The organism is Pseudomonas sp. VD-NE ins (assembly GCF_031882575.1).
In the GTDB taxonomy this organism is placed as follows: Bacteria; Pseudomonadota; Gammaproteobacteria; order Pseudomonadales; family Pseudomonadaceae; genus Aquipseudomonas; species Aquipseudomonas fluorescens_BZ.
On record NZ_CP134772.1, the window covers coordinates 5,671,906 to 5,902,591 of the forward strand.

General features: G+C 59.9%; 211 protein-coding genes and 1 pseudogene (1 of these 212 cut by a window edge). 96 read left to right on the plus strand and 116 right to left on the minus strand.

Features of this window, described 5'->3' with window-relative positions; translation table 11 throughout:
* Nucleotides 1-237 carry the start of a peptidoglycan editing factor PgeF gene (gene pgeF, locus RMV17_RS25270; protein WP_311883403.1) on the minus strand. Its footprint begins 486 nt before the window's first position, so the window shows 237 of its 723 coding nt (coding positions 1-237); its start codon is at nt 235-237; its stop codon lies off the left edge, out of view.
* Nucleotides 234-1,196, minus strand: coding sequence for a 23S rRNA pseudouridine(1911/1915/1917) synthase RluD (gene rluD, locus RMV17_RS25275; protein ID WP_034153865.1), 963 nt, complete (start codon nt 1,194-1,196; stop codon nt 234-236). The genes pgeF and rluD overlap by 4 nt, the downstream gene beginning before the upstream one ends.
* A gap of 151 nt (nt 1,197-1,347) precedes the next feature.
* Here rluD and RMV17_RS25280 point away from each other — a divergent pair, with 151 nt between their 5' ends.
* The 4 genes from RMV17_RS25280 to RMV17_RS25295 all read left to right on the plus strand — a co-directional run bounded on the left by RMV17_RS25280 (nt 1,348) and on the right by RMV17_RS25295 (nt 5,655).
* Nucleotides 1,348-2,364 carry an outer membrane protein assembly factor BamD gene (locus tag RMV17_RS25280; RefSeq protein WP_007909854.1) on the plus strand — a complete coding sequence of 339 codons (1,017 nt, stop codon included), beginning with the start codon at nt 1,348-1,350 and terminating at the stop codon, nt 2,362-2,364.
* 126 nt (nt 2,365-2,490) lie between these two features.
* Entirely contained in the window at nt 2,491-2,733 is a 243-nt protein-coding gene (locus tag RMV17_RS25285) for a PP0621 family protein (RefSeq protein WP_034153864.1), read from the plus strand.
* Nucleotides 2,723-4,312 carry an ATP-binding protein gene (locus RMV17_RS25290; protein WP_311883407.1) on the plus strand — a complete coding sequence of 530 codons (1,590 nt, stop codon included), beginning with the start codon at nt 2,723-2,725 and terminating at the stop codon, nt 4,310-4,312. The genes RMV17_RS25285 and RMV17_RS25290 overlap by 11 nt, the downstream gene beginning before the upstream one ends.
* Entirely contained in the window at nt 4,309-5,655 is a 1,347-nt protein-coding gene (locus RMV17_RS25295; protein WP_108227016.1) for a sigma-54 dependent transcriptional regulator, read from the plus strand. The genes RMV17_RS25290 and RMV17_RS25295 overlap by 4 nt, the downstream gene beginning before the upstream one ends.
* Nucleotides 5,656-5,777: 122 nt before the next feature.
* Here RMV17_RS25295 and thiO read toward each other — a convergent pair whose 3' ends face one another.
* From thiO to RMV17_RS25330, 7 genes are read right to left on the minus strand one after another with little or no spacing between them, the layout of a single operon-like run.
* Nucleotides 5,778-6,878, minus strand: coding sequence for a glycine oxidase ThiO (gene thiO, locus RMV17_RS25300; RefSeq protein WP_311883411.1), 1,101 nt, complete (start codon nt 6,876-6,878; stop codon nt 5,778-5,780).
* A gap of 56 nt (nt 6,879-6,934) precedes the next feature.
* A complete protein-coding gene (locus RMV17_RS25305) occupies nt 6,935-7,336 on the minus strand; it encodes a type IV pilin protein (protein ID WP_093434831.1) in 402 nt (133 codons plus the stop codon).
* Between the two features lie 15 nt (nt 7,337-7,351).
* A complete protein-coding gene (locus RMV17_RS25310) occupies nt 7,352-10,441 on the minus strand; it encodes a PilC/PilY family type IV pilus protein (protein ID WP_311883414.1) in 3,090 nt (1,029 codons plus the stop codon).
* On the minus strand, nt 10,428-10,907 hold the full coding sequence (locus tag RMV17_RS25315) for a PilX N-terminal domain-containing pilus assembly protein (protein WP_034153858.1): 480 nt from the start codon (nt 10,905-10,907) through the stop codon (nt 10,428-10,430). Before RMV17_RS25315 ends, RMV17_RS25310 begins: the two co-directional genes overlap by 14 nt.
* Nucleotides 10,908-10,918: 11 nt before the next feature.
* Complete coding sequence (locus RMV17_RS25320) at nt 10,919-11,632, minus strand: PilW family protein (protein ID WP_034153857.1); 714 nt, start codon at nt 11,630-11,632, stop codon at nt 10,919-10,921.
* Entirely contained in the window at nt 11,629-12,078 is a 450-nt protein-coding gene (gene pilV, locus RMV17_RS25325) for a type IV pilus modification protein PilV (RefSeq protein WP_034153856.1), read from the minus strand. The genes RMV17_RS25320 and pilV overlap by 4 nt, the downstream gene beginning before the upstream one ends.
* Nucleotides 12,075-12,548 carry a GspH/FimT family pseudopilin gene (locus RMV17_RS25330; protein ID WP_311883418.1) on the minus strand — a complete coding sequence of 158 codons (474 nt, stop codon included), beginning with the start codon at nt 12,546-12,548 and terminating at the stop codon, nt 12,075-12,077. The genes pilV and RMV17_RS25330 overlap by 4 nt, the downstream gene beginning before the upstream one ends.
* Before the next feature lie 130 nt (nt 12,549-12,678).
* Here RMV17_RS25330 and RMV17_RS25335 point away from each other — a divergent pair, with 130 nt between their 5' ends.
* Nucleotides 12,679-13,233 carry a GspH/FimT family pseudopilin gene (locus tag RMV17_RS25335; protein ID WP_311883420.1) on the plus strand — a complete coding sequence of 185 codons (555 nt, stop codon included), beginning with the start codon at nt 12,679-12,681 and terminating at the stop codon, nt 13,231-13,233.
* Here RMV17_RS25335 and ispH read toward each other — a convergent pair.
* From ispH to murJ, 6 genes are all read right to left on the minus strand, one after another.
* Complete coding sequence (ispH, locus tag RMV17_RS25340; RefSeq protein ID WP_034153853.1) at nt 13,205-14,149, minus strand: 4-hydroxy-3-methylbut-2-enyl diphosphate reductase; 945 nt, start codon at nt 14,147-14,149, stop codon at nt 13,205-13,207. The two genes, RMV17_RS25335 and ispH, sit on opposite strands and share 29 nt — an antisense overlap.
* A 175-nt stretch (nt 14,150-14,324) precedes the next feature.
* Nucleotides 14,325-14,762: an FKBP-type peptidyl-prolyl cis-trans isomerase gene (gene fkpB, locus RMV17_RS25345; RefSeq protein ID WP_172828167.1), complete on the minus strand. Its 438-nt coding sequence runs from the start codon at nt 14,760-14,762 to the stop codon at nt 14,325-14,327.
* A gap of 7 nt (nt 14,763-14,769) precedes the next feature.
* Nucleotides 14,770-15,282 (minus strand): signal peptidase II, encoded by a 513-nt coding sequence (lspA, locus tag RMV17_RS25350; RefSeq protein WP_311883424.1) that lies wholly within the window; start codon nt 15,280-15,282, stop codon nt 14,770-14,772.
* Complete coding sequence (ileS, locus tag RMV17_RS25355; RefSeq protein WP_108227019.1) at nt 15,275-18,106, minus strand: isoleucine--tRNA ligase; 2,832 nt, start codon at nt 18,104-18,106, stop codon at nt 15,275-15,277. The genes lspA and ileS overlap by 8 nt, the downstream gene beginning before the upstream one ends.
* A 13-nt stretch (nt 18,107-18,119) precedes the next feature.
* Complete coding sequence (ribF, locus tag RMV17_RS25360) at nt 18,120-19,058, minus strand: bifunctional riboflavin kinase/FAD synthetase (RefSeq protein ID WP_008078544.1); 939 nt, start codon at nt 19,056-19,058, stop codon at nt 18,120-18,122.
* A gap of 129 nt (nt 19,059-19,187) precedes the next feature.
* The gene (gene murJ, locus RMV17_RS25365) at nt 19,188-20,726 is read right to left on the minus strand and encodes a murein biosynthesis integral membrane protein MurJ (RefSeq protein ID WP_311883429.1); all 1,539 of its coding nucleotides are present in this window, start codon (nt 20,724-20,726) and stop codon (nt 19,188-19,190) included.
* A gap of 252 nt (nt 20,727-20,978) precedes the next feature.
* On the opposite strand from murJ, the gene rpsT reads away from it, so the two are divergent.
* Complete coding sequence (gene rpsT, locus RMV17_RS25370) at nt 20,979-21,251, plus strand: 30S ribosomal protein S20 (protein ID WP_003228351.1); 273 nt, start codon at nt 20,979-20,981, stop codon at nt 21,249-21,251.
* Nucleotides 21,252-21,434: 183 nt separating this feature from the next.
* Here rpsT and RMV17_RS25375 read toward each other — a convergent pair whose 3' ends face one another.
* The 5 genes from RMV17_RS25375 to rplU all read right to left on the minus strand — a co-directional run bounded on the left by RMV17_RS25375 (nt 21,435) and on the right by rplU (nt 25,178).
* The gene (locus RMV17_RS25375) at nt 21,435-21,902 is read right to left on the minus strand and encodes a CreA family protein (protein ID WP_007909822.1); all 468 of its coding nucleotides are present in this window, start codon (nt 21,900-21,902) and stop codon (nt 21,435-21,437) included.
* Nucleotides 21,903-21,912: 10 nt separating this feature from the next.
* Nucleotides 21,913-23,031, minus strand: a complete 1,119-nt coding sequence (gene proB / locus RMV17_RS25380; RefSeq protein ID WP_026000682.1) for a glutamate 5-kinase — start codon at nt 23,029-23,031, stop codon at nt 21,913-21,915.
* Nucleotides 23,032-23,154: 123 nt separating this feature from the next.
* On the minus strand, nt 23,155-24,378 hold the full coding sequence (gene cgtA / locus RMV17_RS25385) for an Obg family GTPase CgtA (RefSeq protein ID WP_016986202.1): 1,224 nt from the start codon (nt 24,376-24,378) through the stop codon (nt 23,155-23,157).
* A 193-nt stretch (nt 24,379-24,571) separates the two neighbouring features.
* Complete coding sequence (gene rpmA, locus RMV17_RS25390; RefSeq protein WP_003176049.1) at nt 24,572-24,829, minus strand: 50S ribosomal protein L27; 258 nt, start codon at nt 24,827-24,829, stop codon at nt 24,572-24,574.
* Nucleotides 24,830-24,863: 34 nt separating this feature from the next.
* Nucleotides 24,864-25,178 (minus strand): 50S ribosomal protein L21, encoded by a 315-nt coding sequence (rplU, locus tag RMV17_RS25395; RefSeq protein ID WP_003176051.1) that lies wholly within the window; start codon nt 25,176-25,178, stop codon nt 24,864-24,866.
* A 239-nt stretch (nt 25,179-25,417) separates the two neighbouring features.
* Here rplU and RMV17_RS25400 point away from each other — a divergent pair, with 239 nt between their 5' ends.
* From RMV17_RS25400 to RMV17_RS25410, 3 genes are all read left to right on the plus strand, one after another.
* Entirely contained in the window at nt 25,418-26,386 is a 969-nt protein-coding gene (locus RMV17_RS25400; protein ID WP_034153846.1) for a polyprenyl synthetase family protein, read from the plus strand.
* A gap of 146 nt (nt 26,387-26,532) precedes the next feature.
* Nucleotides 26,533-26,874 carry a zinc ribbon domain-containing protein YjdM gene (locus RMV17_RS25405; RefSeq protein WP_016986200.1) on the plus strand — a complete coding sequence of 114 codons (342 nt, stop codon included), beginning with the start codon at nt 26,533-26,535 and terminating at the stop codon, nt 26,872-26,874.
* 205 nt (nt 26,875-27,079) lie between these two features.
* Entirely contained in the window at nt 27,080-27,337 is a 258-nt protein-coding gene (locus RMV17_RS25410) for a hypothetical protein (RefSeq protein WP_034153845.1), read from the plus strand.
* Between the two features lie 143 nt (nt 27,338-27,480).
* Here the strand turns inward: RMV17_RS25410 and RMV17_RS25415 are convergent, their stop codons facing one another.
* From RMV17_RS25415 to RMV17_RS25425, 3 genes are all read right to left on the minus strand, one after another.
* Entirely contained in the window at nt 27,481-28,098 is a 618-nt protein-coding gene (locus RMV17_RS25415) for an FKBP-type peptidyl-prolyl cis-trans isomerase (protein WP_034153844.1), read from the minus strand.
* 121 nt (nt 28,099-28,219) lie between these two features.
* Nucleotides 28,220-28,525: a DUF6482 family protein gene (locus RMV17_RS25420; RefSeq protein WP_077574605.1), complete on the minus strand. Its 306-nt coding sequence runs from the start codon at nt 28,523-28,525 to the stop codon at nt 28,220-28,222.
* Between the two features lie 135 nt (nt 28,526-28,660).
* Nucleotides 28,661-29,149: a TIGR00645 family protein gene (locus tag RMV17_RS25425; protein WP_007909801.1), complete on the minus strand. Its 489-nt coding sequence runs from the start codon at nt 29,147-29,149 to the stop codon at nt 28,661-28,663.
* Nucleotides 29,150-29,310: 161 nt separating this feature from the next.
* On the opposite strand from RMV17_RS25425, the gene RMV17_RS25430 reads away from it, so the two are divergent.
* Nucleotides 29,311-31,140: a hypothetical protein gene (locus RMV17_RS25430; RefSeq protein ID WP_311883441.1), complete on the plus strand. Its 1,830-nt coding sequence runs from the start codon at nt 29,311-29,313 to the stop codon at nt 31,138-31,140.
* A gap of 36 nt (nt 31,141-31,176) precedes the next feature.
* On the opposite strand, the gene RMV17_RS25435 is transcribed toward RMV17_RS25430, so the two are convergent.
* Together RMV17_RS25435 and RMV17_RS25440 are read right to left on the minus strand one after the other, a co-directional pair.
* On the minus strand, nt 31,177-31,491 hold the full coding sequence (locus tag RMV17_RS25435; protein ID WP_007909799.1) for a hypothetical protein: 315 nt from the start codon (nt 31,489-31,491) through the stop codon (nt 31,177-31,179).
* A 312-nt stretch (nt 31,492-31,803) separates the two neighbouring features.
* A complete protein-coding gene (locus tag RMV17_RS25440) occupies nt 31,804-34,242 on the minus strand; it encodes a Lon protease family protein (RefSeq protein ID WP_016986197.1) in 2,439 nt (812 codons plus the stop codon).
* A 277-nt stretch (nt 34,243-34,519) separates the two neighbouring features.
* On the opposite strand from RMV17_RS25440, the gene RMV17_RS25445 reads away from it, so the two are divergent.
* From RMV17_RS25445 to RMV17_RS25460, 4 genes are all read left to right on the plus strand, one after another.
* On the plus strand, nt 34,520-35,008 hold the full coding sequence (locus RMV17_RS25445) for a DUF3015 domain-containing protein (RefSeq protein ID WP_007909797.1): 489 nt from the start codon (nt 34,520-34,522) through the stop codon (nt 35,006-35,008).
* A 94-nt stretch (nt 35,009-35,102) separates the two neighbouring features.
* Nucleotides 35,103-36,956 carry a DUF4105 domain-containing protein gene (locus RMV17_RS25450; RefSeq protein WP_311883446.1) on the plus strand — a complete coding sequence of 618 codons (1,854 nt, stop codon included), beginning with the start codon at nt 35,103-35,105 and terminating at the stop codon, nt 36,954-36,956.
* Nucleotides 36,957-37,099: 143 nt separating this feature from the next.
* Nucleotides 37,100-37,456, plus strand: coding sequence for a hypothetical protein (locus tag RMV17_RS25455; protein ID WP_311883448.1), 357 nt, complete (start codon nt 37,100-37,102; stop codon nt 37,454-37,456).
* A gap of 70 nt (nt 37,457-37,526) precedes the next feature.
* Nucleotides 37,527-38,021: a GreA/GreB family elongation factor gene (locus RMV17_RS25460; RefSeq protein WP_311883450.1), complete on the plus strand. Its 495-nt coding sequence runs from the start codon at nt 37,527-37,529 to the stop codon at nt 38,019-38,021.
* Here RMV17_RS25460 and gdhA read toward each other — a convergent pair.
* Nucleotides 38,018-39,355 carry an NADP-specific glutamate dehydrogenase gene (gene gdhA, locus RMV17_RS25465; protein WP_311883452.1) on the minus strand — a complete coding sequence of 446 codons (1,338 nt, stop codon included), beginning with the start codon at nt 39,353-39,355 and terminating at the stop codon, nt 38,018-38,020. The genes RMV17_RS25460 and gdhA overlap by 4 nt on opposite strands.
* Nucleotides 39,356-39,657: 302 nt before the next feature.
* Nucleotides 39,658-41,322 carry an energy-dependent translational throttle protein EttA gene (gene ettA / locus RMV17_RS25470; protein WP_311883454.1) on the minus strand — a complete coding sequence of 555 codons (1,665 nt, stop codon included), beginning with the start codon at nt 41,320-41,322 and terminating at the stop codon, nt 39,658-39,660.
* A gap of 285 nt (nt 41,323-41,607) precedes the next feature.
* Here ettA and morA point away from each other — a divergent pair, with 285 nt between their 5' ends.
* Together morA and glyA are read left to right on the plus strand one after the other, a co-directional pair.
* On the plus strand, nt 41,608-45,456 hold the full coding sequence (gene morA / locus RMV17_RS25475; RefSeq protein ID WP_311883456.1) for a cyclic di-GMP receptor MorA: 3,849 nt from the start codon (nt 41,608-41,610) through the stop codon (nt 45,454-45,456).
* Nucleotides 45,457-45,666: 210 nt separating this feature from the next.
* Complete coding sequence (gene glyA, locus RMV17_RS25480; RefSeq protein ID WP_034153834.1) at nt 45,667-46,920, plus strand: serine hydroxymethyltransferase; 1,254 nt, start codon at nt 45,667-45,669, stop codon at nt 46,918-46,920.
* 8 nt (nt 46,921-46,928) lie between these two features.
* On the opposite strand, the gene RMV17_RS25485 is transcribed toward glyA, so the two are convergent.
* Nucleotides 46,929-47,255: a hypothetical protein gene (locus RMV17_RS25485; protein ID WP_311883458.1), complete on the minus strand. Its 327-nt coding sequence runs from the start codon at nt 47,253-47,255 to the stop codon at nt 46,929-46,931.
* On the opposite strand from RMV17_RS25485, the gene RMV17_RS25490 reads away from it, so the two are divergent.
* The 3 genes from RMV17_RS25490 (at nt 47,254) to RMV17_RS25500 (ending at nt 50,083) form a co-directional block, all read left to right on the plus strand.
* Nucleotides 47,254-48,567, plus strand: a complete 1,314-nt coding sequence (locus RMV17_RS25490; RefSeq protein WP_311883460.1) for a C4-dicarboxylate transporter DctA — start codon at nt 47,254-47,256, stop codon at nt 48,565-48,567. The two genes, RMV17_RS25485 and RMV17_RS25490, sit on opposite strands and share 2 nt — an antisense overlap.
* 82 nt (nt 48,568-48,649) lie before the next feature.
* A complete protein-coding gene (locus RMV17_RS25495) occupies nt 48,650-49,354 on the plus strand; it encodes a FadR/GntR family transcriptional regulator (protein ID WP_034153832.1) in 705 nt (234 codons plus the stop codon).
* Nucleotides 49,355-49,372: 18 nt separating this feature from the next.
* Nucleotides 49,373-50,083 carry a GntR family transcriptional regulator gene (locus RMV17_RS25500; RefSeq protein ID WP_311883463.1) on the plus strand — a complete coding sequence of 237 codons (711 nt, stop codon included), beginning with the start codon at nt 49,373-49,375 and terminating at the stop codon, nt 50,081-50,083.
* 123 nt (nt 50,084-50,206) lie between these two features.
* Here RMV17_RS25500 and yjiA read toward each other — a convergent pair whose 3' ends face one another.
* The 3 genes from yjiA to RMV17_RS25515 all read right to left on the minus strand — a co-directional run bounded on the left by yjiA (nt 50,207) and on the right by RMV17_RS25515 (nt 53,620).
* Nucleotides 50,207-51,178, minus strand: a complete 972-nt coding sequence (gene yjiA / locus RMV17_RS25505; RefSeq protein WP_311883465.1) for a GTPase — start codon at nt 51,176-51,178, stop codon at nt 50,207-50,209.
* Between the two features lie 162 nt (nt 51,179-51,340).
* On the minus strand, nt 51,341-51,538 hold the full coding sequence (locus RMV17_RS25510; protein ID WP_003228401.1) for a YbdD/YjiX family protein: 198 nt from the start codon (nt 51,536-51,538) through the stop codon (nt 51,341-51,343).
* Nucleotides 51,539-51,553: 15 nt separating this feature from the next.
* The gene (locus RMV17_RS25515; protein WP_311883467.1) at nt 51,554-53,620 is read right to left on the minus strand and encodes a carbon starvation CstA family protein; all 2,067 of its coding nucleotides are present in this window, start codon (nt 53,618-53,620) and stop codon (nt 51,554-51,556) included.
* A 159-nt stretch (nt 53,621-53,779) separates the two neighbouring features.
* On the opposite strand from RMV17_RS25515, the gene RMV17_RS25520 reads away from it, so the two are divergent.
* A complete protein-coding gene (locus tag RMV17_RS25520) occupies nt 53,780-54,148 on the plus strand; it encodes a PilZ domain-containing protein (RefSeq protein ID WP_311883469.1) in 369 nt (122 codons plus the stop codon).
* A gap of 127 nt (nt 54,149-54,275) precedes the next feature.
* Here the strand turns inward: RMV17_RS25520 and radA are convergent, their stop codons facing one another.
* The 3 genes from radA to katB are packed head-to-tail and all read right to left on the minus strand — an operon-like array spanning nt 54,276 to nt 57,825.
* Nucleotides 54,276-55,643, minus strand: a complete 1,368-nt coding sequence (gene radA, locus RMV17_RS25525) for a DNA repair protein RadA (protein ID WP_007909773.1) — start codon at nt 55,641-55,643, stop codon at nt 54,276-54,278.
* Nucleotides 55,644-55,686: 43 nt separating this feature from the next.
* Complete coding sequence (locus RMV17_RS25530; RefSeq protein ID WP_311883472.1) at nt 55,687-56,223, minus strand: ankyrin repeat domain-containing protein; 537 nt, start codon at nt 56,221-56,223, stop codon at nt 55,687-55,689.
* 60 nt (nt 56,224-56,283) lie between these two features.
* Nucleotides 56,284-57,825 carry a catalase KatB gene (katB, locus tag RMV17_RS25535; protein ID WP_034153826.1) on the minus strand — a complete coding sequence of 514 codons (1,542 nt, stop codon included), beginning with the start codon at nt 57,823-57,825 and terminating at the stop codon, nt 56,284-56,286.
* A gap of 286 nt (nt 57,826-58,111) precedes the next feature.
* Here katB and mscL point away from each other — a divergent pair, with 286 nt between their 5' ends.
* Nucleotides 58,112-58,525, plus strand: a complete 414-nt coding sequence (gene mscL / locus RMV17_RS25540; RefSeq protein ID WP_034153825.1) for a large-conductance mechanosensitive channel protein MscL — start codon at nt 58,112-58,114, stop codon at nt 58,523-58,525.
* A 46-nt stretch (nt 58,526-58,571) separates the two neighbouring features.
* Here the strand turns inward: mscL and RMV17_RS25545 are convergent, their stop codons facing one another.
* A complete protein-coding gene (locus RMV17_RS25545) occupies nt 58,572-59,348 on the minus strand; it encodes a ferredoxin--NADP reductase (protein WP_311883475.1) in 777 nt (258 codons plus the stop codon).
* Between the two features lie 315 nt (nt 59,349-59,663).
* On the opposite strand from RMV17_RS25545, the gene RMV17_RS25550 reads away from it, so the two are divergent.
* Together RMV17_RS25550 and RMV17_RS25555 are read left to right on the plus strand one after the other, a co-directional pair.
* A complete protein-coding gene (locus RMV17_RS25550) occupies nt 59,664-60,377 on the plus strand; it encodes an autoinducer binding domain-containing protein (RefSeq protein WP_178087440.1) in 714 nt (237 codons plus the stop codon).
* A gap of 177 nt (nt 60,378-60,554) precedes the next feature.
* Nucleotides 60,555-61,679 (plus strand): class I SAM-dependent methyltransferase, encoded by a 1,125-nt coding sequence (locus tag RMV17_RS25555; RefSeq protein WP_311883478.1) that lies wholly within the window; start codon nt 60,555-60,557, stop codon nt 61,677-61,679.
* A gap of 72 nt (nt 61,680-61,751) precedes the next feature.
* Here RMV17_RS25555 and RMV17_RS25560 read toward each other — a convergent pair whose 3' ends face one another.
* The 3 genes from RMV17_RS25560 to RMV17_RS25570 form a co-directional block, all read right to left on the minus strand.
* Nucleotides 61,752-61,919, minus strand: a complete 168-nt coding sequence (locus RMV17_RS25560; protein WP_016773090.1) for a DUF2474 domain-containing protein — start codon at nt 61,917-61,919, stop codon at nt 61,752-61,754.
* 77 nt (nt 61,920-61,996) lie between these two features.
* Nucleotides 61,997-63,004: a cytochrome d ubiquinol oxidase subunit II gene (cydB, locus tag RMV17_RS25565; protein WP_007909749.1), complete on the minus strand. Its 1,008-nt coding sequence runs from the start codon at nt 63,002-63,004 to the stop codon at nt 61,997-61,999.
* Between the two features lie 3 nt (nt 63,005-63,007).
* The gene (locus RMV17_RS25570) at nt 63,008-64,453 is read right to left on the minus strand and encodes a cytochrome ubiquinol oxidase subunit I (RefSeq protein ID WP_108227121.1); all 1,446 of its coding nucleotides are present in this window, start codon (nt 64,451-64,453) and stop codon (nt 63,008-63,010) included.
* Between the two features lie 392 nt (nt 64,454-64,845).
* Between RMV17_RS25570 and RMV17_RS25575 the strand changes: the two genes are divergently transcribed.
* From RMV17_RS25575 to RMV17_RS25585, 3 genes and pseudogenes are all read left to right on the plus strand, one after another.
* Complete coding sequence (locus RMV17_RS25575; RefSeq protein WP_016986176.1) at nt 64,846-66,084, plus strand: MFS transporter; 1,239 nt, start codon at nt 64,846-64,848, stop codon at nt 66,082-66,084.
* Nucleotides 66,085-66,168: 84 nt separating this feature from the next.
* Nucleotides 66,169-66,497, plus strand: a pseudogene (locus tag RMV17_RS25580) (type II toxin-antitoxin system RelE/ParE family toxin).
* A complete protein-coding gene (locus tag RMV17_RS25585) occupies nt 66,455-66,742 on the plus strand; it encodes a HigA family addiction module antitoxin (RefSeq protein ID WP_217830094.1) in 288 nt (95 codons plus the stop codon). The pseudogene RMV17_RS25580 and the gene RMV17_RS25585 overlap by 43 nt, the downstream one beginning before the upstream one ends.
* A 12-nt stretch (nt 66,743-66,754) precedes the next feature.
* Here RMV17_RS25585 and RMV17_RS25590 read toward each other — a convergent pair whose 3' ends face one another.
* From RMV17_RS25590 to RMV17_RS25600, 3 genes are all read right to left on the minus strand, one after another.
* Entirely contained in the window at nt 66,755-67,300 is a 546-nt protein-coding gene (locus RMV17_RS25590) for a DJ-1 family glyoxalase III (RefSeq protein ID WP_311883488.1), read from the minus strand.
* 66 nt (nt 67,301-67,366) lie between these two features.
* Nucleotides 67,367-67,771, minus strand: coding sequence for a DUF4879 domain-containing protein (locus tag RMV17_RS25595; RefSeq protein WP_311887088.1), 405 nt, complete (start codon nt 67,769-67,771; stop codon nt 67,367-67,369).
* The gene (locus RMV17_RS25600) at nt 67,680-68,006 is read right to left on the minus strand and encodes a hypothetical protein (RefSeq protein ID WP_311887105.1); all 327 of its coding nucleotides are present in this window, start codon (nt 68,004-68,006) and stop codon (nt 67,680-67,682) included. Before RMV17_RS25600 ends, RMV17_RS25595 begins: the two co-directional genes overlap by 92 nt.
* 32 nt (nt 68,007-68,038) lie before the next feature.
* On the opposite strand from RMV17_RS25600, the gene RMV17_RS25605 reads away from it, so the two are divergent.
* Nucleotides 68,039-69,334: an NCS2 family permease gene (locus RMV17_RS25605; RefSeq protein WP_311883490.1), complete on the plus strand. Its 1,296-nt coding sequence runs from the start codon at nt 68,039-68,041 to the stop codon at nt 69,332-69,334.
* The gene (gene trmA, locus RMV17_RS25610) at nt 69,331-70,410 is read left to right on the plus strand and encodes a tRNA (uridine(54)-C5)-methyltransferase TrmA (RefSeq protein WP_311883492.1); all 1,080 of its coding nucleotides are present in this window, start codon (nt 69,331-69,333) and stop codon (nt 70,408-70,410) included. Before RMV17_RS25605 ends, trmA begins: the two co-directional genes overlap by 4 nt.
* 55 nt (nt 70,411-70,465) lie before the next feature.
* On the opposite strand, the gene RMV17_RS25615 is transcribed toward trmA, so the two are convergent.
* Both RMV17_RS25615 and RMV17_RS25620 read right to left on the minus strand, forming a co-directional pair.
* Nucleotides 70,466-70,912 carry a DUF2442 domain-containing protein gene (locus tag RMV17_RS25615; protein WP_311883494.1) on the minus strand — a complete coding sequence of 149 codons (447 nt, stop codon included), beginning with the start codon at nt 70,910-70,912 and terminating at the stop codon, nt 70,466-70,468.
* On the minus strand, nt 70,909-71,337 hold the full coding sequence (locus tag RMV17_RS25620) for a DUF4160 domain-containing protein (RefSeq protein WP_311883496.1): 429 nt from the start codon (nt 71,335-71,337) through the stop codon (nt 70,909-70,911). The genes RMV17_RS25615 and RMV17_RS25620 overlap by 4 nt, the downstream gene beginning before the upstream one ends.
* 314 nt (nt 71,338-71,651) lie before the next feature.
* Between RMV17_RS25620 and aroQ the strand changes: the two genes are divergently transcribed.
* Both aroQ and RMV17_RS25630 read left to right on the plus strand, forming a co-directional pair.
* A complete protein-coding gene (gene aroQ, locus RMV17_RS25625) occupies nt 71,652-72,092 on the plus strand; it encodes a type II 3-dehydroquinate dehydratase (RefSeq protein ID WP_102899935.1) in 441 nt (146 codons plus the stop codon).
* Nucleotides 72,093-72,097: 5 nt separating this feature from the next.
* On the plus strand, nt 72,098-72,952 hold the full coding sequence (locus tag RMV17_RS25630) for a shikimate dehydrogenase (RefSeq protein WP_108227117.1): 855 nt from the start codon (nt 72,098-72,100) through the stop codon (nt 72,950-72,952).
* A gap of 117 nt (nt 72,953-73,069) precedes the next feature.
* Here RMV17_RS25630 and RMV17_RS25635 read toward each other — a convergent pair whose 3' ends face one another.
* Together RMV17_RS25635 and quiC are read right to left on the minus strand one after the other, a co-directional pair.
* Complete coding sequence (locus RMV17_RS25635) at nt 73,070-73,747, minus strand: TetR family transcriptional regulator (RefSeq protein ID WP_311883500.1); 678 nt, start codon at nt 73,745-73,747, stop codon at nt 73,070-73,072.
* A gap of 101 nt (nt 73,748-73,848) precedes the next feature.
* Entirely contained in the window at nt 73,849-75,750 is a 1,902-nt protein-coding gene (gene quiC, locus RMV17_RS25640) for a 3-dehydroshikimate dehydratase QuiC (RefSeq protein WP_311883502.1), read from the minus strand.
* A 351-nt stretch (nt 75,751-76,101) separates the two neighbouring features.
* On the opposite strand from quiC, the gene RMV17_RS25645 reads away from it, so the two are divergent.
* Entirely contained in the window at nt 76,102-77,439 is a 1,338-nt protein-coding gene (locus tag RMV17_RS25645) for an MFS transporter (protein ID WP_311883504.1), read from the plus strand.
* Between the two features lie 126 nt (nt 77,440-77,565).
* Here the strand turns inward: RMV17_RS25645 and RMV17_RS25650 are convergent, their stop codons facing one another.
* From RMV17_RS25650 to RMV17_RS25665, 4 genes are all read right to left on the minus strand, one after another.
* Nucleotides 77,566-78,444 carry a DMT family transporter gene (locus RMV17_RS25650; RefSeq protein WP_311883506.1) on the minus strand — a complete coding sequence of 293 codons (879 nt, stop codon included), beginning with the start codon at nt 78,442-78,444 and terminating at the stop codon, nt 77,566-77,568.
* A 99-nt stretch (nt 78,445-78,543) separates the two neighbouring features.
* Nucleotides 78,544-79,359, minus strand: coding sequence for a sugar phosphate isomerase/epimerase (locus RMV17_RS25655; RefSeq protein WP_311883509.1), 816 nt, complete (start codon nt 79,357-79,359; stop codon nt 78,544-78,546).
* 2 nt (nt 79,360-79,361) lie between these two features.
* Nucleotides 79,362-80,423 carry a Gfo/Idh/MocA family oxidoreductase gene (locus tag RMV17_RS25660; RefSeq protein ID WP_311883511.1) on the minus strand — a complete coding sequence of 354 codons (1,062 nt, stop codon included), beginning with the start codon at nt 80,421-80,423 and terminating at the stop codon, nt 79,362-79,364.
* Between the two features lie 232 nt (nt 80,424-80,655).
* The gene (locus RMV17_RS25665) at nt 80,656-81,432 is read right to left on the minus strand and encodes an IclR family transcriptional regulator (RefSeq protein ID WP_311883513.1); all 777 of its coding nucleotides are present in this window, start codon (nt 81,430-81,432) and stop codon (nt 80,656-80,658) included.
* Between the two features lie 177 nt (nt 81,433-81,609).
* Between RMV17_RS25665 and RMV17_RS25670 the strand changes: the two genes are divergently transcribed.
* The 4 genes from RMV17_RS25670 to RMV17_RS25685 all read left to right on the plus strand — a co-directional run bounded on the left by RMV17_RS25670 (nt 81,610) and on the right by RMV17_RS25685 (nt 86,200).
* Nucleotides 81,610-83,349 carry an FAD-dependent oxidoreductase gene (locus RMV17_RS25670; protein ID WP_311883514.1) on the plus strand — a complete coding sequence of 580 codons (1,740 nt, stop codon included), beginning with the start codon at nt 81,610-81,612 and terminating at the stop codon, nt 83,347-83,349.
* A complete protein-coding gene (locus tag RMV17_RS25675) occupies nt 83,333-84,166 on the plus strand; it encodes an aldo/keto reductase (protein ID WP_311883516.1) in 834 nt (277 codons plus the stop codon). The genes RMV17_RS25670 and RMV17_RS25675 overlap by 17 nt, the downstream gene beginning before the upstream one ends.
* A 192-nt stretch (nt 84,167-84,358) precedes the next feature.
* Nucleotides 84,359-85,246 carry a neutral zinc metallopeptidase gene (locus tag RMV17_RS25680; RefSeq protein WP_034153808.1) on the plus strand — a complete coding sequence of 296 codons (888 nt, stop codon included), beginning with the start codon at nt 84,359-84,361 and terminating at the stop codon, nt 85,244-85,246.
* Nucleotides 85,247-86,200, plus strand: a complete 954-nt coding sequence (locus RMV17_RS25685; RefSeq protein ID WP_034153807.1) for an alpha/beta hydrolase family protein — start codon at nt 85,247-85,249, stop codon at nt 86,198-86,200. It abuts the gene before it with no gap.
* Between the two features lie 143 nt (nt 86,201-86,343).
* Here RMV17_RS25685 and RMV17_RS25690 read toward each other — a convergent pair whose 3' ends face one another.
* The 3 genes from RMV17_RS25690 to RMV17_RS25700 form a co-directional block, all read right to left on the minus strand.
* The gene (locus tag RMV17_RS25690; protein ID WP_311883520.1) at nt 86,344-86,937 is read right to left on the minus strand and encodes an HAD family hydrolase; all 594 of its coding nucleotides are present in this window, start codon (nt 86,935-86,937) and stop codon (nt 86,344-86,346) included.
* Nucleotides 86,934-87,803: an acyl-CoA thioesterase II gene (tesB, locus tag RMV17_RS25695; protein ID WP_034153805.1), complete on the minus strand. Its 870-nt coding sequence runs from the start codon at nt 87,801-87,803 to the stop codon at nt 86,934-86,936. Before tesB ends, RMV17_RS25690 begins: the two co-directional genes overlap by 4 nt.
* A 111-nt stretch (nt 87,804-87,914) precedes the next feature.
* Nucleotides 87,915-88,484, minus strand: a complete 570-nt coding sequence (locus RMV17_RS25700; protein ID WP_034153804.1) for a GNAT family N-acetyltransferase — start codon at nt 88,482-88,484, stop codon at nt 87,915-87,917.
* 82 nt (nt 88,485-88,566) lie between these two features.
* Between RMV17_RS25700 and RMV17_RS25705 the strand changes: the two genes are divergently transcribed.
* Nucleotides 88,567-89,487, plus strand: coding sequence for a histone deacetylase (locus RMV17_RS25705; protein ID WP_034153803.1), 921 nt, complete (start codon nt 88,567-88,569; stop codon nt 89,485-89,487).
* 281 nt (nt 89,488-89,768) lie between these two features.
* Nucleotides 89,769-91,016, plus strand: a complete 1,248-nt coding sequence (locus RMV17_RS25710) for a TIGR03862 family flavoprotein (RefSeq protein ID WP_311883524.1) — start codon at nt 89,769-89,771, stop codon at nt 91,014-91,016.
* A gap of 361 nt (nt 91,017-91,377) precedes the next feature.
* Here the strand turns inward: RMV17_RS25710 and RMV17_RS25715 are convergent, their stop codons facing one another.
* Entirely contained in the window at nt 91,378-92,715 is a 1,338-nt protein-coding gene (locus tag RMV17_RS25715) for a DEAD/DEAH box helicase (RefSeq protein WP_311883526.1), read from the minus strand.
* A 52-nt stretch (nt 92,716-92,767) separates the two neighbouring features.
* Complete coding sequence (gene yedA / locus RMV17_RS25720) at nt 92,768-93,703, minus strand: drug/metabolite exporter YedA (protein ID WP_108227106.1); 936 nt, start codon at nt 93,701-93,703, stop codon at nt 92,768-92,770.
* Between the two features lie 162 nt (nt 93,704-93,865).
* Between yedA and RMV17_RS25725 the strand changes: the two genes are divergently transcribed.
* Complete coding sequence (locus RMV17_RS25725) at nt 93,866-94,318, plus strand: Lrp/AsnC family transcriptional regulator (protein ID WP_311883530.1); 453 nt, start codon at nt 93,866-93,868, stop codon at nt 94,316-94,318.
* Nucleotides 94,319-94,457: 139 nt separating this feature from the next.
* Here RMV17_RS25725 and RMV17_RS25730 read toward each other — a convergent pair whose 3' ends face one another.
* From RMV17_RS25730 to RMV17_RS25740, 3 genes are all read right to left on the minus strand, one after another.
* Nucleotides 94,458-95,063, minus strand: coding sequence for a PolC-type DNA polymerase III (locus RMV17_RS25730; RefSeq protein WP_034153798.1), 606 nt, complete (start codon nt 95,061-95,063; stop codon nt 94,458-94,460).
* A 35-nt stretch (nt 95,064-95,098) separates the two neighbouring features.
* Complete coding sequence (locus RMV17_RS25735; protein WP_007949802.1) at nt 95,099-95,578, minus strand: NYN domain-containing protein; 480 nt, start codon at nt 95,576-95,578, stop codon at nt 95,099-95,101.
* Between the two features lie 138 nt (nt 95,579-95,716).
* Nucleotides 95,717-96,478 carry a DUF2076 domain-containing protein gene (locus RMV17_RS25740; RefSeq protein WP_311887089.1) on the minus strand — a complete coding sequence of 254 codons (762 nt, stop codon included), beginning with the start codon at nt 96,476-96,478 and terminating at the stop codon, nt 95,717-95,719.
* 178 nt (nt 96,479-96,656) lie between these two features.
* Here RMV17_RS25740 and RMV17_RS25745 point away from each other — a divergent pair, with 178 nt between their 5' ends.
* From RMV17_RS25745 to RMV17_RS25755, 3 genes are all read left to right on the plus strand, one after another.
* The gene (locus RMV17_RS25745) at nt 96,657-97,331 is read left to right on the plus strand and encodes a YciC family protein (RefSeq protein WP_311883536.1); all 675 of its coding nucleotides are present in this window, start codon (nt 96,657-96,659) and stop codon (nt 97,329-97,331) included.
* A gap of 75 nt (nt 97,332-97,406) precedes the next feature.
* Entirely contained in the window at nt 97,407-98,486 is a 1,080-nt protein-coding gene (locus tag RMV17_RS25750) for an endonuclease/exonuclease/phosphatase family protein (RefSeq protein WP_311883539.1), read from the plus strand.
* Nucleotides 98,487-98,537: 51 nt separating this feature from the next.
* Nucleotides 98,538-99,458 carry a hypothetical protein gene (locus RMV17_RS25755; protein WP_311883541.1) on the plus strand — a complete coding sequence of 307 codons (921 nt, stop codon included), beginning with the start codon at nt 98,538-98,540 and terminating at the stop codon, nt 99,456-99,458.
* Between the two features lie 147 nt (nt 99,459-99,605).
* On the opposite strand, the gene RMV17_RS25760 is transcribed toward RMV17_RS25755, so the two are convergent.
* The 4 genes from RMV17_RS25760 to RMV17_RS25775 form a co-directional block, all read right to left on the minus strand.
* Nucleotides 99,606-100,442, minus strand: coding sequence for an ABC transporter ATP-binding protein (locus RMV17_RS25760; protein ID WP_311883543.1), 837 nt, complete (start codon nt 100,440-100,442; stop codon nt 99,606-99,608).
* Nucleotides 100,430-101,233 carry an ABC transporter permease gene (locus RMV17_RS25765; protein WP_034153793.1) on the minus strand — a complete coding sequence of 268 codons (804 nt, stop codon included), beginning with the start codon at nt 101,231-101,233 and terminating at the stop codon, nt 100,430-100,432. The genes RMV17_RS25760 and RMV17_RS25765 overlap by 13 nt, the downstream gene beginning before the upstream one ends.
* A gap of 10 nt (nt 101,234-101,243) precedes the next feature.
* Nucleotides 101,244-102,230: an ABC transporter substrate-binding protein gene (locus RMV17_RS25770; protein WP_311883546.1), complete on the minus strand. Its 987-nt coding sequence runs from the start codon at nt 102,228-102,230 to the stop codon at nt 101,244-101,246.
* 1,388 nt (nt 102,231-103,618) lie between these two features.
* Nucleotides 103,619-105,109, minus strand: coding sequence for an aldehyde dehydrogenase (locus RMV17_RS25775; RefSeq protein WP_311883548.1), 1,491 nt, complete (start codon nt 105,107-105,109; stop codon nt 103,619-103,621).
* A gap of 221 nt (nt 105,110-105,330) precedes the next feature.
* Between RMV17_RS25775 and RMV17_RS25780 the strand changes: the two genes are divergently transcribed.
* Complete coding sequence (locus RMV17_RS25780; RefSeq protein ID WP_311883550.1) at nt 105,331-106,245, plus strand: LysR substrate-binding domain-containing protein; 915 nt, start codon at nt 105,331-105,333, stop codon at nt 106,243-106,245.
* Between the two features lie 140 nt (nt 106,246-106,385).
* On the opposite strand, the gene hrpB is transcribed toward RMV17_RS25780, so the two are convergent.
* The gene (hrpB, locus tag RMV17_RS25785; RefSeq protein WP_311883552.1) at nt 106,386-108,905 is read right to left on the minus strand and encodes an ATP-dependent helicase HrpB; all 2,520 of its coding nucleotides are present in this window, start codon (nt 108,903-108,905) and stop codon (nt 106,386-106,388) included.
* A 110-nt stretch (nt 108,906-109,015) separates the two neighbouring features.
* Here hrpB and RMV17_RS25790 point away from each other — a divergent pair, with 110 nt between their 5' ends.
* Nucleotides 109,016-109,435: a hypothetical protein gene (locus RMV17_RS25790; protein WP_034153788.1), complete on the plus strand. Its 420-nt coding sequence runs from the start codon at nt 109,016-109,018 to the stop codon at nt 109,433-109,435.
* Nucleotides 109,436-109,447: 12 nt separating this feature from the next.
* The gene (locus RMV17_RS25795) at nt 109,448-110,356 is read left to right on the plus strand and encodes a cation diffusion facilitator family transporter (RefSeq protein WP_311883555.1); all 909 of its coding nucleotides are present in this window, start codon (nt 109,448-109,450) and stop codon (nt 110,354-110,356) included.
* A 27-nt stretch (nt 110,357-110,383) separates the two neighbouring features.
* Here RMV17_RS25795 and RMV17_RS25800 read toward each other — a convergent pair whose 3' ends face one another.
* Complete coding sequence (locus tag RMV17_RS25800) at nt 110,384-111,442, minus strand: DUF6515 family protein (RefSeq protein WP_311883557.1); 1,059 nt, start codon at nt 111,440-111,442, stop codon at nt 110,384-110,386.
* A gap of 452 nt (nt 111,443-111,894) precedes the next feature.
* Here RMV17_RS25800 and RMV17_RS25805 point away from each other — a divergent pair, with 452 nt between their 5' ends.
* Nucleotides 111,895-112,374, plus strand: a complete 480-nt coding sequence (locus RMV17_RS25805; RefSeq protein WP_008081091.1) for an Lrp/AsnC family transcriptional regulator — start codon at nt 111,895-111,897, stop codon at nt 112,372-112,374.
* A gap of 281 nt (nt 112,375-112,655) precedes the next feature.
* Nucleotides 112,656-112,865, plus strand: coding sequence for a DUF2788 domain-containing protein (locus RMV17_RS25810; protein WP_007909655.1), 210 nt, complete (start codon nt 112,656-112,658; stop codon nt 112,863-112,865).
* On the opposite strand, the gene RMV17_RS25815 is transcribed toward RMV17_RS25810, so the two are convergent.
* The 4 genes from RMV17_RS25815 to RMV17_RS25830 all read right to left on the minus strand — a co-directional run bounded on the left by RMV17_RS25815 (nt 112,860) and on the right by RMV17_RS25830 (nt 119,361).
* Complete coding sequence (locus tag RMV17_RS25815; RefSeq protein WP_311883561.1) at nt 112,860-113,495, minus strand: pseudouridine synthase; 636 nt, start codon at nt 113,493-113,495, stop codon at nt 112,860-112,862. The two genes, RMV17_RS25810 and RMV17_RS25815, sit on opposite strands and share 6 nt — an antisense overlap.
* A gap of 72 nt (nt 113,496-113,567) precedes the next feature.
* Complete coding sequence (gene amn, locus RMV17_RS25820; RefSeq protein ID WP_016986142.1) at nt 113,568-115,067, minus strand: AMP nucleosidase; 1,500 nt, start codon at nt 115,065-115,067, stop codon at nt 113,568-113,570.
* Nucleotides 115,068-115,259: 192 nt separating this feature from the next.
* The gene (locus RMV17_RS25825) at nt 115,260-116,909 is read right to left on the minus strand and encodes an acyl-CoA dehydrogenase family protein (protein WP_311883564.1); all 1,650 of its coding nucleotides are present in this window, start codon (nt 116,907-116,909) and stop codon (nt 115,260-115,262) included.
* Between the two features lie 97 nt (nt 116,910-117,006).
* Nucleotides 117,007-119,361, minus strand: a complete 2,355-nt coding sequence (locus tag RMV17_RS25830) for a 7TM diverse intracellular signaling domain-containing protein (RefSeq protein WP_311883566.1) — start codon at nt 119,359-119,361, stop codon at nt 117,007-117,009.
* A 303-nt stretch (nt 119,362-119,664) separates the two neighbouring features.
* Between RMV17_RS25830 and RMV17_RS25835 the strand changes: the two genes are divergently transcribed.
* The 4 genes from RMV17_RS25835 (at nt 119,665) to RMV17_RS25850 (ending at nt 123,183) form a co-directional block, all read left to right on the plus strand.
* Complete coding sequence (locus RMV17_RS25835) at nt 119,665-120,462, plus strand: hydroxymethylpyrimidine/phosphomethylpyrimidine kinase (protein ID WP_007909650.1); 798 nt, start codon at nt 119,665-119,667, stop codon at nt 120,460-120,462.
* 18 nt (nt 120,463-120,480) lie between these two features.
* The gene (gene thiE, locus RMV17_RS25840; protein ID WP_034153782.1) at nt 120,481-121,104 is read left to right on the plus strand and encodes a thiamine phosphate synthase; all 624 of its coding nucleotides are present in this window, start codon (nt 120,481-120,483) and stop codon (nt 121,102-121,104) included.
* Between the two features lie 15 nt (nt 121,105-121,119).
* Entirely contained in the window at nt 121,120-122,403 is a 1,284-nt protein-coding gene (hemL, locus tag RMV17_RS25845) for a glutamate-1-semialdehyde 2,1-aminomutase (RefSeq protein ID WP_311883570.1), read from the plus strand.
* 225 nt (nt 122,404-122,628) lie between these two features.
* Complete coding sequence (locus RMV17_RS25850; RefSeq protein ID WP_003228518.1) at nt 122,629-123,183, plus strand: tetratricopeptide repeat protein; 555 nt, start codon at nt 122,629-122,631, stop codon at nt 123,181-123,183.
* A 132-nt stretch (nt 123,184-123,315) separates the two neighbouring features.
* Here the strand turns inward: RMV17_RS25850 and RMV17_RS25855 are convergent, their stop codons facing one another.
* Entirely contained in the window at nt 123,316-123,645 is a 330-nt protein-coding gene (locus tag RMV17_RS25855) for a DUF1820 family protein (protein WP_003185742.1), read from the minus strand.
* 133 nt (nt 123,646-123,778) lie between these two features.
* Here RMV17_RS25855 and miaB point away from each other — a divergent pair, with 133 nt between their 5' ends.
* From miaB to lnt, 5 genes are all read left to right on the plus strand, one after another.
* Nucleotides 123,779-125,107, plus strand: a complete 1,329-nt coding sequence (miaB, locus tag RMV17_RS25860) for a tRNA (N6-isopentenyl adenosine(37)-C2)-methylthiotransferase MiaB (protein WP_311883573.1) — start codon at nt 123,779-123,781, stop codon at nt 125,105-125,107.
* Nucleotides 125,108-125,322: 215 nt separating this feature from the next.
* Nucleotides 125,323-126,321, plus strand: coding sequence for a PhoH family protein (locus RMV17_RS25865; protein ID WP_311883575.1), 999 nt, complete (start codon nt 125,323-125,325; stop codon nt 126,319-126,321).
* Nucleotides 126,314-126,808 (plus strand): rRNA maturation RNase YbeY, encoded by a 495-nt coding sequence (gene ybeY, locus RMV17_RS25870; RefSeq protein ID WP_007909643.1) that lies wholly within the window; start codon nt 126,314-126,316, stop codon nt 126,806-126,808. The genes RMV17_RS25865 and ybeY overlap by 8 nt, the downstream gene beginning before the upstream one ends.
* Nucleotides 126,809-126,813: 5 nt before the next feature.
* Nucleotides 126,814-127,653 (plus strand): HlyC/CorC family transporter, encoded by an 840-nt coding sequence (locus RMV17_RS25875; RefSeq protein WP_007909641.1) that lies wholly within the window; start codon nt 126,814-126,816, stop codon nt 127,651-127,653.
* A 276-nt stretch (nt 127,654-127,929) separates the two neighbouring features.
* Nucleotides 127,930-129,453 carry an apolipoprotein N-acyltransferase gene (lnt, locus tag RMV17_RS25880; protein WP_311887090.1) on the plus strand — a complete coding sequence of 508 codons (1,524 nt, stop codon included), beginning with the start codon at nt 127,930-127,932 and terminating at the stop codon, nt 129,451-129,453.
* A gap of 122 nt (nt 129,454-129,575) precedes the next feature.
* On the opposite strand, the gene RMV17_RS25885 is transcribed toward lnt, so the two are convergent.
* Both RMV17_RS25885 and RMV17_RS25890 read right to left on the minus strand, forming a co-directional pair.
* Nucleotides 129,576-130,343, minus strand: coding sequence for a YdcF family protein (locus tag RMV17_RS25885; RefSeq protein ID WP_311883578.1), 768 nt, complete (start codon nt 130,341-130,343; stop codon nt 129,576-129,578).
* Nucleotides 130,344-130,447: 104 nt separating this feature from the next.
* A complete protein-coding gene (locus RMV17_RS25890) occupies nt 130,448-130,771 on the minus strand; it encodes a hypothetical protein (RefSeq protein WP_034153776.1) in 324 nt (107 codons plus the stop codon).
* A gap of 254 nt (nt 130,772-131,025) precedes the next feature.
* Between RMV17_RS25890 and leuS the strand changes: the two genes are divergently transcribed.
* From leuS to RMV17_RS25915, 5 genes are all read left to right on the plus strand, one after another.
* Nucleotides 131,026-133,632, plus strand: coding sequence for a leucine--tRNA ligase (gene leuS / locus RMV17_RS25895; protein ID WP_311883581.1), 2,607 nt, complete (start codon nt 131,026-131,028; stop codon nt 133,630-133,632).
* Nucleotides 133,633-133,719: 87 nt separating this feature from the next.
* Nucleotides 133,720-134,325 (plus strand): LPS assembly lipoprotein LptE, encoded by a 606-nt coding sequence (gene lptE, locus RMV17_RS25900; RefSeq protein WP_007909616.1) that lies wholly within the window; start codon nt 133,720-133,722, stop codon nt 134,323-134,325.
* Nucleotides 134,326-134,364: 39 nt separating this feature from the next.
* Nucleotides 134,365-135,402, plus strand: coding sequence for a DNA polymerase III subunit delta (gene holA / locus RMV17_RS25905; RefSeq protein ID WP_311883585.1), 1,038 nt, complete (start codon nt 134,365-134,367; stop codon nt 135,400-135,402).
* 176 nt (nt 135,403-135,578) lie between these two features.
* Complete coding sequence (gene arfA, locus RMV17_RS25910) at nt 135,579-135,743, plus strand: alternative ribosome rescue factor ArfA (protein WP_034153773.1); 165 nt, start codon at nt 135,579-135,581, stop codon at nt 135,741-135,743.
* A gap of 60 nt (nt 135,744-135,803) precedes the next feature.
* Complete coding sequence (locus tag RMV17_RS25915; RefSeq protein ID WP_311883588.1) at nt 135,804-137,126, plus strand: lytic murein transglycosylase; 1,323 nt, start codon at nt 135,804-135,806, stop codon at nt 137,124-137,126.
* A gap of 116 nt (nt 137,127-137,242) precedes the next feature.
* Here RMV17_RS25915 and RMV17_RS25920 read toward each other — a convergent pair whose 3' ends face one another.
* From RMV17_RS25920 to RMV17_RS25980, 13 genes are all read right to left on the minus strand, one after another.
* Complete coding sequence (locus tag RMV17_RS25920) at nt 137,243-138,193, minus strand: LD-carboxypeptidase (protein ID WP_311883590.1); 951 nt, start codon at nt 138,191-138,193, stop codon at nt 137,243-137,245.
* Nucleotides 138,194-138,368: 175 nt separating this feature from the next.
* Nucleotides 138,369-139,367 (minus strand): lipoyl synthase, encoded by a 999-nt coding sequence (gene lipA, locus RMV17_RS25925; RefSeq protein WP_161986515.1) that lies wholly within the window; start codon nt 139,365-139,367, stop codon nt 138,369-138,371.
* A 25-nt stretch (nt 139,368-139,392) separates the two neighbouring features.
* Nucleotides 139,393-140,040 carry a lipoyl(octanoyl) transferase LipB gene (gene lipB, locus RMV17_RS25930; protein WP_034153770.1) on the minus strand — a complete coding sequence of 216 codons (648 nt, stop codon included), beginning with the start codon at nt 140,038-140,040 and terminating at the stop codon, nt 139,393-139,395.
* Entirely contained in the window at nt 140,040-140,315 is a 276-nt protein-coding gene (locus RMV17_RS25935) for a DUF493 domain-containing protein (protein WP_095188445.1), read from the minus strand. Before RMV17_RS25935 ends, lipB begins: the two co-directional genes overlap by 1 nt.
* An 85-nt stretch (nt 140,316-140,400) precedes the next feature.
* Nucleotides 140,401-141,558 (minus strand): D-alanyl-D-alanine carboxypeptidase family protein, encoded by a 1,158-nt coding sequence (locus tag RMV17_RS25940; RefSeq protein ID WP_016986121.1) that lies wholly within the window; start codon nt 141,556-141,558, stop codon nt 140,401-140,403.
* A 186-nt stretch (nt 141,559-141,744) separates the two neighbouring features.
* Entirely contained in the window at nt 141,745-142,755 is a 1,011-nt protein-coding gene (locus tag RMV17_RS25945; protein WP_007909599.1) for a septal ring lytic transglycosylase RlpA family protein, read from the minus strand.
* Nucleotides 142,755-143,765, minus strand: a complete 1,011-nt coding sequence (gene mltB, locus RMV17_RS25950; protein WP_008087906.1) for a lytic murein transglycosylase B — start codon at nt 143,763-143,765, stop codon at nt 142,755-142,757. The genes RMV17_RS25945 and mltB overlap by 1 nt, the downstream gene beginning before the upstream one ends.
* A gap of 17 nt (nt 143,766-143,782) precedes the next feature.
* Complete coding sequence (rodA, locus tag RMV17_RS25955; RefSeq protein WP_052229404.1) at nt 143,783-144,886, minus strand: rod shape-determining protein RodA; 1,104 nt, start codon at nt 144,884-144,886, stop codon at nt 143,783-143,785.
* A 31-nt stretch (nt 144,887-144,917) separates the two neighbouring features.
* Nucleotides 144,918-146,813 (minus strand): penicillin-binding protein 2, encoded by a 1,896-nt coding sequence (gene mrdA, locus RMV17_RS25960; RefSeq protein WP_034153767.1) that lies wholly within the window; start codon nt 146,811-146,813, stop codon nt 144,918-144,920.
* A 10-nt stretch (nt 146,814-146,823) separates the two neighbouring features.
* Entirely contained in the window at nt 146,824-147,291 is a 468-nt protein-coding gene (gene rlmH / locus RMV17_RS25965; protein ID WP_003185785.1) for a 23S rRNA (pseudouridine(1915)-N(3))-methyltransferase RlmH, read from the minus strand.
* Nucleotides 147,292-147,300: 9 nt separating this feature from the next.
* Nucleotides 147,301-147,795, minus strand: a complete 495-nt coding sequence (gene rsfS, locus RMV17_RS25970) for a ribosome silencing factor (protein WP_016986117.1) — start codon at nt 147,793-147,795, stop codon at nt 147,301-147,303.
* A 72-nt stretch (nt 147,796-147,867) separates the two neighbouring features.
* A complete protein-coding gene (nadD, locus tag RMV17_RS25975) occupies nt 147,868-148,590 on the minus strand; it encodes a nicotinate-nucleotide adenylyltransferase (protein WP_311883603.1) in 723 nt (240 codons plus the stop codon).
* Nucleotides 148,559-149,830: a glutamate-5-semialdehyde dehydrogenase gene (locus RMV17_RS25980; protein ID WP_311883605.1), complete on the minus strand. Its 1,272-nt coding sequence runs from the start codon at nt 149,828-149,830 to the stop codon at nt 148,559-148,561. Before RMV17_RS25980 ends, nadD begins: the two co-directional genes overlap by 32 nt.
* 177 nt (nt 149,831-150,007) lie before the next feature.
* On the opposite strand from RMV17_RS25980, the gene RMV17_RS25985 reads away from it, so the two are divergent.
* The 5 genes from RMV17_RS25985 (at nt 150,008) to RMV17_RS26005 (ending at nt 160,092) form a co-directional block, all read left to right on the plus strand.
* A complete protein-coding gene (locus tag RMV17_RS25985) occupies nt 150,008-150,703 on the plus strand; it encodes a DNA-3-methyladenine glycosylase (protein WP_034153764.1) in 696 nt (231 codons plus the stop codon).
* Between the two features lie 126 nt (nt 150,704-150,829).
* On the plus strand, nt 150,830-152,146 hold the full coding sequence (locus RMV17_RS25990) for a bifunctional DedA family/phosphatase PAP2 family protein (protein ID WP_034153763.1): 1,317 nt from the start codon (nt 150,830-150,832) through the stop codon (nt 152,144-152,146).
* Between the two features lie 498 nt (nt 152,147-152,644).
* A complete protein-coding gene (locus RMV17_RS25995; RefSeq protein ID WP_311883608.1) occupies nt 152,645-154,522 on the plus strand; it encodes a hypothetical protein in 1,878 nt (625 codons plus the stop codon).
* A 53-nt stretch (nt 154,523-154,575) separates the two neighbouring features.
* The gene (locus RMV17_RS26000) at nt 154,576-158,055 is read left to right on the plus strand and encodes a calcium-binding protein (protein ID WP_311883610.1); all 3,480 of its coding nucleotides are present in this window, start codon (nt 154,576-154,578) and stop codon (nt 158,053-158,055) included.
* Between the two features lie 294 nt (nt 158,056-158,349).
* Entirely contained in the window at nt 158,350-160,092 is a 1,743-nt protein-coding gene (locus RMV17_RS26005; RefSeq protein WP_311883612.1) for a hypothetical protein, read from the plus strand.
* 47 nt (nt 160,093-160,139) lie between these two features.
* Here RMV17_RS26005 and RMV17_RS26010 read toward each other — a convergent pair whose 3' ends face one another.
* The 5 genes from RMV17_RS26010 to RMV17_RS26030 form a co-directional block, all read right to left on the minus strand.
* Complete coding sequence (locus RMV17_RS26010) at nt 160,140-160,700, minus strand: hypothetical protein (protein WP_311883614.1); 561 nt, start codon at nt 160,698-160,700, stop codon at nt 160,140-160,142.
* Between the two features lie 67 nt (nt 160,701-160,767).
* On the minus strand, nt 160,768-161,022 hold the full coding sequence (locus RMV17_RS26015; protein WP_311883615.1) for a hypothetical protein: 255 nt from the start codon (nt 161,020-161,022) through the stop codon (nt 160,768-160,770).
* A 90-nt stretch (nt 161,023-161,112) separates the two neighbouring features.
* Nucleotides 161,113-161,703 carry an LON peptidase substrate-binding domain-containing protein gene (locus RMV17_RS26020; RefSeq protein ID WP_034153758.1) on the minus strand — a complete coding sequence of 197 codons (591 nt, stop codon included), beginning with the start codon at nt 161,701-161,703 and terminating at the stop codon, nt 161,113-161,115.
* Nucleotides 161,704-161,713: 10 nt separating this feature from the next.
* A complete protein-coding gene (locus RMV17_RS26025; protein WP_311883617.1) occupies nt 161,714-162,430 on the minus strand; it encodes an LrgB family protein in 717 nt (238 codons plus the stop codon).
* A complete protein-coding gene (locus RMV17_RS26030) occupies nt 162,430-162,792 on the minus strand; it encodes a CidA/LrgA family protein (protein ID WP_108226260.1) in 363 nt (120 codons plus the stop codon). The genes RMV17_RS26025 and RMV17_RS26030 overlap by 1 nt, the downstream gene beginning before the upstream one ends.
* A gap of 194 nt (nt 162,793-162,986) precedes the next feature.
* On the opposite strand from RMV17_RS26030, the gene RMV17_RS26035 reads away from it, so the two are divergent.
* The 3 genes from RMV17_RS26035 to RMV17_RS26045 all read left to right on the plus strand — a co-directional run bounded on the left by RMV17_RS26035 (nt 162,987) and on the right by RMV17_RS26045 (nt 165,951).
* On the plus strand, nt 162,987-163,442 hold the full coding sequence (locus RMV17_RS26035; RefSeq protein WP_034153755.1) for a MaoC family dehydratase: 456 nt from the start codon (nt 162,987-162,989) through the stop codon (nt 163,440-163,442).
* Between the two features lie 112 nt (nt 163,443-163,554).
* Nucleotides 163,555-165,282, plus strand: a complete 1,728-nt coding sequence (locus tag RMV17_RS26040) for a C13 family peptidase (protein ID WP_108226261.1) — start codon at nt 163,555-163,557, stop codon at nt 165,280-165,282.
* 27 nt (nt 165,283-165,309) lie between these two features.
* The gene (locus tag RMV17_RS26045; RefSeq protein ID WP_108226262.1) at nt 165,310-165,951 is read left to right on the plus strand and encodes an oxidoreductase; all 642 of its coding nucleotides are present in this window, start codon (nt 165,310-165,312) and stop codon (nt 165,949-165,951) included.
* 127 nt (nt 165,952-166,078) lie between these two features.
* Here RMV17_RS26045 and RMV17_RS26050 read toward each other — a convergent pair whose 3' ends face one another.
* From RMV17_RS26050 to RMV17_RS26065, 4 genes are all read right to left on the minus strand, one after another.
* Nucleotides 166,079-166,363, minus strand: a complete 285-nt coding sequence (locus RMV17_RS26050; protein ID WP_311883623.1) for a YceK/YidQ family lipoprotein — start codon at nt 166,361-166,363, stop codon at nt 166,079-166,081.
* Complete coding sequence (ubiX, locus tag RMV17_RS26055) at nt 166,356-167,003, minus strand: flavin prenyltransferase UbiX (RefSeq protein ID WP_053124202.1); 648 nt, start codon at nt 167,001-167,003, stop codon at nt 166,356-166,358. Before ubiX ends, RMV17_RS26050 begins: the two co-directional genes overlap by 8 nt.
* Nucleotides 167,000-168,349: a UDP-N-acetylmuramate:L-alanyl-gamma-D-glutamyl-meso-diaminopimelate ligase gene (mpl, locus tag RMV17_RS26060; protein ID WP_007909560.1), complete on the minus strand. Its 1,350-nt coding sequence runs from the start codon at nt 168,347-168,349 to the stop codon at nt 167,000-167,002. Before mpl ends, ubiX begins: the two co-directional genes overlap by 4 nt.
* 471 nt (nt 168,350-168,820) lie before the next feature.
* The gene (locus RMV17_RS26065) at nt 168,821-170,734 is read right to left on the minus strand and encodes a sigma-54-dependent Fis family transcriptional regulator (RefSeq protein ID WP_311883629.1); all 1,914 of its coding nucleotides are present in this window, start codon (nt 170,732-170,734) and stop codon (nt 168,821-168,823) included.
* Nucleotides 170,735-171,035: 301 nt separating this feature from the next.
* Between RMV17_RS26065 and RMV17_RS26070 the strand changes: the two genes are divergently transcribed.
* The 10 genes from RMV17_RS26070 to RMV17_RS26115 all read left to right on the plus strand — a co-directional run bounded on the left by RMV17_RS26070 (nt 171,036) and on the right by RMV17_RS26115 (nt 182,203).
* The gene (locus RMV17_RS26070; RefSeq protein ID WP_034153748.1) at nt 171,036-172,556 is read left to right on the plus strand and encodes an aldehyde dehydrogenase family protein; all 1,521 of its coding nucleotides are present in this window, start codon (nt 171,036-171,038) and stop codon (nt 172,554-172,556) included.
* Nucleotides 172,557-172,860: 304 nt separating this feature from the next.
* Nucleotides 172,861-174,231: an ethanolamine permease gene (gene eat / locus RMV17_RS26075; RefSeq protein WP_034153747.1), complete on the plus strand. Its 1,371-nt coding sequence runs from the start codon at nt 172,861-172,863 to the stop codon at nt 174,229-174,231.
* 190 nt (nt 174,232-174,421) lie between these two features.
* Nucleotides 174,422-175,816, plus strand: a complete 1,395-nt coding sequence (locus RMV17_RS26080; RefSeq protein WP_108226263.1) for an ethanolamine ammonia-lyase subunit EutB — start codon at nt 174,422-174,424, stop codon at nt 175,814-175,816.
* Between the two features lie 5 nt (nt 175,817-175,821).
* Nucleotides 175,822-176,646 carry an ethanolamine ammonia-lyase subunit EutC gene (gene eutC, locus RMV17_RS26085; protein ID WP_311883634.1) on the plus strand — a complete coding sequence of 275 codons (825 nt, stop codon included), beginning with the start codon at nt 175,822-175,824 and terminating at the stop codon, nt 176,644-176,646.
* 115 nt (nt 176,647-176,761) lie between these two features.
* Entirely contained in the window at nt 176,762-177,223 is a 462-nt protein-coding gene (locus tag RMV17_RS26090; RefSeq protein WP_007910890.1) for a GNAT family N-acetyltransferase, read from the plus strand.
* 229 nt (nt 177,224-177,452) lie between these two features.
* A complete protein-coding gene (locus RMV17_RS26095) occupies nt 177,453-178,103 on the plus strand; it encodes a DedA family protein (protein ID WP_034153744.1) in 651 nt (216 codons plus the stop codon).
* A 4-nt stretch (nt 178,104-178,107) separates the two neighbouring features.
* Nucleotides 178,108-178,920 (plus strand): zinc-dependent peptidase, encoded by an 813-nt coding sequence (locus RMV17_RS26100; RefSeq protein ID WP_311887091.1) that lies wholly within the window; start codon nt 178,108-178,110, stop codon nt 178,918-178,920.
* A 112-nt stretch (nt 178,921-179,032) separates the two neighbouring features.
* Complete coding sequence (gene ppa / locus RMV17_RS26105) at nt 179,033-179,560, plus strand: inorganic diphosphatase (protein ID WP_003205933.1); 528 nt, start codon at nt 179,033-179,035, stop codon at nt 179,558-179,560.
* A gap of 223 nt (nt 179,561-179,783) precedes the next feature.
* Nucleotides 179,784-180,530 (plus strand): helix-turn-helix transcriptional regulator, encoded by a 747-nt coding sequence (locus RMV17_RS26110; RefSeq protein ID WP_034153742.1) that lies wholly within the window; start codon nt 179,784-179,786, stop codon nt 180,528-180,530.
* 497 nt (nt 180,531-181,027) lie between these two features.
* A complete protein-coding gene (locus tag RMV17_RS26115; protein ID WP_311883637.1) occupies nt 181,028-182,203 on the plus strand; it encodes a diguanylate cyclase in 1,176 nt (391 codons plus the stop codon).
* On the opposite strand, the gene RMV17_RS26120 is transcribed toward RMV17_RS26115, so the two are convergent.
* The 6 genes from RMV17_RS26120 to RMV17_RS26145 are packed head-to-tail and all read right to left on the minus strand — an operon-like array spanning nt 182,190 to nt 192,385.
* Nucleotides 182,190-183,002 (minus strand): DUF2135 domain-containing protein, encoded by an 813-nt coding sequence (locus tag RMV17_RS26120; protein WP_311883638.1) that lies wholly within the window; start codon nt 183,000-183,002, stop codon nt 182,190-182,192. The genes RMV17_RS26115 and RMV17_RS26120 overlap by 14 nt on opposite strands.
* 3 nt (nt 183,003-183,005) lie before the next feature.
* Nucleotides 183,006-184,625 carry a DUF2300 domain-containing protein gene (locus RMV17_RS26125; RefSeq protein WP_311883640.1) on the minus strand — a complete coding sequence of 540 codons (1,620 nt, stop codon included), beginning with the start codon at nt 184,623-184,625 and terminating at the stop codon, nt 183,006-183,008.
* Nucleotide 184,626: 1 nt separating this feature from the next.
* Nucleotides 184,627-189,201, minus strand: a complete 4,575-nt coding sequence (locus RMV17_RS26130) for an alpha-2-macroglobulin (protein WP_311883642.1) — start codon at nt 189,199-189,201, stop codon at nt 184,627-184,629.
* Nucleotides 189,198-189,848, minus strand: a complete 651-nt coding sequence (locus RMV17_RS26135) for a DUF1175 family protein (RefSeq protein WP_311883644.1) — start codon at nt 189,846-189,848, stop codon at nt 189,198-189,200. The genes RMV17_RS26130 and RMV17_RS26135 overlap by 4 nt, the downstream gene beginning before the upstream one ends.
* The gene (locus RMV17_RS26140) at nt 189,833-191,545 is read right to left on the minus strand and encodes a DUF2138 domain-containing protein (RefSeq protein ID WP_311883646.1); all 1,713 of its coding nucleotides are present in this window, start codon (nt 191,543-191,545) and stop codon (nt 189,833-189,835) included. The genes RMV17_RS26135 and RMV17_RS26140 overlap by 16 nt, the downstream gene beginning before the upstream one ends.
* Before the next feature lie 48 nt (nt 191,546-191,593).
* Nucleotides 191,594-192,385 carry a DUF2135 domain-containing protein gene (locus tag RMV17_RS26145; RefSeq protein WP_311883648.1) on the minus strand — a complete coding sequence of 264 codons (792 nt, stop codon included), beginning with the start codon at nt 192,383-192,385 and terminating at the stop codon, nt 191,594-191,596.
* A gap of 278 nt (nt 192,386-192,663) precedes the next feature.
* Between RMV17_RS26145 and RMV17_RS26150 the strand changes: the two genes are divergently transcribed.
* From RMV17_RS26150 to RMV17_RS26170, 5 genes are all read left to right on the plus strand, one after another.
* Nucleotides 192,664-193,797, plus strand: coding sequence for a Fic family protein (locus tag RMV17_RS26150; protein WP_311883650.1), 1,134 nt, complete (start codon nt 192,664-192,666; stop codon nt 193,795-193,797).
* A 106-nt stretch (nt 193,798-193,903) separates the two neighbouring features.
* Nucleotides 193,904-194,146, plus strand: coding sequence for an exodeoxyribonuclease VII small subunit (locus tag RMV17_RS26155; RefSeq protein WP_003228627.1), 243 nt, complete (start codon nt 193,904-193,906; stop codon nt 194,144-194,146).
* The gene (gene ispA, locus RMV17_RS26160; protein WP_311883652.1) at nt 194,143-195,030 is read left to right on the plus strand and encodes a (2E,6E)-farnesyl diphosphate synthase; all 888 of its coding nucleotides are present in this window, start codon (nt 194,143-194,145) and stop codon (nt 195,028-195,030) included. The genes RMV17_RS26155 and ispA overlap by 4 nt, the downstream gene beginning before the upstream one ends.
* A gap of 91 nt (nt 195,031-195,121) precedes the next feature.
* Complete coding sequence (gene dxs / locus RMV17_RS26165; RefSeq protein WP_311883654.1) at nt 195,122-197,020, plus strand: 1-deoxy-D-xylulose-5-phosphate synthase; 1,899 nt, start codon at nt 195,122-195,124, stop codon at nt 197,018-197,020.
* Nucleotides 197,021-197,184: 164 nt separating this feature from the next.
* The gene (locus tag RMV17_RS26170) at nt 197,185-199,092 is read left to right on the plus strand and encodes a TonB-dependent receptor domain-containing protein (RefSeq protein WP_311883657.1); all 1,908 of its coding nucleotides are present in this window, start codon (nt 197,185-197,187) and stop codon (nt 199,090-199,092) included.
* A gap of 114 nt (nt 199,093-199,206) precedes the next feature.
* On the opposite strand, the gene RMV17_RS26175 is transcribed toward RMV17_RS26170, so the two are convergent.
* The 12 genes from RMV17_RS26175 to nrdR form a co-directional block, all read right to left on the minus strand.
* A complete protein-coding gene (locus tag RMV17_RS26175; RefSeq protein WP_311883659.1) occupies nt 199,207-200,007 on the minus strand; it encodes a cobalamin-binding protein in 801 nt (266 codons plus the stop codon).
* Nucleotides 200,007-200,426: a hypothetical protein gene (locus RMV17_RS26180; RefSeq protein ID WP_034153731.1), complete on the minus strand. Its 420-nt coding sequence runs from the start codon at nt 200,424-200,426 to the stop codon at nt 200,007-200,009. The genes RMV17_RS26175 and RMV17_RS26180 overlap by 1 nt, the downstream gene beginning before the upstream one ends.
* Entirely contained in the window at nt 200,423-201,040 is a 618-nt protein-coding gene (gene ribA, locus RMV17_RS26185; RefSeq protein ID WP_016984117.1) for a GTP cyclohydrolase II, read from the minus strand. The genes RMV17_RS26180 and ribA overlap by 4 nt, the downstream gene beginning before the upstream one ends.
* A gap of 253 nt (nt 201,041-201,293) precedes the next feature.
* A complete protein-coding gene (locus RMV17_RS26190) occupies nt 201,294-202,031 on the minus strand; it encodes a substrate-binding periplasmic protein (RefSeq protein ID WP_034153730.1) in 738 nt (245 codons plus the stop codon).
* 37 nt (nt 202,032-202,068) lie between these two features.
* Nucleotides 202,069-202,572, minus strand: a complete 504-nt coding sequence (locus tag RMV17_RS26195; protein WP_011336134.1) for a phosphatidylglycerophosphatase A — start codon at nt 202,570-202,572, stop codon at nt 202,069-202,071.
* The gene (gene thiL / locus RMV17_RS26200; RefSeq protein ID WP_311883664.1) at nt 202,569-203,534 is read right to left on the minus strand and encodes a thiamine-phosphate kinase; all 966 of its coding nucleotides are present in this window, start codon (nt 203,532-203,534) and stop codon (nt 202,569-202,571) included. The genes RMV17_RS26195 and thiL overlap by 4 nt, the downstream gene beginning before the upstream one ends.
* Before the next feature lie 27 nt (nt 203,535-203,561).
* Nucleotides 203,562-204,062: a transcription antitermination factor NusB gene (gene nusB, locus RMV17_RS26205; RefSeq protein ID WP_034153728.1), complete on the minus strand. Its 501-nt coding sequence runs from the start codon at nt 204,060-204,062 to the stop codon at nt 203,562-203,564.
* Nucleotides 204,059-204,535: a 6,7-dimethyl-8-ribityllumazine synthase gene (gene ribE, locus RMV17_RS26210; protein WP_003228649.1), complete on the minus strand. Its 477-nt coding sequence runs from the start codon at nt 204,533-204,535 to the stop codon at nt 204,059-204,061. Before ribE ends, nusB begins: the two co-directional genes overlap by 4 nt.
* 91 nt (nt 204,536-204,626) lie before the next feature.
* Nucleotides 204,627-205,718: a bifunctional 3,4-dihydroxy-2-butanone-4-phosphate synthase/GTP cyclohydrolase II gene (gene ribBA / locus RMV17_RS26215; RefSeq protein ID WP_034153727.1), complete on the minus strand. Its 1,092-nt coding sequence runs from the start codon at nt 205,716-205,718 to the stop codon at nt 204,627-204,629.
* Nucleotides 205,719-205,734: 16 nt separating this feature from the next.
* On the minus strand, nt 205,735-206,397 hold the full coding sequence (locus tag RMV17_RS26220; protein ID WP_034153726.1) for a riboflavin synthase: 663 nt from the start codon (nt 206,395-206,397) through the stop codon (nt 205,735-205,737).
* A gap of 47 nt (nt 206,398-206,444) precedes the next feature.
* Nucleotides 206,445-207,578 carry a bifunctional diaminohydroxyphosphoribosylaminopyrimidine deaminase/5-amino-6-(5-phosphoribosylamino)uracil reductase RibD gene (ribD, locus tag RMV17_RS26225; RefSeq protein ID WP_311883669.1) on the minus strand — a complete coding sequence of 378 codons (1,134 nt, stop codon included), beginning with the start codon at nt 207,576-207,578 and terminating at the stop codon, nt 206,445-206,447.
* Nucleotides 207,575-208,039 carry a transcriptional regulator NrdR gene (gene nrdR, locus RMV17_RS26230; RefSeq protein WP_007910946.1) on the minus strand — a complete coding sequence of 155 codons (465 nt, stop codon included), beginning with the start codon at nt 208,037-208,039 and terminating at the stop codon, nt 207,575-207,577. The genes ribD and nrdR overlap by 4 nt, the downstream gene beginning before the upstream one ends.
* Before the next feature lie 128 nt (nt 208,040-208,167).
* Between nrdR and RMV17_RS26235 the strand changes: the two genes are divergently transcribed.
* From RMV17_RS26235 to trxA, 3 genes are all read left to right on the plus strand, one after another.
* Nucleotides 208,168-208,632 (plus strand): YbaY family lipoprotein, encoded by a 465-nt coding sequence (locus RMV17_RS26235; RefSeq protein ID WP_034153909.1) that lies wholly within the window; start codon nt 208,168-208,170, stop codon nt 208,630-208,632.
* Nucleotides 208,629-209,282, plus strand: coding sequence for a 50S ribosomal protein L11 methyltransferase (locus tag RMV17_RS26240; protein ID WP_311883672.1), 654 nt, complete (start codon nt 208,629-208,631; stop codon nt 209,280-209,282). The genes RMV17_RS26235 and RMV17_RS26240 overlap by 4 nt, the downstream gene beginning before the upstream one ends.
* 198 nt (nt 209,283-209,480) lie before the next feature.
* Nucleotides 209,481-210,353 (plus strand): thioredoxin, encoded by an 873-nt coding sequence (trxA, locus tag RMV17_RS26245; RefSeq protein ID WP_311883674.1) that lies wholly within the window; start codon nt 209,481-209,483, stop codon nt 210,351-210,353.
* Between the two features lie 88 nt (nt 210,354-210,441).
* On the opposite strand, the gene RMV17_RS26250 is transcribed toward trxA, so the two are convergent.
* Nucleotides 210,442-210,801 carry a hypothetical protein gene (locus RMV17_RS26250; RefSeq protein ID WP_311883676.1) on the minus strand — a complete coding sequence of 120 codons (360 nt, stop codon included), beginning with the start codon at nt 210,799-210,801 and terminating at the stop codon, nt 210,442-210,444.
* A gap of 135 nt (nt 210,802-210,936) precedes the next feature.
* Here RMV17_RS26250 and RMV17_RS26255 point away from each other — a divergent pair, with 135 nt between their 5' ends.
* The 5 genes from RMV17_RS26255 (at nt 210,937) to RMV17_RS26275 (ending at nt 215,126) form a co-directional block, all read left to right on the plus strand.
* Nucleotides 210,937-211,530: a DUF2796 domain-containing protein gene (locus RMV17_RS26255; protein WP_311883677.1), complete on the plus strand. Its 594-nt coding sequence runs from the start codon at nt 210,937-210,939 to the stop codon at nt 211,528-211,530.
* A 140-nt stretch (nt 211,531-211,670) separates the two neighbouring features.
* On the plus strand, nt 211,671-212,381 hold the full coding sequence (locus RMV17_RS26260; RefSeq protein ID WP_016984101.1) for an ABC transporter ATP-binding protein: 711 nt from the start codon (nt 211,671-211,673) through the stop codon (nt 212,379-212,381).
* Between the two features lies 1 nt (nt 212,382).
* Nucleotides 212,383-213,648: an ABC transporter permease gene (locus tag RMV17_RS26265; protein ID WP_311883680.1), complete on the plus strand. Its 1,266-nt coding sequence runs from the start codon at nt 212,383-212,385 to the stop codon at nt 213,646-213,648.
* An 11-nt stretch (nt 213,649-213,659) separates the two neighbouring features.
* On the plus strand, nt 213,660-214,178 hold the full coding sequence (locus tag RMV17_RS26270; RefSeq protein WP_034153908.1) for a DUF3299 domain-containing protein: 519 nt from the start codon (nt 213,660-213,662) through the stop codon (nt 214,176-214,178).
* Between the two features lie 249 nt (nt 214,179-214,427).
* Nucleotides 214,428-215,126, plus strand: a complete 699-nt coding sequence (locus RMV17_RS26275) for an OmpW/AlkL family protein (RefSeq protein ID WP_007910962.1) — start codon at nt 214,428-214,430, stop codon at nt 215,124-215,126.
* Nucleotides 215,127-215,508: 382 nt separating this feature from the next.
* Here the strand turns inward: RMV17_RS26275 and RMV17_RS26280 are convergent, their stop codons facing one another.
* Together RMV17_RS26280 and RMV17_RS26285 are read right to left on the minus strand one after the other, a co-directional pair.
* Entirely contained in the window at nt 215,509-216,441 is a 933-nt protein-coding gene (locus RMV17_RS26280) for an NAD-dependent epimerase/dehydratase family protein (RefSeq protein WP_311883684.1), read from the minus strand.
* Nucleotides 216,434-217,318, minus strand: a complete 885-nt coding sequence (locus RMV17_RS26285; protein ID WP_034155952.1) for a sugar nucleotide-binding protein — start codon at nt 217,316-217,318, stop codon at nt 216,434-216,436. The genes RMV17_RS26280 and RMV17_RS26285 overlap by 8 nt, the downstream gene beginning before the upstream one ends.
* Before the next feature lie 325 nt (nt 217,319-217,643).
* On the opposite strand from RMV17_RS26285, the gene RMV17_RS26290 reads away from it, so the two are divergent.
* Nucleotides 217,644-221,930 (plus strand): DEAD/DEAH box helicase, encoded by a 4,287-nt coding sequence (locus tag RMV17_RS26290; protein ID WP_311883687.1) that lies wholly within the window; start codon nt 217,644-217,646, stop codon nt 221,928-221,930.
* Between the two features lie 170 nt (nt 221,931-222,100).
* Here the strand turns inward: RMV17_RS26290 and RMV17_RS26295 are convergent, their stop codons facing one another.
* Nucleotides 222,101-224,197 carry a mechanosensitive ion channel family protein gene (locus tag RMV17_RS26295; protein ID WP_311883689.1) on the minus strand — a complete coding sequence of 699 codons (2,097 nt, stop codon included), beginning with the start codon at nt 224,195-224,197 and terminating at the stop codon, nt 222,101-222,103.
* A 346-nt stretch (nt 224,198-224,543) separates the two neighbouring features.
* Between RMV17_RS26295 and RMV17_RS26300 the strand changes: the two genes are divergently transcribed.
* The 4 genes from RMV17_RS26300 to RMV17_RS26315 are packed head-to-tail and all read left to right on the plus strand — an operon-like array spanning nt 224,544 to nt 228,521.
* Nucleotides 224,544-225,470: a DUF72 domain-containing protein gene (locus RMV17_RS26300; RefSeq protein ID WP_311883691.1), complete on the plus strand. Its 927-nt coding sequence runs from the start codon at nt 224,544-224,546 to the stop codon at nt 225,468-225,470.
* Nucleotides 225,467-226,264 carry an endonuclease/exonuclease/phosphatase family protein gene (locus RMV17_RS26305; protein WP_095048826.1) on the plus strand — a complete coding sequence of 266 codons (798 nt, stop codon included), beginning with the start codon at nt 225,467-225,469 and terminating at the stop codon, nt 226,262-226,264. Before RMV17_RS26300 ends, RMV17_RS26305 begins: the two co-directional genes overlap by 4 nt.
* Entirely contained in the window at nt 226,261-227,535 is a 1,275-nt protein-coding gene (gene clsB / locus RMV17_RS26310; RefSeq protein ID WP_311883694.1) for a cardiolipin synthase ClsB, read from the plus strand. Before RMV17_RS26305 ends, clsB begins: the two co-directional genes overlap by 4 nt.
* Nucleotides 227,532-228,521, plus strand: coding sequence for a lysylphosphatidylglycerol synthase domain-containing protein (locus tag RMV17_RS26315; protein WP_311883696.1), 990 nt, complete (start codon nt 227,532-227,534; stop codon nt 228,519-228,521). Before clsB ends, RMV17_RS26315 begins: the two co-directional genes overlap by 4 nt.
* Before the next feature lie 93 nt (nt 228,522-228,614).
* Here RMV17_RS26315 and RMV17_RS26320 read toward each other — a convergent pair whose 3' ends face one another.
* Both RMV17_RS26320 and RMV17_RS26325 read right to left on the minus strand, forming a co-directional pair.
* Entirely contained in the window at nt 228,615-229,370 is a 756-nt protein-coding gene (locus tag RMV17_RS26320; protein ID WP_102901724.1) for an alpha/beta hydrolase family protein, read from the minus strand.
* Nucleotides 229,360-230,469 carry a DUF3182 family protein gene (locus RMV17_RS26325; RefSeq protein ID WP_311883701.1) on the minus strand — a complete coding sequence of 370 codons (1,110 nt, stop codon included), beginning with the start codon at nt 230,467-230,469 and terminating at the stop codon, nt 229,360-229,362. Before RMV17_RS26325 ends, RMV17_RS26320 begins: the two co-directional genes overlap by 11 nt.
* Between the last annotated feature and the right edge of the window lie 217 nt (nt 230,470-230,686).

Here is a 230,686-nt window from a genome sequence, read left to right on the forward strand (position 1 = left end):
AACGCCCGGATCAGCTTGCGCCACGGTAATCCCGTGCACTTGCTGCAACCAGGCAGGCTGTATAGAGAAGTGTTCGGTCAGGCGCCGACGGTTCTCGGCCACAGCCTCAGGACGATCATCGACATGATCGCCCAGATTGAGGCTATCGAACGGCGCCTCGCTGACGCCACCCTCGCGGGTGGTGACGCAGGCTTTGACGCTGGCCAGCGCGGGCCAGTCCGGCGTCAGCCAGTTCATCCGATGAAGGCCTCGCGATCCTGCTTGAGCAGGGTCAGCAGCCAGACGAAATCTTCCGGCAGCGGCGATTCCCAGCTCATGCGCTCACCGGTCGTCGGATGATCCAGCTCAAGGAAGCGCGCGTGCAGGGCCTGACGCGGGAAATGCTTGAGCGATTCAACCATCGTCGGGTTAGCGGCTGGCGGAATGCGGAAACGACCGCCGTATGCCGGATCGCCGACCAACGGGAAGTTGATGTGCGACATGTGCACACGAATCTGGTGAGTACGACCGGTTTCCAGCTTCACCCGAACGTGGGTGTGCGAGCGGAAGCGCTCCAGCACGCGGTAGTGGCTGACGGCAGGCTTGCCACCTTCCATCACCGCCATGCGCTGACGCTGCTGGCCATGGCGACCGATCGGGGCGTTGATCTTGCCCCCGGCGGTCACGACACCGATCACGATGCACTCATAGATGCGGCTGACACTGCGACTCTGCAATTGAGTAACAAGCTTGGTCTGCGCCTGAATGGTCTTGGCCACCACCATCAGACCGGTGGTGTCCTTGTCCAGACGATGCACGATACCGGCACGCGGGACATTGATGATGTCCGGCACGTGGTGCAGCAAGGCGTTGAGCAGGGTGCCATCGGCGTGACCGGCAGCCGGGTGCACCACCAGGCCCGCAGGCTTGTTGATCACCAGGATGTCGTCGTCTTCATAGACGATGTCGAGTTCGATGTCCTGGGCGATCCACTCGCCCTGGGCTTCCTGCTCGGCAGTCAGCTCAAGGATGGCACCGCCGTGCACGATGTCGCGCGGGCGGATGACCGCCCCGTCCACAGTCAGGCGACCTTCTTTGATCCAGGCGGAAAGGCGCGAGCGAGAGTGCTCAGCGAAGAGTTGGGCAGCGACTTGATCGAGGCGTTGGCCGCCCAATTCGGACGGCACCTCTGCGCGAAGTTCAATTTTATCGGACATGCTCTGACTGTGCGTCGGCACAGCTTTTGGTTTCGGCTGCGCGCTTGTGGTTAAATACGGCGTCTTTTGCCCCGAGGCTTTTCAACGGGGCGCTCATCATAACAGGACGGCCCCGCCCAAGACAGCGGCCGTCATAGGGACGCAAGCCGCCATGCAAGTGAAACACCTGCTGCTGATCGCCATCCTCGCATTGACCGCTGCTTGCTCATCGAAGGAAGTCGTAGACGAAAACCTCAGCGAAGCCGAGCTGTATCAGCAGGCTCAGACTGACTTGGACAACAACAGCTACACCAGCGCCACAGCCAAGCTGAAGGCTCTGGAGTCGCGTTATCCGTTCGGTCGCTACGCCGATCAGGCACAGCTGGAGCTGATCTACGCCAACTATAAGAACGCCGAGCCGGAAGCTGCAAAGTCTGCCGCCGAGCGTTTCATTCGTTTGCACCCGCAGCACCCGAACGTGGATTACGCCTACTACCTGAAAGGTCTGACTTCTTTCGACCAGGACGTCGGCCTGCTGGCGCGCTTCCTGCCGTTGGACATGACCAAGCGTGACCCGGGCGCCGCGCGCGACTCGTACAACGAGTTCGCCCAGCTGACCAGCCGCTACCCGAACAGCCGCTACGCGCCGGACGCCAAGCAGCGCATGATCTACCTGCGCAACCTGCTGGCCGCTTACGAAATTCACGTGGCCGACTACTACCTGACCCGTCAGGCCTACGTAGCCGCAGCCAACCGTGGTCGTTACGTCGTAGAAAACTTCCAGGAAACCCCATCGGTCGGCGACGGCCTGGCGGTAATGACTGAAGCCTATCAGCGTCTGCACCTGGATGAACTGGCGGCCACCAGCCTCGAAACCCTGAAGCTCAACTACCCGAACCACCCGAGCCTGCAAGACGGCCAGTTCGTGCCACGGGTTGCCGAAGCCGACAACCGTTCGTTCCTGAGCAAGGCGACGTTGGGTCTGATCGAGTCGCGTCCACCGCTGCCGCCGGGCGAAACCCGCGCCAACCAGGACGTGCAGAAGCAGTTCCAGGACGCGAAAGACGCGATCCCGAACGAGCTCAAGCCTAAAGACGAAAACGGTGACGTGATCGAAGAGCCGGAGCCTGAGTCGAGCAACACCGACCGCTCGTGGTTCAGCTACATGACTTTCGGCGTGTTCGACTGATCACACCGGATGTACAGAAAAGGGAGATCTGCGGATCTCCCTTTTTTATTGCCGCGCATTAATAGGCTGTGCGCTTGTCGGGTCCTTGGCTAAACTGCCGGATCATCAGTCGAAAAGCCGCTCATCATGCTTCGTTTATTGTTCTGGATCGTCGTGATTTTCGCCGCGATATGGTTGTGGCGTAAATTCAAGGCGCCTGCCGCGTCCAATCAATCCAGTCGTGCCCCACGCGAACAGGACGCCCCACCAATGGTACGTTGCGCCCATTGCGGCGTTCATCTGCCGCGCGATCGTGCACTGAGCGTTCAACAACAGTGGTATTGCAGCCAGGCTCACCTCGAGCAAGGCCCGGGCTCCAGTGATCGCTGAGGCCACCCACGCCGACAGCAAACAGGCGCAGCGCCTGCTGCGCCTCTACCATCTCTACCGTTTAAGCGTCGGCATCACCCTGGTGTTGCTGATCTCCAGCAACATGGACAACCGCCTGCTGACGTCGGCCAATGACGAATTGCTGCGCGGCGGCAGTTGGCTGTACCTCGTTCTCAACATCCTGCTCGTGGTCTTTCTTGAAAACCCCCGACGCCCGGCCCAGTTGTTCAGCCTGGCGCTGGTCGATGTGCTGTTGCTGTGCGGCCTGTTCTATGCGGCCGGTGGCGTCGCCAGTGCCCTCGGCAACTTGCTGATTGTCTCGGTGGCGATCAGCAATACCTTGCTGCGTCGTCGAATTGGTCTGTTGATCGCCGCGATCGGCGCTCTGGGCATCGTCGCCTTGAGCTTTCTGCTGAGCTTCAGCCACCCTCTGAGCGCCAATGAATACTTGCAGGCCGGCACCCTCGGCGCGCTGTGCTTTGCCGCGTCGTTGTTGGTGCAAGGCTTGATTCGTCGCCTGGAGGTCAGCGAAATCCTGGCTGAGCGCCGTGCCAGCGAGGTGGTGGGGCTTGAAGCCCTCAACGCGCTGATCCTGCAACGCATGCGCACCGGCATTCTGGTCCTCGACGAGGAGCGCCGGGTGCAACTGGCCAACCACAGCGCCCAGACGCTACTGGCGCAAACGCATCTCCAAGGTCATTTGATCGACGAGTATTCGACGGCGTTGGTCGATCGCCTGCAACTGTGGATGAACAACCCGACCCTGCGCCCGCAAAGCCTGAAAATCCCCGGCAACGGCCTCGAACTGCAGCCGAACTTCATCGCTCTGGAGCAGAGTCCGAACCAGCAAACCCTGGTCTTTCTCGAAGATCTGGCGCAAGTCGCGCAACAAGCCCAACAACTCAAACTCGCCGCGCTCGGACGCCTGACCGCCGGCATCTCCCACGAAATTCGCAATCCGCTGGGCGCCATCAGTCATGCCGCGCAGCTATTGGCCGAGTCCGAGGAACTCGACAGCGCCGATCGACGTCTGACGCAGATCATTCAAGACCACTCTCAGCGCATGAACCGAGTCATCGAAAACGTCCTGCAACTGTCCCGCCGCCAGCAAAGTGCACCGCAACGCCTGGATCTCAAGCCATGGCTGGAAAACTTCGTTGCCGAAAGCCGCGAACAGGCCAGCGAGCGCCAGCAGATTCATCTGCGGATCAACTCGGGGGAGTTCATCACGCTGATGGACCCCAACCAGCTCACGCAAATTCTCGACAACCTGTTACGCAACGGCTGGCGCCACAGCGCCCTGTTGCACGATCAGGCCGAAGTCTGGCTGGCCCTGTTCACCGATGCCGACAGCCAGTTGGCGGTCCTCGAAGTGCAGGATAACGGCCCCGGCGTCCCGGCCGATGAGCAGACTCATCTGTTCGAACCGTTTTTCACCACCAGCAGCCAAGGCACCGGCCTTGGGCTTTATCTGTCCCGTGAGCTGTGCGAAAGCAACCAAGCGCGCCTAGACTTCCAATCACGCCAAGGCGGCGGCTGCTTTCGCATCACCTTTGCTCACGGACGGAAACAAAGTTGAATACGAGCCCACGGCAAAAAATCCTCATCGTCGACGACGAACCGGACATCCGCGAACTCCTGGAAATCACCCTGGGACGGATGAAACTCGACACTTACAGTGCACGTAACCTGAGCGAAGCCCAGGCGCTGCTGAACCGCGAGGGCTTTGACCTGTGCCTGACCGACATGCGCCTGCCCGACGGTACCGGGCTGGAGCTGGTGCAGCACATTCAGCAACGTTATCCACAACTGCCGGTGGCAATGATCACCGCCTACGGCAGTCTGGAAACCGCGATCAATGCGCTGAAGGCCGGCGCTTTCGACTTTCTGACCAAACCGGTGGACCTCAATCGCCTGCGCGAACTGGTTGGCTCGGCCCTGCGCATGCCAGCGGCGGGCGGTGGATGCACCTCGATCGATCGGCGCCTGCTCGGCGACTCGCTGCCTATGCGCAACCTGCGCAAACAGATCGACAAACTCGCTCGCAGCCAAGCGCCGGTGTATATCAGCGGCGAATCGGGCAGCGGCAAGGAACTGGTCGCACGACTGATTCATGAACAAGGGCCACGCGCCAACCAACCCTTCGTGCCGGTGAACTGCGGCGCGATCCCTTCGGAACTGATGGAAAGCGAATTCTTCGGCCACCGCAAAGGCAGTTTCACCGGCGCGGTCGAGGACAAGCCCGGGCTGTTTCAGGCGGCCCATGGCGGCACGCTGTTTCTCGATGAAGTCGCGGACTTGCCGTTGTCGATGCAGGTAAAACTGCTGCGGGCGATTCAGGAAAAAGCCGTGCGCAGTGTCGGTGGTCAGCAGGAAAGCGTGGTTGATGTACGGATTCTCTGCGCCACGCACAAGGATCTCGACGCGGAGGTGGCGGCCGAACGCTTTCGTCAGGATCTGTATTACCGCTTGAACGTGATTGAACTGCGCGTGCCGTCCCTGCGTGAGCGGCGCGATGACATTGAAGTGCTGGCGGCCAATATGCTCAAGCGTTTGGCCAAGGACAGTGCTCAGCCCGTTGCGAGCCTTCATCCACAGGCGCTGGAAGCGCTGAAGAATTACCGGTTTCCGGGGAATGTGCGGGAGCTGGAGAACGTGCTCGAACGGGCGCACACCTTGTGCGAAGACCGGACGATCGAGGCTGAAGATTTGCGCCTGAGTGAAGGCAACTGCGCGGCGGACGGCGGGATCGCCGATCTGACGCAGATCGACAATCTTGAGGATTATCTGGAGAACGTCGAGAGAAAGCTGATTCTGCAAGCGTTGGAAGAAACGCGCTGGAATCGTACGGCGGCGGCGCAGCGGTTGAGTCTTTCGTTCAGGTCAATGCGTTATCGGCTGAAAAAACTCGGCCTGGATTGAGGGTCCCTTCGCGAGCAAGCCCACAGTTACCGTGGTGTGCGCACAATTCGTGTACACCACAAAAACCTGTGGGAGCGGGCTTGCCCGCGATGGCGATCTAACAGACACCCATGAATTTAAAACTAAATGCGGCCCTCGGGCGCATACGGCGCCGGATCAATAATCGGCGCCCGCCCCAGCATCACATCGGCAAACAACTGACACGACGCCGGCGCCAGCACCAGCCCATTGCGGTAATGCCCGCAGTTCAACCACAACCCGGCAAAACCCGGCACCCGGCCAATGTAAGGAATGCCCTCCGGCGAGCCCGGACGCAGCCCTGCCCAGTGCCCGACCACATCGGCATCGGCCAACGCTGGCAATAACTCCACTGCCGAAGCTTTGAGACTTTCCAGCGCCACATCGGTCCGCGTCTTGTCGTAGCCTTCGTGCTCCAGCGTGCTGCCAATCAGAATGTGGCCGTCGCGACGCGGGATCGCATAACGCCCCTTGGCCAAGACCATGCTCGGCAGAAAATCCGCCGCGCACTTGTAGAGAATCATCTGCCCTTTGACCGGTTCAACCGGCAGCGTCAGGTCCAGCGTCTTGAGCAAATCACCGCTCCAGGCACCGGCCGTCAGCACGACCTGATCACCTTTGATCACACCGTTGGAGGTTTCGACGCCGACGACCTGCGCGCCCTCACGGACGAACCCGCTGACCTCGCACTGCTCGTGAATCGTCACGTTCGGCAGTGCCTGCAACGCCGCTTTCAGCGACTTCACCAGACGCGGATTGCGCACGTTGGCGACATCGGCCATGTAGATCGCCCGCGCGAACCCGCCACCAAGCACCGGCACCGCATCATGCGCCGCCGAGATATCCACAGCCCGCAACGGGCGATTTTCCCGCTCGGCCCAGGCCAGTGCTTCGGCTTCATCGTCCAGATCGAGCCAGTACAGGCCCGTGGTGTGCACTTCAGGATCCACCCCAGTGTCAGCAAACAAACGCTCGCCGAGCTGTGGATAAAAGTCCTGCGACCAGTGCGCCAGTGCGGTAACCGCCGGGCTATAGCGCCACGGATACAATGGCGAAACGATACCGCCGCCCGCCCAGGACGATTCCTGGCCGAGGTTCGAGCGATCGAGCAGCACCACGCTGCGTAATTCGGAGGCGAGGTTGTAAGCGGTCAGCAGGCCAATCACCCCGCCACCGACAATCACCACTTGCTGTTGCCTGGTCATGTTTGTTCCAACCGTAAAAAGACAGTGAGCGCAAAAGGCACTCGAAAAGAAGCGCCTCAGCGGCCCCAGCAATCCTTGGTGGTCAGCCCGGTGGTCGCGTTGTTCATACTGCGGACACCGGTGTTGGTCAGGGTGAAATCCCCGCACTTGTCGGTGGCCATGGACGTACCCGTTTTGCGGGTAGCGGTCAGCAGGAAGGTCTGGTCAGCGATGGTCGGGGTGATGGTGTAGAAATCATTGCCCGTGCTGAGTCCGGTGATGCCGGTATAGACATTGTTCTTGGTGTAGAAGCGTTCGAGGGTCTGCGCCTGCTCCGAAAGCAGTGACACCACTTCGGCGCGACGGCCCTTTTTCAGGTACTCGGTATAGCTCGGTGCGGCGATGGTGATGACGATCCCGATGATCGCAATCACGATCATGATTTCGATCAGGGTGAAGCCTCGGTTGAATCTGCGCATGCCTCAAACTCTCGCTTACTGTATTTGTCGCCACATGATACGACGGCTGCCGCCACCGCCCTTTTCCACCAAGGTAGTGATGTTACCGCTGGAATCGTTAAAAATTTTGCGTGTTGCGCCGTTGACGATGGCGTTCAAGGTCGGAATGCCACCGGTAAATATCACACCACTGGAAATCGTGTCGCTGCTGTCAACCACTCCATCCCCGTTGGTATCGAACACCGCATAGTTGAGCATCTTACCGCTGAACGCATCGAGCTCGGCCACTTTGCCAGTTCCGAAACTGGAACAGGGATCGGTGGTATCGACGCTGGCGGTGGTGAAGACGATTCGCCCAAGCACCAGACTGGCCTGATTGATCACGCGCTCACCGATCAGCGCGTTGTTATACACCAAGGGCAAGTACCAGCCCTTCTCTCCTGGATAGGTCGTGTCGTTCTGCGTCGTTGTCACAAACTGCCCGGTACTGCCGGAGAACACGCCAGTCACCGCCTGCGCCTGCAAACTGCCAACAGTTATGTTCCCTGAGCTGCCATCGGCATCCCACACCGAATAGAACGCCTGCAAATCCTTGTTGGTCTTGTCAGCCGTCTCGTTGAATTTACCGGTACCGACGAAAATCTGTTTGCCGCCAAGCGCGTTGTCCGCCAGCAGCGGTTGCGCGGTGATCGGTTGAGTCGCCCCACCCGCCGTCGTGAACAGCGGCTTGCCGGAAAATGCCACGCCCCAGCTGTCTGTCGACGTCGCACTCAAATCGAACTTCCACAAACGCCCTTTCAAGTCACCGCCATAGGCAGTCTGCACGACGTTCTGTGAGTTGACCTTGAGTTTCACCGAAGACAAACCGTTAGTGGTTTCGGTGCTGTCGATGACGATTTTCCTGATCAGCGAACCGTCGCGTACATCCAGCACATACAACGCCGCCACGCCGGAGTTGCTGCCGTAGCCATTGGCAATGAAAGCCGCCCAGCGACCATCGGCCAAGCGTGCCACTTCCGGGCGTGCGTAGGCATAACCCAGATCATTGAAAGCGTTGGCGGTGCTTGCAGTCGCCGGCGCACTGACTTCCCACAATGCGCGCAAAACGTTACCCGCCGAAGCGTCGAACAGCTGCAGCGCGTAGAACGTCTTGCCTCCGGCACCGGTTCCGCCGATGGCCAGGGTTTTCCATGCGCTATTGAGCTGGGCGTCATACACGCCGACCTGGCCGTCGACCAGAAACTTGTGGCTGACACCGTTGATGTAGTTCGGATCGGCAATCAGCCGCAGCGACGGCAATACGCTGGACGGCATGTAGGCGTAGCGTCGAGTGCCGTTGGCCGAGTTGATGACGTTGACGAAACCGTCGTTGGCGTTCACCACCAGACTGGCATTCATGTTTGCCGCTTTGGTGGTCAGGTAAGCGGTGTACGTGGTGTCGCCCGACAGATCGGAGGCTGTCTTGTCCGTCGGTGAGGCCAGCACCAACGGCGAGTTGATGATGTCGCCGAGCAGCACGCTACGCACTTTGAGCCCGGTCTTGTTGGTGCCTTTGCTCCACTCCAGCAGATCACTGCCGGAGATGCCGGTGGGCAGGCCTTGGCTGAGTGTCGTCTGCTGGGGCGCGGAGAAATTACCGTAGGCCAGCGCAACGGCGGCGTTGCTTGTAGTGTTCCACGACTGATAGGTCGGTGCGGTCGCACTCGGTAAGATAGTGGTGTCAGTGGTCCAGAGCACCGCAGAGGTATTCACCGCTCCGGATGCATTGAAGCCGAAGGACTTGATCGTACCGCGCCAGTCCTTGGGGTCGTAACTGGTCTGAAAGTAACTGGTGCCGCTCGCCAGTGTGGTGCCGCTGGTGACACCACTACCGCCGGAACCGGCCTTGGAGGTGATATCACTCAGGGCCGACGACAACGCGGCGTTGAGCCCGGTGCTGTCAGTCGCCTGGTAATACCTGCCCTGCCCATAACTGGCGGCATCGGACAGCATGTCGTTGTCGGCGGTGAAGCCCACGGTATAGGTGTTCATATTCTGCTTGGGAAAATCCACCGCGTTCCAACTCTTGCCCGCCGCGTCGGTACCGGTCGAGCGCATGTCGATATCGAAGGCGAACTTGGCGATGTCATCCAGATACAGCGTATCCCCTTCTTTGTCGCCATAGAGGTTGTTGCCGTCATTGCTGACACCATCCCAGTTCGGTAACCGGCTGCCGCCCAATGGGTCGTTGCTCGGAAAGGTTCGGTCGAAGGTCGGCAAGCCATCGGTTATTACCACGCCATAATTTTTCTGGCAGCGGTACTGGATCGGACTGGTGTAGGTCGCGGGCGTGCTGTTGTAGTACGGCGCCATGCCGCGCATGTAGCGGGTGATTTCATAGTAGGTTTCTGCCAACGGGGTGTTGGCCACGGCACTCAAACCATTGACCGATGAGATCAGCGCGTTGTAGTTGGTGTCTGCCTGCGCCTGCGTGACGCTCCCGGACACCGGCGCCAAGTCGCTGATCGAGCGGGCGATATAACCGCCATTACCAGAGTCGTTGTTGGTGACTGGGTTGAAAGTCGACAGGCCAATACGCAAAGTGCGATTGCTGGTGACCAGCGCCGTCGACACGTTACGCGCGACGTTGATTCGGTAGTCGTTGGGAATCGCCCCTGTGGTGAAATCGCGCGTGCCATTGTTGATGGCCAGACTGACGACGTAGGAAATGTAATCGCCTGTATATCGCGTGTTGCCGCCACCCACAGGGTCCGGCAGTTTCAGACACAGTGGCGCGACACTGTTGTTGTAAAACGCGTACGCGCCACCCGAACACCCGGAGGTCGGAAGGCTTGATAAAAACACAGGATCGCCTGTGATCGTTGGCGCGTTCAGAGGGGTGCATAACCCGAGAAACGCGTTGCATTGCCGGGCCGGCGTGCGATCAGCCGTGGGGTCGAATCCGGCCGCATAAATGATGCTGTTCATGCTCCCCGAATCGTCGATCAGTAGCATGACATTGGGTGGCACCGCCGCCGCACTCAACAGCGGCGAATCAGACGGCGTAAATGCGTAGGCCGGCGCAGCCAGATACAAGCTCAGCAACAGGCCGAGCAACAGCGATCCACACCGCTCAATACTTCGCATAGACGCTCTCCACCACACTGCGCGAAGTGCCGGCGATTCCAACGGCGGTGACCCGATACAACGTCGCCGAAGTGTTACTCGGTACGTTCACTGCCGTGAGCGTGGTGCCAATATTCTGCACACCATAGAAACCATTACCGGAAGCGATCCACGTCACACCCGAAGTTGAATTCAGCCCCGCCGCACTGACCACCGAAGATTCCGCGGGCGGTGCGCATTGCGTCGTGCCGCTGCACACCGCCAAGGTGTAGGTATCAAGCTGAACCGCACTCTCCCCGACCCGCAACGCCGCCTCGGCCGTTTGAAACGACTGATTACGCAGACTCACGCTGCCGGCCATTTTTTCCTGCAGGTTGGCACTCTGCATCGACGACAGGCCTATCAACGTCAGCAACAACAAAAACACCAGACTGACCAGCAGCGCCATGCCGCGCTGCGCCTGTCGGTCATGAAATGAAATCCGCATCACCCCGGCCCTCACGGCAAGCGGTTGCGCAAAGCGGCAACCACGTTGAAGGTTTGCGTGGCGACCCGGCTGTTGGGGTCGGTGAGGGTCAGGCTCAGGCGCACACTGCGAATGCGTGCCGGGTCACTGGGGTTGGCGCTGTATGTCGAGGCCGCCACATCCGTCGCCGAACTGGCCAGACCAAACGTCACGCTGAAAGCACTGACGTTGTTCACCAGCACCTGCTGGGTCGGCGTGCCGCTGCCGGTGCCCATGAGAATCTGGTTGTTGCTGAAGCTGTAGATCAGACGTCGGATCGGGAAGGCGATCTGCCCGCTCGCCGCCGCTCGTAACCCCGTATACGCCGTGGCGCTGTTGCGGCAATCGGAAACCACCGTCCAGGTCGGCGTGCCGCCGCCGCTGCCAATATCGGCGGTCACCAGCGTCAGTTTCAGGTTGGCGTTATCCCAGTTGATCGGCGCTATCTGCGACGCATTGAAATCCCCCGCCGAACTGGAGTCCGTAATCGTGCCGAGACATCCGAACATCCCGACCATGCGAATTTCCTGAATCATTTTGCTCAGCACAAAACGCGCGTCTTCCTGCATCGCCGCGGCGCTGTTCTGGCTGACGTAGGTGTTTTTCGCCGCGATGAAAATCTGCACGACGCCGAGCACGATGATCAATCCAAGCGCGAGGGCAATGAGCAGTTCGATCAGGCCGAAACCACGGTTATCGCGCTTCATGGCGTGGCCACCGGATCGACTGCAGCGCGACTGCTCAGAACGAAACTGCGTTGAGCACTGGCGGTGTTGGCTGCCCGTGCATCACTCCAGTTGATGGTGATGGTGTAGACCCGCTGATTGAGGGTGATGCTGCCAGTCGCGGTCGGTCCACCGAAGTTGATGATGTTGCTGGTGAAATCATAGAGATCCTGATCGCGGGCAACGCTCAGATTGCCCGAGGTCGGCGGTGTGACGGTGTAGTCGGCGCCGGAGTTGGCGCGGATGCGGTCCATCATGTCGTAGGCGATGAAACTGGCCTGGCTGGTCATCCGTGAGCTGTCGGTGTACTTCAGCGCATTCAGTTGCACTGCCGCCGCGCCCAGCAACCCGACCGTCAGAATCAGCAACGCGACCAGCACTTCGATCAGCGTCATGCCCTGCTGTGCGTGTTGACTCCCTACCCTCATCCGCAAGTTCCACCCAATTGAATTCGTCCGTTCAAACACACGTTCAGCGTCCTGCTTTGCGTTCCCAACGTGTAACTGATGGTCACCGCCGTCGACGGTGCCGCCAGACCGCCAAGGTTATTGAAATCCAGTGCGGTCACTCCTGAGGGTAGCGTCAGAGTCGCGCCGCTGCTCATCGCGGGAACAACCCGCAACACATTGGCCGGATTGCCAGTACTGTCATAGACCGCCAGTTCACCGGTCCATACGCTGCTGCCAGCGGTCGGGCGCAGGCGCAGGGTGGTGCCACGGTCGATGGCTTCCAGCCTGGCGAAATTGATTGCCCGTTGCAGATCGCCCATCTCGGTATCGGCCTTGCTGCCCTGTATCGATCGGGTGAACGCCGGCACCGCCAGAGTGATCAGAACCACGAAAATCGCGACCGCGACCAGCAACTCGATCAGCGTGAAACCTTTTGTACGAAGATCCATCGATGCCCTCCGTTGCCGTCGGCTATACCTGCTTCTACACGCTAGAACATTCAACCGACCCGCGTCGGTTGATTTGCCCTGCCCGGCGCACGGAGCGCGCCGTTCATCACATTCCACGGAGGGAGTTTTCATGTCGCAACAGGGTTTCAGCCTGATCGAACTGCTTATGGGACTGGCGATTGGCGCAATTGTTCTGCTGTTGGTCAGTCCGGCGTTTGCCGCGCTCAGAGAATCGAACCATCGGGATCAGGCTGCGCAATCCTTGCTCGATGGCCTGCGTAACGCTCGCACCCTGGCCATCACGCGCAATCAGAGCGTGGTGATTCATGGCATCAACGGCGACTGGAGTCAGGGCTGGCGGATCATTCTGGATATCAGTGGCAAGGGGCCGAAAGACAACAGCAATCCGCTGCTACAAGAAAGTGTGAGCGACACACAGGTGCCGATTGTCGGCAATTGGTCGGTGAGTCGTTACGTACGCTTCAGCAGTCTGGGGCAACCGCTGATGCCCGGGCGGGCGTTTCAGGCAGGGACATTACATGTCTGCTCGGCTCGCGAGCCGGTCAGTCAGCGCCAGATAGTGCTGGCGGCGACCGGTCGCGTGCGCCTGAACAGTCAAGAGACTGAGCAGGCGCTGTGTCAAAAAACCGAAAACGTCAGATCGAACGCACGCGCAGCTCTTTAGGCATCGAGAACGTAATGTTCTCTTCACGCCCGGCCAGTTCATCGGCACCGGTAGCGCCCCAGGCCTGCAATTGCTGAATCACGCCACGCACCAGGACTTCCGGTGCGGACGCCCCAGCGGTGATGCCGATACGCTCAACGCCATCGAACCAGCTCTTTTGCAGGTCTTCGGCGCCGTCGATCAGGTAGGCCGGCGTGGCCATGCGCTCGGCGAGCTCACGCAGACGATTGGAGTTGGAGCTGTTCGGGCTGCCGACTACCAGCACCACGTCGCACTCGTCGGCCAATTGCTTGACCGCATCCTGACGGTTTTGCGTGGCGTAGCAGATGTCGTCCTTGCGCGGTCCGCCGATGGCCGGGAAGCGCGTGCGCAAGGCATCGATGACGCGACTGGTATCGTCCATCGACAGCGTCGTCTGAGTAACGAAAGCCAGTTTTTCCGGGTTGTGCACCTGCAACTCGGCGACGTCTTTCTCGTCTTCAACGAGGTAGATCGCACCGCCATTGCTGCCGTCGTATTGACCCATGGTGCCTTCGACTTCCGGGTGACCGGCATGGCCGATCAGGATGCACTCACGACCGTCGCGGCTGTATTTCGCCACTTCGATGTGCACCTTGGTCACCAGCGGGCAGGTGGCGTCGAACACTTTCAGGCCACGGCCGGCGGCTTCGGTACGCACGGCCTGGGATACGCCATGAGCGCTGAAGATCACGATAACGTCATCCGGCACCTGATCCAGCTCTTCGACGAAGATCGCCCCGCGGCTGCGCAGGTCTTCAACGACGAACTTGTTGTGCACCACTTCGTGACGCACATAGATCGGCGGCCCGAAGACTTCCAGGGCGCGGTTGACGATTTCGATCGCCCGGTCCACGCCAGCGCAGAAGCCACGGGGGTTGGCGAGTTTGATTTGCATGCTGTGCCTCGTGTCTTGCGCGCAAGAAATAGCGAAAACGATGAAAAACATTGTGGGAGCGACGGTGCGACGATTCGACCTGCTCGCGAAAGCGGTGTGTCAGACAACATCTATGTTGAATGTCAGTCAGCATTCGCGAGCAGGCTCGCTCCCACATTTGACTCCATAGAGTCAGTTAGATCGCTTTAACGTTGATGATCTCGACGTCAAAGGTCAGCGTCTTGCCTGCCAGCGGGTGGTTGAAGTCGATGGTTACTTGCGTGTCATCGAACTCTTTCACCACACCCGGCAGCTCAGTATTGGCCGCATCGTTGAAGATCACCAGCAAACCCGGCGACAGCTCCATATCGACGAACTGCGAGCGCGGGATGATCTGCACGTTCTGCGGGTTCGGCTGGCCGAAGGCGTTTTCCGGCTCGACGGTCAGCGTACGCTTGTCGCCGGCCTTGAAGCCGAACAGCGCTGCTTCGAAACCCGGCAGCAGGTTGCCGTCGCCGACCTTGAAGGTCGCCGGGGCTTTGTCGAACGTACTGTCGACGGTGTCGCCGTTCTCCAGGCGCAATGCAAAGTGCAAGGTGACTTCCGTGTTCTGGCCGATGCGTTGCTCAGCCAATACCTGTTCAGTCATGAACGGCTTCTCCGGTCTTTTTACTTTTGAACATATCCAGTGCGAGCATCACCGCGCCAACGCTAATCGCGCTGTCGGCGAAGTTGAACGCTGGGAAGTACCAGCGGTTCTGCCAGTGCACCAGAATGAAATCGATCACATGGCCGAGGGCAATGCGGTCATACAGATTGCCCAGCGCGCCGCCCAATACCAGCGCCAGCGCGACGGCCAGCCAGGTGTCATTGCGGCCCAGGCGCTTGAGCCAGACCACCAGCACCGCACTGACCACAACCGCGATCAGGGCGAACAGCCAGCGCTGCCAGCCGGAGCTGTCAGCCAGGAAGCTGAACGCAGCGCCAGTGTTGTAGGCCAGGGTCCAGCTGAAGTAATCGGGAATGATCACGATCTGCTGGAACATTTCGAGCTTGCCTTCGAAGTAGAACTTGCTGGCCTGGTCGATGACCAGAACCAACAGACTCAACCACAGCCAGCTCAACCGTCCGAAACGGCCAACGGCATTAGGCATAGTGACGAACCTCGCCAGTGCCGCTGATGTTGTCGACGCAACGACCGCAGATTTCCGGATGCTCAGGGTTCACGCCAACATCTTCACGGCAGTGCCAGCAACGGGCGCACTTCGGGAAGGCCGATTTGACGATCTTCAGCTTCAGGCCGCTGACTTCAGTCACTACCGCGTCGGCCGGAGCCTGTACAAACGGTGCAACGCTGGCCGTCGAGGTGATCAACACAAAGCGCAGTTCGTTGCTCAGCTTGGCCAGGTCGGCGCTCAGGGCGTCTTCGGCGTACAGCGTCACTTCGGCTTGCAGGTTGCCACCGACAGCTTTCGCCGCGCGCTGGATTTCCATTTCTTTGTTGACCGCTACTTTGACCGCCATCACACGTTCCCAGTAGTCGCGGCCCAGTTCAACGTCGGCCGGCAGTTCGGTCAGACCTTCGTACCAGGTGTTTAGCATGACCGATTCGTTACGCTCGCCCGGCAGGTATTCCCACAACTCGTCAGCAGTGAAGGCGAGGATCGGCGCGATCCAGCGCACCAGCGCTTCGGAGATGTGGAACAGCGCGGTTTGCGCCGAACGGCGGGCCTTGCTGTTGGCGCCAGTGGTGTACTGACGGTCCTTGATGATGTCGAGGTAGAAACCGCCCAGCTCCTGCACGCAGAAGTTGTGGATCTTGGAGTAGACGTTCCAGAAACGGTATTCGCCGTAGTGCTCTTGCAGCTCGCGTTGCAGCAGCAAGGTGCGGTCTACCGCCCAACGATCCAGCGCGAGCATTTCTTCAGCCGGCAGGATGTCGGTGGCCGGGTTGAAGCCGGTCAGGTTCGAAAGCAGGAAGCGTGCAGTGTTGCGGATACGACGATAGGCGTCCGCGCTGCGTTGCAGGATCTGGTCGGAAACCGCCATTTCACCGGAGTAGTCGGTCGAAGCCACCCACAGACGCATGATGTCGGCGCCGAGGGTGTCGTTGACTTTCTGCGGCGCAATCACATTGCCCAGCGATTTGGACATCTTGCGGCCAGCTTCGTCGACGGTGAAACCGTGGGTCAGCAGTTCGCGGTACGGCGCGTGGTTGTCGATGGCGCAACCGGTCAGCAGCGACGAGTGGAACCAGCCACGGTGCTGGTCGGAACCTTCCAGGTACAGATCGGCGCGCGGGCCGCTCTCGTGACCCATCGGGTGCGAACCGCGCAGGACGTGCCAGTGCGTGGTGCCCGAATCGAACCAGACGTCGAGGGTATCGCTGATCTTGTCGTACAGCGGCGCTTCGTCGCCGAGCAGTTCGGCAGCGTCCATCTTGAACCAGGCTTCGATGCCTTCGACTTCAACGCGTTTGGCGACTTCTTCCATCAGCTCGACGGTGCGTGGGTGCAGCTCGCCGCTTTCCTTGTTGAGGAAGAACGGGATCGGCACGCCCCAGTTACGTTGACGCGAGATGCACCAGTCCGGACGGTTGGCGATCATCGAGTGCAGACGCGCCTGGCCCCAGGCCGGTACGAATTTGGTGTCTTCGATGGCTTTGAGCGAGCGCACACGCAGGGTGTCGCCGCTGGTTGGCTCTTTGTCCATGCCGATGAACCACTGCGCGGTGGCGCGGTAGATCAGCGGGGTCTTGTGGCGCCAGCAGTGCATGTAGCTGTGTTCGATGACGGTGGTGTGCATCAGCGCACCGACTTCGGTCAGCTTGTCGACGATGGCCGGGTTGGCCTTCCAGATGAACTGGCCGCCGAAGAATTCCAGCGACGGCGCGTACACGCCGTTGCTCTGCACCGGGTTGAGGATGTCGTCGTTGACCATGCCATATTTCTTGCAAGTCACGAAGTCGTCCACGCCGTAGGCCGGAGCGGAGTGAACCACGCCAGTGCCAGCACCCAGTTCGACGTAGTCAGCCAGGTACACCGGCGACAGACGGTCGTAGAACGGATGACGGAAGTTGATCAGTTCCAACTCTTTACCGGTGGTGGTCGCGATGACCGAGCCTTCGACGCCATAGCGCGCCAGGCAGGCTTCGACCAGCTCTTCCGCCAGCACCAGCAGCTTGTCGCCGATGTCGACCAGGGCGTAGTTGAATTCCGGGTGAACGTTCAGCGCCTGGTTGGCCGGAATGGTCCACGGGGTGGTGGTCCAGATCACGATCGAGGCAGGTTTGCCCAGCGACGGCAGACCGAACGCGGCAGCCAGTTTGGCTTCGTCAGCGATCGGGAAGGCCACGTCGATGGTCGAGGACTTTTTGGTCTCGTACTCGACTTCCGCTTCAGCCAGGGCCGAACCGCAGTCGAAGCACCAGTTCACCGGCTTGAGGCCCTTGAACACGAAACCGCCCTTGACGATTTCAGCGAGGGCGCGGATTTCACCGGCCTCGTTCTTGAAATCCATGGTCTTGTACGGGTTGGCCCAATCGCCCAGCACGCCAAGACGGATGAATTCGGACTTCTGCCCTTCGATCTGCTCGGTGGCGTAGGCACGGCACAGTTCGCGGGTCTTGTCCGCGCCCAGGTTCTTGCCGTGGGTCACTTCAACCTTGTGTTCGATCGGCAGACCGTGGCAGTCCCAACCCGGAACATACGGCGCGTCGAAACCCGACAGGGTCTTCGAGCGGATGATCATGTCCTTGAGAATCTTGTTCAGTGCGTGACCGATGTGGATCGTGCCGTTGGCATACGGAGGGCCGTCGTGCAGAACGAACTTCGGACGATCCTTGCCAATCTCGCGCAACTTTCCGTACAGGCCAATACTGTCCCAGCGCTGCAGGATCTGCGGTTCGCGCTGTGGCAGGCCGGCCTTCATTGGGAAGGCGGTGTCCGGAAGGTTAAGCGTGGCTTTATAGTCGGTCATTTAAGGCTCTTCATTAGCGATGGGCGCTAGGTGCGGCTAGTGCACGGGCGGTGGCGACATCCGCATTGATCGCCGTTTTCAATGCCTCCAGAGAGGCGAAGCGCTGCTCTTCACGCAGCTTTTGGTGGAAAACCACCGTCAAACGCCGGTCATACAGATCGCCGGCAAAATCTAAAAGATGGACTTCAAGGTGGGCTTTGCCATCACCTTGTACCGTGGGCCGCACGCCGATGTTGGCGACGCCGGGCCAGGTCTTGCCGTCGATATCGACATCCACCAGATACACCCCGGTGAACGGCACGCGACGACGCTTGAGTTGAATATTGGCAGTCGGCGTACCCAGTTGCCGGGCCAGTTTCTGGCCATGCAGCACACGACCGGCAATCCGGTACGGGCGGCCGAGCAAACGTTCGGCCAAGGCAAAATCGGCGGCGGCCAGGGCGTTACGGACCTGGGTGCTGCTGACGCGAATACCGTCCAGTTCGACGGTTTGCGCGGCTTCAACGGTAAAACCGTGCATCTGCCCGGCCTGCAGCAGGAAGTCGAAGTCGCCGAGGCGGTCGCAACCAAAACGGAAATCGTCACCGACCTCCAGATGCTGCACGCCGAGACCATCGACGAGGATGGTGTCGACGAACTCACTGGCGCTGAGCTTGCTCAAGCGCTGGTTGAACGCCAGGCACAACACCCGGTCGACACCTTCGGCGGCCAGCAGTTGCAGCTTGTCGCGCAACCGGGCCAGACGTGCCGGCGCGGTCTCGGGGGCAAAGAATTCCCGTGGCTGCGGCTCGAAAATCACCACGCAGCTGGGTACGCCCAACTCGAGCGCACGCTCACGCAGTCGGGCCAGGATAGCCTGGTGACCACGGTGAACACCGTCAAAGTTGCCAATAGTGGCGACGCAGCCCCGATGCTGGGGGCGCAAGTTGTGGAGGCCTCGAACCAGCTGCATAACGCGCTTCTTGCTCATAAAGTGGTCGATTATAACCACACCCGACCGCCGACGACAGGCAACACCGTAACGCAAAGTGAACGAGCCGACAAAACTGCCGGCCCGCGCCTGTTTATAAAGGGTAAAACCTCAGCTCAAGGCCTTGCGATTGAAGTCACGCAAGCGGAAACCGAGCAGCAGCAACATACCGAAATAGGACACCACGCCCGCCGCGACCAATGCGCCCAGACGCAGGAAGCGCTCAAGCATGTGACCTTGATCCCACGCCGGCATGAAATGCATGCCAAGCAGCAGCACTGCCGACATCACCGCCACCGCGATCACCAGTTTGAAACCGAACTTGGCCCAACCCGGCTGCGGCTGATACATCTGCTGTTTGCGTAGTTGATAGAACAGCAATCCGGCATTCAGGCAGGCACCGGCGCTGATCGCCAAGGCCAGACCGGCGTGAGCCAGAGGACCAATCAGCACCAGGTTGAACAACTGAGTGACGACCAGCGTGAAAATTGCGATTTTCACCGGGGTACGGATGTTCTGTTGCGCATAGAAGCCCGGCGCCAACACTTTGATCACGATAATCCCGAGCAGACCGACAGAATAAGCAATCAGCGCACGCTGAGTCATTTCAGCGTCGAAACCACTGAACTGACCGTACTGGAACAGCGAAACGGTCAGCGGCTCAGCGAGAATCCCCAGCGCCAGCGAACATGGCAGCACCAGCACGAAGCACAGGCGCAGGCCCCAGTCGAGAATCCGCGAATATTCGTGGCGATCCTTGCTTGCGTAAGTTTTCGCGAGGGTCGGCAACAGGATTGTGCCCAGCGCCACACCCAGTACGCCGGATGGCAACTCCATCAGGCGGTCGGCGTAATACATCCACGACACCGAGCCTGCGACCAGAAACGAGGCGAAGATGGTGTTGATGATCAGCGATATCTGGCTGACCGACACGCCGAGAATCGCCGGCAACATCTGCTTCATCACCCGCCACACACCGGTATCACGCAGATTAAGGCGCGGCAGCACCAGCATGCCGATCTTTTTCAGGTGCGGCAGTTGATAGAGCAACTGCGCCAGACCGCCGACCAGGACCGCCCAGCCCAATGCCATGACCGGCGGATCGAAGTACGGCGTAAGGAACAGCGAAAACACGATCATGCTGACGTTGAGCAGTGTTGGCACAAAGGCCGGCACCGAGAAACGGTTCCAGGTATTGAGAATCGCGCCCGCCAGCGAGGACAGGGAGATCAGCAATATATAAGGGAAGGTCACCCGCAGCAGATCGGAGGTGAGCTGGAATTTTTCCGGCGTATCGGTAAAACCCGGGGCTGTGGCCCAGATGACCCAGGGCGCGGCGATCATGCCCAGCGCAGTGACTACCGCTAACACCAACGTCAGCAAGCCGGAAACATAAGCAATGAACGTACGCGTCGCTTCTTCGCCCTGCTGGCTTTTGTATTCGGCCAGAATCGGCACGAATGCCTGCGAGAAAGCACCCTCGGCGAAGATCCGTCGCAACAGATTGGGCAATTTGAAGGCAATAAAGAAGGCATCCGTCGCCATCCCGGCGCCGAATGTACGAGCAATCAACGTGTCACGAACAAAGCCCAGAATCCGGGAAAGCATCGTGATAGAGCTGACGGCGGCCAACGATTTGAGCAGATTCATTGAGGGAATTTGTGCCTGTCGATAAACAGCAGGCGAACAAAGCGCCTACTTGTGCGATACTCCGCGCCGCAGCAGCACAGAGCCAAAGCTCGCGAGTTTACAGGTCAAGCGCCGGAAATAAATATCCCGCCTCTTTATACCTACCACTTAGCGGAACGTTTCAAGTGCCCTTGACAAGACTTCAACTCATCGGCATGATTCGCGGCCTATTTTGTTTGCTATTTCCTAAAAAGTCTTTCGAGGAGCTCGACGGTGGCCAACTCACCTTCCGCCAAAAAACGTGCAAAACAGGCTGAGAAGCGTCGCAGCCACAACGCCAGCCTGCGTTCCATGGTTCGCACCTACATCAAGAATGTAGTTAAAGCCATCGACGCAAAAGACGCTGAAAAAGCTCAAGCTGCATACGTTCTGGCTGTGCCAGTTATCGACCGTATGGCCGATAAAGGCATCATCCACAAGAACAAGGCTGCTCGTCATAAGAGCCGTCTGAATGGCCACGTCAAAGCACTGAAAGAAGCTGCTTAATACGACGTAGTCATTAAAAAACCGACCTTAGGGTCGGTTTTTTATTGCCTGCGATTTAACAAATGCACAGCAAAAAAATGTGGGAGCGAGCTTGCTCGCGAATGCGATCTGTCTGTTGATACTTCTATCGACTGACTCGACCTATTCGCGAGCAAGCTCGCTCCCACATGTAGTTTTGCAGCGTTATTGCTGGACTGGCACCCAAGGCAGAATCGGGATAGCCGTCACGGCATTCTGCGGACTACCTTCAATCAAACGGTCGCTGTAGACCAGATACACCAACGTGTTGCGCTTCTTGTCGAGAAAACGCACCACCTGCATGGTCTTGAATACCAGCGAAGTGCGCTCCTTGAACACCTCATCGCCATCCTTCAGATCACCCTTGAACTTGATCGGACCGACCTGACGGCAGGCGATCGAAGCTTCGGCGCGATCTTCAGCCAGACCCAGACCACCTTTGACACCGCCAGTCTTGGCGCGCGACAGGTAGCAAGTCACCCCCTCGACTTTCGGATCATCGAAAGCCTCGACCACTATGCGGTCGTTCGGGCCGACAAACTTGAACACCGTCGACACTTGACCGATTTCCTCAGCCGAGGCGAGCAATGGCATCGCCATCAGCAAACCCAACAATCCTTTCGCTAAACGCATCGAATTTTCCTTAAACCAGAATCAGGTTGTCACGGTGAACCAGCTCAGGCTCTGCCATGTAACCGAGCAAACCGACAATCGCATCCGACGACTGACCGATAATTTTTTGTGCTTCCAGCGCACTGTAGTTGGCCAGGCCACGGGCAATCTCGCGACCATCGGGCGCCACGCAGACGACCATCTCGCCGCGACGGAAACTGCCCTGCACCAACTTCACACCGACGGGCAGCAGGCTTTTGTTGCCCTTGGACAACGCCGATACCGCACCCTCGTCCAGCACCAAGGTGCCACGAGTTTGCAGATGTCCGGCCAGCCATTGCTTGCGTGCCGCGAGCATGCCGCGCTCAGGCGACAGCAAGGTGCCAATGCGCTCACCCGCCTTCAGGCGATCAAGCACGCGCTCAAGACGCCCGCCGACGATAATAGTGTGCGCACCAGAACGCGCAGCCAATCGAGCCGCACGCAACTTGGTCTGCATGCCGCCACGACCCAGTGCACCACCCGTGCCGCCCGCTACCGCATCGAGACTCGGATCATCAGCGCGCGCCTCGTAAATCAGCTGCGCGTCAGGGTTGTTACGCGGATCAGCGTCGAACATGCCGTCGCGATCGGTCAGGATCACCAGCAGATCCGCCTCGACCAGGTTAGCCACCAGCGCCGCCAGCGTATCGTTGTCGCCGAAACGGATTTCGTCGGTGACCACGGTGTCGTTTTCGTTGATGACCGGGATGACTTTCAGCTCGACCAACGCACGCAAGGTGCTACGGGCATTGAGGTAGCGCTTGCGGTCAGACAGGTCGTCGTGGGTCAGGAGAATCTGCGCCGTGTGCCGACCATGCTCGGCGAAGCTCGATTCCCACGCCTGCACCAGACCCATCTGACCAATCGCAGCGGCCGCCTGGAGTTCGTGCATCGCACTGGGTCGTGCGGTCCAGCCCAAACGACTCATGCCGGCCGCCACCGCCCCGGAGGACACCAGCACCAACTCGACGCCAGCCTCATGCAAGGCCACCATCTGCTCGACCCAGACACTCATTGCCGCGCGATCCAGCCCTTTGCCATCGGCTGTCAGCAAAGCGCTGCCGATCTTCACGACCCAACGCTGCGCACCTGTCACCTTGCTCCGCATCATCTTCAACCTTAGCTTGAGGGCAGCGCGACCCAGCGCCACCCATGACGTTATTTGTGACTTGCGATTTCCAGATACTAAAACGCCGCTCAATTGAGCGGCGCTTAAGTTTACTGCAACGAATCAGTCACGCACGTAAATGATTTCCGGACCGTCTTCGTCATCCACATCTTCTTCGTCCCAATCATCGTCACCGATGTCATGGACCGACTTCACGCCGCTGCGACGCAGGGCACGCTTGTCATCCAGCGCCTGCAGTTGCGCGCGGGCTTCGTCTTCGATGCGCTGATCGAGATCGGCCAGCTCTTCTTTGTAAGCCGGGTCATTGGCCAGGCGATCGGCGCGATCTTCCATGTAACGCATGATGTCGTGGCACAGACGCTCGGTACCGATCTTGGCGATCGCCGAGATCACATAGACCGGACCGGTCCACTCGAGGCGATCAACGATTTCCTTGACGCGCTCATCGTGCTCTTCTTCAAGGATCTGGTCGCACTTGTTCAGCACCAACCAACGATCACGCTCTGCCAGGGACGGGCTGAACTTGATCAACTCGTTGACAATCACTTCAGCGGCATCCGGCGCACTGCTGTCATCCAGCGGCGCCATGTCGACGAGGTGCAGCAACAGACGCGTACGCGCCAAGTGCTTGAGGAAGCGAATACCCAGACCGGCACCGTCGGAAGCACCTTCGATCAGACCCGGAATGTCGGCAATGACGAAGCTCTTCCAGCGATCGACGCTGACCACACCGAGGTTTGGCACCAGCGTGGTGAACGGGTAGTCGGCAACTTTCGGCTTGGCGGCCGATACTGAACGAATAAAGGTACTTTTACCGGCATTCGGCAAGCCCAGCAGACCGACGTCGGCCAGTACTTTCATTTCCAGCTTCAGGTCGCGCTGCTCACCCGGCTTGCCCGGCGTGGTCTGACGCGGCGCACGGTTGGTACTGGATTTGAAACGGGTGTTGCCCAGACCGTGCCAGCCGCCCTGCACAACCATCAGTTTCTGGCCTGCCTTGGTCAGGTCGCCAATCACTTCCTGGGTAGCGGAGTCGATCACCGTGGTGCCGACCGGCACGCGCAGGATCAGGTCTTCACCTTTTTTACCGGTGCAGTCGGTGCTGCCACCGTTGGAGCCACGCTCGGCATCGAAGTGCCGGGTGTAACGGTAGTCGACCAGGGTGTTGAGGTTTTCGTCAGCCATCATGTAGATGGAACCGCCGTCACCGCCATCACCGCCGTTCGGGCCACCGTTTTCGATGAATTTTTCCCGACGGAAACTCATGGCGCCATTGCCGCCGTCACCAGCCTTTACGCGAATCGATACTTCATCAACAAACTTCATAACCAACGCCTCTCGCCGTACGGACGAGCCGAAAAACAATCAAGACATAAGACTCTTGCAAAAATGAGCGCAGCGACCCCAAAACACGACATGTATCGCACGCCGACAGCCCATACAAACAGTTTTGCAAGAGACTCACCCCACAAACGAAAAAGCCCCGTCGCGAGACAGGGCTTTTCCAGCGATCGCGCAATTAAGCTGCGACAACGCTCACGTAACGGCGGTTGAACGCGCCTTTTACTTCAAACTTGATCACGCCTTCGATTTTCGCGAAGAGGGTGTGATCCTTACCCATGCCAACGCCGTAGCCAGCGTGGAATTGGGTGCCGCGCTGACGCACGATGATGTTGCCCGGAATGATTTTCTGGCCGCCATACATCTTAACGCCAAGGCGTTTGGCTTCTGAGTCGCGACCGTTACGGGTACTACCACCAGCTTTTTTGTGTGCCATGAGTCAATTCTCCTAGTGAGGAATTAGGCTGAAATTAAGCCTGAATACCGGTGATTTTGATCTCGGTGTACCACTGGCGGTGGCCCATACGCTTCATGTGGTGCTTACGACGACGGAACTTGATGATGCGGACTTTATCGTGACGACCCTGGGAGATCACTTCAGCCACAACGGTAGCGCCAGCAACAACTGGAGCGCCGATATTCACGTCGTCGCCATTGGCAACCAACAGAACGCGATCAAAGGTAACGGATTCGCCGGTAGCGATTTCCAGTTTTTCGATCTTCAGGTATTCACCTGGGGCGACTTTGTACTGCTTGCCGCCAGTAACGATTACTGCATAAGACATGGTATTTCTCCGATAATCCTGCTCACCCAGCTCTTTATAGGAAGAGGTATTGGCTGGCATGGCTGCATAAGGCTGGAAGGCCCGTTGCAATTGCGTAAGGCAGGTGCTGCCCAGGAAGTTCAGGGTGCGCGATTGTACGCAAGCCGCCGCTGGCTTGCAAGTAGCCGTCCATCGCGCCTTGACAGGTCCGGATGGGGGTCCTAGCATGCCGCGCAACCCTTCTGGAGCGACTCTCGCTGATGCAACCCCAAGCTTTCTACCGCGCGGTGGCGGACGATTTTAGCGCCGTCGACGGCATCATCAAGAAGCAGCTGACTTCCCGAGTACCGCTGGTATCGAAAATCGGCGATTACATCACCTCGGCCGGCGGCAAGCGTCTGCGTCCTTTATTAGTGTTGCTGTGTGGCAAGGCCCTGGGTCGCGAAGGCGACGACATGCGCCTGCTGGCCGCCACCATCGAATTCCTGCACACCGCCACCCTGCTGCATGACGACGTGGTCGACATGTCCGGCATGCGCCGTGGCCGTTCGACCGCCAACGCCATGTGGGGCAACGCTCCGAGCGTGCTGGTCGGCGACTTCCTGTACTCGCGCTCGTTCGAAATGATGGTCGAACTGGGCTCGATGCCGGTGATGAAGATCCTGTCCCAGGCCACGCGCATCATCGCCGAAGGCGAAGTGCTGCAACTGTCCAAGGTTCGCGACGCCAGCACCACCGAAGAAACCTACATGGAAGTCATCCGCGGCAAGACCGCGATGCTCTTCGAAGCTTCGACCCACAGCGCTGCTGCATTGGCCGGTGCTACCGCCGAGCAGAGCGAAGCCTTGCGCACCTTCGGCGATCACCTGGGTGTGGCCTTCCAACTGGTCGACGATTTGCTCGACTACAAGGGCGACGCCGAGACCTTGGGCAAGAACGTCGGCGACGATCTGGCCGAAGGCAAGCCGACTCTGCCGCTGATCTACACCATGCGCGAAGGTACGGCTGAGCAGGCTGCCCTGGTGCGTCAGGCGATCCAGAAAGGCGGGATCGAAGATCTGGAAAGCATCCGCATTGCTGTGGAAGCTTCTGGTTCGCTGGAATACACCGCGCAACTGGCCCGTGATTACGTGGCCCGCGCGATCAAGTGCCTTGAAGCGCTGCCGGCCAGTGAATACCGCGATGCGCTGGTCGAACTGAGCGAGTTTGCGGTCGCGCGTACGCACTGATACCGCTGAAGCAAAATCAAGAGATCGCAGCCTTCGGCAGCTCCTACAGGGGTTATCGATGCTGCGATCTTTTGCATTTGACTGCCTGAAAAACTAAAACCCTATACAATGTGCGACTTTTAGCGATCCACACCCAAGGAGCCTTAGTGAGCACGTTGCCACCCTGCCCGAAATGCAATTCCGAATACACCTACGAAGACGGCACCCAACTGGTGTGCCCGGAGTGCGCCCACGAGTGGTCCGCCAGCGGCGAAGCCGAAGTGGCGTCCGATGATGCCGTGAAGAAAGATTCGGTCGGCAACGTCCTGCAGGACGGCGACACCATCACTGTGATCAAGGACCTCAAGGTCAAGGGCACCTCGCTGGTGGTCAAGGTCGGCACCAAGGTCAAGAACATCCGCCTGTGCGATGGCGACCACGACATCGACTGCAAGATCGACGGCATCGGCCCGATGAAACTCAAATCCGAGTTCGTCAGAAAGGTCTGAATCGCTTGTCATCCATCCCGCGCCAGCCGTGGGATGGAGCTTCGCCCTCCCCGTTCCACCCCAGCAAAACCAAGCAATAGCCAAACGCCAGCCGTTTTGACCTTACGCAATCTTTACCCGGAAAATTTCACAATCCGCCAATAGACGCTTGCTATTTGACGAATAAGAATTATTCTCATTGAAACCTTTCAAGGAGACGAGAACCATGACTTATTTGATCGACGCCTGGCTGGACCGCCCACACCCATACCTCAGAATCCTGCATCGGGAAACTGGTGAAGTCTGTGCGGTGCTTGAAGAAGAAGCCCTGCATGAGCTGCAAGACCAAGGGGATCTGGACGTCAGCAGCCTGAATTCCAGCGAGCCGCTGGTGCTCAAGGAGCTGGTGCGCAATCTGTTTCTGTTCTGCTATGCCCGGGCGTTGCGCCCGACCAGTGAACTGCATCACAAGATAGAACTATGAAAATGCAACATGTCGGAGCAAGCCCTGTGGGAGCGAGCTTGCTCGCGAAGAGGCCATAACATTCAACATCATCGTTGAATAACATACCGCTTTCGCGAGCAAGCTCGCTCCCACATGACCGAGCCAGCTCCAACAATCAGGTCTTACAGAACGTCCAGCAGCTCGACGTCGAATACCAGAACGCTGTGCGGCGGGATGCTGCCAACGCCTTGAGCGCCGTAAGCCAGTTCGCTCGGCACGTACAGACGCCATTTGCTGCCGGCGTTCATCAGTTGCAGGGCTTCAGTCCAGCCAGCGATCACGCCGCCAACCGGGAATTCTGCAGGCTGGCCACGCTCGTAGGAGCTGTCGAACACAGTGCCGTCGATCAGTGTGCCGTGGTAGTGAGTACGCACTTGATCTTCACGGGTCGGCTTGGCGCCTTCGCCCTGAGTCAGCACTTCGAATTGCAGGCCGGAAGCCAGAGTGGTGATGCCCTCACGCTTGGCGTTTTCAGCCAGGAAAGCCAAGCCTTCGCCAGCAGCGGCTTCAGCTTTGGCAGCCGCTTCGGCTTGCATGATTTCGCGGATCACTTTGAAGCTGGCGGACATTTCTTCCTGGCCAACACGGCTTTCCTTACCGGCGAACGCGTCGGTCAGGCCAGCCAGGATCGCGTCCAGGCTAACGCCCGGTGGCGGGTTGTCGCGCAGCTGGTCACCCAGCTGACGGCCGATGCCGTAGCTGACGCGGGTTTCGTCGGTGGACAGATTTACTTCGGACATGACACTGCTCCGCTGTGCGGACGGCCACAAGACTTGCCGTGCGTGCACAGCGCGTCCCGGCGCGCCCGGAACCAAAAGGGCGAGCAGACTAGCACAGATGCCCGGCGATGGGGCGCAACGCCTACAGGGCTGAGCGCCAGGCGAGCGGCACCTTCAGGCTTTCCTCGCCACTGGCGCCCAGGCCACACATTTCATCGTGTACCGAGGTGTGTACGAGGTTGAAGGGCAATACCGGAAAGTTATGCAGCAAATCCCGCGCATGCTCCACCGAGCGCAATGTCAGCATCCCACCCTTGAGATCACTCAACGGATACGCCGCCCCGTGCATCCGTGCCTCAAGCAGGTAAATCCCGCCTTCCATGGAGATCAGGTTCAACTCATCAACCTTCCTGGCGATGGCAAACGCATTCAACTCTTGCAGGTTCATGAACACACCTCATGCAGTGGTGACTCAAGACCTCTACAGGGATATGCCCGCACGCACCAAAGCACAAGCCACAAACGACACCGCCCGTCTGTTTCACAACAGACGGGCGGTGCTTTTGCAGCGATCAAAGGTTGATCAGTGCTTGGTGACCTTGTCCAGGTAACCCATGGCGAACGCCGAAACGACGAAGGTCATGTGGATGATCACGTACCACATCAAGTGCTCGGGATCGACGTTCTTGGCGTCCATGAAGATGCGCAGCAAGTGGATCGAAGAGATCGCCACGATCGAGGCCGCGACTTTCATCTTCAGCGATGAAGAGTCCATGGTGCCGAGCCAACTGAGCTTTTCCTTGCCTTCATCGATGTTCAGTTCAGAGACGAAGTTCTCGTAGCCGGAAATCATCACCATCACCAACAGCCCGCCAACCAGCGCCATATCGATCAGCGACAGCAGCACCAGAATCAGTTCCGATTCGGCCATCGAGAACACATTGGGCAGGATGTGAAAAACTTCCTGGAAAAATTTCAGTGCCAGCGCCAGCAGCCCGAGGGACAGCCCGATATAGATCGGCGCCAGCAGCCAGCGCGAGGCGTACATTGCATTTTCGATAAAGCGTTCCATTGAATCTCACACATGGGGGGCTGGAAATGGCGGCGAGTATACCAGCCCCCTGTGACAGCCAGAAACTGCCGGAAAATCCGCCACCTGCGCGTATGTGTGATTTTTTTCTGCTAGTGTCCAAGCCATTGACAGCCCAGTGACTGCAGACAGGACGTGTGGAAATGGATGTGCGATTACCGATAACGACGGCCGGAATTTGCCTTGCTCTGTTGATCAGCGGTTGCTCGCCCGGCGACGAAAAGCACGCCACCAGCCTTGAAGAAAAGACCGCAAAGTTCGAACAGTCACTGGACGCGATCACCGACACCAAACTCAAGGACGCCGTCACCGAACTCGGTGGCTCACTGCTGCTGCTCGAACGCGCGCAACTCAAGCTCAACGACAATCCACCGCGCACCGAATACGGCGAAGACGCGCTCGCCGTGCTCAAGCACTACCCTGCCCCGCAAGCGCTGGTCGACACCTTCATCAATGGCCTGTTCGTGCTGCACAAGGATGCCAGCTCCGATTACCTCACCGATCTGCAACCGGTGTTCCCGTTCAACCTGAACATTCCCGGTGGCTTCCTGTTCCCCCATGGCGTGGAATGGCAGTCGGTTACGTTGAGCAACAAACGCGTGATCGCTTATCAGCCGGAATGGTCGGAAACCGATCCGGGCATTCAGCTCAGCCCTTCCAGCTCCAACGTCACCAACCCCGATGACCTGACCGTGACCTACCCGTTCATTGACGGACTGGACGTGGACAAAAAATCCCTGCCGCAACCGGTCAGCCTGCAAGGCCAGATCGAAGTCATCGCGCCGCGCCGCCTGTACAGCTTCGACCTGACGCAAAAGGACGTCGGCCAGACCCGCAGCAATGACAACCTCAGCGTCAAACTGCTGAAGCTCGAAAACAACTGCGCCGAAGTTGAATTCAGCAACAACCTGCCACTGGCGGCGGAAGTCGCAGAGACCCAGCTCAATCCGTTGATCGTTCAGGCCCGCGACAAGACCGGGCAATACCTGATACGCGCCGGCTCGATCAACGAAAGTCCGGAGCAAGTGGCGTTCTACGAAAAACAACTGGCCTACCTGCAACAGCAGAAGGGCTGGAGCGATACGCTGGAAAAACAGCTCACACAAGAGCAGCAGGATTTCGAGCAGAAACACCCGCGTCGCTACAACAAGGTCTACTTCAATGGCCCGATCGACACCCTGGAAGTCAGCGTGCTCGACTTTTCCTCGGCGACGGTGACGCGTAAAGCGCTGGATCTGCCGATTCGCACGTTCAACCAGCACACCACGCAAAAGGCCATCCAGCCACTGGACCTGCCGGTGACGGTCTACGACGACCTGGCAGTCAACTGGCTCAAGGGCGCGAGCCTGACCGAAGAACAATTGAAGGCTGGCATCCGCATCCACCAATCCGTGGAAGAGCCGAGCGCTGCACGCATCGAGTTCTCCCATCGCCGTACGTTCAACGATGAATTGCTGGGCGATGACTTCAGCCCGGGCGTCAGTCCTGTCACATTCTTCACCGAAAAACGCAGTGGCAAGCTCGATGAACCGATCGAACTGCCGCCCGAGGCGTACCAGGTCGATCCGCTGCGCGCGACGATCACTTACGACCTGAACCTGTTCCCGGAAACCCCTGCAATTGCCGTCGGCTCAATGCCGCTGTTTCTCGCCACGGTGGCCAAGCAGACGTACGACGCCAAGTCCTTGCCCAAAGGCCTGGAGATCAAGAACAACCAGTTGGTGGTGGACCTGAAACTGTTTCCGCCCAACGAATGGCGATTCTTCGTCAAAGACGATAGCGGCAATTATCTCAAACAGATCCTATCGGTCAGCCACGATGCGAGCACAGAAGGCCCGGCGTTGTTTGGCGTGCATTACTTCTATGGCCGCCCGACCCATGTGGAAACCTATCAGCGAACCGACCTCGCCACCGTGCAATACGGCTTTGAGGTCAAACTCGACAAGGCGCAGGTGCCTGATGCCGCGCCTTGAAGAGCAAGATCAAAAGATCGCAGCCTGCGGCAGCTCCTACAGAGCGCGGCCGCGGCCACCGTTGATCTGACGCAGCTGGGCTTGCAGGTGCAGGCTCCAGATCTGCGGATCGTCGGCCAGTTCGTAGCCATGCAGGGTCAGGCTTTCGACAATGGTGTCGAGTATCGATTCGGCGGCGACCGGCCCATGAAACGGGCCCTGTGCCTTGATGGCGGAAGGTTGTTCACCGGCCATGCCGGCGGCGAAGAGCAGCGTCCACATGCCGTTATCGCCAGCCAACGGCTTGATGGCGCATTCGATACGGGTCACAAGACCCAGGCATTGACGGGTGAGGCAGAGGTTGCGCGACATGGCGGCGACCCTCGGTGAAGCCGGTGTTCAGCCCCCACGGGAGGACTGGCTCGATCCAGTGATACTGTCGATATCCTTGAGCTGAGAATAGAAGAAAAGTCCGCTGCGCAAGCCGAATGGAACCAGAAGGCGCCGAATGGTCATTGTGTGAATATTGGCGTCAGAGTTGTGGCGATTTTTCGCTGGATTCACACCAAACAAATGTGGGAGCGAGCCTGCTCGCGAATGCGGAGTGTCAGGCAACTTATTCGTCGTCTGATACAGCGCTTTCGCGAGCAGGCTCGCTCCCACAGTTTTTGACCGCGTTAAAGCTTAAGCCGGTTTGGCTTCGGCCAGCGCCTCTTGGGCCAACTCCTTCTCGGCCTCCTTAAGGTCTTCTTCGCTGATCATCTCGGCGATGTCACGCAAGCGCTCGACTACTCGGGCGTTGATGCTGCCTTCCGGGAATTCGCCATCGGCATTCGGTTCACCGGCCGGTTCGCCCACCAACAGACTCAACGCCTCGTCAGCCTGACGCACCGCGTACACATGGAATTGCCCGGCACGCACCGCCGCCAGCACTTTCTCATCGAGCATCAGCGTGGCGACGTTGGCCTGCGGAATGATCGCGCCCTGCTCGCCCGTCAGCCCACGCGCTTCACAGAGACGGAAGAAGCCTTCGATCTTCTCGTTGACCCCACCCACCGCTTGCACTTCGCCGAACTGGTTGATCGAGCCGGTGATCGCAAAGCACTGCTTGAGCGGGGTTTTCGACAGCGCCGAAATCAGCGTGCACGCCTCGCCCAGCGACGCACTGTCGCCATCGACGTAACCGTAGGATTGCTCCAAAGCGATGCTCGCGGAAATCGCCAGCGGGAATTCCTGGGCGTAACGGCTGCCCAGATACCCGGTGAGGATCATCACGCCTTTGGAGTGAATCGGCTGTCCAAGGTTGACCTCACGCTCGATATCGACGATGCCGCTGCCGCCCGGGTACACCGTGGCGGAAATCCGCGCCGGCACACCAAACGCCGAGTCGCCGACTTCAAGCACGGTCAGACCGTTGCACTTGCCGACCGCCGCGCCATCGGTGTCGATCAGGATGATCCCCGCGAGCATGTCGTCGAGAATCCGCGCCGACACACGTCCGGTGCGTGTGGCTTTGGCTTTCAGCGCACGTTCGATGTGCCCGGCATCGGTCATTTCATCGCCGGCCAGGTGACGGATGAAATCCGCTTCGCTGACCAGTTGGAACAGATCGCCAATGCGCGCCGACAACCGCCCTTGGTGTTCGGCCAGACGTGCACTGTAAGTGGCCAGACGCGCTACCGCATCAGCGGTCAGCGGCGCCATGCCTTCTTCCGAAGTCCGGGTTTTCAACAACTGGGCAAATTGCTCCAGGCTCTCGTCGACCATCGGGATGTCTTCGTCGAAATCCACGAGGACGCGGAACATCTCCTGGAAGTCCGGATCGAGGTCTTGCAACGTGTAGTACAGCGACCGCGCACCGATGATGATGACTTTGACCTGCAGCGGAATGTGCTGCGGATTAAGCGTCACGGTGGCAAAACGGCCCATCTCGCCCAGCGGTGATTCCATTTTCAGCTTGCGCGATTGCAGGGCGCGTTTCAGCGCATCCCATACGAACGGCTCGCTGAGCATTTTTTCCGCTTCAAGAATCAGGAAACCGCCATTGGCGCGGTGCAAGGCGCCCGGACGCAACTGGCGATAGGTGGTGTAGAGCGCGCCCTGATCGGTGGTGTATTCGATACGGCCGAAGAGGTTTTCGTACGTCGGGTGCGGCTCGAAAACGACTGGCGCACCGCCGCTGAGCGGATGACCGACCACCAGGCTCGGTGCGTATTGCTCTTCCAGCAGCTTGCGCGCAACGGCGTCAGTCTTGCTGTCATCGACCAGTTGCTCGACCACGGTTTTCAGCAGATAGACCTGCATCGCTTGCAGGTAACCGCAGACCGCAGCGTTCTCGGCGTACTTCTCCGACAGCGGCGACAGCAATGGCTGCAAAGCCAGGGTGATGGTTTCTTCGTTGAGCGAACGCAGTTGATTGTTCGACTCGCGCTTCCATTGCGGCAGGCTGGCGAGCTCTTCGTTCAGGCGCTCTTCGAGGCCGGAAATGTCATCGTGAAAGCGTTCACGATCGGCTTCCGGCAACTGAGCGAACTCGGCTTCGTCCAGCGCTTTGCCATCGAGCATCGGCGTGAAAGCGATGTTGCTGCTGTCACGATAGAGGGCGACGTCTTTTTCCAGGGCCAGACGCTCGATGATGTCGAGGGCCTTGTCGTAGCGCTGGTTGAAGGCGCGATCGATGGCGCTTTTCTTTTGCTGGTAGGACGGGTGCTCGAAGACTGCCGGAAACGTCGCCAGCAGATTGTCGATCAAGCCGTTGATGTCACCGATAAACGCGCCAGCAGTGCCCGAAGGCAGTTCCAGTGCGCGGGGTTCGCGCGGCTCATCGAAGTTATTGACGTAGACCCAGTCCGCCGGGGTCTGCAGGCGTTTGCCTTCGGCCTTCAGGTAACGTTTGACGAACGAGAAACGGCCAGTGCCGGGCTCGCCCATGACGAATACGTTGTAACCGGGGCGTGGCATGGCCACACCGAACTGCAAGGCTTCGACCGCGCGTTCCTGGCCGAGCACACCGCGAAAGGGCTCCAGATCATTGGTGGTAGTGAAGCTGAACTGTTCAGCGGAAAACGGACGGGTCAGCGCTTCGGGCGCAAGACGCAAGCTGGCAGCAACAGGATCAGGCATCGGGCTTCCTTAACAATCAGGCGGGGCAGATAGCCGCATTCTGGCGCTGCCCGTGCCCCACTGGCAAGGCGCGCCATGTGACAAAGCATAGACAACCGGCTGCCCATGTCCCGGCGCCCATGAAATCGGGGTTATCGCCAAATCTTTTGTAAAAACTCACGGAACCCCAGGAACGTGCCTAAACTCCAAACTGCGCGGCTGGAACTAATACTGGCCCACTGGCACCGTCAGGTGCCAGAACCCTGTCCATTGGTATGCACACAAAGAGAAAAAAGCTATGAAACGGATTCTTCTCGGTACTCTCTTCACCGCTGTATCCATCAACGCAATGGCGCAAGCTCCAGGCGGCCCGGATTGCGGTTGGGGCAACATGCTGTTCGAAGGTCAGCGTGGCACCCCGGCGCACTTCCTCGCTTCCACCACCAACGGCACGTCCGGTAACGCCACCTTCGGGATGACGTCCGGCACCAACGGCTGCTCGACCAATGCATCGCTGACCTACGGCGGCAAATCCTGGTTTGCCATGAATGGCATGATGAACGAGCTGTCCGAAGACATGGCCAAAGGCAACGGCGAAGCGCTGACGACTTATGCCGTGGTACTGGGCGTGGCGCCGGAAGATCGCGCGCACTTCGCTGCTGTGACTCACGAGCACTTCCAGCAGATTTTCAGCAAGGCTGACGTGACCGCTGAAGACGTGCATACCAACACCCTGGCCGTACTGAAATCGGATCCTCGTCTGGCCAAGTACGCAACTCAGGCTTAAGCTCGACCCCACCCGCTTCCTTCGGGAAGCGGGTTTTGTTTTTTCGGCCCGCCCTCCTTGGGTCTTTATTTCTTTCCTGTTCAAGTTGCCGACTATGCTCAAACGCCTTGCCTGGCTGGCGCTCTGTGTCTGCGCCCCGCTGTCCGCCGCGCCAACCATCGACCCTCAACGTTTGCAGCAACTGGCCAACGACCGCTTCTGGATTTCCCTCGGTCACTACGAAACCGCCAAGCTTGGCGGCTGGCGCAGCTATGTCAGCGACAAGAAATTCTTTCTCGCGCCCGATGGCAACGAACATCCCGATCATGAACTGGCGGCCACCGTGCAAGCGCTGTACGCCCCGGCCAGCCTCGGCGAGCAACACGCGCAATGTGTTTATCCGGCGCGCACTCGCTGGCTGAAAGCTCAGCTCAATCTCAGCGATCTGCCGACACCTGCATGCGCCGAGTACAAGAAGTGGTTCAAAGATGTTTCGCCGCACAGCGCGGTGATGATCTTCCCGGCGGCTTATTTGAACAGTCCGTCATCGATGTTCGGCCACACCCTGCTGCGCATCGATCAGGCCGATGTGCAGGCCGACAAGACCTCGCTGCTGAGCTACGCGATCAACTTCGGCGCCTACATCGAAGGCTCGGACAACAGCATTCTGTACGCCTGGAAAGGCCTGATGGGCGGGTACCCGGGGCTGTTCGCGCTGGTGCCCTATCAGGAAAAGCTCTCCGAATACCGCAGTCTGGAAAACCGCGACCTGTGGGAGTACCGACTGAATCTGACCCAGGAAGAAACCGCGCGCATGGTCGAGCATGTGTGGGAGTTGAAGCAGATCCAGTTCGACTATTTCTTCTTCGATGAAAACTGCTCGTATCGCCTGCTTGAGTTGCTGCAGGTGGCACGGCCGAGTCTGCGCCTGACCGAACAATTCCCGTTGACCGCGATTCCCACTGACACCGTCAAAGCGGTGAAAGAAGCCGGGCTGGTGGAAAGTATCGAATATCGCCCGTCCCGCGAGCGCGAACTGCTCAGCCGCGCCGAGCCGTTGAGCAGTGACGAACAACAATGGGTGCTGAACGTCAGCGCCGATCAACAAGTGTTGCAGGACCCAACCTTCAAAGCTCTGCCTCGTGACCGTCAGGCGCTGATCATCGACGCGGCGTATCGCCTCGAGCGCTACCGCGCCAACGGCCAGGAACGTGATCCGCAACGGGCGCAACGCAGTTTCGAACTGCTGCGGGCGATCAACAAGAACCCGGCGCCTGAGTTGGACATTCCGCAGCCAGGCTTGCCGGAAGACGGCCACGAATCACGCACCTGGCAGGCCGGTCTCGGCACCCGTGGTGATCGTGCGTTCGGCGAATACGGCTTGCGCATGGCCTATCACGATCTCAATGACAACGCTGAAAGCTTCCCGCTCGGCGCGCAGATCGAGATTCTGCAGATGAAGTTGCGCCAGTACGAAGGCAATCACTGGCAATTCCAGCAACTGGATCTGGCGACGATTCGCTCGCTGACGCCGCGCAATGAACTATTGCAGCCACTGTCGTGGCAGGTCACCGGTGGTCTTGAGCGCGTACCGGGCAAGCACGATGACGAGACGCTGGTCAGCCACGTCAATGGTGGCGGTGGCGGCACCTGGGCGTTGGGTGATGACGTATTGGGTTTTGCCCTCGGTACCGTGCGCGTTGAGCACAACAATGACTTCGCCGAATTCGTGTCCCCGGCCGGCGGTTTCAATACCGGCGTGTTGTGGAAAAACCCGCTGGGCAATCTCAGCCTGGAGGCCAAGGGCGATTACTTCTTCAATGGTGAAGTGCGCCGTAGCTTGAGCTTGAATCAGCAGTGGGAGTTGTCGCGCAATCTGGGTTTGCGCCTGAGTGCACAGCGTGAGTTCAGCCACCTCGCCACGCCGGAAACCGAAGTCATGCTCGAAGTGAAGTGGTATCACTACTGATCCCGAGCCCAACACACATCCCCTGCTCGCTCCCACATTGGTTTTGTGGTGTTAATGGATTTTTCACAGGGCTTCGACAGCCGCCTCATGAATCAGCTTCTAGACTTTCCCCATAAGCCGGACAACCGGCGCGGGAGAGTGCGATGTGGTGGTGTGCGGGTTTGCTGGGTGTTGTGCTGTTGCTGGGCGGTTGCCAGACCACCCATGAAGATTTGATCGCCAAGGGTTATCCACCGGCCTTCGCCGACGGCTTCGATGACGGTTGCATCAGCGGTCGTCAGGCGGCCGGTTCGATCAGCGGCGAGTTTCGCAAGAACGTGCCGCGCTATCTCAAGGACAAGCAATACGCCGAAGGCTGGACCGACGGCTTTCGCCAGTGTCAGGCAATGCTGGAAAACAAGGGTCGCGAAGAGTATCGCAACGAACACTGGGACGAACGCGAGCGCGCCTGGCAGCAACAGAAAGATCAGGACGCCGGGCGGGCTTATCGCTCGCCATAGGTCGCTGCCAGACATCCAGTGAAACCAAATGCCTGCGAGCATGGCCCAAACCTCATACGAGGAGGACACCATGAGTCGCGCATTCGTCAACGAAGACAACGCCGCCGCACAAGCCGATCAGCCGGTCGAGCGGCAGGTCAGCGAGCAGCCCAATTACGTCACGCAACAAGGCTTGGCGCAGTTGCAGGCGAAAGTTGCCGAACTGCAAACCCTGCACGCCGAACAAACGGCCAAGGGTGAGCAGGCCGACAAACAACGGCTGGCGGATCTGCAAAGGGATTTGCGCTACTTCAATCAGCGCCTGAGCAGCGCGCAAGTCGCCGTCGCAGCCACGTCCAGAGACAAGGTACAGATCGGCAGTTGGGTAACCTACGCCGACGAACACGACACCGAACGTCGGGTGCAACTGGTCGGCGAAGATCAGGCCGATGCTGGCAAAGGCCTGATCAATTGGGGCTCACCGCTGGGCCGGGCGTTACTCGGTGCCCAACTCAACGACGAGGTGCTGTGGCAGCGCCCCGCCGGCGATCAAATGATTGAAGTGATCCGCATCGAACCGGCTTAAACCACGCCCTGCGCGAGCATTGCGTCGGCCACTTTGACGAAGCCGGCGATGTTCGCGCCTTTGACGTAGTTGATCCGGCCGTTCTCTTCGCCGTAATGCACGCAAGCGTGATGGATCGACTGCATGATCGCGTGCAGCTTGCTGTCCACCTCACCCGCCGTCCACAGCAGACGCATAGCGTTCTGCGACATTTCCAGACCGCTCACCGCCACACCGCCGGCGTTGGACGCCTTGCCCGGCGCAAACAGAATCCCGGCTTCGATAAAGATATCCACAGCCTCGAGCGTGGTCGGCATGTTCGCGCCCTCAGCTACGCACACGCAGCCATTGCGCAGCAGCGTGCGTGCAGCCTCAGCGTCGAGTTCGTTCTGCGTGGCGCACGGCAATGCGATGTCGCATGGCAGCGACCACGGCAGTTGAGCAGCGCGGAATTCCAGACCGAATGCCGTCGCCAGTTCACTGATGCGTCCACGCTTGACGTTCTTCAGCTCCAGCAGCGCCAGCCACTGTTCTTCGCTCAGGCCCGCTTCGCAGTACAGCGTGCCTTCGGAGTCGGACAGCGAAATCACTTTGCCGCCGAGGTCCATAACCTTGCGTGCTGCGTATTGCGCGACGTTGCCGGAACCGGAGATTGCCACACGCTTGCCTTCAACGGTCTGCTCGCGGCGCTTGAGCATTTCTTCTGCGAAATACACGCAACCGAAACCGGTGGCTTCCGGGCGAATCAGGCTGCCGCCGTAGGTCATGCCTTTGCCGGTCAGCACACTGGTGAACTGGTTGCTCAGGCGCTTGTACTGGCCAAACAGGAAACCGATCTCACGCGCACCGACGCCGATGTCACCGGCCGGCACGTCAACGTCGGCGCCAATATGGCGATACAACTCGCTCATGAACGCCTGGCAGAAACGCATGACCTCAGCGTCACTCTTGCCCTTCGGATCGAAGTCGGAACCGCCCTTGCCACCGCCCATGGGCAGCGAGGTCAGGGAGTTTTTGAAGGTCTGTTCGAAGGCGAGGAATTTCAGCACGCCCATGTTCACCGATGGATGGAAACGCAAGCCGCCCTTGTACGGGCCGATGGCGCTGTTCATCTGGATGCGGAAACCGCGATTGACCTGGACCTTGCCCTGATCGTCGACCCATGACACGCGGAACACCACTGCACGCTCCGGTTCGCAGATGCGCTCCAGAATCCCCGAGGTCAGGTAATGCGGATTGGCTTCGAGAAACGGCCACAGACTGCGCAGGACTTCTTCGACGGCCTGGTGGAATTCGGGTTGATCCGGGTCGCGTTTTTTCAGACGGGCGAGGAAGGATTCGACGGATTCGATCATGGGAAAAGTCTCGGCAAATTTATTGTCGTTGGAGGAGATTGGGCCGGACTGTAACAAACGAAATGCGCACAGGAACAGAGCAAAATGTCGCAGTTATGAAATTAAATGGTGCACAGGATATAAATCAGAAGGATTTTTAGCCGGTTTTGCACCTGAATGGTGAGATCAAATTCAAGTGATGCACCAACAGTGATTCAGCTATCGCTGGCAAGCCAGCGATGAATCCAACTCGGTATCCCTGAAAACACAGGCAAAAAAAACGGAGCCCGAAGGCTCCGTTCTTTTATGCAACCAACCCGATATCAGGCCAGTTTCTTGTGACGTACCCGGTGTGGCTGGGCAGCTGCTTCGCCGAGACGCTTCTTGCGATCCGCTTCGTACTCGGTGTAGTTACCTTCGAAGAAGATCGCTTGCGAATCGTCTTCGTACGCCAGGATGTGCGTTGCCACGCGGTCAAGGAACCACCGATCGTGAGAGATCACAATGGCGGCGCCCGGGAAGTCCAGCAGGGCTTCTTCCAGGGAACGCAGGGTTTCAACGTCGAGGTCGTTGGACGGTTCGTCGAGCAGCAGGACGTTGCCGCCCTCCTTCAGGGTCAGCGCCAGGTGCAGACGACCGCGTTCACCACCGGACAGGTCCTTGACGAACTTCTGCTGATCGCCGCCCTTGAAGTTGAAGCGACCGACGTAGGTGCGCGACGGGATCTCGTAGTTGCCGATGCGGATCTGGTCGGAACCGTCGGAGATTTGCTGGAACACAGTCTTGCTGCCATCCAGGTCATCGCGGCTCTGGTCGACGCAGGCCAGTTGCACGGTTTCGCCGACTTCGATGCTGCCCGAATCCGGTGTTTCCTTGCCCATCAGCATGCGGAACAGGGTCGATTTACCGGCGCCGTTACCACCGATCACGCCGACGATCGCGCCTTTCGGCATCGCGAACGACAGGTTGTCGATCAACACGCGATCGCCGTAGCCCTTGGTGACGTTCTTGAATTCGATGACCTTGTCGCCCAGACGTGGACCGGCCGGGATGTAGATCTCGTTGGTTTCGCTGCGCTTCTGGAATTCCTGCGATTGCATTTCTTCGAAGCGTTGCAGTCGTGCCTTGGATTTCGACTGGCGGGCCTTCGCGCCTTTGCGCACCCACTCCAGTTCTTCCTTCATGGCTTTTTCGTGGGCCGACTGCTGCTTGGATTCGGCAGCCAGACGATCGGACTTGGCTTCAAGCCAACCCGAGTAGTTGCCTTCGTACGGAATGCCCGCGCCGCGGTCGAGTTCGAGAATCCAGCCGGCGACGTTGTCGAGGAAGTAACGGTCGTGCGTGATCGCTACCACAGTGCCCGGGAAGTCGTGCAGGAAGTGCTCGAGCCACGCAACGGAGTCGGCGTCCAGGTGGTTGGTCGGTTCGTCGAGCAGCAGCATGTCCGGCGCGGACAGCAGCAGACGGCACAGGGCCACACGACGTTTTTCACCACCGGACAGGTGTTCTACTTTCGCATCCCAGGCCGGCAGACGCAGCGCATCGGCGGCGACTTCCAGTTGGCGCTCAAGGTTGTGACCGTCGCTGGCCTGCAGGATCGCTTCGAGTTTGGCTTGCTCGGCGGCCAGCTTGTCGAAGTCGGCATCCGGATCGGCGTAGGCCGCATAGACCTCGTCCAGACGCGCTTGCGCATCCTTGATCACGCTGACCGCTTCCTCGACCACTTCACGCACGGTCTTGGTCGGATCAAGTTGCGGCTCTTGCGGCAGATAACCGATGTTCAGCTCCGGCATCGGACGGGCTTCGCCCTCGAACTCGGTGTCGACGCCGGCCATGATTTTCAGCAGCGTGGACTTACCCGAACCGTTGAGGCCGAGTACGCCGATCTTGGCGCCGGGGAAGAAGGACAGCGAAATGTTTTTGAGAATTTCCCGCTTCGGCGGAACAACTTTGCCCAGCCGATGCATGGTGAAGACGTATTGAGCCATGGAGAACCTTGGGTCAGTGACAGATGAATGATTGCAGCGCAGGCGATGCCCGGCCAGACCATGCGCGTCGTTCACTTGATGGTTATCAATGCGTGCGCGCTGAAAAAGTCTGAGTCTAGGAGCTGGAACGCTCCCGCGTAACCGGCAAAGCTACCTTAATGACGGAAGGCAGTCCAGCCGCGCGGGGCTGGCACTTCGCCACGACTCAAGGCATGCTAGCCGCCCTTTGGGCGTCCGGCTTATAGTGCACGTCGCGCCAGTCCAGCCAAACCGCAGGATTACAGCTTGTCCAATGTCACTCCGCCAGCTTCTGTGAGCAGCACCCCACCGGCGCCCGGCTCGTCCCTGCGCGGTACATTAAAGGGTGCGCTGGCGACGCTCGTGCTTTTATTGCTCGCGTTGCTGTTCTGGCAACTGCTCGATCAACTGCGCGAAACCCAGAAAAACCAGCGTCAGTACACCATCGATTACACCGCTGACCTCGCCTCGCAGGTCAGCCTGAACATGGCGCTGAACGCGCAAATCGCCCTCAATCTGCTACCGATCGTCGAACAGCCGCAATCAGCCGACGAACAGCAGGCGCTGCTGCGCAAGCTCCAGCAATCCTTGCCTGACCTGCGCAGCCTGGCCCTGCTCACCCCTTCCGGAAAAATCATCAGCGACAGTGCCGACAACAGCCACGACGCCGATTACCTGAGCGAACTGGTGCGCCGCAGCCGTGCACAGGCGCATTACTTCAGCAACGCCGACGACGGTTCGGTGGTGCATCTGTTATTGCATCAGGCCAGCGGCAGCACGCGCGGTTATTGGGCATTGCGCCTGACCCCGACGTTCTTCGACTCGCTGACCAAACAGGGCGAAACCGGTATCCGCCCGTTGTGGCTGGTGGAAAACCGCGTCAATCATCAGATCATCAGCCGCGACGAAGCGCAGCCTTCGGCCAGGCCCGGCGTCTTGAGTCCGGACGACATGGCCAACACCGTGTTGACCGTGCCGCTGAGCAGCAGCGACTGGCAGTTGCGTGGCCTGTTCGACCGTCAACGTGTGCTCGAAGAACTGTTGCCGGCGTTTATCGGCAAATGCCTGTTGGGCCTGGCGTTCTCGATGCTGCCGGTGATTGCGCTGTTGAACATGCGCCGCCGCCAGCGTCAGTTGCACGAAGGTCGCCGGCGCTATCAGGACATTTTCGAAGGCACCGGCGTGGCCCTCTGTGTGCTTGATCTGTCCGGCCTGAAGCAGGTCTTCGACAAGGCGCAGATCCAGACCAGCGACCAGCTCAAGGCCTGGCTCGACCAACCGGCGCAGCGCCAGCAACTGTTGCAGGAACTGCGCGTCACCGAGGTCAACCAGGTCGCGTTGCAACTGCTCAACGTCAACTCCTGCGAGCACGCCTGGCAGCTGTTGATCGACGGTCATCCGCACCGCCAGTGCGCCATCGGCAATCAAGTCCTCGACGCCGTGTTGCAGCAACAAAAGCAGCTGGAACTGGAAATCAAGCTGCCGGACATCAATGGCCGCGACCAGCACCTGTGGATGGTGTTGCGTCTGCCGACCGAGCAGCACGACTACAAAGCGGTGATCCTCAGCATCAACGACATCACCAGCCGCAAGCTGATCGAACTGTCGCTGCTCGAGCGCGAAGGCTTCTGGTCGGACGTGGTGCGCACCGTGCCGGATCATCTGTACGTGCAGGATGTGATCAGCCAACGGATGATTTTCAGCAACCACCACCTCGGCCAGACCCTCGGCTACAACCGCACCGAACTGCACCAGATGGGCGAGTATTTCTGGGAAATCCTGCTGCACCCGGAAGATGCCGACTACTACCATCGCTCGCGGCAGATGCAGCGTCACGCCGGCTACAGTCAGTTGCTGCAATGCCAACTGCGCTTCCGCCATCGCGACGGCAAGTGGCGGCGCTTCGATATTCGCGAACAGGCCTTGGCCCGCGACAAACACGATCAGGTCACGCGGATCATCGGCGTGGCCAAGGACATCACCGAACAGATCGAAGCCAGCGAATCCCTGCGTGACAGCGAGCAGCGCTACCGCATGCTCGCCGAAAGCATCAGCGACGTGATCTTCTCCACCGACAGCAAACTCTCGCTGAACTACGTCAGCCCGTCAGTGCAAGCCGTGCTGGGTTACGACGCCGAGTGGATTTTCCAGAACGGCTGGCAATCGACCATCGCCAACCCGCAGCAACTGAGCGGCATCTACACGCTGATGGATCGCGTCAGCAAGGCGCTGGACAAACCCGAGCAACTCGCGGTGTTGCGCAATCAGGTGCAGACGCAATTGTTCCTGTTCGATTGCCTGCGCGCCGACGGCCGCAAGATCCCGATCGAGCTGCGGCTGGTGTTGGTATGGGACGAGCACGGTGCGTTTGAAGGCGTGCTCGGTGTCGGTCGCGACATCAGTCAGCAGCGCCGCGCCGAGAAAGACCTGCGCATGGCCGCCACGGTTTTCGAACACTCGACCTCGGCGATCCTGATCACCGACCCGGCCGGCTACATCGTCCAGGCCAACGAAGCTTTCAGCCGTGTCAGTGGCTACGCGGTGAGCGAAGTGCTCGACCAGTTGCCGAACATGCTCACCGTCGACGAACAACAGGACGCGCATCTGCGCTACGTGCTCAAGCAACTGCATCAGCACAGCACCTGGGAAGGCGAAGTCTGGCTCAAGCGCCGTAACGGCGAGCATTATCCGGCGTGGGTCGGCATCACCGCGGTGCTTGACGACGAGGGCGATCTGGCCAGTTACGTGTGCTTCTTCAGCGACATCAGCGAGCGCAAGGCCAGCGAGCAACGGATTCACCGCCTCGCCTACTACGACGCCCTGACCCACCTGCCGAACCGCACGCTGTTCCAGGATCGTCTGCACACCGCGCTGCAATCGGCCGAACGGCAGAAGTCGTGGGTGGTGCTGATGTTCCTCGACCTCGACCGCTTCAAACCGATCAACGATTCCCTCGGCCACGCCGCCGGCGACCGCATGTTGAAAGACATGGCCACGCGCCTGCTGGCCTGCGTCGATGATGACGACACCGTGGCGCGCATGGGCGGCGACGAATTCACGCTGTTGCTGCAACATCGCTCCAGCCGCGAAATGGCGCTGAACCGGGCGATTCATGTCGCCGAACAGATTCTCGGCAGCCTCGTCCGACCATTCGTGCTTGAAGGTCGCGAGTTCTTCGTCACCGCCAGTATCGGCATCGCCCTGAGCCCGCAGGACGGCAATGAACTCAGCCAGTTGATGAAGAACGCCGACACCGCGATGTACCACGCCAAGGAGCGCGGCAAGAACAACTTCCAGTTCTATCAGGCCGACATGAACGCCAGTGCGCTGGAGCGTCTGGAACTGGAAAGCGACTTGCGCCATGCCTTGGAACAGAACGAATTCGTCCTGTATTACCAACCGCAATTCAGTGGCGACGGCAAACGCCTGACCGGCGCCGAAGCGCTGTTGCGCTGGCGTCATCCACGCCGTGGCCTGGTGCCGCCCGGGGATTTCATTCCGGTGCTGGAAGAACTTGGTCTGGTGGTGGACGTTGGCGATTGGGTGATCAGCGAGGCGTGCCGGCAGTTGAAAACCTGGCACCAGAACCGCGTGCGCGTGCCGAAGGTGTCGGTGAACATTTCCGCGCGGCAGTTCTCCGACGGCCAGCTCGGCACGCGGATCGCCACGATCCTGCGCGAAACCGGCCTGCCGCCGGCGTGCCTGGAACTGGAACTGACCGAAAGTATCCTGATGCGCGAAGTCAGCGAGGCGATGCAGATTCTCGCCGGGCTGAAAAACCTTGGCCTGAGCATTGCGGTCGACGACTTCGGCACCGGTTACTCATCGCTGAACTACCTCAAGCAATTCCCGATCGACGTGCTGAAGATCGACCGCACCTTTGTCGATGGTTTGCCGTCCGGTGAGCAGGACGCGCAGATCGCCCGGGCGATCATTGCCATGGCGCACAGCCTGAATCTGGCGGTGATCGCCGAGGGTGTGGAAACCCATGAGCAGTTGGACTTCTTGCGTGAGCATGGGTGCGATGAGGTTCAGGGGTATCTGTTCGGGCGGCCGATGCCGGCGGGGCGGTTTGAGGCGCAGTTCAGCAATGACGCGCTCTTCATGTTTGACTGATGGAGCTAACAGCTCCGATCAATCAAACATGAAGAAAGCTGCAAGCTTCAAGTAGCGAGCGACAAGCAAGAGCGAATCGGCTTTTACTTGCCGCTTGTGGCTTGCTGCTTGAAGCCCGCTTATCCACAACCTGATTGTGTTTCATAGCCCTTCTAAAAGCGGTTGGGTTAGAATGCCCCCCTTTTCTGCCCCCGATCCTTGAGGACCGCCATGTTCAGCCGTGATTTGACTATTGCCAAGTACGACGCCGACCTTTTTGCCGCCATGGAGCAAGAAGCTCAGCGTCAGGAAGAACACATTGAGCTGATCGCTTCGGAAAACTACACCAGCCCAGCGGTGATGGAAGCTCAAGGCTCGGTCCTGACCAACAAGTACGCCGAAGGTTACCCAGGCAAGCGTTACTACGGTGGTTGCGAGTACGTTGACGTTGTTGAGCAACTGGCCATCGACCGCGCCAAAGAACTGTTCGGCGCCGATTACGCCAACGTTCAGCCGCACGCCGGTTCACAAGCCAACGCCGCTGTTTACCTGGCCCTGCTGCAAGGTGGCGACACCATTCTGGGCATGAGCCTGGCCCACGGTGGTCACCTGACCCACGGCGCCAGCGTTTCCTCCTCCGGCAAGCTGTACAACGCCGTGCAGTACGGCATCGACGCCAACGGCCTGATCGACTACGACGAAGTCGAGCGTCTGGCAGTTGAGCACAAGCCGAAAATGATCGTGGCCGGTTTCTCTGCCTACTCGCAGATTCTGGATTTCCCGCGCTTCCGCGCCATCGCTGACAAAGTCGGTGCTTACCTGTTCGTCGACATGGCTCACGTGGCCGGTCTGGTCGCCGCTGGCGTCTACCCGAACCCGGTGCCTTTCGCTGACGTCGTGACCACCACCACCCACAAGACCCTGCGCGGTCCACGTGGCGGCCTGATCCTGGCGCGCGCCAACGCCGAGATCGAGAAGAAGCTGAACTCCGCGGTATTCCCGGGCGCCCAGGGTGGCCCGCTGGAGCACGTGATCGCCGCCAAAGCGATCTGCTTCAAGGAAGCGCTGCAGCCTGAGTTCAAGGCCTACCAGGAACAAGTGGTGCTGAACGCCCAGGCCATGGCCGAAGTGTTCATCGAGCGCGGTTTCGACGTCGTCTCCGGTGGTACCAAGAACCACCTGTTCCTGCTGTCGCTGATCAAGCAGGACATCTCCGGTAAAGATGCTGACGCCGCTCTGGGCAAAGCGTTCATCACCGTGAACAAGAACTCCGTACCAAACGATCCACGCTCGCCGTTCGTCACCTCCGGCCTGCGCTTCGGTACTCCGGCTGTGACCACTCGCGGCTTCAAGGTTGCAGAGTGCAAAGAGCTGGCTGGCTGGATCTGCGACATCCTGGCTGACCTGAACAACGAAGCGGTGATCGACGCCGTTCGTGAGAAAGTCAAAGCCATCTGCAAGAAACTGCCGGTATACGGCGCTTAATTGCGACGTTAAATCCGCAGCATGAAAAACCGGCCAAGCGATTGGCCGGTTTTTTTTCGCCCCTGATTTCCCGTGTAGAGCCGCCGCAGGCTGCGATCTTTTAATCTGGATCTTAAAAACAAGATCAAAAGATCGCAGCCTTCGGCAGCTCCTACGCGGCTATGGCCGCCGGTCAGACCGGTCATGCCAATTTTCATGTTTTCACTTGTCATCCCGAAAAAACCGAGCGTAGACTGCGCCTGCACTGGACATACCGGTAAGACCACAATAATTAAGTCCTGAATCTGATGTGCTCCGCACACGGCAGCCAGGACACCGACCAGGATTCCTCCCATGCTCAGATGGTGCTCGCGTTCAATCTTCCTCCAAGTGGTTCTCGGACTGGTGCTCGGCATCGTCTGCGGGCTGACCCTTCCTGAATACTCGGCCCAGCTCAAACCGCTCGGCGACGGCTTCATCAAACTGATCAAGATGCTCATCGGCCTCATCGTGTTCTGCGTGGTGGTCAGTGGCATCAGCGGCGCGGGGGATCTGAAGAAGGTCGGGCGCATCGGCCTCAAGTCGGTGATCTACTTCGAAGTGTTGACCACCATCGCTCTGGTGATCGGCCTGGTCTTCGCCTTCAGCACCGGCATCGGCAGCGGCGCGAATATCCATCTCGAGCAATTGTCCACCGCCGACATGGGCGATCTCGCCGAACGCAGCCAGCACATGCACACCACCACGCAGTTCCTGATGGACCTGATTCCAACGTCGGTAATCGGCGCCTTCGCTGACAACAACATCCTGCAAGTGCTGCTGTTTTCGGTGCTGTTCGGCAGCGCGTTGAATCTGGTCGGCGAAGCGGCTTCCGGAATCTCCCGGCTGATCAACGAACTGAGCCATGTGATCTTCCGCATCATGGGCATGATCGTGCGTCTGGCGCCGATCGGCGTGTTCGGCGCCATCGCCTTCACCACCAGCAAATATGGCCTCGATTCCCTGCAGCACCTGGGCAGTCTGGTCGGCTTGTTCTATTTGACCTGTATCGCTTTCGTCAGCGTGATTCTCGGTCTGGTGATGCGCGCCTCTGGCCTGCGTATGTGGCCGCTGCTCAAGTACCTGCGTGAAGAACTGCTGATCGTCATGGGCACGGCGTCCTCCGACGCGGTGTTGCCACAGATCATGCGCAAACTCGAACATCTCGGTATCGGTAGCTCGACCGTTGGTTTGGTGATTCCGACCGGCTACTCGTTCAACCTCGACGGTTTCTCGATCTACCTGACCCTGGCCATCGTGTTCATTGCCAACGCCACCGGTACGCCACTGGCGATGACTGATTTGCTGACGATTCTGCTGGTGTCCCTGATCACTTCCAAAGGCGCCCACGGCATTCCCGGGTCGGCACTGGTAATTCTGGCGGCCACGCTGACAGCTATTCCGGCAATCCCGGTGGTCGGTCTGGTGCTGGTGCTGGCGGTGGACTGGTTCATGGGCATCGGCCGGGCACTCACCAATCTCATCGGCAACTGCGTCGCCACCGTCGCCATCGCCCGTTGGGAAAAAGACATCGATGTCCAACGCGCCAACAAAGTACTCAGCGGTCAGCAGGGCTACACCTTTCAGCCGCGTAAAACAGCAACTCCGGCGCACCAGCAGGAGTTCTGATTTCAACCCTGCAGGCGCTGCCGCAAGCGGTGATCTTTGATCCTGGTTTGCGGCGCCCCTACAGGCACATGGAGCAAGACAAGTGATTACCACATCAACCGTCGTCAACTCAGTCGTAGAAAAACTCCGCGCCGCCCTCGCCCGGGGTCAGTGGCGCTCCGGCGACATGCTGCCGGGCCAGCGTGAACTGGCCGAACAACTGGGCATAAGCCGGCCGAGCCTGCGCGAAGCGGTGATCGTCCTGGAAACCCTCGGTCTGGTGCGTTCGATGCCGGGCAAAGGCGTGGTCGTGCTCGACGCGCAATTGAGCGACAGTCAAAGCCACGACAGTGCCGTAGCCGGCGCCAGCCTGGAAGACGTGCTGCAACTGCGTTACACCCTTGAGCCGTTCATTGTCGGCTTGGTCGCGCAGTCGATCAGCAGCAAGGAGGTCGGCCAGTTGCGCCTGACCCTGATGGACATGCGCGAAGCCCTCGAGGCCGGCGACAGTGAAGCCGGGGTCAGCGCTTACATCGCCTTCCACGAAGAGTTGTTCACACTCACGTCGAATCCGATCTTCCAGAGCGTGGTGCAGCAGACCAGCAACGCCCTCAAGCAGAGCGCCGAGGTGCTGCGCAATTCACCTGAACATCTGGCCGAACGCCTCGAAGAAAACGAAGCCGTAGTCCGCGCGATCCGCAGCAAGAACAGCGCCCAGGCCAGCGCTGAAATGCGTCGGCACATTTTGCGCGAAGGTCAGCGCATGGGCATTGAGCTGAATATTCCGGAAGACAACTTGAGTCGCTGATCCAATGGGAGACAGGTCATGAACAGTTTCGCCTCACCGTCGCAAACCCAATCGACTACTGCGCCCCTGCCCTTCTCCCGCCTGCGCGCATCGGTGGAGGATCTGTATCCGCGACTGTTCGACGCGATTCTCGAGCAACGCATTGATTCATCCAGCCGTTTTACCGAGGACAGCTTGAAAGAGATGTTCTGCGCCAGCCGCGCCGATGTGCGGCGCGTGTTGACGCGGTTGTCGCTTGAGCAGGTCATTGTGCTGCGCGCCAATCATCGGCCGCGCGTCGCCACACCTGATCGGGAGCAGACGCGGCAAGCCCTGCATGCGCGGCGTCTGGCCGAAAGCACGCTGGTGCGTCTGGCCTGCCAGCGTCCGCAAGCGGAAGAATTGAAACGCTTGCGCGGGTTGATCGAACGCGAGCGTCAGGCGGTCGAGCAGGATCGGCGGGGTGCGGCGATTCGCTTGTCCGGGGAGTTTCATCTGCATTTGGCGACAATGGCGGGGAATGCACCGTTGGCGCATTTTCTTGGCAGTCTTGTGCCGCTTACATCATTGGCGATTGCGCGAAGTGAGTGCCAGACGCATAGCTGTTGCGCGTGGAAGGAGCATTTGGCGCTGGTTGAGGCGATTGAAAGTGGAGATGGGGTTAAGGCCAGTCTACTGATGAACCGGCATCTGGATAATCTGGAGCAGACGCTGCTGGAGCCAACCGTCAAGCATTGTGTTGTCGGTTAAATCGCCATCGCGGGCAAGCCCGCTCCCACAGGTTTATTGGTGTGCACACAATCTGTGAACGACAAATAACCCTGTGGGAGCGGGCTTGCCCGCGATGACGTCAGCCCTGACACCAAACAACCATCAGGCAGAAGCGACTCTGGCAAACCCCGCCCGAATCTTCTCTTCCGGCAAATCATCGGCAATAAACACAATCACACTTTCCCGCGCCTCACCCTCGGCCCATTCGGTGTCCCAGTCGAAGCCATAGAGCTTCAACACACCCTGGAACACCAACCGCCGATCCTCACCGGCGATGCTCAGCACGCCTTTGTAACGCAGCAATTGCTTGCCGTGTTCTTCGAGCAATTCATTCATGAACTCGCTGAGCTGATCGATATCCAGCGGCTGATCGGTGCGCAATACCAGACTGGAAATACGATCAATCGACGGCGCCTTGCTTACCGGGCGCAAGCTCAATCCGCCGCCAAGATCGGCGTTGAGGTTAAAGCCGCGCACGTCGAGCAATTCAGCCAGATCGATGTTGCCGTGATCAACCACACGGACTGGCGCGCGACGGTTGATTCGCGTCAGGCGTTCGCTCAGGGCGGTGAACGTGGCTTCGTCGACCAGATCGGTCTTGCTCACCAGCAAGCGGTCGGCAAAACCGATCTGCGCCTGAGCGATGGTCTGGGTCAGGTGGACATCCGCGTGCGCCGCATCGACCAGGGTAATGATGCCGTCGAGCAGGTAACGCTCGCGCAATTCCTCATCGATGAAAAAAGTCTGCGCCACGGGTGCCGGATCGGCCAGACCGGTGCACTCGATGACCAGACGATCGAACGCAATCTCACCGCTGTCCAGCCGTTCAAGCAGCAAGTACAGAGCCTTGGTCAGGTCGGTGTGAATGGTGCAGCAGACGCAGCCGTTGGCCAGAGTCATGACTTGCACCGGTTCGTCACCCAACAACTGAGTGTCGATACCGGCGTCGCTGAATTCGTTTTCGATCACGGCGATTTTCAGGCCGTGCTCGGCTTTCAGGATATGGCGCAGCAACGTGGTCTTGCCGGCACCGAGAAAACCGCTGAGTACCGTTACAGGTATGGGAGAAGACAAAACAGATCCCCTTCACAAAATGAATGAACAACACAAAAACAACTGTGGGAGCGAGCTCGCTCGCGAAAGCGGTGTGCCAGTCAAATTATTCATCAACTGACGCTCCGTATTCGCGAGCAGGCTCGCTCCCACAGGGGATTACCTCAACCTTGCGCTATCAGCTCAACAGCACTTCGGCCCACCCTTGCCACCGTAACGGGCTTCCTGACGTTCGCGAAAGAACATCTCGTAGCTCATCACCGGTTTGTCCGGGTGTTTGGTTTGCATATGCTCGACGTAGGTGTCGTAGTCGGGCATGCCGACCATCAGGCGCGCGGCCTGACCGAGGTATTTACCGAGGCGACTCAGGTCATTGAACATGGTGCAATCCTCTGGTTACGCATCCGGCAGGGCCTGGAATGGCGATTCTTTATCCGTACGCTCTTTTTTGCCCCAGGCGGCGATGCCGACTTTGAGCGCGTAGAACAGGATGCTGAAGACCACGAACAGGAACAGCGCGGTGAGCGTTGCGTTGGTGTAAGCGTTGAAGATCACGTGCTGCATCTGCTCGACGCTTTTTGCCGGTGCCAGCACCTGACCATTGGCCAGGGCATCGCTGTATTTCTTGGCCAGCGACAGGAAGCCGATCGCCGGGTTGGCATCGAACAGTTTGATGAAGCCCGCAGTAGTGGTGCAGATCAACAACCAGGCGGCTGGCAGCAGGGTGACCCAAATGTAGCGCTGACGCTTCATTTTGATCAGGACCACGGTGCCGAGCATCAGCGCGATACCGGCCAGCATCTGGTTGGAGATACCGAACAGCGGCCACAAGGTGTTGATGCCGCCCAGTGGATCGATCACGCCCTGATACAGCAACCAGCCCCACATCGCCACACAACCGGCGGTGGCGATCAGGTTGGCGGTCCACGATTCGGTACGTCTCAGTGCCGGAACGAAAGAGCCGAGCAGATCCTGCAGCATGAAACGCCCGGCACGGGTACCGGCGTCGACAGCTGTGAGGATGAACAGCGCTTCGAACAGGATCGCGAAGTGGTACCAGAACGCCATGGTGTTTTCACCCGGCAGGACACTGTGCAGGATCTGCGCGATACCGACGGCCAGGGTCGGCGCACCACCGGCACGTGCCAGGATGGTGGTTTCGCCAATGTCATGTGCCACGGCTTGCAGCGCTTCCGGCGTGATCGCGAAGCCCCAGCTGGAGACGACTTGCGCAACGGAGGCCACATCACTGCCGACCACGGCGGCCGGGCTGTTCATGGCGAAGTACACGCCAGGCTCGATCACCGAAGCGGCGACCATGGCCATGATCGCGACGAACGACTCCATCAACATGCCGCCGTAACCGATGTAACGGGCGTTGGTTTCGTTATCCAGCAGCTTCGGCGTGGTGCCCGAAGAAATCAGTGCGTGGAAACCGGAAACCGCACCGCAGGCGATGGTGATGAACAGGAACGGGAACAGACCGCCCTTCCACACCGGACCGGTGCCGTCGACGAACTGGGTCAGCGCCGGCATTTTCAGCTCGGGCATGGTGATCAGAATACCGATCGCCAGGGCGACGATGGTGCCGATCTTCAGGAACGTCGACAGATAGTCACGCGGCGCCAGAATCAGCCACACCGGCAGCGATGCCGCGACGAAACCATAACCGACCAGCATCCAGGTAATTTGCACACCGGTGAAGGTGAACGCCTTGGCCCACACCGGATCAGCAGCAATCTGCCCACCGAGCCAGATCGAACCGAGCAGCAGCAACACGCCGACCACCGAGATTTCGCCAATGCGCCCCGGGCGGATGTAGCGCATGTAAATGCCCATGAACATCGCGATCGGGATGGTCGCCATCACCGTGAATATGCCCCATGGGCTCTCGGCCAGCGCTTTAACCACGATCAGCGCGAGCACCGCGAGGATGATGATCATGATCAGGAAGCAGCCGAACAGTGCGATGGTGCCGGGAATGCGGCCCATTTCTTCACGCACCATGTCGCCCAGGGAACGGCCGTTGCGCCGGGTCGACATGAACAGGACCATGAAGTCCTGCACCGCGCCCGCCAGCACCACACCGGCAATCAGCCACAGCGTGCCGGGCAGATAACCCATCTGCGCCGCCAATACCGGGCCGACCAATGGCCCCGCGCCAGCGATGGCAGCGAAGTGGTGACCGAAAAGAATGTGTTTGTTGGTCGGCACATAGTCCAGACCGTCGTTGTTGAGCACGGCGGGGGTGGCCCGACGCGGGTCCAGTTGCATCACATTGTTAGCGATGAACAGACTGTAGTAACGGTACGCAACCAGATAAATGGCCACGGCTGCGACCACAATCCACAAGGCGTTGATCGCCTCGCCGCGGCGCAATGCCACTACGCCCAGGGCGCACGCTCCTACGATTGCCAGCAATAGCCAGGGTAAGTGGCGTAGCAGGCTATTATTATTTTTCATTTTATTATTCCAGCCAGGGTGGACAAGAAAGACAGCCACCCCGAGTTTAGCGCTTACGGCGCCAAAGGCCATACCCCGACGTTGGTCTAGACGCTTTAGCGATTGGCTGCGACCGGCTGGTCGGGTCTATAGTCAGCAAACCTTCGTGAGGATTGCGCCATGAGCGACCACCCCGCCAATCGACGTCGTTTCAAACGTATTGCGTTCGATGCCAGAACCGAGCTGAGTCAGGGCGAGTACATCTGGCCGGTCAAGCTGATCGACCTGTCGCTCAAGGGGCTGCTGATCGAACGGCCGGAGCCTTGGCTGGGGGACAAGTCGAAGGACTTTCTCGTCGACATTCATTTGAGCGATGACGTCGATATCGAGATGGATGTGCAACTGGCCCATGAAGAAAAAGGCCAACTGGGGTTTGTCTGCCGGCACATCAGCCTGGAGTCCATCGAACGCCTGCGGCGCTTGATTGAGTTCAACCTGGCTGATCCGCAAGAACTTGAGCGCGAACTGGGCGCCCTGATCGAAATCTAGAATCCACAATTGAACCCTGTGGGAGCTGGCTTGCCAGCGATAGCGATTTCAGACTCGACGAATATGTCGACGGACAGAACGCAATCGCTGGCAAGCCAGCTCCCACAGGTTATGCGGTGGGTACAAGTTATTCGAAGAGTGCGTCGAGGGCCTGTTCGAGGCGGGTCACCGCGATGATCTGCAAGCCCGGCGGGGATTCCTTTGGCGCATTGCCCTTTGGCACAATCGCCCGCTTGAAGCCATGCTTGGCCGCTTCCTTCAAACGCTCCTGCCCGCTCGGCACCGGGCGCACTTCGCCGGACAGACCCACTTCACCAAACACCAACAGATCATGCGGCAACGGCCGATTGCGCAGGCTCGACATCACCGCCGCCATCAGCGCCAGATCCGACGCCGTTTCCAACACCTTCACCCCGCCAACCACGTTGAGGAACACGTCCTGATCGTGAGTCGGAATGCCGCCATGGCGATGCAAAACCGCGAGCAACATCGCCAAACGGTTCTGATCCAGACCCAGCGTCACCCGGCGCGGATTGGCCAGATGACTGTCATCGACCAAGGCCTGCACTTCCACCAGCATCGGCCGCGTGCCTTCCCACGTCGCCATGACCACACTGCCCGGGACTTCTTCCTGCGCACGGGTGAGAAAAATCGCCGAAGGGTTGGAGACTTCTTTCAGGCCTTTGTCAGTCATGCCGAACACGCCGAGTTCGTTAACGGCGCCGAAACGGTTTTTCACCGCACGCAGCAAACGCAGACGCCCATCGGATTCACCTTCGAAATACAGCACGGTGTCGACCATGTGTTCGAGAACGCGAGGCCCCGCCAGCGCGCCTTCCTTGGTGACGTGGCCGACGAGGAAAATCGCCGTGCCGCTCTGCTTGGCATACCGCACCAGCAACGCCGCACTCTCACGTACCTGGGAAACGCCGCCGGGTGCCGACTGCAGTTGTTCGGTGAAAATCGTCTGGATCGAGTCGATCACCATCACCTTGGGCTTTTCCTGACGGGCGGTGGCGATGATGGTTTCGATGCAGGTTTCAGTCATCACCCGCAGTTGATCCTGTGGCAAGCCGAGGCGCCGGGCGCGCATGGCCACTTGCTGCTGGGACTCTTCGCCAGTGACGTAGAGAGCCGGCATGCTCTTGGCGAGGTTGCACAGGGTCTGCAACAGGATCGTCGACTTGCCGATGCCCGGATCGCCGCCGATCAGCACCACCGAGCCGTCGACCAGACCGCCACCGAGAACCCGGTCCAGTTCACCGGACGCAGTGGAGAAACGCGGAATCTCTTCGATGCTGACTTCGGCCAGGGTCTTGATCTGCGCCTGCTGCCCGGCCCAACCGGTGCGGCCGGTCGGCGCCGTGGCACCACCGCTCTCGATCATGGTTTCAGTCAGGGTGTTCCAGGCGCCGCACTCGCCGCACTGGCCCGCCCACTTGGGAAAGGTTGCGCCGCACTCAGTGCAGCCGTACATGCGCTTGGCCTTGGCCATCTGGATCCCCCGGCAAAAACCGCGATGATAACGCAGCCACCGCTCAGCGCGGCGCGACGGTGCGGATTTCGCCGTTGGCCAGACGCGCGGCGCTATTGCCCAGCGGGTCTTCGGCATTGAGGTCGGCGCCCTTGGCCTTGAGCGCATCGAGCAATTCCAGGCGCTTGAACAATCCGGCGTACATGGCCGCCGTCTGTCCGGCGCCGTTACGCTGATCGGGGCTGCAATCGGTGGACATCAAGCGACGGGCGATCTGTAGTTCACCTTTGAAAATCGCCCCCATCAGCGCGGTGTTGCCGCGTTGATCTTGCGCACAGGCATCGGCGCCGGCAGCGAGTAACCGCTCCACCGCCGGCGCTTGACCGTGATAAGCCGCGAGAATCAGCGCGGTGTAGCCTTTGCTGTCGCGGGTATCGAGGGAATAGCCGGACTCGATAAAGGTATCGAGCATCGGCACGTCACCGCGCCGGGCGGCATCGAAATAGTAATCCTGCAACTGTGCCTTGATCGCCTCAGGGCTTTGCCCGGCCTGCGCTGTAAAGGACAGGCAGGCGAGTAACAGCAAGAGATAGGAACGCATAAACACTCTCCTTGGACAGAACGGGGCCCGAATCAGGCCCCGCGCTGCACGGCGTCGAGATCAGTCGGCGAGTTTGGCTGCCAACGCCTTGACCCGGCTCAGGTCACCCTTGGCCACTTTGGTCACACCGGTCCCGTATTCCGGGTCGGCCTTATAAAGGAAGGACAGGATGATGTGCTTGCTCTCGTCATCGGTGGTCGCCAGTGAGCCGCCGAAGCTGTCGATCAGGTCCTGACGCTCCTGCTGGCTGAACGAGCGATACAGATCACCGGCTTGCTTGAAGTTCTGCTCACGCTGGATCTTCGCCTGCTGCGTGCTGCCCGACAGCGCCGCCTGGCTGTAACGCGCACTTGGCGTCTCATCACGGGGTTGCAGTCGGCTCGGCTGATAGTTCACGCCGCTGTTGCTGGCGCCGAAGTTCATCGCGCCATCCTGATTACCATTATTCACGGCAACTTTCGGCGCATTGATCGGCAACTGCAGCGCATTGGCACCCAGGCGATACATTTGCGTGTCAGCATAAGAGAACACTCGACCTTGCAACAAACGGTCTTCGGAAGGTTCGATACCCGGAACAATATTGGCCGGCGCCATGGCCACTTGTTCGGTCTCCTGGAAGACATTCGCCGGATTGCGGTTCAATACCATTTGTCCAACTTTTCGTTCAGGAATACCCGGCCAGATCTTGGTAGCGTCTAATGGATCAAAATCAAACTTGGACAAATCTTGTGGTTTCAGCACTTGAATGTACAAGTCCCACTTCGGGAAGTTGCCTTTATTAATATTGCTCACCAGGTCATTGGTCATGTGACTGTAGTCTTGACCCTGAACGTTAGCGACTTGCTTTGGGGTCAGATTATTAATTCCCTGCAAGCTCTTCCAGTGAAACTTTACATAGTTAACTTCGCCCTTGGCGTTGATCAACTTGTATGCATGTACGCCGTTGCCGTCCATTTCTCGATAACTGGCGGGAGTTCCCGAGTTCGAATACAACTCGGTCAGCGTGCGAGTGGCCTCCGGTACATGGGAGAAGAAGTCGAAGCGACGCGAATCGTCATCGAGGTTAGTCCGTGGGTCGGGTTTGAAGGCGTGCACCATGTCGGGAAACTTGATCGCGTCACGGATGAAAAAGGTCGGGAAATTGTTACCGACAAGATCCCAGTTGCCGTCGGCCGTGTAGAACTTGGTGGCGAAACCCCGTGGATCACGCAGGGTTTCCGGCGAGTGATTGCCGTGCACCACCGCAGAGAAGCGCACAAATACCGGCGTGCTCTGGCCGGCGGCGAACACCTTGGCCTTACTCAGGTCGCTGAGATCGTTGGTCACGGTGAAGGTGCCATGGGCGCCGGTACCGCGAGCGTGAACCACGCGCTCGGGAATGCGTTCACGGTCAAAACGCTGAAGCTTTTGAATCAGTTGCACATCCTGCAGCAGCACCGGGCCGTTGGCGCCGGCAGTCTGCGAGTTCTGATTGTCGCCCACTGCGGCACCGTTATCGCGGGTCAGCGGCGCGGCGTTAACGGAGAAGGTCAGCAAGCTGGCGGTGAGTACACCGAAGGTACGGCGACGGGGAAAAGCCCCCAGTCCAAGTGCGGAGTTCATATCAGGATCCTCTGGTTGTTTTGGGGCGCATCCAGATGCGCCAACCCAAGGCTAGAGGCCTGCGACGTCGAACATAAATAGAAAGAACGTAACGCCATGATTGACAAAATTGGCTTTCTGATCAGCGGTTTACAGGATATAACGCGCGCGATTGGTGGCACTTTGCAAACTAATCGTCGATTGATGTGTCGATAAAAACGGGCATTGTAAGAAGGTGTTTCGCGCAGGACGCGTTTTGCTGATTTACACTGCGTACACCAAACTCATCTGTAACAAGGAAATAACTATGGGCGTGCTAAGTGAGTTCAAGGCCTTCGCGGTCAAAGGCAATGTGGTCGACATGGCCGTCGGTATCATCATCGGTGCCGCCTTCGGCAAGATTGTTTCGTCGTTTGTCGGTGACGTGATCATGCCGCCAATCGGCCTGTTGATCGGTGGGGTGGACTTCAGTGATCTGGCCGTCACGCTCAAGGCCGCCGAGGGCGCTGCGCCTGCGGTGGTGCTGGCCTACGGTAAATTCCTGCAGACCATTCTGGACTTCGTGATCGTCGCTTTTGCCATCTTCATGGGTGTCAAAGCGATCAACCGCCTCAAACGCGAAGAAGCCGTGGCGCCTACCCTGCCACCGGTTCCGACCAAGGAAGAAGAGTTGCTGGGCGAGATCCGCGACTTGCTCAAGGCCCAGAACACCCGGCCCTGAATGCTATGCACGATAGAAACAACGGCGCCTTCGAGGCGCCGTTTGTTTACCAGTAGTTTTCCACGGCCACCTGACCGGGCCGACGGGTCAGGCTCAGGCTCATGTGGCGTTTTTTCAGCAACGCGCGAGTGTCATCGATCATCTGCGGATTGCCGCACAGCATGACCCGCGAGTGTTCCACCGAAAGCTCCACACCTGCCGCACGTTCCAACTCACCGTTTTCAATCAATGTGGTGATGCGCCCGTGAAGCGCATCTGGATGCGCTTCACGCGTCACCGTCGCGATGAACTGCAATTTGTGCGCATATTCGCTGAGGTATTCACGCTGTGTGAGTCCGGCTATCAACGCCTGATACGCCAGTTCCCGCGATTCGCGCACGCTGTACACCAGAATGATGCGCTCGAATTTTTCCCAGACTTCGAAGTCCTGCAGAATCGACAGAAACGGCGCCACCCCGGTGCCAGTGGATAACAGCCATAGATCGCGCCCGTCGACGAAGCGATCAAGGGTCAGATAGCCGAAAGCCTGGCGATCCACCAGCAAGGTGTCGCCGACCTTGAGACGGCTCAGCTCACTGGTGAACTCACCGCCCGGCACCACGATGGAAAAGAACTCAAGAAACTCGTCAAAAGGCGACGACACCATCGAATAAGCCCGCCACACGATGCTGCCATCGGCTTTGGTCACACCCAGCCTGGCGAACTGCCCTGCACGGAAACGAAAACCTGCGTCCCGGCTGGTTCGCAAGGTAAACAGGCTCGGGGTCAAAGGCTGTACCTCGAGCAAAGTCTGTGTGGTGTATTTCTCTGCGCTGGCGGTCATGGGGTACTCCACAGAAGGATTGCCTTCAGTGTCGCGCAAATCGACCGCGTCAAACACCGACAATGAGTAGTGCCATTCAGCTATTCGCCTAAGTGAATAGAAATTCGACTCATTAAGAAAACTTCAGTATTTAGAATTTAGGATGACAACTTAAATACCAAGCACTGCCAATCGCTAAGAACCTTTTATAAAAACATCATCACCATCAAGAGCGAAAAAATTTAATGTCCATTGCAGGAAACGTCCTACACTCCGTTTCGTGCCGGATCTTTTGGATCCATTTGGCGCCCCCGCACTACCAATGGAGATTCTGTAATGGAAACGTGGAAGGAATCGCAGTTAAAGCAACTGACCTTTGCCAAGGGTATAGATGCTGCCTATCCGATTCTGTTGAGATTCGCTGAAAACCTTGGCTTTAATTTTTGTGCAGTTTCGGTGACATCACCCAATCGGGAATTACATCTCAATACCTTACAAATCAATAACTACCCCAAAGAATGGAACAGTCAATATGAGCAAAAAAGTTACAGTAAAATCGATCCACTGATAGCACACTGCAATCACTCGATGATGCCCATCATCTGGAGCGAGTCGGTATTCACAGAAACTCCGCAGCTATGGCACGGCTTGCAACAACATGGGCTGCAACATGGCTGGTCGCAATCATTCCATCATGGGCCCAGTGGTTTGTGCAGCATTATCAGCTTGGCACGCAAACACTGTTCGATCAGTCCATTGGAGCTGTATGAGCATTTTGGTTATATGTTCTACGCCGCCAGTCATCTGAGTGAACTCTTTGCCCGGACAATGCCACCACAGTCTCTCAAACCCCGACAACCGCACCTTTCGCCACGAGAACTGGAGGTTTTGCAACTGTCCGCAGGAGGCAAAACGGCCTATGAGATTTCCAAAATACTCAGCCTGAGCGAACGCACGGTTAACTACCACGTGCAAAACGTCATTGAGAAGCTCAACGTCTGCAACAAGATTTCCGCAGTCATCGCGGCCGCCAGAGCCGGCATCATCTAATCGATCAGTCTTGCGTCCCCTATAAAACGTGCAGGTAATAACGAAGAAAAAAACGTACCATTCGCGACCCTCCTGAGTGATGACGTGAACGTTCGGCGTTGCAGTACACTCGGTCGGTGCCGCAGCACAATGTCAGGGCTGTGGAACACCCCGTTGATTACCCTGAGTTCCCGCCCCATGCCTTTGCTTGATACACCCTTCGCCCAGCTCGATCTGATCCGCCAGCCTGAACAGCAGAATGAACCGCTGCAAGCCTTCGATGCCGCCGACGAATACCTGCTCAACCATCTGGCGGCGCAGCAACCAGCGGCCGACACGCGCGTATTGGTGCTCAACGACAGTTTCGGTGCGCTGGCGGCCAGTTTGCTCGGCAAGGTCAAGGTCAGTACCAGCGGCGATTCGTTTCTGGGGTTTCAGGGGCTGGAAAAAAACCTGCTGCGCAACGGCCAAGCGTTTGACGCTGTTCGCGGGATACCCGCCAGCGACCCATTGGTCGGACCGTTCGACCGGGTGCTGATCCGCGTGCCGAAAACCCTCGCGCTGCTGGAAGAACAACTGATCCGCTTGCAAGGGCAACTCGTGCCCGGCGCCGAAGTGGTCGCAGCGGCCATGGTCAAGCACCTGCCACGCGCCGCCGGTGACTTGCTTGAGCGCTATATCGGCTCGGTACAAGCCTCTCTCGCGGTGAAGAAGGCTCGCCTGTTGATCGCCACACCTGAAGCGAAAGCCCCGGCCGTCTCGCCCTACCCTTCGCGGTATCGCCTCGACGAGCCGTCGATCGAATTGCTCAACCACGCCAACGTGTTCTGCCGCGAAGGTCTGGACATCGGCACGCGCGCCTTCCTCCCGCATCTGCCGAAAAACCTTGGTAGCGCGCGAGTTGCCGATCTTGGCTGTGGCAACGGGGTTCTGGCCATCGCAAGTGCGCTGCAAAATCCCGATGCGCATTACACGCTGGTCGACGAGTCGTTCATGGCGGTGCAATCAGCTGCCGAAAACTGGCGCGCAGCGCTGGGTGATCGCGAGGTGATCGTGCGTGCCGGCGATGGTCTGGCCGGGCAGGAACCACAATCGCTGGACGTGGTGCTGTGCAATCCGCCATTCCATCAGCAGCAGGTGGTTGGCGACTTCCTGGCCTGGCGCATGTTCCAGCAGGCGCGCGAAGCGTTGGTAGTGGGCGGCGCGCTGTACATTGTCGGCAACCGTCATCTGGGTTACCACAGCAAACTGGCGCGGCTGTTCCGCGGCGTCGAGCAAGTGGCCGCCACGCCGAAGTTCGTGATTCTCAAAGCCCGCAAGTAACCTTCAGACAAAAAAAACCCTCCGTGAGGAGGGTTGCAAAGCCGTACCCGAAGGCGCCGGGACGGGGATGATTCAGTGCGTGGTCAAGCCTGCCGCGTTCATGAACATGCGCATCAGGCTGGCGGCGATAAACAGCACGCCGACGCTACCGACCCAGATCAGGGCCAACCAGCCGAGCCGCTGCCACAGCGGTTTTTTTTCGGCCTCTTCAATGTCGTGCAGGGAATGTTTTCCAGTCATTTTCTTCAAACCTCTTCAAGATTGATGGCGCCATTGCCGGCGCCATCGCGAGCAAGCTCGCTCCCACAGGGTTTTGCTTAGTGATAACCGTCTTCATGGGTAACCTTGCCGCGGAACACGTAGTAGCTCCAGAAGGTGTATCCCAGGATGAACGGGATAATGAACAACGTGCCCACCAGCATGAAGCCCTGACTTTGCGGCGGTGCGGCGGCGTCCCAGATCGAGATCGACGGCGGCACGATGTTCGGCCACAGGCTGATGCCCAGACCGCTGTAGCCGAGGAAGATCAGCACCAGAGTCAGCAGGAACGGCATGTAGTTGGCATTGCGTGCCACGGCGCGGATCAGCCCGTACATCGTCACCAGCACCAGAATCGGCACCGGCATGAACCAGAACAGGTTCGGCATGCTGAACCAGCGGGTGGCAATATCCGGATGAGCCAGCGGCGTCCAGATACTGACAATACCGATCACCGCCAGCAGTACGAACGCCAATGGCCGTGCCAGGTCATGCATCTGTTCCTGGAGCTTGCCTTCGGTTTTCATGATCAGCCAGGTGCAGCCGAGCAAGGCATAGGCCACCACCAGCGCGGCGCCGCAGAACATTGTGAACGGTGTCAGCCAGTCCAGTGAACCGCCGGCAAACTGCCGATTGACCACCGGCAAGCCGTCGATGAACGCTCCGAGCGCTACGCCCTGGAAGAACGTCGCCGCCACCGAGCCGCCGATAAAGGCCTTGTCCCACAGATGGCGCTTGTCGTCCTTGGCCTTGAAGCGGAACTCGAAGGCTACGCCGCGGAAGATCAAACCGATCAGCATGAAAATCAGCGGCAGGTACAGCGCCGACAACACCACCGAATAGGCCAGCGGGAACGCACCGAACAACGCCGCGCCGCCCAATACCAGCCAGGTTTCGTTGCCGTCCCAGACCGGGGCGACCGTGTTCATCATTACGTCACGGTCGACTTTGCCGGGAATGAACGGGAAGAGAATCCCGATCCCCAGATCGAAGCCGTCCATGACCACGTACATCATGATGCCGAAGATGATGATCACGGCCCAGATCAGCGGAAGATCAATACCCATGGCTCAAATCTCCTTGGTCAGGCTGGGGGTGTCGTCGTGATCGGCATCGGCCGAATCGTCGGCGGCGGACAACGGACGCGCCGGTGTGCGCTGCTTGCCTGGACCACCGTCCGGTGTCTCGGCGCCTTCGCTGATCTTCGGCCCTTTGCGCACTAGGCGCATCATGTAGCCGAGACCTGCGCCAAACAGCGCGAAATACACCACCACAAACATGACCAGCGTGATGCTCATCTGCATGAAACTGTGGTTGGAGGACGCATCCGCCGTGCGCATCAGCCCGTAGACCACCCACGGCTGACGGCCGATTTCAGTGGTGAACCAGCCAGCGAGGATCGCGATCAGGCCGGACGGCCCCATCCACAACGCCAGATAAAGGAATGGCCGCGAGGTGTAGAGCGTGTCGCGTTTGCGCAGCCACAGGCTCCACAGACCGGTGAAGATCATCAGGAAACCGAGGCCGACCATGACCCGGAACGACCAGAACACGATGGTCGAATTCGGCCGGTCTTCCGGCGGAAACTCCTTGAGCGCTGGCACCTGTTTGTCCAGCGAGTGGGTCAGGATCAGGCTGCCGAGGTATGGGATTTCCACGGCGAACTTGGTTTTCTCTTCTTTCATGTCCGGCCAGCCGAACAGAATCAGCGGCGTGGCTTCGTCGCCTTTGTTTTCCCAGTGACCCTCGATTGCGGCGATTTTCGCCGGCTGATGCTCGAGAGTGTTGAGGCCATGGAAGTCGCCGATGACTGCCTGGATCGGCGCGACAATCAGCGCCATCCACATCGCCATCGACAGCATCGTGCGGATCGCCGGATTGTCCTTACCGCGCAGCAAGTGCCAGGCCGCCGAGGAGCCGACGAAGAATGCCGTGGCGACAAACGCAGCCGTTGCCATGTGCATCAAGCGATACGGGAACGAAGGGTTGAAGATGATCGCCAGCCAGTCGGTGGGAATGACCTGCCCGTTAACGATTTCGAAGCCCTGCGGGGTCTGCATCCAGCTGTTGGAGGCGAGAATCCAGAAGGTCGAAATCAGCGTGCCGATCGCCACCATGACGGTGGAAAAGAAGTGCAGCCCGCGCCCGACCTTGTTCCAGCCAAACAGCATCACCCCAAGGAAACCGGCCTCGAGAAAGAATGCCGTGAGTACTTCATAGGTCAGCAACGGCCCGGTGACGGCGCCGGCGAAGTCCGAGAAGCGACTCCAGTTGGTGCCGAACTGGTAGGCCATGACCAATCCGGAGACCACGCCCATACCGAAGTTGACGGCAAAGATCTTCGACCAGAAATGGTAGAGGTCACGGTAGGTGTCGTTACGGGTTTTCAGCCACAGGCCTTCGAGTACCGCGAGGTAACTCGCCAGGCCAATGGTGATGGCCGGGAACAGGATGTGGAACGAGATGGTGAACGCGAACTGAATTCGGGCGAGATCTAGTGCCTCTAAACCGAACATATGGCTTCCTCTGTCAGGTAATACCGGCTGCGGACCCGGAGGCCTGCACCCACTGCCCCCACGGATATGGAGTGCGGCGAATTCTGATTCGTTCTTTTTAAACAGCCATCGCAACGCAGGGAGTCTGGCCAACTGGCCACCGGATCAATTCCTTTTGGGTCTTGATCTGGATCAAGCAACGTTAAAAGAGTAGTCCCATTTTTGCCGATGAACTGCGTGGTCGTTTGCCGCGTGACAAGTTGCCTCATCGGCGGGGCAATGCTCTGCAATGGATTGCTTGCGGCGCGCTTGAGGAAATGGATGTCTGGCTAACTAAATTTTTTGTCATGGCAACTTCCTGTTACAGACTGGTGATAACCTCGACATTCCCCTCGAGCCAGACCTGCCTTCAGATGCCCAGCCAAGAGCCCCTGCTGTTACGTCATCACCGTCCGTTTCTCGCTTTCTGGTTCGCGCGGATCTTTACCGCCAGCGGTTTTCAGATGCTCACCGTGGCGATTGGCTGGAACCTCTACCAATTGACCGGCAACGTCCTCGATCTGGGCCTGGTCGGACTGGTCGAATTCGCTCCGCGCGTGCTGTTCATGTTGCACACCGGGCATGTCGCCGACCGCTATGACCGACGTAAAGTCGCGGCGATCTGTCAGTCGTTGCAGGCATTGATCGCCTTGGCGCTGGCCATCGGCAGCGCCACCGATCACGTCACCCGCGAGATGATCTTCATCCTCGCCTTCCTGCTCGGCGCGGCGCGCTCGTTCGAGATGCCGACCACGCAGGCACTGCTGCCGAGCATCGTGCCCAGCGCGCTATTCCCTCGGGCAGTGGCGGCGGCGCAATCGGCGCAGCAATCAGCCACCATCGTCGCCCCGGCGCTGGGCGGTTTGCTCTATGCATTCGGCAGCGTCTGGGTCTATGGCCCGACCGTGCTGCTTTACGTCATTGCCTGCACCTTGATGCTCAACCTGCCCGCGCGACAGACGCCGTTGAACAAAGGCAAAGCCACGCTGGATTCATTGCTGGCGGGGATTCGTTTCATTCGCAGCCGCCCGGACATTCTCGGGGCGATCTCGCTGGACCTGTTTGCGGTGTTGCTCGGCGGCGCCACGGCGCTGCTGCCGGTGTTTGCCAAAGACATTCTGCTGACCGGGCCGTGGGGCCTCGGCCTGCTACGTTCGGCACCGGCGGTCGGCGCACTGGGGATGTCGCTGTTCCTTGCGCGATTTGCCGTGGAGCGCAATGTCGGTCGGGTGATGTTCACCGCGGTCGGCATCTTCGGCGTCGCCACCATTGCTTTCGGCCTGTCGACCTCGTTCTGGTTCTCGCTGGCAGTGCTGGTGGTACTCGGCGCGGCGGACATGATCAGCATGGTCATCCGCGCCTCCTTCGTACAACTGGAAACCCCCGACGAAATGCGCGGCCGGGTCAGCGCGGTGAACGGGCTGTTTATCGGCGCTTCCAATCAGTTGGGCGAATTCGAATCCGGCGTCACCGCCCACTGGTTCGGCACGGTGCCGGCGGTGGTCATGGGCGGGATCGGTACCCTGGTAGTGACGGGGACGTGGATCAAGTTGTTTCCGACGCTGGCTAACCGCGATCGGATGCATGTGCCGGTGGAAGAGGTGAAGGTCTGACAACCTCCAAAGCACAAAATAACTAAAAAGGTGCGGTACATAGTTACCGCAGCGAGTGTAATGTATCGCCTTACACTCGAGCCCATGATCAAATCCTTTCAGCACAAAGGCCTTCGCGGCTTCTATGAAACAGGTTCGACTCGCGGAATCGTGCCGACCACGCAAAACGGCTGTCGCGCATGCTGCAGTTCATGGATCGCGCTACGCTTCCCGCAGATCTGGACCTTCCGGGTTGGCGCCTGCATCGATTGAAAGGTGAACTGACGGAGTACTGGTCGCTGAGCGTTTCAGGCAACTGGCGAGTGATCTTTCGTTTTGTCGGTTCGGACATCGAACTGGTCGACTATCTGGACTACCAAGAGGCAGATTCATGCCCATGCACAACCCGCCACACCCCGGTGAAACACTGCTGATGGATGTTTTGCCCGAGCTTGGCATCAGCGTGACCGAATTGGCCCGACACTTGGGCTTCGCACGCCCGCATCTTTCACGTGTATTACACGGACATGCGCCAATCAGCCCGGACCTGGCTGTACGTCTTGAGCGTGCTGGCATTGGCAAGGCGCGCGTGTGGCTAGGCGTACAAACCGACTATGATCTGTGGCAAGCGGAGCATCGGGAGCAACCGGTTATCGAACCAATTGCCGCCCACGCCTGACACCGCCAGCCACTACAACTCCCCCGCCACTTTCCCCCGCAAGGCCTTGCCGCCGAGTTGCTCGACCAGCGTCAAGGCAAACTCCAGCGCAGCGCTGGAGCCTTGCGCGGTGATGCAATTGCCGTCCACCAGCACCGGTTGATCAACAAACGTACAGCCCGAGAGTTGATGGCTGGCGCCGGGCAAACAGGTCATGCGTCGTTGACGCAGCACACCAGCGGTTTGCAGGGCGACCGCAGGGGATTCGGCGATAGCGGCGAACAGGCGTCCGGCGCTGGCCTGATCCTTGAGCAGTTGTTGCAGAGGTTGGTGCGCGGCCAGATGTTGCGAACCAACAACACCGCCGGGCAGGACGATCAGGTCAAAGGTTTGCGCCAGCACATCGACCAGCATGCCATCGGCAGTCAGGCGCGTGCCACGCGCGCAGGTCAGCATGCGCCGTCCTTCAATACTGGCGGCGACCACTTCGATGCCGGCCCTGCGCAACACGTCGATCAGGGTCACGCTTTGCAGATCATCGATGCCCTCGGCGAGGGTAATCAGGGCTCTAAAGGTCATGGGCGCTATCCGGTGGGTGATACTTGAAGCGTAGTCAGCTTCACCCGGATCGCGCTGCATCAGCCGTTACTTGATGTAAAGCTGGGTCGACATCGTGTTGCGTGGCGCGTTGATCGAGGTGTTGCTGAAGGTAAAAGTGCCTTCCTGTTTGCCCGCCAGATCGAAGGTATACAGAGAACCGACGGTTTTATTACCGGGAGTGCATTCGGTCAGATTGCCGTTATCAAAGGCACACACCGGGGCACGGGTGCCGTTCACTTCGAATCCGTCCAGTGCGACCTGAGGCTGGCTCTTGCCGTAGCCGACTTCGAGCACGTAAACCTTGATATTCGGTCCGCCGTGATTGCATTGGGTCTGCGTCTGGCCATCGGCGATGTCTTCAAGACCACAGGCTGGCGATTGCACCTTGATCACCTTCACTTGCGTCAATGGTGGCGCCGATGCCGCCCAGGCTGTCGACATCCCGGCCATCAGTACGGCAATCAAACCCAAAACCTTCATCCAGCACCTGCTCATGCGCTTCCCGCCCCGAAAAAATCAGCGCGCAGTATGGCGCAGTTGGCTTCAAGGCAAAACTTCGCCGACGATCGACACCAACAACCGCCATATTCCTCACGCTGCTGGTATGATGCGCGGCTTTTTCCGGCCCACCACAATTTTTCAGGCGCTTGCGACGGTCTGTGCTTTGCTGTTGAGGTCGATACATTCACGGCGCCACGCGCGCCACGGGGAGCAGACATGCTGGAAAGGCTGTTTCAACTCAAGGCACACAACACCAACGTGCGCACCGAGATTCTGGCGGGCATCACGACTTTCTTGGCCATGGCCTACATTCTGTTCGTCAACCCGAGCATTCTCGGCGAGACCGGCATGGACAAAGGCGCGGTGTTTGTCGCCACCTGTCTGGCGGCCGCCATCGGCTCGACAGTGATGGGTCTGATCGCCAACTACCCGATCGCCCTCGCCCCGGGCATGGGTCTGAACGCCTTCTTCACCTACACCGTGGTGCTGCACATGGGCCACACCTGGCAAGTGGCACTGGGTGCAGTATTCATCTCGGCGGTGCTGTTCTTCCTGCTGTCGATCTTCCGCATCCGTGAATGGATCATCAACAGCATCCCGTTGCCGCTGCGCTCGGCGATTGCCGCCGGTATCGGCCTGTTCCTGGCGCTGATCGCCCTGCACAACGCCGGTATCGTGGTCAGCAACCCGGCGACCATGGTCGGCCTCGGTGACCTGAAACAACCTGCGCCGATTCTCGCCACCCTCGGCTTCGCCCTGATCGTCGCCCTCGAAGCGCTGAAAGTGCGTGGCGCCGTGCTGATCGGCATTCTGGCGGTGACCATCGTCTCGATCGCCATGGGCTTCACCCCATTTGGCGGCGTGACTTCGATGCCGCCTTCGCTGGCCCCGACCTTCCTGCAACTGGACATCAAAGGCGCACTGGACATCGGTCTGGTCAGCGTGATTTTCGCTTTCCTGTTCGTCGACCTGTTCGACAACTCCGGCACCCTGATCGGCGTCGCCAAGCGCGCTGGCCTGATGGGCAAGGACGGCCAGATGCCGAAAATGGGTCGAGCACTGATCGCCGACAGCACCGCGGCCATGGCCGGTTCGTTGCTGGGTACTTCGACCACCACCAGTTACATCGAATCCGCAGCCGGCGTCAGTGCCGGCGGCCGTACCGGTCTGACGGCCATCGTTGTGGCGATTCTGTTCCTGCTGGCGCTGTTCTTTTCGCCACTGGCGGCCAGCGTTCCGGCTTTCGCCACCGCGCCGGCACTGCTGTTCGTCGCCGTGTTGATGACTTCGGGCCTGGCGGAAATAGACTGGGACGACATCACCGTCGCCGCACCGGTCGTGGTGACCGCGCTGGCCATGCCGTTCACTTACTCGATCGCCAACGGCATCGCGTTCGGCTTCATCTCCTGGACCGTGATCAAGTTTCTGTCGGGCCGCGCCCGTGAGCTGAACCCGGCGCTGGTGATTCTGTCGATTCTGTTCGTGATCAAGTTGGGTTGGTTCAACGCATGACATTCGATTCCCAGGCTTACGCCGAGCAACTTGCAGCCAAGGTCACGCGTTTGCGTGACCTGCTGGCACCGTTCAATGCCCCAGAGCCGACGGTGTTCGACTCGCCGCTGCAGAACTTCCGTCTGCGCGCCGAATTCCGCCTGTGGCGCGAAGGCGGCGAGCGGCATTACGCGATGTTCTCCCAGGACGACAAACGCACTCCGATCCTCATCGAAGAGTTCCCGATCGCCAGCCTGCGCATCAACCAGTTGATGCCGCAGTTGAAAGCGGCGTGGCAAGCCAGTTCGGCGCTGAGCCACAAACTGTTTCAGGTGGAGTTTCTGACCACCCTGTCCGGCGATGCGATGATCACCCTGTGCTATCACCGTCCGCTGGACGAACACTGGCACGCGGCAGCCACCAAGCTATCGGCGGATCTCGGCGTCAGCATCATCGGTCGCTCGAAAGGTAAACGCGAAGTGCTTGGCCTCGATTACGTGGTCGAGAAACTCGAAGTCGGCGGTCGCACTTTCAGCTATCGCCAGCCGGAAGGCGCGTTCACCCAGCCAAACGGCACGGTGAACCAGAAGATGCTCAACTGGGCGTACGAGGCATTGGGCGATCGCACGGACGATCTGCTGGAGCTGTACTGCGGCAACGGCAACTTCACCCTGCCGCTCGCCACCCGCGTACGCAAAGTGCTGGCCACCGAAATCAGCAAGACCTCGGTCAACGCGGCATTGAGCAACCTCAGCGAAAACGCTGTGGATAACGTCACTCTGGTGCGTTTGTCCGCCGAAGAACTGACCGAAGCGCTCAACGAAGTGCGCCCGTTCCGTCGCCTGCAAGGCATCGACCTGAAGAGCTACGAGTTCGGCAGCGTCTTCGTCGACCCGCCGCGCGCCGGCATGGACCCGGACACCTGCGAGCTGACCCGGCGCTTCGACAACATTCTGTACATCTCCTGCAACCCGGAAACCCTGGCGGCGAACATCGCCCAGTTGCACGACACGCACCGTATTACCCAGTGCGCGTTGTTCGACCAGTTCCCGTGGACGCATCACATGGAATCAGGTGTGTTGCTGACCCGGCGTTGATAGCGGTTAGCTGACACAAGAAAGCCGTCGTGATTGACGGCTTTTTTGTGGGTGTTTACAACGCGGGATCGGCCTTGCGTGGTCGCCCGCCCTTTTTGCCATTCGCCCGAGCAGCTTCGGACTTCGCAGCACTGCTTTGACGACCGTTACGTGAAGCAACCACCGACGCAGCCATCCTCATGAGTGACGGGCTCGCTGAAATCATCCCGGCAATGGAAACGTCAAGGTCTTTGCCCTCATGGCAAAGCGCAGTGCCTGCGAAGCCGACTGTCAGCCCCTCGTAATCACCTGCATCAAACCCGTCAAACTCTGGATACTGGTTCACCGGAAGCAACACACCACTGCCATCCTCAAAACGGATGACCAGAGATGATTCTTCAAAGGTTACGGAGACAGCCTGCAAGCTACTCGCTTGGCGTGCCTCCCCTTGCAGGATGGCGGCGTCGATCATCTCCTCCGTCAGTGGACGATGTGTGGATGGCTTAGCCTTGATGACTTTCATAAATCGATTTCCACTCCTTCCAATGCGCCTATCAATGTCAGAAGAGTTTTGCCCTCTTCTGGCAGACAACGCGCCGATCCCACTCTGTATGTCTTGTCAGTGACGAGTTTCATCCCCAGCAATTCGTTTGAATGGCTGTCCCACAATTGATTGTCGAGACAGACAGTTTGCAATCTTGACCACCAGATCCCGCGTGCTCGTCGCAGATGAGCAGGCTGCTCAAGAGATCGACACAAGCCTTCCAGCACGGTTAATGGTGGTCGACGAGAAAGCGGCATGACATCCCAAAGCTCAATATCGTTGTGCCAGAAACTGAACTGTAATGGGGCGCTCCAGCTACCTGCATTCACGTGAACGTGCGGGGGGCAATGCTCATCTCGCAACATGATGACAATCGACAATCCTTTGTAGCTGCACACCTTCATGCTAACCCATCCGTTAGGTTAATAAGTTTCAGGATTCAAGATTCCTTTCAAATCCGACGACTGGTGATCGGCACATGACGTTTCACCGCTTTTCAGGCTAGCGTCGGAACGGGTCATGAGTCGGTCAATCTCCGGTAAAAAACGTAAGCAAAGCTGTCGTCATATCGACATCAATATTGCTTCTGTGCGATCACCGAACATAAAACGCCACGTCCATTTTTGTTCAATTGACCATGGTAACCATCTAGTACATTTTATCTCCACAGGCTGAAACCCTCGGTCAAAGCCAAAAACAATAAGTGGAGTTACCCCTCATGCCCCCTATCGTTCTGGTGCTCAACGGCCCGAACCTGAACCTGCTCGGCACCCGCGAGCCGGCGACTTACGGTCACGAAACCCTGGCGGATATCTCGGCTCTGTGCGGTCGCGCGGCCGAAGAATTCGGCTTGGCCGTGGAGTTTCGCCAGACCAATCACGAAGGCGAACTGCTTGACTGGATTCACGCCGCCCGTGGCCGTTGCGCCGGGATCGTGATCAATCCGGCCGCGTGGACTCACACTTCGGTGGCGATTCGCGACGCACTGGTGGCCAGTGAATTGCCGGTGATCGAAGTGCACCTGTCCAACGTCCACGCCCGCGAACCGTTCCGTCATCACTCGTTTGTCTCGGCGATTGCCACCGCGGTGATGTGCGGCTTTGGCAGCCATGGCTATCGCTTGGCGCTGGAACATTTCAGCCAGCGGTTGAAGGGGTAACGCGCATGTCTCGCTCTAACGTAATACTCGCCGGGCTGATTGGCGCCGGCATTCAGGCCTCGCGCACGCCGGCGCTGCATGAGCACGAAGGTGATGCCCAAGGTCTGCGTTATCTGTATCGACTGATCGATCTCGATCAACTGAAAATGGACAGCGCCGCCCTGCCCGACCTGCTGCTAGCGGCCGAGCGGATGAATTACACAGGGCTGAACATCACGTTCCCGTGCAAGCAGGCGATCATCCCGCTGCTGGACGAATTATCGCCGGAAGCCAAGGGCATTGGCGCGGTGAACACGGTGGTGTTGAGGGACGGCAAACGTGTCGGCCACAACACTGACTGCCTCGGTTTTGCCGAAGGTTTCCGCCGTGGCCTGAAGGACGCTGCCCGTACACGTGTGGTCCAGATGGGCGCCGGTGGCGCCGGTGCGGCGGTGGCCCACGCATTACTGAGCGAAGGCGTGCAGCAACTGACTATTTTCGATGTCGACAGTGAGCGCGCCGGGAGCCTGGCGAACAATCTCAATGAGCATTTCGGCTCCGGTCGCGCGGTGGCCGGCCATGATCTGCCGAGCGCGTTGAATGAAGCTGACGGGCTGGTGAATACCACGCCAATGGGCATGGCCAAACTGCCGGGCATGCCGGTGCCGGTCGAGCTGCTGCGCAAAGAATTGTGGGTGGCGGAGATTGTGTACTTCCCGCTGGAAACCGAACTGCTGCGTAACGCCCGTGCACTAGGTTGCCGGACGCTGGATGGCGGCAATATGGCGGTGTTTCAGGCAGTGAAGGCGTTTGAACTGTTCAGTGGCGTGGTGCCGGATGCGCAGCGGATGCTCGCGCATTTTCAAAGCATGAATGGTTGAAGATCAACCTTATCCCCCTGTGGGAGCGAGCTTGCTCGCGAAAGCGGTATATCAGTCAGCAGAGGTATAACTGACCAGACGCTTTCGCGAGCAAGCTCGCTCCCACAAAGGTCGGTGTCAGGCTTGCAGATAGCGCAGCACCGACTCGCAAATCATCTCGCGATGCCGCTGCTTGATGCTTTCATCGGGCAGATCGATCTGGAAAATCTCGCCAAATGTGTGCCGGTTCGACACGCGATAGAAGCAGAACGAACTGATCAGCAAATGCACATCCAGCGCATCCAGCCCTGCACGGAACACTCCCTCTTCGGCGCCACGACGCAGAATCTCGCCGAGTGAATCAAGAATGGTGTTGTTCATCGCCTTGATCGCGTCGGAACGCTTCACGTATTCGGCGTTGTGGATGTTTTCGATGCTGACGATACGCACGAAATCGACGTTGCGGTCGTGGTGATCGAAGGTGAACTCCACCAGTCGCCGAATCGCCTCCACCGGCGCCAATTCGGCCAGATGCAGACGGTTTTCGGTGCTGCGGATATCGCCGTAAAGCTTTTCCAGCACCTCGACGTACAACTGCTCCTTACTGCCGAAGTAGTAATAGATCATGCGTTTGGAGGTGTGGATGCGCTCGGCGATCGCATCGACGCGGGCACCGGACAAGCCTTGCTGGACGAACTCGACGATTGCCTCCTGCAAGATGTTCTCGCGGGTCTTTTCCGGGTTGTTCTTGCGACTCTTGCGCGGCTCTACAGCGGAAACGTCAGGAGCTGCGGAAAGTTCTGTATTCATCGTCATTGCGGGCTCACGGCCATCACTGCACAGGCGGCGATTATGGGCCGCGCAGCACAGTGAAGGAAGCCGCGCGGCCCGTGTTTAATCCCGCGTTTACGAATTTCCTACAACTTCGCCTGGCGCACTGCACCACTGCGAGATTTGGCCATCGCCGCCAGACGCACCGCGACGTTCGCCGCGCCATACCCGGCATAGCCGTTCTTGCGCTGGATGATCTCGAAGAAGAAGCGCCCTTCGAACGGTTCGGTGTAGACGTGGAACAGCTCGCCGCCCTGCGCATCACGGTCGTACAGAACGTTGTAATAGGCCAGTTCACTTAGAAATTCGTCGTCGAAATCGAAACGCGCGGCGAGATCGTCGTAATAGTTGAGCGGAATATCCAGCAACGGCACACCAGCCTCTTTGGCGCGGCTGACTTCGGCGAAGATGTCGTCACAATCGAAGGCGATGTGGTGCACACCGGAGCCACGATAACTCGACAGCGCATGGGAGATCGCGGTGTTGCGGTTCTCGGAGATGTTCAACGGCAAGCGGATCGAACTGTCGCGACTGCGCAGTGCGCGGCTCTTCACCAGCCCGTACGGGTCGGGCAGTACCACTTCATCGTCCGCCTCGAAATCCAGCAGGCTCTTGTAGAACAGCACCCAACTGTCGAGGCTGTCGGCCGGCAGTGCCATGGCCATGTGGTCGATACGCTTGAGACCGCCACGGGCGGGCGCATCTGCCAGCAGATTGAAATCGGTGCCGTAGACATCGGCGTGCTCATCCACCAGATAAATCAGGCTGCCGTCCGGTGCGCGCACCGCCGCCAACTCCAGTTCATTGGGGCCGACCAGTCCACGATAGGGCTGACCTTTGTAAGCGACGGCGCGGGCCAAGGCACTGGCGCTGTCCTTGACCCGCACAGCGGTGGCGCACAGTGACGGGCCATGAGCCTCGAAAAAGCTGTGAGCAAACGAATACGGTTCGGAGTTGAGGATCAGGTTGATGTCGCCCTGACGCAGCAAGCTCACACTCTTGGAGCGGTGCTGCCCGGCCTTGACGAAACCGAGGCGCTCCAGCCAGTTCGACAACTTGGCGCCGAGGCTTTCATCCACGGCGAACTCAAGAAACTCGATGCCGTTGTACTCGCTGGCCTTCGGTGTTTCGAAGAGGATTTCGCGATTGGCCACAGGCTGGGCTTCCTGCTCCAGACGCTGGCGAGTCTTCTCTTCCAGATACAGCAGCGAACGCAAACCGTCGGCGGCATTCGCCCGTGGCGGCGCGGCGCGGAAGCCGTCATTGAAGATTTCCAGCGACAACGGCCCGGTGTAACCACTCTGGATGATCGGCGCGAGGAACCCCGGCAAATCGAATTCGCCCTGTCCCGGGAAGCAGCGGAAATGTCGGCTCCACTCCAGCACATCCATTTGCAGAATCGGTGCGTCGGCCATTTGCACGAAGAAGATCTTGTCGCCGGGAATGTCGGCGATAGCGCGCGGATCGCCCTTCAACGACAAGGTATGAAAGCTGTCGAGCAACACGCCCAGGCTCGGGTGATCGGCCTGACGCACGATGTCCCAGACCTGTTGATAAGTGTTGACGTGACGGCCCCATGCCAGCGCTTCGTAACCAATGCGCAAACCGCGCTTGCCAGCGTGTTCAGCGAGCAGGCGCAGGTCATCGACCAGAATTTGTTGGTCGCCGACGCTGTCGGCCGAGGCATTGCTGCAGACCAGCACCAGATCGGTACCCAGTTCCTGCATCAGGTCGAACTTGCGTTCGGCGCGCTCAAGATTGCGCGCCAAGCGATCGCGGCGGCAGCCTTCGAAATCGCGGAACGGCTGAAACAGAGTGATGGCGATACCGAGATCGGCGCACATCTGTTTAATTTCCCGTGGACTGCCGTCGTAGTACAGGAGGTCGTTTTCAAAAATCTCCACCCCGTCGAACCCGGCGGCGGCAATGGCTTCGAGTTTTTCCGGCAGGGTGCCGCTCAAGGAAACGGTGGCAATGGAACGCTGCATGTTTCAACTCCCGGACTGCGCCGCTTTAATGTAGGAGCTGCCGCAGGCTGCGATCTTTTGATGTTGCTTTTCAGATCAAGATCAAAAGATCGCAGCCTGCGGCAGCTCCTACATGGGATAGGTTTTTATAGTGAGGGAAATTATTGGCTGCATCGAACGCGGCAGCAATTTAAAGTGTACTACCCGGTTAGTTTTGCGTGCGATTATCGAACACAATGGCGGTTTGGCGAATTGACGATTTTTCGTCCACTGCCCAACATCGACCGCACATTGAGTCCGGATCTGAACCACCGGTCGCAGCGTGCACAGAAAAAGCACACCAAATAACAAATCCAAAAACGGGTGGAACACATGATTCCTTCACAGACTTCCCGCATGGCTCCGGCCATGAGCACTGCCACGGGTGGCATCGGCGACAAGATCCGCGGCGCCATGGCTGTCGGCAAGACCCGTTGGGGCATGCTGGCGCTGGTTTTTTTCGCCACTACCCTGAACTACATCGATCGCGCCGCCCTCGGCGTCATGCAGCCCATCCTCGCCAAGGAAATGAGCTGGACGGCGATGGATTACGCCAACATCAACTTCTGGTTTCAGGTTGGCTACGCGATCGGCTTCGTCCTGCAGGGCCGCCTGATCGACAGGGTCGGAGTCAAACGCGTGTTCTTCTGCGCCGTGCTGCTGTGGAGCCTGGCCACCGGTGCCCACGGTCTGGCGACTTCGGCTGTTGGTTTCATGGTCTGCCGGTTCATCCTCGGCCTGACCGAAGCGGCAAACTACCCGGCCTGCGTGAAAACCACGCGCCTGTGGTTCCCGGCCGGCGAACGTGCAGTGGCCACCGGCATCTTCAACGCCGGCACCAACGTTGGCGCGATGTTCACGCCAATGCTGCTGCCCCTGGTCCTGCACGTATGGGGCTGGCAAGCGGCGTTCCTGTGCATGTCGGCACTCGGCGGGATCTGGCTGTTGTTCTGGGGCTTGAAGTACTTCAACCCGGAAGACCATCCGAGCGTTAAGCAGTCCGAGCTGGACTACATCCAGAAAGAAGTCGAACCGGAACAGGCTCGTGTGCCCTTCTCGAAAATCCTCCGTATGCGTGGCACTTGGGCCTTCGCCCTCGCCTACTCGCTGACCGCGCCGGTGTTCTGGTTCTACCTGTACTGGCTGCCGCCGTTTCTCAATCAGCAATACAACCTGGGCATCAACGTCACCCAGATGGGCATTCCGCTGATCATCATCTACGTCACGGCTGACTTCGGTAGCGTCGGCGGGGGCATCTTGTCTTCGTTCCTGATCGGTCGCGGGATGAACTCGATCAAGGCGCGGCTACTGTCGATGTTCCTGTTTGCCTGCTGCATCATCGGCGTGGTCATGGCGGCTGGCTCTGCCAATCTGTGGGTGGCGGTGGCTGCGATTTCTCTGGCGATCGGTGCGCACCAGGCCTGGACGGCGAACATCTGGAGCCTGGTGATGGACTACACGCCCAAGCACATGATGAGCACGGTGTTCGGTTTCGGCGGCATGTGTGCGGCGATTGGCGGGATGTTCATGACCCAGATCGTCGGCCACATCCTCACCGTCACCAACAACAACTACACCGTGTTGTTCACCTTGATCCCGGCGATGTACTTCATTGCGCTGACGTGGATGTACTTCATGGCACCGCGCAAGATTCCTACCATCACCGAGTAATCTGCCTACACCCGGCTTCCTTGTAGGAGCTGCGGCACGCTGCGATCTTTTGATCTTGATGTTGAAGATCAAAAGATCGCAGCCTCGTTTCACTCGTCAGCTCCTAAACAGGGGTTTGCGTATCCCTCAACGACGGCTTTGCTGCCACGCTGCCGCCAGTCCGCTGCAACAGATCACCGCAATGCCGACAATCGTCAACAAGCTCGGCGTGTGATTGAACAGCAACCAGCCCAACAACCCCGCAAACACAATCTGGCAATAACCGAACGGCGCCAGCAGTGCGGGTGCGGCATGGCGGAACGCCTGGGTCAGAAACAAATGCGCAGTCATCCCGCAACTGCCCAGCGCCAGCATCAGCCCGGCGTGGGTCAGCGTCGGTACCTGCCAGAAGAACGGCACCAGCGCACTCATCACCAGCGTGTTACACAACCCGGCGAAAAAATTGCTGGTGGTCGGGCTGTCCACTTCGGCGAGCTTGCGCGTGAGCAATTGATAGAAACAGAAAAACAGCGCCGAGCAGAACGGCAGCAACACCGCCGGGGTGAACAATTCACCGCCCGGGTGGACGATGATCAGCACGCCGATAAAGCCGCAGATCACCGCGATCCATTGCCCGCGCGTCACTCGTTCCTTGAGCAGCGGCACCGACAATGCGGTCACCAACACTGGCGCAAGAAAGTTGACCGCCGTGGCTTCCGCCAACGGGATGTACAGCAGCGCCGTGGTGAAAAACAGGCTCGTACCGAGTAGGCAAAGTGCTCGGGTCAACTGCCATAACGGCTTCTTGGTGCGCAGGACGCGCAACCCGGATTGCGGCAGAAAAATCCCCGCCATCAGCAGTGTGTGCACCAGATAGCGCGCCCAGACCACCATCACGATCGGATAGAAACCGGACAGGTATTTCGACAGCGCGTCGTGACTGGAGAACAGGAAGGTTGCCACGACAATCAGCAAGATCCCCTTGAAAGGTTGGTTGACTCCGGAGAGCGGGGTGCTGACGGTCATTGGATTTCCTTGTGGTGCCGTAAAAAATCAAAAGCTGCGCAGGCAGCCTCGCCTCCCCCTGTGGGAGCGGGCTTGCCCGCGATAGGTGCGCAGCACCGCTTACAGCCGCGCCAACAATTCCCGGGTTCTGTCGATCGCCATCTGCGCTCGCTTTAATCCGCTCACGCCCTGCTCGAGCAGTTTCACCGTGGGAATTTCCAGACTCAGTGGAATATTAGTCGGCAGCGCTTTCAACAACCCGAGCAGATCGCAATCGCCCTCGCCGGGAAACCGCCGCTCGTTGCGCGCCTGACGCAAGATCTCGGCCATGTCTGACGGTCGCGGCCCCGCGACATCACATAACTGTGCATAACGCAGGCGCGACACCGACACTTCTGCCAGATCCTCCAAGCGTGACGCCGAACGATCAAAGTGGAACGCATCAACCAGCACCGCAGCGTTTTCCCGATCAGCGTTCTCGACAATGCGCAGCGCTTGTTCGAGGTTGCGCGCATCGGTCCAGGGCATGAACTCCAGATGCGGGTGCAACCCGTAAGGCGCGGCCAGATCGCACAGCGCCGCAAAGTTATCGGTGAGCCGCTGTTCGTCAGGATCGTTACCGGCAACCAGCAATTCGGTAGCGCCAAATTCCGCACCGACCGTAAGAAGTTTCTCGAAATCGGCGACGTCGGTTTGCGGCTTCAGACGCAGGATTTCCACGTCGAGCACGCGAATTCCGGTATCCCGCAACTGTGCCAACGTCTGCCGCCGCAAATCACCATCGGCGACCAACGGGAAGTGATATTCCTCAGGTGTTGCCGGTTCCAGACGCAGGCCAACATGGCTGTAACCAGCACGTGCAGCGACTTCGACCATTTGCGGTGGCGATAACTCCAGCACGGTAAGGCTGGCCAATGAGAGGATTCGTTCACTCATGTTCAAGCCTCGATCAGTGCAGGGGCGCTGGCTCGACCGGTAGCGGCGGCCTCGCGAATGGCTTCAATCAGCGCAAGGGTGCGGGCGCCATCGGCCGCGCTGACCAGTGGCTCGACTTCACGCCGCGCCACGCGTACGAAATGCTGTAACTGCAAGCGTAAAGCTTCTTCACCGTTGTAGGACTCTTCGACCACTAGCAACGGTTCATGCCAACCGGCGTCGACCTGATCGGCGGCGTAATGCCAGCGTTTGAGTTGCGGAATGCTCAAGGCGCCGGCAGTCCCCGCCAGCAGATAGCACGGCTGATCGGCCTGGCGCGGATATACCGGGTTCTCGCCGGAATCCAGCTCCCAACTCCACGGCGCGGCGACCGCGTCGGAACCGCACAATGTGCCCAATGTGCCACCCTCGAATTGCAGCAACACCGCCGCGCTGTCTTCGTTGGCGAAACCGCGCACTGAGTTGTCAGTGATCGCTTGCACCGAGCGCACTTCACCGCACAGGTGACGCAGCAGATCGAGGTCGTGAATCAGATTGGTCAGCAACATCCCGGCGCCCGGTTCGCGGCGCCACGGGATCTCGAAATAACTGTCGGGTTTGCGCAACTGAAACAGCGCGGTGACCGTGGTCAAACGCCCGAGCGCTCCGCTCTGTACCAACTCATGGGCGCGTACGATCAGCGGGTTGTGGCGCCGATGATGGCCGACCAGCACCGGCACGCCGCTGCTTTTGACCGCCGAGACTAGCTCGCGCGCCTCATCTAGGTGCACCCCGACCGGCTTCTCCAGAAGCACCGGCACACCCGCCGCCAGACAATCGAGCGCGGTGCTGACGTGTTGATTATTCGGATTGGCGACGATGACTGCGTCTGGCCTGATCTGCTCGAGCATCTGACGGTGATCGGCGAAATGCCTGATACCCCATTCAGCCGCAAGCCCTGCTGCTTGCGGCCCCGGATCAGCCACTGCGCACAGCGTCGCTTCGTTGAGGGTTTGCAGATGCCGATAATGTTGCTGGCCCATGTTGCCGGCGCCGATCAAGGCGATTCGAAGGGGCGAATTCAAGGTGCGGTCCTCTTGTGATTGTTCTCGGAATAACACTCCGCAAACAATTTAGAACCGAGTTCCAGAATCAAACACCCATCAACCGCAAAACCGTGCGAACACCGCACAAATTCACGCCAACCGAATATCCATGTAGGAGCTGCCGAAGGCTGCGATCTTTTGATTTTGCTATTGAAAGACAAGGTCAAAAGATCGCAGCCTTCGGCAGCTCCTATCGGGGATTTTCGGCGGATTAGATAAACAGTTCCGAGGCCAGGCTTGCTGCTGATAATTCCTCGGTGAAGGTCAGCAACAGCGGCGCCAGCTCATGCAACCGCGCCCCCGGCATCCGCGCACTCGGCCCGGCGATACTCAGCACGCCAATCACCCGACCATCCGTTGGATGCTTCACCACCGCCGCAATCGCCGAAGTCCCCACGGCCGAACTCTCCTCGACACAGGCATAGCCCTGTTCACGGGCCAGGCGCAGTCGCTCGAGCAATTCAATATTGGAGCGCGGCGCATTCGGCCCGACACCCACCGGCACCTCCGCCGCCTGCCGCTCGACCAGCGACAACGCCTCGGCGTCACTCATGCACGCCAGCCACGCATGCCCGGAGGCGGTGTAGAACAGCGGCGCATCGCGGCCCATGTCCGGGTCATAACGCAGACCGGTGCGCGCGCCTTGTGCCTTGGCAATCCAGGTCTGGCGCTCGCCATCGATCACGCCCAAACGCACCAGTTCACCGGTTTCCTGCGCCAGTCGATCAAGCACTGGCTGGACGATATCGGCGCCGCTGCTCGACAAATACTGGAAGCCCATCGCGACCAGTTTGGTCGACAGGTGATAACGCAAGGTTTCCGCGTTCTGCCGCACATAGCCCAAGCGAATCAACTCGGCGAGCAAGCGGTGCGTTGCGCTTTTGGGGATATCCAGTTGCTCGGCCAGGGTCTGCATCGGTAGCCCGCGCGGATCACTGGTAAGGGCTTCCAGCACACTGAAAACCCGTTCGATCTGACTGCCGGCCATGGGGATATCCAAAGGAAATTTTGCCGATTCTAGAAGACATCAGCGGCAAAGCGAAATCCGGAACCGGTTGTTCGATAACCGCCCGCTTTGTTCAGTCAAGGCTTGTCGCGCTGCGCCATCACTGGTTATTTTCTGGAATCAAATTCCAAAAACAATTCATCGCTGGAGCGTTGTTTGATGTCTGCCGAACTCCCTGATATCGACTGCGACGTATTGGTCGTCGGTTCTGGCGCCGCCGGGTTGTCGGCCGCCGTCACCGCCGCGTGGCATGGCTTGAAAGTCATCGTCGTCGAAAAGGATCCGGTATTCGGTGGCGCCACCGCATGGTCCGGTGGTTGGGCTTGGGTGCCGTGCAATCCGCTGGCCCGTCGGGCCGGCATCGTCGAAGACATCGAACAACCGCGCACCTATTTGCGCCATGAACTGGGCGAGCACTTTGACCCGGCGATGATCGATGCCTTTCTTGAAGCCGGGCCGCGCATGGTCGCGTTTTTCGAGCAGCACACCGCCCTGCAATTTGCCGACGGCAACGCCATTGCCGACATTCATGGCGACACGCCGGGCGCTGGCACTGGTGGCCGCTCGGTCATCGCCGCGCCTTACGATGGACGCAAGGTCGGACGCTTGCTCAAGCGCCTTCGTACAACGATGCGCGAAACATCCTTCATGGGCATGCCGATCATGGCCGGCGCCGATCTGTCGGCCTTCCTCAATCTGACCCGTTCGCTGAAAGCCGCATGGCATGTCGCTCGGCGCTTCACTCGGCACCTGTTCGACCTCGTAGTGCATGGCCGGGCGATGCAACTGGTCAACGGCGTGGCGCTGGTGGCAAGGCTGGCGAAGTCCGCCGAAGACCTTGGCGTTCTGCTCTGGGAGTCGGCGCCTGTGACGGAATTGCTGCGTGATGGCTCGCGCGTCTCGGGGGCTGTGGTCAACACAGGCAAAGGCCCGATCCGCATTCATGCACGCAAAGCCGTAGTACTCGCCGCCGGTGGTTTTGCCAATGACATCGAGCGACGCAAAGCCCTGTTCCCGCGCACGCCGACCGGTCACGAGCATTGGGCGCTGCCACCGCTGGCCGTCAACGGCGATGGCCTGCGCCTGGGCGAAAGCGTCGGTGCACGGGTCAATACCGATGTGGCTTCGCCCGTGGCGTGGGCACCGGTATCGCAAGTGCCACATGCCGACGGCAGCACCGGTCATTTCCCACACATCATCGAGCGCGGCAAACCCGGGATCATCGGCGTGCTGAGTAACGGCCAACGTTTCGTCAACGAAGCCAACGGTTATTACGACTACGTCAGCGCCATGGTCGCTGCTGCGCCGGAAGGTGAAGAAGTCGCCTCGTGGCTGATCTGCACCCACGCCTTTCAACGGCGTTATGGCCTGGGCATATCGCGGCCGTTTCCGCTGCCAGTGTCAGAATTTATCCGTAGCGGCTATCTGAAAACCGGTAACACCGTTGAAGAATTGGCCCTTGCCTGCGGCATCGACCCGAGCGGCTTGCGCCAGACTGTGGATAACTACAACCGCCATGCCTGTCACGGCGAAGACCCGTTGTTCGGTCGCGGCGCAACACCCTACAACCGCAAACAGGGTGATCCGGCGAACCTTCCCAACCCCTGCGTTGCCCCAATAGACACCGGCCCGCTCTATGCCGTGAAAGTCCAGCCGGGCTGCTTCGGCACCTTCGCCGGACTCAAGGTCAATCCCCACGCGCAAGTGCTGGATGCCCGCGAACAGCCCATCGTCGGCCTCTACGCAGCGGGTGGCGACATGGCCAGCATCATGGGCGGCCACTACCCGGCGGGCGGGATCAACCTCGGCCCGGCGCTGACTTTCGGTTACATCGCCGCCCGGCACATAGCCGGCATGACTGCTTTCGAACAGGAGATCGACCATGCAGCACATCGTTAACGCCCAAGGTTTGAACATGCCGAAACTCGGCCTCGGCACCTGGCCGATGCTTGGCGACGAATGCACCCGCGCCGTGGAGCAAGCGCTGGAACTGGGTTATCGACACATCGACACGGCAGCGGCCTACAACAATGAAGACGCCGTCGGACAAGCACTGGCGAATACGCCGACACCGCGCGAGCAGATTCATGTCACCAGCAAGGTCTGGTGGGATCAGTTGCAACCCGACGCGATGCGCCATTCCATGGACCGCAGCCTCACTGCCTTGCGCAGTGACTACGTCGACCTGTTCATGATTCATTGGCCGACCACCGACTGGGACCTGCCACGCACCCTCGCCACGCTGGCCTCCTTCAAGGAGCAAGGCCTGGCGCGCAACATCGGCGTGGCGAATTTCCCGCTGCCACTGCTGCGCAAAGTCGTCGAGGAATACGGCATCGGTCTGTCAGCGATTCAGGTCGAGTACCACGTCCTTCTCGGCCAGAACGCCCTGCTCGACTACGCCCGTCAACACGACATGGCACTGACGGCCTACACCCCCCTGGCGCGCAATAAGGTCTCGGACATCTCGCAGATCCAACAGATAGCCAACAAACACGGTGTGTTGCCGACCCAGGTAGCGTTGAAATGGTTGCTCGATCAGCCGAATGTTGCGGCCATTCCCAAGGCCAGCAGCCGCGCCAATCAACTGGCCAACCTCGCATCGCTGCAGGTCGAACTCGACGATGAAGACCGCGCATTGATTGCCGCGCTATCGAAGCGCGAGCGTCAAGTCAGCCCGGATTTCGCCCCCGAGTGGGATGCGTTTGATCGCTGATTAATGATCCGGCGATAGAAATCCTGCGCGGGATTGAATTTGCCGCGCGCCAGACCGTCAATAACAGGCCCGACCTCGTCAGCACGAGGCCGGGCCTGTTTGCATGTGGCCAATAGACGGACGACCGGACTGGCGCCACACTCACACAACAGCAACACTCATCACCACCCGATACACACAGAGGATTCCCACATGCTATGGAAAAAAGGCCGACGCAGTGACAACGTCGTCGATGCCCGTGGTGATGATGCCGGCGGCGGTGGCGGTATGCGTTTCGGCGGCGGCAAAGGCCTGAGCCTTGGAGCAATTCTGCTGATCGTCGGTATCGGCTGGATCACCGGCCAGGACCCAATGCAGATCCTCGGTCAGCTCGCCGGGCAATCCACCCAACAATCGGCGCCGACCTCGCAAACCCGTCAGGCACCGCCGGCCAACGATGAACAGGCCGAATTCGTCCGCTCGATCCTCGGCGATACCGAAGACACCTGGGGCGCGATTTTCCAACAGGCCGGGCGCCAATATAAAGACCCGACTCTGGTGCTGTTCAGCAACCGGGTCAATTCCGCCTGCGGTCTGGCCACCTCGGCCACCGGCCCGTTCTACTGCCCCGCCGACCAGAAGGTCTATCTGGACATGGCGTTCTTCCAGGAAATGTCGCAACGCTTCAAAGCGGCGGGCGACTTTGCCCAGGCCTACGTGATAGCGCATGAAGTCGGACACCATGTACAGACGCTTCTCGGCGTCTCGGCGAAAATTCAGACAGCCCGTCAGCAAGGTCGGCAGATGGAAGGTGATGGCGGTTTGCTGGTGCGTCAGGAATTGCAGGCCGACTGCCTCGCCGGCGTCTGGGCCTACAGTGCGCAGAAGCGTTTGAACTGGCTGGAACCGGGCGATATCGAAGAGGCCTTGAACGCGGCAAACGCCATCGGTGATGATCGCCTGCAACAACAGGGTCAGGGCCGTGTGGTGCCGGACTCGTTTACCCACGGTACGTCGGCGCAAAGGGTGCGCTGGTTCAAAACCGGATTCGCGCAGGGCCAGGTCGGCCAGTGCGACACCTTCGCGGCGAAAAACCTGTAAATGCATAAATGGCTTTTGGCGTTACTGATTGTTGGCAGCACTGCGCAAGCCGCCGGTGTCGATGCGATCAGCCCCGGTCGTTTGCAACTCAAGGCCGGGGAAATGGCTGTGGGCATTGGTCCTGCGCCGGAGAAAATCGAGCGCGTGCTGATCGTCATTCATGGCCGACTACGCAACGCCGAGACCTATCGCAAAAGCGCCGAAAGTGCGGCGGAGCTGGCGGGACAAACCGCTCATACGCTGGTGATTGCCCCGCAGTTTCTCAATGAAAGCGACGTGGCCCTGTATTCGTTGCCGCCGACCTTGCTGCGCTGGCAGGGCAATGACTGGATGGGCGGCGGATTATCCACAGGGCCGAACCCATTGAGTTCCTACGCCGCGCTCGATGAGATCGTCGCGCGGATCAGCGATCGCAAACAGTTTCCCGACGTGAAGCAGATTGTGATCTTCGGCCACTCTGGCGGCGGCCAGGTGGTGCAGCGTTATGCCCTGCTGGCCAAGGATCAGCCAGCGTTGAAGGCCAACGGCATTCGCCTGCGCTATGTGGTGGCCAATCCGTCTTCCTATGCGTATTTCAATGAGCAACGGCCGGTGGCGTTCGATCACGCCAAGTGCGTAGGCTTCAATCGCTGGAAGTACGGTTTGTCGGACATGCCGGTGTATGCCGGTGGGCAAACGCCGTTGCAGCTTGAGAGCAGTTACGTCAAACGCGAGGTGATTTATCTGCTTGGACAGCAGGACGTCGATCCCAAGCATCCAGCCCTGGACAAGGGTTGTGAAGCCGAAGCGCAGGGTGCGTATCGCCTGGAGCGTGGCAAGTTTTACTTCGGTTATTTGCTGCGCCGCCATCCCGAGGGCGTCAATCAGCGGCTGGTGGAAGTGCCCGGGGTCGGGCATAACGGCGATGGCATGCTGACCTCGCCGGAGGGGCAGAAGGCGTTGTTTGAACAGTAAGTTGTGCGGTGGATGATCTGGCCTCTTCGCGAGCAGGCTCGCTCCCACATTGGATTGATGCATTGCACAAAATCTCTGTGCACTGAAGATCTAATGTGGGAGCGAGCCTGCTCGCGAAGGCGTCTTTCCAGACAGCAAAAATCTCAGGCCAGCAGCATCCGCCGCAACTCGACACAATCCTTTGCATGCCAATCGGTCAACTCCGGCCAAGGGTTTTCCGGCAGATTCACCAACACCGTCTGCGCCCCCGCCGCTCTCCCGCAATCCAGATCAAAGCGGTAATCACCGACCATCACCATCTCGCTGGCCGGCACGTCCCAGGCATCTGCCAGTTTCAGCAAGCCACCCGGATGCGGCTTCGGCGGCGCTTCGTCGCGGCCCAGTACATCGTCCACCGCGAAACAGTCGGCCAAACCAATCGCTTCCAGCGTCACGTGCGCCAGTTCCCGCGCGTTGCGGGTCAGAATGCCGAGGCGATAACCGCGCGCATGCAGGTCTCGCACCAGCTCCACCGCCCCGGCGGCCGGGGTCGAGCCCAACGCCAGATCGCGCTCGTGCTCCAGCAACCAGGCATGTTTCGCCGCCGCCTCATCCGCCGGCAATGCAGCGAGATGAGTGAGGATGTCGTCCTCCGGCGGAATCGCCAGCGCCACGCGAATCGCCGCAAAATCATGCACGGCGACGGTCAACGTGCCGTCCATATCGAACACCCAGTGCTTGACCTCTTTCAGACTCATGCCCAGTCCTTGCGATGGCGGATCAGGCCTTCCTGCGTCACCGAAGCGACCAGTTGCCCGGCGCGGTTGTACACGCTGCCACGGGAGAATCCACGGGAATTGCCGGCCCACGGGCTGTCCATCGCGTAGAGCAACCAGTCATCGGCGCGCAGATCGTTGTGGAACCACAATGCGTGATCAAGGCTGGCGACCTGCATGTCTTTCTGCCACACCGACTTGCCGTGGGGCAGCATCGAGGTGGTCAGCAGACCGAAGTCCGAAGCGTAGGCCAGCAAGTATTTGTGCAGCGCAGGAATATCGGCCAGCGCGCCGTCAGCACGAAACCAAACATATTTGATCGGATCGGCCGGTTGCGGGTTGTACGGGTCTTTTTCAGTGACCGGGCGCACTTCGATCGGCTTCGGGCACAGCAGCTTTTCACGCATGTGCTCGGGGATCAGTTGCGCGCGTTGCTGAAACAGCTCCAGCTCCGACGGCAGGTTTTCCGGGCCGACCACTACCGGCATCTGGCTTTGGTGCTCGAAGCCAGCCTCGTCGTACTGGAACGAAGCGCTGCAGGTGAAGATCGGATGGCCCTTCTGGATCGCCGTGACGCGGCGAGTGCTGAAGCTGCCACCATCGCGCACGCGATCAACCGAATAAACCACCGGCAACTTGGCATCGCCCGGACGCAGGAAATAACCGTGCATCGAATGCACATGACGTGTTTCTTCAACCGTCTGACTGGCCGCCGACAGCGACTGACCGAGCACCTGGCCACCGAACAACTGACGGAAACCCAGATCCTGGCTGCGGCCACGGAACAGGTTTTCTTCGATCGGTTCCAGGGTCAGCAGGTCGACCAGATCTTCCAACACTTGGCTCATTCAGACTCTCCTCACACAAAGCACTATGCCGCGCAGTCTTGGCTGCGGCGGCCGATTCAGATTCTGGCGCGGGCCAATGATATGGCGGCCATTGTAAACGTCCGTGTCGGCTTATCCATGCAAGGTTTGCAGCCATTGTTCCCGGGTGATGCGGTAGAGCAGGTGCCTGCACAGCGGATGATCGACGGCCAGTTTCGGGTGATCGAAATCATCTTCCGGGGCGTGATGCATGCCAATCGCCTGCATGACTTTCTCTGAGGGCAAATTGGATTGCGCGGTGAAGGAGACGATTTCCTTCAAGGCCAAGCGATCAAAGCCGCAGCGTAGAGCGGTCCATGCCGCTTCACTGGCGTAACCCAGGCCCCAATGTTCCTTGGCCAGGCGCCAACCGATTTCCACCGCAGGCGTGAACGGTGCATCGAAGCCGACCACGCCGAGCCCGGTGAAACCAATGAATTCGCCGCTGTCCTTGCGCTCCAGTGCCCACAAGCCAAAACCGTGCTCGGCAAAATGCCCGCGCACGCGGCCGATCATCGAAGCGCTTTCCAGTCGGCTCAACGGGGCCGGAAAATAACGCATCACTTGAGGATCGGCGCACATCGCGGCAAATGCCGGCAAATCCTCGTCCTGCCACTGACGCATCAGCAAGCGCGCGCTTTCAAGTTCCAGTATCGGCTCCATCGTGCCCCTCCGTTTCCATGCCGCAAGTCTACATCGCTGGTAGGATCCTTCACTCTTTCCTACGTTCCTACATGAAACCGCCATGCCACTGCCGCTGATCTACCACGAAGACTACAGCCCCGAGTTTCCGGCGGATCACCGCTTCCCGATGGACAAGTTTCGTTTGCTGCGCGATCACCTGGTCGACAGCGGTCTGACCCGCGATGCCGACCTGCTGCGCCCGGAGATCTGCCCCAACGACATCCTCGCCCTCGCCCATGACCGTGCGTATATCGAACGCTACATGAGCGGCGAGTTGTCCCGCGAAGACCAGCGGCGCCTCGGCCTGCCGTGGAACGAAGCGTTGGCACGGCGTACGGTGCGCGCGGTCGGCGGTTCGATTCTGGCGGCGGAAAAAGCCCTGGAGCATGGACTGGCCTGCCACTTGGCCGGCGGCACTCATCACGCGCATTACGATTACCCGGCAGGCTTCTGCATCTTCAATGATCTGGCGATCATCAGCCATTACCTGCTGCAAAGCGGCCGGGTGAATCGCGTGCTGATCTTCGACTGCGACGTGCATCAGGGCGACGGCACCGCGCGAATCCTGCATGACACGCCGGAGGCGATTACCGTTTCCCTGCACTGCGAGAAGAACTTTCCTGCACGCAAAGCGGAAAGTGACTGGGATATTCCACTGCCCAAAGGCATGGGCGATGCCGATTATTTGAAAGTGGTCGATGACACACTCAATTACCTGCTGCCGCTGTATCAACCGGATCTGGTGCTGTATGACGCCGGCGTCGATGTACACAAGGACGATGCCCTCGGTTATCTGCAACTGACGGACGAAGGCGTCGCCGCCCGCGATGAAAGCGTGATGCGCCATTGCCTGGGCCGCGATATCCCGGTGATGGGCGTAATTGGCGGCGGCTACAGCAAGGATCGCCACGCCCTCGCCCGCCGCCACGGCATCCTCCATCACAGTGCGCAACGGGTCTGGCAGTCACACGGTTGTCATTGAGCTGTGCTGCGTTACCCACAATCGCTGTGGAACGGCCTGTGGATAACCTGAGTGAAAGGGACTGCAGGCCATACCTTTCTTGGCCTGCAGCGCACTGACTATTTTTTAACCAAGTACTGAATCAAACGAAAATACCCTTGTGGGAGCGAGCCTGCTCGCGAAGGCGGCGGTACACTCAACATTTCACTGACTGACCCACCGCTTTCGCGAGCAGGCTCGCTCCCACATTGATCTGCGCTGTTAGAATGCGCGCCTTATCCCGCCATACCGCAGCGCATGCCATGATCCAGAACTCCGCCTCCTCCCCCGCTCACGTCGCCATCATCGGCGGTGGCCCCGCCGGCCTGATGGCTGCCGAAGTGCTGAGCCAGGCCGGAATCCGCGTCGATCTCTACGACGGCATGCCCTCGGTGGGCCGCAAGTTCCTGCTGGCCGGCGTCGGCGGGATGAACATCACCCACTCCGAAGCCTACCCGGCGTTCCTCTCGCGTTACGCCGAGCGAGCTCCGCAAATCGCCCCGCTGCTGCGCGGTTTCGATGCCGATGCGCTGTGCACATGGATTCACGATCTGGGCATCGAAACCTTTGTCGGCAGCTCCGGCCGGGTTTTTCCTACGGACATGAAAGCCGCGCCACTGTTGCGCGCCTGGCTCAAGCGCCTGCGTGACAGCGGCGTAGTTATCCACACCCGCCACCGCTGGCTCGGCTGGGATGAACACGGCGCGCTGCGCATCGACAGCCCCGAAGGTGAAATCACCGTCAAGCCCGATGCCACCCTGCTCGCCCTTGGCGGCGGCAGTTGGTCGCGCCTCGGTTCCGACGGTGCGTGGATGCTGCCGCTGGAACAACGCGGCGTAGGACTGGCGCCGTTACAGCCAAGTAATTGCGGCTTCGAGGTCCAGGCCTGGAGCGATTTGATGGTGAGCAAATTCGCCGGCGCGCCGCTGAAAAACATCGCCATCGGTTTGAACGACGACGTTCCACGCTTGGGCGAATGCGTGATTACCGCGGCCGGGATTGAGGGCAGTCTGATTTATGCGCTGTCGGCGCCGATTCGTGAGGCAATCAATCAACATGGCGCGGCGGTTATTCACATCGATCTGCTGCCCGGCCGACCTGTGGATAAATTGCAGACGGCGTTGAGCAAACCACGTGGCTCGCGTTCGATGGCCAAGCATCTGCACAGTCAGGTGGGGATTGATGGGGTGAAAGCGGCGTTGTTGCGTGAGTTGACTGATGCGGCAACCTTCGCCGATCCGGCGCTGTTGTCGCGGGCGATCAAGGCGCTACCGCTGACGTTGGTAAAAACCCGTCCATTGGACGAGGCGATCAGCAGTGCTGGTGGCGTGACGTTCGAGACGATGGATGAGCGTTTGATGCTCAAGGCGTTGCCGGGGGTGTTTTGTGCAGGCGAGATGCTCGATTGGGAAGCGCCGACGGGCGGCTATTTGCTGACGGGGTGTTTTGCCAGTGGGCGGGCGGCGGGGTTGGGTATTGTGCAGTGGCTCAAGTCCGAGGCGTCTGCCTGAACCCTCACCCCAGCCCTCTCCCAGAGGGAGAGGGGGCCGACCGAGGTGTCTGATGTCATCCATCGACCTGAAACACCGAGTCGATTATGGATTCGGCCAGCCAACCGAAGTGTCTGGCGAAGGCCCTGTCGATTGTGGATTCACAGCGGTAGGATCAGGTCGGCGTAATTCCCGAATACCCCCAATCAGCCCCCTCTCCCTCGGGAGAGGGGGCCGACTGAGGTGTCTGGCGAAGCTCTGTCGATTATGGATTCACAACAGAAGAATCAGGTCGGCGTACTTCGGGAGCATCCCCCAATCAGTCCCCTCTCCCCCTGGGAGAGGGCTAGGCGGGCGGCGTTCCGATGAGGGGCTTTTGACTTTAAGGCTTACGCTTACGCGGCCCAGTGTTAAACACCGGCACTTTACGCACAGGCTTGATCGAAGGCTCCGGCGCCTGAGTCTCGCCACTATCAACCCACTTGCCCAGATTGCGCTTGCCGCCACCACCCGAAGCTTTCGGCTTCTTGGGTTTCTTCGGCTTCTTGATCACCTGACCGCTGGCATCGGTGTCCGGCACGCGGTGCTCAGGTTCGAAATCCGGTTCGTTTTGACGTTTCAAGGTCTGGCGCGTCAGCATTTCAATCGCCGACAACATGTTCACTTCATCCGCACAGACCAGCGAGATCGCCTCGCCCGTCGCGCCAGCACGGCCCGTGCGGCCGATACGGTGAATGTAGTCTTCAGCCACGATCGGCAGATCGAAGTTGATCACCAACGGCAGATCTTCGATATCCAGGCCCCGCGCCGCAACGTCAGTCGCGACCAGAATCTGCACTTCACTGAGCTTGAAACGATCCAGCGCACGCTGACGGGTCGCCTGAGGTTTGTCACCGTGGATACCGTCGGCATTCACACCCAGGCCCTGAAGCTTTTCCACCAGTGCATCGACACCATTGCGCGTCTTGGCGAACACCAGCACCTGCTTCCACTTGTTCTTGCGCATCAGGTGCACGAACAGTTCGGCCTTGCGCTTCTTGTCTACCGTGACGATCCACTGCTTGACCGTATTGGCGGCGACGTTGCGCGGGCTGACTTCGATGCTCAGCGGATCGTTGAGCATCTGCCCGGCGAGCAGGCGGATGTCATCGGAAAAGGTCGCGGAGAACAGCAGGGTCTGGCGCTTTTTCGGCAGCATGCGGTAAATGTTCGCCAGTTCTTCGGAGAAGCCCAGGTCGAGCATACGATCGGCTTCATCCAGCACCAGGGTTTGCAGCTGATCGAGTTTCAGCGCGTTCTGGCGGAACAGGTCGATCAGGCGACCGGGCGTGGCGACCAGCACATCGACGCCGCCGCGCAGCTTCATCATTTGCGGGTTGATGCTGACGCCACCGTAAACCGCATAAGTGCGCAGCGGCAGGTTTTCGGCGTACTGGCGCACAGACTCATGAACCTGCTCGGCCAGCTCGCGGGTCGGCACCAGAATCAGCGAACGCGCCGAGTTGGCAGCGACTTTCGGCCCTTCCATGCTCAGCAACTGCAGCAGTGGCAAGGCGAAACCGGCGGTTTTGCCAGTGCCGGTCTGAGCCGCTGCCATCAGGTCACGACCCGCCAGCACGGCCGGAATGGCTTGCGCCTGAACCGGCGTCGGGGTCTGGTAGCCGAGCTTCTCGAGGGAGCGCAGCAAGGGTTCGATCAGGCCAAGGGTGGCGAAAGTCATGGAAGTACCGTAGGAAAAAATGACGCGGGCATGCAATGCCGCGCAGTTTACCCTAATTCGTACGTTGTTCTGCGGGAACGACTGTCGGCGCCACGACTGGCGGCTGTGCCGGACGACGCCACTGCGGCAAACCAATCAACACCACGGCGCTGATGATCACCAGCATCGCCAGCGCTTCCTCGATCCCGATGGTCTCGCCGACGAACACAATCCCCAGCAACACCGCGACCGCCGGGTTGACGTAGGCATAACTGGTCGCCGCCGCCGGACGCACGTGCTTGAGCAGGTACATATAAGAGTTGAAGGCGATGATCGAGCCGAAGAAGATCAGGTACGCCAGCGCCAGCCAACCTTCAACCGGAGGCATCGCTTGCAGATGCTCGCCACTGACAGCGCTGCCGATCAGCAACACCACACCGCCGACCAGCATCTCCACCGCGCTGGCCATCGCGCCCTGCGGCAACGGCAAGTGCCTACTCCACACCGAACCGAACGCCCAGGTCGCCGCCGCGAAAATCAGCAGCGCTGCGCCCATCGGGCTGGATTGCAGGTTGGAGCCCATGTTGAGCATGGCGATGCCGATAATGCCCAGCGCCACCCCGGCCCATTCCAGACGGGTATTGCGCGCGCCCCAGAAATATCCACAGAGCAACGTGAACAACGGCACCGTCGCCACCGCCAATGCTGCAACACCGGAAGCCACGCCCGTGTGCTCGGCCACGCTCACCGCGCCATTACCGAAGCTGAGCAGCAAAATCCCGATGATCCCCGCCGCTTTCCACTGCGCCCAGGTCGGCGCCGGAGCCCCGCGCCAGCGCAGAAAGGCGTACATCAACGAACCGGCAATCACGAAGCGCACACCGCCGAGCATCAGTGGCGGCCAGTACTCGACGCCAATGCGGATCACCAGATAGGTCGACCCCCAAATCACATATAGCGCAAAAAACGCGGCGATCAGCGGCAAGGAAAAACGGCGCACGGCAGACATGGGCAGCTCGACAGTCAGATTCGGGGACTGCTTATTCTAGAAAGGCCAGAGAGCAAAAATAAGTTACAAAACCTGTTTATCAGGGCAGTACACTTTTGAAATCACGAAGATCGACGGGATATACCGCGATTTCGAAAGTCTGGCATTTTCAGGAGTACGGCCTTGGATAAATACGACCGCATGCTGCTCAGCGCCCTACTCGAAAACGGTCGTGCGTCCTACGCCGACCTCGCACGCAAAGTGAACCTCTCCGCCCCCGCCGTCGCCGAGCGCGTGGCCAAGCTTGAGGCAGCCGGGGTGATTACCGGGTATGAGGCGAAAATCGACCTGTCGAAAATCGGTCTGCCCATCCAATGCATGATCGAATTGCGCCTACACCAGAACGGCAGTCAGAAGGTCTACGACGAACTGGTAAAAATCCCGCAACTGACCGAGTGCTTTCGAGTGACGGGTGATCCGTGCGTGATGATGAAGGCTGCGGTGAGTTCGATGACGGAGCTGGAGGAGCTGATCAATCGGGTGGCGAAGTTTGGTTTCAGCAAGACCTCGATTGTGCTGTCGAGCGCGATCGAAAAGCGTGTGCCGTTATGCCAGATCGAAGGCAACGGCAAATAGTTCGGCTCCCCCCGAATGATCGTTCCCACGCTCTGCGTGGTAATGCAGCCAGGGACGCTCCGCGTCCCGTTCAAAGCCGAACGCGGAGCGTCCGTTGAGGCATTCCCACGCAGAGCGTGGGAACGATCAGTCTGTGGGATCAGCGATAGCGCTGCAGGTGTTCGCTGACTTTCGCGGCCGGGACTTTCTGCAACTTGCACAGCAGGTCATGCGATAGCTCGCTGACGCCGTGCTTGTGCCGCAACTCATCGGCCAGATGCGCCATGAGATTCGCCGCCATCTCGGCATCGGCCATCGCCCTGTGCGCTTGGCCGGTATGCGGCAAACGCGCGAACGTGGTCAGCGTACCGAGCTTGTGATTCGGCGCCGCCGGCATCAAGCGCCGCGCCAGCAACAGCGAGCAGGCAAAGTTCTGCAACCGCGTACGCTTGATCCGCCCCAACTCAAAGTCCCAGAACTTCTGGTCGAACGATGCGTTGTGCGCCACCAGCGGCGTGCAGCCGACAAACTCGTTGACCTCGTTCATCACCTGCTCTGCCGATGGCGCGGTGCGCAGCATGGCGTTGCTGATGCCGGTCAGTTGTTCGATGAACGCCGGGACGCGTACGCCGGCGTTCATCAGACTCTGGTAACGCTCGACGATGCGGCCGTTTTCCAGCATGACCACGGCGATTTCCGTGGCGCGGCAGCTGCTGTTCGGCGAGAGGCCGGTGGTTTCAAAGTCGATGACTGCAATGCGTTCCAAACCGGGTTCAACTCCGTTCAAATCAATTCTTCAGCTTAATTTTTTAACAGCAGCGCGCCTTCGATCGGCACGTAACGGCTTGCGGCGCGGATCAGCGAGTTGGCGGTCAGGCCGGGCACGCCATAGGCGACCGCTTGCACGCCGTGTTTGCTGATGATGCGCTCAAGCAGCATGTCGAAATCGCCGTCACCGGAAGCCAGGACGATTTCGTCGACGTGGTCGGCGGCGTCCATGATGTCGAGGGTGATGCCCACGTCCCAGTCGCCCTTGGCCGAGCCGTCGCTGCGCTGGATGTAAGGTTTGAGTTTCACGGTGAAACCGAGGTTGCGCAGGATCTGCTGGAACTGCTGCTGTTTGCTGTCGCCACGGTCGATCGCGTAGGCGTAGGCCTCGACGATCTGCCCGTCCTTGCTGATGTCGGCCCACAATGCGGCGTAGTTGAAGTGACAACCATAGGCCTGACGCACGGTGTAGTAGAGGTTCTGCACGTCGGCGAACACTGCGATTTTTTTCACCGGAGTTCCTGTGGGCGCGCAAGCGCTCGAAGCGGGATCAGGCGCCAGGCCCGAAAAAGGCGCTCAGTATGCCAGCCATCAGGAGGGTTCCGCGAATAATCGGCCCGAAGCCCCAAGGGGCTCCGGACGAATGGTGAGTCAGACGAAGGAATCGTCGTCATCGAAGAACGAGGAGTTGTCGTTGCCGTAGTCGGTGTCGGTGTCGGTGAAGCCGCCCTGGTCATTGCCAGAGAAGCCATTGTCCGCCACACGCTGATCATCGCCCCAGCCGCTGCTGCTCTGGTCGGCGACCTGCGCCGGCTCTTCCTTGATCACTTCAACGATTTCTTCCGGCTGCTGATTGTGATGGAACAGGCTGCTGATGCCCTGCGCCAGCATCACGCCACCGGCCACACCGGCCGCCGTTTTCAAAGCGCCGCCGAGGAAGCTGCTGCCGGCCGCCGGAGCGGCTTGCTGTGCGTAGTTAGGTGGTGGCGCGCCGAAGTTCTGTTGTGGCGCCGGGGCCGCGTAATTCTGCTGCGGTGCCGGTTCGCGCCAGCCGCCAGTCGAGGCTGGGGCGCTCTGGGTCGGCGCCGGACGCGGGCTGCCACCAAAAATGCTCGAAAGGAAACCACCGCCGCCGCTCGGCGCCGGGGCGGCACTCTGCGCCTTGGCCGCTTGCAACTCGGCCTGCAACTGCTGGACTTGTTGCGTCAGTTGCTTGTTCTGCTCATCGAGGCTCTTGAGCGCAGCCTCTTGCACCAGAATCGCCTGGGTCATGAAATAACCTGCCGCCGGCTGGCGGGTCAGGTGTTCCTTGATCCGCGTTTCAGCCTGGGCGTCGCGCGGGGCTGCCTCCGTTTCGGCCTGTTGCAGCCGGGAAAACAGTCCATCGATCAGGGTTTGCTCTTCGCTGTTCATGGCGACCTCGTAGATTGCCGGGGATAACATTGCCCTCGTCCACGTTGGCCGAGGTGCTCTCCTGTAATGGAGACGGTGACAAAACGTTTCAATGACCTTTACCGAATGTTTACGTTTGTGTCGCGCCAGCCATCATCGGTTAAAGTGAGCCACTGTTTTCGACCTGCGATACCGACTGATGAATGCCCTCGAAGTGCTGCGCGACTCTCTGTATTTTTTCAAACGCCATTTGGGCAGCATCGTGCGGTTGTGCCTGCCGCTGGTGATTTTCGAAGCGTTTCTGCAACAAGTGGTCGATCACGCCAGCGGGCCGGAAAACATCTCGGCGATCAGCATCGTCGTTGGTCTGCTGGTGTATCCGCTGTACACCGCTGCGCTGATCCTGTTCCTCGATGCACGCAGCCGTGGCGAGGCACCGCGCAACCGCGATCTGCTGGCGATGGCCGCCACTCTGTGGCCGCGCTTCGCATTACTCACGGCGCTGAACACTTTGTTGATTTTGCTGGGTCTGTCGCTGTACTTCCTCCCGGGCCTGATGTTGATGGTGATGCTCGCGTTCGGCGAGTACCTGCTAGTGCTGCGCGGCATGGGGCCTTTGCAGGCGATGAAGGAAAGCCTGCGCCTGACCCGTGGCCATTTCTGGCGGATCCTGCTGTGCATTCTCTGCGTGATGACACCGCTTTGGTTGCTCAAAGGCGCGACACTGGCGGTGTACCCCGAGCCGCAGAATCCTGTGATCGCCATTCTGATCGACAGCGCTCACAGCTTCCTGCAACTGTTCACCAGTGTGGTGTTGTTCCGCCTGTTCATGCTGATCAGCGAATTGCCTGACAAACGTGACAGAGCGATCTGACAGGACTGCGTTTGGGCTTCGAGACAGCCGTCAGGTATGCTCGGGGCCACTTTCTGTAACGCTATAAGCCGAGCCATGACCCGTCTACTGCGCTACACCCTGCTGCTTGTCGTGCTCGCCATCGCCCTGATCGGCGGGCTGATGTTCAGCCTGACCTGGCGCCCCGACGCCCGCGAAACCCTGCCGGTCGGTTGCACGGGGACGCCACCGACGCTAGTGCCAGGCCAGGCGCTGAAAGTCATGACCTGGAACGTGCAGTACCTGGCCGGCAAACGTTACGTGTTCTGGAATGATCTGGCCCAGGGCAACGATGATGCACCGACCCTGGAAGACATGGCCTTCAGCCTCGATGAAGTAGCGCGGGTGATCCGCGACGAGCAGCCCGATGTGGTGCTGCTGCAGGAACTGGATGACGGCGCCAAGTCCAGCGACTATCAGAATCAGCTCAAGCTTTTGCAAGAACGCCTCGCCGACCTGTATCCGTGCAGCGCCAGCGCGTTTGACTGGAAAGCCGAATTCGTCCCCGATCCGCATATTTTCGGTAGCGTCGGCCGACAACTGGCGACTCTGAGCCGCTACCGCATCGAGCACGCCGAGCGCCTGCAATTACCGGTGGCCTCTGCCAATTTCATCAGCCGCCAATTCCAGCCGAAAGACGCCCTGCTCGCCACCAAGCTGCCCCTGAGTGACGGTGGGCAACTGACCGTGTTCAACACCCATCTGGAGCGTGCCAGCCAACCGGACGACACCTTGCAGGCGCAAGTGACAGCGGTGGCCAAGGTGCTCGACAAATACGAGAGTCAGGGCCTGCCGTGGTTGATCGGTGGCGACTTCAACCTGTTGCCGCTCGGCCAGTATCGTCGCCTGCCTGCCGAACAACGCACGCCCTACTCCGCCGACAGCGAACTGCATCTGCTGTGGGACAAATACCCGATGATCCCGACCAACAACGAAGCCAGCGGCATCAACCGTGCGCAGTGGCTGACCCACTACCCCAACGACCCCGGTCTGAATGGCCCGGATCGCACGGTCGACTACCTGTTCTACAGCCCGAAGATCAAGCGGGTCGAAGCGAGAGTGCGCCAGGACGATACCTTGCGCATCTCCGATCACTTGCCGGTGATTGCCCGCTTCCTGCTACCGGCGGCGCCCTAGGCTGGGCCGAGGAACATCGACCCGTCGCCCGAATTCACGATATGGAATCCCATGAAAATCTTATTGGTGTGCAAGGACATTGGTGGTTACGCGCGCAAACTGGCTGACTATCTGAAGATCGACAACGACGTGTGTTTTATCGATACGTCATCGATGCAGAACAGTTTTGATCGAGCGCCGAAAATCCTGCGCCGCCCGCTGAAACGCTGGGCGCAGATACGCCAGTTCAACAAAGCCATCGCTGCGCATGGACGTTTCGATGTGGCACTCATCATCAACCCGGCCCAGATCGATGCAAACCAGTTGGCCGCCGGACTCAAGGTCTCCGATCACAAGATCGCCTACCTCTACGACAGTTTCAGTCGCTGGCCGATGACCCGCGAAGAACTCGCCGGTTATGACGAGGTGTTTTCCTTCGACCCGGAAAATGCCAAAAGCTACGGCCTGAAAAAACTCTACAACTTCATTTATGACGACTACAGCGCAGACGGCGAGCCCGGTGAGTACTCGGCGTTTGTGGTGATGGCGGGCAAGGATCGGGTGCCGGCACTTGAAGGCCTCGCGCAGGCATTCGATCGTCTCGGGGTGACCGATTACAAGTTTCTGGTTCAGTGCAAACCGATCCCGAACGCGCATCCGGGCATCACGTTCTTCGAGCAGAGAATGTCGCTGGAATCCGTCGGCGAACTGGTAAAGCGCTCGCGAATCATTCTGGATATTTCCAAGCCTGGTCAGGCCGGGTTGAGCTTCCGTTTCTTCGAAGCCATGGCCTCACGGAAAAAAGTCATCACCACCAACAGGAGCGTGGTCGACTATGACTTTTACAACCCGGCGAACATTTTGGTCATTGATGAGGCCAATCCGGTGATTCCTGAACGGTTCATGACTGATCCGTATGTCGATGTGCCTGAACACATCTACCAGAAGTACACCCTGCAGGGATGGGTCAAAACCGTGTTTGCCCGGCCGTGAATGGACCCCGCCATCCCCGGCACCACAAGACCCTGTGGGAGCGAGCCTGCTCGCGAATGCGGTGTATCAGGTATTAAATACATCGACTGACACTACGCCTTCGCGAGCAGGCTCGCTCCCACAGTTTTCGTTGGTGTGACAGTGGGATCAGTGCACGTCCTCCAGGTCATCATGCAGCAGCCCGAAGATCTGCCGTTTCATGTCGATGAACGAGCGTTCCATGACCATGTCGAGTGAGCGCGGACGTTCGATTGGCACGTCGAGAATCTGTTTGATCCGCCCAGGCTTGGCGCCCATCACATAAACCCGGTCGCCGAGCAGAATGGCTTCGTCGATGTCATGGGTGACGAACAACACGGTCTTCTTGCTGTTGCCCCACACCCGCAGCAACAACTGTTGCATCTGCAAACGTGTCTGGCTGTCGAGCGCGCCGAACGGTTCGTCCATCAGTAAAATCTGCGGGTCATTGGCCAGCGCCCGGGCGATCGCCACACGCTGCATCATCCCGCCCGACAGCTGCTTGGCGTAGTTGTCGGCGAACCCGGCGAGGCCAACTTCGTTGACGTAGTAATCGACGATTTCCTTGCGCCGCGCCGCCGGCAGGCCACGACGCTTGAGACCGAACTCGACGTTCTGCCGCACCGTCAGCCACGGGAACAGCGTGTAGCTCTGAAAGACCATGCCACGATCCGCGCCGGGACCCTGTACTTGCTGGCCGCCAACATAGATCTCGCCGGAGGTCGGCTCGGCCAGGCCTGCGGTCAAGTACAACAGACTCGACTTGCCGCAACCCGACGGCCCGACCAGCACGGCAAACTGCTGATCCGGCACTTCGAACGAGACCTCTTCCAGCGCAGTAAACGTCCCGCCGTCAGGCTTCTTGTAACGCAGGCTGACCTTGTCCACCTGCAAGCGTGGCGCCGCTTGCGCCGGGGTCGCGACAGGTTCGATGAAACGATGATTGGCAGCAGTCACTGAGCCCATGCGGCAACCCTCAGGCGGAGAAAACGAAACAGTTGATCGGTGATCAGACCAAGCAGGCCGATGATCGCGATGGCGAGGAAAATCACGTCGACCTGAAAGCCGCGCATGGCTTTCAGGCTCAGGTAACCCAAACCGCTGGAGGCAGCGACCAGTTCAGCCACCACCAGATACGTCCAGGCCCAGCCCATGGTCACGCGCAAAGTGTCGAGTACGCCGGGCACCGAGGCCGGCGCGATCACATGCAACACCGCGTCGCGGCGATTGGAACCCAAGGTGTAAGAGGCGTTGATCAAGTCCTTGGAAATGCCCTTGGACACGTCGGCGATCATCACCAGTTGCTGGAAGAACACGCCGAAGATAATCACCGAAACCCGCTGCTCCAGACCGATGCCGATCCACAAAATGAACAGCGGCACGAACGAGGTCACCGGCAGGTAACGAATGAAGTTCACCAGCGGCTCAAGGAATGCCTGGACGATGCGGAAGCTGCCCATCAGCAACCCCAATGGCACCGCGACCAGCGACGAGACAATGAAGCCGACCATCACCACTTCAACACTCGCCCAGACATGCGTGCCGAGCGTGCCGTCACGGCCCAGGCGCACGGCGGCTTCAACCACCGCGCCCGGCGTCGGCAAAAACATTCCCGGGACAATGCCGCCGTAAGACAACCCAGCCCATAAGCCGACCAACAACACCCAGGCCAGAGCGCTGGCGCTCCACACCACTTGCACCGGCAAAGCGGTTTTCGGCGTGAGGCTGCGGCTCAGCCACGAATTGCGCTTGAACATGGCATACCTCCTAGAGCGGGCTGACGAAACGGTTGTCGACCAGCTCGTCGTTGCTGACGTTGTAGGGTTTGCCCTGCAGTTCGCTGGCGGTTTCGTTGGCCAGTTTGATCAGCGCTGCGCTGTCGCCCGGTTTGCCCGGCGAGCCGAGAAGTTTCTCGCTCATAGCTTGATCGTAGAAACGCACGCCTTGTGCGGCGGCGGCCAGTTCCTTCGGATCGGACAGGTAACCGCCGACGCCTTTGGCCATGATTTTGTACGCGTCGTCCGGGTGATCCTTGGTGTACTGCACGGCTTTGTACAAACCGGCGACCAGCGCCTTGACGTCTTCCGGCTGTTTTTCGATAACCGTGCAATTGAGCGCGACCACATCGACGATCACCCCGGGGGTGCTGCTGCTGTCGATCAACACTTTGCCCTGCTGCTTGTCGCGGACCATCGACAGGTGCGGCTCCCAAGTCACGGCAGCGGGTACGCGACCGGCGATGAACGCGGTGGCGGCATCGTCAGCGGTCATGTTCTGCACGGTGATGTCGCTCATCTTCATGCCGTTCTTTTTCAACAGATACGAGAGCCAGAATTGCGAGGTTGAACCCTCGTTGACTGCCACGGACTTGCCCTTGAGTTCTTGCAGGCTATTCACATCCTTGCCAACCAGAACGCCGTCACCGCCATGGCTGTCATCCAGCGCCGCGACCGCTTTGAAGCAGAACTGCGGACGGTACTTGAGCACTTCATCGATGGTCGACGCCGAACCGGACAATTGCCCGGAGGCCTGCGCAGCCATGTACATCGAGGCCTCTTCGACCACCGGCAATTCGACGGTCAGGCCGTTTTCCTTGAAGTAGCCCAGGTCCTGAGCCAGATAAAGCGTGCCGTAGCCGACCCACGTGGTGTGGCCGATGGACAAAGTGCCGGCGTGGGCGCTGGTCGCGACCGTGGCGGCCAGGGCGGTGATTGCCAGAGGATGAGTGAGACGGAGACACAAGGACTTGATCATGGAGCACTCCCGACGCTGTTGATTTAGTTTTGTCATGGGCAGTACGTTCGCCGGCCGTTGTGCAGTTGCTGCCGTTGGTCTCTCGCGGACGCTTGGGCGGACAACATTCGGCTGGCGGGCAAGATCGATGGTGGCCCATGTGCGCGGTGAGGAAAATCAGGAAATTGTTGGCTGCAAATGATGAAAAAACTGGGTAGTGCGCACTGCTAAAGGGCGGGGATTGCGGGGGTGCGCAAGGTGGGTGCAGATCGGGGATTTTCTGTGACCGGGAAAACGTCATCGCTGGCAAGCCAGCTCCCACAGGGGCCTCGGGTGCCCCCAAATTTTATGAACACCACAAAATACTGTGGGAGCTGGCTTGCCAGCGATGGCGTCGGATCAGCCGACTGCTTCGCTACTGACACTCCGCATTCGCGAGCAAGCTCGCTCCCACAGGGATATTCAGTGCGACATAGATCCAGTGTGGGAGCGATTGGAGGGGTGCGCGAGGTGGGTGCAGATCGGGGATTTTCTGTGACCGGGAGAACGTCATCGCTGGCAAGCCAGCTCCCACAGGGGCCTCGGGTGCCCCTGATTTCATGAACACCACAAAATACTGTGGGAGCTGGCTTGCCAGCGATGGCGTCGGATCAGCCGACTGCTTCGCTACTGACACTCCGCATTCGCGAGCAAGCTCGCTCCCACAGGAGCCTCGGGTGCCCCTGATTTTATGAACACCACAAAATACTGTGGGAGCTGGCTTGCCAGCGATGGCGTCGGATCAGCCGACTGCTTCGCTACTGACACTCCATTCGCGAGCAAGCTCGCTCCCACAGGAGCCTCGGGTGCCCCTGATTTCATGAACACCACAAAATACTGTGGGAGCTGGCTTGCCAGCGATAGCGTCGGATCAGCCGACTGCTTCGCTACTGACACTCCGCATTCGCGAGCAAGCTCGCTCCCACAGGGATATTCAGTGCGACATAGATCCAGTGTGGGAGCGATTGGAGGGGTGCGCGAGGTGGGTGCAGATCGGGGATTTTCTGTGACCGGGAGAACGTCATCGCTGGCAAGCCAGCTCCCACAGGGGCCTCGGGTGCCCCTGATTTCATGAACACCACAAAATACTGTGGGAGCTGGCTTGCCAGCGATGGCGTCGGATCAGCCCTTCGCTACTGACACTCCGCATTCGCGAGCAAGCTCGCTCCCACAGGAGCCTCGGGTGCCCCTGATTTTATGAACACCACAAAATGCTGTGGGAGCTGGCTTGCCAGCGATAGCGTCGGATCAGCCGACTGCTTCGCTACTGACACTCCGCATTCGCGAGCAAGCTCGCTCCCACAGGGATATTCAGTGCGACATAGATCCAGTGTGGGAGCGAGCTTGCTCGCGAAGGGGGCGACGCGGTTTCAGCGCAATTGAAACCAGGTAGTTTTCAGCTGGGTGTATTTGTCGAACGAGTGCAGCGATAAATCGCGGCCAAACCCCGATTGCTTGCCGCCGCCGAAAGGCACCGTCACATCCAGCGCATCGACCGTATTGACCGACACTGTGCCAGCGCGCAACTGCCGCGCCACTCGATGCGCGCGGTTGAGGTCATCGGTCCACAACGACGCCGCCAGTCCGTACACGCTGTCATTGGCCAGCCGTATAGCCTCGGCCTCATCATCGAACGGCATCACCGCCAGCACTGGCCCAAACACCTCTTCACGAAACAGCGGCATGTCGGCCGTTACACCGGTAAAAATGGTCGGTTCAATAAAATTATCCGAGCCGCTAAAGCGCCGCTGCTCACCACCACAAACCCGCGTCGCGCCCGACTGCTCGGCATTGCGAACAAAGCGCATGATGCTCGCCGTCTGCTTGTCATCGACAATCGCGCCAGCGCTGCTTTGCGGATCCAGCGGATCCCCCGGCAGCCAGCGTTCAGCCTGCGCTTTCAAGCGCTCGACAAACTCATCATGAATCGAACGCTCCACCAGCAACCGCGAATTGGCCGAGCAGACTTCACCCTGATTGAAGAAGACCCCGAACGCGGCTTTTTCCGCCGCCAGATCGAGATCCTGACAATCGGCGAACACCAGATTGGCACTCTTGCCGCCGCACTCCAGCCACACCTGTTTGAGGTTGGACTGCGCGGAGTACTGCATGAAGTATTTACCCACCTGGGTCGAGCCGGTGAACACCAGACAATCGACATCCCCGTGCAAACCCAGCGCCTTGCCAGCCTGTTCGCCAAGCCCAGGCAACACGTTCAGCACACCCGCCGGCAGCCCTGCTTCCAGCGCCAACTCGGCCAGTCGCAATGCCGAAAAAGGCGACTGCTCAGCCGGTTTTAGAATCACCGAATTGCCCGCCGCCAGCGCCGGGGCGAGTTTCCACGCGGCCATGTCCAAGGGGAAATTCCACGGCACCACGGCAGCGACTACACCAAGCGCTTCGCGGGTGATCGTCGCCAACACATTCGGCGCACTGGGCGCGACTTGATCGTAGAGTTTGTCGATGGCTTCGGCGTACCAACGGAACACCCCGGCAGCGCCCGGCACGTCGATGTTGTAGGCGTCCATGACTGGTTTGCCCATATTCAGCGAATCGAGCAGCGCCAGCTCTTCACGATGACTCATCAGCAAATCAGCCAGACGCAGCAGCACTTGTTTGCGCTCGGCCGGGGAGCGTTGCGACCAGATACCGGACTCGAACACCAGCCGCGCATTGCGCACTGCCGCGTCGACATCCTCCTCGCCACACGCCGCGACATTGGCCAGGCATTGCCCGGTCGCCGGGTTGATCGCGGCAAAGGTCTGCCCCGATTGCGCAGCACAATGCTTGCCGTTGATCACGGCGTGGTCGGGAAATTTCAACGCAACGGCACGGCGCTGCCACTCTGCAAGCTCGAACACGACGGATGCTCCTGAGACGTTATTGTGAATCGATGGTCGCTCAGGGTCGCGCGGGCTAAAAATAGTAAAAATGTCTTCGCAGGCAATAAAAACACTGGGCAATGACTTCCCCCAAACGCTGCGCAGGTGGCTATGGTTGAAGGATAAGAACATCGTCGTGCAACGGACGTGGCGGCGCACAAATTGCTTGAAAGTCGAGTCCGCTCGTCCTGAGGTTTGCCGTGGCCGCCTACAATTTGCGTCAGCTGAAATACTTCATCACCACCGTCGAATGCGGCAGCGTAGCCGAGGCCTCGCGCAAGCTGTACATCGCGCAGCCGGCGATCTCCACCGCGATCAAAGCGCTGGAAGACAGCTTCGCCGTGCAACTGCTGATCCGCCATCACGCCCAAGGGGTTTCCCTCACGCCGAGCGGTGCGCGCTTTTTGCGCAAGGCTCAGGAACTGCTGCGTATGGCCAGGGAGTTCGAACAGAACGCTTTGGCCGACAATGACGTGGTTGCCGGGCAGATCGATATCGGCTGCTTCGAAACGGTCGCGCCGCTGTACCTGCCGCAGTTGATCGCCGGGTTCTCGGCACTGTATCCGGGGGTGAAAATCCGCATCCGCGACGGCGAGCAGCAGGAGTTGGTGCAAGGCCTGACTTCGGGTGCTTTCGATCTGGTGATTCTTTACGAACATGAGCTCGACGCGACCATCCAGACCGAACCGCTTATGCCGGCGCAACGGCCCTACGCGCTGTTGCCGGCGGATCATCGCTTTGCCCAGTACAAGCAGGTTTCGCTAAGGGATCTGTGTCTGGATCCGATGATCCTGCTCGATGTACAGCCGAGCCGAACCTACTTCGTCAGCCTGTTTGAAGAGCTGGGATTAACGCCGCGCATCGAGTTCAGCTCGCCGTCGATCGAGATGGTGCGCGGCATGGTCGGGCAGGGTTTCGGCTTCTCGATTCTGGTGACCAAACCCCATTCGGAATGCACCTACGACGGCAAGAAAGTCGTCTGCGTGGACATCGTCGAAGACGTCACCGGTTCAGGCCTGGTGGCGGCGTGGCTCAAGCGCGGGCAGTTGACCAAACCGGCGCAGTTGTTCGCTGATTACTGCCGCGAGCAACTGACGGCCAAGACCCACCGCTAAAGAGATCACAGCTTTCGGATCATGCCGCGGAAACCTGTGGGAGCGAGCTTGCTCGCGAAGGCGTCGTGTCAGTCGATATATTTGCTGCCTGACACTCCGCTTTCGCGAGCAAGCTCGCTCCCACTGATATTTTGAGAGCTTCAGGTACCGCGCGGCTTGGCCCGTGCGGTCGCCTCGGCCACCAGCGGATCATCCGGCCAATAGTGCTTGGGATAGCGCCCCTTCAAATCCTTCTTCACCTCGGCATAGGTGCTGCGCCAGAAGTTGGCCAGATCCTGCGTGACCTGCACCGGTCGCCGCGCTGGCGATAGCAGATGCAATTTGACCACCTGCCGTCCGCCGGCGATTCGTGGCGTATCCGCCAGCCCGAACAACTCCTGCAAGCGCACCGCGAGAATCGGTGGAAACTCGCTGTAGTCCAGACGAATCGATGACCCCGACGGCACGTTCAGATGATGTGGTGCCAGCTCATCGAGCTTCTGCGGCAATGGCCACGGCAGCAAGTTACGCACGATGCTCGACAGATCGAGATTGGCAAAATGGCTGAGCCGCGAGACTTTGCCCAGGTAGGGCATCAGCCAGTCTTCGAGGGTGTTGAGCAACGTCGCATCGCTGACATCCGGCCACTGACTGTCGTCCTGACTGTTCAATTCCAATTGCCGCAACAACGCCACCCGCGCCTGCCACTGACGCAGCTCCGGCGTCCACGGCAGCAACTCCAGCCCCTTGCGCCGCACCAGATTGACCAGCGCCTGACCGCGCGCATTTTCGTCGAGACCGGTCAACGGTTCACGGCTGAGAATCAGCTCGCCAACCTTGCGCTGACGCTCGGCGCGCAGCACGCCTTCGCGCTCGTCCCAGTCCAGTTGATCGACGTTGCGCACCTGTTCGGCGAGCACTGAATCGAACAGCGCCGGATCGAAATCCGCCGCCAGATAAATCCGTTCTTCGCGCTGGCCCTGACGGCTGCCGAGGTCGGCGATGACGATCCACGGTTCTTTCATCAGGCTGTCGGCTTCGGCGAACAGTGCCGCACGGCCGTTAGCCAGACGGTATTCGGCACCACCGGCACGCCGCTGTTGTGCGACGCGATCCGGATACGCCAGCGCCAGCAACGCACCGAGCCAGCGCGGATGATCGGGATCGCTGACCGGTTCGCTGGCCTTGCCACGCAGGTAACCGCGATATTGCCGGGCGAGTTGCTTAGCCCGTTGCACGCCGCCCTGCGCACCACGGGCCGCGCGTTCTTCACCGGACAGCAGGGCCAATCGACTGTGCAAATCCGCACCGGCGCCACGCAAGATATCGCGCTCGCCGAGCAGCGCGGCGACATCGCACGCCATGTTCGCCAGCCCCAATGCCTGACCGCGCAATAACAAATGGCCGATGCGCGGATGCGCCGGCAACTCGGCCATGGCCTGACCGTGAGAAGTCAGCGCCTCACCTTCCAGCGCACCGAGCCTTTGCAGTAAATCCTGCGCCTGGGCATATGCGGCAGCCGGCGGAACATCGAGCCAGACCAGTTCGCCCGGCGTGACACCCCAGCGCCCCAGTTGCAGGGCAAGACTGGTGAGATCCGCCGAGAGGATTTCCGCACTGCCATAAGCAGCGAGTTGCTCATGTTGATCCTGCGACCACAGGCGATAGCAAACCCCCGATTCCAGTCGCCCGGCGCGGCCCGCACGCTGCGTGGCGCTGGCCTTGGAAATCCGCTGAGTATCGAGGCGCGTCATACCGCTGCCCGGATCGAAACGCGGCACCCGCGCCAGCCCGGCATCAATCACCACGCGCACGCCGTTGATGGTCAGGCTGGTCTCGGCGATGTTGGTCGCCAGCACCACTTTGCGCTGGCCGGCCGGCGCAGGATCAATCGCCGCGCGTTGCGCATTGAGATCGAGTTCACCGTGCAACGGACAAAGCAAAACATCACTGCGCTCACCGATCGCGTCAGCCAATTGTTGATGCACGCGACGGATTTCCGCCTGCCCCGGCAGGAACACCAACAGGCTGCCGGTTTCATCGTGCAGCGCTTCAAGCACGGTTTGGGTGACGCGTTGATCAATGTATTCGCCGGGCTGAAACGGCCGGCCCCAGCGCATCGTCACCGGATACATGCGGCCTTCGCTGCGCAGGATTGGCGCGTCATCGAGCAACCCGGCCAGGCGATCGCCTTCGAGCGTGGCCGACATCAGCAAAATCTTCAGCGGCTGTTCAGCTCGGAACAGCTCGCGACCGTTCAGACTTAAAGCCAGTGCCAGATCGGCGTCGAGGCTACGCTCGTGAAATTCGTCGAAGATCAGCAAGCCCACGCCTTCCAGCGCCGGGTCATCCTGCAAGCGGCGGGTGAGAATGCCTTCGGTGACCACCTCGATACGCGTATTGGGGCCAACCTTGCTGTCGAGACGAATGCGATAACCGACGGTTTCCCCGACCTTCTCGCCCAGCTCGCTGGCCAGACGTTCCGCCGCTGCCCGCGCGGCCAAGCGACGCGGTTCAAGCATCAGAATGGTCTGCCCGGCCAGCCAGGTTTCATTGAGCAAGGCCAAGGGCACACGGGTGGTTTTACCGGCGCCGGGTGGTGCTTCGAGCACGGCTTCGTGGCGTGTCGCGAGGGCTTCACGCAGGGCGGGTAAAACATCGTCGATCGGCAAAGAATTCATGCTGGCTCCCAAACAGAGGGCCGAGTATAACGGCGAACTGCCGGGCGTTCGTCAGGGTCTTAATTCCAGACGACTACGCTTCGTTTTCAAATGACTCAGGAGATTTCCCCATGCGTTTACCTTTTCGCCTGATCGGCGGTGTACTGGTCGCCACCCTGCTCACGCAAATCACCGCGTGCGGTTCGATTTTCTACCCGGACCGTCGCGGTCAGATCGACGGCAAGGTCGACCCGGCGATTGCCGTGCTCGACGCCGTGGGCCTGCTGTTCTACATCATCCCCGGGCTGATCGCGTTTGCCGTCGACTTCGCCACTGGCGCGATCTATTTCGAACCGGGCCACACCGCGCAAATCGATCCGGCCAAACTCAAGCAAGCCATCGGCCCGGACGGTCAGGTCGATAATCACAAGTTGCAGGCTATTCTCGAAAGCGAGTTGGGCCGAGATTTCCCACTGGATGATCCGCGCCTGATTCAACACAAAGGCAGCACTCAACAACTGGCGATGTTCGGCCTGCAACCCGCCGCTTAAAAAGGACGTTCAATGACATCCAGCCCCGAACACGCCCGCCTGCTCAGGCTGGCGACCCGCGCCTCGGTGGCGGTGGCGTGCACACTGATCATCGCCAAAGCCATCGCCTGGTGGCTGAGCGGTTCGGTGAGCATGCTCGCCGGCCTCACCGACTCGGCGCTGGATGGCGTCACTTCGATGCTCAATCTGCTGGCGGTGCATTACGCGCTGCGCCCGGCCGATGACGATCACCGTTATGGTCACGGCAAAGCTGAATCACTGGCGGGCATGGCGCAGGCGTTGTTCATTGGCGGCAGTGCGGTGTTGATCGCATTTCAGGCCTACGAACGCATTCAGCATCCGGAACCGCTCGGCGCACCGTGGATCAGCATTGGCGTGATCGTATTCTCGCTGCTGCTGACCGCGGCGTTGCTGACGCTGCAGCATCGGGTGATCAAACAGACCGGTTCCAACGCGGTGCGCGCCGACTCACTGCATTACCGTTCGGACATGTTGCTCAACGGCAGCATTCTGCTGGCGCTGATCCTCGCCGGCATGGGCTTTCATCAACTGGACGCGTGGTTTGGTCTGGGGATTGCCGCGTACATTCTGTGGAGTGCGATCCAGATCGCCCGGGAGAGTTTTTCGGTGCTGATGGATGAGGAACTGCCAACCGACGTCAGCCAGCACATGCTCGAACTGGCGTGCAGTGTGCCGGGCGTGTTGGGCGCGCATGACTTGCGCACGCGGATCTCCGGCAACCACTGGTTCGTGCAGTTGCATCTGGAATTGCCGGGGGAATTGACCTTGTCAGTGGCACACGGCATCAGCGATCAGGCCGCCGATGCCATTCACAAGGCCTACCCGCGAGCCGAAGTGCTGGTGCACGCCGATCCGATAAAAGCAGCTACAAGTCGCGAGCCGCAAGCTTCAAGCTTGTAGCTCGAAACTTGCAGCTCGCAGCTGCTTCTATCTGACTTGATAACCGCGACTGCTCAGGCAGTTGCCCTGAGCCTGTCGGTACGCCTGAACCACTTCAGGCGCTGGCTGATAGGTCGCGGTGCGCGGGTCGAAACCGCTTTGCTGCACCGCGTACTGATAGCACTGGTAGCCGTCCTGCTGCACCTGCTCCGGCGACTGGCCGTTGGCCGGATACGCCTCGACGTCATAGCCTTGGGATTGCGGTTGCGGTTGTTGCTGCACTGGCGGTTCGACCACGATGTAATCCTGCGTCGCTTCCTGATAGGCATAGTAGGAACCGGCAGCAAGAAACAGCAGCGAACCCCCGATCCACACTTCACGGGCGTAATCGGGCAGATACTGAATGCGGATCCCGCGCGGCGGTTGCACGACGATATAGCGCGGGCCTTGCGGGCGATACCAGTAGCCACCGGAGAAAAAGTAATCCTGCCCGCGATACGGCACGCGATAGTCGCGATCCGGGAAGCGGTCGATCACATGCCCCGGGCGATATTGCGGACCCGGGCCCCAACCGTTGCCGTGACCGTCCGGACGCCCAGGCCAGCGATTGTCATTGGGCCGGTTACCGGTCTGCCATTGCTGGTTGTGATAACCGTTTTGTGGACGCTCGTCGCGGTAGTAACCCTGACGCGGCTCCTGGGTCTGGCGCACGGCGTCGGGCCGTGGCTGGATCGGCAGGCTGTTGGCCGGCAGTTGTGGCGGCGGTGGCGGTTGGCGTACCGGGTTGGGATTGTAGGCTGGACGGTTCTGGTCGTGGTTTTGCCACTGGCCATTGTTGTTGTGCTGCTGGCCGTTGTGCTCGAACTGGCGACTGTTGTCGCCACGAATGATCTCGTTGTTCTGCGGGCGCGGCTGATTCTGCTGTGGCTGATTATTCTGCGGGCGCGGCTGACTGTTGCCGCCATGCCCCTGATTGTTGCCCTGATGGTCCGGGCCGTGGCCACCGCCCTCCGGCCCGCGATTCTGCGGTTCATCGGCAAGAGCATGCACGCTGACACTTACACACAGCAAACCAACACCGGCCAGACGCCAGATGCGCGAATTCATGCTTTTCCTCACTGCGGTGTCTGTAAATGTAAGACGGCTTGTAACTAAGACTGGGAAGACCCACATCCAGTTCTGCAACAGGTTATCAGTCACGCAACTTATTTATTGAGCACGACGGCATGAAATCGCAGGCAAGAAAAAAGGGAGACCCGTCGGCCTCCCTTCTAGAGAACTTCGTCCTGGCTCGACGCTTTTGACGTCGGCTCACCTCACGCCGTCTTCTGGACAGTGTGCAGCTCGGGGGCCGGCACAACCCCGGTGGGGGTGGCGGCCGCGGCAGGCCGGATAGGGCGGGCCGCGTGGACTGTGTTACCGAGCAGTGATTCTGGTGATAAGAATAGGCCTGAGGCCGCGATAGAGGATTGCGAAGATTGCTGAAATAAACACCACTTGCGCAATTTTTAACCCTGGATAGATAATCTGCCGCAATAGTTACATCCAAGGACAGATTGATGAGCAAACTCGACCGTTATGACCTGAGTATTTTGGCGGAATTGCAGCGCGACGCCCGCATCTCCAACCAGGAGCTGGCCGAGCGCATCGGTCTGTCGCCCTCCCCTTGTTCGCGTCGGGTCAAGCAACTGGAAGACGACGGGTATATTTCGCGGCAGGTGGCGTTGCTCGATCGCAAGATGCTCGGGCTGAGCCTGACGGCGTATGTGCTGATCGGCATGGACCGGCACACGCCGGAGCGTTTCGAGAATTTCGAAGCGGCGATTCGCACATTGCCGCAGGTGCTGGAGTGCAGTCTGGTGACGGGTGTGGATGCGGATTACCAGTTGAAAGTGGTGGTGCCGGATATGGATCACTATCAGAAATTGTTGCTGGGGCATTTGACCCGGATTGAAGGGGTGACCAGCGTTCGGTCGAGTTTTGTGCTGAATCAGGTGCTCAACAGCACTGAACTGCCGCTGACCCACCTGCGCAACTGATCAAAGACACCCTCACCCCAGCCCTCTCCCGGAGGGAGAGGGGGCCGACCGAGGTGTTTGCTGTCATACATCGACTTGAAAGATCGAGTCGATTATGGATTCACAACAGAACGTTCAGGTCGGCGCATTTTGCGAGCATCCCCCGGTCAGTCCCCTCTCCCCCTGGGAGAGGGCTAGGGTGAGGGCAACAGTTCCGGATCAGACCCAGATCAATGCCACCCCACACACCTTGGCGTATACTCGCCGCGCCCTTTTAGCCCCGCGCGCGTCGGAGAACCCCAATGGATCCAGCACTATTAGAAGAATGGATGATGACCGGCCTGGTCAGCATCCTGATCATTTTCATGGGTTTCATCGTCTGGGATCTGGCGAAGAAGTCCAAGGCCGGGCGCTTTGGCTCGTTCATTCTGTTCTTCGTGCTGGGCCTGGGCGTTGCCGCGTTCATCATCAAAAGTGTGGTGATCGGCCTGATCGAATCCGGCGCTCTATAAGCGCGCCGGCACTTCCTTCCACTGGCCCTGATCAAGTCCTTCGATCGACCAGTCGCCAATCTTCACCCGCACCAGCCGCAACGTCGGCAGCCCGACCGCTGCGGTCATGCGCCGTACCTGACGATTGCGTCCTTCGCGAATCACCAGCTCCAGCCATGACGTCGGTATGGTCGCGCGAAAGCGTACCGGCGGATTGCGCGGCCACAACTCAGGCTCGTCCAACTGCCGCGCTTCGGCAGGCAAGGTCATGCCGTCGTTCAACTCAACGCCATCACGCAGACGCTGCAACTGCTCGGCTGTCGGCACGCCTTCGACCTGCACCCAATAGGTCTTCGCCAGTTTGTGTTTCGGATCGGCGATACGCGCCTGCAACTGCCCGTCGTTGGTCAGCAGCAACAAGCCTTCGCTGTCGCGATCCAGGCGTCCGGCCGGATAAATGCCGGGCACATCAATGTAATCCTTGAGCGTCGCCCGCCCTTCACCGTCGCTGAATTGCGTCAGCACATCGAACGGTTTGTTGAACAGGATCAGCTTCGGCTCGGCCGGCGGTGCCTTGGCAACACGACGCGGGGAAGCAGACTGAGGCTTCGCGCCAGGACGGCGGGAAGGTGGACGCGGGGGACGGGACATGGCGAAAAGAACATCTAACGGTCAGGGCTGCTAATGCTAGTGCCCTGACCGCCAAATGACCACGACTAACCGTTAACGGAACGGCGGTTCGTCGAAGCTGCGCAGTTTGCGCGAGTGCAGCGAGTTGAGTTCGGTGCGCAGCAGATCCACCGCTTCGATGCCGATCTTCAAGTGCTGGCTGACCGCGCGTTCATAGAAGGCGTTGGCCGAACCCGGCAGCTTGATTTCACTGTGCAGCGGTTTATCCGAAACGCAGAGCAGCGTGCCGTACGGCACCCGCAAGCGATAACCCTGCGCGGCAATCGTGCCGCTTTCCATGTCCACCGCCACCGCGCGGGACAGGTTGATCAACGGCCGTTCCTGCGCCCAGCGCAATTCCCAGTTACGGTCGTCGTAAGTCAGCACGGTGCCGGTGCGCAGGCGTTTTTTCAGATCGTCGCCCTTTTCGCCAGTGACGTTCGCTGCTGCCTGCTGCAGGGCCATTTGCACTTCGGCCAGCGCCGGGATCGGAATGTTCGGCGGCACTACGCGGTCGAGAATGCCATCGCGACGCATATAAGCGTGCGCCAGCACGTAGTCGCCAATGGTCTGCGACTGACGCAGGCCGCCGCAATGGCCGATCATCAGCCAGCAATGCGGACGCAGCACCGCCAGGTGGTCGGTGATGTTCTTGGCGTTGGACGGGCCGACGCCGATATTGACCAGCGTGACGCCGTGGCCATCGCTGGCGATCAGGTGATAGGCCGGCATCTGGTAACGGTGCCAGACCACACCGGCCGCAATCGCCGAGGCTTCGCCGTGATCCATGCCCTTCTCAATGATCACGTTGCCCGGCAAGACCATGCGCACGAAACGCGGGTCGCGGCGCAGTTGCTCCAGACCATGAACGATGAACTGGTCGACGTAGCGGTGATAGTTGGTCAGCAGAATCCATGGCTGCACATGGCGCCAGTCGCTGCCGGTGTAATGCACCAGACGGCGCAGCGAGAAATCCACGCGCGCCGCGTCGAACAGCGCCAGCGGCAGCGGATCGGTGTTTTCCCAGTCGTAGAGGCCGTCGGCAATGCCATCGGTGGCGGCGGACAGGTCGGTACTCGGAAACACCCGCGCCAGCACGGCAGCGGTGACGCCGGAGCCGGCGAGTTCATCGCCCTGCTCGACCACATACGGATACGGAATATTCTGCTGGCTGACGCCGACTTCCACGGTCACGGTGAAGTCGTGCATCAACGGCACAAGCTGTTCGAGCAGATATTTGCGGAATGCAGCCGGGTGGGTGACGGTGACGCTGTAGGTGCCCGGCAGTTGCACCTTGGCGTAAGCGCGGGTGGTCTGCGGGACTTCGCCCTGGCAGTGATAGGTCAGACGCAGTTCGGGATAACGAAACAGAGCACGCTGCGCAGCGTCGGGTTCGACGCGATCCTTGAGGTAACGCTTGAGCGCCGAGTTCAGCGCAGTGGTGGCCCGCTCATGCAACTCGGCCAGACGGTCCACGGCTTGTTCGGCGGTTTGAACGACAATAAACGCTTCGGTCACGATCAGCTTCCTGTGTTCTGACTTGCAGAGCTTCATCTTGCCTGCATCGTGGCGTCACGGGAACAGTGGCGTTGTGGGTGTACCCAAATCTTTCAGACAAAGCGAACCCCTGTGGGAGCTGGCTTGCCAGCGATGAGGCCGGCACATGCAACATCAGTGTTGACTGACAGGCCGCCATCGCTGGCAAGCCAGCTCCCACAGGGTTTTGTAGTGTTGGGGAGATTGCGGTCAGAAACCTTGTGGGGTTGCGCGGGCGATGATGGCTTCGACGTCCAGCCCACGCGGCAAGGCGCCGTACACGCGGCCCCCACCGCTCAGACGGCTGGCAATGAACGCGTCACTGACCGCTGAGTTACCGGCCTCCAGCAACAGTTTGGCCTGCAACCCCAGCGCAATATCTTCAGTCAACTGCCGAGCCCGATACTGAATATCACTGGTGTCCTTGAACTGCACCTGCAACTGCTGAATATGCGCGGCCAGTCGCTTGTCGCCATGGCCATCGCCCAGCTCGCTGAACAACACATCCAGTACGCCCGGCTCTTTCGACAAGGCGCGCAACACGTCCAGGCACTGCACATTCCCCGAGCCTTCCCACGTCGAGTTCACCGGTGCCTCGCGGTAAAGACGCGGCAGGATGCTGTCCTCGACATACCCGGCGCCGCCCATGCACTCGGCCGCTTCGTTGATCATCCCCGGCGCGCGCTTGCAGATCCAATACTTGCCCACCGCCGTCACCAACCGCGCAAATTGCGCTTCGTGGCGATCATCCAGATGATCCAGCGCCTTGCCCATGCGCAAACTCAGCGCCAGCGCGGCTTCGCTTTCCAGGGCCAGATCGGCCAGCACGTTTTGCATCAATGGCAGCTCGCTGAGCCGTTTGCCGCCGACCTTGCGGTGCGCGCAGTGATGACTGGCCTGGGTCAGCGCCTGACGCATCAACGCGCTGGAACCGACCATGCAATCGAACCGGGTCATGGCGACCATTTCGATGATGGTCGGCACGCCGCGCCCTTCCTCACCGACCATCCATGCCAGCGCGCCACGGAACTCCACTTCGCTGGAGGCGTTGGACTGGTTGCCGAGTTTGTTTTTCAGACGCTGGATGTAGAACTGATTGCGCGTGTCGTCCGGGCGATGCCGTGGCAGCAGGAAGCAGCTCAAACCCTTGTCGGTCTGCGCCAGCGTGAGGAAGGCATCACACATCGGCGCCGAGCAGAACCACTTGTGCCCGACCAGCTCATAAGCCTGACCCGGACCACTGGCGCCGACCGGATAAGCCTTGGTGGTATTGGCGCGCACGTCGGTGCCGCCCTGTTTCTCGGTCATGGCCATGCCGATGGTCACGCCGGCCTTGTGCGCCATGCCGACGTTGCGCGGGTCGTATTCGGTGGCGAGGACTTTCGGCAGCCACTGCTCGGCGATGTTCGGCTGCAAACGCAGGGCCGGCACGCTGGCGAAGGTCATGGTCAATGGACAACCGCTGCCAGCTTCAGCCTGGCTGTGCAGATAAGTCATCGAGGCGCGGGCGACATGGGCGCCATCCTGCGGGTGCGCCCATGGCAATGAGGTCAAACCGTGCTCGATCGCCGTGCGCATCAACTCATGATAGGCAGGATGAAACTCCACCAGATCGATGCGGTGACCGTAGCGGTCATGGCTGGCGAACACGGGTTTGTTCTGATTGGCGAAAAACCCGGCTTCCATCAGCGGGCCACCGGCGAGCGCGCCGTAGGCATCGATCCGCGACTCCGCCCAACCGGCCCCAAAGCGCCGCGACCATTCCTGCAACGGCAGGTCGATGCGGTACAGGTTGGTGCCATCCAGCGACGGTGGCTGGTTGGTGACTTCGTGGGTTTCGGCGAACTGATGCAAGTTCATGACGGGGCTCCTTTGGGCAACCAAGGAACTCAGTTAAGCACCGCACCGCAACCGGTCAAAGTGTCATATCAGCCGAATTTGCGGCGCTTTTACCCTGTCAGCAGCTCAGTACCCGCCGTGCCAGCGCAGATTGCAGGTCTTCGAATTTCACCGGTTTGTTCAGGTAATTGATCGCTGCACCGGTGGTGCAAAGCTCTCGATCAGCGTTCAACGCCAGCATGAACACTGGCAGGTTGGCGCATCCGGGTAACGCATGAATCTGGCAGCACAATGACGCGCCTTCATGGCTCGGCAACTGGCAGTCGATCAATACTGCATCCACCGTTTCACGCTGCAGGCATTCGAGCGCCGCCGCACCGTTGTCGGCCGTGCGCACGCGGAAGCCGAGCTTGAGCAACATGCCACGCATCACCAGTTGATTGACGCTGTTGTCGTCCACCAACAACACCGTGCAGTCCTGCGGTGCACGTACGCAATCGTGCGAAGGCGCAGGGATCGGCGCAGATTCCACCACCGGCAGTTCGAACTCGACATCCAATTGGAAGCGGCTGCCGCGCCCAGGCTCCGAGCGATGAGTGAGCTTGCCACCGAGCAATTCGACCAACTGTCGGCAGATCGCCAGGCCGACGCCCAGTCCGCCATATTCGCGGGTCATCGAACCGTCGAGCTGGAAGAAGCGCTGATACATGGTCGCCTCGCCCAGATCGGTGAAACCGATGCCGGTGTCGATTACTGCGAACGACAGCGCCAGACGATTGCCCGTCGACGGCTTGCCGGTCACTCGCAACGCCAGACCACCGACGCGGGTGAACTTGATCGCGTTATCCAGCAGACACTCCAGGCATTGAGCGAGTTTGGCGCTGTCGCCGTGCAGGCGATCCGGCAGGGTCGGCAGCACCTCGACCTTGAAGTCCAGCGACTTGCTCGCCGCATTGCCGTCGAACTGTGCACGCAACGCCTCGACCACCGAGCGCAGGCTGAAGCTGCCCGGCGCGGCCTTGAGCTTGCCAGCCTGCAATTCAGTGAGGGTGAGGATGCCGTTGACCATGCGCATCATGTCCCGCGCGGAACCGGCGGCAGTCTGCTGGTATTGCTCAAGTTCCGGATCCAGCTCGACCGTCTGCATCAATTCCAGCGAACCGATCACACCGTTCATCGGCGTGCGCAGTTCGTGGGTCAGGGTCGCGAGGAATTCGTCCTTGAGCTTGTTGCTGTGGGCCAGTTGCTGGTTGAGCACTTCGAGCTTCTGCCCGGCGTCGTACAGGGTCTGTGCCTGTTGCTCGCGCATTGCGTTGATGCGGTCGGCCAGTGCCAGCGACAGCAGCGCCACCTCGATCGCCGAGCCGATCTGACTGGCATACATGGTCAGGAACACGTTCGGCAGCAAGCCGAGCACCATCAGCGTGTTGACGATGCCGCCGAGCAGGAACGCCGACCAGGCGATGATGAAATAACGCGCCACCCGCAAGCCGCGCCACCAGGCCAGAATCCCGGCGGCGAAAATCACCACAGTGAAGGTCAGCGCCAGTATCGTCGCCAGGCGCAGCGACAACGCGTAACTGGTCATCAGCGACAAACCAACCACCAGCGCGCCGAACGCGATCAGTGCAATCAGCAAGCGATCGAGCCAGCGGCTATGGTTTTTGGTCTGCAGGAAACTGCGGGCGAACTGACTGCCGAACAGCCCCGCACAGCCGATGAAAAATGGTGTTGCCGCGTTGGCCCACCACGGATTGTCCGGCCAGAAATACTCCACCGCCGCGCCATTCACCGACAACTGATAAAGGCCAAACGAGGCAATGTAGAAGATGTAATAGAGGTAGCTGGTGTCGCGCACGCTGAGATAGATGAACAGGTTGTAGACCAGCATCCCCAGCAATACGCCATAAATAATGCCGAGTACATACAGGCGCACCGGTTGGTCTTCGAGGTACGCGGTGCTTGACCAAAGCGTCACCGGTGCCTGAATCGAACCTTCGCTGGCCAGGCGCAGGTACACGGTTTGTTGTTGACCCGGTGCGAAAGCGAGGTCGAACAAATAGTTGTTCTGGCGGATCTCGCGACTGGCGAACGGCCAGGCGTCACCGGTTTGCCGGACGAGGCGGTAGTCGCCATTGGCGTCGGCCGTATAGAGGTCGAGATGATCGAGCGGTGGATACGCCAGTTCCAGCAGCCAGGTGCGCTGGGCAGCGGGATTGCTCGGACGATAATGCAGGTCGATCTTCAGCCAGAACGCCGAGCGTGAATAACCGGCATTGAGCGCGGCCTTATCGTGGGCTTTGAAATTGCCGGCGGCAGCTTGCGCACGAACATCGGCAATGCTCGCCTGACCGCTCGGGTCTTCGAACACTTGCAGCGACCGGCCCAGAGGGAGGCTCTGGGTAAATTCGTCGAATTCGACGGCGCTCGCCATAAGGGGCAAGCAGAACAACAACATCAGCAAATAGCGCATTGAAGCCCCAGCGTGGCTCGTCCGGTTGTGTCAGGAAGCCCCCCATTCCCTTTGAGTAGACGTAAAACCGGTATTACCTGTTATTGGTTTGGATCCAGACTAGCATAGCCGTTGATGGCCATTGAGCACCATTGAAATTTTTCCTACAAAGGCTCTAGAACGGGCGTTCCAGAGCAAAGCAGCGAGCTAGAGCTGTTGAGTTGGTCAGCTTGTGACAGAGCGGTCGGTTTCTCCTGCCAGGTTATCGGCCCGGGGCAACGGCACTGAACCCGAAAATCGGGTTTGGTGGTAAGCTCGCGCACCATGAATATCTACAGCTCCCGCCCCGTTGTCCTCTGTCTCTCCGGCCACGACCCAAGTGGTGGCGCCGGCTTGCAGGCAGATATCGAAGCCCTGCTCGCGCAGGGTTGCCATGCGGCTCCGGCCGTCACCGCCCTGACCGTGCAAGACACCGTCAACGTCACTGACTTCCGCGTCCTCGACCGTGAGTGGGTGTTGGCTCAGGCCAATGCCGTGCTCAACGATTCCGAAGTCGCTGCCGTGAAACTGGGCATGCTCGGTTCGCTGGAAATGGTCGACACCGTTGTCGAACTGCTTTCGGCGCACCCGCACTTGCCAGTGGTTTGCGACCCGGTGCTGCGCGCCGGTGGCGGTGGGCGTCTGGGCAAGGACGAGGTCGGCTACGCGATGCGCGAGCGTCTGCTGCCGCTGTCGATCATTGCCACGCCTAACCTTCCTGAAGCGCGCATCCTCGCCGAATTGCCCGAAGGCACCGCGGACGAGTGCGCTGAAAAACTCCTGCCGTTCGTCAAAAACCTGCTGATCACCGGCGGCCACGGCGACGAAACTGAAATCCACAACCGCGTGTACAGCCGCGACGGCCTGCGTGAAACTTTTATCTGCCAGCGTCTGCCGGGCAGCTACCACGGTTCCGGTTGCACACTGGCCAGCGCCCTCGCCGGTCGTCTGGCCCAGGGTGAACATTTGGCCAGCGCTGTGCGCAGTGCTTTGGATTACACCTGGCGCACCCTGCGCGATGCCGAACAACTGGGCAAAGGCCAGTTCGTTCCGCGTCGCCTGCCGCTGGATTTCTGCTCGTAACGTCGTGAGGTCTGCCCGATGAAACTACGTGGCCTGTATGCCATTACCGACAGCCAATTGCTGGCCGGCAAGTTTCTGTCTTACGTGGAGGCGGCGCTGGAAGGCGGCGTCACCCTGCTGCAATACCGCGACAAGAGCAGCGACGAGGCCCGCCGTTTGCGCGAGGCCGAGGCACTGCGCGATTTGTGCGAGCGCTACAAGACGCAGCTGATCATCAACGATGACGCCGAACTGGCCGCGCGCCTCAACGTCGGCGTGCACCTCGGTCAGACCGACGGTCCACTGTCGCCGACCCGCGCCCTGCTCGGTTCAAAAGCGATCATCGGTTCGACCTGCCACGCGCAAATCGCGCTGGCCGAACAAGCGGCCAAAGAAGGCGCGAGTTATGTCGCCTTCGGCCGCTTCTTCAATTCCAATACCAAGCCCGGCGCGCCGACCTGCAGCCTCGATCTGCTGGACGAGGCCAAGCGCACACTGCACCTGCCGGTCTGCGCGATTGGCGGCATCACCCTCGACAACGCCGCGCCGCTCGTAGCCCACGGGGTCGACCTGCTCGCTGTGGTCCACGGCCTGTTCGGCGCCGAAAACACCGCCGAAGTGACCCGCCGCGCCCGCGCGTTCAATGAATTACTGAAAGTCTGATTTGAGAGCCCGATCATGTCTCGTTCCGAAACCTTGTTTGCCAATGCCCAGAAACACATCCCCGGTGGCGTGAACTCGCCCGTTCGTGCGTTCAAGAGCGTTGGCGGCACTCCGCTGTTCTTCAAGCACGCTGAGGGCGCCTACGTCACTGACGAAGACGACAAGCGTTATGTCGATTACGTCGGCTCGTGGGGCCCGATGATCCTCGGCCACAGCCACCCGGATGTTCTGGACGCGGTGCGTAATCAGCTGCAACACGGCTTGTCCTACGGCGCGCCGACTGCGATGGAAACCGAGATGGCCGATCTGGTCTGCTCGCTGGTGCCGTCGATGGACATGGTGCGCATGGTCAGCTCCGGCACCGAAGCGACCATGAGCGCGATCCGTCTGGCCCGTGGTTACACCGGCCGCGACAGCATCATCAAGTTCGAAGGCTGCTACCACGGCCACTCCGACAGCCTGCTGGTCAAGGCCGGTTCCGGCGCACTGACCCAAGGCGTGCCGAGCTCGGCCGGCGTACCCGCGGCATTCGCCAAACACACCCTGACCCTGCCGTTCAACGACATCGACGCGGTGGAAAAGATGCTCGCTGAAGTCGGCGAGGAAGTGGCCTGCATCATCGTTGAACCAGTGGCCGGCAACATGAACTGCGTGCCACCGGCGCCAGGTTTCCTCGAAGGCTTGCGTTCGCTGTGCGACAAGCATGGCGTGGTGCTGATTTTCGACGAAGTGATGACCGGTTTCCGCGTCGCCCTCGGCGGTGCTCAGGCGTACTACGGGGTCAATCCTGACCTGACCACCTTCGGCAAGATCATCGGTGGCGGCATGCCGGTGGGCTGCTTCGGCGGCAAGCGCGAAATCATGCAGCGCATCGCGCCGCTGGGGCCGGTCTATCAGGCGGGCACGCTGTCGGGTAACCCGCTGGCGATGGCGGCGGGTTTGACCACGTTGCGTCTGATCAGCCGTCCGGGTTTCCACGCCGAGCTGACCGACTACACCACGCGCCTGCTCGACGGTCTGCAACAACGCGCCGATGCCGCTGGCATTCCATTCGTGACCACTCAGGCTGGCGGCATGTTCGGCCTGTACTTCAGCGGTGCCGACGAGATCGTCACCTTTGAAGACGTGATGTCCAGCGACGCGGCATTGTTCGGTCGCTTCTTCCACTTGATGCTGGAAGGTGGCGTGTACCTGGCACCGAGTGCTTTCGAAGCCGGTTTTACCTCGATTGCCCACGGCGAAGCCGAGTTGAAACTGACCCTGGACGCTGCCGAGCGCGCCTTCGCCGCGTTGAAATAATCGCAGTACCGCTGACGTTGGCTATCGCCAGCGTCAGCTTTCACCTACATCCAAACCGTTTTTCCAAGGCTCCTGCTAAAAATCTCCCATAAAGTGGGCGATATATTCCCCGCGCAGCAGAAAAACGAGTAAAGACTTTGTAAGGTTGGCCCTGCTTATTTCATAATGCGCGCTTATTGGATCCCTCGATGGGTCCGCGTGCCCTTCAGAGGTAAGTCGATTCCCATGAACCGCACCGGCCGCACCCTTGCCTTGGGCTGCCTGTTGCTCCTTCAGCCCCTGCTCGCGCATGCACAAGCAGGCGGCAACTCGTTGTTGATCCCGGCGATGGGTCGTTGCACCCTCAATACTCAGCCGCAAGACGTCACGCAGGCACTGGCCGCCTGCCAGAAAGCGGCGGACGAAGGGGATGCGCAAGCGCAATACGAGTTGGGTGAGTTCTACTACGACGGCAAGAATGCGCCGCGCGACCTCAATCAAGCCCTGAGCTATTTCGAAAAGGCCTCGCTGCAAGGCCACGCTCAGGCGCAATTCAAACTTGGCACCATGTTCTTCCACGGTGAAGGCGTGCAGGCCAACAACATTCAGGCGTACATCGTGCTGAAGATGGCCGCGGTCAACGGCGCTGAAGACGCGCTGGACACGGCCGACGAAGTCTCCGAAAAAATGTCCCGCGAAGACCTCGAGACTGCCACCCAGGTGCTCGGGCAAATTTTCCGTAAATACCTGATGGAACTGCAGAGCGCCGATGGGCGTACGCCTTTCTCGCCCCTTCCCTGATTTTTTGCGCCGACCTTTCCGGCCCCTTCGCGAGCAAGCTCGCTCCCACAGTAGATCTCCAGTGTTCAGAAGATCCCCTGTGGGAGCGACGGTGCGACGATTCGACTTGCTCGCGAATGAGGCGACTCGGTTTTACTTTTCAGGCATCGGCATCGGGAACGGCATCACATTGCCGACCGCGCCACGGGCTTCGCTGATTTTCGGGGTGCCCAGACGTTCCACTTCGTCGATGCGCACGATCGAATGCATCGGCACAAAGCTGCGCACCACACCTTCGAACTGCGCCTTGAGCTTTTCTTCGCTCGGGTCGACGACCACTTGCGTGCGCTCGCCAAAGACGAACTCTTCCACTTCCAGAAAGCCCCACAGATCACTTTGATAGATCTGCTTGGCGTACATTTCGAACACCTGGCCCTGGTTGAGGAAAATCACCTTATAGATTGGAGCTTCGCGTTTGGTCATGGCGGGGGGATAACATCGGGGATAAAAATGAGGGCGCAAACTATAGCATAGCCACCGGACGCGCAGCGGTAGGAACCTGCGGGCTTGTTCCCTATAATGCGCGGTTCTTTGAATCACGTGATGACCCTAATCCATGGCCAAGAAGCTTTACATCGAAACCCACGGTTGCCAGATGAACGAGTACGACAGCTCGCGCATGGTCGATCTGCTGGGTGAACATCAGGCCCTGGAAGTCACCGCCCGTGCGGAAGACGCCGACGTGATTCTGCTCAACACCTGCTCGATCCGTGAGCGCGCCCAGGATCGCGTGTATTCGCAACTCGGCCGCTGGCGCGAACTGAAGCTGGCCAACCCGGACATGGTGATCGCCGTCGGCGGTTGCGTGGCCAGCCAGGAAGGCGCGGCGATTCGTGATCGCGCGCCGTACGTCGACGTGGTCTTTGGCCCACAGACCCTGCACCGCCTGCCGGAAATGATCGACGCCGCGCGCATCACCAAGCTGCCGCAAGTCGACGTGTCGTTCCCGGAAATCGAAAAATTCGACCATTTGCCCGAGCCGCGCATCGATGGCCCGAGCGCTTACGTGTCGGTGATGGAAGGTTGCAGCAAGTACTGCACGTTCTGCGTCGTGCCTTACACACGTGGCGAAGAAGTCAGCCGGCCGTTCGACGACGTCATCGCCGAAGTCATTCACCTCGCCGAAAACGGCGTGCGTGAAGTGACCCTGCTCGGGCAGAACGTCAACGGCTATCGCGGTACGACCCATGACGGTCGTCTGGCTGATCTCGCCGAGCTGATCCGCGTTGTCGCCGCCATCGATGGCATCGATCGCATTCGCTACACCACTTCTCACCCGCTGGAGTTCTCCGACAGCCTGATCCAGGCCCACGCCGATGTGCCGGAACTGGTCAAGCATCTGCACTTGCCGGTGCAATCAGGTTCCGACCGGATTCTGGCGGCAATGAAGCGCAATCACACAGCGCTGGAGTACAAATCCAAGCTGCGCAAACTGCGTGCGGCGGTACCGGGGATCTGCATCAGTTCGGACTTCATCGTCGGTTTTCCGGGTGAAACCGAGAAAGACTTCGAACAGACCATGAAGCTGATTGCCGACGTCGGTTTCGACTTCTCCTACTCCTTCGTTTACAGCCAGCGCCCGGGCACCCCGGCTGCCGATCTGGCCGACGACACCCCGGAAGAGCTGAAGAAGGAACGCCTGAACGCGCTGCAGCATCGCCTGAATCAGCAAGGCTTCGAGATCAGCCGACAAATGGTCGGTTCCGTTCAGCGTATTCTGGTCACCGATTACTCGAAAAAAGACCCGGGCGAACTGCAAGGGCGCACCGAGAATAATCGTATCGTCAACTTCCGCTGCGACAATCCAACCCTGATCGGTCAGTTCGCCGACGTGCACATCGACGCGGCGCAGCCGCACTCGCTGCGTGGCTCGCTGATTCAGTAACACTGCATTTCCCTGTGGGAGCGAGCCTGCTCGCGAAAGCGGTCTGTCAGACACATCAATGTTGAATGTGTCGCCGCCTTCGCGAGCAGGCTCGCTCCCACAGGTACAGTGTCAGAGGCATGAATCGGGTGACCACATATAAGAGCTTTCGCACCCAAGCCTCTGGCGTTATCCTTGATTTCATCTTAATTGCCCCAGGGCGGCTAAATACGACCTTGAACGCACCCATAGAACCACATCGTTTTATCCTCGAGCCCTTTGAGGCTCGCCGCTTCGCCAATCTGTGCGGGCAATTCGACGAGCATTTACGCTTGATCGAACAGCGCCTGACCATCGAGATCCGCAACCGCGGAAACCAGTTCGAGCTGATCGGCGACCCAAAACTCACCACGTCTGCGGAAAATCTGATTCGTCGCCTGTACCGGGAAACCAAAGGTTCAGAGCTGTCGCCAGATACGGTGCACCTGTTCCTGCAGGAATCGGCCGTGGTCGAGCTGGACAATCACGCCCCCGCCGAAGCCTCCGTCGCCCTGCGCACCAAGAAAGGCATGATTCGCCCTCGCGGCTTGAATCAGTTGCGCTACGTGAAGGAAATCCTCGGCAACGACATCAACTTCGGCATTGGCCCGGCCGGTACCGGCAAGACCTATCTGGCCGTCGCTTGCGCCGTGGATGCCCTGGAGCGTGAGCAAATCCGCCGCATCCTGCTGGTGCGTCCGGCGGTTGAAGCGGGTGAAAAACTCGGCTTCCTGCCCGGCGACCTGTCGCAGAAAATCGACCCGTACCTGCGCCCGCTCTACGACGCGCTCTACGAGATGCTCGGTTTTGAATACGTGGCCAAGCTGATCGAGCGCCAGGTGATTGAAGTTGCGCCGCTGGCCTACATGCGCGGCCGTACGCTGAACAACAGCTTCATCATCCTCGATGAAAGCCAGAACACCACCGTCGAACAGATGAAGATGTTCCTGACCCGGATCGGCTTCGGCTCTACAGCGGTTATCACCGGTGACATCACCCAGGTCGACCTGCCGAAAGGCACCAAGTCGGGTCTGCACCATGTGATCGAAGTACTCAAAGACGTGCCGGGCATCAGCTTCACCCACTTCCAGCCCAAAGACGTCGTGCGCCATCCTCTGGTCCAGCGGATCGTCGAAGCCTACGAGCGCTTCGAAAACCGTGACGAAACACCCAAGGAAACCTCGCGAAATGCTTGAGCTAGACCTGCAAATCGCGACCGAAGCGTCTGCGCCGAGTGAAGCCGACTTCCGCCTGTGGTGCGAACTGGCCCTGCGCCAGCGCACCGCCGACTCGGAAATGACCATTCGTCTGGTCGACGAGGAAGAAGGCCGCGAGCTCAATCACACCTGGCGCCACAAGGATTACGCGACCAACGTCCTGTCGTTCCCGGCTGAAGTGCCCGACGAGTTTCTCGACATCCCGCTGCTGGGCGATCTGGTGATCTGCGTGGCCGTGGTCGAGCGCGAAGCCGCCGAACAAGGCAAGGAACTAAAGGCCCACTGGGCACATCTGGTCATTCACGGCTGCTTGCATCTGCTTGGTTACGACCATATAGATGACGAAGAAGCCGAAGAAATGGAAGCACTGGAACGCGAGTTGCTTGCTGAACTGGGCTATCCCGATCCGTACGCGGACGACGAACCCGAAACATCCCCTATCGTTACAACAAAGGATTCAGAGTAATCGCTATGAGCGAAGATCGATCGAGCAACGGGCAGAAGTCATGGCTGGGTAAACTGACCCAGGCTTTTGCCCACGAGCCGAAGAACCGTCAGGAGCTCCTCGAGCTGCTGCGTGATGCACATCAGAACAAACTGCTGGACAGCGAAGCGCTGGCCATCGTCGAAGGTGCCATTCAGGTGGCTGACCTGCAAGTGCGCGACATCATGGTGCCGCGTTCGCAGATGATCAGCATCAAGGCGACCCAGACACCCCGTGAATTCCTCCCGGCCGTGGTCGATTCGGCCCACTCGCGCTATCCGGTCATCGGCGAAAGCCATGACGATGTGATGGGCGTGCTGCTGGCCAAGGATTTGTTGCCGCTGATCCTCAAGGAGAACGGCGACAGCTTCAACATCAAGGATCTGCTGCGCCCGGCCACCTTCGTGCCGGAGTCCAAGCGCCTGAACGTGTTGTTGCGTGAATTCCGTGCCAACCACAACCACATGGCCATCGTCATCGACGAATATGGCGGTGTGGCCGGTCTGGTAACGATTGAAGACGTGCTGGAACAGATCGTCGGCGACATCGAAGACGAGCACGACGTCGAAGAAGACAGCTACATCAAGCCGCTGCCCAGCGGTGACTTCCTGATCAAGGCCCTGACCCCGATCGAGAACTTCAACGAGTTCTTCGACAGCGAATTCTCCGACGATGAATTCGACACCGTCGGCGGCCTGGTGATGAGCGCGTTCGGACACTTGCCAAAACGCAACGAAATCACTGAAATCGGCGCCTATCGTTTCCGCATTCTGAACGCCGACAGTCGTCGGATTCATTTGCTGCGACTGACGCCAATTGCTCGTTAATTCTAAGGATTGGGGTATGTCATCAGCTATTTCCTGCATCGCGTTGCGCCTGAAAGCGGGCCAGGCAAGGCGCAGTCCGCAGGGAATGGCATTCCCTTTCCAAGGACTGCAACGCAGCATGGCCCGCTTTCAGGCGTAACCCGGAGGGCCGGGCCTGCTGTTACGCAGGGCTGCGTTACTCGTCGTTCATTTGAAAAACCAAACTTCACTCCTCGCGCCTTGCCCTGCGTAACAGCAGACCCGGCGCGATACAGGAAATAGCTGATGACATACCCCCTGCGCTGGACAACCCGCCCCGGCTGGCCCGGTAACCTGCTGGCCGTGGCGGCCGGTGCAATCACCACCTTCGCTCTGGCACCTTTCAACATCTGGCCGCTGGCTTTGCTGGCGGTCGGCTTGTTTTATGCCGGCTTGCGCGAGCTGAGCCCGCGTCAGGCACTGGGCCGTGGCTGGTGCTTCGGTTTCGGCCTGTTCGGCGCCGGCACCAGCTGGATCTACTACAGCATCCACCATTTCGGCGGTGCTTCGGTGCTGTTGGCCGGGTTCCTGATGCTGCTGTTTACCGCAGCGATTGCCTGGTTCTTTGCCCTGCCGGCCTGGCTGTGGGCGCGCTGGTTGCGCCGTAACGAGGCACCGCTGGCCGATGCCTTGGCGTTTGCTGCGTTGTGGGTCGGCCAGGAAGCGTTTCGCGGCTGGTTCCTCACCGGTTTCCCGTGGCTGTATTCCGGTTACAGCCAGCTCGACGGGCCATTGGCCGGGCTTGCGCCGGTCGGTGGCATGTGGCTGGTGTCGTTTGTTCTGGCACTCACGGCAGCGTTGATCTACAACGCTCCACGCCTGCTGCAAACCGGTCGCAAAGCTTTTGTCGTGGTCGGCCTGGTGCTGCTGATCGGGCCGTGGGCCGCCGGCATTGCGCTCAAGGGCCACGCCTGGACGAGTCCGTCCGGCGCACCACTGAGCGTTGCCGCGATTCAAGGCAACGTCGCACAAAGCATGAAATGGGACCCGGCCGAGCTCAACGCGCAGTTGGCCCTGTACCGCGATTTGAGTTTCCGTTCGAAACCGGTGGATCTGCTGATCTGGCCGGAAACCGCCGTGCCCGTGCTCAAGGAGTCCGCCGAGGGCTACCTGAACATGATGGGCACTTTCGCCGCCGAACGTAAATCAGCGCTGATCACCGGCGTACCGATTCGCGAAACCGTTCGTCATGAAAAACGCTTCTTCAACGGCATCACCGTGGTCGGCGAAGGCGATGGCACCTATCTGAAGCAGAAACTGGTGCCGTTCGGCGAATACGTACCGTTGCAGGATGTGCTGCGCGGACTGATCGCGTTCTTCGACCTGCCGATGTCCGACTTCGCCCGTGGCCCGGCTGATCAGGCACTGTTGCAGGCCAAGGGTTATCAGATCGCACCGTTTATCTGCTACGAAGTGGTGTATCCGGAATTTGCCGCCAGCCTGTCGGCACGCAGTGATCTGCTGCTGACGATCAGCAACGACACCTGGTTCGGCACCTCGATTGGTCCGCTGCAGCATTTGCAGATGGCGCAGATGCGGGCCCTGGAAGCCGGTCGCTGGATGATCCGCGCAACCAACAACGGCGTGACTGGACTGATCAACCCGTTCGGGCAGATCACCGAGCAGATACCGCAGTTCGAACAAGGGATTTTGTACGGTGAAGTGGTGCCGATGCACAACCTGACGCCGTACCTGCAATGGCGCTCGTGGCCGTTGATGATTGTCTGCTTGCTGCTCTTCGGGTGGGCACTGATGGCCAGCCGGATGTCGAAAACCCTTTAAAGCCTCCGACAATGATCGTTCCCACGCTCCGCGTGGGAATGCCGCCGGGGACGCTCCGCGTTCCGCTTCGGATGTGGCGCAGAGCGCCACGGGATGCATTCCCACGCAGAGCGTGGGAACGATCAGTCACCGCGGTAAAACAACGAATACCCCACCTGCCCCACCGCCTCGTTCAGCAGCTGCCCGCTCTGCCAGATCGACTTGAACTCCGGCAGCCACCCACCAAACGGTCTTGCGTTATCGGTCCCCAGAAACCCGACCGGGGCCGGCACCACTTCAAAACCCGCCTGTTGAAAACTCCATACCGAGCGCGGCATGTGCCAGGCCTGCGTCACCACGACCACGCGCTTGATCCCCTGCGGCAACAAGATATCAGCCGTGAACTTCGCATTTTCCCATGTAGTGCGGCTCTCGCCTTCCTGCCAACGCACGGTCACACCGAAATCGTCGCGCAATGAATCCGCCATCAACTTCGCCTCGGTCGGCGGCGTACCGTAATGCAAACCACCTGTGGTCAAAATCGGCAAACCGGAAGCTTTGGCCAGCCTCGCGGCGTATCGCTGACGCTCAAGGCCCACGCCGGTCGGCTGATCCTCGCCCCAAGCCAGATCACCGCGCTCACGCCCGGAACCCAAGACCACAATGGCATCGGCCCGCTGCGCCAACGTCGCCCATTCTTCACGGGCCAACGGTGACTCGCGTTCCAGCGCTTTCGCGCCCCACTGCACGACCACCGGCAGGCTCATCAGCCATAACCCGCCAAAACCAATGGCGAAACACAGGCCCGCGAGTCGCGGTCGTGAGCGGCGCAGCCACCACGCAGCCAGCAACAACAGCAAAAGAATGCCGGGCGGCAGTAAAAGTTGTTTGATGAAATAACGAAAAGGCATCGAGCATCTCCAGAGATGCCCGAAGCCTAAGAGTGTTAATAAAGCGTTACAACCAATAGGTGGGATCCTGTTGAAAAAGATCCGGTTCTTGACCTGCCATGCGCTTACTTGGCCTGCACAGAACGAACCTTGACGGTGTCTCTGCCGGGCGCCTTGTCCTTGAGCCAGATGACCTTGGCCGAATGTGCTGCATCGAGCTGCTTCACTGCCTGTGACAAGCATCCGTGCGATTCACGTTCACTGCGATCCAGATAGGCCTTGACCAGTTTGAACTCGGCGGGACTCAAGCCACGCAATTCCAGTTCCAGGGGGCGCTCGTCGCGCAGCCGGTCAGCGGTTTTTACAGCGTCCAGGGCCATACCCAGACGGTCGATCAACCTTTCGTACAACTCGGGTTTCGTCACGTTTTTTTGCCGTTGCTCCACCATCCCTCACCTCATTGAAGATAAGACTCACTCCCCAGTTAGAGCTTAGCTTCGCTGCACAAACCGGCTGCACGCCGCGACCAACGGCCCTCGCCACGGTTTTGCCGGGACAAACAGCTGTAATCAGGGTTTCCCTAGGCCAAGCGCGGTCATGTATGCTACGGCGCTTCCTGTAATTCCACTTCCAGCTCGTCCGGGCCACCCCGGGACCTGCGTTGAAGAGGATTAGGCCACCCCTATCCAGTACAAAAGTAGCCATGCACGAACAATATCAGCCCCGTGAAATCGAAGCCGCCGCCCAGTCGTTCTGGGACGAGCAAAAGTCCTTTGAAGTCAGTGAACAGCCAGGCAAGGAAACCTACTACTGCCTGTCGATGTTCCCTTACCCCAGCGGCAAGCTACACATGGGGCACGTGCGCAACTACACCATCGGCGACGTGATCTCCCGCTACCAGCGCATGCTCGGCAAGAACGTCCTGCAACCGATGGGTTGGGACGCCTTCGGCATGCCGGCGGAAAACGCCGCGATGAAGAACAACGTCGCGCCGGCCAAGTGGACCTACGAAAACATCGCCTACATGAAAACCCAGCTGCGCAGCCTGGGTCTGGCGGTCGACTGGTCGCGCGAAGTCACCACCTGCAAACCGGATTACTACCGCTGGGAACAATGGCTGTTCACTCGCCTGTTCGAAAAAGGCGTGATCTACCGTAAAAACGGCACCGTGAACTGGGACCCGATCGACCAGACCGTTCTGGCTAACGAACAGGTGATCGACGGTCGCGGCTGGCGCTCCGGCGCGCTGATCGAAAAGCGCGAAATTCCGATGTACTACTTCAAGATTACTGCCTACGCGGATGAGCTGCTGGAGAGCCTCGACGAACTGACTGGCTGGCCTGAACAGGTCAAGACCATGCAGCGCAACTGGATCGGCAAGTCCCGCGGCATGGAAGTGCAGTTCCCGTACAACGTCGATTCCATCGGCGAAGCCGGCACCTTGAAAGTCTTCACTACCCGTCCGGACACCCTGATGGGCGCGACCTATGTCGCCGTGGCTGCCGAGCATCCGCTGGCCACCCTGGCCGCGAAAAACAACGCCGAGCTGCAAGCGTTCATCGCTGAATGCAAGGGCGGCAGCGTCGCTGAAGCCGACGTCGCCACGCAAGAGAAAAAAGGCCTGCCGACCGGCCTGTTCGTCGAGCACCCGCTGACCGGTGAAAAACTGCCTGTTTGGGTCGCCAACTACGTGCTGATGCACTACGGCGACGGCGCTGTGATGGCGGTACCGGCGCACGACGAGCGCGATTTCGAATTCGCCCACAAGTACGACCTGCCGGTGAAATCGGTGGTGCGTACCAGCTCCGGCGATACCAACCCGGCCCCGTGGCAAGACGCCTACGGCGAGCACGGCACACTGATCAACTCCGGCGAGTTCGACGGTCTCGACTTCGCTGGCGCGTTCGACGCCATGGAAGTCGCCCTGATCAAGAAAGAACTGGGCGCCTCGCGTACCCAGTTCCGTCTGCGCGACTGGGGTATCAGCCGCCAGCGCTACTGGGGCTGCCCGATCCCGATCATCCACTGCGATGCGTGCGGTGACGTGCCGGTGCCGGAAGATCAATTGCCTGTGGTCCTGCCGGAAGACGTGGTGCCGGACGGCGCCGGTTCGCCGCTGGCGCGCATGCCGGAATTCTACGAGTGCTCCTGCCCGAAATGCGGTCAGCCTGCCAAGCGTGAAACCGACACCATGGACACTTTCGTCGAGTCGTCGTGGTACTACGCCCGTTACGCCTCGCCGCACTTTGAAGGCGGTCTGGTAGAAAAATCCGCAGCCGACCACTGGCTGCCGGTCGATCAGTACATCGGCGGTATCGAACACGCGATTCTGCACCTGCTCTACGCGCGCTTCTTCCACAAGCTGATGCGTGACGAAGGTCTGGTGAGCTCCAACGAGCCGTTCAAGAACCTGCTGACCCAAGGCATGGTGATCGCCGAGACTTACTACCGTCGCGAAGCCAATGGTGCTTACACCTGGTTCAACCCGGCAGACGTAGAACTCGAGCGTGACAGCAAAGCCAAGGTGATCAGTGCCAAGCTGAAATCCGACGGCCTGCCGGTGGAAATCGGCGGCACCGAGAAGATGGCCAAGTCGAAGAACAACGGCGTCGACCCTCAGTCGATGATCGATCAGTTCGGCGCCGATACTTGCCGCCTGTTCATGATGTTCGCATCGCCACCTGACATGAGCGCTGAGTGGTCCGACTCCGGCGTCGAAGGTTCGCACCGGTTCCTCAAGCGCGTCTGGCGTCTGGCGCAAGCCCATGTGACCCAGGGCCTGCCAGGCAAACTGGACATCGCCAGCCTGAACGACGAGCAGAAGACCGTGCGCCGCGCCATTCACGTGGCTATCAAGCAGGCCAGCCACGACGTCGGCCAGAACCACAAATTCAACACCGCCATCGCCCAGGTGATGACGCTGATGAACGTGCTGGAAAAAGCCGCGCAAGGCACCGAGCAGGATCGCGCTTTGATTCACGAAGGTCTGGAAGCCGTGACGCTGTTGCTGGCGCCAATCACGCCGCACATCAGCCACGAACTGTGGAATAAACTGGGTCACGCCGACGCAGTCATCGACGCCGGTTGGCCGGCAATGGATGAAAGCGCTTTGGTGCAGGACAGCCTGACGCTGGTCATCCAGGTCAACGGCAAACTGCGCGGCCAGATCGAAATGCCGGCCAGCGCGACCCGCGAAGAAGTTGAAGCAGCAGCCCGCGCCAACGAAAACGTACTGCGTTTCGTCGACGGCCTGACTATTCGTAAAGTGATCGTTGTGCCGGGGAAACTGGTCAACATCGTCGCCAGCTAATTGGATCGGGCGTCAGGTTCGCCTGACGCCAAGTAAAACCTTTCGGGCCGTACAGTCGGCCCACGTGGTTTCAAGGGGAGCAACACAATGATCAAACGCAATCTGCTGGTGATGGGCCTCGCCGTTCTGTTGAGCGCCTGCGGTTTCCAGCTGCGCGGCACTGGCACTAACGAACTGTCGATCAAGGAGCTCGACCTGAGCGCCCGTAACGCGTATGGCGAGACTGTCACGCAACTGCGTCAGGTGCTGGAGTCGAGCGGCGTCAAGGTTTACAGCGGCGCTCCGTACAAGCTGTTCCTGGCTGACGAGCAGGAAAGCCAGCGCATCCTCAGCTACGCCGGTGCCGGCCGTACGGGCGAATATCAGGTCAATACGGTCCTGAACTACGAGATCCGTGGCGACAAGAACCTGCAACTGCTGAGCGACAAGCTGGAAGTGCAGAAAGTATTTATCCACGACGGCAACAACCTCGTGGGTTCTGACCAGGAAGCCAACGACGCCCGTCGCGAAACCCGTCGCGAACTGGTTCAGCGCATGATGTTGCGCCTGCAACAACTGACCCCAGGCCAACTGCAGCAGCTGCAGCAAGCCGCCAATGACCGCGCCAAGGCAGAAGCCGATGCGCTGCAAGCGGCACAAAAGGCTGAAGCGGAAACCCCGCGTCAGTCGCCGCTCGAAATACCGCAGCAGTAAGACGTTCGGGGCGCTCAGGCGCCCCGTTCGGTATTTCTTATGAAGCTCGCTCCCGCCCAACTCGGCAAACACCTGCAAGGCGCTCTGGCGCCGGTCTACATCATCAGCGGCGATGACCCGTTGCTGTGCCAGGAAGCCGCCGACGCCATCCGCAACGCTGCGCGTCAGCAAGGTTTTGATGAACGCCAGGTCTTCGCCGCCGACGCTAATTTCGATTGGGGTACGTTGCTGCAGGCCGGTGCCAGCATGTCGTTGTTTGCTGAAAAGCGTCTGCTTGAACTGCGTCTGCCCTCGGGCAAACCCGGAGACAAGGGCGCTGCTGCATTCATCGAATACTGCTCGCGTCCCGCTGAAGACACGGTGCTGCTGATCAGCCTGCCCAAGCTCGATGGCAGTGCGCAAAAGACCAAGTGGGGCAAGGCGCTGGTTGAAGGCCAGCAAACCCAGTTCATCCAGATCTGGCCGGTGGACGCCAATCAGTTGCCGAGCTGGATTCGTCAGCGCTTGTCGCAGGCCGGACTGTCGGCCAGCCAGGACGCGGTCGAATTGATTGCTGCGCGTGTCGAGGGCAACCTGCTCGCTGCCGCGCAGGAAATCGAAAAGCTCAAGCTGATGGCCGAAGGTGGGCAGATCACCGTTGAAACCGTGCAAGCCGCTGTGGCGGACAGTGCGCGGTTTGACGTGTTCGGCCTGACCGATGCCGTGCTCAACGGCGAGCCGGCGCACGCGTTGCGTATGCTTGAAGGATTGCACGGTGAAGGTGTTGAGCCACCGGTAATTCTCTGGGCGCTGGCGCGGGAGTTGCGCCTGCTGGCTAATATTTCGTTGCAATACAGCCAGGGCACGCCGCTCGACAAGTGTTTCAGCCAGGCGAAGCCGCCGGTCTGGGACAAGCGCAAACCGTTGATGAGCAAAGCCTTGCAACGCTACTCGGCACAACGCTGGGCGCAGTTGCTGCTCGAAGCACAGCGGATCGACGCGCAGATCAAAGGTCAGGCGGCCGGTTCGCCGTGGATGAGCCTGAGTCGCTTGGCATTGTTGATGTCCGGCCAGCGACTTTCACTGCCTGCCGAATAAGATCAAAAGATCGCAGCGTGCCGCAGCTCCTACATAGATCGGTGTAGGAGCTGCGGCACGCTGCGATCTTTTGATCTTGTTTTCCTACAAACACCACCTACATCTGCCCTATGGACAGACGCCCGACATCGGCAGATTATTTCTCCCGCAAAACCCACTCACTCGAGAGAACCCTCATGAGCAAAAAGCCATCGAAACATGGCCCCAACAAGGCCAAATCCATCGTCGCCCAGCCCCTGTTCCGCAGCCGCCAGGAACGACCAAACAAGGGTAAAGGCAGCTACCGCCGCGAAGCCTTCCAGTCTGACAACTGGGAGGCTTCTTACTTTCTGGCTGCTTAAAGCGCATACCCCCCCGGTCATGTTAAGGTCTGCACCTGATTCGTTTTCCTGGAACTGTGCATGCCCCCAAGTCTTTCCCATCGTTGGCCTGTTCGCCAATTGATTGCCGCCTCCAGCTTCATTCTGCTTGTCGCCTGCGCGGAAAAACCGACCGCCGCCGATGCGCAACCCCTTCAAGCCGCGCCTGTCGCCACGGCCCCAGCGATTATCCCGCCGGTAGTGCCGTCCGCCGACTCTCTTGATCTTCAGCCGACCCAGACCTTTGCCGAATGGCAGGCTGGCTTCCGCAAGGAGGCCTTGGCCGCCGGGATCCATCCCGACGTGTTCGATCGCGCCTTTGCCAATGTCAGCTTCGATGCCAGCGTGATTCGGGCCGACCGCAGCCAGCCGGAATTTTCCCGTCCGGTGTGGGAATACCTTGACGGCGCACTTTCGCCACTGCGTGTGCGTAAAGGTCAGGCGCTGATCAGCCAGTACGCCGATATTTTGCAAATCATCGAGCAGCGTTATGGTGTTGACCGTCGGGCCCTGGTGTCGGTGTGGGGCATGGAAAGCAACTTCGGCCAGTTCCAGGGCAGCAAGTCAGTGATCAACTCGCTGGCCACTCTTGCTTACGAAGGGCGTCGGCCGGGCTTTGCTCATGCGCAATTGATCGCAGCGCTGCAGATCCTGCAACAGGGTGATATCACCCCGGAGAAGATGCTCGGCTCTTGGGCCGGGGCCATGGGGCAGACCCAGTTCATTCCGACCAACTACCACACCCATGCCGTGGATTTTGACGGCGATGGCCGCCGCGATATCTGGGGCAGCCCTGCTGATGCCCTGGCCTCGACTGCGCATTACCTGCAAAGCTCCGGCTGGCAACGTGGTCAACCGTGGGGTTTTGAAGTACAGCTGCCGAGCACTTTCAACTACACGCTGGCGGACGGTGCGATTCGCAAGAGCGTCGCTGAATGGCGACAGTTGGGCGTAACCCTGCCTAATGGCGCTCAGGTGCCAACCGGTTCGGAGCAATTGTCTGCTGCCCTGCTGCTGCCGGCGGGCTATCGTGGCCCGGCGTTCCTGATCTTCGACAACTTCCGGGCGATCCTCAAATACAACAACTCCTCATCGTATGCATTGGCTATCAGTCTGTTGTCGGAGCGCTTCAACGGTGGCGGCTTGATCAACGGCAGCTGGCCGAAAGATGACCTGCCGCTGAGCCGTACCGAGCGTATCGAGTTGCAAACCCTGCTGAGTGCGCGCAATTACGATGCGGGTACGGCGGACGGGATAATCGGCGCGAATACGCGCAAGGCGATTCGCAGTGCGCAGCAGTCACTTGGCTGGCCGGCGGACGGGTATCCGACGCACAAGTTGCTGGAAAGCCTGCGCAACCCATAGAACGAATGCCGTATGGCTGATATCGCTTTCGCGAGCAGGCTCGCCCCCACATTGAAATGCATTGCAAATGTGGTAGCGAGCTTGCTCGCGAAGACTGACTATCAGGCAATACACCTTTAAGCCTTGATCACCACATCCTGCTCCAGCATCAATTCCTGCTTCCCGGCATCCAGCCGCACCAGCGCACCCAGCGGTAGCGTCAGGTTCGGATCACAGTGCCCGCTACGCCATCCCGACAACACCGGAATCCGCAACGGCTCGAAAGTCTGCTTCAGCAAGCGGTTCAGTGCCACGATATCCACGCCTGCTATGTCCCCCACCAACACGCCACGCAATTTGGCCAACTTGCCAGCCAGACGCATCTGCGTCAGCAAGCGGTCGATGCGATACAGCGGCTCGTTGATGTCCTCGATGAGCAGAATCACCCCTTCGACATCAATTTCATAAGGCGTGCCCAAGGTAGCGGCGATCATCGCCAGATTACCGCCGAGCAAGCGCCCATGCGCGACACCAGGTTCGACGGTAGTCAACGGATAAGCCACCGGATGGCTAAGCACACTCCCCGCCTTCAACTGACCGCGCAACATGGCGAAGAACGAAGTAACGGTCGGCGGCTCCTTGTCACCCAACAGGTCGGCATTGAGCAGCGGCCCGTGGAAGGTCACGAATCCGGCATAGCGACTGATAGCCAGGTGCAGCGCGGTGATGTCGCTGTAACCAACGAATGGCTTGGCGTTGCGGCTCAGCAGGTCGTAATCGATCCGGTCGAGCAAGCGCGGCGTACCGTAGCCGCCCCGCAGACAAATGATGGCGTCGATTTCAGGATCAGCGAACGCCGCGTGCAGATCGCGCAGTCGTACGTCGTCGCTGCCGGCCAGATAGCCGTCCTTCTCGTAGACACCGGGAAACACCTTCAGCCCGTAACCACGGGCGCGCATCCATCGCATCGCCTCATCGGTGTCCAGAGCGCCGGGGCCGGCAGGCGCGATGACGCCAATCAGCCCTTCCGAGCGCAACGCGGGCACCGCTCTGTGCGGGCAAAGTGTGTGGGTCGGTCGAACAGTCATCCTTGGATCTCCGTGCGTAAAATCATGCTCACACAGTAGTCAGGAACGAGGACAAACAGAAGAGGGTCAGCCACGCCGTGGTTTGAAGGAAAAATCAGCAGCGAATGTAATCCGGGCAAAAAAATGCCCGCCGGACATTGAAATCTCGGCGGGCACTCTTTCATTCAGCGCCGGATCAGGAACCCAGCAGCTCAGCCTTGACCAGCTTCGCTTGCTCGTCGGCGTGGTACGAAGAACGCACCAGCGGGCCCGAGGCGACGTTCTTGAAGCCCATCTTGTAACCTTCCTCGGCGAACCAGGCGAAGGTGTCCGGGTGCACAAAACGCTGCACCGGCAAGTGGCTGCGCGACGGTTGCAGGTACTGGCCGAGGGTCAGCATGTCGATGTCATGTTCGCGCATGCGCTTCATCACTTCGATGACTTCCTCGTCGGTCTCACCCAGACCCAGCATCAAGCCGGATTTGGTCGGAATGTGCGGCATCATCTGCTTGAAGCGTTGCAGCAGGGTCAGCGACCACTGGTAATCCGAACCCGGACGCGCAGCCTTGTACAGACGTGGCACGGTTTCCAGGTTGTGGTTGAACACATCCGGTGGCTCGGCGGCGGTGATTTCCAGCGCGACGTCCATACGTCCACGGTAGTCCGGAACAAGCGTCTCGAGCTGCACGTTCGGCGACAGTTTGCGGATTTCGCGGATGCAGTCGGCAAAGTGCTGGGCACCGCCGTCACGCAGGTCGTCGCGGTCAACCGAGGTGATCACCACGTACTTGAGCTTGAGGTCGGCGATGGCGATGGCCAGGCTTTCCGGCTCGTTGACGTCCAGTGGCTTCGGACGACCGTGGCCAACGTCGCAGAACGGGCAGCGACGGGTGCAGATGTCGCCCATGATCATGAAGGTCGCGGTGCCACCGGAGAAGCACTCGCCGAGGTTCGGGCAGGAGGCTTCTTCGCAGACGCTGTGCAGTTTGTGTTTGCGCAGCAGGCTCTTGATCCGGTCGACTTCCGGCGAAACCGGGATGCGTACGCGAATCCAGTCAGGTTTCTTCGGCAGTTCGGTGGTCGGAATGATCTTGACCGGGATGCGTGCAACCTTCTCGGCGCCGCGCAGCTTGACGCCCGCCTCTACCTTGGGACGCGGGGCCGGGCGCTCGGTCACGTCGAGCGTCGGGATCATGGTTTGCACTGCATCAGTAGTCATATCAGTCGATTCCGCCCGTCAGGGTCGTCTGCTCAGCATAGTCGAGGTGTTTGACGAGCTGCGCGCGCAGCCGGGCACTTACCTCGGCAAATTCAATCGATCCTGCGTGCTCGCTCAGCTGGGTCATCGCCAGCCCGGCATAGCCGCAGGGATTAATCCGTCGAAACGGTTCCAGGTTCATATCCACGTTCAGGGCCAGGCCATGAAAGGAACAACCGTGGCGAATACGCAAACCCAGAGAAGCGATTTTCGCTCCATCGACATAGACGCCGGGAGCATCTGGCTTGGCTGCGGCGGTCACGCCGTAGCTGGCCAGCAGTTCGATCAGGCACTGTTCCATGCGCGTGACCAGATCACGTACGCCGAAACCCAGCTTGCGCACGTCCAGCAGCAGGTAGGCCACCAACTGGCCGGGACCATGATAAGTCACCTGCCCGCCGCGATCGACCTGTACCACCGGGATATCACCCGGCAGCAACAGATGTTCGGCCTTGCCGGCCTGGCCCTGAGTGAACACCGGCGGGTGTTCGACGAGCCAGATTTCGTCGGCGGCATCGCTGCCGCGTTCGTTGGTAAAGCGTTGCATGGCATGCCAGACCGGCTCGTAAGCCATCTGGCCAAGTTCGCGAAAGCCCAGCGTGCCCGGCATCACAACACCATGTGTACGAAACCGGTCGCCCGCAGTTCGCTGTTGATGTTGTACAGCTGATCCTGATCGGTCGCGACGATGTGCAACTGAATCGTGGTGTATTTGCCGTTGCTGCTCGAACGCTCGTCGACACGCTCATCGTTGATCTTCGCGAATTTCTTCACGATTTCGATGATCTTGTCTTTGTGACCTACACCCGTATCGCTGATCACCTTAATCGGATAATCAGTCTGCGGGAATTCGATCTTTGGCGCCTTTACTTCGGTATCGGTCATGGCGTAACGGCCTCTTGAGCGCAAGCCGTGATAACGCGCATGGCCCCGCACCGGATCGGGGCGGGGCCATGCAGGTCAACACAAATCAGTTGAACAAGCCGTAGAAGAATAGACGGATGCTATCCCACATGCGGCGGAAGATACCACCCTCCTCGACGCCATCCAGAGCGATCAGGTCAGCGCTGTGCACGACCTTGTCTTCCAGTTTGACTTCGACTTTACCGATCACGTCGCCCTTGGCGATTGGCGCGGTCAGTTGCGGGTTCATGGTCATGCTCGCAGCGAGCTTCTTCAGCTGGCCTTTTGGCAGAGTCATGGTCAGGTCTTCAGCCAGGCCGGCCTTGACTTGATTGGTGGTGCCTTTCCACACCGGGGCCTGAGCCAGTTCGGTGCCCTTCTGATAGAAGGTCTGGGTTTCGAAGAAGCGGAAACCGTAGGTCAGCAGCTTCTGGGTTTCAGCGGCGCGAGCCACTTCGCTGTTGGTGCCGAACACCACGGCGATCAGGCGCTGGCCATCACGTACAGCCGAGGACACCATGCAGTAGCCGGCTTCATCGGTGTGACCGGTTTTCAGACCGTCAACGGTCTTGTCACGCCACAGCAGCAGGTTGCGGTTTGGTTGCTTGATGCCGTTCCAGAAGAACTCTTTCTGCGAGTAGATCGCGTAGTGAGCCGGGTCTTCGTGGATGATTGCGCGAGCCAGAATCGCCATGTCGTGAGCCGACGAATAGTGCTCAGGATTCGGCAGACCGGTCGGGTTCATGAAGTGGGTGTTGGTCATGCCCAGATCGGTGACAGTCTTGTTCATCAGGTCGGCGAAGGCGTCTTCGCTGCCGGCGATGTGCTCGGACAGGGCCACGCTGGCGTCGTTGCCGGACTGGATGATGATGCCGTGCAGCAGGTCGCTGACAGTGACCTGCGAGCCGACCTTGATGAACATCCGCGAACCGCCAGTACGCCAGGCGTTTTCGCTGACGGTCACCGGATCGTTTTCACCGATCTGGCCACGACGGATTTCCAGGGTCGCGATGTACGCGGTCATCAGCTTGGTCAGGCTGGCCGGTGGCAAACGCTGGTCACCGTTGTTCTCTACCAGCACGTTGCCGCTGGCGGCATCCATGAGTACGTAGGCTTTGGCGGCCAGTTGCGGTGGCGACGGCATCATCTCGGCCGCGAAGGCGGCTGGCGAGAGGAGCAGCGGGACTAGCAGACACAGGCGTTTGGCAAAGGTGGTGATGTTCATCCGTCTCTCGAAATCGCTAATGGAAACTGTCCTTGCGGACAAAATTTAATCAGATGACTTTCTAACGAGCCATCGCGTGTTCAGTTGCTCACTCCAGTCACCCTTGCCGGGCTTTTGTTCTTCGACGAGCCAACAACCTGGTTCACCCCCAATACCGCAAGTGAACCGTCAATCAAGTTCTACGTATTACTCGGTGACCACGCTTGGCGAACCAAGGTTGGCCAGGCGCACACTGTTCTGCACCTGGGCAATTTCACCCGGCGAGCCGATCGGCCCCAGGCGTACCCGGTGCAGGGTCTGCTGATTGCGCACGATCGAACTGATGAACACCGGAGCGCTCACCATCCCGCTGAGCTTCGACCTCAGGAGTTCTGCAGCGTCCGGGTTGGCGAACGCGCCCACCTGCAGATACTGGCCAGTTGCTGTTGCAGAAGCGTTTTTTTTTGCACTCATCGGCACGGGGACGGTGTCAGAGGCGTGTTGTTGCGGTGGCGGCGTCCATTGCTCGACGGTGCCGGCCGATGCCGTGATCACCGGAGCGCTGTTCTGCGCGACCTGCGGCTCGTTGAGCATCAACGGTGCCGGACGGCCCTTGGCAGCCCAATACTGCTGCGGATCGATGCCTTCAACCTTGACCCGCGCAGTGCCGGTTTCGGCGTAACCGAGTTTTTTCGCGGCGGCGTAGGACAAGTCGATGATGCGATCGGAATAGAACGGCCCACGGTCATTGACCCGCAGGATCACTGTGCGGTTGTTGTCCAGGTTGGTCACCCGAACGTAACTTGGCAGTGGCAATGTCTTGTGGGCGGCACTCATGCCGTACAGGTCGTAGACCTCGCCATTGGCGGTGTTCTGGCCGTGAAACTTGGTGCCGTACCAGGACGCGGTGCCGGAAGCGACGTAGGTCTTGGATTCCTGCAACGGGAAATAGGTTTTGCCCAGCACGGTGTACGGGTTGGCCTTGTACGGGCCGGTGTGCAGGGTCGGCGTGGCATCCGGGATGCGCGACACGTCGACGTCCCACCATGGCGCGCCATCTTTGTGCGCACGGTTGATGTCCAGGCCCGGCTGCGCTCGCACAGCGGTATTGGAGGTTTTCGGCGTCGGCGAACGACTGGTCGTGCAACTGGCGACCAGCACTGCCAACGCAGCGAATGCCACCAGCTTCAGGGGTTTATTGTTAGGCAATGCCCGCATTACTTGACGCCCCGTGCTTGTACCAGCTGTTCAGACAGTTGATGTACGGCCATGGCGTACATCACGCTGCGGTTATAACGCGTGATCGCGTAAAAATTCTTCAGGCCCATCCAGTATTCAGGGCCGTTGTCGCCTTCGAGGCGAAATGCAGTAACCGGCATATCATCGCGCAGCGCATCATGACTTGACCAGCCCAGCGCCCGCAACTCTCCGACGGTTTTCGTCGGCTCGATGCCGGTGGTCAGGCCTTCATCGACCTGCTCGCCACGGACATCGGCACGGCTGACCACCGGCTCACCGGCGACCCAGCCGTGACGCTTGAAATAGCTCGCGACGCTGCCGATCGCATCATCCGGGTTGTTCCAGATATTGATGTGGCCGTCACCGTCAAAATCCACCGCATAGGCGCGAAAGCTGCTTGGCATGAACTGCGGCAAGCCCATCGCCCCGGCGTAAGAGCCTTTGAGGGTCAGTGGATCAACCTGTTCTTCGCGCGCCAGCAGCAGGAACTCACGCAGTTCCTTGCGGAAAAATTCGGCACGGGGAGGATAGTCGAAACCGAGCGTGGACAAGGCATCGATCACCCGGTAATTACCGGTATTACGTCCGAAAAAGGTTTCAACGCCGATGATCGACACGATGACTTGGGCCGGCACGCCGTATTCCTGCTCGGCACGGGCCAGTGTCGCCTCGTGCTGACGCCAGAAGTCCACACCGCGGGCGATGCGCGCGTCGGTGATGAACATCGGGCGATATTCTTTCCACTGCTTGACCCGCTCGGCAGGTCGGGAGATTGCATCGAGAATCGCCTGTTTGCGTTGAGCCTCGCGGAACACCGCCATCAGTTGCTCACCGGCGAAACCGTAGTCGCGGGTCATTTCACCGACGAACTCGGCCACCTGAGGTGAGCCTTCGTATTCGCCGGCCAGCGCTTCCTGCATGCTGCCCAGGAGGCCCATCAGGCCTACCACTGGCGCGCATCGAGTCGCCCAGCCACGCATTACTTGCATTGAACTCTTCACCTTATTCAAACCTGTGCGATCCACTTGCGATGGGTATGGATCGACATCAAAACCCCAAACGCTGACAGCAGCGTCACCAGCGAAGTTCCTCCGTAGCTAATGAACGGCAACGGTACCCCTACGACCGGCAACAGGCCACTGACCATACCGATGTTGACGAAAACGTAAACAAAAAACGTCATGGTCAACGCCCCGGCGAGCAATTTGCCGAACAGCGTCTGTGCCTGCGCAGTGATCACCAGCCCACGGCCAATCAGCAACAGATAAATCAGCAGCAGCGCACAAATGCCCACCAGGCCGAACTCTTCGCCGAGTACGGCAATGATGAAGTCGGTGTGGCTTTCCGGCAGGAAGTCCAGGTGCGACTGGGTGCCGAGCAACCAGCCCTTGCCGAACACGCCGCCGGAACCGATCGCAGCTTTCGACTGAATGATGTTCCAACCGGTGCCGAGCGGATCGCTTTCCGGGTCGAGGAAGGTCAGGATTCGCTGCTTCTGATAGTCGTGCATGATGAAAAACCACATGGCGACCGACACCGGAATCGCGGCGGCCAGCACGCTGAGAATCCAGCGCCAGCGCAGCCCGCCCATGAACAGCACGAACGCACCGCCCGCCAGAATCAACAGCGAAGTACCGAGGTCAGGCTGACGCACGATCAACACGAACGGCACACCGATCAGCATCAGACTGATACCGACATGTTTGAGCTGCGGCGGCAGCGTGCGCTTGGACAGGTACCAGGCGATGGTCGCCGGCATCAGGATCTTCATGAATTCCGAAGGCTGGAAGCGGATCACCCCGGGGATGTTGATCCAGCGCGTGGCGCCCATGGCGTTGTGGCCCATGATGTCCACCACCATCAGCAGCACCACGCCGATCACGTAACCGAGCGGCACCCAACGGGCCATGAAACGCGGCTCGAACTGGGCGATAACGATCATCGACACCAGGCCGATGCCGAACGAGGTGGCCTGTTTAGCCAGTAGATCCCAACTCTTGCCACTCGCCGAATACAGCACGAACAGGCTGCCGGCGGCGAGAATCAGCAGCAGGATCAGCAGCGGGCCATCGATATGCAGTCTTTGCAGCAACGTCGCGCGGCGACGCATCACATCCTCACTGGAGAGCATGCGATCAAAGTTATTCATCACGGGCCGTAGCCTCCGCACTGATTGGGCTGGCGTATTCGGCCTTCAAACGTCCGTCCTGATCGAGCAGCCAGGCGTCCATGACCTGACGCACCACAGGCGCAGCAACGCCGGAGCCGGACTCACCGTTTTCGACCATCACCGACACAACGATTTTCGGGTCATCGGCCGGCGCGAAGCCGACGAACAAGGCGTGGTCGCGGTGGCGCTCCTGAACCTTGGAGCGGTCGTACTTCTCGCCCTGCTTGATCGCCACGACCTGAGCCGTACCCGATTTGCCGGCGATGCGATATTGCGCGCCGATCGCCGCTTTGCGTGCAGTACCGCGCGCACCGTGCATCACCTGCTGCATGCCGTGGTTGACCTTGTTCCAGTCGGACGGATCGCGCAGGACAATGTCCGGCATCGGATTCTCATCCACCGGTTTCACCCCTTCGAGGGATTTGGCCAGGTGCGGACGGTTCCAGATGCCTTTGTTGGCGACCAGCGCCGTGGCCTGAGCCAGTTGCAGCGGCGTTGATTGCATGTAGCCCTGGCCGATCCCGAGGATCAGGGTTTCGCCCGGGAACCACGCCTGTTTGCGCGTCGCGCGTTTCCACTCGCGGGATGGCATCAGGCCGGGAGATTCTTCGAACATGTCCAGCGAGACCTTCTGGCCGATGCCGAACTTGTTCATGTAGGCCGACAACCGATCGATGCCGAGCTTATGGGCGAGGTCATAGAAGTAGGTGTCGTTGGAACGCATGATGGCCGTGTCGAGATCGACGAAGCCGTCACCGGTGCGGTTCCAGTTACGGTATTTGTGATCGTAGTTGGGCAGCATGTAGTAGCCCGGGTCGAATACCCGGCTCGACGCAGTGACCACACCGGAATCAAGGCCAGCAATTGCCACCGCCGGTTTGATCGTCGAGCCCGGTGGATACAGACCACGCAGCACGCGATTGAACAACGGCCGGTCGATCGAATCACGCAACTCGGCGTACGCCTTGAAGCTGATCCCGGTGACGAACAGGTTCGGGTCGAAACTCGGCTGACTGACCATCGCCAGCACCTCGCCGGTCTTCGGATCGAGCGCGACGACTGCACCTCGACGCCCGCCCAACGCAGCTTCGGCGGCTTCCTGCAACTTGATGTCCAGACTGAGGACGATGTCCTTGCCGGGAATCGGATCAGTGCGCTTGAGCACCCGCAACACGCGGCCACGGGCGTTGGTCTCGACTTCTTCGTAACCGACCTGACCGTGTAATTCCGGCTCGTAGAAACGCTCGATGCCGGTTTTGCCGATGTGATGGGTGCCGCTGTAGTTGACCGGATCGAGGCTCTTCAGCTCTTTCTCGTTGATCCGCCCCATGTAACCGACCGAGTGCGCAAAATGCGCGCCCTGCGGGTAGTGGCGAACCAGCTGCGCGACCACTTCCACGCCGGGCAGGCGGAACTGGTTGACCGCAATGCGGGCGATCTGCTCCTCGGTCAGCTCGAACAGGATCGGCACCGGCTCGAACGGCCGGCGCCCCTGACGCATGCGTTTCTCGAAGATCACCCGGTCCTCGGGCGTCAGCTCCAGTACTTCGACGATCACGTCGAGCACTTGCTGCCAGTCGCCGGAGCGCTCGCGGGTCATGCTCAGGCTGAAGCTTGGACGGTTATCCGCCACCACCACGCCGTTGCGGTCGAAAATCAGCCCGCGCGTCGGCGGAATCGGCTGCACATGGACCCGGTTGTTTTCCGAGAGCGTCGAGTGGTACTCGTACTGGATCACCTGCAAGTAATACAGCCGCGCAATCAGCACGCCGATCAACAGCATGATCGCAATGGCCCCGAACACGACGCGGCTACGCACCAGGCGTGCGTCCTTTTCGTGGTCCTTGATGCGGATCGGCTGAGACATGAGGGCTGGATTACTTGTGGTAAGGGTGACCGGACAGCACAGTCCAGGCACGATACAACTGTTCACCGATCAGTATCCGCACCAGCGGGTGCGGCAACGTCAGCGGCGACAACGACCAGCGCTGATCGGCACGGGCGCAGACTTCAGGCGCCAGCCCTTCCGGGCCACCGACCATGAAATTGACCGTGCGCGAATCCAGCCGCCAACGGTCGAGTTCGACCGCCAGCTGCTCGGTGCTCCAGGGTTTGCCGTGGACTTCCAGCGTGACGATCCGCTCGTTCGGCCCGACCTTGGCCAGCATGGCTTCGCCTTCCTGGCGGATGAAACGGGCCACGTCGGCATTCTTGCCACGGGTATTGAGCGGTATTTCCACCAGTTCCAGCGCCAGCTCGGACGGAAGACGCTTGGCATATTCATGCCAGCCTTCTTCCACCCACTTGGGCATGCGTGAACCGACGGCGATCAGGCGCAGTCGCACAGCAATCCCTTACAGCTGGTCTTTGTTGAGCTTGGTGAAATGCTCGTGGGTGTTTTCCGGACTGTGGTGCTTGGCATCGGCCGCACGGCTCTGCTCGGCACCGGCCCACAGACGCTCCAGGTCGTAGAACTGACGTGCCGAGGCGGTCATCATGTGCACGATCACCAGGTCCAGGTCGAGCAGCACCCAGTCGCTGTCGCCCTTGCCTTCTTCGCCCAGCGGCTTGGCGCCCTGCTTTTTGACTTCTTCACGAACCTTGTCGAGCATCGCGTTGATCTGGCGGTTGGAAGTACCGGTGGCAATGATCATGTAGTCAGTGATGCTCTGCTTGTCGCGAACATCGATGATCTGGATGTCTTGTGCCTTGACGTCTTCCAGTGCGGCCACAGCCAGTTTGACCAGTTCGTCGCCCTTCAGCGGCTCGTTGGTGTTGACCGGCTCAGGCAGCGGGGCGCTCTTGAATGTGCCTTTGCGCTTTACTTTGGTTTGGTCTTTGTCAGTCATATAAAACTCGTTTTGCTCATATATTCGGCGGCTTGGCGATACGTGGATTCGTATCAGTGAAGCACGCCTTGCTCAGTTCGACGCACGGTACAGACCGTGCGCATCGATGTAGGCCAGGACCGCGTCGGGCACCAGGAAACGTACCGACTTACCGCTGGCCAGCAGTTGACGGATCTGGGTGGCGGAAACCGCGAGCGGTGTCTGCCAGACGAATGCAATCTGTCCGCTCGGCCCTTTCAGGGCCAGCGGGTCGCTCACCGAACGCGCTGCCAGCAGGTTGCGCAAGGCATCCGGCGGTTCGCTGTCGGCGTCCGGGCGCTGTAGCACCAGGATGTGGCAATGCTGGAGCAACTCTTCCCAGCGATGCCAAGTGGGCAGGCCGCAAAATGCGTCCCAGCCCAAAAGCAGAAAAACCTGGGTCTCGGCGGGCATTTCAGCGCGCATCGACTCCAGGGTATCAATGGTCCAGGACGGCTTGTCCCGCTGCAATTCGCGGGCGTCCACCACCAGCGGCGGCATTCCGGCCACCGCACACTCGACCATCGCCAGCCGATCCTGCGCCGACACCTGCGGCGTACCGCGATGTGGCGGGCGCGCGTTCGGCATCAGGCGCAACTCGTCGAGCGCCAGCGCTTCGGCAACTTCCAGCCCACCACGCAAATGGCCGATGTGCACCGGGTCGAACGTGCCGCCCAATACGCCGATGCGTCGGGGGCGGGACTCGCTGCCGGTTTGCGGCGCTGTCAGGTCGAGGTCGGTCAAGTCAGACCGTCGCCTGGCCGCGTAACTGGCCATCACCGACCACGATGTACTTCTCGCAGGTCAGCCCTTCGAGACCCACCGGGCCGCGGGCGTGCAGCTTATCAGTAGAAATGCCGATCTCGGCACCCAATCCGTATTCAAATCCATCGGCGAAGCAGGTCGGGGTATTGATCATCACCGACGCCGAGTCGACTTCCGCGACAAACCGACGGGTGTCGGCGAGGTGTTCGCTGACGATCGAGTCGGTGTGATGGGAGCCGTAATGGTTGATGTGTTCAATCGCCTGATCCAGACCGTCGACCACACGGATCGACAGAATCGGTGCCAGGTATTCGGTGTTCCAGTCTTCTTCGCTGGCAGCAACGGCTTCAATGATCGCCCGGGTGCGCTCGCAACCACGCAGCTCGACGCCTTTTTCGCGGAACTGCGCCGCCATCGCCGGCAGGAAATCTTTCGCAACCGCTTGATCGACCAGCAAGGTCTCCATCGCACCGCAGATGCCGTAGCGATAAGTCTTGGCATTGAACGCGATGCGCTGGGCCTTGGGCAGATCGGCGTGGGCACTGACGTAGACGTGGCAAATGCCGTCCAGATGCTTGATCACCGGCACACGGGCATCGCGACTGATGCGCTCGATCAGGCCACGACCACCGCGCGGCACGATCACGTCGACGTACTCGGGCATGGTGATCATCGCGCCCACGGCGGCACGGTCGGTGGTTTCGACCACTTGCACCACGGCGGCGGGCAACTCGGCCTCGGCCAGACCGCGTTGAATGCACGCGGCAATCGCCCGGTTGGAATGAATCGCTTCAGAGCCACCGCGCAGGATGGTCGCGTTGCCGGACTTCAGGCACAGGCTCGCAGCATCGATGGTCACGTTGGGACGGGACTCGTAGATGATCCCGATCACGCCCAGCGGCACACGCATCTTGCCGACCTGAATCCCCGACGGACGGAAGCTCATGTCACGGATTGCACCGACCGGATCCGGCAGCGCGGCGACCTGACGCAAACCGACGATCATGCCGTCGATGCGTGCCGGGGTCAGTTCCAGACGTTCCAGCAAAGCGGGTTCCAGACCATTGGCGCGACCGGCGGCCAAATCCTGTTCATTGGCTGCAGCAAGCTCGGCACGCGCGGCGTCGAGGGCATTGGCAGCAGCCTGCAAGGCGCGGTTTTTCTGCGCGGTGCTGGCACGGCCGATGACCCGGGAGGCTTCGCGGGCGGCGCGACCCAATCGGGTCATGTAGTCAAGAACGGACTCAGTCATGGTCTGCTGGGGTCTTGGCAAAGAGGAAAGCGGCAGATTATAGCTGTCGCGTCCCGGGACTAACAGCGGTGACGGGCGGATGGTCGAAATGAACGCTGATTCGCCGGCATTCAGGCCCAATTAAGCCGGGCGTTGTTATCATCACGACCTCCTGAGCCTGGATAAACCTTGCCTGCCATGTCCAACCTGACCGTTCGCAACCGCACCGAACGCCTGCCGCTGGGGCTGCCGGACGCCTTTTTCGACCGAGATGCGCAAGTGCTGGCGCAGGATCTGCTCGGCAAAGTCATTCGTCACCGGGTCGGCGATCTGTGGCTGAGCGCGCGAATCATTGAAACCGAAGCTTATTACTGCGCAGAAAAGGGCAGCCACGCCTCGTTGGGCTACACAGAAAAGCGTAAGGCTTTGTTTCTGGACGGCGGCCACATCTATATGTATTACGCCCGTGGCGGTGACTCGCTGAACTTCAGCGCGCAGGGCCCGGGCAATGCGGTATTGATCAAATCCGCCTATCCATGGGTCGATGAAATCAGCGGGCCGGCGAGTCTGGCGCAAATGCTGTTGAACAACCCTGACGCGCAGGGGCGTGCACGCCCGTCGCAAAAACTCTGCGCCGGGCAAACCCTGCTGTGCAAAGCGCTAGGGCTGAAAGTGCCAGTGTGGGACGCCAAGCGTTTCGATCATGAAGTCCTTTTGGTCGAAGACACCGGGCCTGCGCCCTCGCACATCATTCAGACCACACGTTTGGGCATTCCCCATGGCCGAGACGAACACTTGATGTACCGCTTCGTCGATGCGACTTACGCGCAATGGTGCACGCGGAACCCGCTGCGACGCGGTCAGGTCGAAGGCCGGGATTATTTTCTGCTGTAAACACACACTCATGTAGGAGCTGCCGAAGGCTGCGATCTTTTGATCTTGCTTTCAGGATCAAGATCAAAAGATCGCAGCCTTCGGCAGCTCCTACAGGAGGCCATTAATGATTTGGAGTTTTTCTGTATGGGCCCATGGCTCGATAGCGTGACCGGGTGGCTGGCGGCCAATCCACAATGGCTGGCTGCTGCGGTGTTCATTGTTGCTATGGTGGAATGCCTGGCGATTGCCGGTTTGATCGTGCCGGGCACCGTGCTGCTCTTTGCCATCGCCGTTCTGGCCGGCAGCGGCGCCCTGTCGCTGAGCGAAACGCTGTTGCTGGGTTTTCTCGGCGGGATTCTCGGCGACGCCGTTTCATATTTCCTCGGTCGCCACTTCCACCAGAACATTCGGCGCCTGCCGGGGCTGCGTCATCATCCGGAATGGATGGCCGGCGCCGAGTCCTACTTCCAGCGCTACGGCATCGCCAGCCTGCTGGTGGGGCGTTTCATTGGTCCATTGCGGCCGATGCTGCCCATGGTCGCCGGTATGTGCGACATGCCGTTCCCGCGTTTCGCCGCTGTCAGCCTGCTGGCCGCCGCCGGCTGGAGTTTGGCCTATCTGCTGCCGGGCTGGGCCACCGGCGCGGCATTCCGCCTGCCATTGCCTGAAGGGTTCTGGCTGCAAGCCGGGATTGTCGCCGGCAGCATCGCCGTGATGGTCGGCCTCAGCGTGAACAGCAGTTTGCGTCGCCACCGTCGTGCGACGATCTGGATCAGCAGCATGAGCCTGTTGATTCTGATTGGCCTGTTCATCGGCTATCCGTACCTGACAGCACTCGATCAAGGCGTGATGACCCTGGTGCAGGAACATCGCCAGCCGATGCTGGATGAAATTGCAGTCACGCTGACCCTGATCGGCGAGTTCCGCAACATGCTGCTGTTCAGCGTCCTGCTGACGGGTCTGTTGCTGCTGTGCCGGCAATGGCGACACGCAATCTTCGTCGGCGGCACGCTGTTGGTGACCGCGCTGGCCAACACCGGGACCAAATACTTCTTCGCCCGGGTGCGTCCGGAAGTGCTGACCGATCCTCTGACCACTTACAGCATGCCCAGCGGCCATGCTTCAGGTTCGTTTGCGCTGTTTCTGACGCTGGCGGTGCTGGCCGGCCGTGGTCAGCCACCACGCATGCGCCTGACCTGGCTGCTGATCGCGTGTATTCCGGCCCTCTCCATCGCGCTTTCGCGGGTCTATCTGGGCGCTCACTGGCCAACCGACGTGTTGGCAGGCGCCATGCTCGCTGCCTGTGTCTGCGCAGCCGCCCTGTGGCTGAGTCAGCGCAAAACCCCGCTCAATCCCATGCCGTTCAAGATCTGGTGGTTGATCTTGCCGGCCATGCTGGCGCTGTTTGGCTTTTTCGTCCTGCGTCATCTGCCGCATACGCTGTTGCGTTACGCTTATTGATTAAAGCAATACGCAAGTCTTATTCCCCTCTCGCTGCTCATTCAGGAAACTTCCGACATGAGCAGCGCTGTTCTCCTATCAGCTTTTACTCATCCACTGCAAAACTTCTTACTTGACCAACTCCATCTCCTTACATATCAAATAAAAAATAACAGAAGTTACACTTTTAAAAAAAACCACAACAACAAACGCTTCCATCACTTTAAAAACCAGTTAGATTAAATCCGGAATACCGGGACGCCTTCGTTATTTAATCATTAAGTCCAGGTTAAACTACTTGTACTTATTTACCTGACAAAAAATCAAACTTACATAGCGAGGGCGTTCAACCCATCAACTGATTTCGAGTCATTCATGAGTCCAAGAATTCCCCGCAAACCGCCGCTGCCCGCAACGCCGAAACCTGATGCAAACCCCACGCCGCCGCGCCCCGTTACAGGAGAGCCTCCGATTCACCGTTTACCGGGTTTCCCGGCAGCCCAGGAGCCAGCTCCCACTGTGACCCCACGTACAACGACGGAGAATGCTCCGGCACCAGCAGTGGTCATTCAACCCATGCCGGTGCCAGGTTTCAGCCGTCGCGCGGGCGACGACTCTCTTGACAATTACTGGCTGCGCGAAGATTTCCTGCGCGGCATGCAACCGGCGGATGAGGAAGGCTTCCGCTGGATCGTCGGTCGCCGATTTGTCAACGTCGAACATGAAGGACGCTTGCATACCACGCATGTCGACCTTGATCCTGCTGGAGTTTACCGATGCAGATTGCTGACGGAGCGAATTCCCTCAGGGCCGATACTTTACAAAAACAAGGACCGGCCAACCTGGCGCATGACCGAACATCCAGTGCCATTGATGCCCTCGACAAAACGCCCCGCGCCTGCCATGAGCACCCCGTCAGCAGCGGCTCCCGTCGCGAAGCAGCCTCGACTGGCCCTGTTCGATACAACGGCTTATAAGCCATCACTGCGTTCGCCGGATTCCCAAGGCTATTACGAACTGGTACCGGCATTCGGATTGAAAGACGACGTCGCGCATTTTGCGTTCCGCAATCAACACGGCAACTGGGCCCCCGTCGATGCCCCTGCCGGTGGCTTCGGCGCACAACCTGCACACTTGCAGCACTGGACCGATTTCGATATCTGGCGGGCGTACGGTCTTCATGGCGAAGATCTCGTGCGTTTTCGTGCCGATGCCCAGGCCAGCGGCAAACGACCGCAGTGGGTGACTCCGCAAGTGGCGGAGAACCCGTATCACGAATTGCTGCACGACACCCTGCGCTGGCTGATACCGGGCGCGAGTCTTTCGCAACGCGAGGCATTTCTGCAGAGCTACAACTTGCTGCCAAGTCAGTTGAGCCGCTTGCAACTGGATATGAAGACCGAACTGAAAATGCCGCTATGGGCGCAAGCGCATAAGCACATGACCGAGGACGTCGCCAATGTGCAGCACCTCGAACAACTGAGCCGGGCGGTTGTTGTGGAACTCAATCTCAAGCGCAATGCCCGGCATGACTGGTACGACCCCGAGACCAGCATGACCCCGCAGGTGCGCGAAGCACTCGTGAGCAAACTCGGCTACCGGCGCAACAAGTACAACTGCTTGTACCGCGACGACGTCCCGGCGTTGTTCCGCGGCGATGAGCGCGGCCCCTTCGAACTCGCCGATGACGCCGTCATGCTGCCGCGATATCACCATGAACCCGGGGCCACTACCCACAAACCGATGAGCGCAACGTTCAGTCTTGAAGAAGGCAAGATGTACGCAAGGGAGCCAGATCCCGAGTACCTGCGTTTCAATCGCCAGACCAACAAATACCCGGGTCGCGAAATGGACGACTCGTCCTCGGACAGTGGCTCCAGTGATACCGAGAGCAACACCTCCTCCGAATGGTCCGAGCCGGCCAGCCCCATCCCGTGGGACCACGATCGCAACTACCGCAGCACCCGAGTCAAACAGAAAGAAATGTTTCTGTATGTGCTCGACACCCGCCGCCTGGAAGTGGTCCCCCATGAAGAAAACATGCTGTTCAATTCCGCGGCTCGCGATACCCCCCCGACCTGGTTTCCCTCCGATGACTACGAAGGACTGATCTCCGTCAGCCGCAGCGGACTGGAGGCCGATCGCATCTGGTTATTGAATTCAGCCCTGACCAAAGCGGTAAAGGTTGATCACCTCAAGGAACTGGCAGGCGCAAGCGCTGAACGCATCGAAGCGGCGACCCATGAAGGGCACTTGAACAAGTTCCAGTACGACCTGTTGATTGACCAGGCCGAGACGGCGGGCAAACCCGTGCTCCGGTTATCCGGCAACGGCAACGAATTTGCCTGGGACATCAACTGGCCCGAGTCGCAAAGGTCGACGACTCAAGACCTGTGACACTCCGGTACGGACACCGGGATAACCAGATTCATCATTAAAGGATTAATGACATGTCAAAACTTATCACTCCGCCTTTTCCAATCGCCAATGTCAGCCCCATTCAGATCACCGCCATCAGCGCCTCAGGCAACCGTCACGCGCCGCAGGCCGGCACACTCAACGGCACCACGCCGCCAGACGACGCTGACGCGCCCTATCGACGCACACTCAAATCCCTCGACAAGCATTTCGGCCCGTTGCGCATCGGCGAAGTAATGACCAGCCGGATTGAACTCCAGGCCTTGGGCGCGACGGTCAATGGCCAGCTCATCAGCCCGGCGAATGCCGGAATGCAACGAGCCGATCAAGCCTTTATCGACGGGCTCAATTTCGACGCAACCAAAGTGCAGGCACGCTTGCAGTCCGTTGAGATTCCCGACAGCGGTGTGGCGGCCATGCTGTTTTATGAAATTGCCTGCAAGCGCTCGATCGATGCCGCGCCGCTGTTCGTTGCGGCTACCGCCCTTGAACCCGGCTGTGCGATGGATCGCCTGAACCATCTGGGCAAGGCTGCGCAAAAGCTGGATATTCACCGGATCGACTCACTGGAAAACGCACCCGGCTGGATCAGCAGAAACGCGAGTTCTCTGATATGTGGTACTGGCGTGGGCATGCAAGCATTCGGCATCTACAGTGGTTACAGGGCCATGATCGATGCGATCAAGAACGGCGACACCCTGGACGCGCTTTTCCAGGGAGGCTCCATCGCGGCCGAGATCGGCTCATTGATTATCGAGCGGGGCCTGACCAAGACCGGCGAAGCGATGCTCAGGAATGGCGGAACCGCGCTGAAGTATTTTCCGCTGACCTCGGTCGGCAAATACCTGAGCCGGGGCGCCGGGATGTTTGCCAGCGCCATCACCCTGCCCTTCGACATTACCGATGCAATCCGTTCGTTCAATGCCGCCGCAGCTGCGAAGGGTAAAGAGGCGCAGGATCACTACGTCAGTGGAGGTTTGAGCGTAGCGAGTGCAGGTCTGAGCCTGGCGCTGGGTATCGCCGCCCTGGCAGGTTTTGGCACGATCGCCGGAGCGGTCGGACTTGTCGCCGCGGGATTGCTCATTGCCGCCTCGTTGATCTACCAGGCTGCCCGAGTCGTGGACGACATCGATGACTACATCGAACTGACCTTTCACGAGCGCATGCGCTCGGGCTGGTTCACCTTCACCAGACAAGAGCTGGACAACGACGTGCTGGAGCGTTTCAAGCTCTCCAAGGGCTATCGAGACCATCAGCAGCAGCTCGAACGGTCGGCCAGGGACATGCTGGAGGGCGCTTATAAACACTCCATCGAACACGTAGTCAACGGCGCCTTCCAGGTTGAATTGAAGCCTGTTGAAGTCTGGCGCTACCAATGGGACGAAAGTGCCGGCGAAAAGCCGTTCAAACTCGACAAACAGGCAGTCATTGTCGATGGCGACGACGTGATTGATGCCAGCAACGGCCTGCCTGCGGGACTCAAACACAAAGTGTCGGTCAGTGCAGGTGACGACAAGGGTATCTACTGGCAACTGGGCGATGGCAATGACCGTGTCATCGGCGTCAGGGACAAACCCAATCTGTTCACCTATCGCAATGATCACAAAGCGCTGACCGGGGGCGAGAAAAGCGATGCGTTTTATCAGGAGATTACCGGGCAAGAGTTGAACCGCGTCACCAAACCGCCCCATCTCAATGTTCTGGATGGCGGCGCAGGTTCCGACACCCTGGCCTTCGAAGGCAGCCGCCCGACCACCGATACGCGCCATATCGGCCACGACATCAATCTGCAGAGCGGCCGATTGGCCCTGCGCGGCCTGGACCCCGCCGTTGGGTCCATCGAGGTCGCGCAACTCACTTCGATCGAAAATGTCTCGACGTTGTCCAAAGGTACCAGCCGGGTCACCGGCAACGACGATGCCAATCGAGTTTTGGCCAATGGCTACGACCGCATCAGCACCGGCGGCGGGGACGACATCATTGCCATCCATGGCTGGGACTGCCGGGTGGAGGGTGGCGCTGGCGTCGATCGTTACTACATCGCCAAAACCAATGCCCGAACAACCATCGTCGAGGACGGTGAACAGCCGAGCCTGATTGAATTCGGCTGGCCGGCGGACGTCATTCAGCGCTGGCAGATCGTCGATACGTCGCTGGTGATCAACTCACTGCGCGGCGAGGACGGCCGCGATCCCGACCATGTCCTGACCATCGAAGACGTCTACCAGTGGATCGACGGCAAACGTCAACTGAAAAACAGTCAGCTGTCGTTCAAGACCCAGGACGGTTACGAACTGCTTGTTCGACTGCCCGAGCAGCCGGAAGACAGCCTCACTCAGGACATCGAACCTGCGGTGACCGTCATCGGCCTGCCACCTCCCGCACCGCAAATCGTCAATGGCGGCATTATCGAAATCGCCGACTCAGGCTTGAAACAGCATTTCGTGTCGCGCACCGAGCGCCGGGTGGAGTTTGTTGCCGAACGCAACAAAACCATGACATCCCGTTCCGTTTACCTTGATTTCAAAGACGCTGAAATTATCCAGACGCTGGTCAGCTATGACGTGCAAGTACGCAAAGGTGTATCGGGCAATACCCATCTGATTTACAAAGACATCAATCTGTCGATCCTGCTGCCCTCCAAAGAGGTGGTGTTCAAAGGCGTTGTCCAGCCCATTGCATCGGCCACGGGGTACACCAGGCGAAACAGCCTGAAAGTCACCACACCCTACCTGCAGCAAGACGTTACCCTGATCACCCAGGACCAGGTTTCATACCGTCTTCAGGTTCCCGCCCTGAACTATGAAGACGATGCCCGGAATCCCGGTCACCGCGAATTCAGAAGCCACAGTTGCCTGAAACAACGCAAAGGCCTCTATCGCTTCGTCAAACCGATAGCCACGGTAAAGCCGCCGATTACTGCGCAGGCCAGCCGCATTACGATCGATGCCGGGCCCCACACCGGCATCTATGTGCTCGAGGGTCAGAGTTCGACATACGATGTCCATCTCGCCAGCAACTCGATCATTCGTCTGTCGACCCCTGGCGCCATAGAGAAAACAGCAGACGCCTCGATCTGGACCCTTTACACCCACACAATGAAAGAAACCGTCACACGCCAGGACCTACAACTGGATGACAGCAGCTTGCGCATCGCCAGTGTCACGATCGAATTGCCCGACATCCCCGACGATGCGCCGGTGGAGTCCATCAGCGTAGTGACTTCGGCCGGCAATATTTACGAGGTCTCACTGCTGTTTGGCGTGTTTCAGCTGTATGTCATCGATGCCCGCGGCTATGCCAGTGTCGAAGCACTGTTGTCCGACATCGACCAGCATCAACAGCAAAACGAACTGGCCGCCAGGGTCCATGTCACGAATATCGGTTTCGCCCCCGGAAAGTCCGGCACGGTGTTTTACAACGTGTTGAGAAAGTACTGGGGTATCGACAGCGATCCGCAAGCGCGAATCAAACCGCAAGACCTGCAGATCCTGCCGGCCGACAAAGCCTGAGCATTGCCCCTGAAAAAAAGCATGCCGCTGTGAGGAGATACCCCCAGCGGCACCGATTCAGCTCAGCCAATGGATGGCTGACTTATCCACATGGAGTGACACCCTATGCGCCAGAAACCGGTCCCTCTGCGACCTTCAAGCCCCTCCGCTGCGCCAGCATCCCCTCCCAGGCCACAGCCGCGACCATCCGAGCCTGATTTCAATCTTCCAGGCACGTTCAGGCCAAGGACTCCTGACTCCCCAGGCCGTAGTGTTGACGCCACGACGAGTGGCGTTGCCCGCCAGGAGGCAACAGTGACGAACAGCGGGATAGCCGATTCCGTGACGCTGCCGCGCAACGCTATCACTTCACCCCTGCAACGCTACGTCGTGCAGGCCGCCGGGAGCCTGTCCGCTCATGATGCAGACGGACTGAGATCCCATAAAGGCCGCAAATATGCCGAAGTGGCAAGCCCTGACGACGCAGACGGAAATCAGACGGTGATGGTCGTCTTCCACGCAACGATGAACGCCTACCGGGCGACCTTATCGACTGAACGCCATCCCTCGGGGCCGCCGCTTTATCGAATCGCCGACAGCAACACCTGGACGCTGAAAAAACCTGTCGAATACCTGGACCCAACGAAATTCACCATCGCTCATCTCGGGGACCCACAAGGCTACTACGGGGTTTTTGAAATCATTGCCTTCAACCGCAATCTTCCTCCTAACCCCACCGGTCTGTTTGCTTTGATTGACGACAAGGGATGGATCAAGGTCGACCCGCTCGCAGCGCGGGGAGATCCGTCTATCCCGATCAAACTGGCACAACGGACCGATCGCGATATCTGGAACAACTACCGTCTGCAGGGCGCAGAGGTGTTGGTCTTTCGCGCCGAGGCAGAGGCGATCGGCAGGGTCCCTGACTGGGCCAGCCGTTTCGATGAACCGGACACTCACAAGTACCTGATGGATTCGCTCACATGGGTGTTCCCGGAAAAATCCATCGCAGAGTGTGAACAACTGCTAAGAAGCTACAACCTGAGCGTCGCCCAGCAAAACCGCCTGCGCCAGGAAATGGAGCCTGGAGGCTTTCCCGAGTGGGCCGAACAACACAAACGACTGACAGAGAATGTCGAGGACGATCAGCGCTTCAAGCATATCGCCGAAGAACTCGACCCCGTCGAATTCAGGGCAGGTGGCCTGAACCGTACGGATGCTTTCCCGCCTGTTCGGCAACGCTACGAGGAAAGTTTCCTGCGAAGCTATCTGGAACATGCAGGCTACAAGCGCAATAAGCACGATTATCTTTACCGAACCGACATCCCGGCCATGTTCCGCGCTGACATGCGTACACCTTTTGAACTGGCTCGGGACAAACGAATGGTGAAATTGAGGGGCAACGAATCCGGATCCACGACCAAATCGGCCTTTAGCGCGACTTTCTATGCGGACAAAGCCTCGGACTACATGATTTTTGATTACTACTCCAATCCTCGGCATTACAACACCCAGGCCAACCGTTATCCGGGGCATGTCTCTGACGGTGAATTGTCGAGCGGAAATCGACACAGTACGGATAACGATTCTGAGACATCGTTTGAAATGGACGACTCGCGTGACTATCCATTGCTGCGGCGCAAACAACGCATGGGCTTCCTTTACGTCATCGACACCCGCGGTATCGAAGTGGTCCCCCGAGACGAAAACATTTACCTGAACGACATGGATTTTGACGGTGACCCACTGGAAGGTCGGATATCAATGCCGACGCGAGGCATCAGTGCAGAAAGAATCTGGCTGGCGAGATCGGATCGGAGCCAGGCCGCGAGAGTCGAGGATATTTTACGGCAGGCCGGTGACAACGCTGAATCGATTGAGAAAGCCACGTGGGCAGGGATCGACGGAAAGTCTGTTTTCGTTTACGGAATCACCGCCTATGACAAATTGATAGATCAAATAGCTCATTCCGGAGGTGTGGTGTTGAAGTTGCCCAAAGGTAGAGAAACCCAGTCCAACGACATAATCTGGCCAGTGGCCGAGCATTACCGAGCCTGACAAAAGGCGCCATTCATTTAATAATGAATGGCGCCTTCCATTAAACGTTACTTGATAACTTCGATGACAAACGTTGCGGGTGTGTTATTGAAGGCGTTATGCCCCGTCAAATTAGGCTCTACGTTGACGAATGTGTTCAAGCCACTGCTCAAATGACGATACAACGGTTCGTCATTCTGCCGGCTGGTCAACTCGAGATAGGCCGGACCGGATTCGATATGGCTGAAGGATGCCTTCGGCACACCAAACGTACTGATTGAAAAATACTGCACGGGAGCACTGGTACTGGCCAACAGGTTATTTGTCTTGTCCTCTATGAATAACCGCGCGCCGTCGAACGCGCCCGCCAGTTCAACGCTGATTGCATATTCCTCACCCTTTGGGACGAACTTAAACCGCACGGGTGCGTCGTCTTCATGGTCAGCCAGGGTTATTAAACTGGACACACGTGAATCTGCCAGCCCCACTTTGGCTTCCAGTTTCTCGCCCATGGTTATCCGCAAGTTGCGCAGGGCCTGTTGCAGGCGTTGTTGATTGAGTACCACTGGCCGGCCATCAAGATAAAGATGCGCCGTGAATGTCTGGTCGTTTATTTTTGCTAAAGACATGGAGTTTCCCATCCATAAACGCCGTGCCGTCGATCAATAACGGCAGGCAACACTGAAAAAGAGAGCGTCAAATGGCGGCCTCGGCCGCTATGATCTTGGCTGTCAAAGACATCCGCGGGACATCACCGACAGGGACTTTTTCAGATTTTCGTTTACGCCGGGCTATCACCATCAGGTCTGCATAGGTTGATGCCGCCTCAATAACACGACTAACGTTATGATCCGTCTCCGCGTGTTTCAAAATATACTTGCCGGCAATGTCGTCCCAAAATTCCCATTCATCTTCATATACAGTCATGTTTTCATCCTTATTCTTATTCAAGTCGCCCGCTTCCTGCGGACAACTTGAAACTAAGACAAAGACAAAATCAAAACAATACTGGCCAGCGCCATCAGTTAATTCAAAGTACAACTAGGCAAACAATTCACCCTGAAGCTCGTCGAGCAACGCCTGAATTGCATCCAGCCGCTGTTGGGGATCGTCGAGTTGCAACAGATCGATCTTGTCTTCTTCAGCGAATGGCAACAGATAGGCCAACTGATTGGCCAGCGATTGCTGACCCAGCGCATCGGTGCCCATGTTCAGCGCCTCCACCATCGGGTGCTCGGCCAAGGCCTTGAGCAGCGCCACAAGGTCAGCGTCTTCGTCCTGCAACGGTTGTTCGGGCTCATCATCCAGCCACTCGATATCGGCGAGAATCAACTGGTCGCGCTGCACCTCGGTACGCAACACCGTGAACCGGCGCCCACCCTGCACTCGTATCCCCAACAAGCCGTTATCCTGCTGCTGGAAATCGGTGATGCGTGCTTCGCAACCGACCAGGGCAAACCCTTCTGGCGCGACGCCGACTTCGTGGCCGTCAAGGATGCACACCACACCGAAACCGCCGCCCTGTTTCATGCAGCGGCCGATCATGTCGAGGTAGCGCGCTTCGAAGATCTGCAAGTCAAGATTGCAGCCGGGAAACAGCACTGTGTTCAGCGGGAAAAGCGGCAGACTCATAGACATTTCCTTACACCACCATCGACACCGCCAACGGCAGGAATACCGCCGTGGCCACGCCCATCAGACTCATTGCCAGCGCCGCAAAAGCGCCGCACTCATCACTTTCCTGCATGGCCACCGCCGTGCCGACCGCATGCGCGGTCATGCCTAGCGCCATGCCGCGCGCTTCGGGGCTGTGCACACCGAGGCGGTTCAACAGCGTCGGACCAAAGATCGCGCCAATCACCCCGGTGATCAGTACGAACACCGCCGCCAGCGCCGCGACACCACCGATCTGCTCGGCGACCAGCATGGCAATCGGCGAGGTCACCGACTTCGGCGCCATGGTCATCAGAATCATGTGCTCGGCACCGAACCACCAGCCCAGCAACACACCCATGCCCGTTGCCACCACTCCGCCTATCACCAGCGTAGTAAAAATCGGCCAGAACAATTGCCGAATACGCCGCAGGTTGAGATACAGCGGCACCGCCAGCGCCACGGTGGCCGGGCCGAGCAGAATGCTGAGGATCTCGGTGCTCTTGCGGTACTCGGCGTAGGTCAGGCCGCAGCCGAGCAGAATGCCAATCACCAACAGCATGGAGACCAGCACCGGTTGCAGAAAGATCCAGCGGGTTTTCTCGAACGCCGCCAGCACCAGTTGATAGGCACCGAGGGTGATGCCGATGCCGAACAGCGGATGATGAATGACCGAAGCCCAGGCGCCTTGCCAATCAAACAGCATCAGGACTCCTCCGACCGGTGCGCGTGACGCTTGACCAGGCGCTGCATCAGCACCCCGGCGAAGGCCATCGACAGGATCAGCGACAGCACCAGTGCGCCGACAATCGCCCAGAAATCGGCGGCAATGTCGCTCGCATAAACCATCACCCCCACCGCCGGCGGCACCAGCAGCAATGGCAGATAACGCAGCAGACTGCCGGCCGCGAGGTTCAACGGCTCGCCGACTTCACCGCGAACGATCAGGAAGACCAGCAACAGCAGCAGACCGATGATCGGCCCCGGCAGCATTGGCAAGAGCAAATGATTGAGCGCGGTGCCGAGCAATTGAAACAGCACCAGCAGGGTCAGGCCACGTAGCAACATCCGACATCTCCGTCTTACTTTTCGCCCAGCAGGGGCTCGGCATTATAAGCACGCCTGCGCTATGGATCGGCATTCGCCAAAAGCATGGTCGGTTGACCGGAGCAAATCGCCATGATGATCTACAGTGGTTCGCAGGGAGGTCAAATCCCCCCACCTGAAAAACTATAAAACCGATGAACCCAAGGAGAGTCTCAATGCCCTATGTTCCAGTTGCAGAGCTCAAAGATTATGTCGGCAAGGAACTCGGACGTTCCGAATGGCTCACCATCGATCAGGAACGCATCAACCTGTTCGCCGAAGCCACCGGTGATTATCAGTTCATTCACGTCGACCCGGTCAAAGCCGCGCAAACGCCTTTCGGCAGCACGATTGCCCACGGTTTCCTGTCGCTGTCGCTGATCCCGAAATTGATGGAAGACATCCTCGTGCTGCCGCAAGGCGTGAAGATGGTCGTCAACTACGGCCTGGACAGCGTGCGTTTCATCCAGCCAGTGAAGGTCAATTCCAAGGTCCGGCTCAAGGTCGATCTGGGCGAAGTGACTGAGAAAAAACCGGGCCAGTGGCTGCTCAAAGCCACCGCGACGCTTGAGATAGAAGGCTCGGACAAACCGGCCTATATCGCCGAGCCGCTGTCGCTCTGCTTCGTCTGATGGTTCTGGATGCGAAGCAGCGCACGCTGTTTCGCGTCAACACTGGTTTTACCGGCTGCATTAGTTCACATAGCTGCGGCATACTCGGTCGCCTAATTGCCCGGATCCCGCTATGCGCTCACTTGCTCGTCTTGCACCCCTTGCCTTGACCCTGATGCTCACCGCTTGCGGCGACGGCGAATCGCTGTTGCCGCCGGATGCGCGCCTGCCCGACGGCGGTCGCTATCGCGGTGAACTGGTCGATGGCTTGCTGCAAGGTCAGGGCCGCGTCGACTACCCCAACGGCAGTTGGTATGCCGGGCAGTTCGATAAGGGCCAGTGGCATGGTCAGGGCGAATGGCATGGCAGCAATGGCGAAGTCTATCGCGGGCAGTTTCAGCAAGGCCTGTTCGACGGTCAGGGCAGCCTGACCACCAACGCCAGCAGTTACACCGGCGGCTTCAAGCAGGGCCGCCGCGAAGGCGAAGGCACCCTGAAAGAAAACGCCATGACCTACCGTGGCGAATTCAAGGCCGACCAATATTCCGGGCTCGGCCGCCTGGAAATGGACGACGGCAGCTCCTATCAAGGCCAGTTCGCCCACGGCAAACCGAACGGTGAGGGTCAGCGCGGCGACTCCAGCGGTAATTCATTCACCGGGCACTTCGTCAACGGTCAGCTGGAAGGCAACGGCACGTTCAACAGCGCTGACGGCGACATCTATGTCGGCGGTTTCAAGAACAACCAATTGCATGGCAAGGGCCGCTACGAAAATGCTGACGGCGATGTCTGGCTCGGCCAGTTCAAGGAAGGCGCGCTGACCGGCAAGGGCGAACTGATCGGCGCCGACGGCAGCCACTACATCGGCGCATTCAGTGACTGGCGCTTCAGCGGGCCGGGCCGTTTGAACCTGTCTGATGGCAGCTTCTATATTGGCGGTTTCGACAACGACAGCTACTCCGGACGCGGCACGCTAGTGCTCACCGATGGCAGCGTGATGAGTGGCACCTGGATCAACGGCCAGCGTGTGCGCGATGCCGACGGCAAGTTGCTGCCCGACACCCTCGAACTCGGCCTGCTCGCTCAGGGCCGCCTGCTCGAAGACGCATTGGCCGCCATCCCCGCTTCGACCCCGGCGGTCGAGTTGTACACCCTGACCCTCGGCGGTGACGGCAAGCAAAGCGTGTTCCTGCGCGAATCCGATTATGTCGCCAACATGCTCAACACGCGCTTCGGCGCCTATGGCCAGATCCGTCTGGTCAACCACCGCGATCACCTCGGCGACCGGCCGATGGCCACCCGCGAAAACCTGCGCCGCGCCGCACAAACCCTCGCCGAGCGCAGCGGCCCGGAAGATCTGCTGTTCATCTACCTGACCAGCCACGGCACCGCCGAGCATGAACTGGTGCTCGACCAGCCGCGCATGGAACTGGCTGACCTGCCCGCCGACGAACTCGCCGCCGTGCTGGCGCCGTTGAAGAATCGCGACAAGATCATCGTGATTTCGTCGTGCTACTCCGGCGGTTTCATCCCGGCGCTGAAAGACGAACGCACGCTGATCATGACCGCCTCGCGCGCGGATCGGGTGTCCTTCGGCTGCTCGGAAGAAGCCAACTTCACCTATTTCGGTGATGCCCTGTTCGCCCAGGCGCTGAACCAGACCGACGATCTGGAGCAGGCCTTCAAACTGGCCAAGGCCACCGTCGCCGAGCGTGAACTGGCGGACAATTTCGAAGCCTCGGAGCCGCAGATCTGGGCACCGAAAACCGTGCTGTCGCACTGGCAACTGCTGCGCAAACAGCAAGCAAGAAAAGCTTTGCAAAGTGCTGCATTGAACGACGGAGCGATAAAGAGCAACTAAGCTGAACAGTATCAAGGGAGAGACACTATGTACTTGACGCCTCAGCACGTATTGCTTGCCGGAGCCACCGGGTTGACCGGTGAACATCTGCTCGACCGTTTGCTCAACGAGCCGACGATTTCTCGCGTGCTCGCCCCTTCGCGTCGGCCACTGGCGGAACATCCGCACCTGGAAAACCCGGTCGGCGATCCGCAGGCGTTTCTGCCGCAACTCAGTGGCCGCATCGATATCGCCTATTGCTGCCTCGGCACCACGATCAAGCAGGCCGGCTCGGAAGCGGCATTTCGCGCGGTGGATCTGGACATGGTGGTGGCGTTCGCCAAACGTGCGCGGGAAATGGGCGCGCGGCATCTGATCGTCATCAGTGCAATTGGCGCCGATCCGAAATCGTCGGTTTTCTATAACCGCGTCAAAGGCGAAATGGAGCAGGCCTTGCGTGCGCAGGACTGGCCGCAACTGACCATTTGCCGACCTTCGCTGTTGTTGGGTGAACGGACAGAACCGCGTCTAGCCGAGCAATTGGCCGGGCCGTTGTCGAAGCTGATCCCGGGTAAATACCGGGGCATCGAAGCGTGCCAATTGGCGCGGGCGATGTGGCGGCTGGCGCTGGAAGAACAGGATGGGGTGCGGGTGATCGAGTCGGATGAACTGCGCAAGCTAGGCAAATAAACTTACGCCGCATGATCGTTCCCACGCTCTGCGTGGGAATGCAGCCATGGACGCTCTGCGTCCCAAAGCGTGACGCAGAGCGTCACCGGAGGCTTTACCACGCAGAGCGTGGGAACGATCTGTCTAACTACAATCCGCCCGTTGCCTGAAACCCCACGCCGATAACCGTCAGCAAGGACAACGGCAACAGCAGCGTATCGAGCAAGGCACTCGCCGGCAGATCCACCCCCGGATAGCCCGGCGCCTCAGCCCCGAACCGATCCATCGCACAACACCCGCCATTCAGCGCATACAAATCCAGCCGCGTCCCGGAGTACACCACCGGCGCACCGGGTTTGGCCGCATCGAGGGTGCGCGCCGTGGCGCACCCGGTCAGCAACAACGCCAACCCGAGCACCAGCAGCTTATTCATCACTGCTCAGATGATGCTCACCCCAGCGCGGCAGCATGTCCTGGGGAATGCCGAGCAGATTGAGAATCCGCGCCACGACGAAATCGATCAGGTCATCGATGGTCTGCGGCTGGTGATAGAAACCCGGCGAGGCCGGCAGAATCGTCACGCCCATGTTCGACAGCTTGAGCATGTGCTCCAGATGAATACTCGAATAGGGCGCTTCGCGCGGCACCAGAATCAATTGGCGACGCTCCTTCAAAGTGACATCGGCGGCGCGTTCGATCAGGTTGTTGCAGGCGCCGGTGGCAATCGCCGACAACGTCCCGGTAGAGCAAGGCACCACGACCATCGCCGCTGGAGCGCCAGACCCCGAGGCCACCGGCGACATCCAGTCTTCCTTGCCGTACACGCGAATCTGCCCGGCGGCAGCTCCGGTGTATTCGGTCAGGAAGGCCTGCATCATTTGCGGCTTGGGCGGCAGCGTGACATCGGTCTCGGTGGCCATGACCAGTTGCGCAGCCTTGGAAATCAGGAAGTGCACTTCGCGATCTTCGCGCACCAAGCAATCGAGCAGACGCAAACCATACTGCGCGCCGGACGCGCCGGTCATCGCCAGTGTGATGCGTTCGGGGCCATTGCCCTGCGAAAAAGTGTTCATTGCAGCGCCTCGGCGAGTTTGCCGTGCAGGCCGCCGAAGCCGCCGTTGCTCATGATCACCACGTGCGTGCCGGGCTGCGCCTGGCTCTTCACGCGTTCAATGATGCCCTCCAGCGAATCGCTGACAATCGACGGCACCGTGCACAGCGCGGCAGTGCCGGCCAGGTCCCAGCCGAGGTTGGCCGGGGCGTACCAGATCACCTGATCGGCATCGACCACGCTGTCCGGCAAACCGTCACGGTGCGCGCCGAGCTTCATCGAGTTGGAGCGCGGTTCGATGATCGCGATCAGTGGCGCATCGCCGATGCGTTTGCGCAGACCGTCGAGGGTGGTGGCGATAGCGGTCGGGTGGTGAGCGAAGTCGTCATAGATGGTGATGCCGCGTACTTCAGCGACTTTCTCCATGCGACGTTTGACGTTCTTGAATGCGCTCAGACCGGCGATGCCCATCGACGGCACCACGCCAACATGCCGCGCCGCCGCCAGAGCAGCCAAGGCGTTGGCGACGTTGTGCTGACCGGTCAGCTCCCACTCGACGGTGCCCTGCGACACGCCTTCGAACATCACTTCGAACGCCGAGCCGTCTTCACTCAGCAGTTTGACCTGCCATTGGCCGCCGGCACCGGTGGTCTGCACCGGGGTCCAGCAGCCCATTTCGATCACACGCTGCAAGGCTGGCTCGGTGGTCGGATGAATGACCAGACCTTCACTCGGAATGGTGCGCACCAAGTGGTGGAATTGCCGCTCGATCGCTGGCAGATCCGGGAAGATGTCGGCGTGATCGAACTCAAGGTTATTCAGGATCGCGGTGCGCGGACGGTAGTGAACGAACTTCGAACGTTTGTCGAAGAAGGCGCTGTCGTACTCGTCGGCCTCGATCACGAAGAACGGTGTACCGCCCAAACGCGCCGATACCGAGAAGTTCTGCGGCACACCACCGATCAGGAAACCCGGGCTCATGCCGGCGTGCTCCAGCACCCAGGCGAGCATGCTGCTGGTGGTGGTTTTGCCGTGAGTGCCAGCTACCGCCAATACCCAGCGACCTTGCAGCACGTGGTCAGCCAGCCACTGCGGGCCGGAGACGTATGGCAGGCCTTTGTTCAGCACATATTCCACCGCCGGGTTGCCGCGCGACATGGCGTTGCCGATCACCACCAGATCCGGTGCCGGATCGAGCTGCGCCGGGTCATAGCCCTGCGTCAGCTGAATGCCTTGGGCTTCAAGCTGCGTGCTCATCGGCGGATAGACGTTGGCGTCGGAACCGGTCACGTGATGGCCCAGCTCTTTGGCCAACACCGCCATCGAGCCCATGAAAGTCCCGCAGATACCCAGAATATGAATGTGCATAGTCGACCTCGTAAAACATGGCCGCAGGTTAGCGTAGGGAGGGGGAAATCGCACTCTTTAGGTGAGGGGCGGGATGGGTGGGCCGTAACATCTCGACTCGACTGCAGACTGCCGCCCTCACCCCAGCCCTCTCCCAGAGGGAGAGGGAGCCGATCTGCGTCGTTTTCAAATCCTGAGTTCGGCTCGATATTTCAGGTCGGCGTAGATCAGTAGATCTGACTCGGCCAGGCCACTTTTCGGCTGGAGAGGGAGCCGATCTACGTTGCTTTCAAATCCGGAGTTCGGCTCGATAACTCATGTCGGCGTAGATCAGTAGATCTGACTCGGCCAGTCCACTTTTCGGCGGGAGAGGGAGCCGATCTCGGTCGCTTTAAAATCCTGAGTTCGGCTCTATAACTCAGGTCGGCGTAGATCAGTAGAGCGACTCGGTCAGTCCCCTCTCCCTCTGGGAGAGGGCTAGGGTGAGGGCCTTCAACTGACTCGCCGCTCAATCCCGTGCTTGCGCAGCTTTCTGTAAAGAGTGTTGCGGCTGACACCCAGTTGCTCAGCGGTGCGAGTCATGTGCCACCTCGTTTGTTCAAGAGCTCCGAGCAAGGCCAACCGCTCGGCATCTTCCAGTGGATGCTCACAAGGCTCCGCTGGTGAAATCGCCGGCCGCCCCTGCCGAATAATTACCGGCAAATCCTCTACCCCGACCCGCCCTTCATCACACAACGCCGCCAGCGTGCGCAGCACATTGCGCAATTGCCGCACATTGCCCGGCCAGTTGAACGCCAGCAACGCCTGACGCGCCGGCTCGTCGATCAGGATCGTTTCACCGCCCGCCTCCTCGGCCAGCAGGAAATCCAGCAACTGCGATTTGTCGCTACGTTCACGCAACGCCGGCAACGCTACCTCCAAACCATTGAGCCGATAGTACAAATCCTCGCGGAAGCTACCGTCGGCGACTCGCTCCAGCAGATTGCGGTGCGTCGCACTGATAATCCGCACGTTGACCGACTCCGGCTCACCGCCAATCGGCACCACTTGCCGATCCTCCAGCACCCGCAACAAACGCGTTTGCAGCGCCAGCGGCATATCGCCGATTTCATCGAGAAACAGCGTGCCGCCATCAGCCTGTTGCAACTTGCCGCGCATGCCGTCCTTGCGCGCGCCGGTGAAACTGCCGCCGCGATAGCCGAACAACTCGCTCTCGATCAGGCTTTCCGGAATGGCCGCGCAGTTGAGCGCGACGAAGGCTTTGTTCGAACGCTGACTGGCCTGGTGCACAGCCTTGGCGAAGGCCTCCTTGCCCGAGCCGGTTTCGCCATTGATCAACAACGGCACGTCCCGCTCGAATACGCGCAAGGCTTTGCGGAAATCGGCCTGCAACGCTTCATCACCGAGGCAGATGCCCGACAGGCGCGGCGCTTCAGCCACGACTGGAGCCGATACCATAGGCAAAGGCTTGCGCGACTCACCGCGTAACACGGCAAACAAATGCCGTCCGTCGCGGGTGCGCAGCGGCCAACTGGCACTGGCATTGGCACTCGCGCGGCCAAGCAATTCATCCAGCGAACAATCGAAAAACGCCTCGACCGGTTTACCCAGCAAGCCGCCACGAATATGCCCGAGCAAATTCAGTGCACTCTGATTGACCGCACTGATCCGCCCTTCCCCATCAAACGCCAGCAAACCTTCGCTGAACAGCCCGACCGATTCGGCCTGCAGATGAAAGCGCAACAACCATTGGTTATCGAAACAGCGCAGGAAGTAGCAGCTCTCGATCATCTTCGCCGAGAGGTTGACCAGCGCCATGGTGTGAAACTGGCTTTGCCGCGAGACGTCATGGCGCGCCGACGACACGTCGAGTACCGCGAGCAGTTCGCCATGCGGGTCGAACACCGGGCTCGCCGAACAGGTCAGGCCGGTGTGGCGCCCACGGAAGTGTTCATCCTGATGAATCGTCAGAGCCTGGCGCTCGACCAGGCAGGTGCCGATGCCGTTGGTGCCTTCGCAGGCTTCGCTCCAGTCGGCCCCCAGCCAGAGCCCGGCGCGTTCGAAGATCTTGCGTTCGGCCGGCGCGGTGACGCAGTTGAGGATCACCCCGCGCGCGTCAGTCAGCAGCACTGCATGGCCGGCGCCGGAGAGTTGTTGATGCAGGCTGCTCATTTCATTGCCGGCGATCTGTAGAACCTGCTGCAGACGTTCGCGGCTTTCCAGTACCCGGCCGTGTTCGAGCACAGTCGGCGCCATGCTCAGCGCCGGGTCGAGGTGATAGTCCTCCAGACAGCGCAGCCACGAACGGGCAATCGACGGATCGGCACCGGGCCCGTGCAGGTGCGGTTTGCCCTGGGTAGCGGTGAGAACCTGTCGGGCATGGCGACTCAAATGGTTGTCGTGCATTTCTTATTGTTCTCCCCGAGGCTCGACGGCCCAATGCTGAGGTGACGCCCAGCATCCTCCAGCCACCGACGCATTGCAATGCTGGCAAGACTGCCCGGTCACTGGCTGTGCCAAAAGCGGTACAAACTGTCACCCGAACTGTACCGAAACCGTCACAGGCAAAATCCACTCGTCCGACAAAAACCTGCCAAGCCCTTGATTTACCTGCCCTGCACGGCGGTGGCCCGACCTTTGCTCTACGCTTATAGCAAGCGCACTTGCGCGTTTCTCTAATAAGTACAAAGCCAAGGAGAACATCATCATGCGTTACGCTCACCCCGGTACTGAAGGCGCCAAAGTCTCGTTCAAAGCCAAGTACGGTAACTACATCGGCGGCGAGTTCGTCGCGCCTGTCAAAGGTCAGTACTTCACCAACACCTCGCCAGTAAATGGCCAACCGATTGCCGAATTTCCCCGCTCCACTGCCGAAGACATCGACAAGGCACTGGACGCCGCTCACGCCGCTGCCGACGCGTGGGGTGCGACCTCCGTGCAGGCGCGCTCGCTGATCCTGCTGAAAATCGCCGACCGCATCGAAGCGAACCTGGAACTGCTGGCGATCACCGAAACCTGGGACAACGGCAAAGCCATCCGCGAAACCCTCAACGCCGACATCCCGCTGGCTGCCGACCATTTCCGCTACTTCGCCGGTTGCCTGCGTGCCCAGGAAGGCAGCGCTGCCGAAATCGACGGCAACACCGTGGCGTACCATATTCATGAACCGCTGGGCGTGGTCGGCCAGATCATCCCGTGGAACTTCCCGATCCTGATGGCTGCGTGGAAACTCGCCCCGGCACTCGCCGCTGGCAACTGCGTGGTACTCAAACCGGCCGAGCAAACCCCGCTGGGCATTACCGTGTTGCTGGAATTGATCGGTGATTTGCTGCCGCCGGGCGTGCTGAACATTGTTCAGGGCTATGGCAAAGAAGCTGGCGAAGCACTGGCGACCAGCAAACGCATCGCCAAGATCGCCTTCACCGGCTCGACCCCGGTCGGCTCGCACATCATGAAGTGCGCGGCCGAGAACATCATTCCATCCACCGTGGAGCTGGGTGGCAAGTCGCCGAACATCTTCTTCGAAGACATCATGCAGGCCGAGCCGACCTTCATTGAGAAAGCCGCTGAAGGTCTGGTGCTGGCGTTCTTCAACCAGGGCGAAGTCTGCACCTGCCCATCGCGTGCGCTGGTGCAGGAATCGATCTACGACGAGTTCATGGCCGTCGTCATGAAGAAAGTCCTGCAAATCAAACGTGGTGATCCGCTGGACACCGACACCATGGTCGGCGCGCAGGCGTCCGAGCAGCAATTCGACAAGATCCTTTCGTACCTGGAAATTGCCAAGGGCGAAGGTGCCGAGCTGCTGACTGGCGGCAAGGTGGAAAAACTCGAGGGCAATCTGTCGACCGGTTATTACATCCAGCCGACCCTGCTCAAGGGCACCAACAAGATGCGCGTGTTCCAGGAAGAAATCTTTGGCCCGGTGGTGAGCATCACCACGTTCAAGGACGAAGCGGAAGCCCTGGCGATTGCCAACGACACCGAGTTCGGCCTCGGCGCCGGTCTGTGGACCCGCGACATCAACCGCGCCTACCGCATGGGCCGGGCGATCAAGGCTGGTCGCGTGTGGACCAACTGCTACCACCTGTACCCGGCGCATGCCGCGTTCGGTGGCTACAAGAAGTCCGGCGTTGGGCGTGAGACGCACAAGATGATGCTCGATCATTATCAGCAGACCAAAAACCTGCTGGTGAGCTACGACATCAATCCGTTGGGCTTCTTCTAGAACCTTCGGGCGACACTGATGCTTGGGTGTCGCCCTCCAAACAGCTATCGCTGGCAAGCCAGCTCCCACAGGGATCTCCGCAGGTCTCCAATAATGGGTACACCACAGAAACCTGTGGGAGCTGGCTTGCCAGCGATGGCGTCCTCAATGACACAACACAATGGCCTGGCCGCTCTGGCACGGCCCTTGCGTACCCGTCATTCAGGTTTTGCGTGAAAACTGCCGCTGCGTGAACAGCACTCATCCACCCAACTACTGCACCCGAAAGTCCAACAGATCGAACAATAAAAAACAGAGAGGACTTATGACTTCCACCACACAGCTCAAACCCACACTCGGCACCCTGCATCTGTGGGGCATTGCCGTCGGCCTGGTGATTTCCGGCGAATACTTCGGCTGGAGTTACGGCTGGGGCACCGCAGGCACGCTCGGGTTTCTGGTCACGGCATTGATGGTCGCGACCATGTACACCTGCTTTATCTTCAGCTTCACCGAACTGACCACCGCCATCCCACACGCCGGCGGACCGTTTGCCTACAGCCGGCGGGCGTTCGGCGAGAAAGGCGGATTGATCGCCGGTATTGCCACACTGATCGAGTTCGTCTTTGCGCCACCGGCAATTGCCATGGCCATCGGCGCTTACCTCAACGTGCAGTATCCCGAGCTTGATCCGAAGATCGCCGCCGTCGGCGCGTATTTCGTCTTCATGACCCTGAATATTCTCGGCGTCAGCATCGCGGCGACCTTTGAATTGGTGGTCACCGTGCTCGCCGTTGCCGAGTTGCTGGTGTTCATGGGCGTGGTTGCGCCGGGCTTCAGCTTCAGTAATTTCGTGCTCAATGGCTGGTCGGGCGCCAACGAATTCACGATGGGTTCGATCCCTGGGATTTTCGCGGCGATACCGTTTGCGATCTGGTTCTTCCTCGCCATCGAAGGTGCGGCCATGGCGGCTGAAGAGGCGAAAGACCCGAAACGCACGATTCCCAAGGCCTATGTCAGCGGCATTTTGACTTTGGTGTTTTTGGCTATCGGCGTAATGGTCATGGCTGGCGGCGTTGGCGACTGGCGCCAACTGTCGAACATCAACGATCCGCTGCCGCAAGCGATGAAAGCCGTGGTTGGCAACAACTCGACGTGGATGCACATGCTGGTCTGGATCGGTCTGTTCGGACTGGTGGCGAGTTTCCACGGGATCATTCTTGGCTACTCGCGACAATTCTTCGCCCTCGCCCGTGCCGGTTATTTGCCTAAAGGACTGGCCAAGCTGTCGCGTTTCCAGACCCCACACCGGGCGATTCTGGCTGGTGGCGTGATCGGAATTGCGGCGATTTACAGCGACGGTCTGGTCAATCTGCAAGGCATGACCCTGACGGCGGCGATGATCACCATGTCGGTGTTCGGCGCCATCGTGATGTACATCATCAGCATGCTCAGCCTGTTCAGACTGCGTAAAACCGAGCCGAACCTGGAGCGCACCTTCCGTGCGCCGGGCTATCCGGTGGTGCCGGCGATTGCGCTGTTTTTAGCGGTTGTGTGTCTGGTGGCGATGGCGTGGTTCAACACGCTGATCGGCTGCGTGTTCCTTGGCTTCATGGCCGCCGGTTACCTGTATTTCCAGCTGACCGCCAAGCAACGCTCCGAAGCGCCGGCAGACGCTATGCTCGAAGGTATCTAGTTGCACCGGCACCGGGCCTTTCGCCCGGTGCCCGCTATATAGAAGTGCACACAAAACCAATGTGGGAGCGAGCTTGCTCGCGAAGGCGTAGTGTCAGGCGATAGTGATGCTGGATGACCCAACGCATTCGCGAGCAAGCTCGCTCCCACAGGGAACAGAGTTATCCACAGAATCAGGAGGACACCGCCCCATGGCCGCATTCGCCCATTCCGTCGGCGCCCAGACCTATCGCTTCGACAGCCTCAAGGACGTCATGGCCAAGGCCAGCCCAGCACGCTCCGGGGACTTTCTCGCCGGCGTCGCCGCGCTCAATGACGGCGAGCGCGTGGCCGCACAAATGGCCCTGGCCGACATTCCGCTCACGCATTTCCTGCAGGAAGCGCTGATTCCTTACGAGTCCGATGAAGTCACCCGGCTGATCATCGATACCCACGACAAACAGGCCTTCGCCGTGGTCAGCCACCTCACGGTGGGCGGCTTCCGCGACTGGTTGCTCAGCGATGCTGCCGATGAAACCAGCCTGCGCGCCCTCGCCCCCGGGCTGACCCCGGAAATGGTCGCCGCCGTGTCAAAGATCATGCGCGTGCAGGATCTGGTGCTGGTAGCGCAGAAGATTCGCGTGGTGACGAAGTTTCGCGGCACCCTCGGCCTGCGCGGGCGTCTTTCGACCCGCCTGCAACCCAATCACCCGACCGACGAGCCATCCGGCATCGCCGCGAGCATTCTCGACGGCCTGCTCTACGGTAACGGCGACGCGATGATCGGCATCAACCCGGCCACCGACAGCATCGCCTCGATCTGCGCAATGCTGGAAATGCTCGACGCGATCATCCAGCGCTACGACATCCCGACTCAGGCCTGCGTGCTGACCCACGTCACCACCTCCATCGAAGCGATCAATCGCGGTGTGCCGCTGGATCTGGTGTTCCAGTCAATCGCCGGCACCGAAGCGGCCAACGCCAGTTTCGGCATCAACCTGAATGTCTTGCAGGAGGGCTACGACGCCGGCCTGAGCCTGAATCGCGGCACCCTCGGGCAGAACCTGATGTATTTCGAGACCGGTCAAGGCAGCGCGCTGTCGGCCAACGCCCACCACGGCGTCGACCAACAGACCTGCGAAACCCGGGCCTACGCCGTGGCGCGACATTTCAAACCGTTTCTGGTGAACACCGTCGTAGGATTTATCGGCCCGGAGTATCTCTACAACGGTAAACAGATCATCCGCGCCGGCCTCGAAGACCATTTCTGCGGCAAGCTGCTCGGCGTGCCGATGGGCTGCGACATCTGCTACACCAACCACGCCGAAGCCGATCAGGACGACATGGACACCTTGCTGACGCTGCTCGGAGTCGCCGGGATCAACTTCATCATGGGCATCCCCGGCTCCGACGACATCATGCTCAATTACCAGACCACTTCATTCCACGACGCGCTCTACGCGCGCCAGACCTTGGGCCTGAAACCGGCGCCCGAGTTCGAGCAATGGCTGGCAAACATGGGCATCTTCACCCAAGCGGATGGCAAGGTTCGCTTCGGTAACAACTTGCCGCCGGCCTTCCGCCAGGCGCTGGCGCAACTGGGATGAGTCACATGGAAAAACCGCCCATCGACCCGCAAAACCCTTGGCTGGAACTGCGTCGCCTGACCCCGGCGCGGATTGCCCTTGGCCGCACTGGCACCAGCCTGCCGACCACTGCGCAACTGGACTTCCAGTTTGCCCACGCCCAGGCGCGCGACGCCGTGCATCTGCCGTTCGATCACGCCGGCCTCAGCGCGCAACTGAGCGAGCGCGGACGCGAAAGTCTGTTGCTGCACAGCGCCGCAGTGGATCGCAACAGCTACCTGCAACGCCCGGATCTGGGCCGCAAGCTCAGCGATGAATCGGCGCAGGCCTTGCGTGAGTACGCAGCGGCGCATCCGGGCGGTGTCGATCTGGCGATCGTCGTGGCTGACGGCCTGTCGGCGCTGGCGGTGCATCGCCATACGCTGCCGTTCCTCAATCGTCTGGAAGAGCAAATGAGCACCGACGGTTGGTCCATGGCGCCGATTGTCCTGGTGGAACAGGGCCGCGTTGCCGTCGGCGATGAAATCGGCCAGTTGCTCGGCGCAAAAATGCTGGTGATGCTGATCGGCGAACGCCCGGGACTCAGCTCCCCAGACAGCCTCGGTTTATATTTCACCTACAATCCAAAGATCGGCCTGACCGACGCCTACCGCAATTGCATTTCCAATGTACGGCTCGAAGGCTTGAGCTACGGCATGGCGGCACATCGCTTGCTGTACTTGATGCGGGAAGCTTGTCGCAGACAGCTGTCGGGCGTGAATCTGAAGGACGAAGCACAGGTTCAGACGCTGGAATCGGACGCCGGTGCGGACATGAAAGGAAACTTCCTACTTAGCCCGCCCCCTACCTGAACCGTTTCCGCATTGCGTTTCTGCGCCGGTTTAAGGCAGGATCGATACACGGCCGCACGGGTTTCCGATCGCCGTCAGAGCAGTTGAAGACAGCCACTTGAAGACGAGACCTATCATGCGGATTATTCAAGCGACCCTCGAACATCTGGATTTACTGACTCCGTTGTTCGTCAAATATCGCGAGTTCTACGGTTCCCTGCCTTACCCGGATTCTTCCCGCGCCTTCCTTGAAAAGCGCCTGCGTCGCAAGGAATCGGTCATCTACCTGGCCCTGGCCGATGATGACGACAAGAAACTGATGGGCTTCTGTCAGCTCTACCCAAGCTTCTCCTCGTTGTCGCTCAAACGCGTGTGGATCCTCAACGACATCTATGTCGCCGAAGACGCCCGCCGCCAACTGGTCGCCGACAACCTGATCCGCACCGCTAAGAAAATGGCCAAGGAAACCCAGGCCGTGCGCATGCGCGTCTCTACCAGTAGCAACAATGAAGTCGCGCAGAAAACCTACGAGTCCATCGGGTTCAAGGAAGACACCGAGTTCAAGAACTACGTGCTGCCGATCAGCGAAGAGCTCTGACTGCAAGTGCAACGTGTGATGAGGGAGCCCGCTCCCTCAGGCACCTCGAATGCTTCCTGACAATTGTTCACACCCCGACATCCCCCGCTACAAAACCAACGCGCTTTTCATCTTTCAGACCGTATAATCCCGATCTTTCCGGCTTGTAAGAAAAACTACACCCCGCTGTAGGCTTACACGAAGTCATCCGCACAGGCCTGCCGAGTCGGGCCGCCATACAGGTGCCCCCATGGATTTCAACCCGCTCGACCTTATCCTGCATCTCGACGTGTACCTCGATTTGCTGGTGAACAACTATGGTCCATGGATCTACGCCATCCTGTTTCTGGTGATTTTCTGTGAAACCGGTCTGGTGGTTATGCCATTCCTGCCGGGTGATTCGCTGTTGTTCATTGCCGGTGCCGTTGCCGCAGGCGGTGGAATGGATCCGGTGCTGTTGGGTGGTCTGCTGATGCTCGCGGCCATACTCGGCGACAGTACCAACTACGTAATCGGACGAACGGCCGGGGAGAAGCTGTTCAGCAACCCGAACTCGAAAATCTTCCGTCGCGATTACCTGCAGAAAACCCACGATTTCTATGACAAGCATGGCGGCAAGACTGTAACCCTGGCGCGCTTCCTGCCGATCATCCGCACCTTTGCACCGTTCGTCGCCGGTGTGGCGAAGATGCCGTACGCCCGCTTCTTCGGTTTCAGCGTGTTGGGCACCATCCTCTGGGTCGGCGGTCTGGTGACCCTGGGCTACTTCTTCGGCAACGTGCCGTTCATCAAGAAAAACCTGTCTTTGCTCGTGGTGGCGATCATTCTGCTGTCGCTGGTGCCGATGATCCTTGGCGTGGTTCGCAGCCGTTTCGGCGGCACCAAAGCTCAATCGCACTAAGCCGATGTGGTCGCTGAGCGCCTGGCGTCGCCGGCGCATTCTGGCGAAGCGCCCGATTGCCGACGACATGTGGCAACGGGTGCGTCATCACCTGAGTTTCCTTGACGGTATCAGCGCTGCCGAAGACCAGTGGCTGCGCGAAGCCTGCGTGCTGTTCCTCGAAGACAAACACCTGAGCGCCCTGCCCGGCGTCGAACTGCATCAGGAACAACGCCTGCTGCTCGCGGCCCAGGCGCAATTGCCCCTGCTCAACCTGGGCGATTTGAACTGGTATCAGGGTTTCCACGAAATCGTGCTCTACCCCGACGACTTTCTCAGCCCGCAACGTCATCGTGACGCCAGCGGCGTCGAGCACGAATGGGACGGCGAACACAGCGGCGAAGCCTGGCAGCAAGGGCCGATCATCCTCGCCTGGCCCGGCGTCATGGCCAGTGGTGGCTGGGAAGGCTATAACCTGGTGATCCACGAACTGGCGCACAAACTCGACATGCTCAACGGCGACGCCAACGGCCTGCCGCCGCTGCATGCCGACATGCGTGTCAGCGACTGGGCAGACGTTATGCAAAAGGCTTACGACGATCTCAACCGTCAGCTCGATCATGACCCGGACGCCGAAACCGCCATCGATCCCTACGCCGCCGAAAACCCGGCCGAGTTCTTTGCGGTCACCAGCGAATATTTCTTCAGCGCCCCGGATCTGCTGCATGAAGCTTATCCACAGGTGTATGCGCAGTTGCAGCTTTTCTACCGCCAGGACCCGTTGAGCCGATTGCGGCAACTTCAGGCCACAGACCCGGTCTATCAGGCGCACGACTAAGCTCTGCACGACTTTCGGTACATGGCGTCGACGGCAGAATATGCCTATAATCGCCGCCACTTTTTGGTCAATCCGGCCAAGTGTTTTTGGTCAACTACGGGGGCAACGCCCAATGAGCTACAGCAAGATTCCGGCTGGCAAAGACCTGCCGAACGACATCTACGTCGCGATCGAGATCCCGGCCAACCACGCGCCGATCAAATACGAAATCGACAAAGACAGCGATTGCCTGTTCGTTGACCGTTTCATGGCCACCCCAATGTTCTACCCGGCCAACTACGGTTACATCCCGAACACCCTGGCTGACGACGGTGATCCCCTCGACGTGCTGGTTGTGACCCCTTACCCGGTTGCTCCAGGCTCGGTGATCCGCGCGCGTCCAGTCGGCATCCTGAACATGACCGACGACGGCGGCGGCGATGCCAAAGTTATCGCGGTACCACACGACAAGCTGTCCCAGCTGTACGTCGATGTGAAGGAATACACCGACCTGCCACCACTGCTGATCCAGCAGATCGAGCACTTCTTCGCGAACTACAAAGATCTCGAGAAAGGCAAATGGGTCAAGATCGAAGGCTGGGCCGGTGCAGACGCCGCCCGCGAAGCGATCACCAAGTCGGTTGCCGCCTACAAAGGCTAAGCACCTGCGCTACGCGTGAGGCTTGAAGAAAACCCCGGTTGATCCGGGGTTTTTTGTGCGCGAAAAAAGCTTTCTTAAACAGAGTGTTTACGACGGACTACAGAAAAGTTTTAGCCTGTGTAATTTCCCACAAGAACGTCTTACATCCCGTCGCAAAATTCAGCCCGTTTTTGAACGTCCGGTTTATTCAAACCGCTCTGGCACGGCCGTAGACTCCGTGTTTATGAGAAAGAACACTAGCGGTCCAAGATTCAAGGCACTCCTGGAAGCTGCGAACATCTCGACGACGGGTTTCGCAAAGTTCTGGGGCACGGAAGCCCAAAATGTCCACAACTGGTACACCCGGGGCGTCCCCGCGTATCGCATGGAAGAAGTCTCACGCCTGCTGTCCGTCAACAGCGAATGGCTGAAAACCGGCCAAGGCACAAAAGAGCTGCCGAGCCTGGCTCCGCCTGCCAGCAACGGCGACAGCTTTGACGCCCACGATCCTCAGGGCGCCTACCGATTCATCCATCCCAACGACATCGAACTGGCCTTCTTCAAAGAAACGCCACTCACCAACGGCTCCGACAAAAACCACGTCATCCAGGACCCGGACCTGTCCATCCGCCTGCTGCGTGCACAGCTTGATCAACTGGAAATCCGCCCCGCCGACGCCATCTGCGCCCACATGATCGGCAACAGCATGGCCGAGCGCATCGAGGACGGCTCCGTCGTCGCCATCGATCGTGGCCTGACCCAAGTCGTCGACGGCGAGATCTACGCCATCGAACACGACGGCATGCTGCGCATCAAATACCTGCACCGCATGCCCGGCAACGGCCTGCGCCTGCGTAGCCACAACAGCGCCGAATACCCGGACGAAGTGTTCCGCCCGGCGCAGATCGAGGAGCAAAGGATTCATATATTGGGCTGGGTGTTTTGGTGGTCGACAGTGAGCAAGCGGCGGCCGGTGGTGCCGTTTCTCTGATTTGATGCGGTTTGTCGACCCTGCACAGAACCCTGTGGGAGCGAGCCTGCTCGCGAAGAGGCCCGGACAATCGGTACAAATCCCGGATTTCTGGCGTAGAAGTCGCTCTAAACCGCACTTCAGGCTGGGAATCCACAGCAAAACTCAGTATCCTGCGCCCCACATTTGCGCATCGACCCGCCCCGCGGCTCAGAGAGCGCCCGACGCGGCAGACCAACGTCTGACCAAGTCCCACAGCCGGACGCAGATCCGGATGTACGTTTTGAAGGCTGGCAAGGCTTACCAAAAATAGGCCAAGCCAGTCCCCGAGAAGCCGGCCACAAGCCGGCTTTTTAATGCCTGCAAAAAAACACGTTTACCTTGGCGAGCTTGACTCAACACTTGCCAACCTCAACCCCCTCAGTGCTAAATCCCGCCCAACACCCACCCCCTCTGTTTTTACCCGCATTCCCGCCACCGGCCGGATTCCGGTATTGAGCCTCACGGGAATCCATGGAATGGCCCTGCATATCCCGACCCTGCTGGTCGTTTCGGTCTTCGTCTTCTTTTTGATGGGGCTTTTGACGCTGCACGCCTGGTATCGCGAAACCCGCGAGCCGCCACTGGCGTACCTCGGCAGCATGATGCTGCTTGGCGCCTTGGGCGTGGTATTGGTCAGTTGGCGTGATCGAGGGGTCGACTTCGTTCCCATTGTGTTCGGCAATGTTGTTTTATTGCTCAGTGCAGCGATGAACTGGACGGCCATGCGCACGCTGGTCGGGCGCAGGCCGTCAGTGTCCGGCATTCTGGCAGGGGCGGTCGCTTGGCTGACCTTGTGCCTGATTCCCGCCTTCTACGAGTCGATGCCAAATCGGGTTCTAATCTACTCCTTGCTGGCATTCAGTTACGGCGTGCTGACAACGCTGGAGCTTTGGCGCAGCCGCCACACCCTGGACGTCGCGTTTATGCCGGCGCTGGTGCTGACCGTTTTGCACACTGTGTTCTACGCCTTTCGCAGTGCGACCGATGAAGGGCTGCCGGTGACAAAGGCGCTGCTGGGCAGTGGCGAGGGCGTGCCGTTTTTCTCGTTCATGCTGTTCGAGTCGATGCTGTATGTCATCGGCATTGCCTACATCACGCTGGCGATGGTCAAGGAGCGTGCCGAGCTCAAGCTCAAAGCGGCAGCGTTCAGCGATCCGCTGACGGGCATTGGCAATCGTCGCGCGTTCATGGTGAACGCCGGGCAGTTGCTTACTGAAAGCCAGCAACACGCAGAACCAGCGGCGTTGCTGCTTTGTGATCTGGATAACTTCAAGCGTCTGAATGACACCTATGGCCATCCCGTCGGGGATCAGGCGTTGATTGCGTTCGGCCGGATCGTGGTCGAGAGCCTGCGCAAGGAAGATGTTTGCGGGCGGATCGGCGGTGAGGAGTTTGCTTGCCTTCTCAGCGACTGCAACGAGCAGACTGCACTGGAGATTGCCGAGCGGATCCGCCGTTCCTTCTCACAATTGTCGATTCTTGAGCCGGGTTTGCTCAGCGTCAGCATCGGCGTGGTAACCACCCGTGAATCCGGCTACGACTTGTCACGCCTGCTCTCGGAAGCTGATCAGGCGCTGTACGGCGCCAAAGACCGGGGACGCAATCGTGTACAGACTTTGCGTTCGCTGTACCTGAGCCTTACGGATAACTGAACGACTTCACCAGCGTCAGCTCACCCACCGCGCGCATCGGGATCAGAAACGTCTCCATCTTCTCGTTCGGTGTGCCTTCTTCAGTTATCACCGTCACCTGCGCGGTGGTCAGCGCCTGCACCGCCTCATCGACGCCATCCTCATCTCCGCGATAACCACCGCCGTAGTAATTCACATACACCAGATACTGGCCCTTGATCGGCGCCGGCATGGCGAAGATTTCCGGGCCGTAGCCGGTGGTGACGTCGACGTCGAGCGCGGCGCCGTTGGCGGCGCTGCGGTTGCCGTACCAGATGTGCGCGCCATCGGGGGTGACGAGGTGCAGGTCGAGGTCGGTGCCGTCGCTGTCCCACGCTAGCAACACGCGCAGTTTCGCCGGGGTAGCGCCGCCGCTGGTGTTGAGGAATTGTGTGCGGTGGCGTTGCTGACCGTCGGGGCTGCGCACTTCGACGCTGTTGCTGCCGTTGGGGAAGGAGAACGGGCGATCGAAGCGGCCGCTGTCATCGATTTTCAGCGGCATGCTCACGCCATTGACGATCAGCCGTCCGGGTTCGTTGTCCTTCCGCGCAGCTTTGATCTCGCCGCTGATGCGTGCGGTGTTGGCCTGGCCAAGCGAGGTGTTGACCGACGAGGCCGGGTAGTTGACGGTCTGACGGAAGCTTTCGCCCTCGCCTTCCGGTGCGCCGCTGCGCCAGCCGCCGACCGGGGTGTCAAGTTTGACGCTGTCGGCAGCAATGGCCGGCGAGAGCGCAGTCAAGGTGCAGAGCAGCAGCAAGACCTGTGGATAACGGAGTGTCATGGTCTATTCCAGCAAAAGGTGACGGGCGAGCCCTTCGATGTAGGTTTCATCCTGGCCGTTGGGGTGTGCTTCAAAGGCCAGGTGCAGATATTCGTGGGTCAGGTCGAGGCGATCCTGCAGGGTCAGCACGCCACGCACGTAAATACGTTGGCGCTCGCGGTCGACGAAGGGACGGCCGAAGGCCAGTTTGCACACGGCAAATGTGCTGACTTCGTTGTAGCCGGTTTCGCTTTCCAGCTTCGGACGCCAGCCGCGACGCTGTTTTTGCAACCAGTCTTGCGCGGTGGGCAATGCTTCGCAGGAAGCGACAGGGTTGTCCCAACGGCTGAGGCTGGCGCGCGGGTAGGCGTGCAGCAGAATCGCGTCGTAACGCTGACCGGCATTGGCTTGCTCGACGGCTTGTTGCCAGGCGAGTTTGTCCGGGCCGGGTTGATCGGAGTGATAGGTGACGGTGCTACCAGCCAAAACCAGATCCGCCGTCCATGCCGCAATGTTGCGCGACTCGGCGGAGGCCGGGCGCGGGGCGACACGCTGGCGATTGCTGCTGTCATCGATGCTCAGGCAGTCGCCGTTGCGCGTGGCGTTTTGCAGCAGATAGGTGCGGATCGCCACGGCCAGCGCTTTGGCCGCCTCGGCGGGTTCCGGTTTGGCTTCGCGCTCAAGGACGCGGGCGACATATTCTTCGCGATCAAGCCTTGCGACCAGTTTGTCGTTGAGCAGAAACAGTTCTCCGGCGCTGTGGATATCCAACGTGTTGCCATTGGCGAATTCGACGCGGTAATCACCCTGCAACGGGCCGGACGTCACCACACGCTCACCAGCCAAAACCCGCGTGAGCGGATAGCGCGAGAACAACCCGACTTCAACACAGCGCCCGGCTTCTGCCGGCCATGCGGCGGGCAATACCGTCGCCAGTGCCTGCCCGTAATGCCGCAAGACCATCTGACTGGTGCCACGCCCGCCAGCCCAGAGCGGAGATCCGTCCGCCGTCCAACCGGCGAAACCACCCTGGCGCGATTGCGGATCCTGATCACCGAGCCAGCTCCAGGTTTTCACCCGCAAGCGCCCGCCCAGTTCACCGACGACATTGCCGTCCGCCGCATTCAGCACCACATCGAGCAGCACTCGGCGCGCCTGATCCTGCGCTGGCAACGAGGCCAGGACCTTCAGCAGTTCAGCTACGGAAACCCGTTGAGCCGGTTGCACCGAAGGCAGATCCAGCAACCACGACGGCGCCCTCCGCGTCTGCCAATAGGTACGCCAATCCGCCGCCGAAATCCCCAACCGCGCCGGCTCAAAATACAACCCGCAGGATTTCACCAGCGCCTGATCACGCTCGATCTTGCCGCCCGCCGAGCAGCAATAAACCTCTTCCTTCGACTGTCCGCGACACTCATACGCCGGCTCCCGCGCGCCGGTGTCCACCAGCCACGCGTAGACAAACAACTTCCACAGGCTGCCCAACGGCGTATCCAGTGACGACTGCAGCGGTTCACGCTTGATCAGTTGCGTCTGACTCAACGACAACAATTCGCCCTTATAGGCCACGCGCAGCGGCTCATCCTGCGCCGTCGCCAGCGCAGGCATCACGCACATCAGCAGCCACAGCAGCGGCCGGGTCATGTCAGTTGACCGTGACCTGACCGAGGGCGGCTTTCGCTTCCTGGGCCTGATGCTGCGGCGCGTAGACCTGCTTGAAACGCACCGGGGGCAGGTTGAACTGGCCCTTTTGCGAGAAGCGCACCAGATGGCGCAGGCGCAACTCGCCGCTCAACGCATCGACCGGCACCGCATAAGCCAGTTGCCCCGGTTCGAAGCGCGCCTTTTCCAGCGCCGTTGGTTCGGTGCCGTCCTTGCCCTGCAACTTGATACCCCACGTGGTGCGCTCAACATCGGCGCCCGGTGGCAGCGGCACTTCGAGCATGCCGTAGCGCAGCGGTTTCGGCGCTTTGCTGGTGAGGATCACTTCGTCCAGATACAGACTGTCGCTGGACAGCGGCTTGGTCCCGATCGGCTCCAGTTTGAAGGTGAACGCTTCATCGCCCGGCACCAGTCGCGACAGGCGGCGGGTGATGGTCACGGCCATCGGATCGACTGCCGGTTGCTGGGTCTGGAAGCTCAACGCCGCGCGCAGCGGACGCTCTTGTGTGCCAGACACGGTCAACACACTTGGCACTGGCGTCGCGCCTTGCCACGTCCAGTACATCTCGCCGCTGGCACCGTAGTTTTTCTTCCAGCCCTCACCCGGCGTCAATGCGATGGTCGGCGACGCCTGGGCGATGCTGCGTTGCAGCCACGTTAGCGCCAGCGCGCGTTCGAGGGTCGATTGCTGCGGCAACAGTCGTTGCAGCAGCGCTTGCGCACGTGCCTGATCGAAGGGTTGCAGCGACAGATTCAACGCTTCGGCAAACGGCTGCGAACTGACCGACAGACGCTGTTGCGCAGCGCCCACCTGACGATTGAACGCATCCGGCAAGGTCACTTTCGACTGCGTGGCCAACGCTGCGGTCAGCACCCGCGCCGCCGCCAGACCGAGCGCCGAATCCGGATCGCTCATCACCAGACTGTCTTCGCCATCGTCCATCAGGGTTTCGGCGTTGCCCTCTCCGGCCGTGGCCAGATCCTCCATCAAACCACTGAGCAGCGTGTTCACCGGCAGATGCATCTGCTTGGCGAACGACAGAATCAGCGCCCGTTGCAGCAACGGCGTGTTCGGCGCCTGCTTGGCGTAAACCTCAAGCACCCGCTGCCAGTGCTCCGGCGGCAGCGTCAGCTCCAGCACCTGGCTGGCGTTCCAGTCGGCGTAATAGGCGTAGGCAGTAAGGAACGCATCCGGCTCACCGTCGTAGCCCCACCAAGTGAAGCTCGCCGACGGCCCGGCCATTTGCACCAGACGCAGACGGCTGTTCTGCATGATCAGGCGCAAGCGATCACGGATCTGCGGATTCGACGCCAGCGACGGATAAGCGATGCTCAATGGCAGCAAACGACTGGCAGTCTGCTCGACGCCGCCGTACGGATAGCTGAGCAGATCATCAAGAGCCGAACGGAACAGCGCTTGCGGACTGTCATCCAGACGCAGGCGAATATCCGTGGCATCGGCCGGCAGGCTCAACGGCGTGTCGCCACTGGCGACATCGAGGCTTTGCGTCTGCGTCACTTGCCAGCCGTCACCGGTCGCGCTCAGGCGCACGGCGAGAGAGTCGGCAGTTTTGCCGTCCTGCACCAGCTGCGCCGTCCACTCGCCGGAAGCCAGGGCGAATGCCGGCAGCGGCAGGTAGTTGATGCCGTTGTTGAGGGTCACAGGGACACGCTGTTCAGCGCCTGCGTAGTGAGTGACCAGTTCAGCCTTGACCGGCTTCTCGGCCTGACTGAACGCGAACACACCGAGTTGCGGCTGATCACCCTTACGGAATTTGCTCGGGCCGCTCCACTTCAGGTACAGCGGTTTTTCCGAACGGACGAACTGCTTCTTCTGCCCGACCTGCCCGTCATCGGCGATCGCGCGGGCGGTGATGCGCCAGCGGGTCAGCGAGTCCGGCATCTTGAAAGTGAAGCGGGTTTTGCCGTCGGCACCGGTCAACAACTCCGGCTGCCACGCAGCGGTGTCGACGTCTTCACGACGCGGCCGCTCCAGCACTTTCACCCCACGCTCACTGCGGTTGGCTTTGCCCGGCGCGCCGGGGCTGCCCGGCAACGCCACGTCGTAACTGATGAAGGACAGGCTGGCACTGGTGCGCACGTTGTTGCGGCGCGGGTGATAGAAGAACTGGTCGATGGTCGGCGCGACTTCCGGTTGCAGCGCGTAAACCATTTCGTCGACGACGCTAACGGTCAGGTGCGCCGGAACGGCTTTGCCGGCGAACTGCGTGGTCAGGTCAACCGTGACCGTGTCGCCCGGCAGATACACCGCTTTGTCGGTGCTGATCGCTACGTCGATTTGCGGCGCGATCACTTTGATCCCGGCGTTCTGGAAGCTGTATTGACCGCCCTTGGTGTACAGCACGGAGAAGGTCAGATTTGGCGCGAAGTTGTCCTTCACCGGGATGCGTGCGCGGTATTGGGTGTCGCTGAGTTTCTCCAGCTTCAACCAGTCGCCGCCCCTGGCCAGCAGCGCCGTGGCTTCGACCTTGTCGCGTTCCAGCGAGAGCAGTGCATCGCTGACCGGTTCAGGGAAAGTGATCAGCGCCAGCGCTTCATCGCCGGCCTTGTACTCAGGTTTATCGAGGACGATTTCCACGGTGCCCGGCACTGCCTTGACGCCATCGCCAGTGACCGAATGCCCGGTGGCACCGAGGACGCGACCGTGCTGATCCTTAAGTGTCAGGTTGTAAGTGCCCGGACGTTCGAAGGCAATGCTGAAGCCTTTGTCAGTCGCGGCAAGTTTGCCTTCGCCGGTGCTCTGGTCTTCCAGACGCACCCAGCCATACGTGCTCGGTGTTACCGCTTTGCTTTGCTCGGTGCCGCCCTCGTTGGCGTAGCTGAATGCGACTTTGTCGCCGACCGCGCTGAAGCGTTGCGGCGCGCTCAGGCGGAAGCTCGCCGCGCCACGGTCGATGAGAATTTCCTTGGTGGTCTTGACCCGATACGCCGCGCCATCGCTGGCGAACACGGTGAGCATGTAACGGCTCGGTTTGTCGGCGGCTGGCAGGTCGAGGCTCGCGTTACCTTTGCTGTCGGTGGTCAGTTCGGTGCTGGTCAGTTCCACCGGGAATTGCCCGAGGTATTGCAGCTCGTTGTCGACCATCGACAGTTGCTGGGCGCGCAGGCTCAGGGTCAGTTTGGCGTTGGCCACCGGTTTGCCGTCCGGGTAGAGCAACACCAGACTGCCCTTCACCGGTTCGCCGGTGCGGTAATCCTGCTTGGCCAGATTCAGCGAAATCTCGAAGTGCGGTTTGATGTACTCGGCCACACGGAAGGCACTGCTGTAGGCCTGATCCTTGTAGTTGAAACGAATCTCGTAACCGCCCGCCACCGCGTTGTCCGGCAACTGGAAACGGCCCTGAGTACCGGCCTTCGAATCAAGTTTCAGGTCAAGGTGCTGCAGCTCGGTACCGGTCGCATCGAGCACGCTGACCGTGACGTCCGCCGCCCCCGGCAATACCGAATCCCGCGCATTCTTGAACTCGCGGCCAACGATTTTCAGCGACACCCAATCACCCGGGCGATACAGCGGCCGGTCGGTGAAAGCGTAGAGTTTGGTGTCGTAGATTTCGCTGTCGTAATAGAAGTTTTCCGAGACGAATACACCGCCCTCTTCATCCTCGCCGATGACAAATGAACGCTCAGGGCTGACGTGTTTCAGGCGCAGCAAGCCATCGGCATCCGTGGCGCCACTGCTCATCACGCCGAGGCCATCGGTCCATAACACATTGACCTTCGGCACCGAACTGCCTTCATGTTTGCGCGCAGCCCACACCAGCAGTTCATCACCGGCAATCTTGCTCACCGCCACCGTGTTGGAGACGAACACCATGGTGGTCGCGCGGTACTTGCCGATCAGCGCTTCGACCAGATACAGACCGGGTTTCAGATTGCCCAGCGGGATGTAAACGTTACCCGGCGCGACACTGACGAAATCGCTGGAAGAACCCGCCAGATTGACCCCGGCTGGCGGCTGAATCGGCTTGGCCTGCCACAGCGGATAACGGAACTGGCTGACCACCGGCAGACCCGGGATCAGCGCAAATTGCGGCTGCGCGTCGTACGGAGTAGGTGCGGCGATGGCGTTGCCCATCTTCAGTTCCGGCACTTCTTCGGTGACCTGTTTGCGCGACTCATAGGAGAACGCACGCTGCATCACCCGACGGGACTTGCGGTACCAGTTGTCCCACAGGTACGCGAGGGTGTTGGACAAGCCTTCGCCCTTGAATTGGCCGTCGCTGACCACACGATGCAGGTTCTTTTGGCGCTTGAGGAAATCCAGCGGTTTGTCGATGCGGTACACGCGAATGTCGGCGCCGCCGTACGGTTCCATGCGGAAACGACGGTAATCGCGGCCCGGCGCTTCGAGGCGCACCATTGCCTGTTCATCAGCAGCAAAACTGCTGTCAGCCAGCAAGAAAAAGCTTTCGCCCGAGACCGGCGTGTAGCCGCTCGGCTCGACCGAATCTTCGGCGTTGACGGTGGCCAGTGGCAGCAACAGCGCCAGCAGCAAAGGAATTCGGGAACAGAGTCGCAACATGCGGGCACCGGTCATTGGGAGAGAAAGTTCAGTCGATAGATGCCGATGAAGTTGGGGTTGGCTGCGTCGGGTATCCATCGGGTGTCCTTCCATGTCATGAGTTGCTGCAGGCTTGCCGAACGCATGCCGTTGTCAGTGGGGGTGGTGGTGCCGGTGTGATAGGCGATGTAGCGGCCCATCCAGATCATCAGGTGCTGGTCGTCGCCCTGATCGAAAAACATCAAATCACCGGGCCGTGCCTGCGAGACGTCGCGGCTGACCAGATGGCTGTTGAACTGAATCAGTTTGATCGCGTTGACGTACGGCCCGACCTTGCCGCCGCCCTGCTGCCATTGCTGGGCGAGCTTGCGCTGCTCATCGCTGAGCGAAAGCTCCGGCGGCAGATAACGATTGGACAGGCCATTGCTGCGCAGCCACTTGTCGTCATGGACTTTCAACGCTTCGTTGGCGGCAAAACGTACCAGCCCGGCACAATCCTGCTGATACCAGCGCGGGCTCGGGCCTTGACTCAGTTGCTCTTGAGCGATGCGCACAAACCAGGCGCGAAACACCTGGGACTGCGCAGGGTCCAGCGCCGGTGCTTCGACGGCGCGGGCGCCCGCACTGAGCAACAGCGCGAGCAGGCCGAGGCTGCGGATCAGTGCCGTCACAGCGCTTTCCATTCCAGCGGCAACCACTGCCAGTGGCCGTCGGGCTCGCTGCCTTCGGGCAAGGTCAGCGCATATTTGCCGTAGCCGCCAAGGGTGCGCAGTTTCGGAATCAGGTAGGTTTGCGCGGCGTTGTAAAACACCGGTTCCATGTCCTGCGGCAGGCTGTCGAGGGTTTCCTGCTGCATCAGTTGCGCCATCGAATCCGGGCCGAAGTAGATCGGCATCAGCACATCTTTGGGCAGCACGTCGGCCATTGGCGGGAAGCGTTTATCGAGGGTGCCGAGGGCCTTGTCGACGAGTTTGTCATCGAGGGAAAACAACAGCGTCGAGCCGTGACGGGCAAGGCTGACTTTCATGAATGCCTTGCCGGAAATCGCGTCCGGGTTCTCGGCAGTCTTCGCCGCATACGGGCCGAAGTTGGAACTGACCTGACGCTGCCAGACGTGGCTCTGGCCTTCCTGCTTCTCGACCACCGGGAACACGTTTTCGTCGACGTTGGCCTCGAACGCGCCGACCATCGAGCCAAACAGTTTGCCGAGGTCGCCATCGAGTTTGCTGCTGTCCTCGTCTTTCAGACTGGCGACCAGCAACGGCGTGTACAAACGCGAGTCGGCGTACCAGCACAGGCCAGCCGCGCCGGCCACATGCTCGGTGAGGGTCTGCGCCACAGCTTCTTCAGCGCCAAGTTTTACCAACAGCGGTTTTTGCGGTTCGGCCGCGACCGGCAGGGTTACGCAGGCACTGGCGCCGAGTGGCATGGCTTGCCAGACGGGTTTGAAATCGAAGTCGGGCTGGTTGACCAGTTCGTCCAGGGCGAGGTAGCTGTGCCAGCCCTTGTCGTCCATGTCGAAACGCAGCCCGGCGAAGTTCGGGATGAAACGCTGATAACCCATCGCCAGGACACTGGAATTGACCGACAAGCGCTGCTTGGTTTCCGCGGTTTTCGCCGGCAGACCGAACGCTTCCGGGAACAGCTTTTCGCCATTGAGCAGCGCCGCCAGCGCTTGCGGCGAGACGTGCCCCGATTCTTCGGAGACGCCGCTTTCCGGGTCGTAATACTTGGCCGGGTTGGACAGCACCACCAACTTGTCACCATGGGAGGCGAACAACAGCGCTTTGCTGGCGTTATAGGTCAGTTGATACAGCGGCACCGTGTCGCCGCCGACCTTGAGTTCGCCCATCTGACTGAGCTGCGTGTCATCCAGCGCGACTTTCGCCAAGGGCTCGAGCAGCTTCGCCAGCCCGCCGCGATCCATCACCAGCAGAAAATCCTTCAAGCGACCATCCGCGCCACGCCACAGCGCAACGTCGGCTGGCTGATCGAAAAGTTGCTCGATCAGGCTGTCCTGCAACTTCAGGTCATGCTCGTAGATGATCCGGCGCAGACTGCCGATCAAGCCGAGGCGATCCGCGTGGGTCTCGTAATAGAAGACGAAATCTTCGGTGAGCGTGGCCTTGAGGAACGGCACCGTCAGCAGGTCCTTGGGCAACTGACTCAGCGAGTGGGTCTCCAGCAACGCGTCCGGACGGCTCAGGCCAAGCTTGTCACTGGCCAATTCCGCCGGCGGCGCCTTGGGCTTGAGCAGCAGCCAGCCGAAACCACCCGCCACACCGGCCACCAGGCACAACCCGGCCAACAGCAAAGGCCAGCGCCGCGAAGGTTTGGCCGCTGGCGTGTCGGCAGCCGAAGTAACAGTGTTATCGCTCATCTTTTCGCTCATTTCCCAAAGCTCAGGATTTCATCCGTGGCGGAATGCTTAATAGTTGAAAGTCTTGACCAGCAGCAGATCACCGATCGCCCGCAGGGGCACGATGAACGTTTCGCGTTTTTCGTCGACGGTGTTTTCGTTGAGCACCAGCGTGATTTGCGAGGTGATCACCTCGTTCTGGTTACTGGTCTCCTCGAAGTTATAGCCGTCGTTGCCGAAGTTGCCCCAATAGTTGACGTAAACCAGATAGGTGCCGTGCAGCGGCGCAGTCATGGTGAACATTTCCGGACCGGGGCCATCGACGCCATCCGGGTCCAGACCACCGCCATTGCTCAACGCAGGCTGCGCCCAGAACGCATGCTGACCATCCGGCGTGACAATGTGCAGATCGAGTTCGGCTTTCGGATCGTCCCATCCCAAGACAAGACGAATCCGTGCCGGCGTGCGCAAATTGTTTGCTTCATAAAATTGCACGCGCTTGAGCGACTGGCCCTCGGCGCTGATCAATTCGACACTGTTGGAGCCGGCGCCGAACGCGTACGGCCGGGCAAAACGGCCCTGGTCGTCGGTGTACAGATTCAGTGGATTGCCATTCACGGCGAGGCTGTGCGGCGGGCGCATATGGCCGATGGCCTTGAGCTGGCCCTGGATCATCGTGCGATTGCGCTGGATGCCGCGATCGATCGGCGGCGTTGGATAGGCGACTTGCGGGTTTTCCGTGCGATCGAGCAGGCCGTGATAGCGCCAGCCGCCCACCGGTTCCGACAGTTCAGCGCTCGGCGCGGCCGACAGCGCGGGCGTGCAAGCCAGGCCGATCAGCAGCCAAAAAAATGAACGCATGTAATGCCTCCTGCCATGCCTGAACGAAACCTTGCACCCGATCCTCGGTACTTCACAGCGGTGAAAACTGCGTTTCGTCTGAAAGACCCGTGACTATGGGGTCGTAGAAGGCGCGAAGATTAGCGATTCGGCAGTTTTTTAACAATCGGATACATGTGCAATCGCTGTAGGAATGATGCCAATCGGATGGACTGTGAGCCGAATAGGCGTCATATTCGGCTCATAAAATGAGCCGAATAGCTTTTCCATTCGGCTCACCCACCCAAGAAAGGTATTTGATGACAACTCACTGGATCTGGCAGCAGCCCGACTGGCCCGATTTCAACTGGCAGGCAGAACGCCTGATGCCATTGCTGCGAGCGTGCGTGCAAGCGCAAGGTCAATTGATGGGGATGGCCGGTTCGGTGGACAGCTCTTTGGGGGCCCAGAGCGAACTGGATGCCCTGCTGCAAAATATCGTGACCTCATCGGCCATTGAGGGTGAGCAATTAAATGTCGGCTCCGTGCGTTCGTCTTTGGCGCGACGTTTGGGCCTGCAGTTGATCGACGGCGATAAAGTCAGCCAACGCAGTGAAGGTCTGGCGCAACTCATGCTCGATGCCACCCGCCAATTTGCCGAACCGCTGACGCTGGAGCGCTTGCTGGAGTGGCACAGATGGCTATTTCCCGATCAGGAGGCTGAGTTCACTGCGCGGTCAATGCATGTGGGGGCGCTACGCGGTGACGAGCCAATGCAGGTCGTATCGGGCCGTATCGATCGTCCAACCGTTCATTTCGAGGCACCACCTCGCAAAGGCCTTGAGCAGCAGATTGACCAATTTCTCAAATGGTTTGAAGCCAGTCACCATCAAACCGCGCTGGACCCATTGCTTCGCGCGGGCATCGCCCATTTCTGGTTTGTCACCTTGCACCCGTTCGACGATGGCAACGGTCGCCTGACCCGCACCATCACTGACCTGGCGCTGGCGCAGGGCGAGGCGCAGGCCATCCGTTTCTATGCAATGTCGGCAAGCATTCTGGATGATCGCTCCGGCTACTATCGGATTCTGGAGTCGAGCCAGAAATCCACGCTGGATATCACTGAGTGGCTCACATGGTTCCTGCAAACGTTGCTGCGCAGCCTGCAACAAGCCATCACTCGCATTGAAAGCGTGCTGGGCAAAACGCGTTTCTGGCAGGCCCACCGCGAGTCCGAACTTTCGGCGGAGCAGGTCAAAGTGCTCAATCGTCTGCTCGACGGCGGTGAATGTGGCTTTGAGCACGGTATTAGCGCCGGGCAATATCAAGCGGTGGCGAAAGTGTCGAAGGCTACAGCGACCCGGCATCTGGCAGAGTTGCTGGACAAAGGTTGCCTGCAACGTTTGCCAGGAGGTGGCCGCAGCACGCGCTACCAGATCAACTATCCCGATTAGTCCACTGTGGCGAGGGAATAAGGGTCGGCCACGACCTGCTCATTTGCCCATAAACCCCCTATCTGCTAGTGTCGCGCCGGTTAAACGTCAACCGGAAATCGCCGCCATGGCCCGCAAAAAAGCTGCACTGGATTTCGAACAGTCCCTCGCCGACCTGCAAACATTGGTCGAGCGTCTGGAGAACGGTGAATTGTCGCTGGAAGACTCGTTGACCGCTTTCGAGCAGGGCATCGGCCTGACCCGTGACTGCCAGGCAGCGCTGGCGCAAGCCGAGCAGAAGGTGCAGGTGCTGCTGGAGCGCGATGGCGAACTCGCCGAGGAACCCTTCGACGCGGAACAGCCAGAATGATTGCGGCGTACACGGCGACAAGCCAGACTCGGGTCAACGCAGCGCTGGAAACCCTTTTCAATGCACCGCTGCCAGAGTTGGCGCGGCTTTACGAAGCCATGCGCTACAGCGTGATGAACGGCGGCAAACGCGTGCGTCCGCTGCTCGCCTACGCCGCGTGCGAAGCGCTCGGCGGTCAAGCCGAGCAAGCCAACGGCGCAGCCTGCGCGGTTGAGCTGATCCATGCCTATTCGCTGGTGCACGACGATTTGCCGGCGATGGACGACGACGATTTGCGTCGCGGCCAGCCGACCACCCACAAGAAATTCGATGAAGCCTGCGCGATTCTGGCCGGTGATGGTTTGCAGAGCCTGGCCTTCAGCGCCCTGCTCGACCCGCGCCTGAGCGATTGCAGCAGTGACATCCGCCTGCAAATGGTCACCGCGCTGGCTAACGCCGCCGGCCCGGCAGGCATGGTCGGCGGTCAAGCCATCGACCTCGGTTCGGTCGGCCTCAAACTCGATCAGCAAGCCCTCGAACAGATGCACCGGCACAAGACCGGCGCGCTGATCGAGGTCAGCGTCAAACTCGGCGCTCTGGCCAGCGGCCGTGCCGAGCCGGATGAACTCCGCGCCCTGCAGACTTATGCACAGGCCATCGGCTTGGCGTTTCAGGTGCAGGACGACATCCTCGACGTCGAAAGCGATACCGAAACCCTCGGTAAACGCCAGGGCGCCGACATCGCCCGCGACAAGCCGACCTACCCGGCGCTGCTCGGTCTCGACGCCGCCAAGGCCTACGCCCTGGAACTGCGCGATCAGGCCCTGCACGCCCTGCGACCGTTTGACGCGGCCGCCGAGCCGTTGCGCGAGCTGGCCCGGTATATCGTCGAGCGGCGTCACTGATCAGCCATCGGTCAAAAAAGACCAACGCGTGGGCAGGGGGCGATGCATCAGGTAAACTGCCGCATCTTCTATACCTATAACGATTCGCCTGATGCCCACGACGTTTCATGAGATTCCCCGCAAGCGCCCGACCACGCCCCTGCTCGACCGCGCGAATACGCCGGACGGCCTGCGCCGGTTAGGCGAAGCCGAGCTGGAAACCCTGGCCGATGAGTTGCGCCTGGAATTGCTCTACACGGTCGGTCAGACCGGTGGGCATTTCGGTGCCGGCCTGGGCGTGATCGAGCTGACCATCGCGTTGCATTACGTCTTCGACACGCCAGACGACCGTCTGCTGTGGGACGTTGGTCATCAGGCGTATCCGCACAAGATCCTCACCGGTCGCCGCGAGCGCATGGGCACCCTGCGCCAGAAGGACGGCATCGCCGCTTTCCCGCGTCGCTCCGAGAGCGAGTACGACACTTTTGGCGTCGGCCACTCCAGCACCTCGATCAGCGCTGCGCTGGGCATGGCCATTGCCGCCCGCCTGCAGAACAGCGACCGCAAGGCGATCGCGGTGATCGGCGACGGTGCGTTGACTGCCGGCATGGCCTTCGAGGCGCTGAACCATGCGCCGGAAGTCAACGCCAACATGCTGGTGATCCTCAACGACAACGACATGTCGATCTCGCGCAATGTCGGTGGCCTGTCGAATTATCTGGCGAAGATCCTTTCCAGCCGCACCTACGCGAGCATGCGTGAGGGCAGCAAAAAAGTCCTGTCGCGCCTGCCCGGTGCCTGGGAAATCGCCCGCCGCACCGAAGAATACGCCAAAGGCATGCTGGTCCCCGGCACCCTGTTCGAAGAGCTGGGCTGGAACTACATCGGTCCGATCGACGGCCACGACTTGCCCACGCTGATCGCCACGCTGCGCAACATGCGCGATCTGAAAGGCCCGCAATTCCTGCACATCGTCACCAAGAAAGGCAAAGGCTTCGCCCCGGCGGAAGTCGACCCGATCGGTTACCACGCCATCACCAAACTCGAACCACTGGATGCTCCGGCTGCCGCGCCGAAGCAGGCCGGCGGGCCGAAATACTCGGCAGTGTTTGGCGAATGGCTGTGCGACATGGCCGCATCCGATCCACGCTTGGTCGGGATCACCCCGGCGATGAAGGAAGGTTCGGATCTGGTGGCGTTCAGCGAACGCTTCCCGCTGCGCTACTTCGACGTGGCGATTGCCGAGCAACATGCGGTGACGTTCGCCGCCGGCATGGCCTGCGAAGGCGCAAAACCGGTGGTGGCGATCTACTCGACGTTCTTGCAGCGTGGTTACGACCAACTGGTGCATGACGTCGCGGTGCAGAACCTCGACGTGCTGTTCGCCATCGACCGCGCCGGTCTGGTCGGCGAAGACGGTCCGACTCACGCTGGCAGCTTCGATCTGTCGTACCTGCGTTGCATCCCGGGCATGGTCATCATGACGCCGAGCGATGAAAACGAACTGCGCAAAATGCTCACCACCGGCCACCTGTACAACGGCCCGGCGGCAGTGCGTTATCCACGCGGCAACGGCCCGAATGCGGCCATCGAGAAAGACCTCGAGCCTATCGAAATCGGTAAGGGCATCGTCCGTCGTCAGGGCAGCAAAGTCGCCTTGCTGGTGTTCGGTGTGCAACTGGCCGAGGCGCTGAAAGTTGCTGAGAAGCTTGATGCGACAGTGGTCGACATGCGTTTCGTCAAACCGTTGGATGAAGCGCTGGTGCGCGAGATTGCCGGCAGCCACGAGTTGCTGGTGACGATCGAAGAAAACGCGATCATGGGCGGCGCCGGTGGTGCCGTCAGCGAGTTTCTGGCACGGGAGAACATCCTCAAGTCGATGCTGCATCTGGGCTTGCCGGATGTCTACGTCGAGCACGCCAAGCCTGCGCAAATGCTGGCCGAGTGCGGGCTGGACGAGGCCGGGATCGAAGCGTCGATTCGTGAGCGTCTGGCGTTGCTCAGCCGCTAAATCGCTAAACACACAATCCCTGTGGGAGCGGGCTTGCCCGCGAAGAGGCCGGCACATCCAACATCAATGTTGAATGTGCCGACGCCTTCGCGGGCAAGCCCGCTCCCACAGTGTTTTGTGTAGATCCAAAATGTGTGTACACCTGAAACACCAGTGGACCGTCCATGAAACTCTCGCGCCTCGCCCTGCCCTTCTTCCTGCTGCCATCCGTCAACGCCCTCGCCGATACCTTCGAGCGTGATCAGGCACTGAAACTGCCGGACACGCTGATCTCAGCCAACCGCCAGGTCGAAGCCCGCAACGACAGCAGCGCCGCCAACACGGTATTCACCCGCGAAGACATCGACCGTCTGCAACCGAGCGACGTGCCGGAACTGCTGCGGCGCGTCCCCGGCGTGCAAGTGGCGCAGGCCGGCGGGCGCGGCAGTCTGCCGGGGGTTTACATTCGCGGAACGCAATCGGCGCAGAGTCTGGTGCTGGTCGATGGTCAGCGCATCGGCAGTTCGACCTCTGGTGACAGCAACCTGCAGCACCTGAACATCGAGCAGATCGAACGGGTGGAAGTGCTGCGCGGTTCGCGTTCGGTGATTTACGGCAGCGATGCGATTGGCGGGGTGATTCAGATTTTCACCCGGCGCGGTACTGAGCAAGGTTTGCAGCCACGGATGCACGTCGGTTTCGGCAGCAACCAGACTTGGGAGCGCAGCCTTGGCCTGTCCGGTGGCGATGAGCAAACCCGTTTCAACCTCGGCGCCAGTCTCGATGAGACTGCCGGGATTGACCGCACTAACGAGTCATACCCGAGCGATGGCGATCACGATGCCTATCGCAACAAATCCGTCAGCCTGAGCCTCAGCCACGCATTGACCGATGACATCGAAATCGGCGCCAATCTGTTGGATAACCGTGGCAAGGGCGAGTTCGACAGTCCATTCGGTAGATATGACTACCGAACTAAAATGTCTTACCAACAGCAGCCATATAGCGACTTCAATGTCAGCAGCTTCAGCGGCTACATGGATGCTCGGGTCAACGAACGCTGGAAAACCCGCCTCGAACTCGGTCACAGCGAAAACCGCGAGCAAGTCAAAGACAGACTCAGTGACGAGCACAGCGTATTTAATACATACCGCGACTCGGTGAACTGGCAGAACGATGTGTCCCTGAATTCGCGCAACAGCCTGATTTTGGGTGGAGACTGGTACGAAGATCGAATTAACAGTGATTTTGACGATTTCGGTAGCCGCAATTCCTTGGACGAGGACAGCCGTTGGAACCGCGCAGCATTCATCCAGCATCGTTATCAGGCCGACAGCTTCTCCACGGAACTGGGTCTACGCCACGACGATAATCAGCAATTCGGCAGCCAGAATACCTGGAGCGGCACCTTCACCTTGCCGCTGAACCCGGACAACGATCTGTTGCTGAGCTACAGCGAAGGCTTCCGCGCGCCGACCTTCAATGACCTGTATTACCCCCAATACAGCAACCCGGATCTGAAACCGGAAACCTCGAAAAGCTACGAGCTGCAATGGCGCAGTCAGTTAAGCGACAGCATTCGTCTGGAGGCGTCCCTCTATCAAACGGATTTGAAGGACGCGATTATCTCCGCCGACGGCAGGCCTCCCGAGAACGTCGCTTCGGCGCGAATCAATGGATTTGAAGCGGCACTGAAGCAGGAACTGTTCGACTGGCAGAGCAACCTTGGCGTTTCGATCATCGATCCGCGTGATCGCGATACCGGGCACACCTTGGCCCGGCGTGCTCGTCGGACGTTGAGTTGGGATCTTGATCGGCAGTTTGATCAAGTCAGCCTCGGTGCCAGTTGGCAGGCGGTGAGCAGCAGTTATGACGATCTGAAAAATGAAAACCCGCTGGGTGGTTATGCGTTGTTCGGCTTACGCAGCAGTTGGGCGCTGAACAGCGAGATCAAGCTGGATCTGAAGGTGGATAACCTTTTCGACAAGGGCTACAGCCGCGCAAATTACAGCTACGACGGCAGCCAGTATGGTTATCGCGAGGAAGGTCGGGTGTGGATGTTTGGTGTCACCTGGACCCCCGAAACCCACTGAAATCCCCTGTAGGAGCTGCCGAAGGCTGCGATCTTTTGATCTTGATCTTCGGCGATTCCGACTCAGTCAAACAGCAAAATCAAAAGATCGCAGCCTTCGGCAGCTCCTACAGGGTTACCTGTCCGGCGCGATCAATTGGCAGAGTTTCGCGGTAGCGCTGATCATCTGGCCGCTGGGGCGTTCAAGGCCTTTGTCGGTGATCAGCAACAGATTACCTCGCTTCACCGCCGCCACCTGTGGCCAGGTTTTCCACGCATTCAACTGCGTCTGATCACTCGCCAGAATCACTTCCGGATCTCTCTGCAATACCGCTTCGATGCTGACTTGTGGCGCAGGTAAGGCCAGATCACTGAACACATTCCGCGCCCCGCACACTTCCAGCGCATCGCTGATGATCTGCCCACCGCCGACGGTGTACAGCGGCTTGTCCCAAACCTGATAGAACACCCGCAACGGCACGTCCCGGCGATAGCGCTGGCGCAGTTCCGCGAGTTGTTGGCGCAGCGCCGTCGCTCGTTTAAGCCCACGATCAGGTCGGCCCAATTGCGCGGCAATGGCTTCAATCTGGGTGGTGAGTTGTTCGAGGGAATGCGGTTCAGCGACGAAGGTCGGGATACCCAGACGTTTCAATTGATCACGTTGCGCCGGGCCGACACTGCCGGGCCACAGCAACAACAAATCAGGCGTGAGGCTCAGTAGCTGTTCCATGTCGAGTTGGCCATAGCGGCCGACAGAGGGGACGCTGGCAATTTCAGCCGGCCGCTCACCGGCATCCAGCACACCGACCAACAGATCAGCGGAATCCAGCTCAACGACGATTTCAGAAAGGGACGGCGCGAGGCTGACAACCCGCAGGCCCGCCAGCACCGGAGCCGAGACGGCCAGCAGCAGAACCGCCAGCCACAGACGGCGCATCAGCCGAGTTGACGCGGGATACGGTAGAGATAAAACAGCACTGCAGTGGACAGCGCCAGCAGCATCAGCGGTACGGCTTCGAGACCGACAAACACCGCCAAGGCACCGATCCACGCCGGCAAGGCTGCCACGAGAAAAGCCGCACGACGACGGGCTGCGAGGGCGATCCACGCGGCCGGTTCATCCGCGGTATCGAGGGCTTTTTGCGTGGCGATCAGCGCGTGTTTGTATCGGCCGAAAAACTTCAGGCTGACAAACATTGACGCAACGCCGGCAATAAAGAAGGGCATCGCCAATACCGGCAGAATTCCTTCGCCCTGACCAAACAAAGCGTTGAGTACGAACAGCGGCACCAGCGCCAGCGCGAGGTATTTCCACCAATCGACCGACAACCGGCGCCGCACCTGACCCCGCGTCACGCGCGATCGACCTCGCCCTGATGCTCGTTGCCCATCATGTGATCGAGCTTGCTGGCTTTGGTCGCCAGGTAGAGTTTGTTGTGCGGGTTGTGACCGGTGTGCAACGGCACGCGCTCGGCGACGGTGATGCCCATGTCGGTCAAGGCTTTGACCTTGCGCGGGTTGTTGGTCATCAGACGCAGGGACTTCACACCCAGATGTTCAAGCATCGGCAGGCACATCGCGTAGTCGCGCTGGTCAGCGGCAAAGCCCAGACGTTCGTTGGCTTCAACGGTGTCGGCGCCGCCGTCCTGCAACTCATAGGCGCGGATCTTGTTCAGCAGACCGATGCCGCGACCTTCCTGGCGCAGGTAGAGCAACACGCCACGGCCTTCACGGGCGATGGCTTTAAGCGCGCCTTCCAGTTGCGAACCGCAGTCGCAGCGCTGGCTGAACAAGGCATCGCCGGTCAGGCATTCGGAGTGCAAACGGCCGAGAACCGGAGCACCGTCAGCAATTTCACCCAGGCTCAGCACGACGTGCTCGCGACCGGTGGCTTCATCGAGAAAACCGTGCATGGTGAATTGCGCAAAAGGCGTTGGCAGCTTGGAAGCGGCGACAAAGACGACAGGCACCGGTGTGCTCCTGATCTAAAGAGTCTGAAAATTCGCAGGCCGGCATTGTAACAGCAGGTTCCTACAGACGCTTAGGCTGAATTATCGGGCATAACGATCAAAAAGTTTGATAACTACCCACGGACACGTCGATCCCTGTGGGAGCTGGCTTGCCAGCGATGGCGTTCTATCAGCAGCCATTCTGGGGACTGACCCACCGCTATCGCTGGCAAGCCAGCTCCCACAGGGTTTGGCATGCACCGCGAGTACGTGGTCAATTCGAGGTGAAGGGATACGGCTGCTTCCACTTCTCGAAGATCGGCTTCAACTCGCCGCTCTTCACCAACTGCTCCATACGCTGGTCGTACAGCGCCATCAGCGCTCGCGCCTGTGGAGTGTCGGCAAACCCGATAAACAGCGGCAGCTCGGCCAGGTGTGAATAGCGATACTGCGCTGGATCGGCTGCGGTTTTCACCACCGCTTCAATCTCGGTCAGCGCATCGATGTAGTAATCCGCCCGCCCCTGTTTGAGCATCGACAGGATCCCGGTACGCCGCTCGATCTGGTTGTAACGCTTGATATTCGGCAGGTAGTTTTCGTAGCGATAACCACGCACCCAGGCCAGACGATACTTGCCCAGCGTCGCCTGGGTGGGCGACGGATTGCTCGCCAGCCCCAATGCATAGATGTGGTCGGAATCGAAGTTCCAGTGCGGATACAAGACCTGCTCGGCCTCGTCGCGGTAGGAGCCAACCAGCGCGTCGACTTCCTTCAACTGCACCAGCCCGACCGAACGAGTGTAAGGCACGCTGCGGATATCCAGCTTGACCCCGGCCGGCTCGAACACCTTGCGCAGCACGTCCCAAGCCAGACCATGGCCGTCGGCAGCGGTGTAGTCTTGCCAGTCTTCGCTGGCCAGATGGATGACCGCCGGCGTCGGCGCAACTTCCTGCGCACCGGCCACGGTACTCAGCAAAGCCAAAACCACTAACGCCAACCAGCGTCGAGCCATCCCTCGTCCCCTCACTTGACCCCGATATCCCTTGGAATCAGGCGAAAACCCACACCAGACCCTGCATCGCCAGCCAGGCAAACACACCGGCCAGCACGTCGTCAAGCATGATGCCGACGCCGCCATGCACATGCCGGTCGATCCAGCGAATCGGCCACGGCTTGAGAATGTCGAAGAAGCGGAACACCAGAAAACCCGCGAGCAACCAGTACCAGCCTTCCGGTACGAGCCACAGGGTGATCCACATGCCGACCATTTCGTCCCAGACGATGCCTTCGTGGTCGTGTACCCGCAGATCGTCAGCCACTTTGCCGCACAGCCAGAAGCCGAACAGCATGGTGATCCCGAGCATCAGCCAGTAACCCCAGTCGGGCAGCATCTGCCACAACGGGATGAAGGGTAGCGCAACTAACGAACCCCACGTGCCCGGGGCTTTCGGCAAGGTGCCGGAACCAAAACCGAACGCGAGGAAATGCCAGGGATTGCGCCAGACCGACGGCGGAACGAATTCGGCCGGAACCTGTTTCGGGTGATCTGTCACGGTGTCTCCTGAAAATGTTGATAGCCCCGGATTTGCGGGGTGATGTCGTGCCCTTCGCGATCAAGCAGAATCACGCCCTGACCTTCTGCCACACGACCGATCACATGGATCGGCCAATCATTGGCCATCAGTGCCGGCAACTCGACGGACGGCAAGGTGAACGCCAGCACGTAATCATCGCCACCGCTCAGCGCGGCACGCTCGGCGCCGCGCTGACCGAGGAACGCCACTAATGCATCCGACAGCGGTACACGCTCGCGTTCAATCTCAAGTCGCACCTTTGAGGCCAGCGCAATGTGACCGCAGTCGGCGAGCAGGCCATCGGAGATGTCCAGCGCCGACGTGGCTTTGCCACGCAGGGCCTGGCCGAGGGCGAGTTGCGGTTGCGGCGACCAGTAATGATCGAGCAGCGGTTGGGCGATATGAGGTTCGGCGTCACGCTGACCGAGCACCAAAGGCAAGGCGCCGGCCGCATTGCCCAGTTCTCCGCCGACACACAGCAAATCGCCCGGCTGCGCACCGCTACGGGTCAATGCCTGACCCGCCGGCACTCGACCAAACACAGTTACCGTCAGACTCAACGGCCCGCGCGTGGTATCGCCGCCGACCAGCGCAACGCCGCAGCGCTGCGCCATGCGGTTCAAACCGCTGGCATAGGCTTGCAGCCAATCGGCGGTCACCGTCGGTACAGTCAGGGCAAGGGTAAAGGCAACGGGCGTGGCGCCCATGGCGGCCAGATCGCTGACCGCGACGGCCAGCGAGCGCTGACCGAGCAGAAACGGATCGCAGGGGTCGGCGAAATGCACACCGGCCACCAGCGTATCGGTAGAGATCGCCAGCTGTTCCCCGGGGGGCACAGCGAGCAAGGCGCAGTCATCGCCGATCCCCAGAGCAACGCCTTCGCCGCCCTGCGCACAAGGCGCGGCGGCGAAGAAATTGCGGATCAGCTCAAACTCGCCCATGGCTGAGACAAAGGATTCAAGCGCCGATCAGCGCTTGAACGCCTTCACTTCAGCTTCACGCAGGCGCGGAGCCAGCTTGTCGAGCACACCGTTGACGAACTTGTGACCGTCGGTGGAACCGTAGACTTTCGCCAGCTCGATCCCTTCGTTGATCACAACGCGGTATGGCACGTCGACACGCTTGAGCAGTTCCCAGGTCGACAGGCGCAGTACGCACAGTTCAACCGGGTCCAGCTCTTCGATGGTCAGGTCCAGGCACGGCGCCAACGCAGTGTCGATCTCGGTCAGACTGGCCGGAACACCGTGCAGGATGTCGTGGAAGTAGCTGGCATCGGCGAAGGTGAAATCGTTGTCGACGCGAAACTGCGCTTCGATTTCGTTCAGCGAAGTACTGGCCATATGGCGCTGGTACAACGCTTGAGTCGCCAGCTGACGGGCAGCGCGGCGCTTTTCACTTTTCGAAGGCTTGCCGGCGTCCGTTGGACGCGGTTCGCGCGGGTTGAAACGATCGCTTTCGTCGCTAATCACTTGGCCTCCAACTGTGCCAGCAGGCTGACCATTTCCAGTGCGGACAGGGCAGCTTCGGCACCTTTGTTACCGGCCTTGGTGCCGGAACGTTCGATGGCTTGCTCGATGGAATCAACAGTCAGGACGCCGAAAGCGACCGGAACGCCGAATTCCATGGACACCTGGGCCAGACCCTTGGTGCACTCGCCTGCCACGTATTCGAAGTGCGGAGTACCGCCACGAATGACCGCGCCGAGGGCGATGATGGCTGCGAACTCACCTTTCTGGGCGACTTTCTGCGCTACCAGCGGGATTTCGAAGGCGCCAGGTGCGCGGATGATGGTGATGTCGCTTTCGCTCACGCCGTGGCGAACCAGGGCATCAACTGCACCGCTGACCAGGCTTTCAACAACGAAGCTGTTGAAGCGGCCCACTACCAAAGCGTAGCGGCCTTTAGGGGCGATGAAGGTACCTTCGATGGTCTTCAGGGTCATTCGTCAGTTCTCTTAAAGAGCCGGGACGCGTCTGCTACGCGTCCCTCAGTGATTTATTTGCCGCGAATTCGGGTCCGGAAACAACCGGTCATTATTCGGAGGGCACGTATTCTACAACTTCCAGATCGAAACCGGATATCGCATTAAATTTCATTGGCGCAGACATCAAGCGCATTTTGCGTACACCGAGGTCACGCAGGATCTGCGAACCGGCACCGACGATGCTGTAAGTCGTCGGCTTTTTCGGCGCTGCCTGATCACCGGTTTCACGGATATGCGCCAGCAACACGTCGCCATCGAGCGGGTGACCGAGCAACAGCACCACACCGCTGCCCGCCTCGGCAACCGCAGCCATGGCGGCGCGCAGGCTCCAGCGGCCCGGCTGCTTGACCATCAACAGGTCGCGCAGCGGGTCCATGTTGTGTACGCGAACCAGCGTTGGTTCTTCAGCGCAAACGGTGCCCAGGGTCAGCGCCATGTGCACATCGCCTTCCACCGAATCACGATAGGTCACCAGGTTGAATTGGCCCAGTTCGCTGTCCAGTGGCTGCTCGGCAATCCGCTGAACGGTACGTTCGTGGATCATCCGGTAGTGAATCAGGTCGGCAATGGTGCCGATCTTGATGTTGTGCTCAGCGGCGAATGCTTCCAGTTCGGCCCGACGGGACATGGTGCCGTCGTCGTTCATCACTTCGCAGATCACCCCGCTCGGCTCGAAACCGGCCATGCGCGCGAGGTCGCAAGCGGCTTCGGTGTGACCGGCGCGAGCGAGGGTGCCGCCGGCCTGGGCCATCAGCGGGAAGATGTGGCCCGGGCTGACGATGTCTTCAGCCTTGGCGTCCTTGGCGGCAGCCGCTTGCACGGTGCGCGCACGGTCAGCGGCGGAGATGCCGGTGGTCACGCCTTCGGCGGCTTCGATCGAGACGGTGAACTTGGTACCGAAACCGGAACCGTTGCGCGGCGCCATCAGCGGCAGCTTCAACAGTTCGCAGCGCTCGCGGCTCATCGGCATGCAGATCAGGCCACGGGCGTGCTTGGCCATGAAGTTGATGTGCTCGGCCTGACAGCATTCGGCGGCCATGATCAGGTCGCCTTCGTTCTCGCGGTCTTCGTCATCCATGAGGATGACCATCTTGCCTTGGCGGATGTCTTCAACCAGTTCTTCGATGCTATTGAGCGCCACAAGGCACCCCCTTCAGTCAGGATTTGAGATAGCCGTTGGCGGCCAGAAAGCTTTCGGTGATGCCACCAGCGCTCGGCTCTGCGGCCTTGTCGCCGAGGAGGAGGCGCTCCAGATACCGCGCCAGCAAGTCAACTTCCAGATTCACCCGGCGACCTGGCTTGTACGACGCCATGATGGTTTCGCTCAAGGTGTGCGGAATGATCGTCAGCATGAACTCGGCGCCATCGACCGCGTTGACGGTCAGGCTGGTGCCGTCGACAGTGATCGAGCCTTTATGAGCGATGTATTTGGCCAGCTCTTTCGGCGCACGGATGCAAAATTCCACGGCGCGGGCATTGTCACTGCGCGAGACGATTTCGCCGACGCCGTCGACGTGGCCGCTGACCAGATGCCCGCCGAGACGGGTGGTCGGGGTCAAAGCTTTTTCCAGATTGACCGGGCTGCCGCTTTTCAGGTCGTTCATGGCGGTGCAGTCCAGCGTTTCGCGGCTGACGTCGGCGGCAAAGCCGTCGCCCGGCAGCTCAACGGCGGTCAGGCAAACGCCGTTGACTGCAATGCTGTCGCCGAGTTTGACGTCGCTCAGGTCGAGCTTGCCGGTGGCGACGTGGACCCGCACATCACCGCCCTTTGGGGTCAGTGCGCGGATACTGCCGATGGATTCGATAATGCCGGTAAACATGGGGTTCTCCTTGAGAACTGAGCCAGCGTAATAACGATGGCCGGGAATTATACGCTCGGCGAAAGAACAGGGATGGCAGTGACTCGCCAGTCATCGCCCACCGCGCGAATTTCAATGATTTTCAGCTCCGGGGCGTCCTTCATATAGGCCAGCGGCCAGTCCAGCAGCGGACGCGCCGTGGAACCGAGAAACTTGCCGGCGATGAAGATCACGAACTCGTCGACCAGACCAAGCTGAGCAAAGGCTCCGGCCAAGCGTGGGCCAGCTTCGACCAGCACTTCGTTGGTGCCACGATTGGCCAGTTCAATCAGTAATTGATGCAGATCGACCTGGCCGTCTTCACCCGGCACGATCAGGCACTCGGGGCCGTGAGCGTATTGCTCTTCGATCGCGACACAGGTGGCGACCAACGCCGGGCCGGCCTTGAAGAACGGTGCATCCAGCGGCACCCGCAGGCGGCCGTCGATCAGCACGCGCAGCGGCGGGCGACTCATGGCCAGCGCGGTTTGCTCGGCATCCAGACCCAACTCGTCGGCACGCACGGTTAAACGCGCGCCGTCGGCCAGCACCGTGTCGGCGCCAGTCAGCACCACGGCGGCCTGAGCGCGCAAACGCTGGACGGCCGAACGTGCGGCCGGGCCGGTGATCCATTGGCTCTCGCCGCTTTCCATCGCAGTGCGACCGTCAAGGCTCATGGCCAACTTGACCCGCACAAACGGCAAGCCGTGTTCCATGCGTTTCAGGAAACCTTGATTGAGCCTACGGGCTTCGGCTTCCAGCACACCACTTTCAGTGGCGATACCGGCATCGGCCAGACGCTGCAAACCACGACCGGCAACTTGCGGATTGGGATCACGCATCGCTGCCACCACACGAGCGACACCGGCATTCACCAGCGCATCGGCACACGGCGGCGTACGCCCGTGGTGGCTGCACGGTTCGAGGGTCACATAAGCAGTAGCGCCACGGGCCAGTTCACCAGCGGCGCGCAACGCATGGACTTCGGCGTGGGGTTCGCCGGCGCGTTCATGCCAGCCTTCGCCGACAATCAGCCCGTCACGCACCACCACGCAACCGACCCGAGGATTGGGGTGCGTGGTGTAGTGACCTTTGCGCGCCAGTTCCAGCGCGCGGGCCATGAAGTGGGCATCGAGGATGGCCTGCTCGGCGACGGTGGTCATTCTTTCACCGGTTCGCGGGCGAGGCGGTCGATCTCTTCGCGGAATTCGTTGAGGTCCTGAAAGCGCTTGTACACCGAAGCGAAACGGATGTAGGCGACTTCATCAAGCTTTTGCAGCTCGGCCATGACCAGTTCGCCGACCACGAGGGATTTGACCTCGCGCTCGCCGGTGGCGCGCAGCTTGTGCTTGATGTGAACCAGAGAGGATTCGAGGCGCTCGACGCTCACCGGACGTTTCTCCAGGGCGCGTTGCATGCCGGCGCGGAGTTTTTCTTCGTCGAACGGTTGGCGGCTGCCGTCGGTTTTGATCAGGCGCGGCAACACCAGTTCGGCCGTCTCGAACGTCGTGAAACGCTCGCCGCAGGCCAGGCATTCACGCCGGCGGCGCACCTGTTCGCCCTCGGCGACCAGACGCGAGTCGATGACCTTGGTGTCGTTGGCACCGCAGAAGGGACAGTGCATGGTGGCTGGCAACAAAAAAAGGGAGGGCCATGGTAGCGCATCCCGGTGGCAAGACAAGCCATAGGCTTTGCGGTATACAGAACGGCATGATCGTTTGATCCATGGATTTCATTTTGCCGGAGCATCCAATGCCGTTACGTCCGCTCGTTTTGCTCAGTCTTTTCAGCCTGCTGGTGGCCTGTGGCAGCGATGCACCCAAGCCCCAGCCGCCAACGCCGGGACCTGCGCCGCAGCAAGCGCAGAAAAAAGCCAAAGAGGCCGCCGAGCTTGGCCCGCTGCCGGCTTATCAACGGGAACTGAGCGGCACCCTGCAAGGCGTACCGGCCGGCGCCGAAGTCGAACTGGCGCTGCTGGTGATCGACGAAAAGGATCGCCCGCAACAATTGCTCGCCAGTTCCAGCCTGATCGGCAACAACCAGGTTCTGCCGTTTCGCCTGCGCTTCAACCCGGACGCCTTCCCGGCCGGCGCGCGGGTTGAGCTGCGCGGCCGCGCCAGCCAGTCCGGTCAGTTGATCCTGCACCTGCCGTCGCAAACCATCAGCCAGCCGACCACTCAGGCGCTGGGCCAACTGCAATTTGTCAAAGCACCATGACTGCACCGCTCGACCTGCAACAGGCGTTAGGTGAATTGCTCGGCGACGCCAGACTCAAGGTCTGTGCGTTGCCGGACACCGATTTAAAGTTGTGGCTGATTGATGGCGACAACATGGATCGCCAATTCAGTCAGGAAGAAATCCAGCGAATTCTGCACGAGCCACCGTATTGGGGATTCTGCTGGGCCAGCGGTCTGGCGGTGGCGCGTTACCTGGCCGAGTTCCCCGAGTGGGTGCGTGGCAAGCGTGTGCTGGATTTCGGCGCCGGTTCCGGAATTGCCGGGATCGCGGCGGTGAAGGCCGGGGCGCTGGAAGTGGTGGCGTGCGATCTCGATCCGCTGGCGATTGCCGCGTGCAGAGCGAACGCCGAGCTCAATGATGTGCAAATGCGTTATTCGACGGATTTCTTTGCCGAGGCCGATCGGTTTGATCTGATTCTGGTGGCGGACGTGTTGTACGACCGGGCGAATCTGCCGTTGCTTGATGCGTTCTTAAGTCGTGGCCGTGAAGCGCTGGTGGCGGATTCACGGGTTCGGGATTTTCGCCATCCGTTGTATGAGCGTATTGAAATGCTTGAGGCGTTGACCTTGCCGGATCTGGCCGAGCCTGAGGAATTTCGGCATGTCAGCCTGTACCACGCGCGGCGCTAGCCAAAAGCATCGCGGGCAAGCCCGCTCCCACAGTGACCTAGTCGAACCAACATTTCGTATACGACACAGAACCCTGTGGGAGCTGGCTTGCCAGCGATGGCGTCCTGCCTAGCGGTACACCTCTCAAATCTGCCCCGCTTCCGGCCACCCCCCGCCAAGCCGTATAGTTGCCCCATCCACGCTTTGACGAGATTCCCCATGAGTGAGCAAACGCCGTACATCTTCGACGCCACGACGGCCGATTTCGACCAGTCGGTGATCGAGGCCTCTTTCAACAAACCGGTGCTGGTGGATTTCTGGGCCGAATGGTGTGCGCCGTGCAAGGCGTTGATGCCGATGCTGCAGGGCATTGCCGAGAGTTATCAGGGCGAGTTGCTGCTGGCCAAGGTCAACTGCGACATCGAGCAGGACATCGTCGCCCGCTTTGGTATTCGCAGCCTGCCGACCGTGGTGCTGTTCAAGGACGGTCAACCGGTCGACGGCTTTGCCGGTGCACAACCGGAATCCGCCGTGCGCGCCTTGCTTGAGCCGCATGTGCAAATGCCACCGCCGGCCGCCACCGATCCGTTCGAACAGGCTCAAGCGTTGTTCGATGACGGCCGTTACGCCGATGCCGAAGCAGCGCTGGTGGTGATGCTCACTGAGGACAACACAAACGCCAAGGCACTGATCCTCTACGCGCGTTGCCTGACTGAGCGCGGCGAACTGGATGAAGCGCAAACCGTGCTGGATGCGGTCAAGAGTGATGAGCACAAGGCTGCACTGGCCGGAGCCAAGGCGCAGATCAAGTTCCTCGGTCTGGCTCGCGACCTGCCGGATGCCGCTGATTTGAAAGCGCGCCTGGCGAAAGATCCACAGGACGACGAAGCGGTGTATCAACTCGCGATCCAGCAACTGGCTCGTCAGCAGTACGAAGCGGCGCTGGAGGCGATGCTCAAGCTGTTTATCCGCAACCGCAACTATGGCGAAGGTCTGCCGCACAAGACCTTGCTGCAGGTGTTCGAGCTGCTGGGCAATGATCATCCGTTGGTGACGATGTACCGCCGCAAGATGTTTGCTGCGCTTTATTAAGATCAAAAGATCGCAGCCTGCGGCAGCTCCTACATTGGGATCGTGTACACCCTTGTAGGAGCTGCCGCAGGCTGCGATCTTTTGCGGTTCATTCGATCCAGCTGTAGAGCGGCGTATCCCCGCCACTCACCACTTTCACGTCCGAACTGTGGCGCAAGCGCACCAACAAGCGCTTGCCCGCCGCCGCGCTGCCGGTCAAGCCTTCCAGTTGATCAAGCAGATCCGGCCCGCTGAGTTGCCCGGCCTTGCGCAACAGATCCTTGGCCAGTTGCCACAAGGCATCGTCCTGATTCAGCGGTTTCGTCGCTGGGGCTGATGCAACCGCCTCAGATTGAGCGACCGGCGCCTGCCCATTCAGCGCTGAACCGAGCTTCGCCCAGTCGTTGTCATCCAACTCTACCGTCAAGTCCACCGGCACATCGCCGACGGTTCCGCGTATCCGCAACATTGAGTTCGCTCCCGCACATTTCTGACCTGCATGCTCCCACGGGACTTGTGCAACGCCAAGCGCACGGGCAAACTCTGCGCACTTTCGTTATAAGATTACATAACAAACTCTTCACTTTACTTCCCGGAGACCGCCATGCGTCGTCTGCTGCTCGCTTTGCCGTTTGCCCTGTTGCCGCTGGCCATCGCCCACGCTGCCGATGAGCACGATCACGACCATGAACACGGCAGCCTTGGCGCGCACGAACATGGCGTCGGTCGACTGAACGCCGCGCTGGATGGTCAGACCCTGGAGCTGGAGCTGGAAAGCCCGGCGATGAACCTCGTCGGTTTCGAACACGTCGCCACCAGCGATGCCGACAAGGCCAAAGTCGCTGCCGCCCGCGCACAACTGGAAAAACCGCTGGCTCTGTTCAGCCTGCCGTCTGCTGCCGGTTGCAAAGTCGTCAGCCAGGAACTGGAAAGCCCGTTGTTCGACGACAAGCCGGATGCAGACGACCATGACGCAGATGAAGCGGACAAGGACGGTCACGAGCATCACCATGACCACAGCGAAATCCATGCGCATTACCAATTCAGCTGTGCCACGCCGGGCGCGCTGAAGACGCTGGATCTGACGAACGTCTTCAAGACCTTCCCGGCAACGCAGAAAATTCAGGTACAACTGATCAGCGCCAGCGGCCAGCAAGGCACCGAAGTGACGGCCAAGGCTGCCTCGCTGAAATTCTAAGCCTCACCGAAATACCCTTGTGGGAGCGAGCTTGCTCGCGAATGCGATTCGTCAGGCGCCTCTGGATTGACTGATCTACCGCTTTCGCGAGCAAGCTCGCTCCCACAGGGGTTATGTGTTCACCTCATGAAACTGGTGCCATGACCCAAGCACTCATCGAACTGTCCGACCTGGGCTTCAACTGGCCCGGTCATCCGCCGCTGCTGGACATCCCGGCGTTTCGTCTGGAAGCCGGCGAAACCCTGTTCCTCAAAGGCCCCAGCGGCAGCGGCAAGACCACCCTGCTCGGCCTGCTCGGCGGCGTGCAGAAACCCGGTCGCGGCAGCATTCGCCTGCTCGGCCAGGAACTCACCGAACTCTCCGCCGGCGCCCGCGACACGTTCCGTGTCGATCACACCGGCTACATCTTCCAGCAGTTCAACCTGCTGCCATTTCTCTCGGTGCGCGAGAATGTCGAGCTGCCCTGTCACTTCTCGAAACTGCGTGCGCAACGGGCGAAACAGCGCCACGGCAGCGTTGATCAAGCCGCCGCGACCCTGCTCGCCCACTTGGGCTTGAAAGATGAAAGCATCCTCAGTCGTCGTGCTGATTCACTGTCGATCGGCCAACAGCAACGGGTTGCCGCCGCACGCGCATTGATTGGTCAGCCTGAGCTGGTGATCGCCGACGAACCAACCTCGGCACTGGATTACGACGCCCGGGAAAACTTCATTCGCCTGCTGTTCGCCGAATGCCGCGAGGCCGGTTCCAGTCTGCTGTTCGTCAGCCACGACCAGAGCTTGGCGCCGCTGTTCGACCGTCACCTGTCCCTGGCCGAACTCAATCGCGCCGCCACGTCTGCCGAGGTCTGAGATGTATCTGTTTCGTCTGGCCATGGCCAGCCTGGCCAACCGCCGCTTCACTGCTTTGCTCACGGCTTTTGCCATCGCCCTCTCGGTGTGCCTGTTGCTCGCCGTTGAACGGGTGCGCACCGAGGCCAAAGCCAGTTTCGCCAGCACCATCAGTGGCACCGACCTGATCGTTGGCGCCCGTTCCGGCTCGGTAAATCTGCTGCTGTACTCGGTGTTCCGTATCGGCAACGCCACCAACAATATCCGCTGGGACAGCTTCGAACACTTCGCCAGCAACCCGAAAGTGAAGTGGGCGATCCCGATGTCCCTCGGCGATTCCCATCGCGGCTACCGAGTGATGGGTACGACCGAAGCCTATTTCGAGCATTACCAGTACGGTCGCCAGCAGCATCTGGAGCTGGCTGACGGTCGCGCGTTCGCGACTGATCCGTTTGAAGTGGTGCTCGGCGCTGAAGTGGCCGATGCGCTGCATTACAAACTCGGCGACCAACTGGTGCTGGCCCACGGCGTGGCGGCGATCAGTCTGGTCAAGCACGACGACAAACCGTTCACCGTGGTCGGTATTCTCAAGCGCACCGGCACGCCGGTCGATCGCACGCTGCACATCAGCCTCGGCGGCATGGAGGCGATTCACATCGACTGGCGCAACGGCGTGCCGGCGCGCGGCAATGGGCGGATCACGGCAGATCAGGCGCGCAACATGGACCTGACGCCGCAAGCGATCACCGCGTTCATGCTCGGCCTCAACAGCAAGATTTCCACGTTTGCGCTGCAACGCGAGATCAACGAATTCCGTGGCGAGCCGATGTTGGCGATCCTGCCGGGCGTGGCCTTGCAGGAGTTGTGGAGCCTGATGAGCACCGCCGAAAAAGCGCTGTTCGTGGTCTCGCTGTTTGTGGTGCTGACCGGATTGATCGGCATGCTCACGGCGATTCTCACCAGCCTTAACGAGCGGCGCCGCGAGATGGCGATTCTACGTTCGGTCGGCGCGCGGCCGTGGCACATCGCGAGTCTGCTGGTGCTCGAGGCGTTTGCACTGGCGCTGACAGGCGTGATTGCCGGGGTGGCATTGCTGTACATCGGCATTGCCGCCGCACAGGGTTATGTGCAGGCCAATTATGGTTTGTATCTGCCGCTGGCGTGGCCGAGCGAGTATGAATGGACGCTGCTCGGTGGCATTCTGGCGGCCGCGCTGCTGATGGGCAGCGTGCCGGCCTGGCGCGCTTATCGCCAATCCCTGGCCGATGGCCTGTCGATCCGTTTATGAGGATGTTCACCATGCCCCGCGCTGCACTCGCGCTGCTGTTGTTGATCGCCCTGCCCGTCTGGGCAGCGGCGCCGAAAGACCTGACGTGGTCGGAAATGATCCCGCCGGACGCCGCGCCGGAAGTGCCGAACATGACCCCGCTGCACGACATGTCGAAGATGAGTGATGCGCTGTCTGCCGAGTCGGCGCCAGCCGCCAAGCAGGACCTGCCGAATGCGCCGGTGGTGCAATCACTCGACGGTCAGAACATTCGTTTGCCGGGCTACATCGTGCCGCTGGAAGTCAATGAAGAGGGACGCACCACCGACTTTTTGCTGGTGCCGTATTTCGGCGCCTGCATTCACGTGCCGCCACCGCCGTCGAACCAGATCGTGCATGTGAAAAGCGAGTTGGGCGTGAAGCTGGATGAGCTGTATCAGCCGTACTGGGTCGAGGGGCCGTTGCAGGTCAAAGCGTCGAGCAGCGAACTGGCGGATGCCGGGTATCAGATGGATGCGGACAAGATTTATGTGTATGAGTTGCCGGAGTAATTCCCGGTAATTTTATGCTGTCTGTAAGGGCCCCATCGCTGGCAAGCCAGCTCCCACAGTGATTGAGTCGTTCACAAATTTTGTGATCACCAACAAAACCTGTGGGAGCTGGCTTGCCAGCGATGGGGCCCGCAAAGCTCCCACAGAAATCTGCCCCTTCACTGTTTCATTGAGCTGAGTCAAAAGACCGTATCAGTTGGCTTCGTACCATAGGGCATCAGACATTTCCAACGTCCTTTCGGAGCCCCCATGAACAAGTCCTTGCTCAGCGCTTCGCTGTTTGCCCTCGCGCTCGCAGCCCCGCTCGCCCACGCCCACGAAGCCGGTGACATTCTCATCCGCGCCGGCGCAATCACCGTCAACCCGAAGGCCGACAGCTCCAGCGTCAAGGTCGATCAGGGTCCGTTGAGCGGCACCAATCTGGGCGGCAAGGCGACCATGAGCAGCGACACCCAACTGGGTCTGAACTTCGCTTACATGCTGACCGATCACGTCGGCCTCGAGTTGCTCGCGGCGACGCCATTCGAGCATGACGTCAAACTCAAGGGCACTGCCCTGCCAGCGGCCAACGGCAAGCTCGGCACCCTGAAACACCTGCCGCCAACCCTCAGCGTCGTCTACTACCCGCTGGACTCGAAGTCGCCGTTCCAGCCGTATGTCGGTGGTGGTATCAACTACACCTGGATCTATGACGAGCACGTCGGCAGCGAAGCCAGCGCCAACGGTTTCAGCAACTTCAAGGCGAAAAACTCCTGGGGTCTGGCCTGGCAGGTCGGCGCAGACTACATGCTGACCGACAACATCATGCTCAACGCCCAAGTGCGTTACATCGACATCGACACTCGCGCCACCGTCGAGAACAACGCCGTTGCGCCGGGCACTCGCGCACGGGTCAACGTCGATGTGGATCCGTTCATCTACATGGTCGGTTTGGGCTATAAGTTCTAAGTCGATTGCCCGAACGTTCACGTGGTGGTGGATGAGGCTTGGTGGTGAGCAGGCATAGAACTGACGGCGACCGTACGCAGTTGATCGGGGGATAACATCCCCTTGCCACAGGAGTAGCGACATATTCCGGCCGTGAAAAAGGCGCCTGTCAAAGGGCGCCTTTTTCATGTCTGCCTGGAATGCGTGGTGAGTTTGAGATCTATCCCCCTCACCCCAGCCCTCTCCCTCAGGGAGAGGGGGAAAGGGAGCCGATTTGGGTATTCTTCAAAACCTGAGTTCGACTCGGTATTTCACGTCGGCGCATTTCTCACAAACGCTACGGTCAGTCCCCTCTCCCTCTGGGAGAGGGCTAGGCGGGCGGCGTTCCGATGAGGGGCTCTTTTCAGGAGCGCCCCAACAACCGCGCCAACCCCACGCTCATCGCCGTCTGCTGCGGCAGCTTGAAGCGCTCCAGCAAGCGAGCGTTGTTGGCCCGCGAATGCCGGATGTCGCCGGAACGCGCCGGCCCATAACTGATCGGCGGCAGTTCACCGACCACCGCTTGCAGCGCTTCAAGCATCTGCTTGAGGCTCATCGACTGATTCCAGCCAACGTTCACCGCACCGACGTCCACCTCAGGCTTTTCGATCCCCTGCACCAGCAGATCGACCAGATCTTCGACGTAGAGGAAATCACGCGTCTGCTCACCGTCGCCAAACACAGTAATCGGCAAGCCTTTCTGCGCGCGTTCGCTGAAGATGCTGATCACCCCGGAATACGGCGAGGACGGATCCTGACGCGGGCCGAAAATGTTGAAGAAGCGGAAAATCACCGGTTCCAGACCATGCTGGCGGCGATAGAAATCGAAATAGTGTTCGCCCGCCAGTTTGTCCGAGGCATAAGGCGTCAACGGAGCCTTGGGCGTGTCTTCATCGATCGAAGCGCCCTCGCCGTTGTTGCCGTACACCGCCGCACTGGAGGCATACAACACACGTTTGACGCCGGCCAGACGCATGGCTTCGCAGACATTCAGTGTGCCGATGAAGTTGCTCTGGTGAGTCTTCACCGGATCGTCCACCGAAGCCTGCACCGACGCCACGGCCGCCAGGTGAGCGACGGCGCTGCAGCCTTGCATGGCCTTGGCCACCAGCGCCGCATCGGCGACATCGCCGACAATCAGCTCAACCTTCGGGTTATCCAGCGGCAGGTTGCTGCGCTTGCCGGTCGACAAATCATCGAGGATGCGCACCGAATGCCCCTTGGCGAGCAAGGCGTCGGTGAGGTGCGAGCCAATGAAGCCGGCTCCGCCGGTGATTAAAACAGTCCCTTCAGCCATGACGGTAGAACCTATCCAGTAAGCCCGGGAGTGCGGCACGCCAAGCGCGCGGCTTGATCCCGAAAGTGTGCAGAATTTTTTTGCAGGCCAGCACGGCGTGTTGCGGCTCCTCGGCAGCGTCCGGTCGCGCGGCGTGGGCCTGGGCGGTCGGTGCTTCGATGGCCAGGGCGTGCAGGCTGCGCGCTTCGGTCAAAATGGCCTGGCCCAGCGCCAGCGGTGTGGTCGCTTCGTGGCCGGCGTAGTGGTAAGTGCCCCACAGTGGCGCGGCACAGTCGAGTTGCTTGAGCACCGAAATGATCACTCGCGCGGCATCGTCGACCGGCGTCGGGTTGCCACGGCGGTCATCCGCCAACAGCAATTCGTCCGGTTGCTCGGCACGAGCGAGGAAACGTCCGAGGGTGCCATCCGGGCTGTCATCGAGCAGCCAGCCGAAACGTAGCAGTACGTGCTGCGGGCAAGTGGCGCGAACGCTTTGCTCGATGCGCCACAACGCTTGACCGCGCAGGCCCAGTGGCACCGGTTCGTCTTTTTCGCTGTACGCCGTGGCACGCGAGCCATCGAACACCCGATAACTGGAGGGCTGCACGAGGACGATGTTGTGGTGCTGGCACAGTTCGGCCAGACGTTCGATGGCGCGTTCCTGCCCGGCCATACGGCTTTCGCTGACAGTTTCGGCCTGGAACCAGTCGAAATAGTAGGCGAGGTTGATCAATGCATCGGGACGGGTGTCGTCGAGCAATTGGGTCAGGCTCGCGGCATCCCAGCCGTTTTCTGGCGGGCGGGGGGCGAGGAAACCGATGTCTTCCTCCGCACCGAGGCGAATCAGCGCCTGCCCAAGGGCATTTCCGCCGCCCAGTAACATAAGGCGCATTCGCATAGAGTCAGCAGGCCCAGTCTGATTGGAACGATGGCTTTAGCGACGGATCTCGTGGAACCGTCGTCCATAATTGCCGGAATCGTTGCATTTTGCGGGTTTAGTGCGCAACCGTCATCCGTAAAGTGTACTTCCCAAGGATTTGTGCTGTTGCTATCTGACCTCATCGCTGGCAAGCCAGCTCCCACAGGGATTGCTGTTGTTCACAGAATATGTAACCGACACTGAACCCTGTGGGAGCTGGCTTGCCAGCGATGAGGCCCTATCAGACAGCCGGGATCCCCAGCGGTACTTGCATCTTCCCATCCGCGCCCGCATAACTTAAGCCATGAATCTGCCCATCCCCACGGACGCGGCCCTGGCAGGCTTTCACCCCGCCGTCAGCGCCTGGTTCAGCAAAACCTTCCCGACGGTCACCGCCGCCCAGGCCCGCGCATGGCCGTTGATCCGCCAGCGCCGTTCGACGCTGATCGCTGCGCCCACCGGCTCGGGCAAAACCCTCACCGCGTTTCTCGCTGTGCTCGACGACCTCGTCCACCGTGGCCTGGAAAATCCCGACGGCCTGCCCGATGAAACGCTTGTGGTCTATGTCTCGCCCCTCAAAGCGCTGTCCAACGACATTCGCATCAATCTGCAAAACCCGCTGACCGGGATTACCGGGCAACTGCGGCAGATGAACCTGCCCGAGCTGCAAATCACCACCGCCGTGCGCACCGGTGACACCCCGCAGAAAGAACGCGCGGCCATGCGCAAATCGGCGCCGCACATTCTGGTGACCACCCCGGAATCGCTTTACGTCCTGCTCGGCTCGGAGTCGGGGCGGAAAATGCTCGGCACCACGCGCACAGTGATCATCGATGAAATCCACGCCATGGCCGCCGGCAAACGCGGCAGTCATCTGGCCCTGAGCCTTGAGCGACTACAGGCGTTATGCAGCGAACCGCTGACCCGCATCGGCCTGTCCGCTACACAAAAACCGGTCGAAGCCGTAGCGCAATTTCTCGTCGGCCACGACCGTCCCTGCGAGATCATCGACATTGGCCACGCCCGGTCACGGGATCTGGGTATCGAAGTGCCGCCCGTGCCGTTGTCGGCAGTCATGGCCAATGATGTCTGGGAGCGGGTCTACGACCGCCTCGCCGAACTCGCCCGCCAGCACCGCACCACGCTGATTTTCGTCAACACCCGGCGCCTCGCCGAACGCCTGAGCCGGCACCTCAGCGAACGCCTCGGCAAGCACGCGGTGGCGGCGCATCACGGCAGTCTGGCCAAGGAGTTTCGCCTCGACGCCGAACAACGCCTCAAGCGCGGCGAACTGCAAGTGTTGATCGCCACCGCCTCGCTGGAACTGGGCATCGACATCGGCGAAGTCGACCTGGTCTGCCAGATTGCTTCGCCGCGCTCCATCGCCGGCTTCTTGCAACGCGTTGGCCGTTCCGGTCACCAGGTCGGCGGTACGCCCAAAGGTCGCCTGTTCGCCACCACCCGTGACGACCTGATCGAATGCGCCGCCTTGCTCGACTGTGTGCGCCGAGGCGAACTCGATACCCTGCACATTCCCGAAGCGCCGCTGGATGTGCTGGCGCAGCAGATCATCGCCGAAGTCAGTTGCCAGGAATGGCCGGAGGACGCCTTGTTGGCGATGTTCCGCCAAGCCTCACCGTATCGCGATCTCGACGAAAGACACTATCAGGCCCTGCTGAGCATGCTCGCCGAAGGCTACAACGGTCGCCAGGGCATCCGCAGCGCCTACCTGCACCGCGACGCCGTCAGCCGCACTTTGCGGGGGCGGCGTGGCGCGAAACTGACCGCCGTGACCAGCGGCGGCACCATTCCCGATAATGCCGATTACAGCGTCATGCTTGAGCCGCAAGGCCTGAACATCGGCAGCGTTAACGAAGACTTCGCGGTGGAGAGCATTGCCGGCGATGTGTTCCAGCTCGGCAACACGTCCTATCGGATTCTGCGCGTGGAAACCGGCAAGGTGCGCGTCGAGGATGCCCACGGCCAGCCGCCGACCATTCCGTTCTGGCTCGGCGAAGCACCGGGGCGCAGCGATGAATTGTCATTCGCTGTCGCACGTCTGCAAGCACAGCTCGACGAGCTACTCGGCGCCAGCCCCGGCGATCTGCAACCGGCACTCGACTGGCTGACGCAAACCCTCGGCCTCAACCGCGCCAGCGCCGAACAACTGGTCGAATACCTCGCCCGCGCCCGGCAAACCCTCGGCGCCCTGCCCTCGCAGGACACGCTGCTGATGGAGCGGTTTTTCGACGAGTCCGGCGGCACGCAATTGATCATCCATTCGCCGTTCGGCAGCCGCATCAATCGCGCCTGGGGTCTGGCCCTGCGCAAGCGGTTCTGCCGCACCTTCAATTTCGAATTGCAGGCTGCCGCCAGTGAAGACGCGATCGTCCTGTCGCTGTCCACCAGCCACAGCTTTGAACTCGACGATATCTGGCGCTACCTGCACAGCAACAGCGCCGAGCACATCCTCATTCAGGCTGTGCTTGATGCGCCGTTGTTCGGCGTGCGCTGGCGCTGGAATGCCGGGGTGGCGCTGGCGTTGCCGCGTTTCACCGGCGGGCGCAAAGTTGCCCCGCAATTGCAGCGGATGAAAAGCGAAGACCTGATCGCCAGCGTGTTTCCCGATCAGATCGCCTGCCTGGAAAACCTCGCCGGCGAGCGGGAAATTCCCGAGCACCCGCTGATCGAGCAGACACTGGACGATTGCCTGCACGAGGCGATGGACAGCGAAGGCTGGCTCAATCTGCTGCGGCGCATGGAGCGTGGTGAGGTGCGTTTGATCAGCCGCGACCTGCCGGCGCCCTCGCCGCTCGCGGCAGAAATTCTCAGCGCGCGGCCGTACACCTTTCTCGACGATGCGCCGCTGGAAGAACGTCGCACCCAAGCGGTGATCAACCGGCGCTGGAGCGATCCGCAATCCACCGATGACCTCGGTGCGCTGGATGCCGACGCGATTACCGCCGTACGTGAACAAGCGTGGCCGACACCGAACACTGTGGATGAAATGCACGAGGCGTTGATGAGCCTGGCGTGCATCAGCGAAGCGGAAGTGCAAGCGAACGAAGGCTGGCGTGCATGGCTGGAAAATCTGGCCAGCAGTGGTCGCGCCTGCCGTCTGCAGATTGATGCCGAGCATTGTTTATGGCTGGCCCGCGAACGCCTGACGTGTCTGCAAGCGCTTTATCCACAGGCCAAATGGCAAGCCGGGCTGGAGGCGCTGCCGGGATTCGATGAGGCCTGGACGTTCGATGAAGCGCTGGTCGAAGTGATCCGCGCACGCCTCGGTGCGTTCGGCCCGTTACCGTTGCCTGCCATCGCCGAACCGCTGGCGTTGCCGGCCGCTCTAGTCAATCAGGCGCTCGCCCAACTGGAGCGCGAAGGGTACGTGCTACGCGGTCAGTTCACGCCCAAGGTCAACGTTGAAGAATGGTGCGAACGGCACTTGCTCGCGCGCATTCATCGCTACACGGTCAAGCGCCTGCGCCGGGAAATCGAACCGGTCGCGCTGCAGGATTTCATGCGGTTTCTGTTCGACTGGCAGCATCTCTCGCCTTCCACACGCGGTCAGGGCAGCACCGTGTTGCCGGCGATTGTCGGCCAGTTCGAAGGCTACGCGGCGGCGGCTTCAGCGTGGGACAGCGACATTCTCCCGGCGCGGCTCAAGGATTATTCGCCGAGCTGGCTGGATGATTTGTGCCGCAACGGCAAACTGGTGTGGACACGCCTGAGCGCCCGGCAAAAGGTCAGCGGCACGGCGTTGCGCAGCACGCCGATCGTGTTGCTGCCGCGCAGCCAGGTCGGTTTGTGGAGTGCGTTGGCCGAGCAGACGCCGGTGAGCGAGCTGTCGCCGAAAACTCAAAAGGTTTTTGAAGCGCTGAGCCAGCACGGCGCGTTGTTTTTCGATGAGCTGATTCATGAAGCGCACCTGCTGCGCACCGAGCTGGAAATCGCTTTGCAGGAACTGGTCGGCGCCGGGCTGGTGAACGCCGACAGCTTCGCCGGCCTGCGCGCGTTGATCACCCCGCCGAGCAAGCGCCAACAACGCAGCAGTCGGCGTGGCCGCGGGGCGTTTGTCGGTGGGATGGATGATGCCGGGCGCTGGGCGTTGTTGCGGCGTGGCGCGGCTGTGGATAACAGCGAGACGCTGGAACATGTCGCGATGACGTTGTTGCGGCGCTATGGCGTGGTGTTCTGGCGTTTGCTGGAGCGTGAGGCGGATTGGTTGCCGAGTTGGCGCGAGTTGCTGCGCACGTTTCATCGGCTGGAAGCACGGGGCGAGATCCGTGGCGGGCGATTTGTCAGTGGGCTGGCGGGCGAGCAGTTTGCCTTGCCGGAGGCTATTCCATTATTGCGCGAAGTGCGGCGACGGCCGCATGACGGCAGTCTGGTCGCGGTGTGCGGGGTGGATCCGCTGAACCTGGCCGGGACGTTGTTGCCGGGGGTAAAAGTGCCGGCGTTGGTGAGCAATCGCTTGGTCTATCGCGATGGTTTGCCGGCGGCGGCGGAGATTGCCGGCAAGCAGCAATTTTGGCTGGAGCTGGATCAGATTGATATGGAGCAGGTGCGCAGCAAATTGATCCGGCATTGAGGGTGACTGTTCTGGCCTCATCGCTGGCAAGTCGAATCGTCGCACCGCAGCTCCCACAGGTTTTTGGGTGATGCTGGGAATAGAAGGCACACCACAAATCACTGTGGGAGCTGCGGTGCGACGATTCGACTTGCCAGCGATGGGGCCAGCACTCACACCAAATCCCGACGTTAAGTCCGCGATTCCTGCGGCACCTCAGTCGCAATCACCTCCCCCTCCTGCGGCGACCGCTTCGGCAACAAAACCTGCTGTGGATAAGTCTGCGCGAAATGCACCACCGGACTGTTATCCACAAGCTTCTTCAAACGCTGGTTGAACGCCCGGCTCACCGCATATTGCCCACCCGAGACCGTGCGGAACTGCGCCGTCAGCACCACACCGTTCAAATCCATCCTGTCCACGCCAAAAACGTCCAGCGGTCCTTGCAGGTTGTACTTGAGAAACGGGTCTTCACGAATCGAATCGCCCGTCTCGCGAATCAACTCGATGGCCTTGTCCACGTCCGTGTCATAGGTGAACTGCACCGAGAAAAACGCATAGGCAAACTGCCGCGATTGGTTGGTCACTGCTTTGATCTGACCAAACGGCACCGAGTGCACAAAACCCTTGCCGTCACGCAGACGCAGGGTACGAATGGTCAGGCCTTCAACCGTGCCGGCATGCCCGGAATCGAGCACCACCCAATCGCCAATCGACAGGGTGTCTTCGATGATGATGAACAGCCCGGTGATCACGTCCTGCACCAGTTGCTGCGAACCGAAACCGATGGCCAGACCGACCACTCCGGCACCGGCCAGCAGCGGTGCGACGTTGATCCCCAGATTGGCCATAGTGGTGATTGCGCAGATCACCACGAGGATGATTTTGATCGCGTTGCGCAGCAGCGGCAGGATGGTTTTCACCCGTGTGCTCGGCTGGCGCGCTGCGCGCTTGCTGAGCGGCGGCTTCAACGCTTCCTGAATCGCCGTGTCGAGCACCACCCACAGCAGCCACGTCACCAGGAAAATCAGGCCGATGCTGCTTAACGCGTTGCTGATGGCTCTTCCGACCGTGCTGCTCTGGGCAAAATCGAGCAGCGACACGCCCCAGATCCGCCCGAGGATATCGATGAAGACGATAGCGATGACGATCCTCAGCAAGGCATGCAACAGGCTGAGAAAACGTTCCTTGTAGGCGCTGCTGCGCTGGATCGCTTCGGCCTTTCGCGACTTGAACAAGTGCTGCAGGATCGTGCTGAGGAACACCGTGCCGATCAGCAACACCGTGGTGAACAGCGCGCAGCGCAGGGCTTTCTGATTGTCCTCGCCGATGCCGATCAGATTGACCGCCGAGACCAGCACCATCAACACGATTGGCCAGTACCACAGCCCCGAGAAAATCCGCAGCGACTCCTGCAACGAGGGTTGTTTCAGACGCTGACTGAGCGAGCGATTGCGGATCAGATGCGCCACCGGGCGGCGCAGGCGGATCACCAGCAAGCCAAAAATGATCGAGGCGATCAGTCCGGTGAACACAGCGATACTGCTGGTGATGTTACCGCCCAGTTGTCGGGCGATCTGTGGGCTGGTCAGCGCATCGCTAAGCGCCGCGAGGAAGCCGATCAGGAACAGCGGCCGCGGGCAATAATCACGAATGATCCGCGCCGCCGGACGTTTATGGCCAACGTTGAACATCACCACCACGCACAGCAACATCGAGGTGGAAAAGATGCCGCTGCTGGTGGCGTAGGCCAGACACAGCGCCAGCGCGCGCCCTACCGAGGCTTGCAGAAAATGGCTGACATACAACGTCAACGGCAGGCAGATCAGCGCCGGCACGGTGTATGGCAGCAAGTAACCAATCAGATCCTGACTACGCTGACGGGTGCGCAACCAGCGACCTTCGCGCAGACGCTTGGCCAACAGACTACCGAGCACGGTCAATAACGCGAAACTGCCGAGCCAGACACCCGACAGCGTGAGGAAGTCCCCGGCAACGCTCCAGCCCGAGCGATTCGACGGTTGATTGACCAGTTTGTCGACTTCATCGGCGGCGCGATCGGCGCGCAGGCGCCAGGCATCGACCAGATGTTCGTTGAGATCGAGTTTGTCCTGGACGTCGTCGATGCTCGAACTGATTGCACCGAGCAGACCGCCCTGCACAATCGGTTCGGGTTTAGCCGCTTCTTCGGTGGTGGCCGGGACGCCCGGCAATGCGGCGGCGTCAATTTCACTGGCGCCGAGAAACAGCAGTGCTCCCAGCAGAATGGCGATCCTGAACTTGAACAAAACTCCGATCTCCCTTGGCTGAACCTGTAAGGAACTGATCGGTAATTGCACAGCAAGTTCAAGAGCACCCTCACCCCAGCCCTCTCCCAGAGGGAGAGGGAGCCGACCGAGTTGCCTGATCTTGTTACACCGACCTGAAAGTCTACAGTCGAACTCAGGCCTTCAAAACCGCGAAGATCAGCTCCCTTCCCCCTCGCCCCCTCTGGGGGAGAGGGTTGGGGTGAGGGGGAGCGCTTTTGATCTTCGCCCTGGACGTGACCGTCCGTAATACCGTCGAAACTTTCCCGGCCCGCCCGCAGTCATCAAAAGATATCGGCAACACGAGGACTTTCAACGGGAGGGCGGCATGGCAACGATTCACATCGGTATTTCCGGCTGGCGCTACGAACCGTGGCGCGGGGACTTCTACCCCAAGGGACTGGCGCAGAAACACGAATTGCAGTTCGCGTCGCGAGCAGTCAACAGCATCGAAATCAATGGATCGTTCTACGCCCTGCAACGGCCCGAACGTTACGCGCAGTGGTACGCCGAAACACCCGACGACTTCGTCTTCAGCGTCAAGGCGCCGCGCTTCATCACCCACATCCGTCGCTTGCGCGAGATCGAAAAACCATTGGCGAATTTCTTCGCTTCGGGAATTCTGGAACTCAAGGAAAAGCTCGGGCCGATCCTTTGGCAATTCCCGCCAAACTTCAAATTCGAGCCTGAGCGCTTCGAACACTTCCTCGCATTATTGCCCCACGACACCGACGCCGCCGCCACCCTCGCCCATCAACACGATTCGCACCTGCACGGCCACGCCAGCATGAAAGCCTGGCGCAAAAAGCCGCTGCGCCATGCCGTGGAAATCCGCAACGAGAGCTTCATCGACCCCGAGTTCGTGCGCTTGTTGAAACGCCACAACACCGCGCTGGTGATCGCCGACACCGCGGACAAATGGCCGTATCGCGAAGACCTCACCAGCGACTTTGTCTACCTGCGTCTGCACGGTGCCGAGGAACTCTACGCCAGCGGCTACACCGCACCGGCACTCAAACGCTGGGCCGAGCGCATTGACGCCTGGCACCACGGCGAGCAACCGAAAGACGCGCACCTGATCGCCCCCCGGCTGAAGCCGCGCGCGCGTAAATCCCGAGAGGTGTTCTGCTATTTCGATAACGACATCAAAGTCCGCGCGCCCTATGACGCCCGCGAGTTGCTGCATCGTTTCGAGCTGGATAAAGACCTCGCCACCACCCCCGGTGAACCTGTTGCCGAAGGGGTACTGCCATGAGCATTCCAGAGCCGGTTGGCTTTACCGATGAAGGCTCCGTGGTCGCGCCGTCAGTGCGCACCTTCACCGTGCTGACGGTCAACACCCACAAGGGTTTCACCGCGCTCAACCGACGTTTCATCCTGCCGGAACTGCGCGAAGCCGTGCGCAGCGTCGCCGCCGATGTGGTGTTTCTGCAGGAAGTCCACGGTACCCACGAACAGCATCCCAAGCGCTACAACAATTGGCCGACGATGCCGCAGTACGAATTCCTCGCCGACAGCCTCTGGCCACAATTCGCCTATGGGCGCAACGCGGTGTACCCGGAGGGCGATCACGGCAACGCACTGCTGTCGAAATTCCAGATCATCCGTCACGACAACCTCGACGTGTCGATCAGCGGCCACGAGAACCGTGGCCTGCTGCATTGCGTGCTGCGTCTGCCCGGTGACGGCACCGAGGTCCATGCGATCTGCGTGCACTTGGGCCTGCGCGAAAGTCATCGCAACGCCCAGCTGGATTTGCTCATGCAACGCTTGGCGGAGTTGCCCGACGACGCACCAGTGATCGTCGCTGGCGATTTCAATGACTGGCGCCAGCGCGCCGATGCCCAACTCAAGCCCTGCGGCCTGCGCGAAGTGTTCGCGGAGCATCAGGGCAAACCGGCGCGCAGTTTTCCCGCGCGCCTGCCGGCGCTGCGCCTTGATCGTATTTACGTGCGCAACCTGAAGGCCAGCCAGCCGAAAGTCCTGGCGAATCGGCCCTGGTCGCACCTTTCCGACCACGTTCCTTTATCGGTAGAGATCGAACTATGAGCAGCGCGCCGCTGGAGAAATCCGCCGTGGAACCGATCGCCATCACCCCGCCGATACGTGAGCCCGGCCACGTTGATGTGGAGTACAGCTGGCAGGGCAACAACCGCGTCGAGTTGCTGGAAAACGGCGAGGAGTATTTCCCGCGAGTGTTCGAGGCGATGCGCGCAGCGAAGAGTGAAATCCTCCTCGAGACCTTTATCGTTTTCGAAGACAAGGTCGGCGCCGAGTTGCAAGAGATTCTGATCGACGCCGCGCGACGAGGCGTGCGCACCACCGTGAGCTTCGACGGCTTCGGTTGCGGCGAATTGAGCACCGGTTATCTCACCGCGCTGAGCGAAGCCGGCGTGCACCTGCAAATCTTCGATCCGGCACCGAAACGCTTGGGCATCCGCACCAACTGGTTCCGCCGTTTGCATCGCAAGATCGTGGTGGTCGACGGGTTGATTGCGTTTATTGGCGGGATCAACTTTTCCGGCGATCACCTGGCCGACTTTGGCCCCGAAGCCAAGCAGGATTACTCGGTGCAAGTCCAGGGCCCGGTGGTCGCTGACATCCACCACTTTGCCCTGCTGCAAAGTGGTCGTCCCGGACGCGCACGCTTCTGGTGGCAGCGTCGGCGCCAGCGCCGTGCGGAAATGGCCTTCAACGATCATGACGGCCAGGTGCGCCTGGTGTTCCGGGATAACGACCAGCACCACTCCGATATTGAAGATGTGTATTTGCAGGTACTGCGCCGTGCCAAACGCCGGGTCGTGATCGCCAACGCCTACTTCTTCCCCGGTTATCGCTTGCTGCGGGAAATCCGTAATGCGGCACGCCGCGGCGTCGAGGTACGCCTGATTCTGCAAGGCCAACCGGACATGCTGGTGGCCAAACTCGCGGCACGCATGACCTACGACTATCTGCTCAAGGCCGGGGTGCAGATTCACGAATATTGCCAGCGACCGCTGCACGGCAAAGTCGCGCTGGTTGACGAAGAATGGAGCACCGTCGGTTCAAGCAATCTCGACCCGCTGAGCCTGTCGCTGAACCTGGAAGCCAATGTGCTGATCCGCGATCGCGCGTTCAATCAGCATCTGTTCGAACGCCTCGAAGACCTCAGCCAGAACCACTGTAAAGCCATGGACGCCAGCAAGTCCCCGCGCGGACGCATCTGGCACATGACCGTGGGGTTTCTGGTGTTTCACTTTCTGCGGCATTTCCCGGCGATGGCCGGATGGTTGCCAGCGCATAAACCCCGGCTTAAGCCGTTTCGAGGTGACCGCTCATGAGCCATTCCGAAGTGCATCCGAGCGGCCATGCGGCGCCAGCCAGCCATTCGAAATGGAGCCGCTGGAAGCGCCCGTTGACCCTGCTTTTTTTCCTCGCGCTGATCGTGTTGCTGACGATGTTCGCCACGCGCATCGAATGGGCCGAGGTGCTGCAAACCCTTGCCGACTTCAAGGTGCGCACGCTGATCATCGCCGCCAGCCTGACCCTGCTGAGCTTTCTGGTTTACGCCAGTTTCGACCTGATCGGCCGCACTTACATTCGCCAGGACCTGACCTGGAAACAGATTCTGCCGGTGGGGATCATCAGCTATGCGTTCAACTTGAATTTGAGCGCGTGGGTCGGTGGCATCGCCATGCGTTATCGGCTGTATTCGCGCCTTGGCGTGAGCAAAAGCAACATCGCCAAGATTCTCGGTTTGAGCCTGGCGACCAACTGGTTCGGCTACATGACCATTGCCGGCGTGGTGTTCAGCAGCGGGCTGGTGAGCATGCCGCCAGGATGGAAAGTCAGCAGCGATGCGTTGCAAGGCATTGGTGTGCTGTTACTGCTGATCAGCGCCGGTTATCTCGCCGCGTGCCAGTTTTCCAAGCGTCGCGAGTGGTCGATTCGCGGGGTGGAAATCAATCTGCCGTCGTTGCGCATGGCGGTCCTGCAACTACTGCTGGGCGCGTTGAACTGGTCGTTGATGGCGGCGGTAATTTTCACTTTGTTGCCGAGCAAGCTCGATTATCCGTTGGTGCTGGGCGTGTTGTTGATCAGTGCGATCGCCGGGGTCATCACGCACATTCCGGCGGGGCTTGGCGTGCTGGAGGCGGTGTTCGTGGCACTGCTGCAACACGAGGCTTCGCGCGGCAGTCTGGTGGCGGGATTGCTGGCATATCGGGCGATTTATTTTCTGTTGCCGTTGTTGATCACGGTGGTGATGTATCTGCTGGTGGAGGCCAAGGCCAAGGCGCTGCGAATAGAGAAGAAACCCAGACATTAGAATCAAGATCAAGAGATCGCAGCCTTCGGCAACTCCTACAGGGAGAATACATTTCAAATGTAGGAGCTGCCGAAGGCTGCGATCTTTTGATCTTCAGGATTGGATAATGCTCAACCGTTCACCCACCACCATCTCGGTAATCCAGTCCACCAGAATCGAGGTGTAAGCCTGCTGTGAAACCGGCTCGCTCAGCGCATGATCGGCGCCATCGATAATCCGGTGTGTCAATGAATGCGTCTGCTGGCACGCCGCGCGGTAACTCATGATCGCTGCATGCGGGACGTAATCGTCGGTTTCCGACTCTACCAGCAACACATCCCCGGTGAATTGCGAACAGGCATGCAGCGCCCGATTGGTGTCCGCGCGCACCAGCGTGCTGCGGTAATCGCGCAAATCGGCCTTGTCCAGCTCACGCTTGGGCGTATGCCATTGCTCGTCGCGATACAGCGCCGGCACCCGCAACGCCAGCCAGCGCACCGGGCGTAGCGAGGTGAGGATCGCAGCCAGGTAACCGCCATAACTGGTGCCGACCACGGCAATCGCCGAGGTGTCGAGCGCCGGATGCGCGAGCAAGCGGTCATACGCCGCGAGCAAATCACGCAGGTTATCTTCACGGGTAACGCGGGTCAGCGGAATCCCGGTGCCGCCGGTATGCCCGCGCAAGTCGAAGGTCAGGCACACACAACCAAGACCGGCGATGCCCTTGGCGCGCTCAAGATCACGTTCCTGACTACCGCCCCAACCGTGCACGAACAACACCCCCGGGACTTTCGATTTGGGACTGAGAAATGTCCCGCTCATCTGTTCATCATCAATGTCGATTTGAATGCTTTCGCTTCTAGCCGTCATAGGATTTGACCGTTACGTATTTGAGGAGAAATTCGCTGTTCTCAGCCGGGCCGCGATATACCTCGATGGCGTCCGCCGGCAGCGGCTGATCGATGTAGGTTTCCACCGAAGACACACGGATCGCGCGCATGTCTGGATCATTAACAAAGCTTTGCAGCGCTGCGACCTCGGCACTGCTGGCACCGCCCATGCGCCACGATTGTTCGAGCACACCGCTGCGGGGTTTGCCATTGCTGTCCAGACCCTGGGCTATATCGTAATTGCGCCGTGAGGCATAGAAGCGCGGATAGGCTTCATTGGCGGCAGCGTCGAAAACCTGCGCCTGCTCAATGGCCAGACGCACATCGTCGGGCAGGTCGAGCTTCAGCAGTTCGTCATACCCACCCTGCACCACCAGCAAATTCGAGCCGCCGTAGACCTCTTCGCCGTGGGCGTCCTTGGTCAAGTATTGATCACCGCAGTAACTCAGCACTTTATCGCCGATGAATGACTGGCCGACGCTGTGGGTGACGACGTCGCTCAAGTCCTGTTCCAGCACCACGCCTTCGCTGAACTGCTTTGCAATGTCAGGGCGGGCAAGGATTTCGTCGAAAGCATCCAGGCTTTTGATCACTTCCTGCCCGCGACCGGCGCAGGCGTGAACTGGCTTCATGCGTATGGGACCGCTGTACAGCAAATGCTCGGCAGCGGGCCGCGCATCCTCCAGCGAGAACACGCTGAGGCCGTCGAGCACCACATTGCGCGTTCGCTCGGAAAACAATGGCGACCAGCCCTGCGGCGCCTGAGCCAGATGACTGCGCAAACCGTGGCTGATGGCTTTGGTGCAGATGAAGTCGTGTTCGACGAAACCGCCCCACAGATCATTGGGGCCCTTGATGCCTAGTTGCTGAGCACTGGCCGTGCCGACAATGGTTTGCGTCGGTAGCAGATACAGATCACGGCCGCGATGTTTGTCCGAATCGTAACTGCCGCCGAATTTGCATCCGAGAATCTGCGCCAGCCATCGTGCCAGCGCCTTGTTGGTCTGTACCTCATGCTGCGGCGCGTCAGGGCGCACCGAGTGAGCGACGACGATTTTCCTGCGGGGTGTCGGGGTCATGCGTCCCCCTTCCATCGGTTCGATGACTGTAGCGATGATAGGTGCAGAGATCAGGCCAACGGCCGCTCTACAAAAATCCTAGTCCAATCAAAAACTTGCCAGAATCGTGCTGGCACCACGCCTGTTTCAATCTGCACGACCGCGCGCCAAACACCGGCAAATTGCACGACCTATAGTCCTATAGAGTTCAATGTGGGAGCGAGCTTGCTCGCGAAGG

Bases quoted from the DNA above. Each gene is read 5' to 3' on its own strand.
- RMV17_RS25615 (WP_311883494.1), bottom strand. From the start codon at position 70,912: ATGAAAGTCATCAAGGCTAAGCCATCCACACATCGTCCACTGACGGAG.
- nadD (WP_311883603.1), bottom strand. From the start codon at position 148,590: ATGGCCAGTTACGCGGCCAGGCGACGGTCTGACTTGACCGACCTCGAC.
- RMV17_RS26070 (WP_034153748.1), top strand. From the start codon at position 171,036: ATGCGTTACGCTCACCCCGGTACTGAAGGCGCCAAAGTCTCGTTCAAA.
- RMV17_RS26030 (WP_108226260.1), bottom strand. From the start codon at position 162,792: ATGTTGCTACGTGGCCTGACCCTGCTGGTGCTGTTTCAATTGCTCGGC.
- rplU (WP_003176051.1), bottom strand. From the start codon at position 25,178: ATGTCTTATGCAGTAATCGTTACTGGCGGCAAGCAGTACAAAGTCGCC.
- RMV17_RS26115 (WP_311883637.1), top strand. From the start codon at position 181,028: ATGGCCCTGCATATCCCGACCCTGCTGGTCGTTTCGGTCTTCGTCTTC.
- mscL (WP_034153825.1), top strand. From the start codon at position 58,112: ATGGGCGTGCTAAGTGAGTTCAAGGCCTTCGCGGTCAAAGGCAATGTG.
- RMV17_RS26050 (WP_311883623.1), bottom strand. From the start codon at position 166,363: ATGAATAAGCTGCTGGTGCTCGGGTTGGCGTTGTTGCTGACCGGGTGC.
- cgtA (WP_016986202.1), bottom strand. From the start codon at position 24,378: ATGAAGTTTGTTGATGAAGTATCGATTCGCGTAAAGGCTGGTGACGGC.
- RMV17_RS25620 (WP_311883496.1), bottom strand. From the start codon at position 71,337: ATGAAGGTGTGCAGCTACAAAGGATTGTCGATTGTCATCATGTTGCGA.
- RMV17_RS25425 (WP_007909801.1), bottom strand. From the start codon at position 29,149: ATGGAACGCTTTATCGAAAATGCAATGTACGCCTCGCGCTGGCTGCTG.
- RMV17_RS25515 (WP_311883467.1), bottom strand. From the start codon at position 53,620: ATGAAAAATAATAATAGCCTGCTACGCCACTTACCCTGGCTATTGCTG.
- ybeY (WP_007909643.1), top strand. From the start codon at position 126,314: ATGCTTGAGCTAGACCTGCAAATCGCGACCGAAGCGTCTGCGCCGAGT.
- RMV17_RS25310 (WP_311883414.1), bottom strand. From the start codon at position 10,441: ATGCGAAGTATTGAGCGGTGTGGATCGCTGTTGCTCGGCCTGTTGCTG.
- RMV17_RS25670 (WP_311883514.1), top strand. From the start codon at position 81,610: ATGTCTGCCGAACTCCCTGATATCGACTGCGACGTATTGGTCGTCGGT.
- yedA (WP_108227106.1), bottom strand. From the start codon at position 93,703: ATGTCTGCCGTGCGCCGTTTTTCCTTGCCGCTGATCGCCGCGTTTTTT.
- ettA (WP_311883454.1), bottom strand. From the start codon at position 41,322: ATGGCTCAATACGTCTTCACCATGCATCGGCTGGGCAAAGTTGTTCCG.
- ileS (WP_108227019.1), bottom strand. From the start codon at position 18,106: ATGACCGACTATAAAGCCACGCTTAACCTTCCGGACACCGCCTTCCCA.
- RMV17_RS25410 (WP_034153845.1), top strand. From the start codon at position 27,080: ATGACTTATTTGATCGACGCCTGGCTGGACCGCCCACACCCATACCTC.
- RMV17_RS26025 (WP_311883617.1), bottom strand. From the start codon at position 162,430: ATGCTGTTTGATTGGCAAGGCGCCTGGGCTTCGGTCATTCATCATCCG.
- RMV17_RS26315 (WP_311883696.1), top strand. From the start codon at position 227,532: ATGAGCCATTCCGAAGTGCATCCGAGCGGCCATGCGGCGCCAGCCAGC.
- RMV17_RS25560 (WP_016773090.1), bottom strand. From the start codon at position 61,919: ATGACTGGAAAACATTCCCTGCACGACATTGAAGAGGCCGAAAAAAAA.
- ribE (WP_003228649.1), bottom strand. From the start codon at position 204,535: ATGACCCTGAAGACCATCGAAGGTACCTTCATCGCCCCTAAAGGCCGC.
- RMV17_RS25915 (WP_311883588.1), top strand. From the start codon at position 135,804: ATGCCCCCAAGTCTTTCCCATCGTTGGCCTGTTCGCCAATTGATTGCC.
- RMV17_RS26220 (WP_034153726.1), bottom strand. From the start codon at position 206,397: ATGTTTACCGGCATTATCGAATCCATCGGCAGTATCCGCGCACTGACC.
- RMV17_RS25645 (WP_311883504.1), top strand. From the start codon at position 76,102: ATGATTCCTTCACAGACTTCCCGCATGGCTCCGGCCATGAGCACTGCC.
- RMV17_RS26100 (WP_311887091.1), top strand. From the start codon at position 178,108: ATGTGGTCGCTGAGCGCCTGGCGTCGCCGGCGCATTCTGGCGAAGCGC.
- radA (WP_007909773.1), bottom strand. From the start codon at position 55,643: ATGGCCAAGGCCAAGCGCATGTACGGCTGCACTGAGTGCGGCGCAACC.
- trxA (WP_311883674.1), top strand. From the start codon at position 209,481: ATGAGTGAGCAAACGCCGTACATCTTCGACGCCACGACGGCCGATTTC.
- RMV17_RS25445 (WP_007909797.1), top strand. From the start codon at position 34,520: ATGAAACGGATTCTTCTCGGTACTCTCTTCACCGCTGTATCCATCAAC.
- RMV17_RS25980 (WP_311883605.1), bottom strand. From the start codon at position 149,830: ATGACTGAGTCCGTTCTTGACTACATGACCCGATTGGGTCGCGCCGCC.
- RMV17_RS26275 (WP_007910962.1), top strand. From the start codon at position 214,428: ATGAACAAGTCCTTGCTCAGCGCTTCGCTGTTTGCCCTCGCGCTCGCA.
- RMV17_RS25635 (WP_311883500.1), bottom strand. From the start codon at position 73,747: ATGACGATGAATACAGAACTTTCCGCAGCTCCTGACGTTTCCGCTGTA.
- arfA (WP_034153773.1), top strand. From the start codon at position 135,579: ATGAGCAAAAAGCCATCGAAACATGGCCCCAACAAGGCCAAATCCATC.
- leuS (WP_311883581.1), top strand. From the start codon at position 131,026: ATGCACGAACAATATCAGCCCCGTGAAATCGAAGCCGCCGCCCAGTCG.
- RMV17_RS25705 (WP_034153803.1), top strand. From the start codon at position 88,567: ATGCCACTGCCGCTGATCTACCACGAAGACTACAGCCCCGAGTTTCCG.
- RMV17_RS25375 (WP_007909822.1), bottom strand. From the start codon at position 21,902: ATGCGTTTAGCGAAAGGATTGTTGGGTTTGCTGATGGCGATGCCATTG.
- RMV17_RS25715 (WP_311883526.1), bottom strand. From the start codon at position 92,715: ATGACTTTCGCCACCCTTGGCCTGATCGAACCCTTGCTGCGCTCCCTC.
- RMV17_RS26325 (WP_311883701.1), bottom strand. From the start codon at position 230,469: ATGACCCCGACACCCCGCAGGAAAATCGTCGTCGCTCACTCGGTGCGC.
- RMV17_RS25920 (WP_311883590.1), bottom strand. From the start codon at position 138,193: ATGACTGTTCGACCGACCCACACACTTTGCCCGCACAGAGCGGTGCCC.
- RMV17_RS25805 (WP_008081091.1), top strand. From the start codon at position 111,895: ATGAGCAAACTCGACCGTTATGACCTGAGTATTTTGGCGGAATTGCAG.
- RMV17_RS25420 (WP_077574605.1), bottom strand. From the start codon at position 28,525: ATGAACCTGCAAGAGTTGAATGCGTTTGCCATCGCCAGGAAGGTTGAT.
- RMV17_RS25510 (WP_003228401.1), bottom strand. From the start codon at position 51,538: ATGTTCAATGACCTGAGTCGCCTCGGTAAATACCTCGGTCAGGCCGCG.
- RMV17_RS25500 (WP_311883463.1), top strand. From the start codon at position 49,373: ATGAACAGTTTCGCCTCACCGTCGCAAACCCAATCGACTACTGCGCCC.
- RMV17_RS25985 (WP_034153764.1), top strand. From the start codon at position 150,008: ATGTCCAACCTGACCGTTCGCAACCGCACCGAACGCCTGCCGCTGGGG.
- hrpB (WP_311883552.1), bottom strand. From the start codon at position 108,905: ATGAATTCTTTGCCGATCGACGATGTTTTACCCGCCCTGCGTGAAGCC.
- dxs (WP_311883654.1), top strand. From the start codon at position 195,122: ATGCCCACGACGTTTCATGAGATTCCCCGCAAGCGCCCGACCACGCCC.
- RMV17_RS26280 (WP_311883684.1), bottom strand. From the start codon at position 216,441: ATGGCTGAAGGGACTGTTTTAATCACCGGCGGAGCCGGCTTCATTGGC.
- RMV17_RS25655 (WP_311883509.1), bottom strand. From the start codon at position 79,359: ATGAGTGAACGAATCCTCTCATTGGCCAGCCTTACCGTGCTGGAGTTA.
- RMV17_RS26305 (WP_095048826.1), top strand. From the start codon at position 225,467: ATGAGCATTCCAGAGCCGGTTGGCTTTACCGATGAAGGCTCCGTGGTC.
- RMV17_RS26040 (WP_108226261.1), top strand. From the start codon at position 163,555: ATGCGCTCACTTGCTCGTCTTGCACCCCTTGCCTTGACCCTGATGCTC.
- RMV17_RS25430 (WP_311883441.1), top strand. From the start codon at position 29,311: ATGGATGTGCGATTACCGATAACGACGGCCGGAATTTGCCTTGCTCTG.
- katB (WP_034153826.1), bottom strand. From the start codon at position 57,825: ATGAACTCCGCACTTGGACTGGGGGCTTTTCCCCGTCGCCGTACCTTC.
- RMV17_RS25990 (WP_034153763.1), top strand. From the start codon at position 150,830: ATGGGCCCATGGCTCGATAGCGTGACCGGGTGGCTGGCGGCCAATCCA.
- ispA (WP_311883652.1), top strand. From the start codon at position 194,143: ATGATTGCGGCGTACACGGCGACAAGCCAGACTCGGGTCAACGCAGCG.
- RMV17_RS26290 (WP_311883687.1), top strand. From the start codon at position 217,644: ATGAATCTGCCCATCCCCACGGACGCGGCCCTGGCAGGCTTTCACCCC.
- rpmA (WP_003176049.1), bottom strand. From the start codon at position 24,829: ATGGCACACAAAAAAGCTGGTGGTAGTACCCGTAACGGTCGCGACTCA.
- mrdA (WP_034153767.1), bottom strand. From the start codon at position 146,813: ATGTCTCAGCCGATCCGCATCAAGGACCACGAAAAGGACGCACGCCTG.
- RMV17_RS25305 (WP_093434831.1), bottom strand. From the start codon at position 7,336: ATGCGCAGATTCAACCGAGGCTTCACCCTGATCGAAATCATGATCGTG.
- RMV17_RS26080 (WP_108226263.1), top strand. From the start codon at position 174,422: ATGGCCGCATTCGCCCATTCCGTCGGCGCCCAGACCTATCGCTTCGAC.
- RMV17_RS25810 (WP_007909655.1), top strand. From the start codon at position 112,656: ATGGATCCAGCACTATTAGAAGAATGGATGATGACCGGCCTGGTCAGC.
- RMV17_RS26265 (WP_311883680.1), top strand. From the start codon at position 212,383: ATGTATCTGTTTCGTCTGGCCATGGCCAGCCTGGCCAACCGCCGCTTC.
- RMV17_RS25935 (WP_095188445.1), bottom strand. From the start codon at position 140,315: ATGACCGATACCGAAGTAAAGGCGCCAAAGATCGAATTCCCGCAGACT.
- ribF (WP_008078544.1), bottom strand. From the start codon at position 19,058: ATGCAGCTGGTTCGAGGCCTCCACAACTTGCGCCCCCAGCATCGGGGC.
- RMV17_RS26120 (WP_311883638.1), bottom strand. From the start codon at position 183,002: ATGACACTCCGTTATCCACAGGTCTTGCTGCTGCTCTGCACCTTGACT.
- RMV17_RS26300 (WP_311883691.1), top strand. From the start codon at position 224,544: ATGGCAACGATTCACATCGGTATTTCCGGCTGGCGCTACGAACCGTGG.
- RMV17_RS25530 (WP_311883472.1), bottom strand. From the start codon at position 56,223: ATGCGTTCCTATCTCTTGCTGTTACTCGCCTGCCTGTCCTTTACAGCG.
- RMV17_RS26190 (WP_034153730.1), bottom strand. From the start codon at position 202,031: ATGGCTCGACGCTGGTTGGCGTTAGTGGTTTTGGCTTTGCTGAGTACC.
- RMV17_RS25750 (WP_311883539.1), top strand. From the start codon at position 97,407: ATGACCCGTCTACTGCGCTACACCCTGCTGCTTGTCGTGCTCGCCATC.
- RMV17_RS25415 (WP_034153844.1), bottom strand. From the start codon at position 28,098: ATGTCCGAAGTAAATCTGTCCACCGACGAAACCCGCGTCAGCTACGGC.
- lspA (WP_311883424.1), bottom strand. From the start codon at position 15,282: ATGCCTAATGCCGTTGGCCGTTTCGGACGGTTGAGCTGGCTGTGGTTG.
- RMV17_RS25490 (WP_311883460.1), top strand. From the start codon at position 47,254: ATGCTCAGATGGTGCTCGCGTTCAATCTTCCTCCAAGTGGTTCTCGGA.
- RMV17_RS25885 (WP_311883578.1), bottom strand. From the start codon at position 130,343: ATGCCTTTTCGTTATTTCATCAAACAACTTTTACTGCCGCCCGGCATT.
- RMV17_RS25665 (WP_311883513.1), bottom strand. From the start codon at position 81,432: ATGGCCGGCAGTCAGATCGAACGGGTTTTCAGTGTGCTGGAAGCCCTT.
- RMV17_RS26175 (WP_311883659.1), bottom strand. From the start codon at position 200,007: ATGCGCCGTCTGTGGCTGGCGGTTCTGCTGCTGGCCGTCTCGGCTCCG.
- RMV17_RS25570 (WP_108227121.1), bottom strand. From the start codon at position 64,453: ATGTTCGGTTTAGAGGCACTAGATCTCGCCCGAATTCAGTTCGCGTTC.
- RMV17_RS25520 (WP_311883469.1), top strand. From the start codon at position 53,780: ATGAGCGACCACCCCGCCAATCGACGTCGTTTCAAACGTATTGCGTTC.
- RMV17_RS25280 (WP_007909854.1), top strand. From the start codon at position 1,348: ATGCAAGTGAAACACCTGCTGCTGATCGCCATCCTCGCATTGACCGCT.
- RMV17_RS25740 (WP_311887089.1), bottom strand. From the start codon at position 96,478: ATGAACAGCGAAGAGCAAACCCTGATCGATGGACTGTTTTCCCGGCTG.
- RMV17_RS25575 (WP_016986176.1), top strand. From the start codon at position 64,846: ATGCCCAGCCAAGAGCCCCTGCTGTTACGTCATCACCGTCCGTTTCTC.
- RMV17_RS25650 (WP_311883506.1), bottom strand. From the start codon at position 78,444: ATGACCGTCAGCACCCCGCTCTCCGGAGTCAACCAACCTTTCAAGGGG.
- RMV17_RS26110 (WP_034153742.1), top strand. From the start codon at position 179,784: ATGAGAAAGAACACTAGCGGTCCAAGATTCAAGGCACTCCTGGAAGCT.
- hemL (WP_311883570.1), top strand. From the start codon at position 121,120: ATGTCTCGTTCCGAAACCTTGTTTGCCAATGCCCAGAAACACATCCCC.
- RMV17_RS25485 (WP_311883458.1), bottom strand. From the start codon at position 47,255: ATGGGAGGAATCCTGGTCGGTGTCCTGGCTGCCGTGTGCGGAGCACAT.
- murJ (WP_311883429.1), bottom strand. From the start codon at position 20,726: ATGAATCTGCTCAAATCGTTGGCCGCCGTCAGCTCTATCACGATGCTT.
- RMV17_RS25765 (WP_034153793.1), bottom strand. From the start codon at position 101,233: ATGTTCAAGCGCAATTCGTGGCTGAGCCGCAGCCTCACGCCGAAAACC.
- aroQ (WP_102899935.1), top strand. From the start codon at position 71,652: ATGCCCCCTATCGTTCTGGTGCTCAACGGCCCGAACCTGAACCTGCTC.
- RMV17_RS25435 (WP_007909799.1), bottom strand. From the start codon at position 31,491: ATGTCGCGCAACCTCTGCCTCACCCGTCAATGCCTGGGTCTTGTGACC.
- RMV17_RS25790 (WP_034153788.1), top strand. From the start codon at position 109,016: ATGCGTTTACCTTTTCGCCTGATCGGCGGTGTACTGGTCGCCACCCTG.
- RMV17_RS26090 (WP_007910890.1), top strand. From the start codon at position 176,762: ATGCGGATTATTCAAGCGACCCTCGAACATCTGGATTTACTGACTCCG.
- RMV17_RS26155 (WP_003228627.1), top strand. From the start codon at position 193,904: ATGGCCCGCAAAAAAGCTGCACTGGATTTCGAACAGTCCCTCGCCGAC.
- RMV17_RS25855 (WP_003185742.1), bottom strand. From the start codon at position 123,645: ATGACCAAACGCGAAGCTCCAATCTATAAGGTGATTTTCCTCAACCAG.
- cydB (WP_007909749.1), bottom strand. From the start codon at position 63,004: ATGGGTATTGATCTTCCGCTGATCTGGGCCGTGATCATCATCTTCGGC.
- RMV17_RS26150 (WP_311883650.1), top strand. From the start codon at position 192,664: ATGACAACTCACTGGATCTGGCAGCAGCCCGACTGGCCCGATTTCAAC.
- RMV17_RS25800 (WP_311883557.1), bottom strand. From the start codon at position 111,442: ATGAATTCGCGCATCTGGCGTCTGGCCGGTGTTGGTTTGCTGTGTGTA.
- thiO (WP_311883411.1), bottom strand. From the start codon at position 6,878: ATGACCAGGCAACAGCAAGTGGTGATTGTCGGTGGCGGGGTGATTGGC.
- RMV17_RS26125 (WP_311883640.1), bottom strand. From the start codon at position 184,625: ATGACCCGGCCGCTGCTGTGGCTGCTGATGTGCGTGATGCCTGCGCTG.
- rluD (WP_034153865.1), bottom strand. From the start codon at position 1,196: ATGTCCGATAAAATTGAACTTCGCGCAGAGGTGCCGTCCGAATTGGGC.
- RMV17_RS25440 (WP_016986197.1), bottom strand. From the start codon at position 34,242: ATGCCTGATCCTGTTGCTGCCAGCTTGCGTCTTGCGCCCGAAGCGCTG.
- RMV17_RS25945 (WP_007909599.1), bottom strand. From the start codon at position 142,755: ATGCGGGCATTGCCTAACAATAAACCCCTGAAGCTGGTGGCATTCGCT.
- RMV17_RS26065 (WP_311883629.1), bottom strand. From the start codon at position 170,734: ATGCACGACAACCATTTGAGTCGCCATGCCCGACAGGTTCTCACCGCT.
- thiL (WP_311883664.1), bottom strand. From the start codon at position 203,534: ATGGGCGAGTTTGAGCTGATCCGCAATTTCTTCGCCGCCGCGCCTTGT.
- proB (WP_026000682.1), bottom strand. From the start codon at position 23,031: ATGCGGAGCAAGGTGACAGGTGCGCAGCGTTGGGTCGTGAAGATCGGC.
- eat (WP_034153747.1), top strand. From the start codon at position 172,861: ATGACTTCCACCACACAGCTCAAACCCACACTCGGCACCCTGCATCTG.
- RMV17_RS26045 (WP_108226262.1), top strand. From the start codon at position 165,310: ATGTACTTGACGCCTCAGCACGTATTGCTTGCCGGAGCCACCGGGTTG.
- RMV17_RS25890 (WP_034153776.1), bottom strand. From the start codon at position 130,771: ATGGTGGAGCAACGGCAAAAAAACGTGACGAAACCCGAGTTGTACGAA.
- RMV17_RS25605 (WP_311883490.1), top strand. From the start codon at position 68,039: ATGCTGGAAAGGCTGTTTCAACTCAAGGCACACAACACCAACGTGCGC.
- rsfS (WP_016986117.1), bottom strand. From the start codon at position 147,795: ATGACTGACAAAGACCAAACCAAAGTAAAGCGCAAAGGCACATTCAAG.
- holA (WP_311883585.1), top strand. From the start codon at position 134,365: ATGAAGCTCGCTCCCGCCCAACTCGGCAAACACCTGCAAGGCGCTCTG.
- RMV17_RS26260 (WP_016984101.1), top strand. From the start codon at position 211,671: ATGACCCAAGCACTCATCGAACTGTCCGACCTGGGCTTCAACTGGCCC.
- RMV17_RS26000 (WP_311883610.1), top strand. From the start codon at position 154,576: ATGTCAAAACTTATCACTCCGCCTTTTCCAATCGCCAATGTCAGCCCC.
- quiC (WP_311883502.1), bottom strand. From the start codon at position 75,750: ATGCAGCGTTCCATTGCCACCGTTTCCTTGAGCGGCACCCTGCCGGAA.
- RMV17_RS26035 (WP_034153755.1), top strand. From the start codon at position 162,987: ATGCCCTATGTTCCAGTTGCAGAGCTCAAAGATTATGTCGGCAAGGAA.
- RMV17_RS26010 (WP_311883614.1), bottom strand. From the start codon at position 160,700: ATGTCTTTAGCAAAAATAAACGACCAGACATTCACGGCGCATCTTTAT.
- RMV17_RS25550 (WP_178087440.1), top strand. From the start codon at position 59,664: ATGGAAACGTGGAAGGAATCGCAGTTAAAGCAACTGACCTTTGCCAAG.
- RMV17_RS25320 (WP_034153857.1), bottom strand. From the start codon at position 11,632: ATGAAGCGCGATAACCGTGGTTTCGGCCTGATCGAACTGCTCATTGCC.
- RMV17_RS25450 (WP_311883446.1), top strand. From the start codon at position 35,103: ATGCTCAAACGCCTTGCCTGGCTGGCGCTCTGTGTCTGCGCCCCGCTG.
- lipB (WP_034153770.1), bottom strand. From the start codon at position 140,040: ATGCCGGGCACGCTGGGCTTTCGCGAACTTGGCCAGATGGCTTACGAG.
- RMV17_RS25455 (WP_311883448.1), top strand. From the start codon at position 37,100: ATGTGGTGGTGTGCGGGTTTGCTGGGTGTTGTGCTGTTGCTGGGCGGT.
- miaB (WP_311883573.1), top strand. From the start codon at position 123,779: ATGGCCAAGAAGCTTTACATCGAAACCCACGGTTGCCAGATGAACGAG.
- ribD (WP_311883669.1), bottom strand. From the start codon at position 207,578: ATGACCACCGTCGCCGAGCAGGCCATCCTCGATGCCCACTTCATGGCC.
- RMV17_RS25685 (WP_034153807.1), top strand. From the start codon at position 85,247: ATGCATAAATGGCTTTTGGCGTTACTGATTGTTGGCAGCACTGCGCAA.
- RMV17_RS25850 (WP_003228518.1), top strand. From the start codon at position 122,629: ATGAACCGCACCGGCCGCACCCTTGCCTTGGGCTGCCTGTTGCTCCTT.
- RMV17_RS25460 (WP_311883450.1), top strand. From the start codon at position 37,527: ATGAGTCGCGCATTCGTCAACGAAGACAACGCCGCCGCACAAGCCGAT.
- RMV17_RS25400 (WP_034153846.1), top strand. From the start codon at position 25,418: ATGCAACCCCAAGCTTTCTACCGCGCGGTGGCGGACGATTTTAGCGCC.
- RMV17_RS25745 (WP_311883536.1), top strand. From the start codon at position 96,657: ATGAATGCCCTCGAAGTGCTGCGCGACTCTCTGTATTTTTTCAAACGC.
- RMV17_RS25675 (WP_311883516.1), top strand. From the start codon at position 83,333: ATGCAGCACATCGTTAACGCCCAAGGTTTGAACATGCCGAAACTCGGC.
- RMV17_RS25700 (WP_034153804.1), bottom strand. From the start codon at position 88,484: ATGGAGCCGATACTGGAACTTGAAAGCGCGCGCTTGCTGATGCGTCAG.
- RMV17_RS25875 (WP_007909641.1), top strand. From the start codon at position 126,814: ATGAGCGAAGATCGATCGAGCAACGGGCAGAAGTCATGGCTGGGTAAA.
- RMV17_RS25825 (WP_311883564.1), bottom strand. From the start codon at position 116,909: ATGAACTTGCATCAGTTCGCCGAAACCCACGAAGTCACCAACCAGCCA.
- mpl (WP_007909560.1), bottom strand. From the start codon at position 168,349: ATGCACATTCATATTCTGGGTATCTGCGGGACTTTCATGGGCTCGATG.
- RMV17_RS25795 (WP_311883555.1), top strand. From the start codon at position 109,448: ATGACATCCAGCCCCGAACACGCCCGCCTGCTCAGGCTGGCGACCCGC.
- RMV17_RS25760 (WP_311883543.1), bottom strand. From the start codon at position 100,442: ATGGGCTCAGTGACTGCTGCCAATCATCGTTTCATCGAACCTGTCGCG.
- RMV17_RS26135 (WP_311883644.1), bottom strand. From the start codon at position 189,848: ATGGAAAGCGCTGTGACGGCACTGATCCGCAGCCTCGGCCTGCTCGCG.
- RMV17_RS25330 (WP_311883418.1), bottom strand. From the start codon at position 12,548: ATGGATCTTCGTACAAAAGGTTTCACGCTGATCGAGTTGCTGGTCGCG.
- RMV17_RS26255 (WP_311883677.1), top strand. From the start codon at position 210,937: ATGCGTCGTCTGCTGCTCGCTTTGCCGTTTGCCCTGTTGCCGCTGGCC.
- RMV17_RS26145 (WP_311883648.1), bottom strand. From the start codon at position 192,385: ATGCGTTCATTTTTTTGGCTGCTGATCGGCCTGGCTTGCACGCCCGCG.
- RMV17_RS25940 (WP_016986121.1), bottom strand. From the start codon at position 141,558: ATGAACATCACCACCTTTGCCAAACGCCTGTGTCTGCTAGTCCCGCTG.
- RMV17_RS25710 (WP_311883524.1), top strand. From the start codon at position 89,769: ATGATCCAGAACTCCGCCTCCTCCCCCGCTCACGTCGCCATCATCGGC.
- gdhA (WP_311883452.1), bottom strand. From the start codon at position 39,355: ATGATCGAATCCGTCGAATCCTTCCTCGCCCGTCTGAAAAAACGCGAC.
- ispH (WP_034153853.1), bottom strand. From the start codon at position 14,149: ATGCAAATCAAACTCGCCAACCCCCGTGGCTTCTGCGCTGGCGTGGAC.
- RMV17_RS25690 (WP_311883520.1), bottom strand. From the start codon at position 86,937: ATGAGTCTGAAAGAGGTCAAGCACTGGGTGTTCGATATGGACGGCACG.
- RMV17_RS26285 (WP_034155952.1), bottom strand. From the start codon at position 217,318: ATGCGAATGCGCCTTATGTTACTGGGCGGCGGAAATGCCCTTGGGCAG.
- RMV17_RS26130 (WP_311883642.1), bottom strand. From the start codon at position 189,201: ATGACCGGTGCCCGCATGTTGCGACTCTGTTCCCGAATTCCTTTGCTG.
- RMV17_RS25590 (WP_311883488.1), bottom strand. From the start codon at position 67,300: ATGACCTTTAGAGCCCTGATTACCCTCGCCGAGGGCATCGATGATCTG.
- ubiX (WP_053124202.1), bottom strand. From the start codon at position 167,003: ATGAACACTTTTTCGCAGGGCAATGGCCCCGAACGCATCACACTGGCG.
- RMV17_RS25335 (WP_311883420.1), top strand. From the start codon at position 12,679: ATGTCGCAACAGGGTTTCAGCCTGATCGAACTGCTTATGGGACTGGCG.
- RMV17_RS26140 (WP_311883646.1), bottom strand. From the start codon at position 191,545: ATGAGCGATAACACTGTTACTTCGGCTGCCGACACGCCAGCGGCCAAA.
- thiE (WP_034153782.1), top strand. From the start codon at position 120,481: ATGAAACTACGTGGCCTGTATGCCATTACCGACAGCCAATTGCTGGCC.
- clsB (WP_311883694.1), top strand. From the start codon at position 226,261: ATGAGCAGCGCGCCGCTGGAGAAATCCGCCGTGGAACCGATCGCCATC.
- RMV17_RS25815 (WP_311883561.1), bottom strand. From the start codon at position 113,495: ATGTCCCGTCCCCCGCGTCCACCTTCCCGCCGTCCTGGCGCGAAGCCT.
- lipA (WP_161986515.1), bottom strand. From the start codon at position 139,367: ATGATCCCGACGCTCGACGTGACCGAGCGCCCGGCCCCGCGTCCCAAG.
- lptE (WP_007909616.1), top strand. From the start codon at position 133,720: ATGATCAAACGCAATCTGCTGGTGATGGGCCTCGCCGTTCTGTTGAGC.
- RMV17_RS25585 (WP_217830094.1), top strand. From the start codon at position 66,455: ATGCCCATGCACAACCCGCCACACCCCGGTGAAACACTGCTGATGGAT.
- RMV17_RS25555 (WP_311883478.1), top strand. From the start codon at position 60,555: ATGCCTTTGCTTGATACACCCTTCGCCCAGCTCGATCTGATCCGCCAG.
- pilV (WP_034153856.1), bottom strand. From the start codon at position 12,078: ATGAGGGTAGGGAGTCAACACGCACAGCAGGGCATGACGCTGATCGAA.
- RMV17_RS25595 (WP_311887088.1), bottom strand. From the start codon at position 67,771: ATGGCCGGGATGTCGACAGCCTGGGCGGCATCGGCGCCACCATTGACG.
- trmA (WP_311883492.1), top strand. From the start codon at position 69,331: ATGACATTCGATTCCCAGGCTTACGCCGAGCAACTTGCAGCCAAGGTC.
- nrdR (WP_007910946.1), bottom strand. From the start codon at position 208,039: ATGCACTGTCCCTTCTGCGGTGCCAACGACACCAAGGTCATCGACTCG.
- RMV17_RS26170 (WP_311883657.1), top strand. From the start codon at position 197,185: ATGAAACTCTCGCGCCTCGCCCTGCCCTTCTTCCTGCTGCCATCCGTC.
- eutC (WP_311883634.1), top strand. From the start codon at position 175,822: ATGGAAAAACCGCCCATCGACCCGCAAAACCCTTGGCTGGAACTGCGT.
- glyA (WP_034153834.1), top strand. From the start codon at position 45,667: ATGTTCAGCCGTGATTTGACTATTGCCAAGTACGACGCCGACCTTTTT.
- ppa (WP_003205933.1), top strand. From the start codon at position 179,033: ATGAGCTACAGCAAGATTCCGGCTGGCAAAGACCTGCCGAACGACATC.
- RMV17_RS25630 (WP_108227117.1), top strand. From the start codon at position 72,098: ATGTCTCGCTCTAACGTAATACTCGCCGGGCTGATTGGCGCCGGCATT.
- RMV17_RS26235 (WP_034153909.1), top strand. From the start codon at position 208,168: ATGCCGTTACGTCCGCTCGTTTTGCTCAGTCTTTTCAGCCTGCTGGTG.
- RMV17_RS25770 (WP_311883546.1), bottom strand. From the start codon at position 102,230: ATGATCAAGTCCTTGTGTCTCCGTCTCACTCATCCTCTGGCAATCACC.
- mltB (WP_008087906.1), bottom strand. From the start codon at position 143,765: ATGCAAGTAATGCGTGGCTGGGCGACTCGATGCGCGCCAGTGGTAGGC.
- RMV17_RS26020 (WP_034153758.1), bottom strand. From the start codon at position 161,703: ATGAGTCTGCCGCTTTTCCCGCTGAACACAGTGCTGTTTCCCGGCTGC.
- RMV17_RS25830 (WP_311883566.1), bottom strand. From the start codon at position 119,361: ATGCGCTATTTGCTGATGTTGTTGTTCTGCTTGCCCCTTATGGCGAGC.
- tesB (WP_034153805.1), bottom strand. From the start codon at position 87,803: ATGAGCCAAGTGTTGGAAGATCTGGTCGACCTGCTGACCCTGGAACCG.
- RMV17_RS25755 (WP_311883541.1), top strand. From the start codon at position 98,538: ATGAAAATCTTATTGGTGTGCAAGGACATTGGTGGTTACGCGCGCAAA.
- RMV17_RS25600 (WP_311887105.1), bottom strand. From the start codon at position 68,006: ATGTATCGACCTCAACAGCAAAGCACAGACCGTCGCAAGCGCCTGAAA.
- RMV17_RS25545 (WP_311883475.1), bottom strand. From the start codon at position 59,348: ATGACCGCCAGCGCAGAGAAATACACCACACAGACTTTGCTCGAGGTA.
- RMV17_RS25285 (WP_034153864.1), top strand. From the start codon at position 2,491: ATGCTTCGTTTATTGTTCTGGATCGTCGTGATTTTCGCCGCGATATGG.
- RMV17_RS25835 (WP_007909650.1), top strand. From the start codon at position 119,665: ATGAATATCTACAGCTCCCGCCCCGTTGTCCTCTGTCTCTCCGGCCAC.
- RMV17_RS26270 (WP_034153908.1), top strand. From the start codon at position 213,660: ATGCCCCGCGCTGCACTCGCGCTGCTGTTGTTGATCGCCCTGCCCGTC.
- amn (WP_016986142.1), bottom strand. From the start codon at position 115,067: ATGAAGCTCTGCAAGTCAGAACACAGGAAGCTGATCGTGACCGAAGCG.
- RMV17_RS26095 (WP_034153744.1), top strand. From the start codon at position 177,453: ATGGATTTCAACCCGCTCGACCTTATCCTGCATCTCGACGTGTACCTC.
- rodA (WP_052229404.1), bottom strand. From the start codon at position 144,886: ATGCGTCGCCGCGCGACGTTGCTGCAAAGACTGCATATCGATGGCCCG.
- RMV17_RS26250 (WP_311883676.1), bottom strand. From the start codon at position 210,801: ATGTTGCGGATACGCGGAACCGTCGGCGATGTGCCGGTGGACTTGACG.
- RMV17_RS25680 (WP_034153808.1), top strand. From the start codon at position 84,359: ATGCTATGGAAAAAAGGCCGACGCAGTGACAACGTCGTCGATGCCCGT.
- RMV17_RS25315 (WP_034153858.1), bottom strand. From the start codon at position 10,907: ATGCGGATTTCATTTCATGACCGACAGGCGCAGCGCGGCATGGCGCTG.
- RMV17_RS26320 (WP_102901724.1), bottom strand. From the start codon at position 229,370: ATGACGGCTAGAAGCGAAAGCATTCAAATCGACATTGATGATGAACAG.
- RMV17_RS26240 (WP_311883672.1), top strand. From the start codon at position 208,629: ATGACTGCACCGCTCGACCTGCAACAGGCGTTAGGTGAATTGCTCGGC.